Origin of the sequence: Paraburkholderia sp. BR10882 (assembly GCF_040948855.1) — a bacterium.
GTDB lineage: Bacteria > Pseudomonadota > Gammaproteobacteria > Burkholderiales > Burkholderiaceae > Paraburkholderia > Paraburkholderia nodosa_A.
This window is the reverse complement of the sequence record NZ_JBFPKP010000002.1, coordinates 739083-945003: the sequence shown is the minus strand read 5'-3', so window position 1 is coordinate 945003 and position 205921 is coordinate 739083. Positions and strand designations below refer to the sequence as shown.

192 protein-coding genes and 5 pseudogenes (1 of these 197 running past the window's edge) are annotated in these 205921 nt (G+C 65.9%); 108 read left to right on the top strand and 89 right to left on the bottom strand.

The window, feature by feature from the left end:
* Nucleotides 1–513: 513 nt before the first annotated feature.
* The 7 genes from AB3X99_RS09315 to AB3X99_RS09285 form a co-directional block, all read right to left on the bottom strand.
* Nucleotides 514–1068, bottom strand: coding sequence for a phosphonate degradation HD-domain oxygenase (locus AB3X99_RS09315; protein ID WP_342946660.1), 555 nt, complete (start codon nt 1066–1068; stop codon nt 514–516).
* Between the two features lie 73 nt (nt 1069–1141).
* Nucleotides 1142–1825 carry a GntR family transcriptional regulator gene (locus AB3X99_RS09310; protein ID WP_368616709.1) on the bottom strand — a complete coding sequence of 228 codons (684 nt, stop codon included), beginning with the start codon at nt 1823–1825 and terminating at the stop codon, nt 1142–1144.
* 73 nt (nt 1826–1898) lie between these two features.
* Nucleotides 1899–2774 (bottom strand): 2-aminoethylphosphonate ABC transport system, membrane component PhnV, encoded by an 876-nt coding sequence (gene phnV / locus AB3X99_RS09305; RefSeq protein ID WP_069261818.1) that lies wholly within the window; start codon nt 2772–2774, stop codon nt 1899–1901.
* The gene (locus AB3X99_RS09300) at nt 2764–3678 is read right to left on the bottom strand and encodes a 2-aminoethylphosphonate ABC transporter permease subunit (protein WP_069261817.1); all 915 of its coding nucleotides are present in this window, start codon (nt 3676–3678) and stop codon (nt 2764–2766) included. The genes phnV and AB3X99_RS09300 overlap by 11 nt, the downstream gene beginning before the upstream one ends.
* Nucleotides 3656–4774, bottom strand: a complete 1119-nt coding sequence (gene phnT / locus AB3X99_RS09295; RefSeq protein WP_321931419.1) for a 2-aminoethylphosphonate ABC transport system ATP-binding subunit PhnT — start codon at nt 4772–4774, stop codon at nt 3656–3658. The genes AB3X99_RS09300 and phnT overlap by 23 nt, the downstream gene beginning before the upstream one ends.
* 218 nt (nt 4775–4992) lie before the next feature.
* The gene (gene phnS / locus AB3X99_RS09290) at nt 4993–6075 is read right to left on the bottom strand and encodes a 2-aminoethylphosphonate ABC transporter substrate-binding protein (RefSeq protein ID WP_368616708.1); all 1083 of its coding nucleotides are present in this window, start codon (nt 6073–6075) and stop codon (nt 4993–4995) included.
* A 428-nt stretch (nt 6076–6503) separates the two neighbouring features.
* Nucleotides 6504–7259, bottom strand: coding sequence for a DeoR/GlpR family DNA-binding transcription regulator (locus tag AB3X99_RS09285; protein ID WP_069261815.1), 756 nt, complete (start codon nt 7257–7259; stop codon nt 6504–6506).
* Nucleotides 7260–7437: 178 nt separating this feature from the next.
* Between AB3X99_RS09285 and AB3X99_RS09280 the strand changes: the two genes are divergently transcribed.
* Both AB3X99_RS09280 and AB3X99_RS09275 read left to right on the top strand, forming a co-directional pair.
* A complete protein-coding gene (locus tag AB3X99_RS09280) occupies nt 7438–9012 on the top strand; it encodes an ABC1 kinase family protein (protein WP_368616707.1) in 1575 nt (524 codons plus the stop codon).
* A gap of 205 nt (nt 9013–9217) precedes the next feature.
* Nucleotides 9218–10132 carry a DMT family transporter gene (locus AB3X99_RS09275; protein WP_368616706.1) on the top strand — a complete coding sequence of 305 codons (915 nt, stop codon included), beginning with the start codon at nt 9218–9220 and terminating at the stop codon, nt 10130–10132.
* Nucleotides 10133–10166: 34 nt separating this feature from the next.
* Here the strand turns inward: AB3X99_RS09275 and AB3X99_RS09270 are convergent, their stop codons facing one another.
* Nucleotides 10167–11309, bottom strand: a complete 1143-nt coding sequence (locus AB3X99_RS09270; RefSeq protein WP_368616705.1) for a L,D-transpeptidase — start codon at nt 11307–11309, stop codon at nt 10167–10169.
* A gap of 294 nt (nt 11310–11603) precedes the next feature.
* On the opposite strand from AB3X99_RS09270, the pseudogene nadE reads away from it, so the two are divergent.
* A pseudogene (gene nadE / locus AB3X99_RS09265) lies at nt 11604–12446 on the top strand (ammonia-dependent NAD(+) synthetase); the annotation flags it as partial.
* Nucleotides 12447–13120: 674 nt separating this feature from the next.
* Here the strand turns inward: nadE and AB3X99_RS09260 are convergent.
* Nucleotides 13121–13717, bottom strand: a complete 597-nt coding sequence (locus tag AB3X99_RS09260; protein WP_368616704.1) for a hypothetical protein — start codon at nt 13715–13717, stop codon at nt 13121–13123.
* 351 nt (nt 13718–14068) lie between these two features.
* Here AB3X99_RS09260 and AB3X99_RS09255 point away from each other — a divergent pair, with 351 nt between their 5' ends.
* A complete protein-coding gene (locus tag AB3X99_RS09255; RefSeq protein ID WP_368616703.1) occupies nt 14069–14575 on the top strand; it encodes a DUF1993 family protein in 507 nt (168 codons plus the stop codon).
* Between the two features lie 90 nt (nt 14576–14665).
* Here the strand turns inward: AB3X99_RS09255 and AB3X99_RS09250 are convergent, their stop codons facing one another.
* Entirely contained in the window at nt 14666–15292 is a 627-nt protein-coding gene (locus tag AB3X99_RS09250) for a LysE family translocator (RefSeq protein ID WP_342946668.1), read from the bottom strand.
* A 136-nt stretch (nt 15293–15428) separates the two neighbouring features.
* Here AB3X99_RS09250 and AB3X99_RS09245 point away from each other — a divergent pair, with 136 nt between their 5' ends.
* Nucleotides 15429–15893 (top strand): Lrp/AsnC family transcriptional regulator, encoded by a 465-nt coding sequence (locus AB3X99_RS09245; RefSeq protein WP_069261807.1) that lies wholly within the window; start codon nt 15429–15431, stop codon nt 15891–15893.
* 37 nt (nt 15894–15930) lie between these two features.
* Nucleotides 15931–16164, top strand: coding sequence for a hypothetical protein (locus AB3X99_RS09240; protein WP_069261806.1), 234 nt, complete (start codon nt 15931–15933; stop codon nt 16162–16164).
* A gap of 38 nt (nt 16165–16202) precedes the next feature.
* Here the strand turns inward: AB3X99_RS09240 and AB3X99_RS09235 are convergent, their stop codons facing one another.
* Complete coding sequence (locus AB3X99_RS09235; RefSeq protein WP_368616702.1) at nt 16203–17390, bottom strand: pyridoxal phosphate-dependent aminotransferase; 1188 nt, start codon at nt 17388–17390, stop codon at nt 16203–16205.
* A 198-nt stretch (nt 17391–17588) separates the two neighbouring features.
* Between AB3X99_RS09235 and AB3X99_RS09230 the strand changes: the two genes are divergently transcribed.
* A complete protein-coding gene (locus AB3X99_RS09230; RefSeq protein ID WP_069261804.1) occupies nt 17589–18335 on the top strand; it encodes an IclR family transcriptional regulator in 747 nt (248 codons plus the stop codon).
* A 35-nt stretch (nt 18336–18370) separates the two neighbouring features.
* Here the strand turns inward: AB3X99_RS09230 and AB3X99_RS09225 are convergent, their stop codons facing one another.
* Entirely contained in the window at nt 18371–19366 is a 996-nt protein-coding gene (locus AB3X99_RS09225; RefSeq protein WP_368616701.1) for a LacI family DNA-binding transcriptional regulator, read from the bottom strand.
* Nucleotides 19367–19667: 301 nt separating this feature from the next.
* Between AB3X99_RS09225 and AB3X99_RS09220 the strand changes: the two genes are divergently transcribed.
* Entirely contained in the window at nt 19668–20501 is an 834-nt protein-coding gene (locus tag AB3X99_RS09220) for an oxaloacetate decarboxylase (protein ID WP_368616700.1), read from the top strand.
* Nucleotides 20502–20506: 5 nt separating this feature from the next.
* Here the strand turns inward: AB3X99_RS09220 and AB3X99_RS09215 are convergent, their stop codons facing one another.
* On the bottom strand, nt 20507–21478 hold the full coding sequence (locus AB3X99_RS09215; RefSeq protein WP_368616699.1) for a LysR family transcriptional regulator: 972 nt from the start codon (nt 21476–21478) through the stop codon (nt 20507–20509).
* A gap of 103 nt (nt 21479–21581) precedes the next feature.
* Between AB3X99_RS09215 and AB3X99_RS09210 the strand changes: the two genes are divergently transcribed.
* Nucleotides 21582–22268: an NADPH-dependent F420 reductase gene (locus tag AB3X99_RS09210; RefSeq protein ID WP_368616698.1), complete on the top strand. Its 687-nt coding sequence runs from the start codon at nt 21582–21584 to the stop codon at nt 22266–22268.
* 202 nt (nt 22269–22470) lie between these two features.
* Here AB3X99_RS09210 and AB3X99_RS09205 read toward each other — a convergent pair whose 3' ends face one another.
* Together AB3X99_RS09205 and AB3X99_RS09200 are read right to left on the bottom strand one after the other, a co-directional pair.
* Nucleotides 22471–22905 (bottom strand): hypothetical protein, encoded by a 435-nt coding sequence (locus tag AB3X99_RS09205; protein WP_069261799.1) that lies wholly within the window; start codon nt 22903–22905, stop codon nt 22471–22473.
* Nucleotides 22906–23049: 144 nt separating this feature from the next.
* Nucleotides 23050–24531, bottom strand: a complete 1482-nt coding sequence (locus AB3X99_RS09200) for a methyl-accepting chemotaxis protein (protein WP_368616697.1) — start codon at nt 24529–24531, stop codon at nt 23050–23052.
* A 263-nt stretch (nt 24532–24794) separates the two neighbouring features.
* On the opposite strand from AB3X99_RS09200, the gene AB3X99_RS09195 reads away from it, so the two are divergent.
* Entirely contained in the window at nt 24795–25376 is a 582-nt protein-coding gene (locus AB3X99_RS09195) for a cytochrome b (protein WP_083245009.1), read from the top strand.
* A 12-nt stretch (nt 25377–25388) separates the two neighbouring features.
* On the opposite strand, the gene AB3X99_RS09190 is transcribed toward AB3X99_RS09195, so the two are convergent.
* On the bottom strand, nt 25389–26288 hold the full coding sequence (locus tag AB3X99_RS09190) for a LysR family transcriptional regulator (protein WP_368616696.1): 900 nt from the start codon (nt 26286–26288) through the stop codon (nt 25389–25391).
* A gap of 145 nt (nt 26289–26433) precedes the next feature.
* On the opposite strand from AB3X99_RS09190, the gene AB3X99_RS09185 reads away from it, so the two are divergent.
* From AB3X99_RS09185 to AB3X99_RS09160, 6 genes and pseudogenes are all read left to right on the top strand, one after another.
* Nucleotides 26434–27885: a M20 family metallopeptidase gene (locus AB3X99_RS09185; RefSeq protein WP_368616695.1), complete on the top strand. Its 1452-nt coding sequence runs from the start codon at nt 26434–26436 to the stop codon at nt 27883–27885.
* Between the two features lie 25 nt (nt 27886–27910).
* A complete protein-coding gene (locus AB3X99_RS09180; protein WP_342946676.1) occupies nt 27911–29191 on the top strand; it encodes an MFS transporter in 1281 nt (426 codons plus the stop codon).
* 232 nt (nt 29192–29423) lie between these two features.
* The gene (locus tag AB3X99_RS09175) at nt 29424–29747 is read left to right on the top strand and encodes a helix-turn-helix transcriptional regulator (protein ID WP_069261793.1); all 324 of its coding nucleotides are present in this window, start codon (nt 29424–29426) and stop codon (nt 29745–29747) included.
* Between the two features lie 94 nt (nt 29748–29841).
* Complete coding sequence (locus AB3X99_RS09170) at nt 29842–30903, top strand: alkene reductase (protein WP_069261792.1); 1062 nt, start codon at nt 29842–29844, stop codon at nt 30901–30903.
* Between the two features lie 269 nt (nt 30904–31172).
* Complete coding sequence (locus tag AB3X99_RS09165) at nt 31173–31373, top strand: DUF3562 domain-containing protein (protein ID WP_028202533.1); 201 nt, start codon at nt 31173–31175, stop codon at nt 31371–31373.
* 264 nt (nt 31374–31637) lie between these two features.
* Nucleotides 31638–31868 (top strand): annotated as a pseudogene (locus tag AB3X99_RS09160) (DUF2866 domain-containing protein); the annotation flags it as partial.
* 189 nt (nt 31869–32057) lie between these two features.
* On the opposite strand, the gene dapA reads toward AB3X99_RS09160, so the two are convergent.
* Complete coding sequence (dapA, locus tag AB3X99_RS09155; protein WP_069261790.1) at nt 32058–32912, bottom strand: 4-hydroxy-tetrahydrodipicolinate synthase; 855 nt, start codon at nt 32910–32912, stop codon at nt 32058–32060.
* A gap of 137 nt (nt 32913–33049) precedes the next feature.
* Nucleotides 33050–33175 carry a hypothetical protein gene (locus AB3X99_RS09150; RefSeq protein WP_256094458.1) on the bottom strand — a complete coding sequence of 42 codons (126 nt, stop codon included), beginning with the start codon at nt 33173–33175 and terminating at the stop codon, nt 33050–33052.
* 188 nt (nt 33176–33363) lie between these two features.
* Here AB3X99_RS09150 and AB3X99_RS09145 point away from each other — a divergent pair, with 188 nt between their 5' ends.
* A complete protein-coding gene (locus AB3X99_RS09145) occupies nt 33364–34659 on the top strand; it encodes an aspartate carbamoyltransferase (RefSeq protein ID WP_069261789.1) in 1296 nt (431 codons plus the stop codon).
* A gap of 74 nt (nt 34660–34733) precedes the next feature.
* On the opposite strand, the gene AB3X99_RS09140 is transcribed toward AB3X99_RS09145, so the two are convergent.
* On the bottom strand, nt 34734–35813 hold the full coding sequence (locus AB3X99_RS09140) for a zinc-binding dehydrogenase (RefSeq protein WP_368605710.1): 1080 nt from the start codon (nt 35811–35813) through the stop codon (nt 34734–34736).
* Between the two features lie 63 nt (nt 35814–35876).
* Between AB3X99_RS09140 and AB3X99_RS09135 the strand changes: the two genes are divergently transcribed.
* From AB3X99_RS09135 to AB3X99_RS09105, 7 genes are all read left to right on the top strand, one after another.
* Complete coding sequence (locus tag AB3X99_RS09135; protein WP_368616694.1) at nt 35877–36845, top strand: LysR family transcriptional regulator; 969 nt, start codon at nt 35877–35879, stop codon at nt 36843–36845.
* Nucleotides 36846–37349: 504 nt separating this feature from the next.
* Nucleotides 37350–38066 (top strand): (2Fe-2S)-binding protein, encoded by a 717-nt coding sequence (locus AB3X99_RS09130; RefSeq protein ID WP_368616693.1) that lies wholly within the window; start codon nt 37350–37352, stop codon nt 38064–38066.
* A gap of 16 nt (nt 38067–38082) precedes the next feature.
* A complete protein-coding gene (locus AB3X99_RS09125; RefSeq protein ID WP_368605713.1) occupies nt 38083–39099 on the top strand; it encodes a xanthine dehydrogenase family protein subunit M in 1017 nt (338 codons plus the stop codon).
* On the top strand, nt 39096–41327 hold the full coding sequence (locus AB3X99_RS09120; RefSeq protein ID WP_368616692.1) for a xanthine dehydrogenase family protein molybdopterin-binding subunit: 2232 nt from the start codon (nt 39096–39098) through the stop codon (nt 41325–41327). The genes AB3X99_RS09125 and AB3X99_RS09120 overlap by 4 nt, the downstream gene beginning before the upstream one ends.
* 143 nt (nt 41328–41470) lie before the next feature.
* The gene (locus tag AB3X99_RS09115; protein WP_069261784.1) at nt 41471–42058 is read left to right on the top strand and encodes an NTP transferase domain-containing protein; all 588 of its coding nucleotides are present in this window, start codon (nt 41471–41473) and stop codon (nt 42056–42058) included.
* Nucleotides 42059–42179: 121 nt separating this feature from the next.
* Nucleotides 42180–42329, top strand: coding sequence for a hypothetical protein (locus tag AB3X99_RS09110; RefSeq protein ID WP_176732810.1), 150 nt, complete (start codon nt 42180–42182; stop codon nt 42327–42329).
* Between the two features lie 261 nt (nt 42330–42590).
* The gene (locus AB3X99_RS09105; RefSeq protein WP_368616691.1) at nt 42591–43820 is read left to right on the top strand and encodes a PepSY-associated TM helix domain-containing protein; all 1230 of its coding nucleotides are present in this window, start codon (nt 42591–42593) and stop codon (nt 43818–43820) included.
* A gap of 17 nt (nt 43821–43837) precedes the next feature.
* Here the strand turns inward: AB3X99_RS09105 and AB3X99_RS09100 are convergent, their stop codons facing one another.
* Complete coding sequence (locus AB3X99_RS09100) at nt 43838–44938, bottom strand: porin (protein WP_368616690.1); 1101 nt, start codon at nt 44936–44938, stop codon at nt 43838–43840.
* A gap of 441 nt (nt 44939–45379) precedes the next feature.
* Here AB3X99_RS09100 and AB3X99_RS09095 point away from each other — a divergent pair, with 441 nt between their 5' ends.
* From AB3X99_RS09095 to AB3X99_RS09085, 3 genes are read left to right on the top strand one after another with little or no spacing between them, the layout of a single operon-like run.
* Nucleotides 45380–46267 (top strand): N-formylglutamate amidohydrolase, encoded by an 888-nt coding sequence (locus tag AB3X99_RS09095; RefSeq protein WP_083245007.1) that lies wholly within the window; start codon nt 45380–45382, stop codon nt 46265–46267.
* A gap of 8 nt (nt 46268–46275) precedes the next feature.
* On the top strand, nt 46276–47046 hold the full coding sequence (locus AB3X99_RS09090; RefSeq protein ID WP_069261780.1) for an IclR family transcriptional regulator: 771 nt from the start codon (nt 46276–46278) through the stop codon (nt 47044–47046).
* A 23-nt stretch (nt 47047–47069) separates the two neighbouring features.
* Complete coding sequence (locus AB3X99_RS09085) at nt 47070–48527, top strand: YfcC family protein (protein ID WP_368616689.1); 1458 nt, start codon at nt 47070–47072, stop codon at nt 48525–48527.
* A 63-nt stretch (nt 48528–48590) separates the two neighbouring features.
* Here the strand turns inward: AB3X99_RS09085 and AB3X99_RS09080 are convergent, their stop codons facing one another.
* Genes AB3X99_RS09080 through aepX form a run of 3 tightly spaced genes read right to left on the bottom strand, consistent with a single transcriptional unit; the run spans nt 48591 to nt 52570 of the window.
* Nucleotides 48591–49658: a 2-aminoethylphosphonate aminotransferase gene (locus AB3X99_RS09080; protein ID WP_368616688.1), complete on the bottom strand. Its 1068-nt coding sequence runs from the start codon at nt 49656–49658 to the stop codon at nt 48591–48593.
* A 9-nt stretch (nt 49659–49667) separates the two neighbouring features.
* Entirely contained in the window at nt 49668–50867 is a 1200-nt protein-coding gene (gene aepY, locus AB3X99_RS09075; protein ID WP_368616687.1) for a phosphonopyruvate decarboxylase, read from the bottom strand.
* Nucleotides 50864–52570 carry a phosphoenolpyruvate mutase gene (aepX, locus tag AB3X99_RS09070; RefSeq protein WP_342946689.1) on the bottom strand — a complete coding sequence of 569 codons (1707 nt, stop codon included), beginning with the start codon at nt 52568–52570 and terminating at the stop codon, nt 50864–50866. Before aepX ends, aepY begins: the two co-directional genes overlap by 4 nt.
* Nucleotides 52571–52987: 417 nt before the next feature.
* Between aepX and AB3X99_RS09065 the strand changes: the two genes are divergently transcribed.
* Both AB3X99_RS09065 and AB3X99_RS09060 read left to right on the top strand, forming a co-directional pair.
* Nucleotides 52988–54535, top strand: coding sequence for a methyl-accepting chemotaxis protein (locus AB3X99_RS09065; protein WP_368616686.1), 1548 nt, complete (start codon nt 52988–52990; stop codon nt 54533–54535).
* Between the two features lie 218 nt (nt 54536–54753).
* Nucleotides 54754–56538 carry a peptidoglycan D,D-transpeptidase FtsI family protein gene (locus tag AB3X99_RS09060; protein ID WP_368616685.1) on the top strand — a complete coding sequence of 595 codons (1785 nt, stop codon included), beginning with the start codon at nt 54754–54756 and terminating at the stop codon, nt 56536–56538.
* 8 nt (nt 56539–56546) lie between these two features.
* Here the strand turns inward: AB3X99_RS09060 and AB3X99_RS09055 are convergent, their stop codons facing one another.
* Nucleotides 56547–56903 (bottom strand): DUF4148 domain-containing protein, encoded by a 357-nt coding sequence (locus AB3X99_RS09055; RefSeq protein ID WP_368616737.1) that lies wholly within the window; start codon nt 56901–56903, stop codon nt 56547–56549.
* Between the two features lie 119 nt (nt 56904–57022).
* The gene (locus AB3X99_RS09050) at nt 57023–57775 is read right to left on the bottom strand and encodes a Crp/Fnr family transcriptional regulator (RefSeq protein ID WP_368616736.1); all 753 of its coding nucleotides are present in this window, start codon (nt 57773–57775) and stop codon (nt 57023–57025) included.
* Nucleotides 57776–57948: 173 nt separating this feature from the next.
* Here AB3X99_RS09050 and AB3X99_RS09045 point away from each other — a divergent pair, with 173 nt between their 5' ends.
* The 5 genes from AB3X99_RS09045 to AB3X99_RS09025 all read left to right on the top strand — a co-directional run bounded on the left by AB3X99_RS09045 (nt 57949) and on the right by AB3X99_RS09025 (nt 63808).
* Nucleotides 57949–59619, top strand: a complete 1671-nt coding sequence (locus AB3X99_RS09045) for an acyl-CoA synthetase (protein ID WP_368616684.1) — start codon at nt 57949–57951, stop codon at nt 59617–59619.
* A gap of 311 nt (nt 59620–59930) precedes the next feature.
* The gene (locus tag AB3X99_RS09040) at nt 59931–60248 is read left to right on the top strand and encodes a hypothetical protein (protein ID WP_069261772.1); all 318 of its coding nucleotides are present in this window, start codon (nt 59931–59933) and stop codon (nt 60246–60248) included.
* 801 nt (nt 60249–61049) lie between these two features.
* On the top strand, nt 61050–61643 hold the full coding sequence (locus AB3X99_RS09035) for a YigZ family protein (RefSeq protein ID WP_368616683.1): 594 nt from the start codon (nt 61050–61052) through the stop codon (nt 61641–61643).
* A 157-nt stretch (nt 61644–61800) separates the two neighbouring features.
* Nucleotides 61801–63243 carry a flagellar filament capping protein FliD gene (fliD, locus tag AB3X99_RS09030; RefSeq protein WP_368616682.1) on the top strand — a complete coding sequence of 481 codons (1443 nt, stop codon included), beginning with the start codon at nt 61801–61803 and terminating at the stop codon, nt 63241–63243.
* Nucleotides 63244–63562: 319 nt separating this feature from the next.
* Nucleotides 63563–63808 (top strand): DUF2964 family protein, encoded by a 246-nt coding sequence (locus AB3X99_RS09025; RefSeq protein WP_245623541.1) that lies wholly within the window; start codon nt 63563–63565, stop codon nt 63806–63808.
* A 25-nt stretch (nt 63809–63833) separates the two neighbouring features.
* On the opposite strand, the gene AB3X99_RS09020 is transcribed toward AB3X99_RS09025, so the two are convergent.
* Nucleotides 63834–64448, bottom strand: coding sequence for a hypothetical protein (locus tag AB3X99_RS09020; RefSeq protein WP_069261768.1), 615 nt, complete (start codon nt 64446–64448; stop codon nt 63834–63836).
* 58 nt (nt 64449–64506) lie between these two features.
* Nucleotides 64507–64905 carry a hypothetical protein gene (locus tag AB3X99_RS09015; RefSeq protein WP_368616681.1) on the bottom strand — a complete coding sequence of 133 codons (399 nt, stop codon included), beginning with the start codon at nt 64903–64905 and terminating at the stop codon, nt 64507–64509.
* Between the two features lie 804 nt (nt 64906–65709).
* Between AB3X99_RS09015 and AB3X99_RS09010 the strand changes: the two genes are divergently transcribed.
* A complete protein-coding gene (locus tag AB3X99_RS09010) occupies nt 65710–66114 on the top strand; it encodes a helix-turn-helix domain-containing protein (protein WP_028202557.1) in 405 nt (134 codons plus the stop codon).
* Nucleotides 66115–66157: 43 nt separating this feature from the next.
* Here the strand turns inward: AB3X99_RS09010 and AB3X99_RS09005 are convergent, their stop codons facing one another.
* Nucleotides 66158–67783: a diguanylate cyclase gene (locus AB3X99_RS09005; RefSeq protein ID WP_368616680.1), complete on the bottom strand. Its 1626-nt coding sequence runs from the start codon at nt 67781–67783 to the stop codon at nt 66158–66160.
* A 168-nt stretch (nt 67784–67951) separates the two neighbouring features.
* Between AB3X99_RS09005 and AB3X99_RS09000 the strand changes: the two genes are divergently transcribed.
* Complete coding sequence (locus AB3X99_RS09000; RefSeq protein WP_368616679.1) at nt 67952–69541, top strand: inorganic phosphate transporter; 1590 nt, start codon at nt 67952–67954, stop codon at nt 69539–69541.
* A gap of 178 nt (nt 69542–69719) precedes the next feature.
* Here AB3X99_RS09000 and ppk2 read toward each other — a convergent pair whose 3' ends face one another.
* From ppk2 to AB3X99_RS08985, 3 genes and pseudogenes are all read right to left on the bottom strand, one after another.
* On the bottom strand, nt 69720–70649 hold the full coding sequence (gene ppk2 / locus AB3X99_RS08995; RefSeq protein ID WP_256094475.1) for a polyphosphate kinase 2: 930 nt from the start codon (nt 70647–70649) through the stop codon (nt 69720–69722).
* A 110-nt stretch (nt 70650–70759) separates the two neighbouring features.
* Nucleotides 70760–71140 (bottom strand): VOC family protein, encoded by a 381-nt coding sequence (locus AB3X99_RS08990; RefSeq protein WP_069261764.1) that lies wholly within the window; start codon nt 71138–71140, stop codon nt 70760–70762.
* A 240-nt stretch (nt 71141–71380) separates the two neighbouring features.
* Nucleotides 71381–72034: pseudogene (locus tag AB3X99_RS08985) on the bottom strand (FadR/GntR family transcriptional regulator); the annotation flags it as partial.
* 208 nt (nt 72035–72242) lie between these two features.
* Here AB3X99_RS08985 and AB3X99_RS08980 point away from each other — a divergent pair.
* The 11 genes from AB3X99_RS08980 (at nt 72243) to AB3X99_RS08930 (ending at nt 84349) form a co-directional block, all read left to right on the top strand.
* A complete protein-coding gene (locus AB3X99_RS08980; protein ID WP_368616678.1) occupies nt 72243–73034 on the top strand; it encodes a (Fe-S)-binding protein in 792 nt (263 codons plus the stop codon).
* Nucleotides 73035–73045: 11 nt separating this feature from the next.
* Complete coding sequence (locus AB3X99_RS08975) at nt 73046–73765, top strand: lactate utilization protein C (protein WP_368616735.1); 720 nt, start codon at nt 73046–73048, stop codon at nt 73763–73765.
* Nucleotides 73762–75228: a LutB/LldF family L-lactate oxidation iron-sulfur protein gene (locus tag AB3X99_RS08970; RefSeq protein WP_368616677.1), complete on the top strand. Its 1467-nt coding sequence runs from the start codon at nt 73762–73764 to the stop codon at nt 75226–75228. Before AB3X99_RS08975 ends, AB3X99_RS08970 begins: the two co-directional genes overlap by 4 nt.
* 91 nt (nt 75229–75319) lie before the next feature.
* Nucleotides 75320–77023, top strand: a complete 1704-nt coding sequence (locus AB3X99_RS08965; protein WP_368616676.1) for a lactate permease LctP family transporter — start codon at nt 75320–75322, stop codon at nt 77021–77023.
* A gap of 250 nt (nt 77024–77273) precedes the next feature.
* The gene (locus tag AB3X99_RS08960; protein WP_368616675.1) at nt 77274–80087 is read left to right on the top strand and encodes a monovalent cation/H+ antiporter subunit A; all 2814 of its coding nucleotides are present in this window, start codon (nt 77274–77276) and stop codon (nt 80085–80087) included.
* The gene (locus AB3X99_RS08955) at nt 80087–80440 is read left to right on the top strand and encodes a Na+/H+ antiporter subunit C (RefSeq protein ID WP_342946704.1); all 354 of its coding nucleotides are present in this window, start codon (nt 80087–80089) and stop codon (nt 80438–80440) included. The genes AB3X99_RS08960 and AB3X99_RS08955 overlap by 1 nt, the downstream gene beginning before the upstream one ends.
* A complete protein-coding gene (locus AB3X99_RS08950) occupies nt 80437–82101 on the top strand; it encodes a monovalent cation/H+ antiporter subunit D (protein WP_368616674.1) in 1665 nt (554 codons plus the stop codon). The genes AB3X99_RS08955 and AB3X99_RS08950 overlap by 4 nt, the downstream gene beginning before the upstream one ends.
* 1 nt (nt 82102) lies before the next feature.
* Entirely contained in the window at nt 82103–82597 is a 495-nt protein-coding gene (locus AB3X99_RS08945; RefSeq protein WP_069261756.1) for a Na+/H+ antiporter subunit E, read from the top strand.
* Nucleotides 82591–82866 carry a K+/H+ antiporter subunit F gene (locus AB3X99_RS08940; protein ID WP_069261755.1) on the top strand — a complete coding sequence of 92 codons (276 nt, stop codon included), beginning with the start codon at nt 82591–82593 and terminating at the stop codon, nt 82864–82866. Before AB3X99_RS08945 ends, AB3X99_RS08940 begins: the two co-directional genes overlap by 7 nt.
* A gap of 9 nt (nt 82867–82875) precedes the next feature.
* The gene (locus AB3X99_RS08935; RefSeq protein WP_368616673.1) at nt 82876–83268 is read left to right on the top strand and encodes a Na+/H+ antiporter subunit G; all 393 of its coding nucleotides are present in this window, start codon (nt 82876–82878) and stop codon (nt 83266–83268) included.
* Nucleotides 83269–83557: 289 nt separating this feature from the next.
* On the top strand, nt 83558–84349 hold the full coding sequence (locus AB3X99_RS08930; protein ID WP_368605735.1) for a DUF4397 domain-containing protein: 792 nt from the start codon (nt 83558–83560) through the stop codon (nt 84347–84349).
* A gap of 52 nt (nt 84350–84401) precedes the next feature.
* On the opposite strand, the gene AB3X99_RS08925 is transcribed toward AB3X99_RS08930, so the two are convergent.
* Nucleotides 84402–85310, bottom strand: a complete 909-nt coding sequence (locus AB3X99_RS08925) for a LysR family transcriptional regulator (protein WP_069261752.1) — start codon at nt 85308–85310, stop codon at nt 84402–84404.
* A gap of 147 nt (nt 85311–85457) precedes the next feature.
* On the opposite strand from AB3X99_RS08925, the gene AB3X99_RS08920 reads away from it, so the two are divergent.
* The 5 genes from AB3X99_RS08920 to AB3X99_RS08900 all read left to right on the top strand — a co-directional run bounded on the left by AB3X99_RS08920 (nt 85458) and on the right by AB3X99_RS08900 (nt 93582).
* Complete coding sequence (locus tag AB3X99_RS08920) at nt 85458–87581, top strand: 3-hydroxyacyl-CoA dehydrogenase NAD-binding domain-containing protein (RefSeq protein ID WP_368616672.1); 2124 nt, start codon at nt 85458–85460, stop codon at nt 87579–87581.
* A gap of 26 nt (nt 87582–87607) precedes the next feature.
* Nucleotides 87608–88804, top strand: a complete 1197-nt coding sequence (locus AB3X99_RS08915) for an acyl-CoA dehydrogenase family protein (RefSeq protein WP_368616671.1) — start codon at nt 87608–87610, stop codon at nt 88802–88804.
* 19 nt (nt 88805–88823) lie between these two features.
* On the top strand, nt 88824–89960 hold the full coding sequence (locus AB3X99_RS08910) for an acyl-CoA dehydrogenase family protein (protein WP_368616670.1): 1137 nt from the start codon (nt 88824–88826) through the stop codon (nt 89958–89960).
* 57 nt (nt 89961–90017) lie between these two features.
* On the top strand, nt 90018–91232 hold the full coding sequence (locus tag AB3X99_RS08905) for a CaiB/BaiF CoA transferase family protein (RefSeq protein ID WP_368616669.1): 1215 nt from the start codon (nt 90018–90020) through the stop codon (nt 91230–91232).
* A 271-nt stretch (nt 91233–91503) separates the two neighbouring features.
* Entirely contained in the window at nt 91504–93582 is a 2079-nt protein-coding gene (locus AB3X99_RS08900) for a VTT domain-containing protein (RefSeq protein WP_342946711.1), read from the top strand.
* Between the two features lie 16 nt (nt 93583–93598).
* Here AB3X99_RS08900 and AB3X99_RS08895 read toward each other — a convergent pair whose 3' ends face one another.
* Nucleotides 93599–93871, bottom strand: coding sequence for a hypothetical protein (locus AB3X99_RS08895; RefSeq protein WP_368616668.1), 273 nt, complete (start codon nt 93869–93871; stop codon nt 93599–93601).
* Between the two features lie 349 nt (nt 93872–94220).
* On the opposite strand from AB3X99_RS08895, the gene AB3X99_RS08890 reads away from it, so the two are divergent.
* Both AB3X99_RS08890 and AB3X99_RS08885 read left to right on the top strand, forming a co-directional pair.
* A complete protein-coding gene (locus AB3X99_RS08890; RefSeq protein ID WP_342946712.1) occupies nt 94221–95306 on the top strand; it encodes a Dyp-type peroxidase in 1086 nt (361 codons plus the stop codon).
* The gene (locus tag AB3X99_RS08885; protein ID WP_342946713.1) at nt 95299–96099 is read left to right on the top strand and encodes a family 1 encapsulin nanocompartment shell protein; all 801 of its coding nucleotides are present in this window, start codon (nt 95299–95301) and stop codon (nt 96097–96099) included. The genes AB3X99_RS08890 and AB3X99_RS08885 overlap by 8 nt, the downstream gene beginning before the upstream one ends.
* A 98-nt stretch (nt 96100–96197) precedes the next feature.
* Here the strand turns inward: AB3X99_RS08885 and AB3X99_RS08880 are convergent, their stop codons facing one another.
* Nucleotides 96198–98459: a TonB-dependent receptor gene (locus AB3X99_RS08880; RefSeq protein ID WP_368616667.1), complete on the bottom strand. Its 2262-nt coding sequence runs from the start codon at nt 98457–98459 to the stop codon at nt 96198–96200.
* Between the two features lie 235 nt (nt 98460–98694).
* Between AB3X99_RS08880 and AB3X99_RS08875 the strand changes: the two genes are divergently transcribed.
* Complete coding sequence (locus AB3X99_RS08875) at nt 98695–99015, top strand: pyrimidine/purine nucleoside phosphorylase (protein WP_342946715.1); 321 nt, start codon at nt 98695–98697, stop codon at nt 99013–99015.
* Nucleotides 99016–99331: 316 nt separating this feature from the next.
* Nucleotides 99332–100591: a chloride channel protein gene (locus tag AB3X99_RS08870; RefSeq protein WP_368616734.1), complete on the top strand. Its 1260-nt coding sequence runs from the start codon at nt 99332–99334 to the stop codon at nt 100589–100591.
* Nucleotides 100592–100595: 4 nt separating this feature from the next.
* Here AB3X99_RS08870 and AB3X99_RS08865 read toward each other — a convergent pair whose 3' ends face one another.
* The 4 genes from AB3X99_RS08865 to AB3X99_RS08850 form a co-directional block, all read right to left on the bottom strand.
* Complete coding sequence (locus tag AB3X99_RS08865; protein ID WP_368616666.1) at nt 100596–101744, bottom strand: enoyl-CoA hydratase/isomerase family protein; 1149 nt, start codon at nt 101742–101744, stop codon at nt 100596–100598.
* A gap of 3 nt (nt 101745–101747) precedes the next feature.
* On the bottom strand, nt 101748–102533 hold the full coding sequence (locus AB3X99_RS08860; RefSeq protein ID WP_368616665.1) for an enoyl-CoA hydratase: 786 nt from the start codon (nt 102531–102533) through the stop codon (nt 101748–101750).
* A 19-nt stretch (nt 102534–102552) separates the two neighbouring features.
* Entirely contained in the window at nt 102553–104277 is a 1725-nt protein-coding gene (locus AB3X99_RS08855; protein WP_368616664.1) for an AMP-binding protein, read from the bottom strand.
* A 109-nt stretch (nt 104278–104386) separates the two neighbouring features.
* The gene (locus AB3X99_RS08850; protein ID WP_368616663.1) at nt 104387–105520 is read right to left on the bottom strand and encodes an acyl-CoA dehydrogenase family protein; all 1134 of its coding nucleotides are present in this window, start codon (nt 105518–105520) and stop codon (nt 104387–104389) included.
* A 178-nt stretch (nt 105521–105698) separates the two neighbouring features.
* Here AB3X99_RS08850 and AB3X99_RS08845 point away from each other — a divergent pair, with 178 nt between their 5' ends.
* From AB3X99_RS08845 to AB3X99_RS08835, 3 genes and pseudogenes are all read left to right on the top strand, one after another.
* Nucleotides 105699–106757 (top strand): AraC family transcriptional regulator, encoded by a 1059-nt coding sequence (locus tag AB3X99_RS08845; RefSeq protein ID WP_368616662.1) that lies wholly within the window; start codon nt 105699–105701, stop codon nt 106755–106757.
* 74 nt (nt 106758–106831) lie between these two features.
* Nucleotides 106832–107059: pseudogene (locus tag AB3X99_RS08840) on the top strand (DUF4148 domain-containing protein); the annotation flags it as partial.
* A 383-nt stretch (nt 107060–107442) separates the two neighbouring features.
* A complete protein-coding gene (locus AB3X99_RS08835) occupies nt 107443–108744 on the top strand; it encodes an NCS2 family permease (protein WP_069261735.1) in 1302 nt (433 codons plus the stop codon).
* A gap of 314 nt (nt 108745–109058) precedes the next feature.
* On the opposite strand, the gene AB3X99_RS08830 is transcribed toward AB3X99_RS08835, so the two are convergent.
* Both AB3X99_RS08830 and AB3X99_RS08825 read right to left on the bottom strand, forming a co-directional pair.
* Nucleotides 109059–109349, bottom strand: a complete 291-nt coding sequence (locus AB3X99_RS08830) for a DUF1488 domain-containing protein (protein WP_069261734.1) — start codon at nt 109347–109349, stop codon at nt 109059–109061.
* Nucleotides 109350–109692: 343 nt separating this feature from the next.
* Entirely contained in the window at nt 109693–109914 is a 222-nt protein-coding gene (locus AB3X99_RS08825) for a DUF2964 family protein (RefSeq protein ID WP_069261733.1), read from the bottom strand.
* A 245-nt stretch (nt 109915–110159) separates the two neighbouring features.
* Here AB3X99_RS08825 and AB3X99_RS08820 point away from each other — a divergent pair, with 245 nt between their 5' ends.
* From AB3X99_RS08820 to AB3X99_RS08810, 3 genes are all read left to right on the top strand, one after another.
* Nucleotides 110160–112130, top strand: a complete 1971-nt coding sequence (locus tag AB3X99_RS08820) for a sigma-54-dependent Fis family transcriptional regulator (protein ID WP_368616661.1) — start codon at nt 110160–110162, stop codon at nt 112128–112130.
* A gap of 100 nt (nt 112131–112230) precedes the next feature.
* Nucleotides 112231–113361, top strand: a complete 1131-nt coding sequence (locus tag AB3X99_RS08815) for a VIT1/CCC1 transporter family protein (RefSeq protein WP_368616660.1) — start codon at nt 112231–112233, stop codon at nt 113359–113361.
* Complete coding sequence (locus AB3X99_RS08810; protein ID WP_069261730.1) at nt 113358–113684, top strand: 2Fe-2S iron-sulfur cluster-binding protein; 327 nt, start codon at nt 113358–113360, stop codon at nt 113682–113684. The genes AB3X99_RS08815 and AB3X99_RS08810 overlap by 4 nt, the downstream gene beginning before the upstream one ends.
* Before the next feature lie 84 nt (nt 113685–113768).
* Here the strand turns inward: AB3X99_RS08810 and AB3X99_RS08805 are convergent, their stop codons facing one another.
* A complete protein-coding gene (locus tag AB3X99_RS08805) occupies nt 113769–114059 on the bottom strand; it encodes a DUF4148 domain-containing protein (protein WP_069261729.1) in 291 nt (96 codons plus the stop codon).
* Nucleotides 114060–114448: 389 nt separating this feature from the next.
* Between AB3X99_RS08805 and AB3X99_RS08800 the strand changes: the two genes are divergently transcribed.
* On the top strand, nt 114449–114712 hold the full coding sequence (locus tag AB3X99_RS08800; protein WP_368616659.1) for a DUF4148 domain-containing protein: 264 nt from the start codon (nt 114449–114451) through the stop codon (nt 114710–114712).
* A gap of 113 nt (nt 114713–114825) precedes the next feature.
* On the opposite strand, the gene AB3X99_RS08795 is transcribed toward AB3X99_RS08800, so the two are convergent.
* The 4 genes from AB3X99_RS08795 to AB3X99_RS08780 form a co-directional block, all read right to left on the bottom strand.
* On the bottom strand, nt 114826–115209 hold the full coding sequence (locus AB3X99_RS08795; RefSeq protein WP_069261727.1) for a hypothetical protein: 384 nt from the start codon (nt 115207–115209) through the stop codon (nt 114826–114828).
* Between the two features lie 127 nt (nt 115210–115336).
* The gene (locus AB3X99_RS08790; RefSeq protein WP_069261726.1) at nt 115337–115531 is read right to left on the bottom strand and encodes a YqaE/Pmp3 family membrane protein; all 195 of its coding nucleotides are present in this window, start codon (nt 115529–115531) and stop codon (nt 115337–115339) included.
* Nucleotides 115532–115576: 45 nt separating this feature from the next.
* Nucleotides 115577–115771, bottom strand: a complete 195-nt coding sequence (locus AB3X99_RS08785; RefSeq protein WP_069261725.1) for a DUF1653 domain-containing protein — start codon at nt 115769–115771, stop codon at nt 115577–115579.
* 114 nt (nt 115772–115885) lie between these two features.
* Nucleotides 115886–116554, bottom strand: a complete 669-nt coding sequence (locus AB3X99_RS08780) for a TetR/AcrR family transcriptional regulator (RefSeq protein ID WP_368616658.1) — start codon at nt 116552–116554, stop codon at nt 115886–115888.
* A 79-nt stretch (nt 116555–116633) separates the two neighbouring features.
* Here AB3X99_RS08780 and AB3X99_RS08775 point away from each other — a divergent pair, with 79 nt between their 5' ends.
* Entirely contained in the window at nt 116634–117257 is a 624-nt protein-coding gene (locus AB3X99_RS08775) for a glutathione binding-like protein (protein ID WP_368616657.1), read from the top strand.
* Between the two features lie 91 nt (nt 117258–117348).
* Nucleotides 117349–117561, top strand: coding sequence for a hypothetical protein (locus tag AB3X99_RS08770; protein ID WP_069261722.1), 213 nt, complete (start codon nt 117349–117351; stop codon nt 117559–117561).
* 16 nt (nt 117562–117577) lie between these two features.
* Here AB3X99_RS08770 and AB3X99_RS08765 read toward each other — a convergent pair whose 3' ends face one another.
* A complete protein-coding gene (locus AB3X99_RS08765; RefSeq protein ID WP_069261721.1) occupies nt 117578–118303 on the bottom strand; it encodes a GntR family transcriptional regulator in 726 nt (241 codons plus the stop codon).
* 216 nt (nt 118304–118519) lie between these two features.
* Here AB3X99_RS08765 and AB3X99_RS08760 point away from each other — a divergent pair, with 216 nt between their 5' ends.
* The 10 genes from AB3X99_RS08760 (at nt 118520) to AB3X99_RS08715 (ending at nt 127988) form a co-directional block, all read left to right on the top strand.
* Nucleotides 118520–119791 carry a cyanate transporter gene (locus tag AB3X99_RS08760; RefSeq protein ID WP_368616656.1) on the top strand — a complete coding sequence of 424 codons (1272 nt, stop codon included), beginning with the start codon at nt 118520–118522 and terminating at the stop codon, nt 119789–119791.
* Nucleotides 119792–120026: 235 nt separating this feature from the next.
* Nucleotides 120027–120359, top strand: coding sequence for a hypothetical protein (locus tag AB3X99_RS08755; protein ID WP_141710545.1), 333 nt, complete (start codon nt 120027–120029; stop codon nt 120357–120359).
* Between the two features lie 409 nt (nt 120360–120768).
* Complete coding sequence (locus tag AB3X99_RS08750) at nt 120769–121455, top strand: NAD(P)H-dependent oxidoreductase (protein WP_342946729.1); 687 nt, start codon at nt 120769–120771, stop codon at nt 121453–121455.
* 357 nt (nt 121456–121812) lie between these two features.
* Nucleotides 121813–122028: a transcriptional regulator gene (locus tag AB3X99_RS08745; protein ID WP_069261717.1), complete on the top strand. Its 216-nt coding sequence runs from the start codon at nt 121813–121815 to the stop codon at nt 122026–122028.
* Between the two features lie 63 nt (nt 122029–122091).
* Nucleotides 122092–123042 carry a ferritin-like domain-containing protein gene (locus AB3X99_RS08740; protein ID WP_342946730.1) on the top strand — a complete coding sequence of 317 codons (951 nt, stop codon included), beginning with the start codon at nt 122092–122094 and terminating at the stop codon, nt 123040–123042.
* A 33-nt stretch (nt 123043–123075) separates the two neighbouring features.
* Entirely contained in the window at nt 123076–124530 is a 1455-nt protein-coding gene (gene iaaH / locus AB3X99_RS08735; protein ID WP_342946731.1) for an indoleacetamide hydrolase, read from the top strand.
* A 140-nt stretch (nt 124531–124670) separates the two neighbouring features.
* On the top strand, nt 124671–124922 hold the full coding sequence (locus AB3X99_RS08730; protein WP_368616655.1) for a ferrous iron transport protein A: 252 nt from the start codon (nt 124671–124673) through the stop codon (nt 124920–124922).
* Nucleotides 124919–126766, top strand: a complete 1848-nt coding sequence (locus AB3X99_RS08725) for a ferrous iron transporter B (protein ID WP_368616654.1) — start codon at nt 124919–124921, stop codon at nt 126764–126766. The genes AB3X99_RS08730 and AB3X99_RS08725 overlap by 4 nt, the downstream gene beginning before the upstream one ends.
* A complete protein-coding gene (locus tag AB3X99_RS08720; protein ID WP_368616653.1) occupies nt 126763–127065 on the top strand; it encodes a DUF6587 family protein in 303 nt (100 codons plus the stop codon). The genes AB3X99_RS08725 and AB3X99_RS08720 overlap by 4 nt, the downstream gene beginning before the upstream one ends.
* Before the next feature lie 128 nt (nt 127066–127193).
* Nucleotides 127194–127988, top strand: a complete 795-nt coding sequence (locus AB3X99_RS08715; RefSeq protein ID WP_368616733.1) for a CDP-diacylglycerol diphosphatase — start codon at nt 127194–127196, stop codon at nt 127986–127988.
* Between the two features lie 23 nt (nt 127989–128011).
* Here AB3X99_RS08715 and AB3X99_RS08710 read toward each other — a convergent pair whose 3' ends face one another.
* Nucleotides 128012–128518 (bottom strand): MarR family winged helix-turn-helix transcriptional regulator, encoded by a 507-nt coding sequence (locus tag AB3X99_RS08710; RefSeq protein ID WP_368616652.1) that lies wholly within the window; start codon nt 128516–128518, stop codon nt 128012–128014.
* Nucleotides 128519–128584: 66 nt separating this feature from the next.
* Here AB3X99_RS08710 and AB3X99_RS08705 point away from each other — a divergent pair, with 66 nt between their 5' ends.
* Nucleotides 128585–129061: a carboxymuconolactone decarboxylase family protein gene (locus tag AB3X99_RS08705; protein WP_368616651.1), complete on the top strand. Its 477-nt coding sequence runs from the start codon at nt 128585–128587 to the stop codon at nt 129059–129061.
* A gap of 220 nt (nt 129062–129281) precedes the next feature.
* On the opposite strand, the gene AB3X99_RS08700 is transcribed toward AB3X99_RS08705, so the two are convergent.
* The gene (locus AB3X99_RS08700; protein WP_368616650.1) at nt 129282–129509 is read right to left on the bottom strand and encodes a hypothetical protein; all 228 of its coding nucleotides are present in this window, start codon (nt 129507–129509) and stop codon (nt 129282–129284) included.
* Nucleotides 129510–129560: 51 nt separating this feature from the next.
* Nucleotides 129561–129707: a hypothetical protein gene (locus tag AB3X99_RS08695; RefSeq protein WP_342946738.1), complete on the bottom strand. Its 147-nt coding sequence runs from the start codon at nt 129705–129707 to the stop codon at nt 129561–129563.
* A 22-nt stretch (nt 129708–129729) separates the two neighbouring features.
* Between AB3X99_RS08695 and AB3X99_RS08690 the strand changes: the two genes are divergently transcribed.
* Nucleotides 129730–130062, top strand: coding sequence for a hypothetical protein (locus tag AB3X99_RS08690; protein ID WP_368616649.1), 333 nt, complete (start codon nt 129730–129732; stop codon nt 130060–130062).
* A 90-nt stretch (nt 130063–130152) separates the two neighbouring features.
* Here AB3X99_RS08690 and AB3X99_RS08685 read toward each other — a convergent pair whose 3' ends face one another.
* The 3 genes from AB3X99_RS08685 to galU form a co-directional block, all read right to left on the bottom strand.
* Nucleotides 130153–131481 (bottom strand): ATP-binding protein, encoded by a 1329-nt coding sequence (locus tag AB3X99_RS08685; protein WP_368616648.1) that lies wholly within the window; start codon nt 131479–131481, stop codon nt 130153–130155.
* Entirely contained in the window at nt 131478–132215 is a 738-nt protein-coding gene (locus tag AB3X99_RS08680) for a response regulator (RefSeq protein ID WP_028202613.1), read from the bottom strand. Before AB3X99_RS08680 ends, AB3X99_RS08685 begins: the two co-directional genes overlap by 4 nt.
* Nucleotides 132216–132393: 178 nt before the next feature.
* The gene (gene galU / locus AB3X99_RS08675; RefSeq protein WP_368605481.1) at nt 132394–133338 is read right to left on the bottom strand and encodes a UTP--glucose-1-phosphate uridylyltransferase GalU; all 945 of its coding nucleotides are present in this window, start codon (nt 133336–133338) and stop codon (nt 132394–132396) included.
* Nucleotides 133339–133655: 317 nt separating this feature from the next.
* Here galU and AB3X99_RS08670 point away from each other — a divergent pair, with 317 nt between their 5' ends.
* A complete protein-coding gene (locus AB3X99_RS08670) occupies nt 133656–134501 on the top strand; it encodes a helix-turn-helix domain-containing protein (protein ID WP_368616732.1) in 846 nt (281 codons plus the stop codon).
* A 164-nt stretch (nt 134502–134665) separates the two neighbouring features.
* Here AB3X99_RS08670 and AB3X99_RS08665 read toward each other — a convergent pair whose 3' ends face one another.
* From AB3X99_RS08665 to AB3X99_RS08650, 4 genes are read right to left on the bottom strand one after another with little or no spacing between them, the layout of a single operon-like run.
* Complete coding sequence (locus AB3X99_RS08665) at nt 134666–136675, bottom strand: acetyl-CoA carboxylase biotin carboxylase subunit (protein WP_368616647.1); 2010 nt, start codon at nt 136673–136675, stop codon at nt 134666–134668.
* 33 nt (nt 136676–136708) lie between these two features.
* Entirely contained in the window at nt 136709–137497 is a 789-nt protein-coding gene (locus tag AB3X99_RS08660; RefSeq protein ID WP_368616646.1) for an enoyl-CoA hydratase/isomerase family protein, read from the bottom strand.
* An 18-nt stretch (nt 137498–137515) separates the two neighbouring features.
* A complete protein-coding gene (locus AB3X99_RS08655) occupies nt 137516–139123 on the bottom strand; it encodes a carboxyl transferase domain-containing protein (RefSeq protein WP_368616645.1) in 1608 nt (535 codons plus the stop codon).
* A gap of 35 nt (nt 139124–139158) precedes the next feature.
* Entirely contained in the window at nt 139159–140340 is a 1182-nt protein-coding gene (locus tag AB3X99_RS08650; protein ID WP_342946745.1) for an isovaleryl-CoA dehydrogenase, read from the bottom strand.
* A 194-nt stretch (nt 140341–140534) separates the two neighbouring features.
* On the opposite strand from AB3X99_RS08650, the gene AB3X99_RS08645 reads away from it, so the two are divergent.
* Nucleotides 140535–141260: a TetR/AcrR family transcriptional regulator gene (locus AB3X99_RS08645; protein WP_368616644.1), complete on the top strand. Its 726-nt coding sequence runs from the start codon at nt 140535–140537 to the stop codon at nt 141258–141260.
* A gap of 21 nt (nt 141261–141281) precedes the next feature.
* Here AB3X99_RS08645 and AB3X99_RS08640 read toward each other — a convergent pair whose 3' ends face one another.
* Nucleotides 141282–141437 carry a hypothetical protein gene (locus AB3X99_RS08640; RefSeq protein WP_176732809.1) on the bottom strand — a complete coding sequence of 52 codons (156 nt, stop codon included), beginning with the start codon at nt 141435–141437 and terminating at the stop codon, nt 141282–141284.
* A 331-nt stretch (nt 141438–141768) separates the two neighbouring features.
* Here AB3X99_RS08640 and AB3X99_RS08635 point away from each other — a divergent pair, with 331 nt between their 5' ends.
* Nucleotides 141769–142158 (top strand): hypothetical protein, encoded by a 390-nt coding sequence (locus tag AB3X99_RS08635; protein ID WP_069261701.1) that lies wholly within the window; start codon nt 141769–141771, stop codon nt 142156–142158.
* Nucleotides 142159–142183: 25 nt separating this feature from the next.
* Nucleotides 142184–142732, top strand: coding sequence for a hypothetical protein (locus AB3X99_RS08630; RefSeq protein WP_368616643.1), 549 nt, complete (start codon nt 142184–142186; stop codon nt 142730–142732).
* Between the two features lie 87 nt (nt 142733–142819).
* Here the strand turns inward: AB3X99_RS08630 and AB3X99_RS08625 are convergent, their stop codons facing one another.
* Nucleotides 142820–145993, bottom strand: a complete 3174-nt coding sequence (locus AB3X99_RS08625; RefSeq protein WP_368616642.1) for a transglycosylase domain-containing protein — start codon at nt 145991–145993, stop codon at nt 142820–142822.
* Nucleotides 145994–146218: 225 nt separating this feature from the next.
* Here AB3X99_RS08625 and AB3X99_RS08620 point away from each other — a divergent pair, with 225 nt between their 5' ends.
* A complete protein-coding gene (locus AB3X99_RS08620; RefSeq protein WP_368616641.1) occupies nt 146219–146551 on the top strand; it encodes a hypothetical protein in 333 nt (110 codons plus the stop codon).
* A 219-nt stretch (nt 146552–146770) separates the two neighbouring features.
* A complete protein-coding gene (locus tag AB3X99_RS08615) occupies nt 146771–147040 on the top strand; it encodes a hypothetical protein (RefSeq protein WP_368616731.1) in 270 nt (89 codons plus the stop codon).
* A 107-nt stretch (nt 147041–147147) separates the two neighbouring features.
* Here AB3X99_RS08615 and AB3X99_RS08610 read toward each other — a convergent pair whose 3' ends face one another.
* Nucleotides 147148–147882 (bottom strand): response regulator transcription factor, encoded by a 735-nt coding sequence (locus AB3X99_RS08610; RefSeq protein WP_342946748.1) that lies wholly within the window; start codon nt 147880–147882, stop codon nt 147148–147150.
* Nucleotides 147883–148255: 373 nt separating this feature from the next.
* Between AB3X99_RS08610 and AB3X99_RS08605 the strand changes: the two genes are divergently transcribed.
* Nucleotides 148256–149557: an MFS transporter gene (locus tag AB3X99_RS08605; RefSeq protein WP_342946749.1), complete on the top strand. Its 1302-nt coding sequence runs from the start codon at nt 148256–148258 to the stop codon at nt 149555–149557.
* A 126-nt stretch (nt 149558–149683) separates the two neighbouring features.
* Nucleotides 149684–151153, top strand: a complete 1470-nt coding sequence (locus AB3X99_RS08600) for an MFS transporter (RefSeq protein WP_368616640.1) — start codon at nt 149684–149686, stop codon at nt 151151–151153.
* Between the two features lie 25 nt (nt 151154–151178).
* Here the strand turns inward: AB3X99_RS08600 and AB3X99_RS08595 are convergent, their stop codons facing one another.
* The 3 genes from AB3X99_RS08595 to AB3X99_RS08585 form a co-directional block, all read right to left on the bottom strand.
* Complete coding sequence (locus tag AB3X99_RS08595; protein ID WP_368616639.1) at nt 151179–151448, bottom strand: hypothetical protein; 270 nt, start codon at nt 151446–151448, stop codon at nt 151179–151181.
* 70 nt (nt 151449–151518) lie between these two features.
* Nucleotides 151519–151953 (bottom strand): DoxX family protein, encoded by a 435-nt coding sequence (locus AB3X99_RS08590; protein WP_342946751.1) that lies wholly within the window; start codon nt 151951–151953, stop codon nt 151519–151521.
* 246 nt (nt 151954–152199) lie between these two features.
* Nucleotides 152200–152361 carry a hypothetical protein gene (locus AB3X99_RS08585; RefSeq protein WP_165979491.1) on the bottom strand — a complete coding sequence of 54 codons (162 nt, stop codon included), beginning with the start codon at nt 152359–152361 and terminating at the stop codon, nt 152200–152202.
* A gap of 188 nt (nt 152362–152549) precedes the next feature.
* Between AB3X99_RS08585 and AB3X99_RS08580 the strand changes: the two genes are divergently transcribed.
* On the top strand, nt 152550–153380 hold the full coding sequence (locus AB3X99_RS08580) for a helix-turn-helix domain-containing protein (RefSeq protein WP_368616638.1): 831 nt from the start codon (nt 152550–152552) through the stop codon (nt 153378–153380).
* 70 nt (nt 153381–153450) lie between these two features.
* On the opposite strand, the gene AB3X99_RS08575 is transcribed toward AB3X99_RS08580, so the two are convergent.
* Nucleotides 153451–153912, bottom strand: coding sequence for a universal stress protein (locus AB3X99_RS08575; protein WP_133187752.1), 462 nt, complete (start codon nt 153910–153912; stop codon nt 153451–153453).
* Between the two features lie 912 nt (nt 153913–154824).
* Here AB3X99_RS08575 and flhD point away from each other — a divergent pair.
* Nucleotides 154825–155145, top strand: coding sequence for a flagellar transcriptional regulator FlhD (gene flhD / locus AB3X99_RS08570; RefSeq protein WP_028202636.1), 321 nt, complete (start codon nt 154825–154827; stop codon nt 155143–155145).
* Nucleotides 155146–155156: 11 nt separating this feature from the next.
* Complete coding sequence (gene flhC, locus AB3X99_RS08565) at nt 155157–155759, top strand: flagellar transcriptional regulator FlhC (RefSeq protein WP_069261691.1); 603 nt, start codon at nt 155157–155159, stop codon at nt 155757–155759.
* Between the two features lie 174 nt (nt 155760–155933).
* On the opposite strand, the gene AB3X99_RS08560 is transcribed toward flhC, so the two are convergent.
* The 9 genes from AB3X99_RS08560 to AB3X99_RS08520 all read right to left on the bottom strand — a co-directional run bounded on the left by AB3X99_RS08560 (nt 155934) and on the right by AB3X99_RS08520 (nt 168476).
* On the bottom strand, nt 155934–157259 hold the full coding sequence (locus tag AB3X99_RS08560) for an Nramp family divalent metal transporter (protein WP_069261690.1): 1326 nt from the start codon (nt 157257–157259) through the stop codon (nt 155934–155936).
* 52 nt (nt 157260–157311) lie between these two features.
* Complete coding sequence (locus AB3X99_RS08555; protein WP_342946754.1) at nt 157312–158502, bottom strand: acyl-CoA dehydrogenase family protein; 1191 nt, start codon at nt 158500–158502, stop codon at nt 157312–157314.
* Nucleotides 158503–158586: 84 nt separating this feature from the next.
* A complete protein-coding gene (locus AB3X99_RS08550) occupies nt 158587–159243 on the bottom strand; it encodes a methionine ABC transporter permease (RefSeq protein ID WP_368616637.1) in 657 nt (218 codons plus the stop codon).
* Complete coding sequence (locus AB3X99_RS08545) at nt 159236–160351, bottom strand: methionine ABC transporter ATP-binding protein (RefSeq protein ID WP_368616636.1); 1116 nt, start codon at nt 160349–160351, stop codon at nt 159236–159238. The genes AB3X99_RS08550 and AB3X99_RS08545 overlap by 8 nt, the downstream gene beginning before the upstream one ends.
* Before the next feature lie 33 nt (nt 160352–160384).
* The gene (locus AB3X99_RS08540; RefSeq protein ID WP_069261686.1) at nt 160385–161221 is read right to left on the bottom strand and encodes a MetQ/NlpA family ABC transporter substrate-binding protein; all 837 of its coding nucleotides are present in this window, start codon (nt 161219–161221) and stop codon (nt 160385–160387) included.
* 202 nt (nt 161222–161423) lie between these two features.
* Entirely contained in the window at nt 161424–162992 is a 1569-nt protein-coding gene (locus AB3X99_RS08535) for an efflux transporter outer membrane subunit (protein ID WP_368616635.1), read from the bottom strand.
* A gap of 23 nt (nt 162993–163015) precedes the next feature.
* Nucleotides 163016–166201 carry an efflux RND transporter permease subunit gene (locus AB3X99_RS08530; RefSeq protein ID WP_342946757.1) on the bottom strand — a complete coding sequence of 1062 codons (3186 nt, stop codon included), beginning with the start codon at nt 166199–166201 and terminating at the stop codon, nt 163016–163018.
* Nucleotides 166202–166304: 103 nt separating this feature from the next.
* Nucleotides 166305–167513: an efflux RND transporter periplasmic adaptor subunit gene (locus tag AB3X99_RS08525; RefSeq protein WP_368616634.1), complete on the bottom strand. Its 1209-nt coding sequence runs from the start codon at nt 167511–167513 to the stop codon at nt 166305–166307.
* Nucleotides 167514–167582: 69 nt separating this feature from the next.
* Nucleotides 167583–168476, bottom strand: a complete 894-nt coding sequence (locus AB3X99_RS08520) for an alpha/beta hydrolase (protein WP_083245001.1) — start codon at nt 168474–168476, stop codon at nt 167583–167585.
* Between the two features lie 188 nt (nt 168477–168664).
* Between AB3X99_RS08520 and AB3X99_RS08515 the strand changes: the two genes are divergently transcribed.
* On the top strand, nt 168665–169669 hold the full coding sequence (locus tag AB3X99_RS08515) for a LysR family transcriptional regulator (protein WP_069261683.1): 1005 nt from the start codon (nt 168665–168667) through the stop codon (nt 169667–169669).
* 198 nt (nt 169670–169867) lie between these two features.
* Nucleotides 169868–170140 carry a DUF4148 domain-containing protein gene (locus AB3X99_RS08510; protein WP_368605465.1) on the top strand — a complete coding sequence of 91 codons (273 nt, stop codon included), beginning with the start codon at nt 169868–169870 and terminating at the stop codon, nt 170138–170140.
* A gap of 203 nt (nt 170141–170343) precedes the next feature.
* Here the strand turns inward: AB3X99_RS08510 and AB3X99_RS08505 are convergent, their stop codons facing one another.
* From AB3X99_RS08505 to AB3X99_RS08490, 4 genes are all read right to left on the bottom strand, one after another.
* Nucleotides 170344–171249, bottom strand: coding sequence for a cation diffusion facilitator family transporter (locus tag AB3X99_RS08505; RefSeq protein ID WP_368605464.1), 906 nt, complete (start codon nt 171247–171249; stop codon nt 170344–170346).
* A 7-nt stretch (nt 171250–171256) separates the two neighbouring features.
* Nucleotides 171257–172324, bottom strand: coding sequence for a selenide, water dikinase SelD (gene selD / locus AB3X99_RS08500; RefSeq protein WP_368616633.1), 1068 nt, complete (start codon nt 172322–172324; stop codon nt 171257–171259).
* 97 nt (nt 172325–172421) lie between these two features.
* The gene (locus AB3X99_RS08495) at nt 172422–173204 is read right to left on the bottom strand and encodes an alpha/beta fold hydrolase (RefSeq protein WP_368605462.1); all 783 of its coding nucleotides are present in this window, start codon (nt 173202–173204) and stop codon (nt 172422–172424) included.
* Nucleotides 173201–174235 carry a M14 family zinc carboxypeptidase gene (locus AB3X99_RS08490; protein WP_069261679.1) on the bottom strand — a complete coding sequence of 345 codons (1035 nt, stop codon included), beginning with the start codon at nt 174233–174235 and terminating at the stop codon, nt 173201–173203. The genes AB3X99_RS08495 and AB3X99_RS08490 overlap by 4 nt, the downstream gene beginning before the upstream one ends.
* A gap of 387 nt (nt 174236–174622) precedes the next feature.
* On the opposite strand from AB3X99_RS08490, the gene phnC reads away from it, so the two are divergent.
* The 4 genes and pseudogenes from phnC to AB3X99_RS08470 all read left to right on the top strand — a co-directional run.
* On the top strand, nt 174623–175450 hold the full coding sequence (gene phnC / locus AB3X99_RS08485) for a phosphonate ABC transporter ATP-binding protein (protein ID WP_254316685.1): 828 nt from the start codon (nt 174623–174625) through the stop codon (nt 175448–175450).
* Between the two features lie 58 nt (nt 175451–175508).
* Nucleotides 175509–176495 carry a phosphonate ABC transporter substrate-binding protein gene (gene phnD / locus AB3X99_RS08480; protein WP_368605461.1) on the top strand — a complete coding sequence of 329 codons (987 nt, stop codon included), beginning with the start codon at nt 175509–175511 and terminating at the stop codon, nt 176493–176495.
* 113 nt (nt 176496–176608) lie between these two features.
* A complete protein-coding gene (gene phnE / locus AB3X99_RS08475) occupies nt 176609–177385 on the top strand; it encodes a phosphonate ABC transporter, permease protein PhnE (protein WP_368616730.1) in 777 nt (258 codons plus the stop codon).
* A gap of 122 nt (nt 177386–177507) precedes the next feature.
* Nucleotides 177508–177618, top strand: a pseudogene (locus tag AB3X99_RS08470) (EamA family transporter); the annotation flags it as partial.
* Between the two features lie 28 nt (nt 177619–177646).
* Here the strand turns inward: AB3X99_RS08470 and AB3X99_RS08465 are convergent.
* Nucleotides 177647–179263 carry a PLP-dependent aminotransferase family protein gene (locus tag AB3X99_RS08465; protein ID WP_368616632.1) on the bottom strand — a complete coding sequence of 539 codons (1617 nt, stop codon included), beginning with the start codon at nt 179261–179263 and terminating at the stop codon, nt 177647–177649.
* Nucleotides 179264–179390: 127 nt separating this feature from the next.
* Here AB3X99_RS08465 and gabT point away from each other — a divergent pair, with 127 nt between their 5' ends.
* Both gabT and gabD read left to right on the top strand, forming a co-directional pair.
* Nucleotides 179391–180683, top strand: a complete 1293-nt coding sequence (gabT, locus tag AB3X99_RS08460) for a 4-aminobutyrate--2-oxoglutarate transaminase (protein WP_069261675.1) — start codon at nt 179391–179393, stop codon at nt 180681–180683.
* A 115-nt stretch (nt 180684–180798) separates the two neighbouring features.
* Nucleotides 180799–182250 (top strand): NADP-dependent succinate-semialdehyde dehydrogenase, encoded by a 1452-nt coding sequence (gabD, locus tag AB3X99_RS08455; RefSeq protein WP_368616631.1) that lies wholly within the window; start codon nt 180799–180801, stop codon nt 182248–182250.
* A gap of 87 nt (nt 182251–182337) precedes the next feature.
* Here gabD and AB3X99_RS08450 read toward each other — a convergent pair whose 3' ends face one another.
* The 6 genes from AB3X99_RS08450 to cyoA all read right to left on the bottom strand — a co-directional run bounded on the left by AB3X99_RS08450 (nt 182338) and on the right by cyoA (nt 188588).
* Nucleotides 182338–182955, bottom strand: a complete 618-nt coding sequence (locus AB3X99_RS08450) for a hypothetical protein (RefSeq protein WP_342946765.1) — start codon at nt 182953–182955, stop codon at nt 182338–182340.
* A 294-nt stretch (nt 182956–183249) separates the two neighbouring features.
* Nucleotides 183250–184452 (bottom strand): 3-oxoadipyl-CoA thiolase, encoded by a 1203-nt coding sequence (pcaF, locus tag AB3X99_RS08445; protein WP_069261673.1) that lies wholly within the window; start codon nt 184450–184452, stop codon nt 183250–183252.
* A gap of 295 nt (nt 184453–184747) precedes the next feature.
* The gene (gene cyoD, locus AB3X99_RS08440; protein WP_069261672.1) at nt 184748–185068 is read right to left on the bottom strand and encodes a cytochrome o ubiquinol oxidase subunit IV; all 321 of its coding nucleotides are present in this window, start codon (nt 185066–185068) and stop codon (nt 184748–184750) included.
* Nucleotides 185069–185680 carry a cytochrome o ubiquinol oxidase subunit III gene (gene cyoC / locus AB3X99_RS08435; RefSeq protein WP_069261671.1) on the bottom strand — a complete coding sequence of 204 codons (612 nt, stop codon included), beginning with the start codon at nt 185678–185680 and terminating at the stop codon, nt 185069–185071.
* Nucleotides 185680–187689 carry a cytochrome o ubiquinol oxidase subunit I gene (gene cyoB / locus AB3X99_RS08430; protein WP_368616630.1) on the bottom strand — a complete coding sequence of 670 codons (2010 nt, stop codon included), beginning with the start codon at nt 187687–187689 and terminating at the stop codon, nt 185680–185682. Before cyoB ends, cyoC begins: the two co-directional genes overlap by 1 nt.
* Before the next feature lie 5 nt (nt 187690–187694).
* A complete protein-coding gene (gene cyoA, locus AB3X99_RS08425; RefSeq protein ID WP_042268346.1) occupies nt 187695–188588 on the bottom strand; it encodes a ubiquinol oxidase subunit II in 894 nt (297 codons plus the stop codon).
* Nucleotides 188589–189233: 645 nt separating this feature from the next.
* On the opposite strand from cyoA, the gene AB3X99_RS08420 reads away from it, so the two are divergent.
* A complete protein-coding gene (locus AB3X99_RS08420; RefSeq protein WP_368605454.1) occupies nt 189234–190058 on the top strand; it encodes an IclR family transcriptional regulator in 825 nt (274 codons plus the stop codon).
* Between the two features lie 60 nt (nt 190059–190118).
* On the opposite strand, the gene AB3X99_RS08415 is transcribed toward AB3X99_RS08420, so the two are convergent.
* The 4 genes from AB3X99_RS08415 to phnF form a co-directional block, all read right to left on the bottom strand.
* The gene (locus AB3X99_RS08415; protein WP_368616629.1) at nt 190119–191039 is read right to left on the bottom strand and encodes a LysR substrate-binding domain-containing protein; all 921 of its coding nucleotides are present in this window, start codon (nt 191037–191039) and stop codon (nt 190119–190121) included.
* A 125-nt stretch (nt 191040–191164) separates the two neighbouring features.
* On the bottom strand, nt 191165–191716 hold the full coding sequence (phnN, locus tag AB3X99_RS08410) for a phosphonate metabolism protein/1,5-bisphosphokinase (PRPP-forming) PhnN (RefSeq protein WP_069261879.1): 552 nt from the start codon (nt 191714–191716) through the stop codon (nt 191165–191167).
* Nucleotides 191713–192441 (bottom strand): DUF1045 domain-containing protein, encoded by a 729-nt coding sequence (locus AB3X99_RS08405; protein WP_368616628.1) that lies wholly within the window; start codon nt 192439–192441, stop codon nt 191713–191715. The genes phnN and AB3X99_RS08405 overlap by 4 nt, the downstream gene beginning before the upstream one ends.
* A complete protein-coding gene (gene phnF, locus AB3X99_RS08400) occupies nt 192438–193193 on the bottom strand; it encodes a phosphonate metabolism transcriptional regulator PhnF (RefSeq protein WP_342946772.1) in 756 nt (251 codons plus the stop codon). Before phnF ends, AB3X99_RS08405 begins: the two co-directional genes overlap by 4 nt.
* A gap of 219 nt (nt 193194–193412) precedes the next feature.
* Between phnF and phnG the strand changes: the two genes are divergently transcribed.
* The 10 genes from phnG to AB3X99_RS08350 all read left to right on the top strand — a co-directional run bounded on the left by phnG (nt 193413) and on the right by AB3X99_RS08350 (nt 203637).
* Entirely contained in the window at nt 193413–193931 is a 519-nt protein-coding gene (gene phnG, locus AB3X99_RS08395; RefSeq protein WP_368616627.1) for a phosphonate C-P lyase system protein PhnG, read from the top strand.
* The gene (gene phnH / locus AB3X99_RS08390; RefSeq protein ID WP_368605450.1) at nt 193928–194569 is read left to right on the top strand and encodes a phosphonate C-P lyase system protein PhnH; all 642 of its coding nucleotides are present in this window, start codon (nt 193928–193930) and stop codon (nt 194567–194569) included. Before phnG ends, phnH begins: the two co-directional genes overlap by 4 nt.
* Complete coding sequence (locus AB3X99_RS08385) at nt 194569–195699, top strand: carbon-phosphorus lyase complex subunit PhnI (protein ID WP_368616626.1); 1131 nt, start codon at nt 194569–194571, stop codon at nt 195697–195699. Before phnH ends, AB3X99_RS08385 begins: the two co-directional genes overlap by 1 nt.
* Nucleotides 195696–196625, top strand: a complete 930-nt coding sequence (locus tag AB3X99_RS08380; protein WP_324161765.1) for an alpha-D-ribose 1-methylphosphonate 5-phosphate C-P-lyase PhnJ — start codon at nt 195696–195698, stop codon at nt 196623–196625. Before AB3X99_RS08385 ends, AB3X99_RS08380 begins: the two co-directional genes overlap by 4 nt.
* On the top strand, nt 196622–197392 hold the full coding sequence (gene phnK, locus AB3X99_RS08375; protein WP_069261660.1) for a phosphonate C-P lyase system protein PhnK: 771 nt from the start codon (nt 196622–196624) through the stop codon (nt 197390–197392). The genes AB3X99_RS08380 and phnK overlap by 4 nt, the downstream gene beginning before the upstream one ends.
* Nucleotides 197393–197402: 10 nt before the next feature.
* Nucleotides 197403–198173, top strand: coding sequence for a phosphonate C-P lyase system protein PhnL (gene phnL, locus AB3X99_RS08370; protein ID WP_176732806.1), 771 nt, complete (start codon nt 197403–197405; stop codon nt 198171–198173).
* A gap of 46 nt (nt 198174–198219) precedes the next feature.
* Entirely contained in the window at nt 198220–199353 is a 1134-nt protein-coding gene (locus AB3X99_RS08365) for an alpha-D-ribose 1-methylphosphonate 5-triphosphate diphosphatase (RefSeq protein ID WP_368616625.1), read from the top strand.
* A 477-nt stretch (nt 199354–199830) separates the two neighbouring features.
* Nucleotides 199831–200598, top strand: coding sequence for an ABC transporter substrate-binding protein (locus tag AB3X99_RS08360; protein ID WP_368616624.1), 768 nt, complete (start codon nt 199831–199833; stop codon nt 200596–200598).
* Nucleotides 200599–200842: 244 nt separating this feature from the next.
* Nucleotides 200843–201958 carry a succinylglutamate desuccinylase/aspartoacylase family protein gene (locus AB3X99_RS08355; RefSeq protein WP_342946776.1) on the top strand — a complete coding sequence of 372 codons (1116 nt, stop codon included), beginning with the start codon at nt 200843–200845 and terminating at the stop codon, nt 201956–201958.
* 503 nt (nt 201959–202461) lie between these two features.
* The gene (locus AB3X99_RS08350) at nt 202462–203637 is read left to right on the top strand and encodes a porin (RefSeq protein WP_368616623.1); all 1176 of its coding nucleotides are present in this window, start codon (nt 202462–202464) and stop codon (nt 203635–203637) included.
* Between the two features lie 159 nt (nt 203638–203796).
* On the opposite strand, the gene AB3X99_RS08345 is transcribed toward AB3X99_RS08350, so the two are convergent.
* On the bottom strand, nt 203797–204138 hold the full coding sequence (locus AB3X99_RS08345; protein ID WP_368616622.1) for a zinc ribbon domain-containing protein YjdM: 342 nt from the start codon (nt 204136–204138) through the stop codon (nt 203797–203799).
* 167 nt (nt 204139–204305) lie between these two features.
* On the opposite strand from AB3X99_RS08345, the gene AB3X99_RS08340 reads away from it, so the two are divergent.
* Nucleotides 204306–204722 (top strand): DUF6232 family protein, encoded by a 417-nt coding sequence (locus tag AB3X99_RS08340; protein ID WP_368616621.1) that lies wholly within the window; start codon nt 204306–204308, stop codon nt 204720–204722.
* A 55-nt stretch (nt 204723–204777) separates the two neighbouring features.
* On the opposite strand, the gene AB3X99_RS08335 is transcribed toward AB3X99_RS08340, so the two are convergent.
* Nucleotides 204778–205921, bottom strand: the end of a protein-coding gene (locus AB3X99_RS08335; RefSeq protein WP_368616620.1) for a glycogen/starch/alpha-glucan phosphorylase. The gene runs 1310 nt beyond the window's last position; only the last 1144 of its 2454 coding nucleotides appear in the window; its start codon lies off the right edge, out of view; its stop codon occupies nt 204778–204780.

The window sequence follows — 205921 nt, the reverse complement described above, 5'->3', positions numbered from 1 at the left end:
TCAATACCTGTTACTGTTTTCGGTCTCTCTCGAGACCGGTCGCTCACTCAAAGCTGACAGGTTCTGAATAAATTCAAAAACCTGACTTACTTTAGTGTGAGACTCTTGATACTTTTGCTGCTCCCGATACCGCTCCGAAGAACACTATCGGGTCGCCACCGCATCAAGCGCCCACACTTATCGGCTGTAAATTTTTAAAGATCGATCGCGAAAGCGCCGTTAAAACTGCTCAACTACCGGCTTCTTTCTGCGTTGCTGCGTCAGCAGCAGAGAAACGAGATTATGAAGACTGTCTGGCGATCTGTCAACAGGTTTTTCTACTTCGTTCAACCTGCCGCTCAACTTCGAATCACCCGCAGACCCAGTCGCCACAAGGCTTTCGCCCCGGGCTTCCCGTCTCCCCGCGCCTTCATCGAAAGCGCGAAAGACCGGAATTCTAGTCACGCAGATGACATCTTGCAAGCGGTTTTTTGACTCGCGTGAAAATCGGAAAAGCGCGGGAGCGCAATCGCCTCAAACGTGGCGTTGCATGACGCGTTCGACGAGATGTAGATAGTGGTCGAGATCCGGCGTCGGTTTGCCCGCCACCTTCGCGAGATCGTCCCAGCGGCGCAGGCGCACCGCGTCTTCGGCGTGGGGGCGTGCAGCGAAATCGCGCGCCTCATCTTCATTGAAGATGCCACCCTGCAATTCGAGGCTGCGCACCGAGTCTGCGGAGAGGCAGCCGAAATACGCTTCATCGACGGCACAGAGGTAGCGCTTCGCATCCACATGCAGGCGGATCGGTTCCAGCACGCTATCGGGCAACACGGGCCGCAGGAACGGCAACGCATAGTACTGGTGCAGATCGTCGATGCCGCGTTCGGTCGGCGTTTCGCCCTGACGATTGAGCAGGTGACCCAGATCATGCAGGAACGCCGCGGCGGTCAGTTCTTCGGTCGCGCCATCTTCTTCTGCCAGCGCACCGCTTTGCAGCGCGTGTTCGAGTTGCGTGACCGGTTCGCCGCTATAGGCCAACGCACCATACGTCTCGAACAGCGCACGAATATCCGCGAGGTTCAGTGCCATCTTCTTCAACTCCTCTATGACGTGAATTCGGCGACGGCCCACACCTGAGCGCCGTCCATCGTTCCTTCCGCTCTCAGTCGCCGCAGGACTCGCGCATGCGCCTGGCCGATTCGTCGGCGTCGCGCGATGCGAGCGCGCTCAACAGCGCCCGATGCCCCGCATACGATGCATCCATTGCGCTGTGCGTCGGTGCTGCACGCTGCGAAGAGAGCCGCAATTCGCTCACGGTCCCCTCATAGGTCTCGCGCAGCCTGGCGTTGCCCGCCGCTGCGAAGAGCGACGCGCGAAACGCGTCGCGCACTTGCAGAAACGCCTCACCCTTCTCGGCGACCACCGCGTCGCGCATCGCGTTGAGATGCTCGCGCAACTCCGCGACCTGCGCCGCGTCGATGCGCGGCGCCAGCATCCGGCATGCCGCTTCGCGCAACGCTGCGCACACTACGCCCAGTTCCTGAGCCTCAGCCGCGCCGACACTGCGCACGAACACACCGCGATGTTTCTCGTTGCGCACGAGACCTGCCTGCTCCAGCGCGCGAAACGCTTCGCGCACCGGCCCGCGCGAGACGGCGAGGCGTGCCGCCCAGTCGGCTTCATTGAGTTTGTCGCCGGGTGCGAGCACGCCCGCCGCGATGCGTCGCTCGATCTCGTCGCGCACCAGGGCAGTCAGCGAATGCTGGCGCACCATGGCAAGCGGCGTCATGTCGGACAATGCCTCAGGATCGCCCGCGTTGCCGCTACTCGCACGCTCATCGCTCATCGGATCTTGCATGCCCTGCCTTGGCCGTCTGTTGCGCGCCTGCGGCGCATCGAACCGCATGGCATCCATCCGCTCAGTCCGCTCGCCGGCGCGGCACACGCGCCGCGATCAGCAGCAGCGCCCCCAGCGAGACGAGCAACAAGACCAGTGATAGTGCCGATGCCGGCAGGTAATAACCGCGCTCGACTGCGCCCACCACGACGATCGGCACCGTCGCAAACCCCGGCGGATACACCGTGAGCGTCGCGCCCAGTTCGCCCAGCGACAGCGCGAAGCCCAGCGCGAGACTCGCGCGGATGGCCGGCACGAGCTGCGGCAGCACCACGCGGCGCAGCACCATCGAAGGCGGCGCACCGAGACTCGCTGCCGCTTCGCGCAGCACGGTCAGCTCGGGACGCAGCGCGGCCGAAGCGCATCGATAGCAAAACGGCAGCACCAGAGCCAGCTGCACGAACACGACGATCGCAGCAGAACTCGACAGATCCACAGGCGCCTTGTGATAGGCGATCAACACTGCGAGGCCGAGCACCACGCTCGGCACGCCGTTGGGCACCATCGCGAGCGTGTCGACGACCGCGCCCAAACCGCGCCGGTCGCGTCCTTCGAGCGCGAGTGCGAGCCACAGACCCAGCGCGGTGCCGAGCACCGCCACGCCGAAGCCGACTTCGAGACTCGTTGCAAGCGCATCGAAGTCGGTAGAGCCGAGGCGCTCGAACCAGCGCGTGCTGAAACCGTCGGGCAAGATCGTGCCCGACCAGTGCGACGCGACGCTCGACAGCGCGACGACGATCACCGGCAACACGAAAAGCCAGAAGCACAGCAGCGCCGCGAAGCCAAGCAGTGTCGCGCTGGCAATGCGCGAGAAGAGGCTGCGCTCGACGGGCTGCGCGCGAAGATGCTTGGGCGGCAGCGCGATACGGTCGGAACCGGCGACGGGATTAGTTGACATTGCGCGCGCCTCCATGACTGCGTCGATTCACGCGCCGATACAGCGCATACAGGGAAAGCGACATCGCGAGCATGACCACGGCGCCTGCGGCGGCCGTCGGCAGATCGAGGTCGACCGTGGCCGAACTGTAGATCGCCACCGGCAGCGTGATGAGGTGCGCGCTGCCGAGCACGAGCAGAATGCCGAACTCGTTGAACGTCAGCAGAAAACACAGGATCGTGCCCGCCGCGATACCCGGCCACGCGAGCGGCAGGATCACGCGCAGGGCGACCATGCGGCTGTTCGCACCGAGACTGCGTGCGGCTTCGATCAGGCGCATGTCGAGCAGCGCGAACGCGGCGAGCGTCGGGCGCACGACGAACGGCGCGTAGAACACCACTTCCGCGAGTACCACCCCGCCGATGCCGAACAGGAAGTCGAGCGGGGGTGCCTGCAAATGAAAGAGCCGTTGCAGCCCGATGCTCACGGAGCCCTGCGAGCCGTACAGAAAGATCAGCGTGAACGCGACGAGAAACGACGGGAACGCCACGAACAGTTCCAGAAAACGCGTGACGAGCTGTGCGCCCGGAAACGGTTTGAAGAACAGCAGCGCGGCGAGCGCGACACCCAGCACGGAAGCCAGACCCGCACTCAGGAACAGGATCCACAGCGTCGTGGCGATCACGCCGCGCGAATCGGGATTGCCGAAGAACGTCTCGTACGCGTGGAAGCTCAAGCCATGCGCGCCAGAAAGACTCAGCAGCACGAGCCGCACGAGCGGATAGACGACCAGCGGCCCGAGCACGAACACGAGCAGAAACGCGATATGCCATTGCGCACGACGTTCGCGGCGGCGCACGGCGGCCGCGTGCGCATCGGCGCCGGGCAGAGCCTGGGCGGAATCAGGGGTTGATAAGGACGACATCGTCAGCCTCGTAACGCAGGGACACACGCATGCCTTTCGCCGGCGTCATGCCGTGGCCGCGCTGCATGGTGACGAGCACCGGTTCGTTCGGCATCGCGTCGAGCAGCACCGGCACCGACAGCACCGAGCCATACCACTCGACCGATTCGATCGTGCCGTGCAGCGAGCCTTCGCCGAGCGGCACGATGCGCAGGCTTTCGGGACGCAGGCATGCGAGCTTGTCGCGCACGTCGTGACGCGCATCGCCCACCGGGAACGCGACGTTCGGTGGCAGCAGGTTCGCCGCGCCCAGATAACGGGCCACGTAGGCGTCGTTGGGCGTGTCGTAGAGTTCCTGCGGCGTGCCCAGCTGCGCGATGTGGCCATCGCGCATGAGCAGCGTACGGTCGGAGAGCACGAGCGCGTCGTCCTGATCGTGCGTCACACAGACGATCGTCAGGTCGGGCAGCCGCTCGTGCAGCGCCTTCAATTCGGAACGCACCGAGGCGCGCAGATTGGCGTCGAGCGCCGAGAGCGGCTCGTCGAGCAGGAGCACGTCCGGCTCGATCACGAGCGCACGCGCGAGCGCCACGCGCTGCTGCATGCCGCCCGAGAGCTGCGCGGGCATGATGTGCCCCGCGTCGCCGAGCTGCACGAGCTTGAGCGCGTCGGCCACGCGCCGCGCGATGTCGCGCGACGGTACGCGGCGCGCCTTCAACCCGAACGCGACGTTCTCGAACACCGAGAGATGCGGAAAGAGCGCATAGCTTTGGAACAGCAAACCCAGGTTGCGCTGATGCGGCGGCACATGGGTCAGATCGTGGCCCGCCACGGTGAGCGTGCCCGCGAGTCCATCGGCTTCGATGAACCCCGCGATGAAACGCAGCAAGGTCGTCTTGCCGCAGCCGCTGCGGCCCAGCACGGTCAACAGTTCGCCGCGTCGGATCGTGAGCGACAGATCGTCGAGGACAGTACGCGCGCCGAAGCGCACGCTCAGGTGGTCGATCTGCACGCCCGCAGCGCCGGAGGCGTCCGTGGCGTCAGTCAGTCCGGACACATCCGGCAGCGCGCGGGCCATGCCGGCCGGCGCGAGGCTTGCGGTATTCACCGGGTTCATCTCCTATCGACCGGAGTGGGCGCTTTAACTGTCGACCAGAGTTGGCGCTTTAGCTGTCGACCAGAGTTGGCGCTTTAGCGCTTACTCTGGTCCCATGCAAAGCTCCTTACTCCGGTCCCATGCAAAGCGCCTGACTCTGGTCCTATGCAAAGCTGTCGATGGGACCTGGCGCGGAAGCACCAGGTCCCATCCCATACAAAATTACAAATTGCGGCTACTTACTTCGGCTTCACGACTTCGAGCTGCTTGCCCGACGAGCCGATCACTTCGGTCTTCCAGCGCGTCGTCCAGTCGGCCTTCTTCGCCATCACCTGGTTCCAGTCCACCGGGATCAGCTTCACGCCCTGGATGGCCTGCTTGACGGCTTCGCCGTTCTTGCCCGTGAGCGCCACGTCGGTGCGACCCGGAATACCGAAGATGTCCGGCACCTTCGACTGCACGTCCGTCGACATCAGGTAGTCGATCAGCTTCTTGCCTTCAGCCTGGTTCGGGCCGTTCTTGATCAGGCCGATGGCGTACGGCAGCTGGAACGTCGTGGGATGACCGCCAGCGTCGGCCGAGAGGAAAATCGGCTTGAGCGAGAGGCCGCCGTTGGCTGCGTCGTCGAGATCCATCTGCAGGTCGCCGTTGGCCACCGCGATTTCGTTGCGCGAGAGCAGCACGTCGAGGTAGCCCGTGCCCTTGGTGTGGAACTTCGCGCTCTGCTCGAGCTTCTTGAGGTAGTCGAACGCCTTGTCTTCGCCCATCAGCGAGGTCGTGAGGATGATCACGGCCATGCCGTCGCCAGCCGTGGCCGGGTTCGAGTACGCGACCTTGCCCGAGTAGTCCGGGTGCAGCAGGTCAGCAAACGTCTTCGGCTCGTTCTTCACGACATCGGGATTGATCGCGAACGAGAAGTAGTTGTTCACGAACGTCGCCCACGAACCGTCGGTCGCCTTCGCGATCGTCGGCACGTTCTTGTAGTTCACGCTCTGGTACGGCTGGAGCAGGCCGCTCTGCTGCGCCGTCTGGATGAACGGCGGCAGCGTGACGATCACGTCGGCCTTCGGCGAGTCCTTCTCGACGTTCGCGCGGTTCACCACTTCGCCGCTGCCCGCCGTGACGATGTTGACCTTGACGCCTTCCTTCTTCTCGAAGGCCGGCAGCACGTCCTTGTAGAGATTTTCGAGGCCGTCGGCCGTGTACAGCACGACGGCGTCGGCGGCATGCGCGCTCGCGGCTGCGCCCAGAAGCGCCGCGGCGGCCGCGATCGGCAGCAGCTTGCGTGCAAAACCCGCGCGATGGGAATTCGTGTGGTTCATGTCACTCTCCGAAGGCAAAACCAGGTGCTCGGGATACCCGATGCGTTTGTTGAATGGATCGAACTGAGCTGAACAATCCGAACTTCGGCGGACTGCGCCGCCTGTCATTGCCCGCCCCGCGGTGGTCTCGTATCGCGGATTGCAGATTGTCTACAATCCGCCACTTTCCACCTGAACCGACCGGCCGGGCGAAGCCGCGGAATTGCCGCTCGCCTCGCTGACCGGCCCATCTGGACGGGCCCCGCAAGAATCACAGGTTTTGATGACACGCGCATGACGATTGTGGCGTTTGTCAAAAAATTCCACAATTCGCCAATATTCGACAAGCCACATAGGCGTGCTGATTTTGCCGGGAAGGTGCTGACGGCAGCCATGCAGGCGTGTAGACGGGCAAGCGCAGCGCGCGCCGCGCCGCGCCTCAGGAAGAGTCAGGCGATGACGAGTTCGGGCCCACGCGCCGTAATCGCGCGCGCGATGCTCTTTTCGGGCGCAAGCTCGGTGATGACGTAGCGCGCCTGCTCGAAGCCGTTAATGCGCACGGGCGTGACGCGCCCGAATTTCGAATGGTCGGCGACGACGATCGCGCAGGCCGTGGCCGCGAGCATGCGGCTGCGTACCTCGGCGACCATGCGCGAGTAGTCGGTGAGCCAGCCGTCGGCGGTGATGCCGCCCGCGCCGACGAACGCGAAATCGGCGTGGTATTGGGCAAGCTGCTGCACGGTGTCGAGGCCGAAGGTGGCTTCCTCGTGGTCGGACAGCTCGCCGCCCAGCAGCGTGACGCGGTTCTCGTTGCGGCGGCCGAGCAACAGCGCGATGCGCCAGTCGTTGGTATACACCGTGAGCCGATGGCGGTCCGTGAGCGCGCGCGCGAGCGCATGCGTGGTGCTGCCCGAATCGATGATGACCGAGGCGCCGTCGGGCACGAACTCCGCCGCACGTTCGCCGATTGCGCGCTTGGCGCTCGCGTTGGCGGCTTCGCGCACGTCGAGATCGGGCTCCCGGCGGTCGCTCGAGAGCGCGCCGCCGTGGGTCGTGACGAGCAGCCCTCGCTCTGCGAGCGTATTGAGGTCGCGCCGGATCGTCTCGCGCGAGACGCGCAGTTCGCGCACGAGATCCGCCACGGAAAGCGCGCCTGTCCGGTTCACTTGCGAGAGGATGTATTGGTGACGTTGTTCTGCGAGCATCTCGGTGGGCGCGGGTCGTGCGTGGAAAAAACGCTGGGAATGATGTGAGTCCGACGTAAATCCGGAAAAGCCGCCGTATTGTATTACGCATGCGCAGAACGAGACTGCCCTGCCATCGCGTCCCCATCCCTGCTAATCTCGTGGGGACCGCGCGCTCACGCGATGACCCTTGAAATTCATGCGTTCACGACTTCGTCAATTGCGTCTGCTGTTTTGTGCACTGCGTTATGGCTTCAGGCTGATCTGGCTCGCCGCGCCCGAGCATCACAAGCTGCACTGGTTCCTCACGCTCGCCTCGAACCTGCACGGCGACCCGCGCCTTGCCTCGCGCCTGCACGGTTCGCTGCCGCGTCTCGCGCCGCTTGCCGCGGCCTTCGCGCAAACGCTCGCCACACGCCCCGAACTCGCGGGCGCGACCTTGCACGACGCGATCGACGCCATCGAGCATTTCGAAGAGCCCCTTGCGGGCGACGCGCTCGACACCACGCTGCGCGCCGCACTCGGCAAGCCGCCCCAAACGGTATTCACGTGGATCGACCCCAAGCCGGCCCATAACGGCTGGTGCGAGCAGACGCACATCGCGCGGCTCGCGCTGCCGGTGAACGGCCATCAGACGATCACGCTGCGCGTGCTGCGCGCCAAACAGGTTCAGGAAGTCGACGACGACGCCGCGCTCCTGTGCGCCGTGGCCCGCTGGATAGAGCGCTTTTCGCGCGCCGCGCGCAAGCTGCAGTTGCACACGCTCGCGCAGGCGCTGCGCGACGACCTGCAGCACCGCTTCGACCTGCGCGCCCAGGCCGCGAACCTGAGCCAGAGCGGCCACCAGCTTGGCGACGATCCGCGCATCGTCGTGCCCGACGTGATCTGGGACCTCTGCACCCCCCAGACGTTCGCGGTGCAGCACATCGACACCGTGCGCGCAACCGATATCGCCGGGCTTGCCGAACACCACATCAACGTCACGCAGGTGGCGGCGCATCTGATCGAAGTGGTCACGCGCCAGGCGTTCGAGCACGGGTTCTTCCATGCGGCCCTCGACGCCAGCCAGGTCGCGGTGAGCGTCGAACCCGAGACGCGCGGCCGCCTCGTGCTCGCGGGTGCGGCGCTGATGACGAGCCTTTCTTCGCCTGAACGCGAATTCTTCGTGCACGGTGCGACCGCGTTGTTCGAACAGGACTACGGCCGGCTCGCCACGCTGCATCACGTGGCCGGTCATGTGCCCACGCATGCACGCACCGAGCAGATCGAGGCCGAATTGCGCACGCGCAGCGAAGCGCATTTCGCGAGCGACACCGACGAGCGCAGCGCGGGTGCGCTGTTCCATCATCTGCTGCATTCGGTGCAGCCGTTCGGAGGTGAAGTCTCGCCGCGCCTCGTGGCGGCGCAGCGCGCGTTCGGCCAGGCCGAGCAGCTGGCCCGCTCGATTCATCCGGGCGTCGACGCGTGGGGCATCGCACGGCACACGCTCGCCGACATCGCGCGGCGAGATCTCGGCCACCAGGGCTGGATCCGGCGACTCTCGCAGGAGTTGCCCCATCTTGCGCAAATCGCCCCGCGCGTGCCGCAGATGGTGTTCCGCTTCCTCGAGCATCAAGCGAAGGGCGGACACGGTCCAGCCGCGGGACAGGCCGCGCAGCAGGCCGCCTTGCTCGATGCCTGGCGCCGCGAGCATCGGCGCACGCGCGCGCTGCTGCTCGCCTGTGCGGTCTGCGGCGGCTTGATCGGCGTGACCGCGGTATTGTTTGGAAGCTAGCGGCCGCTAGCGTTTCCGCCTTGACGTCGTTTGCATTGGCTGGCGTGGCACGGGCTAGGCAGTTAGTTGCATTCAACTCATCTAGCGGCGCCGGCCCGGACCAGTGCAGTCCTGAACAAGACCGCCACCCTCACGTTGCGCGATACTCCGAGCCTTTCGTGTTTCTCCGCGCGCGCAGCGTCAGCGCGCGTCCACTTCGACACCGATGCTCGCCACCTTCGCACCCACCCTTTTCGTCTTCCTGTGGTCGACGGGTTTCGTCGTCGCGCGCGCCATTGCGCCCTACGCCGATCCCAATCTGTTCCTGCTCGCGCGCTTCGCAGGCACGGCGGCGCTGTTCACGATCGTCGCGCTGGTCATGCGCGCGCCCTGGCCGCGCGGACGCGAAATCGGCAAGCATCTCTTCGCCGGCGCGCTCCTGCAGGGCGTCTATCTGGGCGCGGGCTACTGGGCGGTCGCGCAAGGTTTGAGCGCGGGCGTGATGGCGCTCCTCGGCGCGCTCCAGCCGCTCCTGACGGCCGCCATCGCGGCACGCACGTTCGGCGAGCGCCTGCCGCCGCTGCGCTGGACCGGCATGTCGCTCGGCCTCGCCGGCGTCGTGCTCGTGCTGAGCCCGAAGCTGTACGCCGCGATGTACGCCGGCGGGGGCGCGATCGCGGACGCCGCTGCCGCGACCGCGCCCATGCACGCTCATGCGAATCCGCTGCTCGTGGTGGTGGTCGCGGTGGTATCGGTCGGATCGATCACGGCGGGAACGCTCTATCAGAAGACGTCGCTCGCGCAAGCCGACATCCGCAGCGCGAGCGCCGTGCAGAATCTGGGCGCGGCGATCGTCGCCGCCGTGCTCGCGCTCGTGCTCGGCGAGACGCGCTGGATCGCCACGCCGACCCTGTGGTTCTCGCTGGCGTGGGGCATCGCGATGCTCTCGGGCGTGGGCGTGACGCTGCTCGTATGGATGGTGCGCCACGGCGACGCCGCCCGCGCCACGGCGCTGCTCTTTCTCGCGCCGCCGCTTGCGGCGCTCGAAAGCTGGCTGCTGTTCGGCGAAACGCTCACGCCCGTGCAAATGGCGGGCTTCGGCGTCGCGCTAGCGGGCGTGCTGCTCGCGCGGCGCGCGTAGCGCATGCGCTGGCGCGACCGCCCGGATGACACGCTTAGTCAGCGGTGTCGGCGCCGGCCGGCACCTTCGCACGCGCCTTGCCGCCGGGTGCGGGCGACCACGCCGGACGCGTCTTGCGCTCCGAATCGACCACGACGACGAAGCGTCCCGCCCACGGTGTGATCTCGCGGTCCGAGTGGAGCACCCAGAGCGACTTGCCCGCATCGACCAGCGCCTGGTATTCGGCGTCGATGATGCCGTAGTGGTCGATGAACGCGTTGAGCGTCGCGGGTATCCGCACGCAGCCCTTCGAGTGGCGGATGCCGAGCAGCGGCTCGAGGCGGTCGGGGTCGGTGGCGTGCATCTGGAAGCGCATCTGCGAATAACCGCCCTTGCCCCAGCCGCGTTCGCCGTCCACCCAGCCGAAGTCATAGATGCGCATGTCGCGCCGGCCATAGCCGCGGATGTTGTTCTGGTTCATGGTGCCTTCCGCGCGGAAGTCCATGTTCAGCGGCGTGTGCTCGAACACGCCGAGCGGCGTGAGGAAGTGGTCATACTCGCCGGGGCGTCCCGTCGCGACCGGCGACGCGCCGATCATGAGCCACGGCTCGTCGGGCATCGCGCGGAAGTAGATGAAGAGCGCCTGCACATTCGCGCTGCGATCGACGAGGATAACGAACTCGCCCGCCAGCGCGCCGAGGTTCTTCTCGTCGAGCGCAGCCTGCAGGCGCTGGCCGTAGGCGCGCTGCTCGGCCAGCGGCACATGCAGCCGCCGGTTGACGTCGCGCGCGAAGCGCTTGCGCATTTCGAGCGCGCCGCGGGTTTCCTCTGCGGCTTCCTCCGGCGTGAGCATCCGGTGAACGGGCAGCACCAGCGCGGGAGGCGCGGAAGCGGCCAACGCGGCCGAGGCCGCGGAAGCCGGCTGTGCCGACGAAGCGGCAGACGCACTCGAAACGCCCGAGGCCGCCGAAACAGGCTCGGGCGCGGAAGCAGCGGAAGCTGCCGACGCCGCTGTGGCAACCGGCCGAGCCGCCGGCGCGCCCGAAGCAGCCGACGCAACGGATGCGCCCGAAGCGGCCGGCTTCGACGCCGACTGCGCCGGCGCGCTGCGCACGGTGCCAGAGGTAACGTGAGCGCCGGAAGCCGTCGCGGCATCGGAGGCGTAAGCGGCGCTTGCCGCCCACGAAGCGCAAGACAAGGTGCAGAGTACGGTCGCTATTGCGCGGCGCGCCGGCGCGCCCAACCACCGCGTTCTATGATGGGGAAGTTTCGGGGCGTCGCCCCGGACGCCACCGCGTACGCGAGCGCCCATGCGCCGCGAAAAATTGTCGTTCATCGTGAGTCCGGCCGATTGTGCGTCTTGTCTGAAGTCGGATATGTCGGGCGCCGTGCCATGCGGCGTCACTGACAGCGCCACGACCACCCGACATTAGACCAGACAACGCAGACTGCGCGCGTATGTCGCGTGCGCAGCCAATTTGAGGAACCGCTCATGCTCCCCCAATCGGACGCCAACCCGGAAGCCGATCGCCTCGCCCGCCAGCACCGCATCATCGCCGAGCTGAACGTCGCCGCACACTTCGACGCACATGCCGAAATCGAGCAGCGCGTGCGCTTTCTCGGGCAGCGCCTCCTGGCGAGCGGGCTGCACACGCTCGTGCTGGGCATCAGCGGCGGCATCGACTCCGCGACGGCGGGGCGCCTCGCGCAACTGAGCGTGGAAAGGCTGCGCGCGCAGGGCCAGACGTCGGCACGTTTCATCGCGATGCGTCTGCCCTACGGCACCCAGCGCGACGAAGCGGACGCCGCCGCCGCGCTCGCCTTCATCGCGGCGGACGAAATTCTGACCGTCGACATGCGCCCCGCCGCCGACGCGATGCTCGCCTCGCTCGCGGCAAGCGGCCTCGCCTTCGCCGACGGAAGCGAGCAGGACAAGCTCCACGGCAACATCAAGGCGCGCGAGCGGATGATCGCGCAGTACGCGGTGGCCGGCGCGCGAGCGGGACTGGTGATCGGCACGGATCACGCGGCGGAATCGCTAATGGGCTTTTTCACGAAGTTCGGCGACGGCGGCGCCGACGTGCTGCCGCTCGCGGGCCTGAACAAGCGCCGCGTGCGCGCGCTCGCGCGGGCGCTGGGCGTCCCGGCCACGCTGGTGGAGAAAACGCCAACTGCGGATCTGGAAACGTTGCGCCCGCTGCATCCTGACGAAGACGCCTACGGGATCGGCTACGACGAGATCGACGACTTTCTGGAAGGTAAGCCGGTGAGCGAACGCACGTACGAGACGATCTTTCGCTTTTACGAGTCGACGCGCCACAAGCGGGCGTTGCCCTTACACCGTACGACCGCGCCGACGACGGCCGCTGAAGCGCGGCGCGAACGGCTCAGTTGCGTTGCGGCGGCTCTTCGTCTTCGAACGGCGGCGCGCTCACCCTCAGCGCAACGCCTGCGAGGCGACGGGATTGAAGCTCGCGCGCCACGGCATCGGCCACGTAGGGCACCTCGGAATCGAGTTCGACGTCCGCGTGCGCGTTGGGCGTGCCCGCGTCATAAACGGTAATGCCCTTGGCGTACTTGCCGAGTTCGCGCTCGAAAAAGCTGCGCACGTCCTGCTCGCTGCAGGTTTCGGGAACATTCCAGACGGTCAGATGCATGACGGCCTACCTCGCGGGATTTTCGGACCCGACGTGCAGCGTTTAGCGGAACCGGCGCGGTTGCGTCGCGCGTACGCGCACGGGCTGCAGGCTCGCACGAGCGCGAGCACGGGTCCACGCCACCTGGCCCAGCACGGCAGCGACGCCAAGCAATAAAAGGCTGGACGTAAGCATTGTTGTGACTCCCTGTTGTTGATGAATGTCAGCATAGTCGCATTTGCTGAGCGGTGCGCTGCGGCATATTGTCTGGCGCCAGATGGCTAACCGTTGCCGCCCGATTGTCTGCTGCCCATGTGTGATCTGGCCGCAATCAGCGTGCCCGAGGGAGGAAAAGTGCGCGCGAAACTGCGCTTCAGGACCCGTCGTCGCGGCTTGCCGAGGTCGTTTCGTCTGCCGACCCGCCGCAGTCCATGCGGGTGAGGCGATCGTACTGGTGCACCCAGTTGCCGGTGATCGCGGCCTGCGCCTGGGCCAGCGTCATGCGCCCCGCGCACACGCAACGCTTCAGGCGCACCGTGAGCAGCGACCTGCGGCGCTCGCCGGCGTGGCCGCCCCATGGGATGAGGTCGAAGTTGGCGGTGGCGTCCGGCGACCCGCCGAGGACGATCGGCACGTGCCGGTCGAGCGCGTAGCCCACACCGTCGTCGGCGTCGATGCCGCGCGCCGCGAGCATGCGATCCTTCAGTGCCATGGTCTCGTCGAACGGCGGCGCCACGGTGTCGGCGTAGCCCGGACGGCAGATCGTGTCCGTCACCGATTCCTGTGTGACGCGCGTATCGAGTAGCCGAGGATCCTGCGCGAATGCGGACTGTGCCGCGCTGCCAGTCGCGAGCGCCAGCAGCGAGACACGCAACACTCGCGCGCGCCAGTGCGACGCGCCAGTGCGACAAACACTGCCTTCTGCCATGCGGCGCGCGATGCGGCGTATTGCTGCCTTTTCTGCGTTCATGGTTGATCGCATCGTGCAGCACGATGCGCAATGGATGGTTGGTGCCGGGCTATTAAACCACAATCAAATATTGTCAGGGCAATTGCGCACATCGGCCCGTGGGCATGCTGTTCCGCACATCGCGCGCCAGCCCCCAGCGCCTCGCCGCAAGCGCTCGCAACCTCGAGGTTTGACAAGGAATTTTTGCTCTGTAATCCCAGGTAATCCATGCGCCCGCCCAGATGCCTGGCCGTCGCGCTCATGCTGGCCATTTGGCCGATGGCAGCACGCGACGCGATAGCGCATAATGGGCCGCCCGGTCAGCTCCAAAGCGGAGCGTATCGCGCGCATTCGAAGAAACGAGGAAACCCCATGTCCATTTCCATGTATCAAGCATCGGTGCCCGTGCTCGTGCGCGGCCTCACCAATCTGCAAAACATCATCGGCAAGGCGCAGGCGCACGCGGCGGAAAAGCAGATCGACCCCTCCGTGCTGACGGGCGCGCGGCTCTTCCCCGACATGCTGCCGCTCATGCGTCAGATCCACATCGCCACCGACACCGCAAAGGGCTGCGCGGCGCGCCTCGCCGGTGTGGATGCCCCGAAATTCGAGGACGTCGAGGTCACCTTCGACGAATTGCACGCCCGTATCCAGAAGACCATCGAGTATCTGAACACGTTCAAGCCGGAGCAGATCGACGGCACGGAAGCGCGCAGCATTACGCTCAAGATGCGCAGCGGCCCGATCGAGTTCACGGGCCAGAGCTATCTGCTGGGCTTCGTGCTGCCCAACTTCTTCTTCCATGTCACCACGGCCTACGACATCCTGCGTCACAACGGCGTGGAACTCGGCAAGCTCGACTATCTTGGCGGGCGCTAACGCGCGCCGCGAAACACGAGCAATAAAAAAAAGCGTGCGGCGCCTCGCGCGCCGCACGCCTTCTTGCAACCGCCTTTGCCGGCGGCGGCTTCAATCGAGCGAAAGCCGCAGCGCGAAGCCGATCAACGCGGACGAAAACGCCCACTTCTGGACCGTCTGCGCGAGCGGATTGCCGCGCAGCCACACCGCGATGCGCACGGCGCCCAGCACATAGATCACGTCGAAGAGCGCGCACACGGCAACCAGCAGCACGCCCAGCACCGACACCTGCAGCCAGACCGAGCCCGCCTCCGGTCGGATGAACTGCGGCAGCAGCACCGAGCAGAACAGTAACGCCTTGGGGTTCAGCAGGTTCGTGAGCAGGCCCTTGGCGAAATCGGCGCGGCGCGGCCGCGCCACCGCCCCGCCCTCGTGTTCGGGCATCGCGAACGCCGGCGCGCGGAAGATCTGCACGGCGATCCACGTGAGATACGCCGCCCCCACGTAGCGCACGACTTCATAAAGCCACGGCGCGTTGCGCAGCAAGGCGGCGAGACCACAGGCCGACAGCGTCACGTGGGTCGCGCGCGCGAGCCCCAGGCCGCAGGCCGCCGCGAAGCCGCTGCGCGTGCCGCGGCTCATGCTGGTCTGCATCACGAGCGCCATGTCGGCGCCGGGCAGCGCGCAGACGATAATCAGCGCGACAATGAACATCAACAGGAGGTGGGCGGAAATCATGGTGGGCTCGCGTGAAAGAGGCTCTATCTTGCCGCTACACGCAGAGCGATTTCTGGCGATTTTCATAGCATGCAAGCCATAGATTGGCGGAATGCGCTAGAATTTTCGCCTCCGCACCAGAACTCCCCTAACCGCCATGAGCGACCTCGACAAACTCGACCGGGCGATCCTCGGCGCGCTGCAAACCGATGGGCGCATGCCGAACGCACGCCTCGCCGAAACGGTGGGCCTGAGCGAAACGCCGTGCGCGCGGCGCCTCAAACGCCTCGAGCAGGAGGGCTATATCGAGCGTTACCGGGCCGTGCTGTCGCGCCGCGCGCTCGGCTATGGCGTGGTGGGATTCGTCTCGGTGCGCTTCGCCGTGCACGACCGCGCGCTCGCCGACCGCTTCGAGCGCGAGGTGCTGGCGATCGAGCGCATTCTGTCGTGCCACAACGTATCCGGCACGGCGGACTATATTTTGCAGGTGGTGGCCCGCGATCTCGACGACTATGGCACCTTCATGCGCGACCAGCTGCGCAGCTTGCCCGGTGTCACCTCGGTCGAATCAGCGCTGTCGCTGCGCGAAGTGAAGGCCGAGGGCGGACTGCCCCTGCCCTGAACGCACCCAACCCATTCACGCAATAACGGAGCTTTCGATGACCCCAGAACAGGCACGAGCCGAAGAAGCCGCCGCCATGGAGCGCGTCCTGACCGCGACCCAGCGCGTCAAGTCGGCGTTCACCTCGCTGCAATCGCAGTTTCCGCCGGAAGGCGACGGCAAGCCGTCGCAGTTCGCACTGCAGACCTTCGACATGGCGCTCCAGGAACTGGAAGACGCCCAGGCCGCCTTCGACGAGATGCTCAACGATCTTTTCGACGGCGAACGCTGAGCTTGCCCGCGTTTGCTGCGCGCCCGGCGAAAGACCCGCTAGCGCGTCGCGGCTGCGGCACGCTCCCGGACAAACGCCGCGATCCGCTCGCAGGCCTCGACGAGCCTCGTTTCGTCCACGACGAAACCCAGCCGCACATAGCCGTTTGCGGTCTCTCCGAACGCGCTCGCGTCGAGCACGGAAACCTTCTGCGCTTCGAACAGCTGCCAGGTGAACGCGTGCGTGTCGAGGCCTGTGCCGCGGATGTCGATCATCATGAACATGCCCGCTTCCGGCAACAGGCACTCGAGCCCCGGTACGCCCGCCAGCCGCGAGTAGACGATGTCGCGCCGGCGGCGATAGATCTCGCGCATTTCAGCGACGATCTGCGCGCGGTTGTCGAGCGCCGTGATCGCCGCCTCCTGGATGAAACCGGGCAACCCGTAGAGCATGCAGAGCGCGAGCCGCGCCAGATGCGCAATCATCGTTTCCGGCGCGATCACCCAGCCGAGGCGCCAGCCCGGCATGGCATGCGACTTCGAGAGACTGCCGAGCGTGACCGTGCGCTCCGCCATGCCGTCGAGCGCGGCGATGCTGACGTGCTCGCGCTCGAACGTGAGGTCGGCGTAGACCTCGTCGGAGAGCACCCACAGGTCGTGCCGCTTCGCCAGTTGCGCGACGCGTTCGAGGTGCGCGCGCGGCATCACCGCGCCGGTGGGGTTGCACGGCGTGGCGAAGAAGATCGCGCGCGTGCGCGGCGTGACGGCTGCATCGAGCGCGTCACAGTCGAGATGAAAACCGTTTTCGGGATCGACAGGCACCGGCACGAGCGTTGCGCCCGAGGCGCGGATCGCGGCCTCGTAGGTCAGGTACATCGGCTCGGGCACGAGCACTTCGTCGCCGACCTCCAGCAAACAGAGCGACGATGCGAACAAGCCGTTCTGCGCGCCCGCGCAGAGAATCACGTTGTGCGCCCCGACCACGCGCCCGCTTTGCTGCCTATGCTCGCGAGCAATTGCTTCGCGCAGCGGCTCGCGGCCCATGATGGCCGAGTAGTGCGTATCGCCTTCGCGCAGCGCGGCCACGGCGCGCTCGACGATGGGCGCGGGCGTGCCGAAGTCGGGGTCGCCCACGCTCAGCACGATCACGTCCTCGCCACGCGCAGCGGCCTGCACCGCTGCGTGATGGATCTCCCACGCTGTCGTGCGACGGCCCTGCAACCGCTCGACCAGATTCGAATACTTCATCTTTCGCAACTCTCCCGAACATGCGGCGCGCCTCGCGCGCCATGGCGTTCAAACCGTTCCCGTTGATGCGTGTGTGCAACGATACCAAGGAACGATGCCGCTGAGAAATGTCGATGCGCTCATGCGCGCATCCAACGTGGTGTTAGTATTTCCAGCCTGTTGGATGATCTTTTGCCGGCAAACCCGGCACGCAGCTCCATGTCCTCACCCTACGAAGTCCCGGCGCTCCGGCGCATACACGATATTCTCGACGTGCTCGCGCACGCTCAAGGCCCGATGCGCGCGGCGGCAATCGCGCAGGCCACCGGCCTCTCGCGCAGCACGCTCTACCTGATGCTCGACTCGCTCGAGCGCCGCCGCTGGATCGAAAAGCGCGCCGACGGCTATATCGTCGGTCTCACGTTGTTCGAGCTAGGCAGCGCTTACGTGCGGCACGATCGGCTCCAGGAAGTATTCCGCCAGGAAGCGACCGTTTTCGTCGCGACGCATAACGAAGTGGTTCAGCTTGCGGTGCTGGACGGCGCGGAGGTCGTGTATCTCGCGCGCGAGGACCCCGCGCGCCCCGTGCGTCTCGTCTCCGATCTCGGCTCGCGGCTGCCCGCGCACTGCAGCGCGCTGGGCAAGGCGCTGCTCGCCAGTCTTTCCGATGATGAGGTCAACGCCATCCTGCCGCGCCAACTGCCCGCTGTGACGGCCAACACCATCACGCGCAAGCAGGACCTCATTGCGGCGCTCGCGGCGATACGGCGCTCGGGCCTCGCGCACGAGCGGGAAGAAGTGACGGCGGGCATCGCGTGCTTCGCGGCGTTCGTCGGCGTGACGGCGCTCGGCAAGCGTGTAGCGGTCAGCGCGAGCCTGCCGCTGGAGCGGCTGGACGCGCGGCGCGAAAAGCGGCTCGCCATCGCGGTGGTCGAGATGGCGCAGCGCATCGCCAAGGGACTTTAACGACGCGAGCGCTTGAGCACGCTCGCGTCGCGTGCTCAAGCGCTCTCGCGCGGCATGACGGCGTACTGGATGCGTGTCTTCAAGGGATGCGACGCACTCGAGCCGTCCGCTGCCGCGAGGGCCGCGACAATCGCCTCGCCTGTGCGCTGACCAATGCCGTAGGCATCGACCGAGATCGTGGTGATCGCCGGATGGCAGCACGCCGCGATCTCGAAGTTACCGAAGCCGGCAACCGCCATATCGCGGGGCACGCTGAGGCCGCGCCGCTGGCACTCCATGATCGCGCCGAACGCCGACATGTCGCTCACGCACATCACGGCCTGTGTGTCGGGCCAGCGCTCGAGCAGTTCCGCCATGGCGGGTGCGCCGTGGCTCATCGTGACCGGCGAGTCGCCGAGTTGCACGACGCGGTGCCTTTCGAGCCCGAGCGCCTTCATCTCCATCTGAAAGCCCTTGAGCCGGTCGAGGCCGCGCCGGTCCAGGTCGCCCGCGCCGCCAAGAAAGCCGATGCGGCGATGACCTTTGTCCGCGAGATAGCGCACCATCTCGCGCGCTGCGCTCACGTTGGAAAAGCCAACGGCCATGTCGATCGGCTCCGTCGGCAGGTCCCACATTTCGACGACCGGTACGCCCGAGCGCTGCAGCAGCGTGCGCGTGGCGTCCGTATGCTGCGCGCCCGTGAGCGCGATGCAGCGCGGCTGGTGGCGCAGCATCTGGCGCACGAGACGCTCCTCGCGATCGAGGAAGTAGTCGGTGTCGCCGATCAGCAGTTCGAGCCCTTGCGGTTCGAGCACGGCGGTCAGGCCGCTCACAGTGTCCGAGAAGTTGGAGCTGGAAAGCGACGGCACGAGCACGGCGACGAACGACGAGCGTCCCGAGGAAAGCGCGCCGGCGGCCGCGTCGGCCACGTAGCCCAGCTCGTCGATGGCGCGCTGCACGCGCTCGCGGGTCGCCTCCGACGCGCTGCGCCCTGCCATCACGCGGGACACCGTCATCTTCGAAACGCCCGCGAGACGGGCGACATCGGACATGCGGGGCGGCGTGGCTTTCGGAGCGCTGGTTTTGGACATCGCGGCTGGGCGGCAAAATAAAAAGAACGCATATCATAACGGCTGCGCCCTTCTTTTCCTCGTTTCGCGCCTTTGCATGCCATCGCCTTCGTAGGCGTTCATTTAATTCGCCATCCTTATCTTCACCGAAATCGCGGCGCAGGCGAACGCCGTTCGATTCGGGAATCCAGGAATTCGGTCACAATCGGTAACGGGCGCCAGAGAATACGCACGCCTGCGCAGACACCCCGCCGCCCACCCACGAGCCAGAAGGAAACTTGCCATGTCAGGACCCGCCCGCACCATCGCCGAGAAACGCGCCGAGTTTCGTGCGCTGCACGCCGCCGGTTGCTTCGTGCTGCCGAACCCGTGGGACGTGGGCAGCGCGCGTTATCTCCAGAGTCTCGGCTTCAAGGCGCTCGCGACTACAAGTTCCGGGTTCGCCTGGTCGCGCGGCCACGCCGACAACACCTTGCCGCGCGACGCGATCCTCGCGCACCTGCGTGAGATCGTCGCGGCAACCGACCTGCCCGTTAACGCCGACTTCGAAAGCGGCTTTGGCGCCGATCCCGCAGGCGTCGAAGCAAGCGTCGGCCTCGCCGTCGAGACCGGCGTCGCCGGGCTTTCCGTGGAAGATTCGACTGGCGACGACGCAGCGCCGCTGCTGCCGATCGAGATCGCCGTCGAGCGCATGCGGGCGGCGCGGCGCGCCATCGACGCGCGCGGCGGCGACACCGTGCTCGTCGGCCGCGCGGAGAACTTCGTGGCGGGCGTGCCCGATCTCGACGACGCCATCGCTCGCCTGCAGGCGTACGCGCAGGCAGGCGCGGATTGCCTCTATGCGCCCGGCATCCAGACACGCGAGCAGATCGTGGCCGTCGTCACCGCTGTCGCGCCGAAGCCGGTGAACGTGCTGATCGGCGCGAAGTCGGCCTTCACGCTCGACGATCTCGCCGCGCTGGGCGTGCGCCGTGTGAGCGTGGGCGGCGCGCTCGCCCGCACCGCATGGGGCGGCTTCATGCACGCGGCGCAACGGCTCACCGAAGGGCGTTTCGACGGCTTCGAAGGCGCGGCCCCCGGCGCGACGCTCAATGCCGTCTTCCGTAGCGAGAGCTAATCACGCTATGTGCGTTCGGTGCGCGGCTTGCGCGCCGAACGACGAACGAGCGGGGACGCAGGCGCCCGCGCGCCGGCGACGCTGCCCGCTTCGCCAAAGCACGCCAGCGCCCACGCCACGAACGCGCGCTGCTTGGGAGCCTGCGCGCGGCGATCCGCGTAAAGCAGATGCATGGGCCGTACCGGCGCGTCATACGCCTCGAGCAGCGGCACGAGCCGCCCCGCCGCCACCGAAGGCGCGAGGTTCGGCTCGCCCGCCAGCACGATTCCCACTCCCGCCTCCGCCGCCGAGACCAACGCGCGGGTGTCGTTGCTGCGCAGCTGGCCGCGCGGCTCGACTTCGATCTGCGTGTCGCCGTCCTTGAAGATCCACGTTTGGGGCGCCGGAAAGCTGTCGAATGCGTAATCGAGGCACACGTGCTGCGCGAGTTCGCGCGGATGCGCCGGCGTTCCGTGCGCGGCGAGATAGGCCGGCGCGGCACACGGCACGAGCCGATAGGGCGCGAGCGGCCGCGCGACCAGTTGCGAGTCGGGCAGCGCGCCGATACGAAACGCGACATCGAAACCATCTTGCAAGAGGTCGAATTGCCGGTCGCTCAGCACGAGATCGACTTTCACGTCCGGGCAATTCGAGAGAAAAGCCTTGATTTCATGCGCAAGCCGGAAAGCGCCGAACGAGACGGGCGCCGTCACGCGAAGCGTGCCTTGCGGGTGGCCGGTCTGCGCGAGCGCGACGGCCTCCGCGGCGGCCGCCTCTTCGAGCACACGGCGGCAGGCTTCGAAATAGGCGCGGCCGGCCTCTGTGAGCGCGTGCTTGCGCGTCGAGCGCTGCAGCAGCCGCACGCCTAGCGTCTTTTCCAGCGCGTCGACGTGCTTGCCCGCCATTTGCGGCGTCATCGCGAGCATGCGAGCCGCCGCCGTGAACGATCCGGATTCGGCGGTCTTCACGAACACGGTCATGCTGGTCAATTTGTCCACGATTGGAAATCGAACGTTTCAGGTGTTTCACCGGGGTGTCCGATTTTCGCATGACAGTTTCGGCGCTACGCTGGAGGCTCCATTGCAAACCACGGGGCTTCCCATGAACGAACATCGATTGGCTGTCGGCATTCTCGGCGCGGGCGAGATCGGCTCGACGCTGGGCAAACTGCTCGCGCAGGCGGGGCATGAGGTGATGCTCTCGTCGCGTGATCCGAAGGCGCGCGCGGCAGAGGCGGCGGCGCTGGGCTGCGAAATCGGCACGCTGGAGCAAGCCGCGTCGTTCGGCGAGATCGTGATCGCGGCGCTGCCGTTGGCCGCGCTCGGCGAGATACCGGCCAAAACGCTCGCGGGCAAAGTCGTCATCGACACCATGAACTACTATCCGGCCCGCGACGGTGCCATTGCCGCGTTCGACGAACACCGCGAGGCGACGAGCGAACGCGTTGCGCAGCAGTTGAATGGCGCACGGGTGGTCAAGGCGTTCAGTGCGATTCTTGCGTACGACCTGCCGCGCGAAGAGCGGCCGCCTGTTGAAGGCGGACGGCGCGCGCTACCCGTCGCGGCAGACGACGAAGCGGCGAAGGCGCTCGTGGCCGCGCTGCACGCACAGTTCGATTTCGATGTGCTCGACGCAGGTTCGCTTGCCGACAGCTGGCGTTTCGAGCGCGCAAAACCGGCTTATTGCATTCCGCTTAACCAGACGCAACTGCGCGCCGCGCTCGCCGCGGCTGAGCGAGACAAGGAACTGCCACATGGCTCGTGGCGCCGCAAACCGCGACAGGATTGACGCTCACCGATACCGGGGAAATCGCCTGGCATACCGAATCAAACAGCACGAAGCCAACGCGGCCAGGCACCCGGATGCGGTCTAGCATAAGCAGGGAGGGAGTTGCGCGCGGGCCAGAACGGCCCGGCGAGCGCCGCGGGATACAGCGGCGCGAAATGACGAGGCGCAGCGGCGCTTAGCCGTTGCGCCCGGCAAGCTGTGCTTAGTCGTAGTGACGGTGCTTGTGGTGCTTGCCGTGATAGCCGCGCGAATAGTCGTCGGCGTACGAGTTCGATCGCGAGACATTGCCGCCGAGCGCCGAACCCGCGCCGCCGCCCACGGCCGCGCCGATCAGGCCGCCGGTGCGGCCGCCCATGGCATTGCCCGCGGCAGTGCCAGCGCCGCCGCCGAGCGCGCCGCCGATGATGGCGCCCGTGCGTTCGCGACGATTCGAGGTGACTGCGCCACCCGCGCCGCCGCCCACCGCGCCGCCGATCACCGCGCCGGTGCTGCCGCCCACGGCGCCGCCCAGAGCCGCGCCGGCGACGCCGCCCAGCGCGCCACCCAGTGCGTTGTTCATATCGCCGGCGAGCGCCGGCAGCGAGGCTGCAGCAGTCAGCGCAGCAACGGCAACCATCTGGATGATTTTCTTCGACATAGTTGTTCTCTTACGTTTTTGAGACGGAACCGAGTATAGCGGCCAACGTGAAAGGACTTTGTAACGCCGCAGGCCAAGCGCCGTAAGAGGTGTAACAAAATGGTCTGCTTCGGGTCGCGCCCCGAAAACGCGTCGCGACGCCGCTCAATCCAGTCTGAACACCTTGACCGCGCTGGCGAGCAAGGCCGTCTGGCGATGCTGCTGCTCGACCTGCTCCACCGTGTCGGCGACATGCGCCGCGTTTTCGCGTATCGCCGCGTCGATGTGGGCGATGTTCTCGCCCAGCTGGTCGATGCCCGCGCGCTGCGCGCCGGTGGCCGTCGCCATTTCGTGAACGATGGCCGACAGACGCGTGACGCTTTCGAGCACCTCGCCCACCGTATTGCCCGCGCTTTCGACGAGACCGTTGCCCGTGCGTGCGCGCTCGACCGACTCCCCGATCAGCGCCCGGATCTCCTTCGCAGCCGAGGCGCTGCGCTGGGCCAGCGTGCGGACCTCCTCCGCCACCACGCCGAATCCCCGCCCCTGATCGCCCGCGCGCGCGGCCTCGACCGACGCATTGAGCGCGAGAATGTTGGTCTGGAACGCGATGCCGTCGATCACGCCGATGATGTCGGTAATGCGTTCGCACGAACGATAAATGTCGCCCATCGTATCGATCACCGCCTTGATCGCCCCGCGCCCCTGGGTCGCGACTTCGCTCGCGGAACCCGCCAGCTCGCTGGCCGCCATTGCGTGATCGACGCTCTCATGCACGCTTTGCTTGAGCTGCTCCATCGCCGCGACCATGCCTTCCAGAGAATGGCGCTGTTGCTCGGTCCGCTCGGAAAGGACGGCGTTACGCGCGCTGGTTCCTGCTACGGACTCCGAAACTTCACTCACGCTGTCGCGCACCTGCAGCAGCGTTTTACGCACGGCAGCGAGCGTGGCGTGGAATGCCCCGGCCACATCGCTCGCGGGCCGGCTCGTTTGCTCGCCCAGCGTGATGTAACCCGAGGCCTGGCCGATCCCCTCCGACATGGCCGCGAGTTCGCCCGCGATGTTTGCGTCGCGCTCCTGGCGCGCCGAAATCGCCGCGATGAACAAGGTTTGCAGCCAGAGAAACGCCCAGTGCTGCGCCACGACGTCGAAGCCCGTCTGCGAATAGACCCTGACCGGCCAGCCCCATGACTGAAAATAGTTGAACGCGAGTTGCTGGATGGAGATGAAGCCGGTAGCGAGCAGCACCACCTGCACGTCGCGATAGGCGAGCAGCAGCGAGAGCAGGATGAACACGACGAAGTGAAACTCGTCCTGCCCGCCTCCCACGTCGATCAGTAGGGCCGCGCCGCCCATGAAGGTGAGCGCGGAACCCATTCTGGTGATCTTGAGCCCCGGCAACGCAAGCGCGAGCGCCGTGGAAACGAGCGCTAGCGGCAACCCGACGACGAGCACGGGCGTGAGCGCGTCGAAGTGCAAGCCGATCCCCAAGGCGCCCGCCAGAAGAATCCAGTTGACCAGCGCGCAAGCCCTGTCGGCTCGTTTGCGCGCGTTCATGAGCGGGCTTTCGACGGCCGCTACCCGTCGAGCGGCATTGGCTGGGGCGTAGGCCTCGCCAAACGGGGCTTCTGCGAAATTGCTGGGCATGGAATTCTCGACTCCTGATTGACAATGCAACTTATGGCCAGAGTGAGGCAGACAGGCCGAATCACATTACGCAGTTATCGGCAGGCGTATCGGCAGCTAGATAAGGGAAATCCATTGAGGAATTATGGTTGACTTATCCTCCAATGTCATTTTGGCGTCAGCCGTTGTAACGGGACCTAACAAAACTGCATCGCCCGGGGATGTTCCGCAGTGCTGTTTTTGTGGCAGGCTAGGTCAATTCGATCGCGAAAAGGCCCTCTACCATGTCCCGAAGCCCGCAATCCGTTTCTGCGTTGTCGTTCGCACGTCCCACCTATGGCTTGACGCTGCGCGTGCTGCACTGGCTGAGCGCGCTATGCATGTTCGTAGTGATCCCGGTGGCGTGGTACATGACGACGATGGACCGTCATGACCCGTCGCACGGCAGTTGGGTGAATTTCCACAAATCGATTGGCCTGACCGTCCTGCTGCTCACGCTGATCCGCGTGGTGACGCGGCTTGCGGGCAATGCGCCGCCGCTGCCGCAACGCATTCCAGCGTTCGAGCAGAAGCTCGCGCATATCGGCCATGGCCTGCTGTATCTGATTCTCTTTGCCATGCCGATCAGTGGATATATCAACTCGTATGGCGGCGGCCATCCGGTGAACTGGTTCTGGCTGTATCAGGTCCCCGCCGTCGTGCCGGCAGACAAGGCGCTCGGCCATCTCGGCTCGAAGATCCACTATTGGCTGGCGTACCTGACGTACGTACTGATCGCCGGGCACGTGCTCGCGGTGATCTACCATCAACTGGTGCAGCGCGTGGACATCCTGGGACGCATGACGGGGCGCGCGGGCAAGCGCTGAGGCGCCGGGCCGTCACAACGCTCGTTCGATTGCACCGATCAGCGCCCTCAGTACCCCTTCGATGGGGCGTGAAAGCCGCCGGTCGCGCATCGTCATCACACACAGGTTGCGCTGGTTGAGCGTCGGTTCGTCGAAGCGCTTCGCCACCAGCGAAAGATCGTCCGCGAGTCCCGACAGCGAGAGCCGGCTGCCGAGTGTGATCGCGCCCGCCAGCGCAGCGAACGCGTGCAGCGCGCTCGAATTGTTGCTCGTGAGAAGGGGGTCGAGCTTGATGCCGTGCCGCGCGCAGCATTCGTCGAATAGCTGGCGCGCCGTGTTGCCGCGTTCGAGCAGCGCGACGGGATAGTCGCGCAGGTCCGCGAGCGTGAGCGAGCGGCGCTGCGCCAGCGGATGCCCCGGATCGAGCAGTGCGCAGACCGGCGCCTGTGCGCTGTACTGCACGTAGACCTTCGCGGGGTCTCCGCTCGAAAACGCCAGCCCCAGGTCCGCCTCGCCCGTGGCCACCCACTGCTCGACCTGTGAAGGCGTACCCGAGCGCAGATTGAAATGCACGTGCGGCGCGGCGGCGTGATGCTGCGCGAGCACGTGGGGCAGAAACGAGCGCGTAAAGCCCTCCGTGCAGCCGATTCGGACGATGCCGTGCCCGAGCGCCTTGGCCGTGGCGATCTCGGCGAGCACCGCGTCACCCTCCAGCAGCGCGCGCCGCGCGTGCTCGGCCAGCCGCTCGCCCGATTCGGTCAGCACCATCCCACGCGGCATGCGCTCGAACAGCGCCGTCCCCACGTCCTCCTCCAGCTTGCTGATTTGCCGGCTGATCGCCGAGACGGCGACGTGCAGGTTCTCCGAGGCCGCGGCTAGCGACCCGGTGCGCGCGACCTCGACGAAGTAGCGCAAGGCGATTCCATGAAGCATCGGCTTATCCGTTCAGTGGGCGCTCAGTGGGCGTTGTTTGTGTTGCCGTTTCGGCAATGCTATCCGCAAATTTTGAAATTGTTGCGAATTTTTGGCATTCCTAGACTGCTTTCATTCCCTGCACCCAGGCATGAGAGGAGCCCTTTTGAACGAGACCCGACAAACCGCCATCGACCGCGCCGTGCGCGTCTATGATTCCGGCGCTTTCTTCGCCGACCTCCAGCGCCGCGTGGGCTTTCGCACTGAAAGCCAGAATCCCGAGCAGGCCCGCGCGCTCGTCGCCTATCTCGCCGACGAGGTAATGCCCTCCCTCTCGTCGCTCGGCTTCACGTGCCGCGTGGTCGAGAATCCCGCAGGCGCGCGCGCGCCGTTTCTGATCGCCGAGCGCATCGAAGACCCCGCGCTTCCGAGTGTGCTGACTTACGGCCACGGCGACGTCGTGCGCGGCTACGACGAGCAGTGGCGCGAGGGTCTCGCGCCCTGGACCGTCACCGTGGAAGGCGACCGCTGGTATGGCCGCGGCACCGCCGACAACAAGGGCCAGCACTCCGTGAACTTCGCCGCGCTCGCCGCGGTGCTGGACGCGCGCGGCGGCAAGCTCGGCTACAACGTGAAGGTGATCTTCGAAACCGGCGAGGAAATCGGCTCGCCGGGCCTCGACGCCGTGTGCGCCGCCCATCGCGACACACTTGCGGCGGACGTGTTCATCGCCTCCGACGGCCCCCGCGTGCTGGCCGAACGCCCCACGTTGTTCCTCGGCTCGCGCGGCGGCGTGACGTTCGAACTGCTTGTCGATCTGCGCCGCGGTGCGCATCACTCGGGCAACTGGGGCGGCGCGCTGCGCAATCCAGCCATTGTGCTGTCGCACGCGATCGCGAGCCTCGTCGACCGGCGCGGCGCCATCGCCGTGGACGGGCTGCGTCCGCCGCCCGTGTCCGCAAGCGTGCGCGAGGCGCTTGCCGACATCGTGCTCGGCGGCGACGACGCCCCCGCGATCGATCCCGACTGGGGCGAGCCCGGCCTCACGCCCACCGAGCGCGTGATCGCCTGGAACACACTCGAAGTGCTCGCGTTCAAGACCGGCAACCCCGACGCGCCCGTCAACGCGATCCCGCCCACGGCCAAGGCCACTTGCCAGTTGCGCTTCGTGGTGGGCACGGACGCCGCGCGCGTGGGCGAGCATCTCGAAGCGCACTTCGCGCGGCTCGGCTTTGACGATGTGCAGGTGCGCGTCACGCAGACGTCCGCCGCGACGCGGCTCGACCCTGACGATGCCTGGGTGCACTGGGCGCTCGATTCGCTACGCGCGTCGACTGGAAAGAAGCCGGCGCTGTTGCCGAATCTCGGCGGCACGGTGCCGAACGACGTATTCGCGTACACGCTCGGCCTGCCGACGCTCTGGGTTCCGCACTCGTATCCGGCCTGCGCGCAGCACGCGCCGAACGAACACCTGCTCGGCTCCGTCGCACGCGAGGCGCTCGCCGTGATGGCCGGACTCTGGTGGGACCTGGGCGACGACGCCGCGCGTCTCGCCGCAAGCCGCGCATCGGCGCAAGCGCAAGCACGCGCGACGCAACCCGCCGACGCCTTCGCCTGACGACCCAATAAAGGTGCATGCCGCCATGTCCGCAAAACAACCCGTGAGCCTTGCGAGGCTCGTCATCGCCACCTCCGCCGGCAACGCGCTCGAATGGTTCGACATCGCCATTTACGGGTTCTTCGCGGTGTATATCGGCAAGCACTTCTTTCCGGCGGTCAACGAGACCGTTTCGATGCTGCTCACGTTCGGCACCTTCGGCGCATCGTATCTCGTGCGGCCGCTCGGCGGCGCGGTATTGGGCGCCTATGCCGACCGTAGCGGACGCAAGGCCGCGCTGATGCTCTCGGTCAGCCTCATGATGGTCGGCACAGCGATCATCGCGCTGATTCCCGACTACGCGACGATAGGCCTTGCCGCGCCGCTCGCGGTGTTCGCCGCGCGGCTCATCCAGGGCTTTTCGGCGGGCGGCGAGTTCGGTGCGTCCACGGCCATGCTGATCGAGCATGCGCCGCACCGTCGCGGTTTTCTCGCGAGCTGGCAGTTCGCGACGCAAGGCCTCGCCACGCTGCTCGCGGCCTCGTTCGGCTATGGACTCGCCCGCCTCATGGCGCCCGCCGATCTCGCCGCCTGGGGCTGGCGTCTGCCGTTTTTCTTCGGATTACTGATTGGTCCGGTGGGCCTCTATCTGCGCCGCTTCATTGAAGACGCCGAGGACTTCAAACGCAGCGCGCGTACCGAAACGCCCGTGCGCGAAGTGCTGGGCCAGCAAAAGCGGCTCGTGCTCACGGCGATCGGCCTGATGACTGTCTCGACGGCGGTCAACTATCTGCTGCAATACATTCCCACGTTCGCGATCCGCCAGTTGCATCTGCCTGCGGCAACCGGCTTCGCGGCGACGATGGCGGGCGGCGTGATCCTCACCGTCGTCACGCCGTTCGCGGGGCATCTGTCCGACCGCATCGGGCGGCGCACGCAGATGACTTGTGTCGCGCTGCTCTTCCTCGCGAGCGCGTACCCGGGCTTCGCCTGGGCGACCGGCCATACGAGTGCGGTTGCGCTCTTCGTGCTGATTGCGTGGCTCGCGCTGCTGAAGTCGATCTATTTCGGCGCCCTGCCCGCGCTCATGGCCGAGATCTTCCCGGCCGCGACGCGCGCCACCGGCATGTCGATCGGCTACAACATCGGCGTGACCGTGTTCGGCGGCTTTACCCCAGCCATCGTCACTTGGATGCTGAGCGCCACCGGCGAGAAGAGCGCGCCGAGTTACTGGCTGATTGCGACCGCCATGATCAGTTTGTCCGCGCTGGCGTATGTGAGCCGCGTGCGCGTCACGACCAGGGTTGCGCAGCAGGCGACGGCTTGAATCGAATGCGTGCTGGTCGCTGCTAACGCAGCGGTGATCCACGCGATGCAATGGGCTCGGGCCGGCGAATTTACCGACTGCCAAGCGTTGTTTCCCGGTGTTTTGCATCGCGCTAGACCACGCGAAAGCGGGGAGGGAACGCGAGATGTACGGACAACCCTATTGAAATCAGTGCCATCGCCCATATCGTAGAAATCCGATATATGATTCGGACAGTTACGATGCAGCCTCGATGAAGAATTCCCCTACCACTCCCGCTCTAGACGTCGACGCGATCTGCAAGGCGCTCTCCAATCCGGTGCGCCGCGAGATTCTTGCGTGCCTGCGCGAGCCGCAGGTGCACTTTGGCGACCAGGAGCTGCCGCTCGAAAACGGCGTTTGCGCGGGCAAGATCGACGCGCATTGCGAGCTTTCGCAATCCACGGTGTCCGCGCATCTGGCCGTTTTGCAGAAGGCGGGACTCGTCACGTCCAAACGCGTGGGGCAGTGGGTGTTCTTCAAGCGCAACGAGCCGGTCATCGAGGCGTTTATCGCCCATATGAACGCGCAGTTGTGATGCTTCAGCGACGAAACATCTGCTGAATACTCCGTTTCGATTCCTGTATCGCTTTTCAGCCCGCGGGCCGCGCCCGCAGACAAGGTGACCCTACATGGCAACGCTTTTCGACCCCATCCAGATCGGCGACCTCACGCTGCCGAACCGCATCATCATGGCCCCGCTCACGCGTCAACGCGCCGGTGAAGTGCGCGTGCCCAACGAACTCATGGCGAAGTACTACGCCGAACGCGCCACGGCCGGCCTCATCATCAGCGAGGCGACCTCGGTGACGCCGCAAGGCGTCGGCTATGCCGAAACGCCGGGCATCTGGTCGCAGGAGCAAGTGGAAGGCTGGAAGATCGTGACCGATGCGGTGCATGCCGCGGGCGGCCGCATCTTCTTGCAACTGTGGCACGTCGGTCGCGTGTCCGACCCTGTGTTCCTGAACGGCGAACTGCCGGTGGCGCCCAGCGCCATTGCGCCGCAAGGCAACGTGAGCCTCGTGCGTCCGCAACGCGGCTTCGTCACGCCGCGCGCGCTCGCAACCGAAGAGATCGCCGGCGTGATCGCCGCGTTCCGCCAGGGCGCGATCAACGCGAAAGCGGCCGGTTTCGACGGCGTGGAAATTCACGGCGCGAACGGCTATCTGCTCGACCAGTTCCTGCAGGACACCACCAACCAGCGCACGGACGCCTATGGCGGCTCGATCGAAAATCGCGCGCGCCTGCTGCTTGAAATCACCGACGCCTGTATCGATGTGTGGGGCGCGGATCGCGTAGGCATGCACATCGCACCGCGCGGCGACGCTCACACGATGGGCGATTCGAATCCGGCGGCGACGTTCGGGTATGTGGCGCGCGAGCTCGGCAAGCGCAAGATCGCGTTCCTGTTCGCGCGCGAATCGCTTGGCGACAACCGTCTCGGGCCGCAGCTGAAGGCCGAATTCGGCGGTCCGTTCATCGCGAACGAAAAGTTCTCGCTCGAATCGGCGCAAGCGGTGCTCGCGGCAGGCGAAGCCGACGCGGTCGCGTGGGGTCAGCTCTTCATCGCCAACCCCGACCTGCCGCGCCGTTTCGAATTGAACGCGCCGCTCAACGCGCCGAATCCGTCGACGTATTACGCGCGCGGCGAAACGGGCTACACGGACTACCCGTCGCTCGAAACCGCGGCGTAAGGTGACATAAGCAGAGCGCGTGCGGCCCATGGCCGCATGCCATCAGGCGGCCACGGCGCAGACGTTCTGTCTCGCCGTGGCCGTTTTTGCGCTGGAAGCCCCGAAAATACAGGGCTCGCGCGAGCAAGCGTCAATGCTCAGACAGTTCACGCTTGTGATGCGCGTATGGCGGTTTTGCGCGATAGGTGGATTCAATTGGTATCCCGCGTCCGGATGTCCTTGAATTGAAACCCGCCTGCCAACCCCACCTCGCTGACCGGAGCCAAGTCATGCCGAAGACCGCCGATGCTTCCGAGATCGTCCATACCATCGCCGAAGAAACCAACACGCCGGAGGAAACGGTCGCGCGCATCTACGCCGACACGCTCAATGAATATCGAGCGCAAGCGCGCATCCAGGACTATCTGCCGCTTTTCGCCGCCCGCAAGACGCGTGCGACGCTGCGGCAAAATGGCACGAAACCGCACTAATCGCCGTCTGTCAGCTTGTCTTTGCGCCGGCCACACGCAGGCCGGCCGCTCCGCCCCACAGCATTTTTCTGGCTGGTGCGCGCCCTCATAGGGCTCGCACCGCTGCCGCCATCGGCCGTGCCGGTCACACTCGGGCTGCCGGCGCCCAAGCCCCTCTCTTAAGGTTGGTTTAATTCTTTGCTGCAAACATAGGCTCAACCCCTGTTGAGCCGCCGGAACATCGGCGGCGTTTTTTTGCGCGGCAAGCTTAGGAGGAGCGAGGTCATGGTTGAAGACGATGTACTAGTGCACCTGCAGTCCCTGCTGCGCGACGGCGCCGCTTCGACGGTCGCGTCGTGCCGGGTGTCCACGCCGCTCCAGCATCCGTGGGGCCGCGCTTACCGGCTCGTCGAATGGACGACGCCGCTCGATGACAGCGCCCGCCGTCAGGTCGTGCCCGCCGAGAGCACGGCGCTCGATATCGCCCGCCTCGTTGCGCAGCACGTGCCCGGCCGCCGCATTCTGCTGAACGGCGAACCCGCTGCAGTCGAACGCCCTCGCTCGCGCCGCCGCCGCGCGTCCAGCGCCGCAAACGCACGCGCGGCGCGCTAGACGCGCCGCTTCCGGGCGGCGCACAAGAAGCAGCGCACGCCGCACCTGCCCCAGCGTCTCATCCCACCACACATCCTTCCCGCACGGGCAGCGTCAAACCACGAGGCGCGCCAGCGACGCCTCCAGCTCATCGCTCACACGCGTCATCGGCGCACGCAGTTCATTGCGGATCCGCCCGCACGCAGCGAGCCCCGCCTTCACCGGGCCCGGATTCGGCTCCGCGAACGCCGCACGCACGAGCGGCACGAGTGTGTGCCAGATCGCGCGCGCATCGGCGAGACGCCCTTCCTGCAACGCGCGCGCCATCCCCACGAAACGCTCCGGCCGCCAATGCGCCGACGCCGCAATTGCCCCGCTCGCGCCCGCGCACATCGCGCCGAACATGTCGATGTCCTCGCCGCAGAGCACCTGCAAACGGCCGTCGAGAATCAGCGCGAGCGTCTTGTCGAGCGAGCCGCCGCAGTCCTTCACCGCGACGATGCGCTCGTGCGCCGCGAGTTCGAGCAGGCTCGGCAACTCGATGCGCACGCCCGTGCGCGCGGGAATGTCGTAGACGATCAGGGGCTTGCGGCTTGCATCGGCGAGCGCCGCGAAGTGGCCGATCACACCCGCCTGCGATGGGCGGATGTAGTAAGGCGCGGCCGCCAGCACGCCCGCGACGGGCTGCTCGTTGAGCGCCGCGATCCGCTCGCAGACGGCCGCCGTGTGATTGCCGCTCACGCCCGCCACGACCGGCAGGCCGCCCGCCGACGCCAGCACGGTGGCGAGCACGTCGTCCGCTTCCGCGTCGCTCAGCGCGGCGGGCTCGCCGGTCGTGCCGAGCGCGACGAAGCCGGCCACGCCGGCCTCGACGTAGTGGCGCACGAGCGCGTCGAGCGACGCATGATCGATTGCACCGGCGTTGAACGGCGTGATGAGCGGAATCCAGATACCCGAAAACTCAGACATGACTTTCCCTTGAACTCGACCGTATGGAAGGTCCGTTCAGCGGTGCGCAGGAGGGAAGCAAGCCGGGAGTGAGGCGGAAGGCAGGGCGCCTTCGACTGGCTATTCCGTCGCACATCTGACGGAACAGCAGACTCCGGTCAGATGAGCGGCTGTTTTTTGGCTTTGGCTTTCACCCACACCGAAGTGGCCTGCGCGAGCGACGACACCGCGCGCGTGGCGGCGGTGAGATTCGGCAGGTCGTGGCGGAGCGGGTTACGTAGCATGTCGCGCAGTTTAACCCGAGATCGCGCAGTTGCGGGCGGGTGCAGCAAGCGGCGGGCTGCGCGAGCGGTACGGTCTCACGCGCGCAGAACGGTTTCTCGAGCGCTCCTCCGACAAAAGAACTTGACTTCTCACACCACCGAACTAATATACGCACCGCGTACATTAACCAGAAATCACGGGTGCCAGCATGAGCGTTCCGCAACAAGCCTTCCTCCGTGACGCCATGCGGCGTCTGAACATGACCCGCGACGCATTTGCGAGCCGCATCGGCGTGTCGCGTCGTGCGCTCGACACGTGGCTGCTGCCCGAGGAGTCGCAGGAATCGCGCGCCATGCCGGAGATCGTCGAGCGCTTCGTTTCGGAAATCGTCGGCAACGGCGAGCCGCGCGAAGACTATACGCAAAGCGTAGACTCGGCGCGCTCGCTCGCGAGCCAGATGCAGTTCGAGGGCAAGCCGCAACTGCTTTCCGTGGACCAGTTCTCGCGCGACTCCGTCGAGGCCCTGTTCCGCGTCGCCGACATCATGCAGCCCATCGCGCGCCGCCGGAAAATCTCGCGCGTGCTCGAAGGCGCGGTGCTCGGCAACCTGTTCTTCGAAGCCAGCACGCGTACGCGCGTAAGCTTTGGCGCCGCGTTCTGCCGCCTGGGCGGTTCGGTGTGCGACACGACCGGCTTCACGTTCTCCTCGATGGCCAAGGGCGAATCGATCTACGACACGAGCCGCGTGATGGCCGGCTACGTGGATGCGATGGTGATTCGGCATCCTGATCAAGGCTCGGTGGCCGAATTCGCGCGCGCCGTGAACATCCCCGTGATCAATGGCGGCGACGGTCCCGGCGAGCACCCGAGCCAGGCGCTGCTCGATCTCTACACGATCCAGCGCGAGTTCTCGCGTCTGGGCAAGATCGTCGACGGCGCGCATATCGCGCTCGTGGGCGACCTCAAGTACGGCCGCACGGTGCACTCGCTCGTGAAGCTGCTCGCGCTGTATCGCGGCATCAAGTTCACGCTCATTTCGCCGCCGCAGCTCGAAATGCCGGCGTACATCGTCGACAAGATTTCGACCAACGGCCACGTCGTCGAGCAGACGCACGACCTGCGCGCGGGTCTGCGCGGTGCGGATGTGGTGTACGCCACCCGCATCCAGAAGGAGCGCTTCGCCGACGAGTCGTTCGAAGGCTACACGCCCGAATTCCAGATCAACCAGGCAACGATGGACGAGTGCTGCAGCGCTGAAACGCTCGTGATGCACCCGCTGCCGCGCGATAGCCGCCCGGGCGCCAACGATCTCTCGACCGATCTGAACCACGATCCGCGCCTCGCGATCTTCCGCCAGACCGACAACGGCATTCCGGTGCGCATGGCGATCTTCGCGGTGCTGCTGGGCGTGGAAAATCTCGTGCAGCACTCGATGCGCGACGCTGTCTGGCGTCCGCCTGCCTACCTCGGCCCGGACGACGCCGTGTTCCACGGCATCGACTGAACCTCGCTGCACTCGCAACGTCATCGGCCCGCGAGCGTCAATCGCGCTTGCGGGCCGATTTGTTTATGGCGCGCTCAAGCGCCTTGCGACGTGCAGACCGTCACGCAGGTCAGCCCTTCCGCCTTTTCCGCCGCGTCGATCGCGGTCTCCAGCGCATCGAACGGGTGACGTTGGACTTCGATCGCATCGAGCGGCAGTTGCCCGGACTGCACGAGCGCGATCAGCGCACGGTAGTCCGCACCGCTGTACATGAAGTGGCCCATCAACTCCCAGTTGTTGATGAGCATCTCGCCATACTTGATCGGCAGATCCACCTCCATGCTGCCCATCAGCACCATGCGGCCGTTGCGGCGCAGGCTGCGCAGCGCAGCGAGCGTAGCGCCCGGGTCGGTGGCGTGGCCCACCATGTCGAAGGCGAGATCGGCGCCGCCGTTCGCGGCGGCACGGATGGCCTCCACGTCGCGCGCCATCTCACCGCTGAGCGCGACGGTGACCACACGCCCGCCGCCGAGCTTCGCGAGCGGCGCCAGCGCCGCCGCGCGCCGTCCGAGCGCCACCACACGGCCTGCGCCGAGTGCGAGCGCATCGAGCACGGCCGCCGAGCCGAACGCGCCGGCCGCGCCGTTCACCACCACGGTTTCGCCTGCCGCGAGCCGGCCGCGCCGCAGGCCGCCGAACGGCACCACGAGCTTGCCGAGCGCCGCGAGCTGCGCCGAAAGAACATGATCGAGGCCATCGAGCGGAAATACCGTCGAGGCCGGAAACTCGACCGCCTCGCGCAGCGTGCCGTGCGGATAATCGCCGAGCATCGGCCCGCTGTCCGGGCTGATCGCCGTGAGCCCGAGCAGCGCCTGGGCGGGCTCGCGCAGCGCTTCGTCGGCGATCCAGTAGGGGCTCAGCGCGACGCGCTGGCCGACGCGATAGCCGTACACGCCTTCACCGACCGCGAGCACCCGACCGATGCCGTTGGTCCCCGGCGAAAACGGCCCCTGCGGGTAGCCGTAGGGCAGCTTGCCCTGCACGTACTGGCGCGTATAGCTCAGGAGCGGCACGGCCTCCACGCGCACCAGCAGCGCGCCGCGGCGCGGTTCGGGTTGCGGCACGTCGCGCAGTGCGAGCGGTTGACCGGGTTGATCGAGCATCCAGGCTTTCATGGCTTCTCCTAGTGGAAAGGTGTTCATCTGACGGATTGAACTCTAGGCGAGCGAGACGTATTCTTGAAATCAATTGCCGACATTCCACCCATCACCGTGATTGATCTCTCCGGTATCGACCTCAACCTGCTCGTATCACTCGACGCCCTGCTCGCCGAGTTGAACGTGACGCACGCCGCCGCGCGCTTGAATCTCACGCAGCCGGCTGTTTCGGCGCAGCTTGCCCGGCTGCGCCAACTCTTCGACGATCCGTTACTCCTTCCCGCCGCGAATGGCCGCGGCATGACGCCCACGGCGCGCGCGCTCGAATTGATGGAGCCGCTGCATGCGGCGCTCAAGACGCTCGAAACGGTGGTGCGCCGCGAGAGCGCCTTCGATCCGTCCACGGGCACGCGGCGCTTCGTGGTCGCCGCGAGCGACCAGTGCGTGGCCGTGCTCGGCCTGCCGCTGATGATCGCGTGGCCGCGTCTGGCTGGGCCCGGCCTGCAGTTGGCGTTCATCGCGATTGAATCCGGCTCGCTCGCCGAGCGCTTCGAGCGCGGCGAAATCGATTTGCTGCTCGGCTCCGCGCAACAGGTGCCGCCAACACTCAAGGCCAGAAAGCTCTACGACGAACACTTCGTCGTGGCGCAGCGCAAAGGGCACCCGCGCGGCGCAGCCCCGTTCGACCTGGACAGCTATTGCGCGCTCGAGCACGTGCTCGTCTCGACCAGCGGCGCGAGCTTCTTCGGCTTCATGGACGAACATCTCGAAGCGCTCGGCCGACGCCGCCGCGTGGCGCACTCAGTACAGCACTTCACGCTCGTGCCCGAGGTGCTCACTCGCACAGACTACGTGGCAACGCTGCCTTACCGGCTCGCCGCACGCTACCTGGACCGCGTGGATCTGTTCGCGCTGCCGTTCGAGGCACGCGGCTTTTCGATGCATGCGGCATGGCACCCACGCAATCACGCCGATCCGGCGCTCGTGTGGCTGCGCGAGGCCGTGGCTGCGCTGAGCACCGCCGACATGGTTAGCGATCCTCTCGATTGACTCGTGCGCAATTCCTCAGTCGATCGATAAGGCGAATGTCTGCAAGCGCACCGCCGCTGCGGTCTACGGCGTGTCGGAAGGACTCCGTACCATTGTGGTCGAGCGTGAAGCACCAGATAGCCAGGCCGACACCTCAACTTTCAGGAAGACCGCGCATAGCGTAGGCGTTGCGCGGAACGACTCGTCGCGCAATCATCTTTCAATACCCTTTTCCCGCCTGCGGCATTGCATTTCTGTCCATGGCGCCAGCTTCGCGCCGGAATGGCGCCAGCCATGCGACAGCGTTGCGCCATCAAGCAATATGCAGCGAAAAATTCACACGTAAGCGCTTTACTTTCGTGTTCGAGAAGTGCACTTTGCAGTTCTGCAGTGCCCGGTCGAGCCACCGCGGCATCGGAATTGCTGCACGAAAGAGGCGCGCCGCTGCGCGACGAAGCCCCCGCGCGGCCAGCGCTTGAAGTCCCGGTTTATGTACTGTCTTCATCCTGGAGTCCGCAGATCGCCATGTCCAACGAACGTCCCCTCGATGCGCCGTGCGATTGCGACGACGCCTCCCAAGTTTCCCCCTCCCGCACGCCCGCCGACGTCACCCGCCGCCGCTTCCTGCAATCGGCGGCCGCCGCTGCCGCGTTGAGCGCGACGCCTCATCTGCATGCACAGAATGCGCCGCCTGCCACCGCCCCAACCGAAGCGCCGCCGCCCGCGCCCGCGCAACCGGTCAGGCTCGACATCAACGGCCGCGCCTACACGCTGCATATCGAACCGCGCGTCACGCTGCTCGATGCGCTGCGCGACTACGCGGGACTCACCGGCACGAAGAAGGGCTGCGATCGCGGCCAGTGCGGCGCTTGCACGGTGCTCGTCGAAGGACGGCGCATCAACAGTTGCCTCACGCTCGCTGTGATGCACGAAGGCCAGCGCATCACCACGGTCGAAGGGCTCGCGGGCGTGGCCACGCTCAGTCCCGTGCAGCGTGCGTTTATCGAGCACGACGCCTTCCAGTGCGGCTTCTGTACGCCAGGCCAATTGTGTTCGGCCACGGCATGCCTGAGCGAATTCGCGGCAGGCGCAGCGAGCGCCGCTACGCCCGACGTGCGCACGCGCCCCGCCCAACTGAGCGATGCCGAAATACGCGAGCGCATGAGCGGCAACATCTGCCGCTGCGGCGCCTATGTCAACATCGTGGCCGCCGTGCGCGACGCGCACACGGCCAGCGCCTGAGTACGGAGGCACACAAATGGATGCCATCTCGTACCAGCGCGCCGCCGATGTGAACGGCGCGATTGCCGCCGCGCAGCGTCCCGGTGCGGCGTTCATCGGCGGCGGCACGAATCTGCTCGATCTCATGAAAGGCGGCATCGCGCATCCGGTGACGCTCATCGATATCACGCGCATCGAGGCGCTCGATCAAGTTCAAACGCTGCCCAACGGCGGCCTGCGCATCGGCGCGCTCGTGAGCAACAGCGACGCGGCCAATCACACGCTCGTGCGCACGCGTTACCCGCTGCTCTCGCAGGCGCTGCTCGCCGGCGCGTCGCCGCAACTGCGCAACATGGCCACCGTGGGCGGCAATCTCATGCAACGCACACGCTGCCCGTACTTTTACGACACCGCGTTCACCCAATGCAACAAGCGTGCGCCCGGCAGCGGCTGTGCAGCGATTGAGGGCTTTAACCGCATGCATGCGATCCTCGGCGCAAGCGCGCAATGCGTGGCCGTCAATCCGTCCGATATGAGCGTTGCGCTCGCGGCGCTCGACGCCACCGTGCAAGTGAGCGGACCGGGCGGCGCACGCACCATCCCGTTCGCCTCGTTTCATCGCCTGCCCGGCGACAGGCCCGATCTCGACACGACACTTCAATCAGGTGAACTGATTACCTCGGTCGACCTGCCGCCGCCGTTGTTCAGCGAGCACGCGCACTACCTCAAGATCCGCGACCGCGCGAGCTATGCGTTCGCACTCGTCTCGGTCGCGAGCGCGCTGCAACTCGACGGCCACCGCATCCGCGCGGCCCACATCGCGCTGGGCGGCGTGGCGCACCGACCGTGGCGCGCGAGCGTGGCGGAACAGCATCTCGCCGGAAAGACGCTCAGCGCGTCGACGCTACGCGAGGCCGCCGCGGCGGAACTCGCGCAGGCGAAGCCGCTGAGCGGCAATGCGTTCAAGGTCGGACTCGCGCAACGCGCGATCATCCGCTCGACGCTGCTCGCCGCCACCGGCACGCAAGGCAACAACACCGGAGATTTCGCATGAGCGCGCTGACCGGACAACCGATGGACCGCATCGACGGCATGCTCAAAGTCACGGGCGGCGCCCTCTACGCGAGCGATTTCCCGGAAACGCGGCTCGCCCATGCCGTGCTCGTGACCAGCACGATTGCGAGCGGCACGATCACGTCGATCGACTCGAGCCGCGCCCAGTCCATGCCCGGCGTGCTGCTCGTCATGACGTACCAGAGCGCGATGCGGCTGCCCAACGGCGGGCGCTCGCCGCTCAAACCACCAGCGGGACGGCACCTCACGCTGCTACAGGACAACGTCGTGCGCTACAGCAACGAGCCCGTTGCAGTCGTGGTTGCCGACACGCTGGAACACGCCACCGATGCCGCGCGTCACGTCGACATCGCCTACGCGCCGACGCAGGCCACGCTCGACTTCAATCGCGCGAAAGGCGACGCGCACGCGCCGCCCAGCCCAATGGGGCGCCCGGTCGAATCGACGCGCGGCAATGTCGAAGCCGGGTTGCATGAAGGCGCCGTGCGCTTCGATGCCGTCTACACCACGCCCACGCAATTCCATAACCCGATGGAGCCGCACGCGACGATGGCGCACTGGGACGGCCCGGATCTCACGCTCTACGACGCCACCCAGGGCGTGAACGGCGCGCGCGACGCGGTGGCGGCCGTGTTCGGCATCGCGCCGGACAACGTGCGCGTGATTTCGCCGTTCCTCGGCGGCGGCTTCGGCTGCAAGGGTTCGTCGTGGTCGCACGTGAGCCTGTGCGCAATGGCCGCGAAGCAGACGGGACGCCCCGTGAGGCTCGCGCTCGCGCGGCCGCAGATGTTCGGCCCCGTCGGCTCGCGCCCGCACACGGAGCAGCATCTGTCGCTCGCCGCGCGCCCGGACGGCACGCTCACGGGCCTGCGCCACGACACGCTGGCCCACACGTCCACCTTCGAAGACTGGCTCGAGATGTGCGGCCTCGTCACGCGCATGATGTACGCGGTGCCCAATTGCAGCACGAGCCATCGTGTCGTACCCCTGAATGTCGGCACACCGACCTTCATGCGCGCGCCCGGTGAAACAACCGGCTCGTTCGCGCTCGAGTCGGCCATGGACGAGCTGGCGTGGCAACTGAAAATGGACCCGGTTGCGCTGCGCCTGAAAAACTATGCGGAAAGCGAGCCGCAGGACGGCAAGCCGTGGTCGTCGAAAGCGCTGCGCCAGTGTTACGAGGCGGGCGCGCAACGCTTCAACTGGTCACGGCGCATCGCCACGCCGCGCGCCATGCGCAACGGGAACACGCTCATCGGCCTCGGCATGGCGAGCGCGACCTATCCCGCGAACCGCAGCGAAGCCGCCGCCGTGGCGCGCATCCTGCCCGACGGCAACGCCATAGTCGCGTCGGGCACCCAGGACATCGGCACCGGCACCTACACGGTGATGACCCAGGTGGCCGCCGACGCGCTGGGCTTCCCGCCCAACCGCATCCGCTTCGCGCTGGGCGATTCGACCTTGCCGATCGCGCCCGTTTCGGGCGGCTCGCAGTCGGCGGCGAGTGTCTCGCCCGCCGTGCAGGCCGCGTGCATGGCCGTACGCGACAGGCTCATTGCGCTCGCGCGCGCCGATCGCGGCTCGCCCGTCTACGGACTCGCTGCCGACGACGTGACCGTGCAGGACGGCTGGGTCGTAAGCCGCAGCGACAGCTCGCGACGCGACCCGGCCGCCGCCGTCATCGCACGCGCGGGCGGCCAGCCGCTCGAGGCGCAGGTCGCGACGAAGCCAGGCGCCGAGAAGCAGCAGTATGCGTTTCACTCATTCGGTGCGGTATTCGCCGAAGTGCACGTCGATGCCGATACCGGCACGATGCGCGTGGCGCACATCGTCGGCGCGTACGACGTGGGACGCGTGCTCAACGAAAAAACGGCACGCAGCCAGTTGATGGGCGGCATGGTATGGGGCGTGGGCACGGCCCTGCACGAAGAGGGCCTCTTCGACACGCGCACGGGCCGCATTGCGAACAACAATCTCGCGGAATATCACGTGCCCGTGAACGCGGACATCGGCGAGCTGGACGTGCTGTTCGTCGGCGAACCCGATCTGCGCTTCAATCCGCTTGGCGTGCGCGGCATCGGCGAGATCGGCATTACCGGCGTGCCGGCGGCGATTGCGAATGCCGTGTATCACGCCACGGGCATGCGCGTACGCGATTTGCCGATCACGCTCGACAAGGTCGTTCCACAGATGAATTCGCTTGTGTGACAGGGCACCGGTCTGCACCCGCATAGTGCATGCGCAGTCGGCAAATGCAGGACAGAGCAAGGCCTATGCCGCGCGCGGGGCTTGCCTCACGCGCGCTTGCGCCGCACAATCACTGCTCACCCTCTTCGCGGCGTATCACAGCCATGGCCTATGCTTCGTTCGCCACCGGCGTGTTGCTCGCCGCCGGCACCGGTTCGCGCTTCGATCCCAACGGACTGCGCAACAAGCTCCTCGCTCCCCTCCCTGAAGGCACATGCGTCGCGCGCGAATCCGCGCAACGGCTGCTACGCGTCGTACCCAAAGTGATCGCCGTTGTCCGTCCCGGGGCGGAAACGCTCGCGCATGTGCTCAACGACGCGGGCTGCGAGGTGGTGTTCGCCCCCGACGCCGCGCGCGGCATGGGCGCGAGCCTCGCTGCGGGCGTGGAAACCGATCATGAAGCGGAAAGCTGGATCGTCGCGCTGGCCGACATGCCCTGCATTGCCGTCGAATCGATCGAAGCCGTGGCGCGCACACTGGATGGCGGCGCGTCGCTCGTCGCGCCGTTCTATCGCGGGCAGCGCGGACATCCGGTGGGCTTCGGCTACGCGCATCGCGCAGCGCTCGTCGCGCTCGACGGCGACGCGGGCGCACGCGCCCTGCTGAGCACCCACCCGCTCACACGCATCGAAGTCGACGATCCGGGCATTCTGCGCGACGTCGACACGCCGGCCGACCTCGACGGGCTCTGATTCGCACGCACTCGCGCGCGGCGATTGTTCAATTGCGAGTGCCAGGCATGCAATCGATCGCCTACGCTATAGGTTGACGCGCACCACACGTCCGCACGCTTTAGCGCAAGAGGACCTCGCGATGATCTGCTCGCACACGAATCCGCTTCCCGATCCACTCGCCGATCCGACACGGGACCCCGAACGCGACCCGCTCACCCCACCGGCACCGGGCCATCACAAGGACGAACCGCAGCAGCCCGAGGGGCCGCCGGACAAGGACCCCGTGTGATCGCACGCCCGGTCGCCGCGGCCGGGCATCGCGTCTCATGGTCGTAGCGGCGCTCGCGACGACATCTCGCAAGCGCCGCGTCCGCTTCTGCGCTCCGCGCTTCTTCCGCCCCCATATCCTCGCCTTTCGCAAAGCTTGCGCCTTCGACGGTCGATCCGTAGAATGCAAACGATTCCTATTTGCAGTATTTTTCAAGATTGCCGTGAGCCCAATCGTGATTGCGTTCGCCCCCGCGCGCCGGCCGGCGAGCCGAGGTTTTGCATGAGACCGATGCTGGTCCGCCTGCACCGCTGGTTCGGTCTTGGCACCGCAGCCTTCCTGTTCCTCGCCGGACTGACCGGCGCGGTGATCGCGTGGGACCACGAACTCGACGCGCTGCTCAATCCAACGTTCTTCCGTAGCGCGACGCCGGGCACCCCGCTGCCTGCGCTCGAACTCGCGAAGCGTCTCGAGGCCGAAGAACCGCATGCGGTCGTAACCTTCATGCCGCTTTCCGTCGAGCCTGGCCATACCTGGATCGCGCAAGTCGCGCCGCGCCTGAACCCCGCGAGCCAGGCGCCCTACGCGCTCGACTTCAACCAGGTCGCGCTCGACCCCGTCACGGGCGAGGAGCAAGGCCGCCGCATGTGGGGCAAGCCTTCGCTTGCGCGCCAGAACCTGATCCCCTTCCTCTACCAGCTCCACTACACGCTATTCATGCCGACGAAGATGGGCATCGACTTCGGCGTGTGGACGATGGGCGTGGTGGGCATGGTATGGCTGCTCGACGGCTTCATCGCGATCGTCCTCGCGTTCCCGAACCTGAAAAGCTGGCGCAAGTCGCTCGCCTTTCGCGTGAAGCGCGGCGGGTATGCGCTCACGTTCGATCTGCACCGCTCGGGCGGCGTGTGGCTCTGGGGACTCCTGATCGTGGTGGCCGTGACATCGATTTCGATGAACCTCGGCGCGCAGGTCGTGCGCCCCGTGGTGTCGGTGTTCTCGACGCTCGCGCCGGACCCGTTCCGCATCGTCGCGCCGGGCCCCGCGCTCACGCCCGCTGAAGCCACCGCCGCGCGCGAACGCATCGTGGCGGAAGCCGCCGGGATGGGCCGCCGGGAAGGCATCACAGCGCCGCCGGGGGGACTCTTCGGGCTGCCCACCTCCGGCGTGTATGGCGTGGGCTACTTCGAGGCGGGCAACGATCACGGTGACGCGGGCCTCGGCAATGCCTGGCTCATCATGAACGCGCGCACGGGCCAGGTGCTCGGCAGGCAGATTCCGGGCCGCGGCAGCGCAGGCGATATCTTCATGCAGGCGCAGTTTCCGTTGCACTCGGGCCGCATTGCCGGGCTGCCGGGACGTATCGCCATCAGCATTACCGGCGTTGTCGTCGCGATGCTCAGCGTGACCGGCGTGCTCATCTGGCTCAAGAAAGCGCGTGCGCGGCGCAAGCCCGCGAAGCAGGCGAAGGCGGCCAGCACGATCGGCACGCGCGAGCGCGCCGCGAACTGACCGCCCGGGTCAGCCACTCAGAACTTGTGGCGGATGCCCGTCACCGCGAGGAACTGGTTGCCGTTGCTCGATGCGCCCGACGTCCCTTCGATCTGCGCCACGGCGTTCGTTGCACGCTGATAGATGAGGTCGAGATAGACATCCGTGCGCTTCGAGAGGAAGTATTGCAGCGCGCTGGTCGTCTGCCAGTAGTGCCAGCTGTCCTTCTGGCCGTTCGCATTCACGCCCGTCCAGGTTTCGCCGATCGCGGCATGAATGGACGGCGTGATCGCATAGCGCAGGCTGACTTCCGCGTTCTGATAGTGCTGGTATTGACTTTGCGGCGTCAGCTCGAACGCGACGTTCGTGTACATCGCGCCCACGCCGAGGTTGCCGAAGGTGTACACACCGCCCGCGCCCCAGATGCGCTGCTGCGTAATGCCCTTCAGGAACGTGAAGTAGTTGTCCGAAGGAATCGCGCCGGTCGTGTCCGTGGCCGGATGATCGAGCTGCACATACGCTGCGCCGAACTGCAGCGGCCCGCCCGCATAGCTCGCGCCTATGCTCCATGAACGGTTCGTCCCGAAGTTGCCCGCGTTGTTGCTGAAACCGTACATCGAGTTGATCGTCAGGCCGTGGAACTTGGGCGTGACGTACTTGACCGAGTTGTCGGTGCGGAACGTGTTGTTCAGGTCGTCGGTATCGAACGGGTGCGTACCGTATTGCGACGTCTCCACGGCCATCTGCAGCGGTTCGAGCGAGTCCTGCGCCGCGTTGTACTGGCGCCCGAACGTGAGCGAGCCCCAGCGGTCGCTCGCGAGGCCCACCCACGCCTGGCGGCCGAAGATGCGGCCGTTCGCACTCGCGGTGCCGGTCTGCAGGTTGAAGCCGTTCTCGAGGCGGAAGATCGCGCGATTGCCGCCGCCCAGATCTTCGCTGCCGAGCAGGCCCCAGCGCGAGCCCTGCTCGCTGCCGGCCGTCGCCTGGAAGTTCGACTTGCCGCCCTGGTTGCTCGTGTAGGTGAAGCCGCCGTCGGCGATGCCGTAGAGCGTGACGCTCGACTGCGCGTTAGCGTGCGAGGCCGCGAGACCGAGACCGCCGATGACGAGTGCGAGGGTGTGCCGGGATGCGTGAAACATGCGTTTTTCTCCTTCTGGCATTCGATGTGCCATCAATTGACGTTGATCTCCAGATGCGCGCCGCGAGGTGCGATCTATCTTTTGCAGTCCTGATGAAACGGCATCGCTGTGCAGCGCAGAGCGTCGGTTGCCTGCTCGTACTCCCCGTTAGCGATGCTTGCCTCACCCGCTTGTTTTAACGTTTAAAACAGCGTATTATTAATTATTCGGGCCGGCTTTCCGTCCCGTCAAGAAGCTGTCAAAAACCCGCGACACGACCCAAGGCGTCGCGGCGTCCGTCAAAATCGCTGTAATCCTTTACAGTTGGTTCATTTCACCGTTTTTACCGAGCCATTCCAGGGGAAACCCCAATCGGCCCAATTTTTACCGCGCGCTACGCTGTCTCTTGAAATTAAAACGCTGTTTTATTCACTAAAACAGGCGACAAGTAACTGACTAGCGATGACGAACACCAGCCTTCTTTCCCCCCAGGCAGACGAACACGCGCCCTGCTTCACCGTTGCGGCACAGGCTGCGCCGCTGCCTATCGTGTTCGACTCCCCGCATAGCGGCATTACGCTGCCGGACGACTTCGGCACCGTCGCGCCGCGCGAGGCGATCCTCACCTCGTGGGACGCGTTCGTCGACGAACTGTGGGGCGGCGTTCCCGCGCGCGGCGGCGTGCTGATCGGCGCACGCTTTCCGCGCGCCTATATCGACCCGAACCGCGCCATCACCGACATCGACGCCGAACTGCTCGCCGAGCCCTGGCCCGAGCCGCTCGCGCCCGAGCCGTACACGCGACGCGGCATGGGACTGATCCGCCGCTACGCGCTGCCCGGCATGCCGCTCTACGATCGCAAGCTTTCTGTCGATGAAGTCCGGCACCGCATCGACGCGTATTACCGCCCCTACCGCGCGGCGCTCGCTCAGGCGGCCGAAACGGCTTACGCACAGCACGGCGCGCTATGGCACGTGGATTGTCACTCCATGAAATCGCGCGGCAACGAAATGAACGTCGACTCGGGCGAGGCGCGCCCCGATTTCGTCATCAGCGACCGGCGCGGCACGACGTCGGATCCGGCCTTCACGCAATGGGTCGCCGAGCACTTTGCGGCCGCCGGCTATCGCGTGCAGATCAACGAGCCTTACCAGGGCGGCGACCTGCTGCGCGCCGTGAGCGATCCGGCGCGCAACCGGCACAGCATCCAGATCGAACTGAACCGCGCGCTCTACATGGATGAGGCGACGTGTTCGAAGCATGCGGGTTTCGACACGCTCAAGCGCGACCTCGACGCCTTCGCCGACGCCCTCGCCGACTGGGCGCGCGCGCGACTCAACGCAAAGTGAGCATAACCATGACCTATATCGTCGATGCCGTCGACAACGCGCTCAAACTGCTCAGCTATGTGGCCGAGCATCCCGGCCTTGGCGTAACGGAACTGTCCACGCAGCTGGGTATCAACAAATCGCGCACCTATCGCATGCTCTGCACGCTGGAACTGCACCGCTATGTCGTACAGGACGCACAAACCTCCACCTACGCGCTCGGCCCGCAAGCCTTCGTACTTGGCGTGGCAGCCACGCAGCAGAACACGCTCGTGCGCTCCGCCTCGCGCCACATGCTCGCGCTCAACCAGGCGATCAACGAGACGATCGTGCTGCGGGTGCGCGAGGGCCTCGAGACGGTTTGCGTCGCGCGATGCGAGACCACGCACCAGGTGCGAGCAGTAGGCGCGGTGGGCAACCGCCGGTCGATCAACCACGGCGCTTCGGGCAAGGTGTTGCTCGCCTTCGCACCCGGTGCCGTGCGCACCGACTATCTCGCGCGCATGAAGAAGATGCCCGAGGCGCCGGACCTGATCGCGCTTGTCGAGGAACTCGATGCGATCGCGCGCAAGGGCTACGCCGTGAGTCTCGGCGAAGTGACGGCCGGCGCAGTGGCGATCTCCGCGCCGGTGCGCGATATGTCGGGCGCGACGGTGGCGGCCGTCGCCATTTCAGGGCCGGAAATGCGCATCGGCCGCGCCGAGATTCCCGACTACCTCGAACGTCTTCAAGCCTGCGCCGATGCGATCTCCGCCGAACTCGGCTATGCGGGCGCACGCGCCGCGGCGCTTTCCGCCTGAGTACGCACAGAGGAATCCTTATCATGATCGCCGCTCCGCCCTCTTCCCCGCGCGAAGACACGACGCCCACCGAAGACGCAAAACCGGAAACCAGGCCGCACGGCAAGATGCTGCACCCTGTCGTTATGATGCTCTGGGTACTCGCCGCCGCATTGGCGATGACCTGGTTCGTCGACGCGGGCCGCTTCGAGCGCCACGACAAGCTGGTGATTCCGGGCACCTACCACGTGGTGCCGAAAAGCAGCGATCTCGCCACGCTCGTCGCGCCGTCAGTGACAAAGAGCACGCTGGATCATGCGGCGCCCGCGAGCCTCGTCTCCGTGTTCGTCGCCATCCCGAACGGGCTCATCAAGAACGCGCCGCTCATCGTCATGGTGATGTTCGTGGGCGGCATGTTCGGCGTCACGAAACGCACGGGCGTAGTGGACGCCGGCATCGACCGCCTGCTCCAGCTCACCGCCGGCAACGTCTACGTGCTCGCGCCGCTGCTCATGATCCTGATCGGGCTTGGCAGCACCCTGCTCGGATTCATTTCCGAGTACCTGGTCATCATCCCGATGGTGATGCTGCTCGCGAAGCGGCTGGGCCTCTCGAATCTGTTCGCAGTGGCGCTCGTCGCGATCGCGGCGAAGATCGGCTATATCGCGTCGGTTACGAATCCGCTTTCGCTCGCGGTGGCGCAGCCCATCGTCGGCGTGCCGCTCTTCAGCGGGCTGGCGCTGCGGCTCGGCATATTCGTGGTGTTTCTGACGATCGGCGTCGCGTATCTGCTGCTCTATGTGCGTCGCAGCGGCTATCGGCGCGAGGCCGCCGTCGAGGCGCTGCATGCGCCTACGCCGCTCTCGCGCCGCCACAAGGCGACGCTCGTCATCCTCGCTTTTGCGGCCGCTGCACTCGTGTTCGGCACGCGCGAACTGAAGTGGGGCAACGTCGAGCTTTCCGCATTCTATGTGGCGATCAGCATCGTGACAGCGCTCGTCGGGCGGCTCGATTCGCGCAGCGCGTCCGAGGCCTTCGTCGACGGCATGAAGGGCATGGTGCTCGCGGGTCTCCTGATCGGGCTTGCGGCATCGGTCGAATTGATCCTCCAGAACAGCTTCGTGCTCGATACGCTGATCGACTACTTCACGCGCCTCGCGCACGGACGCTCGAGCGTCTGGGTCGCCAACGGACTCATGGCCGTGCAGATGCTGCTCGACGTGTTCATTCCTTCGGTTTCGGGCAAGGCAGCGGTGAGCATGCCGATCATCGGGCCTATCGCACAGCTTTCGGGCGTGAGCGGGCAGACCTCGGTGCTCGCATTCGTGCTGGGCGGCGGCCTCACGAACATGGTCACGCCCACCTCCGGCATGCTGCTCGCGTATCTCGCCACGGCGCGCGTGGGCTTCGGCGAGTGGATACGCTTCATTCTGCCGCTCTTTCTCGTGCTGCTCGTGCTGTCTTCTGCGACCCTTGCGCTTGCGGTAGTCACTGGATATTGAAGCGCGACCACGAAAGCAAACGGGCGGCCGAAGCCGCCCGTTAGTCGCTTGCGAAATACGCCCTTAACGCGTCACTTCATCGAACGCCGCCAGCAAGCGCTCGACATCGGCGGCGTGAATGTCGCCCATCGTCGAGATGCGGAACAGTTCCGCCGACAAGCCGCCCTGCCCCGCATAGATCACGAAACCGCGCGTCTTGAGCGCGTCATGTAGCGCGGGATAATCGACGCCCGCGGGCAAGCGGAACGCGCGCAGCACCACCGACGATTCGTCCTTCGGCAGCACGCTTTCCATGCCGCGCGCAGCGAGCCCCGCGCGCACCTGCTCGGAAAGCGTCGCATAGCGCGCGTGACGCGCCTGCCAGCCGCCTTCTTCAGCGAGTTCGCGCAGCGCCTCGACGAGCGCGTAGTACGCGTGCACCGAAGGCGTGAACGGCGTATTGCGCTGGTCCTGCAGCGTGGCAAGACGCTTGAGATCGAGATAGTACGTGCGGCTATGCGCTTGCGCGAGCGCGGCGCGCCGCACCACGACGAAGGCAGCGCCCGGCACGCCGTGCAGGCACTTGTTCGCCGTGGCCGCCACCGCCGCGATGCTCGCGTCGCCGAAATCGATCGCTTCGGAACCGAAGCTGCTCACGCCGTCCACGAGCATCTGCACGCCGCGCGCGCAACACGCTTCGCCCAGTGCGCGCAGATCGTTCAGGCGGCCCGTGGTCGTTTCGTGATGAATGATCGCGACGTGCGTGACCGACTTGTCGGCGTCGAGCGCGGCCGTGATGCGCGCGAGATCCGGCGCCTGCATCCAGTCGTGCTTAACCACTTCATGCGCGATGCCATACTGCTTCGCGATCGCGGTGATGCGCTCGCCATACACACCGTTCTCGACGATCAGCAGCTTGCCGTTCGCGGGCACGAGCGTCGAGATCATGCTTTCGACCGCAGCCGTGCCGGAGCCCGTCATGAGCACGGCCTGCCATTGCGCGGGGTCGAGATCGTAGACGCCCACGAGACGCGTGCGCGCCTCTTCCTGCACGTCGAAGAACTCGCTTTCGCGATGGCACAGGTCTTCCTGGAGGAGGCTCTGACGCACGCGTTCGGTGAGCGTGACCGGGCCGGGATTGAGCAGCAGCATGGTAGTTCCTTATTCAGCGGACGTGACGACGGCGGCGCCGATGTGGCGCATAAGGCGCGTCTTGACATCGGGCGGCGTGATCGTGGGGCGCGGGAGGCCGTCGGGCGTACCGCGGCGAATCGTCAGGCGTACGAAGCGCGTGCCTTCGACACCCGAAGCGCGCTTCGCACGTTCGCGCGCGGCGGTGAGCACGCTGTCGAGCATGGCGAGATCGTCGCCTTCCACGGCGTCGGCGTAACCGCACGCGGCGGCCACGTTCGCGAACGACACCTGTCCCGACACGGTGGCCTGGCCACCCGTCGAATCGTGCGCGCCGTTGTCGAGCAGCACGTGCGTGAGGTTCGCCGGGCCATAGGCGCCGAGCGTGGCGAAAACGCCCATGCGCATGAGCGCCGCGCCGTCGCCGTCGAGCGCGACCACGTTGAGGTCGGGCCGCGCAAGCGCGAGACCGAGCGCGAACGGCGTGACGCAGCCCATCGAGCCCACCATGTAGAGCTGGTTCGAGCGGTCGTCGAGTGCGTAGAGTTCGCGGCCGCAGAAACCCGTCGAGGCGACGACCACCGTCGACTCGGCAGGCGTCGCCGCGATCACGCGCTCGAGCGCCTGCTGGCGCGTGGGCAGTTGATCAGGCGTCCGCCCGGTCCATTTGACCTGCGCGACCGGCAACGCGTGCTTCGCCGGCATCGCGCCGCCGCCCTCGAGTTCGTACGGCGCCACGCTTCCCTTCTGCATGACGAGCGCGTACGGGCGGCCCGTTGCGTCCATGTGCTTGATGGCGCGATCGAGCGCCGCCGCGATCTGGTCGGCTTCCGTGGGGAACGTCTCCCACGGAATTTCCATCGTTTCGAGCATCTGCGGCGTAACCGGGCCCATCAGCGCGTGCTGCGGCTCGTCGGGCACGCCCGGCTGGCCGCGCCACGTCACGATCAGCAGTTGCGGCAGACGGAACGTCCATGTCAGCGAAGTGAGCGGGCTCACGGCGTTGCCGAGGCCCGAATTCTGCATCATCGTGATGCCGCGCTTGCCCGCGAGCGCGACGCCCGCGATGACCGCGACCGCGTCACCTTCGTTGGCCGCGCTCACGTAGTGCAGCGAGTCGTCCTGCAGCACGTAGTTGATGAACGGCGTGAGGTACGAGCACGGCACGCCGGCGTACCACTCGAAGCCGCGCGAGCGCGCCGCTTCGACGAATTGTGCGGCTTCGATCATGCCTGGCCCTCCGCGCCCAGCGGCGTTTGCGCGTGCGTATAGACGCCCTGAGCGAAATCTCCCGCGCGGCGGAAGTCTTCGAGGTCGTTCACGCCGCGCCAGTGGCCGTGCACGTACTGCACTTCGATTTTCTCGCCGTCTGCGATCAGTGCGTTGAGCAGCGCCGGCATGTCGAGCGTGTCAAAGTCGGCGCGCGTCTGCAGCTGCGCGAGCTTCTTCGCGAGCTTCGCGCGGCCCGCGCCGCGCACGTTCACGAGGCCGATCCAGCGGCCGTGCGGGGCCGCGCCGTTCGCGGCCGGGTCGCTCGCCACACGCTCGAGGATCACCTTGCTGCCGAACAGATCGCGCTCGTCGGCGGCCGAGCACCATGCGAAGTCGCGCGTGCTGCTGTTCTCCGACTCGGGCGACGAGTCCACCACCACGCTGAAGTCCGCTTCGCTTTCCACGAGATCGCGCAGGATGTAGCTGCGGAACACGAGGTCGCCGTACGAGATCACCGTGTCGTTGTCGAGCGCGCCGACCGCGCACGCGAGCGAAGCGAGTTCGTTCGTCTGCGCGAAGCGCTCGTTGCGCACGAGCTTGATGCCCGCCGTGTCGATGGCTTCGGCCTTGTAGCCGCCCACCACGGTGATGTCGTTGACCGACTGCTTCTTGAACGCGTCGACGAGCCAGCGCAGGAGCGGCTTGCCCGCGACCGGCAGCATGACCTTGGGCTTGTCTTCCGTGTAGGCGTCGAGACCCGAGCCGCGGCTCGCGGCCAGCACGATCGCCGAGCCCGCGCCGCGCGACGTGGCGCTAAGGTAGCGGTCTTCGGCTTCCGAGTATTCGTCGGCGTCCTGCAAGCGGAAAATTTCGTTGACCGTAGCAATGCGGTCTTCGATATCGACGAGCGTTTGCGTGTCGTAAATCGTTTTGGTGACGGCCTGCATGGCCGAAACGGCCGCGCGGATCTGATGGTTCGCCCAGATCACCGTGCTGATGCCCGCCTTGCGGAACACCTCGGTCGGCGTGCTGTAGTACTTGGTCGGCACGATCACGAGCGGGCCGCGGCCCGCCCACTCGCGCGCGAACGTGAGGATCTCGTCAGCTTTCGAAAGCTTGCTGTGGATGAGGATCGCGTCTGCGCCGGCCTGGCGATACGCTTCGGCGCGCTTGAGCGCTTCGTCCATGCCCCAGCCCGCGATCAGCGCCTCGACGCGCGCGACGATCGAAAAGTGCTCGTCGGTCTGCGAATCCTTGCCGGCCTTGATCTTGCCGCAGAACTCGTCGATGTCGGCAAGCGGTTGCGCTTCGCCGCCGATGAAACTGTTGGTCTTCGGGAACACCTTGTCTTCGATGCACACGCCCGCAATACCGCGCTGCTCCAGCTTGCGCACGAGACGGCGCACGTTGTTGAAGTTGCCGTAGCCGGTGTCGCCGTCGAGCAGGATGGGCAGGTCGCTCGCGTCGGCCATGAATTCGAGGTTGTCGACCACCTGGGTCCAGCTCGCCTCGTTGTTGTCGCGCACGCCGAACTGCGCGGAGATCGAGAGGCCCGAGCCCCAGATCGCCTTGAAGCCCGCCTCGCGCGCGATGCGTGCGGAAAGGCCGTTGTGCGCTTCCATCAGGAATTCGAGTTCGTTGCTGGTCAGCATCTGGCGCAGCCGCGCGCTGCGCGATGTGGCAAGAGCGGCGGGGACCAGGGCGGGTTCGCGTGCGTTCATTCTTGTTGCTCCAGTGGACGTCATGCGGGCCGCAGCGGGGCTGCGCCGTGTGCGTCGCATCGTTGGTAAAGGTCCTTCATCCCGGCTTGATCGCAAGCCTCGAAGTCAGGCAGGCCGGGGGCAAAGTCGCGACTATATCGGAAATGATTCCTATCCGCAGTCGATCCCTGCAAAGAGTGGCAAATCATGGAGTTGCTGTGAAATTTGTGGCTTTTGTCGGCGCGTTCGCAGGCGTTTCAGCAGCGCGTCATATGCGCCAGATCAAGGACTTTGATTTGTATGAAGAAAAAGCTGCCTAAGCAGGGTTCCCCCTGGGTCTCGCGCACGTTTGCGTGGGCCGTAAACACAGTCTGGCGGCAACGCATCGCCAGTCGCACCGCTCCTGCCCTGTGAAATATCCGACCGACCATGCAGAACATGACCCTCAACAAAAAGCTCCGCTCGATGATCGCGATCCTCTGGATCGGCCTGCTGTTGATCGTCGCCTTTGGCGCCTGGCAAAGCCGCGAAGCGATGATCCGCGAGCGGCGCGCGCAGCTCACCACGCTCGTCGACGAAGCGACGAGCATCGCCAACTACTACTACGGGCTCTCGCAGCGCAACGTCATGCCCGAAGCCGACGCCCAGAAGCAGGCGCTGACCGTGATCGGCTCGATCCGCTACAGCACCGACGGCTATCTGAGCATCAACAACTCGCAGTCGGTCATGCTGATGCATCCGATCAAGCCCGAGCTCGACGGCAAGAACCTGAGCGACTTCACCGACCCCGCGGGCACCCATGTGTTCACCGGGCTCGTGAACGCCGCGAGCGGCCCGAACGGCGGCTTCCTCGACTACCTCTGGGCCAAGCCCGGCCACAGCGAGCCCGTTCCCAAGCTGAGCTTCGGCCGCCGCTTCGTGCCGTGGGACTGGGTGATCGTGACGGGCATGTACATGGACGACGTGCGCGCCGAGTTCTACGACAGCCTGCTGCGCTGGCTCGCCGTGACCTTCCTGCTGGGCGGGGCCGCCACGGCCGTGATGGTGCTCGTGGTGCGCAGCGTGCGCAGCAGCATCGGCGGCGAACTGGAAGGCGCGGTGGACGCGGCCAATCGCATCGCCGAGGGCGACCTCACCTTGCGCCTGCAGGTGCAGGGCACGAACGAGACCAGCCTGATGCGCGCGCTCGCGACGATGCAGACGGCGCTCGTGCAAACCGTCTCGCGCGTGCGCAGCGGCGCCGAAAACATCAACGTGGGCGCGAACGAGATTGCGGCTGGCAACACGGATCTCTCGCAACGCACCGAGGAACAGGCGGCGGCGCTCGTGCAGACCGCGTCGAGCATGGATCAGATGACGGCGAACGTGCGCCAGAACGCGGACAGCGCCCAGCATGCGGCGTCGCTCGCGAGCCAGGCCGCCGACGTCGCGACGCGCGGCAGCGCCGTAGTCGACGACGTCGTGCGCACGATGGGCGACATCACAACGAGCTCGCAGCAGATCGGCGACATCATCGGCGTGATCGACGGCATTGCGTTCCAGACCAACATCCTCGCCCTGAACGCCGCTGTGGAAGCGGCGCGCGCGGGCGAGCAAGGCCGCGGCTTCGCGGTGGTGGCCGCCGAAGTGCGCAGCCTCGCGCAGCGCTCCGCCACCGCTGCCAAGGAGATCAAGGCGCTGATCGAAAAGTCGACCGGCACCGTGACCGAAGGTCAGCATCTCGTGACCAACGCAGGCGCGACGATGACCGAGATCGTGCAGTCGGTGCGACGCGTGCACGAGATCCTCGAAGAGATCAGCAACGCTTCGCGCGAGCAGAGCGCCGGCATCGAGCAGGTCAACCGCGCCGTGGGCGAGATGGATCAGGTGACGCAGCAAAACGCGGCGCTCGTGGAACAGGCCGCAGCCGCCGCCCATTCGCTCAAGGATCAGGTGAGCGTGCTGCGCGAGTCGATCGCGAGCTTCCGCTTGCCCGCGCACGCGTAACGCTGTCGCCACGCCGGCTCGCCGCCGGTTCGCCGCCGGTTCGCCGCCGGTACGCATGTCTACCCGCCGGGCCGCATTCGCGGCCCGGTTCGCTTTGCGCCTCCCCCGCTCCCCTCACCGCTCGCGCGCCCAATTGCCTCGCGGCCGTGCGCACCCATCATTTCAATTCAATTACATCATGTTTACAATGTGATTCTGCCTTCCACCCCGCCTTGCCGATGATCCGTTCCAGGAAACCGCCGCGCGACCCGCACGCCACCGCGACCCGTCACCCGATGCTTGCGCCGCGCCTGCCCGCGTGGCGCTCGAAGTTCATCGTGTTCATCACCTTCGCGGCCTTTGCAGCGCTGGCCGGGCGCGCGTTCTGGATTCAGGTCGCCAATCACGGCTTTTACGTGAAGCAGGGCCAAAAGCGCTACCAGCGCACGCTGGAGCTCGACGCGATGCGCGGGCGCATCGTCGACCGCAACGGCGCGCTGCTGGCCGTGAGCCTCGCAACTTTCGAAGTCTGGGCGAATCCGCGTCTTCTCGATGCCGCCGCGCACGCGCCGCTCGCGCGCCTGCTCGACATGCCGCTCGCGGAACTGGACCGGCGCGTTGCCGGCGACCGCTCCTTCGTGCTGCTCAAGCGCCAGGTGGACGCCGACACCGCCGCGCACATCGACGAGATGGGCATGGGCGGCATCACCCTGATCGCCGACTCGAAGCGCTATTACCCCGAAGGTGAATCGGCGGCGCACGTGGTGGGCTTCACCGACATCGAAGACGCCGGCCAGGAAGGCGTGGAACTCGCCGCGAACGCGCGCCTGCGCGGCACGCCGGGCCAGCGCGAGGTGATCCGCGACCGGCTCGGGCGCGTCGTTTCGGAGCCGAGAGAGCGCGTGCAGCCACGCAACGGCGACACCGTGCAGCTCACCATCGACCGCCGCGTGCAGCAGCTCGCGTACACGCAGCTCAAGGCGGCCGTGGCGAAGAATCATGCGGAAGCGGGCAGCGTCGTCGTGCTCGACGCGCAGAACGGCGAAATCCTCGCGCTCGCGAACTGGCCGTCGTTCGATCCGAACGACCGCGCGCGGCTCACGGGCAAGCAGCTGCGCAACCGCGCCGTGGTCGACACGTTCGAGCCCGGCTCGACCATCAAGCCCGTGGTCGTTTCGCTGGCGATGGACCTGCACAAGGTCAACGCGAACACGCTCATCGACACCTCGCCGGGCACGTACCGCATCGGCCCCGCGACGATCCACGACACCTCGAATCATGGCCGCATGACTGTGGCGGAGGCGATCCAGAAGTCGAGCAACATCGCGCTCGCCAAGCTCGCGCTGAACCTTCCCGCGCAAACGATCTGGGACAAGTATCAGGAGTACGGGCTCGGGCAGCGGCCCGGCGTCACGTTCCCGGGCGCGGCGCCGGGCCGCGTGCGGCCGTGGGCGCGCTGGCGCCCCATCGAGCAGGCGACGATGGCATATGGCTACGGCCTGTCTACATCGCTATTGCAGATGGCGCAGATCTACACGGCCTACGCCGGCGACGGCACGCTGCATCCGGCCGCCCTCCTGCGCGAAGCGCCGGCCGGCGCGGGCGGTGCCTCCGCGTCGGCGGCGCGCGCGGTCACGACGCCGGCCACGGCCGCCGCCATGCGCAAGATGCTGGAGATGGCGACGAGCGACGGCGGCACGGGGCGCGCCGCGAATGTGGAAGGCTATCGGGTGGGCGGCAAGACCGGCACAGCGCGCAAGCAGATCGGCGCGGGCTATGCGAAGAACCGCTATCGGGCGCTGTTCGTCGGCATGGCGCCGATGAGCGCGCCGCGCGTGATCGTCGCGGTCATGATCGACGATCCGGCGGGCAAGGCATTTTATGGCGGCACGGTTGCGGGGCCGGTATTTTCGGGTGTGACGGCCGGCACACTCCAGTTGCTCGGCGTGCCGCCCGATGTCGCGGCCGGCCCCGAGAGCGCCAAGGGTGCCAGCGGCACCCGGGCCGGCTCAGGGCGCGGTTAGCGCCGCAATCAATGGTGGCGATACGCGGGCGGCGGCTCGCTGCCCGACACGGCGGGCGCCCCCGCTTCTGCATTGGGTGCGGGCGGCGCGCCGTAACCCGATTGCGCGACCTGCTCCTGCGCCAGACGCGCTTCGTTGGCGCGCTTTTCGGCGAGCCGGCGCATGGCGCTCTGCACATCTTCCGGATACGTGGCATCGTTCGCCGAAGCCGGGTTGTAGCCCACCGACTCCAGATCGACCAATTCCTGCAGCACCTGGGCCCGCGTCACCGGACCGTTGTGCGTGCTGGTGGATTGACCGAACGAGACCGCCGGAACGATCGCCATCATCGACACCAGCGCCGCGCGCAGCATTGCGTTTCTCACCATGCTCTCCGTATGAATTCGATGAGCAAAGTCTACGCAGCGCGGCCATGCGTAAAAACCGGCTAGCGAGGGAGAGAGTCTTCCATTCCTCGCAAGATTGATAAGGAGTTCTGCGGTCCTCAGATCTGGTCGCGGCCAAATGCGCGCAGCCCGTCGAGATCGAGCACGTCCACGCGGTTATACGAGAGCGCGACGAGCCCCTGGCGCTCGAGCGTCTGCAGGGCCTGATTGATCCGTTGACGCGACGCGCCCGCCAGCATGCCGATCTCCTCCTGCGAGATGTCGAGCGCCCGCCCCGTCTCGGGATAAAGATCGGGATTGAACATCTGCGCGAGCGACTGCGCGACGCGCGCATCGACGTCGAGCAAGCGGCTGTTCTGGATCAACGCGATGAACTCGCCCATGCGGTTGTTGAGCTGATGGATCACGAAACGGTTGAACGGCAGGCTGCAATCCATGAGCCGGTGGAACGTCTCGGTGGCGACGGACATGACGAGCGACGGCTGCAGCGCGATCACGTCGTACTTGCGCGGCTCGCGCTTGATCACGCTCCCCTCGCCGAACCAGCCGCCATGCGGCACGCCCGAAAACGTGCAGCCGCGCCCCGACGCATTGAAGATCGCCAGCTTCACGAGGCCGGAACTCACGCCGAGCCACCAGTCGGAGGGCGCTTCGCGCGCGGCGACGATCGCGCCCGCGGCATAGCCCTGCGCATGCGACGACGCCAGCACCCACTCGCGATGCTCGGGCGCGAGCCCGCGGAACCACGCGTAGCGCTCGAACAGCGAGGCAAGACGCGCGGCGTTGGCGGCGTCGATGCGCTCGCCTTCGCGCCAAGAATCGCGGGCGGGCGGTGTCCCGTCCGGGGGCATAATGGATTGCGACATCGCGCTTTCCTGGGTTAGGTCAATCTTTGGGTCGATCTTGTCGGGCGGACCGTGCGTCGCGGCCCGCTCTGTCGCGCCGGCGACAGACTGTCATGCGCGGCCCTGCTACGGTAGCGCGAATCCTATCGACACACCAATAACCGTTCGGAGACACCGCCATGTTGCACCCCTACGAAGAAGGGCTCGCGCAACGCGAAGCCAATTATGTGCCGCTCACGCCGGTCGATTTCATCGCCCGCGCCGCTGAGGTCTATGGCGAGCGCCTGGCTGTGGTCCACGGCGACGTCCGCCGCAACTGGCGCGAAACCTATGCGCGCACGCGGCGGCTCGCGAGCGCGCTCGGTCAGGCGGGCATCGGCCGCGGCGACACCGTGGCGGTGCTGCTGCCCAACATCCCCGCGATGGTCGAGGCGCACTTCGGCGTGCCCATGCTCGGCGCGGTGCTCAACACGCTCAACACGCGACTCGATGTCGCAACCATGCTGTTCATGCTGCGCCATGGCGAAGCGAAGGCGTTGATCGTCGATACCGAATTCGCGGCGCTCGCGCAGCGCGCGGCGCTCGAATTCCCCAACCTCGGGATCATCAGCGTGGCCGACATCGCGCCCGCGGACCCCGAGTACTTCCCGCGCGCCACCGACTACGAGGCGTTCCTCGAGCAAGGCGATCCCGAGTTCGCCTGGGAGCCGCCGCGCAACGAATGGGACGCCATTGCGCTGAATTACACGTCGGGCACGACGGGCGACCCCAAGGGCGTGGTCTATCACCATCGCGGCGCGTATCTCAACGCGGTGAGCAATATCCTCGAATGGGACATGCCCAAGCACGCCGTGTATCTCTGGACGCTGCCGCTCTTTCATTGCAACGGCTGGTGCTTTGCGTGGACCGTCGCCGCGCGCGCGGGCGTGAACGTGTGCCTGCGCAAGTTCGACGCGAGGCTCGTGTTCGACCTCATTCGCAGCGAGCGCGTCACGCACTATTGCGGCGCGCCCATCGTGCAGGGCGCGCTCGCCGACGCACCCGCAGAGTACCGCGAAGGCATCGCTCACACGGTGTGCACGATGGTGGCAGGCGCGCCGCCCGCGCCGGCCGTGATCGCGAAGATGAAGGCGATCGGCATCGAACTCACGCATGTCTATGGTCTGACCGAGGTGTACGGCCCCGCTGCCGTATGCGCGGTACAGGCGGGCTGGCAGACGCTGCCCGACGAGGAGCAGGCGCGCCTCGCCGCACGCCAGGGCGTGCGCTATCACCTCCAAAGCGGCGTCAGCGTGCGCAATGCGCAGACGATGGAGCCCGTACCCGCCGACGGCGAAACGCTCGGCGAGATCATGTTCCGCGGCAACATCTGCATGAAGGGCTACTTGAAAAACGAGCGCGCGACGGAAGAGGCGTTCCGCGGCGGCTGGTTCCATACGGGCGACCTCGGCGTGATGACGCCCGACGGCTACGTGCGCATTACCGACCGCAGCAAGGACATCATCATCTCCGGCGGCGAGAATATTTCGAGCATCGAGGTGGAAGACACGCTGTATCGCCATCCGGCCGTCGCGCTCGCCGCCGTCGTGGCGATGCCCGATCCGAAGTGGGGCGAAGTGCCTTGCGCGTTCGTCGAACTGCGGCCCGGCGCGAGCGCCACGGCCGAGGAAATCATCGCGCACTGCCGGCTCTTTCTCGCGCACTTCAAGGTGCCACGCGCCGTGCGATTCGGCGAACTGCCGCGCACGGCCACGGGCAAGATCCAGAAATATGAGTTGCGCGCGCAACTAGGTTCGCAAAGCGCGATCGACGTGGCTGGTGCAACACCCGCGCCGAAAACACCTCGGTAAGAACGACATCGGGGCCTGCTGGCCGGTAGACGTGACGCATTCAGGCGGCCCGCGCGGCCTGAATGTAACGTCAGTTGACACCCCGACCCCCTGTGGCTCGGTCGCGATTGTCAGGTGCGGCGCTTAATCCTTTCTGCATCAAGGGTCAACTGTCAAAGCAGCCTTTCTCGCATGAAGAATCGTATGAAACGAAAGCTTACAAGTGGTCACGTTTTCCTCCGCTTCGGGCCGATAAGCTTTGAACCGTGGTCGCAACACAAAGGCATCCCGATGCCGCGTGACTGACGACGCAACCAACGAGGAGGTAACTCATGAACACGAAGAGCTGGAAGACCCCCGCCCGCGCCATCGCCGCAGCACTGATCGCCGGCGGCGCATTGATGGGCGCATCGAGCGCCTTCGCTCAATCCGCACCGTATGGGCTGCGTGCCGAATCGGCGCCGCAATACGGTCAACCGCACATGATGCCGGTGGACGCGCACGTCTCGATCGGCTGGCACGAGAACCGTTATTACGACGGCCACCGCTATTGGGAACACGACGAGTGGATGCACCATCACCCGCACGATCCGGGTCCCCCGCGCTACCGCGAGGACGACCATCGTCCGCCGCCCCCGCCGCGTTACTGATGCGCGTGATGCGCGCGTGATCCAGGGGCCGCCTTCTCTGGAGGCCCCTGAAGCGGCACACCGAGGCCGGTCTTCCCTCAAGGGAGACCGGCCTCGGCGCATTTCGGCGCCTTACTTCAGCACGCGCGTGCGAGCGCATGGATATCGTTCGGCATGCATAACAATGTGAGCACGATGCCCGCCACACGGCGTATCCGGCCTGCCGTGCCGCGCGCCGGCTGCGGCCGGAAAGGCAGATGTCAGTAATTGCAGGTAATGCGGAGGTGTTGCCGGCCGCACGGCGCGCGGGTAACGTTGATGGGCGTTTCGTTCCCCGGAGCGCACGGTGTATTCTCATTGCCCGGCCAGCGATGGCCGGGATTTTTTTGCGCACGAATGAGAACACTAGCGCCCTTCGGGTGTCACGCGCACCAGGTTTTTTTTCCGATTGCGGCCGCAATTTTGCGGACGTAAGGTGGGATTGCCTCTTGAGAACAGGCGAGCCTTGTGACCCCCGGTCGTGACACAGTCCGACCGGGGATTTTTTTGGCTTCTGTGCTTTGGAGAATCGCGTCTGCCGGAACATGCAGCGGCGCCGCGAGAGAAGGAACGATGACGGATCACCGAATGAGGAGTTCGGCTTCGCTCCAGCCAGAGCTAGATCCGTCATGCCGTGCATTATCCGGGCTGAAGGCCGGGGCGTCACTAGCATCCGGCGCAAAGAACCATTACGCAAACTGGCAAGATATGGGGACGGACGTCGAAAGCCGGCCCATGAGCATCGGTTAACATGGGGGTTTCGCCAGCAGTGCCACCCCGCTTGTGCCAACTTTCACCCTCGCCCATCCCGTCACCGCGGCACTCGATGTCCGCAAGAGCCGCTTCATCGCGCACGCCATTCCCGTTGCCGACCGCGAAGCGGCCATGGCCGAAATCCGCCGTCTGCGTGACGAACACCCCACCGCCACGCACGTTTGCTGGGCGCTGCTTGCGGGCGGCCAGTCCGGCATGTCCGACGATGGCGAACCCTCCGGAACCGCCGGGCGCCCGATCCTCGAAGTGCTGCGCCATCACGACCTGGACGGCGTACTCGCCGCCGTCGTGCGCTATTACGGCGGTGTGAAGCTCGGCGCGGGCGGCCTCGTGCGCGCCTATACCGACGCCATTGCCAGCGCCCTGCAGGGGGCCGAGCGCGTCGAGCGCATTGCGCAGGCGCGCCTCACCGTCGAACTCGGCTATCCCGACGAAACCCGCGTGCGCCACTGGATCGACCAGGAGCAGTTCACGCTCGTGCAAAGCCAGTACACCATGACGGTCCGCCTCACGATCCAGTTGCCCGCCACCGCCGTGGACGCCGCGCGCACCACGCTCACCGATCTCACGCAAGGCCGCTCGGGCTTCCCCGAGCCCGTTTGAAGCGGGCGGCTAGCCGCCGCCGCAGTGCCGATCGCGCACTTTTCAAAAACTTTTCATTTCTTTCATAAAGTTTCATGAAAGCTTGCCGTAATGAAAGCATGGCCGCGCATTCGCGCGTTCCGTCGACTCGACGCACCAGAACGAACGGACTTCTTTCATGGCAAGCACGATCACGAACACCACGACCGCCAGCACGAACAGCGCGCTGAGCGACGCCGCCCAGTCGATCATCAGCGGCGCGACCAACTCCGCACTTGACGTCAACCAGCTCGTCAAGGCGCTCGTCAACGCGAAGATCGCGGGACCGAGCGCCATCCTCAGTGCGAAGCAGACCGCCAGCAACACGACGCTATCGGCGCTCGGCACGCTGAAGTCGGCGCTCGCTTCGCTCCAGACCGCACTCGAGCCGTTCAAGGATGGCGCCGCGCTGCAGCGCTTCACCGTCACGACGAGCGAGAAGGACAAGGGCTTGAGCGCGGTGGCCGGCAAGAACGCCGTGGCGAGCAGCTTCACGGTCGAAGTCGATCGCCTCGCGACAGCGCATAAGCTCGCCTCGGACAGCTTCGACACGGGCGAGACGCTCGGGGAAGGCAGCCTCGACATCGCGATGGGCGGCAAGTCCATGCATCTGACGATCGCTGCGGGCAGCAACAAGCTCACCGACGTCGTCGCGGCGATCAACCGGGCGAAGGACAACCCAGGCGTCACGGCGTCGATCGTCAACGGCGCCGACGGCCAGCACCTCGTGCTGACCGCGAACAAGACCGGCGCGGCCAACGCGATCGACGTGCAGGCGGGCGCGGGCGTCGACACGCGGCTCGCTTCCTCGCAGATGCGCGAAGTCGAGGCAGCCGGCGACGCCGAGCTGCGCATCGACGGCACGCGCGTCACGAGCGCGAGCAACACGCTCGAGGGCGTGGTGAGCGACATCACGATCAAGCTTGCAAGCGCCTCGGTGGGCACGAAGCAAACGCTCACCGTCGCTCCCGACACCGAAGCGACGGGCACATCCATCCGCGACTTCGTGAAGGCGCACAACAGTTACGTCGATGCCCTGAACGGGCTGACCTCCTATACGGCCGCAACCGGTTCGACGAGCGCGCAGGCAGGCGCGCTGCTCGGCGACTCGATCGCGCGCACCCTCGCGGCGAGTCTGCCGGCGCTCGTTTCGGCGGGCGTGAAGGGCAGCGACGGCGTGACCCATTCGCTGGGCGAGATCGGCATCAAGCTCGACAAGAGCGGGAAGCTCGAGATCGACGACGAGACGTTCAAGAAGGCGCTGCAACCGGGCAACAGTGCGATTGCGGCGCTGTTCGGCAGCGGCGGCCTGACCACGAAGCTCAACAGCGCCATTACGCCTTACGTGCAGTCGAGCGGCATCATCGAGCGGCGCAGCACGGCCATCAACAAGGAACTCGACGACATCAAAAAGCAGTCGTCGATGCTCGATGTGCGCGCAACCCAGCTCACTGCGAAATTCAATCGCCAGTTCACCGCGCTCAATAACCTCATGTCGATCATGAACAACAACCAGCAATATCTGACACAGCTCTTTGGCGGTGCAAACAGCGCGGGCGCCCTCGCGACGAATCACAAATAAGGCTTGAATACGCCGTGATCGACGCTAGCAAACGTCGACGGCAGACAAAAAAAAGGCCGCCGAGTGAATCGGCGGCCAACAGGGGACGTGAAGAACAACCGCGAATCGAACTATCGAATCGACCCGACCGCTCCATCATGGCGAGCCAAAATTAAGACAAACTTAAACGCGCGCAAAAAACGATCGGGAATTCCGGCGCGTGAGCGCGCAGGCAATGGAAAGAACGCGTAATAATGGGCTGGCTATACTTGATCTGGTCCGCGCCGCGCAGTCATTCGCGCCCGCATGACCGTCTTCTACCCAACCCGGAAGAGCCGCCATGTTTGATCGACTGCATCGGTTTATGGAAGGCGCAGGTCCCGAGCGGCGCCATCGCGTCTGGAGCAAGGTGCGCATTTTCGTGGCCGCAATGGGCACGCTCGGCTCTGCCGCCGGCATCGCCATCGCGGTGGTCGGGCTCATCAACTTCGACCACCAGAAGGTGATTGCCGGCGTGGCCGTCATCATCGTCTGCACGGCGATCTACGTGTCGATCCTCGTGCGCGACCGCAATCGCGCCGACTAACGCACGCCGCCCGGGCGTCGCTGCCTCACTGCAGGTTCTGGCCGTCGCGCGTGACATGCACGGCGGTCGCGCCCACGTAGTCGGCGCGAATGCTGTCGCCCACCTTGATCGATTCGAGCGGCACGTCCGGCGGCGCCACCACCACGACCGTGCGGTTCGGTCCGCGCAGCGCGACCTTGCGGCTCTTGCGGTCGATCTTCTCCACCGTCGCGATCACCTGCACGCTACGCGCCGTCGCCGTCATGCCACCGGAAGCGGGCGTGGTCGCGACCGTATCGACGCGCGAGCGGATGCCCCTCGTAGCCAGCTTTTCGGCACGCAGCAGCAACGCCTCCTTGTAGAGGATGTTCACATGATCGCCGGGCTTGAGCTTGCTCACATCGCCGACTGCGGGATCGACGGCGACCGTCACCAGGTTGCGGCGCGCGCCACGCAGCGTGACCGAGTTGGTGGCCGCGTCGATGCTCACGACAGTCGCCGTGGTCTGCACCTCGCCGATCTGCAGCGCGGCGTTGGGCGCACTCCCGGGCGCGGCATCGGACGCCGTCTGCGCAAACAGCGGTACATGCGGCGACACGCCGAGGGCAAGCACGAGTATGGCGCCGAGCAGCGGCGCGGACGAATGGTAGCGCGTGGACATGAAGCCTCCTTGTGTGGATCGTGAATGCAAGAGAGCGGCATGGCGCCGCTCGCACGCATCAAGCGCTGTTCATGCAGGCTTCTTCCGCCGCACAGCGCAGGTAATGGGCATACACACGCTCACGTTCCTCGTTGGCGAGCTGGCGCTTTTCGGCAAGCCGCAGCATGCGGTGCCGGTCCGCGCCGAGCGTTTCGTAATAGCGCTCGGTATGCAAGCGCTTGAAGCGCGCATAGAAGTCCGGGCCGGGCAGGCCCGAATCGGTCGAGAGCAGCGAGGCATAGTCGGCCTCGTGCGGCGCGCACAACGCGGCCGCGGCCGCCTCGAGCTTTTCGTAACGCACCCGCAACGGCACGTCGCCCGCGAACAGGGCATGAAACGCACCGTACGGCACGAGCGAGCGCCGGCTCGCAGCGCGGCGCAACAAACGACCTACCTTTTCGTCGAGTTCTTGGTTCATCCGCAGCGGCCAGAAAGCGGGCCGCCGCCCAGGCCGCGCGTCGTTTGACGAAACGCACGGACGCATTTGGCGGCCCGAGGGATTCAGGGACCCGTTTCGCCACGCGATACGCTGCGCGGCGAATCCGGCATTCTGCATTCGTTCATTCGAATCCAATCTGCATTGCAATCGATTCGAAATGTTTGCGAAAACCATTCTGCACAAAAAAGCGAAATCACTCCCTGAAATTGCCCCATAGCCGTCATCACCCGCGCTGGACCATGCCATTGTTTGCCGCACACCTCAAAAACGCTAACAAACATCTAAAGGTGCGATCGTCGCTATTAATTCATTTTGGATAAAACCGTTTCAACTCAATATATGCTGAATACCGATTTAGTCATACAAAACAAGAAAAAGTGTTGCTTTCCAATGTTTGAGCAATTAAGTCAGGTTAACTGGCTGCAATGGGAGCAAACTTCGCATTGCGGAGTCCGTGCGAAATGGCGGCACCCATTGTTGACACACGCGAGTCGGTTGTTTTTTCCATTAGTTCAGGATTATCCACAAGTCAAGCAGACTATTTTTCCGCTAGCTATACACATTCCCTACAAAAACAATTATTAATATCCGCTGCGGAACACCGAGGCGTTTCGCAACAAGCGCCCTTCACCGGGCGTCGATTTCGCCGTCCGTCATGACCCCCGCGTCACCGCACCGGCGCCGGGTCCATGGCAAGCGACAAGACCCGCTTGCAGGAAGGGTTACAGGAGCGGCACATCCGCAATGCCGCGTGTCCGGAATCTTTCGTCGACGAGTGAACACATGCTTACCCGAACCGAGAACCTGCCGAGCGTCGCGAGAAGAATGGCCGCCGGCCAGATGTTGATGGAAGGCGCGACCGTGAATAGCGTCGCCGACTCACTCCACCTTTCCGCCCAGACGGTGAGGCGCTACAAGTCCATCGTCGAGGACGGCGGCCTTGCAGCGCTCCAGCAGATGAGCGTGGGCGGCCGGCCTTCAGTGCTCGATCAGGCCGCGCTAGGCTGGATCGCGAGCGCCCTGCATGGCTCCGCGCGAGAGCACGGCTTTGCGAGCGATGCGTGGACCAACAGCCGCGTGCGCGAGCTGATCGGCCGCCAGTTCGGCGTGCACTATTCGCGCGTCTATACCTGGCAGATCGTCTCGAACCTCGGCCTCGGCCACCGGCTGTCGAAGTCCGCGCGCTGAACGGCATGGCGGGCGTCGCGCGCCGCACGAAAGCCGGCGCGCCTCAGCCTCGCGTTGCGGGTGCATCGCGGCCTCGGCTTCCGGCTTCGGAATCCACCAGCGGCTGTGCCCCATCGCCCGTCCATTGCTGCGACCGGACCTGATTGCGGCCCGCTTCCTTGGCCTCGTAGAGCAGGCGGTCGGCGGCGGCCAGCAGCTTCGCGCCGCTGCCGCCCTCCGGCGGATTGCAGCTCGCACACCCCGCGCTCACCGTCACGCACCCATGGTGCGTACCACTCAGCGTGAGATTGTCCGACTCGATGCGTTTGCGGATCTTTTCCGCCATGCGCGTCGCGGCGTCGAGCGCCGTGCCCGGCAGCACCACCGCGAACTCTTCGCCGCCAAAGCGTGCGGCGAGATCGGTTGCGCGCCGCGATCCTGCAGCGATGCGCCCGGCCACGAACACCAGCACCTCGTCGCCGGCGGCGTGCCCGTAGGTGTCGTTGAAGAGCTTGAAGTGGTCGATGTCGAAAAACAGCACGGAAAGCGGCGTGCGTTCGCGCACCGCGTGATGCCATTCCTCCGCGAGACGGCTGTCGAGCGCGCGGCGGTTCGCAAGACCCGTGAGCGGGTCGGTCACCGCGAGACGCACGAGCTTGCCCTCGGCCACCACCTTGTCGCGCAGCGCGAAGGCGAGCATCCACGACACCGCGACCCACGCGCCGCCGAACACCGTCGTCATCACGAGGGCGATATAGCTGCGCCGCCGCCAGCCGGCGAGCACGTCCCCCACGGCGGGCGCCACGACGACGATGAACGGCGAGTTGCCCACATGCGCAAAGGTGTAGATGCGCTCGACCCCGTCGATCGCCGAGTGCGACGTGTAGGTGCCGGCGTCGCGACGCGAAAAGAACGCGAAATTCGGCAGGTCCGCGTAGCTCCAGCCGGCGCCGCGCATCGAGGGCGGCTTGCTCGCGAGCAACGTGCCGTCGCGCATCAGGATGAAGAGATGGCCGCCGGGGCCCAGGTCGATGTGCTCGAGCAGTTGCTCGAGATAGTCGAGGCGCACACCGAGCAGCGCGACGCCCGCGAACGAGCCGTCGGGCGCGTTGATGCGGCGCGTGAGGCCGATCGTGAGCGCGCCGCCGCGCAGGCGGGAATGGAACGGCTTCGAAAAGAACAGGCCCGCATGCGGGTCGCGCTGTTGCGCGATGAAGTAATCGCGGTCGGCGAACGAAATGCCGGCGGGTGAAACGTCGAAGGCGTTGCTGTGCGAGGCTATCACATGGCCCGCGGCGTCGATCACATAGGCGCCGCCCAGCCTCGACGCCGCCGTCGCCCGGTCGAACAGCACGCGCTGGCGCAGCGCCTCGGGCATGCTCCAGGTCTGCGGCTGCTGCGCCGCCTGGACCACGGCCTGTAGCGACAGGTCGTAGATCTCGACGTTGCGCGCAATGTCGTTGCTGATGAGCTGCACGAGGTTGCGCGAATTCTCCTGCGCGTGGCGCAACTCCTCGGCACGGCCCTCGTAGAGCGCCGCGTAGGTGAGGATCGCCATCACCGTCGCGACGAGCGTGCCGGAAAGCCCCGCGAAGAAGGGATAGTTGCCGATCAGGCGCGTCGCCGCCTTCGCCCGCCCGTGGGCCCAGCGGTGCACCAGAAGACGCAGCGAAAGAACCCGTTTTGGCATCTGCGCAATCCTCTTGCTGACTGCTGACGGCCCGATTCGAAGGAGCGCCGGTCTGTCGGGCATGCATCGGGCATGGCTGGCACGAATCCGTCATCAAACGGACACCTGGGCAGTTCACGATCGGAGGCGAAACCTTTGCCCACTCCCTCCCCCAGGAGCCCGCCTGCCATGCCAGAATTTTCCCTGTCACCGCAACCGGGCACCGCCCCCGCACGCGGGCGCAACGCCAGCCTGCTCGCCTTCCTCGTCGTCATCGCCGCAGGCGCCGTGTACGTGGGGATGCATCTCGCCGACGACCTCTCGCCGGTGCGCGAAAGCTCGGCGATGCCCTGGATCCTGCTCGGCATCGCGCTCCTGATCGCGCTCGGCTTCGAGTTCGTGAACGGCTTCCACGATACCGCGAATGCGGTCGCAACCGTCATCTATACGCACTCGCTTTCGCCCAATATCGCCGTGATGTGGTCGGGCGCGTGGAATTTCCTCGGCGTGCTCACCTCCACCGGCGCGGTGGCCTTCGGCATCCTGCAACTGCTGCCTGTGGAACTGATCCTGCAGGTGGGCAGCAGCGCGGGCTTCGCCATGGTGTTCGCTCTGCTCATTGCCGCGATCATCTGGAACCTGGGCACGTGGTACTTCGGCCTGCCTTCGTCGAGCTCGCATACGCTGATCGGCTCGATCATCGGCGTGGGCCTCATGAACCAGCTCATGCACGGCGCGAACGGCACGAGCGGCGTGGACTGGAGCCAGGCGCTCGGCGTGGGCAAGTCGCTGCTGTTTTCGCCGATCGTCGGCTTTTTGCTGGCCGGCCTGCTGCTGCTCATCCTCAAGGCCGTCGTGCGCGTGCCCGAGCTCTACGCGGAGCCGAAGGGCAAGGAGCCGCCCCCGTTCTGGATCCGCGCGCTGCTGATCCTCACGTGCACGGGCGTGTCGTTCGCGCACGGCTCCAACGACGGCCAGAAGGGCATGGGCCTCATCATGCTGATCCTGATCGGCACGGTGCCCACGGCCTATGCGCTGAACCGCGCCGTGACGGCCGAGCAGACGCAGACCTTCATCGCCGTCGCGCACGACGCCACGCGCGCGCTCGAGCGCTATACGAACGGCGTGGCCGCGCCCGCCGATCCGCGCGCCGAAGTGGAACGCTTCATCGGCCGCCGCGCCCTGTCGAGCACGACGGTGCCCGCGCTTGCCGCGCTGTCGAACCAGGTGACCGAACAGGTGCGCGGTTACGGCTCGCTCGCGGCAGTGCCGCAATCGGTCGTCGATAACGTGCGCAACAACATGTACGTGATTTCCGAGGCGATCCGCCTGCTCGACAAACAGAAGGCGGTGCCCTTCTCGGCCGACGACCTGAAGTCCATCAACAACTTCCGCAGCCAGATCGACCACGCGACGAAATTCATCCCGACATGGGTGAAGGTGGCCGTGGCGATCGCGCTGGGGCTCGGCACGATGGTGGGCTGGAAGCGCATCGTGGTGACGGTGGGCGAGCGCATCGGCAAACAGCACCTGACCTACGGCCAGGGCGGCTGCGCGGAGGTCGTGGCGATGGTGACGATCGGCGCGGCGGACGTGTACGGTCTGCCGGTCTCGACCACGCACGTGCTCTCCTCGGGCGTGGCGGGCACGATGGCCGCGAACGGCTCGGGCCTGCAATGGAATACGGTGCGCAGCCTCGTGATGGCATGGGTGCTCACGCTGCCCGCTTCGATCGTGCTGGCTGGCGCGCTCTATTGGTTGTTCAAGCACGTGTTCTGAGTACGAAAGGCCAGAGAAAAGCCGCGCTCCCTGCGAGGGGAGCGCGGCTTTTTGTTGCGTCGTGCGCCTTCGTTCAGACGATCGAGATTTTCAGCGTCTTGCCGCACGCTGTTACTGCGCCATGGGCATCCCAAAATCGTCGCGCTTGCCCTCGATCAGATCGAAAGCGGCCAACCCCTCAATAAATTTCCGGAATGATCATGTCCTGCGGCACCGGCTGGCGAATGTAATCCGGATGATGCACGCGCGCCGGCAGCGTGACCTGCGGGTGCTCGATCTCGTGATACGGCACCTGGCTCAGCAAGTGGTGAATACAGTTCAGGCGCGCGCGCTTCTTGTCCACGCCCTGCACGACCCACCACGGCGCCTCGGGAATGTGCGAGCGCTGCAGCATCACTTCCTTCACGTGCGTGTAGGCCTCCCAGCGGCGTCGGCTTTCGAGGTCCATCGGCGAGAGCTTCCACTGCTTGAGCGGATCGTCGATGCGGCTCTGGAAGCGCACCTCCTGCTCGTCGTCGGTGATCGAGAACCAGTACTTGACGATCTGGATGCCACTCCTCACGAGCATCTTTTCGAACTCGGGCACCGAGCGGAAGAACTCTTCGTATTCGTCGTCGGTGCAGAAGTTCATCACGCGTTCCACGCCTGCGCGGTTGTACCAGCTGCGATCGAACAGCACCATCTCGCCGCCCGCGGGCAGATGCTGCGCGTAGCGCTGGAAATACCATTGCGTGCGCTCGCGGTTGTTCGGCGCAGGCAGCGCCGCCACGCGGCACATACGCGGGTTCAGCCGCTGCGTGATGCGCTTGATGACACCGCCCTTGCCCGCCGCGTCGCGTCCCTCGAAGATCACGACGAGCCGGTGCCCCGTGCTCACGATCCAGTCCTGCATCTTCACGAGTTCGCCCTGCAGGCGGATCAGCTCGCGGAAATAGACGCGGCGCAGCGCACGCGCCTCGTCGCTGATCTGCAGACCGCTTTCCTGCAGCCGGTCGTCGACCTCCATCTCGAGCTCTTCGTCATAGGCGTCGATGAGCTCTTCATCCAGACGCCGACGACGATGCAGTTCGGCCTCCTGCTCTTGCGCATCCCGTTGTTCGGCATCCATCGTGCGGTCCAGTTCATTCATGGCGACTCTCTCCTTGGTCGATATGCTGTCAACTCGCGCCACTATCGGCGCAGCGAGTGTCACGAATATTTCAAATGCATTGCGGCGGCTCAGGTGAGCGGCCTGGCGAAGCTCAGCTCGTGGCCGTCCGGATCGACGAGATGGAAATAGCGCTCGCCCCATGGCGCGTCGCGCGGTGCGAATTCGGGCTTCGCGCCCGCGGCCAGTGCATGGGCGTAGAACGCGTCCACGTCGGCGACGTGGAGGACCACGCGGCCCCAGCCGTTCACGGCGCCGTGCGGTCCCTCCAGCAGGTTCAGATAGCAGACGCCGGCCGCGCCGCCCAGTTCGAACGACGCGAAGCCCGGCACCGCCGGCCCGTCTCTCCGCTCGAAGCCGAGTGCCTCGTAAAAGGGCACCGACCGCGCGATGTCGCTGACGGTCAGCGTCACGGCGCTCAACGCTACGATTTGCGCGGCGCGTTCGTTCATCTGCTCCTCCTGCTCATGCGGCCAGGGACTGCCTGCGGCCCGGAATGAGGCCCGTCGGCCCGATCAGCCGACTTTAGCAGCGTTCGCGCGCCCGGCACGGCCCACTGGCGTTTTCTCTCTGCCGCCCGCCACCTTGCGCGCGGCTTTGCGCGCCGGCTTGGCCGCCTGCGCAGCCGCTGGCGCGGCGCGCGGCGCATCGTCACTGGTTGGACCAATTTCCTGCCAGCCGATCTCCTCTCCCACCCGCGTGCGCACGAAGTCGATGTGCGTCTGCATCGCCGTGCGCGCCTCCTCGGGACGCCGCGCAACGATCGCGTCGCACAGCGTGCGGTGCTGCAGCAGCAACTGGTCCGGCGCGTCTTCGTTCTGCACGCGCAGCCCCGTGCCGTTGATCGTGATGTGCTCGCGCAGCACGCCCAGCACGCTCGTGTGCAAGTGCAGAAACATCGCGTTGTGTGAGGCCTGCGCGATCACTTCGTGCAGCTTCGCATCGGTATCGGCTTCGGCGGCTTTGTCGTCCACTTCGCGCGTGCGCTCCAGTTCCTGCATGAGCGCGCGAATACGCTCGAGATCCTCGTCGCTCGCGCGCAGCGCCGCAAAATACGCCGTCGCGCCTTCCAGCACGCGGCGAAATTCGAGGATGTCTTCACGCAAGGCCGGATGATCGGCCACGAGCTGCCCCCACGGCGAAGCAAAGCCCGTGCGCAACTGGTCAGTGACGAATACGCCCGCGCCCGGCCGGCTCTGCACGAGGCCGCGCGCGGCCAGGCGCTGGATCGCCTCGCGCACGGTGTTGCGCGCCACGTCGTATTCCATCGCGAGCACGCGCTCGGAAGGCAGCTTCGCTCCCGCGCGCCAGGTGCCGTCGAGCAGCGACGTCTCCATCTGACGCATCACGGTTTCCACGCGCCCGCGCGCGACTGCCCTGTCCCTCATTGTCATACCCGAATCTCGTTTTATCTTGTGGCAAGTGGTCCAACCAGTTTGAACCGTTCGCCCGAAGCGGGAATTATGCGCCCAAACCAGCGCTCGTCCTCAACCCGCCCCGGCCTCGGGTCCGCGGGGAAGGAGCACGAAAGCGCGCCAAGACACCGAGCGAGACATGAAGCCACGGCAATACCCCACCGAGCGCCCCACCGACGTCTATCTGTTCGCCACCTGCCTCGTCGACCTGTTCGTGCCGCAAGCCGGCCTCGACGCGGTGAAGCTGCTCGAACGCGAAGGCCTCACGGTCCATTTCCCGCGCAGCCAGAGCTGTTGCGGCCAGCCTGCATACAGCAGCGGCAACCCGCGCCAGGCGCGCGAGGTCGCGCTCGCGCAACTCGGACTCTTCGAAAAACCCTGGCCCGTAATCGTCCCTTCGGGTTCGTGCGCGGGCATGATGCGCCACCACTGGCCCGCGTTGTTCGACGGCGACGCCACCAACGCCGCGCGCGCCGAGGGACTCTCGGAACGCGTGTACGAACTCACGGAATTCCTCGTGCGCGTGCTGAACGTCGACTTCGACGCGTATGGCGCACAGGGTGCCGTCCGCCAGCCCGACGAGCGCGTCGTACTGCACACCTCGTGCGGCGCGCGGCGCGAGATGGGCACGCGCGTGCACGGCGTCGAAGTCGTCGATGCGCTGCCGGGCGTCACACGCATCGAGCACGAACGCGAATCGGAATGCTGCGGCTTCGGCGGCACGTTCTCGCTCAAGCACCCGGACATTTCCGGCGCGATGGTCGCCGACAAGATCGCCTCCGCCTGCGCCACGGGCTGCGAGCGCCTGGTTTCCGCCGACTGCGGCTGCCTGCTCAACATCGGCCACGCGGCAGCGCACAAGGGCGCGCCGCTCGCCGTGGAGCACCTCGCCTCGTTCCTCTGGCGCCGCACGGGCGGGGAGGCCGCATGAACGTCGATACGATGAGCGCGCGTGCGCGCATGCTGCAACGCCTGCGTGGCCATGCCCCTGCAGCACCCTCCACCACGCTCGAAGCGCTCGACGCGCGCATCGACGCGCATTTCACCGGGCGCCGGACGCTCGCCCCGCTTGCCTTGAACGAACGCATCGCGCAATTCCAGCGCATGCTCGAAGCCGCGCACGCAGAAGTGATCTGCGCGAGCGCCGCAACGTGGGCCGCCGATCTCGCCGACCGCCTCGCGGCGGCGGGCGTGCGCAGCCTGCTGCTCGACACCGCCTGCGCCGAAGGCCAGGCGCTCGAGGCGGCACTCCCGTCCGTCGTGCAGGCGCGCAGTTACGCGCAGCCGATCGAGCAGTGGAAGGCCGAACTCTTCGACACCGTCGACGCGGGCTTCACTGTCGCGCGCTCGGGTCTCGCGGCGACGGGCACGCTCGTGGTCGTCCCCGACGCGAACGCGCCGCGCACGGTCTCTCTCGTGCCGCCGCTGCACGTCGCGCTGATCCACGCGAACACGCTGCACGCCGACCTGCAAGCCGCCGTGGCCGCGGAGCGCTGGCGTGACGGCATGCCCACCAATCTCGTGATGATCTCGGGTCCTTCGAAGACCTCGGATATCCAGCAGACCACCGCCTATGGCGCGCATGGTCCCCGCGCTCTATGGGTCGTCCTCGTGACCGATGAGGATCGCGCAACGGGCACGCAGCACGGAGCCGCCGAATGAGCACGACCACGCAGACCTCTCAGGAAAACACGCTTCATTTCGTCCCGACTGCGGAATTCCGCCAGCGCGCGCGCACGGCGCTCGACGACCCGCAACTGCGCACGAGCTTTCGCGGCGCGATGGACTTCCTGCAAGGCAAGCGCGCCGCGCAGTTCCCCGAGGCGGACGAACTCGAAGCCCTGCGCGACCTCGGCGAAGCCGTGCGCCAGCATGCGCTCGCGCGCCTGCCCGAACTCCTCGAGCAACTGGAAACGAAGCTGCGCGCGAACGGCATTCAGGTGCATTGGGCCGAGACCGCCGACGAGGCGAACCGCATCGTCCACGCCATCGCGCAGCGTCACGCGGCCACACGCGTGATCAAGGGCAAGTCGATGGCGAGCGAGGAAATCGAGCTCAACCATTACCTCGCCGAGCACGGCGTCGACTGCATCGAGTCGGACATGGGCGAGTACATCGTGCAGCTCGCAGGCGAAAAGCCCTCGCACATCGTGATGCCCGCCATCCACAAGACGAAGGGGGATATCGGGCACTTGTTCGAAGCGCACATTCCCGATACGCCCTTTACGGAAGACGTGGACACGCTCATTCAAACGGGCCGCCGCGCGCTGCGCCGCGCCTTCGTGGATGCGCAGATCGGCCTCTCCGGCGTGAACTTCGCCGCCGCCGACACGGGCACGCTCTGGCTCGTGGAAAACGAAGGCAACGGCCGCCTTTCCACCACGGTGCCCGACGTGCATATCGCGATCATGGGCATGGAAAAGGTGGTGGCAAAGCTCGAGCACATCGTGCCGCTTTCGAGCCTGCTCACGCGCTCGGCCACGGGCCAGCCCATCACGACGTATTTCAACCTGATCAGCAGCCCGCGCCGCGAAGGCGAGAAAGACGGCCCGCGCGAGGTGCATCTCGTCCTGCTCGACAACGGCCGCAGCCAGGCCTACGCCGACGAGCAATTGCGCGCCACGCTGCAATGCATCCGCTGCGGCGCGTGCATGAACCACTGCCCGGTGTACACGCGCATCGGCGGTCATGCGTACGGCACGACCTACCCTGGGCCGATCGGCAAGATCATTTCGCCGCATCTGCTCGGGCTCGACGCGACAGCGGAGCTGCCCACCGCGTCGAGTCTCTGCGGCGCATGCGGCGAAGTCTGCCCGGTGCGCATTCCGATTCCGCAGCTGCTCGTGCGCCTTCGCACCGAGGCGAACCGCGACCCCGAGGAAAGCGTGGCGCATCCGTTACGCGGCCAGGGTGCGAATCACAGCAGGAGCGAGCAGTTCATCTGGCGCTTCTGGAGCGGCGCGTTCGCGCATCCGCGCGCCTATCGTGCGCTACGCTGGGCCGTGACGCGTCTACGCGGCCTCGCGCCCTCGCAGCAAATGGGCTGGACGCAGCATCGCACACCGCTCAAGCCCGCGCCGCGCAGCCTGCACGACCTGCTGCGCGAACGCGATCAGCCTCAATAGCGCTCAGGTCGTCAGGCGTGCGAAATAACGCTCATAGCAAGCCTGACGAGATCACATAAATTTTCTACCCGCATCATCGGAGGAGACCGTAGTGCAACCCTGGTACCAGATCTATACACCGCTCGGCAGTCTGTGGCTGTCCGCCCTCGTGGCCGCCATTCCCATTCTGTTCTTCTTCGTCGCGCTCGCCGGCCTGCGCATGAAGGGCCATGTCGCCGCGGCGATCACCCTGCTGCTCGCGCTCGCCGTGGCGATCTTCGAATACGGCATGCCCGTGCGCCAGGCGCTCATTTCCGCGGGCTTCGGCTTTGCCTACGGCATCTGGCCGATCGCGTGGATCATCGTCACGGCGGTGTTCCTCTACAAGATTGTCGTGAAGACGGGACAGTTCGAGATCATCCGCGCCTCGGTGCTCTCGATCACCGACGACCAGCGCCTGCAGCTGCTGCTGATCGGCTTCTCGTTCGGCGCGTTCCTAGAAGGCGCGGCGGGCTTCGGCGCGCCGGTGGCGATCACCTCGGCGCTGCTCGTCGGCCTCGGCTTCGAGCCGCTCTACGCAGCGGGCCTGTGCCTCATCGCCAATACCGCTCCGGTCGCCTTCGGCGCGATGGGGATTCCCATCATCGTCGCGGGCCAGGTGACGGGCATCGATCCGTTCCTGATCGGCGCGATGGCGGGCCGCCAGTTGCCGCTGCTCTCGCTCTTCGTGCCGTTCTGGCTCGTCTTCATCATGGACGGCAAGCGCGGCGTGAAGGAAACGTGGCCCGCCGCGCTCGTGGCCGGCGGCAGCTTCGCTGTTACGCAGTACTTCACGTCGAACCACATCGGGCCCGAGTTGCCGGACATCACTTCGGCACTCGTGAGCCTTGTCGCGCTCGCCGCGTTCCTCAACGTGTGGCAACCGCGCCGGGCAACGCAAGGCACGAGCGTGAAGGTGAGCGGCGGCGCCGCTGCGCTGGGCGGTTTCGGCGGCGGCGGTTCGCGTGCGGCGGCTTCGAGCCGCAAGGCGTCGCCGTACAGCATCGCGCAGACCGTGCGCGCGTGGTCGCCGTTCATTCTGCTCACGGTCATCGTGACCGTGTGGAGCGTCAAGCCGTTCAAGGCGCTCTTCGCAGCGAAAGGCCCGCTCGCGGGCACGATTCTGAGCCTGCACGTACCGGGCCTCGATCAGCTCGTGCTGCGCACGGCGCCGATCGTCGCGTCGCCCAAGCCGTACGAAGCCGTGTTCAAGCTCGACTGGCTCTCGGCCGTAGGCACCGCGATCATGATCACCGCGATCCTCTCCGCGATCCTGCTGCGCATGAAGCCGCGCACCGCCGTGGCCGCGTTCTTCGAGACCCTCGGTGAACTGCGCCGCCCCGTGCTGTCCATCGGTCTCGTGCTCGCCTTCGCATTCGTCGCGAACTACTCGGGCATGTCGTCCACGCTGGCGCTCGCGCTTGCGGGCACGGGCGCCGCCTTCCCGTTCTTCTCGCCGTTCCTTGGCTGGCTCGGCGTGTTCCTCACGGGCTCCGATACGTCGTCGAACGCGCTGTTCTGCTCGCTGCAGCACACCACGGCGCACCAGATCAACGTGTCGGATACCCTGCTCGTCGCGGCCAACACCTCGGGCGGCGTGAGCGGCAAGATGATTTCGCCGCAGTCGATCGCGGTGGCCTGCGCGGCAACCGGCCTCGTCGGCAAGGAGTCGTCGCTGTTCCGCTTCACCGTGCGTCATAGCCTGTTCTTCGCCGCTGTCGTGGGCGTGGTGACGCTGATTCAGGCCTATGTGCTGACCGGCATGATTCCGCAGTGATGGCGGAGTTGCCGGTGCCACGCGCCGTAACAAAGTGATGAGGGCCGTCGCCCGCGCGCGCGGGCGACGAACGTGCCCGTGAAGATCGTCGACGAGCCCCGAGGCCGGAGGACCTGACGCACGGTTATTTCCTGTCGCACCCCGTGGCCGCCTCGATGCCACATGAATGAACTCCGTCCCCGTTTGCGGCTATGATCGTGAACTGCGGCGCGGCGACTCGGCGCCCGGTCGGACCCACGGGGAGTGTCGAATGGCAATGGGGTGGCTCGTCGTATTACCGTTCGTCGCCGCAGCGCTCGTCGCGTTCGCGGGGCCGCTCGCCGGACGCTGGGCGTCCCCCTGCGGCACGTGGATCGCATTCGCGGCCGCGCTCTTCGGCCTGGGACTGCTGGGCAGCGAACGTGTAGGCATGGCCACCCATGGCGTACTGCACTGGCAGGCCGACTGGATCCCGCAGCTCGGCCTCTCGTTCGCTCTGCGCCTGGACGGTCTTTCGTTCATGTTTGCGCTGCTCGTGCTCGCAATCGGCCTGCTCGTTTTTATCTACGCACGCTACTACCTCGCGGGCAGCGAGTCGCTGCCGCGCCTTTACGCGCTGCTGCTGCTCTTCATGGGCGCGATGCTCGGCGTGGTGCTGTCGGACAACCTGCTGCTGCTCGTGATCTTCTGGGAACTCACGAGCATCGTGTCGTTCCTGCTGATCGGCTTCTGGCCGTCGCGCCCCGAAGCGCGGCGCGGCGCGCGCATGGCGCTCACCATCACGGGCGCGGGCGGTCTCGCGCTGCTGGCCGCCGTGCTGCTGCTTGGCCATGTCTGCGGCAGCTACGACCTCGATGTGGTGCTCGCGCATGCGGGTCTCGTACAGCGCAATCCGCTGTATCCCGCAATTCTCCTGCTCGTGCTTTTCGCGGCCTGCACGAAGTCGGCGCAGTTCCCGTTCCACTTCTGGCTGCCGCATGCGATGTCGGCACCCACGCCCGTTTCCGCATACCTGCATTCGGCGACCATGGTCAAGGCGGGCATCTTCCTCATCGCGCGCTTTTACCCCGTGCTCGAAGGCACCGACTGGTTCTTCTACGTGACGAGCCTGATCGGCCTCGTCACGCTCACGGGCGGCGCGGCCATGGCGCTCGTGCAGCGCGATCTCAAGGGACTGCTCGCGTATTCCACCATCAGCCATCTCGGGCTCATCGTGCTGCTGTTCGGCCTCGACACGCAGCTCTCCACCGTCGCCGCGCTCTTTCACACCTTCAATCACGCGGTGTTCAAGGCTTCGCTCTTCATGGCGGCGGGCATCATCGACCATGAAGCGGGCACGCGCGACCTGGGCCGGCTGCGTGGCTTGCGCCGCTTCATGCCGCATACCGCCGCGCTAGCCGCCGTGGCATCGCTCGCCATGGCGGGCGTGCCGCTGCTCAACGGCTTCCTCTCGAAGGAGATGTTCTTCGGCGAAACGCTCGCACAAGGACTCCTCGGCGACTTCAACTGGATCATCCCCGCGCTCGCCGTCATCGCGGCGGGGCTCTCGGTCGCGTATTCGCTGCGCTTCGTGTGGGGCGTGTTCTTCGACGGAGAAACCCCGCACGACCTTCCGCACTACCCGCCGCACGAACCGCCGCGTTTCATGAAGCTGCCCGTCGAGATTCTCGTCGTCATCTGTCTGCTCGTGGGCCTCGTGCCGCAGCAGACCATCGGCAGGATGCTCGAGTCCGCGGCATGGTTCGCGCTGGGCGGCAGCGTGCCCACGTACAGCCTGAGCTTGTGGCACGGCATCAATCTGCCGCTCCTGATGAGCTGCGTGTCGTTCGTGGGCGGCGCGCTGCTGTTCTTCTATCGCCGCGACGCGTTCCGCCATCATCGTTCGGTGCTCTCCGAAATGAACGCGAGCGAAGGCTTCGACCGCTTCGTGCAGCAGCTCGAAAAAGCCGCGGGCGTCGTGGTCGATCTCTTCGAAACGCGCTCGCTGCCGGCGTATCTCGCGTGGATGATCGCGGCGATGCTGATCGTGCCGGGCTCGGCGCTCCTCGCGCTTACCTCGCTGGACGGCGCATACCGCTCGGCGCCGCTCGATGCGATGACGCTCGTCGGCCTCGTGCTGATGGCGTTGATGGCGGTAGGCGTCGTGCTCGTGCGCGCCAATACGCTCTATGCGCTCGTGATGCTGAGCACCTGCGGGTTGCTCGTCACGCTGGCGTTCGTGCGTTTTTCCGCGCCCGACCTCGCGCTCACGCAAATTTCAGTGGAAGTGGTCACGGTGCTGCTTCTCGTGCTCGCCATCTACTTTTTGCCTGTCGTGCAGCGCGCGCAGGAGCCTCCAGCCGCACGTACCCGCAACGCGGTGCTCGCACTCGCGGGCGGCGCGCTGATCGGCGCCGTGGCGTATGCCGTGATGACGCGCGCCCCCATCGGTGGCGTCGGCCAGTTCTTTCTCGCGAACGCGCTGCCGGGCAGCGGCGGCCACAACGTCGTGAACGTGATCCTCGTGGATTTCCGCGGCTTCGACACGATGGTCGAGATCAGCGTGCTGGTGGTGGCGGGGCTCGCCGTCAAGGCGCTGCTGCGCGGCCTGCGCCTGAAATCGCCCGATACGGGCCCGGGCGGCCTGCCGTGGTCGTCGCAGTCGCATCCGCTGCTGCTCGCCATTCTCGCGCGCCTCATGCTGCCGCTCACCCTGCTCGTTGCCGTGTTCATCTTTCTGCGTGGCCACAATCTGCCAGGCGGCGGCTTCATCGCCTCGCTCGTGATCTCCATTGCGCTGCTGCTGCAATACGTGGCGAGCGGCGTGCTGTGGACCGAGTCGCGCATCCGCATCAACTACCGCGGGCTCGCGGGCCTCGGCATTCTCGTCGCGGCCGCGACGGGCGTAGGCGCGATCGTGCTCGGCCACCCGTTCCTCACCAGCGCGTTCGGCCATCTGCACGTGCCGCTGATCGGCGAAATCGAACTGAGCACGGCCATGCTGTTCGACCTCGGCGTGCTCGGCGCCGTGGTCGGCACGACGCTCACGATCGTCTCGCACCTCGGCGTGCGCGACAAGGACATGCAATCCGTGGAGAAAAGCTGATGGAAGCCGCCTTCGCCATTACGCTCGGCGTGCTCTGCGCGAGCGGCCTCTACCTGCTGCTGTGCGCGCGCGTGCTGCCGGTGATCCTCGGTATCACGCTGTTCTCCTATGCGATCAACCTGTTCCTGCTCGGCATGGGCCGGCTCTCCACCGGCAAGCCGCCCGTGATCACGCCGGGGGCACAGTATGCGGACCCGGTGCCGCAGGCACTCGTGCTCACTGCGATCGTGATCGGCTTCGCCATGACGGCCTTCACGGTCGTGCTCGCGCTGCGCGCGCTCGCGATCGACGGCACCGACCACGTGGACGGCGACAACCCGCAGCGCAGCCGCCTGGAGATGCGCAGCGAATGAATCACGCTCTCATCCTCCCCATCCTGATTCCGCTGTTCGCGGCCGGCGCGATCGTTGCGCTGCCGCTGCGCGCGAAGCGCCTGCAGCGTGCGATCAACGTGATTGCCACGCTCGCGCTGCTGCCCATCGCGGCGGCGCTCGCCGAATTCGCGGCGCAAGGACAGATTGCCGGCTATGCACTCGGCGCGTGGCCCGCGCCGTTCGGCATCGTGTTGCAGATCGACCGGCTCGGCGCACTCATGCTCGTGCTGACCGCGCTGCTCGCGTGTTGCTGCCTGCTCGGCACCACGAGCGCCGATGTCCGGCGCGGGCGCTACTATCGCGCGCTCGTGCAGTTCGAGCTGATGGGCCTGAACGGCGCGTTTCTCGCCGGCGATCTCTTCAACCTGTTCGTCTTCTTCGAGCTGCTGCTGATCGCCTCCTACGCGCTGCTGCTGCATGGCGGCGGCCGCCGCCGCGTGCGCAATGGCCTGCACTACATGCTGTTGAACCTCGTGGGCTCGTCGTTCTTCCTGATCGCGCTGGGCGTGCTGTACGGCCTCACGGGCACGCTCAACATGGCCGACGCGGGCGAGCGGCTCGCGCACCTGGACCCCGCGTCGCTGCCGCTCGCGCAGTTCGCGGGCGCGACGCTCATGCTCGTATTCGGCCTGAAGGCCGCCGTCTTCCCCATGTCGTTCTGGTTGCCACAGGCGTATCGAAGCGCAATCGGGCCCGTGGCCGCGCTGTTCGCGATCATGACCAAGGTAGGCATCTACGCGATGCTTCGCTGCGACGCGCTCGTGTTCGGCGCGGCGGGCGGCGTACTCGACGCGTTCCTGCATCAATGGGCGTGGTGGCTCGCCATTGCGACGATCGTCTATGGCGCGCTCGGCGCGCTCGCGGTATCGAGCCTCAAGACCACGACCGGTTTTCTCGTGCTGGTCTCGGTCGGCCTGCTGATTACGGCTGTCACGCTGCAGACCGTGCTCGCCTGGAGCGCGCTGCTGTACTACCTCATCAGCACGACGCTATGCACGGGTGCGCTGTTCATGCTCGCCGATACCCTGGAGTCCGAACCAGGCGAGCCGGCGACCGTGGCCGCTGCAGCCGAAACACGCGAGCCCGCCTCGCTGGAATCGCTCGACGACGCCACCGCGCCCGCCATCCCACCCGAAGCAGACAGCGAGCCGATCGCAACGGCTCCCAAGGCAACGGCCCCTGAAAAAGCGCCCAAGCCCTGGCCTTCGAACCTCGCCGGTGTGCTCTATCTCGCGGCAGCCGTTGGCGCAGTCGGCCTGCCGCCGCTCTCGGGTTTTCTCGGCAAGGCCATGGTGCTCGCCGCCACGCCGCTTGCGCAGGCCGTCGTGCTCTGGCCCGCCGTGCTGGTTGCGGGGCTGCTGTCGATCGTCGCGCTCAGCCGTACAGGCACACGCCTGTTGTGGGCGATACCCGCTGCACGCGCCTACGACGGCGCACCCGCCACCGCGCCGCGCGGCAGCCGCGCAAAGCTCGCCGCGTGTGCGCTGCTGCTCGCGGGCGTGGTGGCGGCAACGGTGTTTGCCGGCCCCCTCAAGCAGTATCTCGACGCCGCCGCCGCGCAGTTGCTCGACCGCACAGCCTACGTTCACGCGATCCTGCCCGCGCAGGCCGCGCAAACGTCACAGGGCGCAGGAAGCTGACATGCTCAAGAGGCTCTTTCCACACCCCTGGCTCACCGTCGTGCTGCTCGTATGCTGGGTCTTGCTGATGAACGACGTGTCGCCGGGCAACCTGCTCCTTGGCTTCGTGCTCGGGACCGCCATCGCCTACCGCGTGGGCGAAGGGCTATGGCTCGCGCCCGTGCGCTTCGGCAGGCCGTGGCTGCTCGTACGGCTCTTCGGGCATGTGCTCTACGACATCCTCGTGGCGAATCTCGAAGTCGCATTGCTCGTGCTTGGCCCCACGAAGCGCCTGCGCCCCGCCTTCATCGACGTGCCGCTCGACAGCACCCACGAAATCGCACTCTCGGCGCTCATCAGCATCGTCTCGCTGAGCCCCGGCACGCTGTGTGCCGAGCTTTCCGACGACCGCAGGCGCCTCGTCGTGCACGTGCTCGATCTCGAAGACGAAGCCGCGCTCGTCGCCTTGATCAAGTCCCGTTACGAAGCGCCCCTCATGGAGATCTTCGCATGCTAGCCATCGTCATTCCGGTGTCGTTCGCGATCCTCGGGCTCGCGTTCCTGCTCACGCTCGTGCGCCTCGTGCGCGGGCCTTCGCTGCCCGACCGGCTCGTTGCGCTCGACACGCTCAATATCAACGCGATCGCGCTCATCGTCGTCTACGGCATCATGCTGCGTTCGACGGTCTTCTTCGAAATCGCGCTGCTCATCGCGGTCATGGGGTTCGTGGCAACCGTCGCGTTCACGAAGTACCTGCAGCGCGGCGACATCATCGAACTGAACTAGGGCTTCGCCATGCAAACCGTCATCGAAGCGATTGTCTGCGTGCTGCTCCTGCTCGGCAGCGCGTTCACGCTGATCGGCGCGATCGGCCTCGCGCGCCTGCCCGACTTCTACATGCGCCTGCACGGGCCGACCAAATCGACCACGCTCGGCGTAGGCGGCGTCGTGCTCGCTTCCGTTGTGTACTTCAGTACGCGCAACAATTTCGCGAGCCTGCACGAAGTGCTGATTCCAGCGTTCCTGTTTCTCACCGCGCCCATCAGCGCACATATGCTCTCCAAGGCCGGGATTCAGCAACGCGTCGCCGTTTCGTCCGTCACACGCGGACGGCCGGATGCCGCCGGCGCAAGTGCAGTCGGCAAGCAAGACGCGAACCCGGACAACAATTCTGCGCAGGACGCTTGAATATCGGCGCGGATCTTCGCGCCGCCGGTAAAAGCTGCCATCGAACGTCGCAAAAGTCGGGCGCGCCACGCTTCATCCGCGCGCCGCCCCCATCGCTCTCCTCCCCTCATCCCGTTGCGCGCGCATGCATCGCGTCGAATCGCCACGCACGGCACACCAATTGCTGATCGTGATCGCCCCTATGCAGCATCGCGCCGGCGTCCCGGCTCGCGCGGGGGCGCGATAACAACGCGCGGCCGCAATCGAGGCCGTACACCGTGCAGCTCGAACGAAACGAATGAGGTCAACAATGAAGACGATACGCACCCTGCTCGCGTTTGCGAGCGCGGCAGCCCTGCTCACGGCATGCGGCGGCGGCAGCAGCAGCAACGACGTCGGCAAGGAAATCGGCGTGCAGAACCCCGAGATACATTTCGTGCATGCGCTCCCCGGCGGCCCGAATGTCGATTTTCTGGTGAATGGGAGCGCCCTGCAGACGAACATCGCGTACAAGCAGGTCACGAACTTCGCCAACATCAACACCGGCAACACCAACGTCTCGTATGCAAGCACGGGCACGACCACGCCGATTGCAAGCGGCGCCTTCGCCGACGTGGCGAAGGGTCACGAGTACACCGTGCTCGCGTTGCCCGCGCTCACGGGCGGCGACATCGGCCTGATCGACGATCCGTTCGACAAGGGCCTGCTTTCCAGCAGCGCACGCCTGCGCGCGTTCAACGCCACCGTCAATGCGCAGAATCTCGACATCTACATCGTTGCGCCCGGCACGGATATCAGCGCCGTGCAGCCGACCTTGCCGGCCGTGGGCTACAAGAATGCCGTGCCCGCAAGCGGACAGGACTCGATCTATATGAACGGCGGCAACTACGTGGCGATCGTCACGGCAGCGGGCAGCAAGACGGCGATCTACGAGTCGTCCTCTTTCAACCTCGCGAACAATGCGGACTGGCTCATTACGACCGTGCCGATCTCAGGTACGCTCTCGCAGCTCCTGCCGGGCCAGATTCACCTGCTCGTCGCGCAAGGCGGCAACACCTCGCAGCCCGCCGTGGAGTACAGCAACACGCTCACAGGCCAGTAGTCGGTTGCGCATGCACCTGGCGCGGCGAGTGGCGGCGTGCTACCTGCGCCGCTCACGCGGCCGCGCCGCGCCCGGTTTTGCGGGCCTCGCCCAGCACGTAATCGATGAAGGTGGCCGCCGCCCGCGTGTGGTGGCGGTTCGGCATATAGAGCATGTACATATGCGTGCCGAATATGCTCAAACGCCACGCGTCGAGCGACGTGACGGCAGCGCCCTGGCGAATGTCGTCGTGCATCACGTAGTCGGGCACGATACCCACGCCGAGTCCCGCGAGAATCGACTGGCGCAGAAATAGAAAGTTTTCCGAAATGATCGAGGGTTCGAGCAGCACTTCGTGCCGGTCCTCGTTTAGATAACCCGCAAGGCGCAATTGCCGCCCCACCACCGTTGCCGTGATGACGGGCGCACGCGCCAGATCCTCGAGCGTTTGCGGCATGCCGTGCTGTTCGGCCCACGCCGTACAGGCACATGCGATGTACTTCACCGGCCCCATGTCGCGCGCCACGAGATTCTGCGGCGGCTCGTGCATCACGCGCACGGCAATATCGACTTCGTCGCGCAGCAGGTCTTCCACGCGGTTTTCGAACATCACGTCGAGCACGATGCCGGGGTACATCCGCTTGAACTGGATGAGCCAGTCCGACATCACGAGCTGCCCGTAGCCGCTCGGCACCGAAAGCCGCACGCGCCCCTGCAGGCTCTGGCCGAGGGTGGAAACCGATTCGCGCGCGGCGAGCAGCGCGTTCTGGATCGCGCGGCCGTGCTCGTAGAGCTTCAAGCCGATTTCGGTCGGCTCGACACGGCGCGTGGTGCGACGCACGAGCTGCAGGCCGATCGACTTCTCCAGATGGTTGAGGTGGTAGCTGACGTTCGCGCGGCTCATCTTGAGCCGGCGCGCCGCCTCGCTGAGGTTGCCCGCGTCGAGAATTTCGACGAGCAGGGTTAGCGCATTGACGTCCATGGCACATCCACTGTCAAAAATACCTTGACAGTCTGTCAACGAGCGATGGGATTGTCAATTGCCCCTGTCACGCCGAGAATCGACGCGAACATGAAACATTGCCGTCTGGCCCGCCAGTCCGGCCCTCATTATGGAGACAGCATCGCCATGGCATCCGATCCCGTGAACGCCTCCCCCGTCACTCATGAACTGCGCGGCAAGGTGCTGCTCGTCACCGTGGACAATCCGCCCGTCAACGCGCTGGGCGTGGACGTGCGCCGCGGCCTCGCCGCCGCCATCGAGCATGCCGAGGCAAACGACGCCGTGCAGGCCGTGCTGATCGTCGGCGCGGGGCGCAATTTCATTGCCGGCGCGGACATCCGCGAGTTCGGCAAGCCGCCGCAGCCGCCCGCGCTGCCCGACGTGTGCAACCGCATCGAGGCCTGCCACAAGCCGGTGATCGCCGCCATTCACGGCGCGGCGCTCGGCGGCGGCCTCGAAGTGGCGCTCGCGGCGCACTACCGGCTCGCCGTGGCGGGCGCGAAGCTCGGCCTGCCCGAAGTGCAGCTGGGCCTGCTGCCTGGTGCCGGCGGCACGCAACGCACGCCGCGCCTGATCGGCGCCGAAGCGGCGCTCTCGCTGATGCTGAGCGGCCGTCACGCGAGCGCGCAGGAAGCGCACAAGCTGGGCCTCGTCGACCGCGTGGGCGCGAGCGACGACATACTCGCCGAAGGCCTCGCCTACGCGCAGGAACTGCTCGCGGGTCACGCGCCGGTGCGACGCACGCGCGACGCCCAGGCGCTCGCCGATCGCGCCCAGGCGCAAGCCGCAATCGACGCCGCCCGCGCCGAAACCGCGAAGAAGTCGCGTGGCCTGTTCTCGCCGCTGAAGATCGTCGATTGCGTGCAGGCCGCGCTCGATCTGTCGTTCGACGAAGGCCTGCGCTTCGAGCGCAAGCAGTTCCTCGAATGCCTCGAAAGCCCCCAGCGCGCGGGTCTCGTGCACGCATTCTTCGCGGAGCGCGAAGTGCAGAAGGCCCCAGAAACGAAGAGCGCGAAGCCGCGCGCGATCGACACCGTCGGCGTGATCGGCGGCGGCACGATGGGCGCGGGCATTGCCGTGGCCGTGCTCGACGCGGGCCTGCCCGTGACGATGATCGAGCGCGACGACGCCTCGCTCGCGCGCGGCCGCGCCCATGTGGAAAAGGTCTACGACGGCCTCATCGCCAAGGGCCGCATGAAACCCGAAGCGAAAGCGCAGATCCTCGCGCGCTTTAGCGGCAGCACCTCGTACGACGCGCTCGGGAACACCGATCTCGTCATCGAAGCCGTGTTCGAGGACATGGCCGTGAAGCAGGCCGTGTTCGCCGAACTCGACCGCGTGTGCAAGCCCGGCGCCGTGCTCGCGACCAACACCTCGTATCTCGACATCGACGCCATCGCGGCCAGCATCGAACGCCCACAAGACGTGGTGGGCCTGCACTTCTTCTCGCCCGCCAACATCATGAAGCTGCTGGAAATCGTGGTGCCGAAGCAGGTGAGCGCCGATGTCGTGGCCACCGCGTTCGAGCTGGCGAAGAAGCTGCGCAAGGTGCCGGTGCGCGCCGGCGTGTGCGACGGCTTCATCGGCAACCGCATTCTCGCGGTGTTCCGCACGGCTGCGGATCATCTGATGGAAGACGGCGCTTCGCCCTATCAGATCGACAAGGCAGTGCGCGACTTCGGTTTTCCGATGGGCCCGTACCAGGTGGTCGATCTCGCGGGCGGCGACATCGGCTGGGCCACGCGCAAGCGCCGCGCCGCCACACGCGACCCGAAGGCGCGCTACGTGCAGATCGCCGACCGCATCTGCGAGCGCGGCTGGTTCGGCCAGAAGACGGGCCGCGGCTTCTATCTCTACCCCGAAGGCGCACGCACGGGCACGCCCGATCCCGAAGTCGAGTCCATCATCCGCGCCGAGCGCGAGCGCACCGGTATCGAGCCGCGCAGCTTCAGCGACGAAGCCATCATGCGCCGCTACATGGCTGCGATGATCAACGAAGGCGCGAACGTCGTGCATGAAAAGATCGCCCTGCGCCCGCTCGATGTCGATGTCACGCTGCTCTACGGCTACGGCTTTCCGCGCTATCGCGGCGGTCCGATGAAGTACGCCGATACCGTGGGCCTCGCCAACGTGCTCGCCGATATCCGCGAGTATGCGAAGGCAGATCCGCTGTTCTGGCGTCCTTCGCCGCTGCTCGTCGAACTGGTCGAGCGCGGCGAGAATTTCGCGAGCCTCAATCAATCGGCCTGAATGTGCCCTGAAGGAGCTTTTCACACATGGACCTGAAATTCACCGCCGAAGAAGAGGCGTTTCGCAGCGAAGTGCTCGCGTTCCTGAACGAGCGCCTGCCACAGCGCCTCGCCAGCAAGGTGAGCAATGGGCTGCACCTCACGCGCGACGACATGGCGCAATGGCACGCCATCCTGAACGAAAAAGGCTGGCTCGCGAATCACTGGCCGCAGGAATACGGCGGCCCCGGCTGGAGCGCCGTACAGAAGTTCATCTTCGAGAACGAATGCGCGATTGCGGGCGCGCCGCGCATCGTGCCGTTCGGCGTGAACATGCTCGGGCCCGTGCTCATCAAGTACGGCAGCGAGGCGCAAAAACGCTACTGGCTGCCGCGCATTCTCGACGGCTCGGACTGGTGGTGCCAGGGCTATTCCGAACCGGGCGCGGGCTCGGACCTCGCCTCGCTGCGCACGACCGCCGTTCGCGACGGCGACCATTACGTGGTGAACGGCCAGAAAACGTGGACCACGCTCGGTCACTACGCGAACATGATTTTCTGCCTCGTGCGCACCGCCGCCGACGTGCGCAAGCAGGAAGGCATCAGCTTCCTGCTGATCGACATGAACACGCCGGGCATCGAGGTTCGCCCCATCGTCACGCTCGACGGCGAACATGAGGTCAACGAAGTGTTCTTCACCGACGTGCGCGTGCCGGTGGCGAACCTCGTTGGAGAAGAAAACCGCGGCTGGACTTACGCGAAATATCTGCTCACTTACGAGCGCACGAATATCGCCGGCGTGGGCTTTTCGGTGGCGGCGCTCGCTCGCCTGAAGCGCGCCGCGCAGAAGATCACGCGCAACGGCAAGCCGCTTGCAGAAGATCCGCAGTTTGCGGCGCACATCGCAAAGGTCGAGATCGATCTGGAGAACATGAAGACGACCAACCTGCGCGTGATCGCTGCCGTGGCGGGCGGCGGCGTGCCCGGTGCGGAAAGCTCGATGCTCAAGATTCGCGGCACCGAGATCCGCCAGGAGATTTCCTCGCTGCTGCGCCGCGCGATGGGGCCGTATGCGGCGCCGTTCGTCGAAGAAGCGCTCGAAGAAGGGTATGCGGGCGAGGCAATCGGGCCCATTGAGGCCGCCAGCGCCGCCGCGCAGTACTTCAACAACCGCAAGCTGTCGATCTTTGGCGGCTCCAACGAAATTCAGAAGAACATCATCTCCAAGATGATTCTCGGTCTTTGAGATCTTTGAGAGGCACGCCATGGACTTCCAGCACACAGAAGACCGCCGCATGCTCGCGGATACGCTCAATCGTTTCATCACGGAGCAATACGATTTCAATACCCGCGATACAATCGCGCGCTCCGAAGAAGGCTTTAGCGCAGACATGTGGCAGCGCTTCGCCGAACTCGGCGTGATCGGCGCGCTGTTCGACGAGGCCGATGGCGGCTTTGGCGGCGCGGGCTTCGATGTCGCGGTGGTGTTCGAAGCGCTCGGGCGTGGACTCGTGGTCGAGCCGTTCCTCGACACGCTGATCGTCGGCCGCGCGCTCGCCCACGCGGGCAGCGAGGCGCAGCGAGCGCGCATCGCATCGTTCATCGACGGCTCGCAAATCGCCGCGCTCGCGCACGACGAGCCGGGTTCGCACTACGAGGACGCACGCGTGGCGACGCGCGCGGGGAAAAGCGGCGATGGCTGGGTGCTGCAGGGCGCGAAGGGCGTCGTGCAGCTCGCCGAACATGCCGACGTGCTGCTCGTTTCGGCGCGTACTTCCGGCGATGCATTCGCCGAAGCAGGCCTCTCCCTCTTCCTCGTGCCGCGCGACGCAGCGGGCGTGAGCCTGCGTGGCTACCGCAAGATCGACGGCGGCCGCGCAGCGGAAGTGGCGCTCGACAACGTAAAGGTGCATGCCGATGCGCTCGTCGGCGCGCAAGACAGCGGCTTCGCGACGCTCGAGCATGCGCGCGGTTACGGCATCGTCGCGCTCGCATCGGAAGCCGTGGGCGCAATGGAGATCGCGCGTGACTTCACGCTCGACTACCTGCGCACGCGCAAGCAGTTCGGTTTGCCCATCGGCAGCTTCCAGGCGCTGCAGCATCGCATGGCGGACGTGCTGCTCGAAATCGAGCAGGCGCGCTCGGCGGTCATCAACGCAGTGGCGGCGCTCGACGCGCCGCGCGCGCAGCGCGAACGTGCGCTTTCGGCCGCCAAGTACACGATCGGGCGTATTGGCGCGCGCGTGGCCGAAGAAGCGATCCAGCTGCACGGCGGCATCGGCATGACGTGGGAATTGCCGCTCGCGCACTATGCAAAGCGGCTGGTGATGATCGATCATCAGCTTGGCGACGAGGATCATCATCTCGCGCGCTACATCGCATTGGGGCGTGAGGCGGCGTGAGCCATGAGGGGGCGACTGCATACAGTCGCCCCGACAACGAACCAGGAGTACCTGTTGATGCAGACGGACAAAAGCAGCTTGCCCCTGGCGGGCGTGCGCGTGCTCGATCTTTCGCGCGTGCTGGCCGGGCCGTGGAGCGCAATGGTGCTCGGCGATCTCGGCGCGGAAGTCGTCAAGATCGAGCATCCCGACCGCGGCGACGACACGCGCGACTGGGGCGTGCGCGTCGGCAAGACGGAGACTGCGTACTTCAACAGCGTGAATCGCAACAAGCGTTCGATCACGCTCGATCTGCAAACGCCCGAAGGCCAGCAGATCGTGCGCGAGCTGGCGAAAACCAGCGACATCGTCGTGCAGAACTTCAAGTTCGGCGGCGCGGAAAAGCTCGGGCTCGGCTATGAGCAGTTGAGCGCCGAGAATCCGCGTCTCATCTATTGCTCGATTTCGGGTTACGACCGCACGGGACCCGAAGCGACACGCCCCGGCTACGACCTCGTCGTGCAGGGTGAAACGGGCCTCATGGCGATGAACGGCGAAGCCCACCAGCCGCCGCTCAAATTCGGTGTGGCGGCCGTGGACCTTTTCACGGGCATGTATTCCGCACAGGCGATGCTCGCCGCGCTCTACGAGCGCGAGCGCACGGGTCGCGGGCGCCACATCGAGATGGCACTGTTCGACTGCGGCCTCATGATTACCGCTTACTACGGCCTCGAAGCGCTGCTGATCGGCGAGGACCCGCCGCGTTACGGCAATGCGCACCCGTCGATCGTGCCGTATGGCGTGTTCGATGCAGCCGATGGTCCGCTCGTCATCACCGTGGGCAACAACGCGCAGTTCGAGCGCTTTTGCCGCGAGGTGATCGAGCGCGCAGACCTCGCCGACGACGCGCGCTACAAGACCAACATCCTGCGCGGACAGAACCGCGAAACGCTCGTGCCCGAACTCACGCGCGAACTGGGCAGCCGTCCGCGCAAGCTCCTGCTCGAACGGCTCGCGGGCGCGGGCATTCCGTGCGGCGAAGTGGCGGGCTTGCGCGAGGCGCTGCTGTCGCCACGCGCAACGCTTGGCGGGCTCGTCACGCAGCAGCCGCATCCGCATACCGAAAGCGGCACGACGCCGGTGCTCGCGCCGCCGTGGCGCTTCGACGGCGAGCGCCTGCCCGTGCGGCATGCGCCTCCGCAACTGGGCGAAGGCACGCAGGAGGTCCTGCACTCGATGCTCGGTTATTCGGCGGAACAACTGGCCGCGTTGAAGGAGAAGGGCGTTATCTGAACCTCGTCACGGCCGTACCCGGACTCGCTGGCGCAGCCTGCTATACGCCGCGCCCCCTTCCGCGTCGCCGCCGCGCGACGCGGCCGCCGCCTTCGCCCCCTCGCTTCGCCCCGCCCGGCCTCGTGTCGCACGTAGTTGCGCGCGCCCGGTTATATTGCGCCTGATGGTTCCGCACGCCGCTTGCGGCTAGTTGCGCACGGCCGGTGCGGACCGCCACCCGCCCGATCTCGCGCCCGTCCCGCGAGCCCCAGCAAACGAACCCGCCCCGCTCATGGAGCACGCCTACGATCATCTGCTGCACCTGCTCGCCGCGCACGCGACGTGGACGCTCGCCTTTGTCGTGGTCGCCGCTTTCCTCGAATCGCTCGCGTTCATCGGCACGTTCATTCCCGGCAGCACGGCGATGTTCATTGCCGGCGCGTTCGCCGCCACCGGCACGATCAACCTCGGCTGGCTCTTCGTCTGCGCGATTGCGGGCGCCGTGGCCGGCGACGGCGTCAGCTTCTGGATCGGCCATCGCTACCGCGGCTCGCTGGCCCAGATGTGGCCGTTCAGCCGCCACCCCGCCATTCTCGAGCGCGCACACGCCTACTTCGTGAGCCACGGCACGCGCAGCGTGATCCTCGCGCGCTTCATCGCGCCGCTGCGCGCCGTGGTGCCAATCGTCGCGGGCATGGCCGGCATGAAGCCCATGCGCTTCTTCATGATGAACGTGATTTCCGCGCTCGTCTGGGCGCCCGCGCATATCGTGCCGGGCGTCGTGTTCGGCGCCTCGCTCCAGCTCGCGGGCGCGGTGTCGTTCCGGCTGGTGGTCGTCATCGGCATCGTCGCGCTCGCGGTCTGGCTCATCTGGCGCTTCGTGCGCATGCTGCTACTGCACATCGACAACTGGGCCGGCGCGTCGCGCCGCAGCGCGGCGCAGTGGGCAGCGCAGCATCCCGGGCGCGCCTCGAAGCGCATCGCCCGCCTGCTCGACCCGGCGCAGCCCGCGCTTGGCCCCGTCATCGTGATCACGGGCCTCGTGCCGGTGTGCGCGGCCGTGTTTTCCTATGTGCTCGGCAACTTGCTGCGCGGCGCGCCGCTCGTGCAGATCGATCAGTCCGTGCGCCAGTTCCTGCAGTCGATCCGCACCACGTGGGCCGACGCGGCCCTCGCGCGCGTCGAAACGCTCGGCAGCACCTGGACGCTCGCGGCGCTCATCGCGACGGTGGGCATCTGGATGGTGCTGGAGCGACGTTGGCGCACCATCGCTTACTGGATGATTGCCGCGGCCGTTTCGCAGTTGCTCATCCTCATCCTGCGCTTCGTGATCCACCATACGTCGCCGGGCGGCGGCCAGGCCGTCGAGGCCTATGTGTTCCCGAGCGACCGCGTGTCGTCGATGGTGATCGTCTACGGCTTCGTGATGTTCCTGCTCGTGCGCCGCGCGAGCATGCTGGAGGCCGCGCTCGTCGCCGCGCTCGGCAACGGGATCATCGTGGCGGTGGCGTTCGCGGGGCTCTATTTCGACCGCTTCCTGTTCTCGGATGCCATCGGCGGCGCGGCCTTCGCCGCCATCTGGGTGGCGATCGTGGTGCTCACCTCGCTCTGGCGCTACCCCAAGCGGCCGCCGCAGCGCACCTATGTGCCGCCCATCGTGCTGCTCGTGCTGGTCGGCGCCGTTCTGCTGCAGACGGTGCCGGCCAGGCGCACGCCCGCGCCGCCCACGACCGCTGCGGCGCCGCCTGTCGTCCTCTCGCAAATGCAGTGGAGCGATTCGCTGTGGAGGACGTTTGCGTGCTATCGCTTCGACATGAAAGGCGCGCGCCGCGAGCCGATGACGATCCAGTGGGCAGCGAGCGCCGACGATCTGCGCACGGCGCTGCGTGACGCCGGCTGGGCCGAAGGTCCGCAGATCTCGGTGAGGAGCGTGCTATCGCTCGTCGCACCGAACGTGGACGTGATGTCGCTGCCGCTGCTGCCGAAGCTGAACAACGGCCTGCCCTCGCCGCTCGTGTTCGCCCGCGCGCGCCTCGACGGGAAGCCGAACGACGCGGGCGAGCCGGGCAGCCGCCGCGACGTGCTGCGCTTCTGGCCTTCGGGCTATGCGCTCGCGCCGCGGCGCAATGGAAACGGCACTGACGATGGCCATGCGAGCGACGGGGAGCCCACGCCGATCTGGGTCGGCTCGCTTGTCCATGAGCGGCTGCGGCGCGGGTCGTGGCCGTTCAACGTGGTCACGACCTATCCCGACGACGTCGCTGAACTCAGCGCCCCCGGCCAGCCGGCGGGCTGGCGTACGCTCGCGCTGCCGGGCGAGGTGAGCTGCGAAGGGCGGCCTGTGAAGCTGATCGTGCAGGGCGGCCGCTGAAAGGGAAATTGAAGGCTCAGGCCGCGCTCTCGGCCCAGCTCCCCGTCGCGTGGAAGCGGTCGATGCGCTTGCGGGCGTCGGCGTAGGCTGCGTCGAGCGCGGCGTCGGGACCGGTGTAGTTGCGCATCATGTCGTGAAAGCGCACGCTGCGCCCTTCGACATGGGCGTCCGCGCCGTGGCGGCAGATGTAGCCGCTGTAGTGGAACAGCGGCTCGGGCGCGCGCGGCCCGAACGCCGGAATCGGCAGCACCCAGATCTCGAAGCCTTCATGCTCGGTGTGGTCCCACATGCTGTGTCTCCTGTCGATCCGGAGTTAGCGCTTTAGCGCTTACTCCGGTCCCATGCAAAGCTGTCGACCCGGAGTTAGCGCTTTAGCGCTTACTCCGGTCCCATGCAAAGCTGTCGATCCGGAGTTAGCGCTTCAGCGCTTACTCCGGTCCCATGCAAAGCTGTCGACCCGGAGTTAGTGCTTCAGCGCTTACTCCGGCCTGCCCATCAGGGCACGTCGATCATCACGATGACTATCCTCGCACGGCACCCACTCGCCTGCAAACGGCCGTTTTCCCCGAGTTTGGCTAAACTATGCGGGCGCAGCAAAACCCAAACCGACTCTGGACTCACGAGCGATACCCCACATCATGACGCCGGCCTCTCTCACGCAGGAACCGCAGTCCGTCTCCAGCGCCGTCACGCGCAATGCCTTCTTCATCGTCGCGACCGTCAACGACGACGCCGCGAGCCGCGCCACCGTACGCGCCTGGTGCGCCGACGTCGCCAACCTCGTGCGCGCGGTCGGCAAGCGCGTGCCCGCCGGCAATCTGTCGTGCGTGGTCGGCTTTTCGTCCGACGCATGGGACAAGCTGTTCGGCGAGCCGCGCCCGGCCGGGCTGCACCCGTTCCGCGAATTCGGCACGGGCGAGCGCAAGGCCATCGCCACGCCCGGCGACATCCTGCTGCATATTCGCGCCGACGAAACCGACCTGTGCTTCGAGCTGGCCACCCAGCTCATGACGCGCCTGGAAGGCGCGGTCACGACCGTGGACGAAGTGCACGGCTTTCGCAACTTCGACATGCGCGCAATGATCGGCTTCGTCGACGGCACCGAGAATCCGACCGGCAACGAAGCCGTCCATTTCACGGTGATCGGCGAAAACGAAGATCCCGAATTCTGCGGCGGCAGCTACGTGCTCGTGCAGAAGTACATGCACGACATGAAAGGCTGGAACGCGCTTTCCGTGGAGGCGCAGGAGCACATCATCGGGCGCACCAAGCTCCAGGACATCGAACTGGACGAAGCCGTGAAGCCGAGCTGGTCGCACAGCTCGCTCACCACGCTCGAAGACGACGCGGGCAACGAGATCAAGATCCTGCGCGACAACATGCCGTTCGGCCGGCCCGGTTCGGCCGAATTCGGCACCTACTTCATCGGCTACGCGCGCTCGCCCGAGCCGATCGAACAGATGCTCGAAAACATGTTCGTCGGCCTGCCGCCCGGCAACTACGACCGGCTGCTCGACTTCAGCCGCGCCGTCACAGGGGGGCTCTTCTTCGTGCCGTCGCAGACGCTGCTCGAAGCGCTCGCCGAAGTCGACCCGGGCGCCGCGCCCACCATCGAGGTGAGCGCCGCCAACGCATCAGAAACAGAAACCGAGTCTGCCGCCGCGCCCAGCGCGGACGGCTCGCTCGCCATCGGATCCCTCAAAGGAGCACCCCGGTATGAATAACCTCCATCGCGAGCTGGCGCCCATTTCCACGGCCGCGTGGTCGCAAATCGAAGAAGAAGTTGCGCGCACCTTCAAGCGCTCGCTCGCGGGCCGCCGCGTCGTGGACGTCGAGGGCCCCGGCGGCCCCGCGCTCGCGGCGGTCGGCACCGGCCACCAGAACGGCATCGAAGCGCCGCTCGAAGGCATCCGTGCGCGCCAGCGCGAAGTGAAGGCGATCGTGGAATTGCGCGTGCCGTTCGAACTTTCGCGCGAAGCCATCGACGACGTGGAGCGCGGCGCCGAAGACTCCGACTGGCAGCCGGCCAAGGACGCGGCCACGCGCCTCGCGTTCGCGGAAGACCGCGCGATTTTCGACGGCTACACGGCCGCGCAGATCACCGGCATCCGCGAAGGCTCGTCGAACCCGATCCTGCCGATGCCCGCCGATATCGCCGATTACCCCACGGTCATCGCCAAGGCGCTCGAACAGTTGCGCCTGCAAGGCGTGGACGGCCCGTATGCGGTGCTGCTCGGCTCCGATGCGTACACGGCGGTGAGCGAAGCGAGCGACCAGGGTTATCCGATTCTCGAGCACATTCGCCGCCTCGTGAATGGCGAGATCATCTGGGCGCCGGCCATCGAGGGCGGCGCGATCCTGAGCACGCGTGGCGGCGATTTCGCGTTCCACCTCGGGCAGGACGTATCGATCGGCTATTCGTCGCATGACGACAAGAGCGTGAAGCTGTATCTGCAGGAGAGTTTCACGTTCATGATGCTGACCTCCGAGGCTTCGGTGGCGGTGAAGCCGGAGTGAGCCTGCGCTGATTCTCGCGGGCCACGAAAAAGGGGCGTCTCCTCGCGAGCGCCCCTTTTTTCATGCCTCGCCGAACGCGACGTTAGCGGCGCGCGCGATCACTGATAGAAGTTCACCGTCACCACCGCCGAGCGGCCCGGCGCCCAGGTTGCGTAGATCGGATATGCGCTCTGGTAGTACGCCTTGTCGAAGATGTTGTTCACGTTGAGCTGCAGATCGATTTTCTTCGACACACGCCACGTCGCCGCAGCATCGAAGCGCGCATAGCCCGGCGTCCACTTGCGCGACGTCGCCGAAACCGATGCATACGTCAGGCTCGAAACCGTTGCGCCCGCACCCACCGTGAGCTTTGGCAGCACGTCGTAGCTCGTCCACAGCGTGAAGTTGTGCTTGGGCACCATCACCATCGGCAAGCCGGAGAGCGTGGGGCTCGCCGGGCCGGCATCGGTCGTGATCGCATCGAGATACGAATAGCCGCCGAACACGGACCACTTGTTCGTCACGTTGCCCGCGAAACCGAACTCGAAGCCGCGCACGCGTTGCGAGCCCGCGTTGATCGTGCCGCCCAGGCCGTCGCTCACGCGCGCGTTCGTCTTGTCGGTCTGGAACAACGCGGTGGTCAGCGAGAGGCGCTGATCGAGCACGTCCCACTTCGCGCCCACTTCGATATTGCGCGAGCGCTCGGGCGCGAGGTCCTTGTTCGTGGCCGTGATCTGGTCCGTGCCGCCGCCAAGGCCCGAATTCGAGCCCGGCGGATTCGCCGAGGTGCCGTACGACGCATAAAGGCTCAAGGTCGGCACCGGCTTGAACACGAGGCCGAACTGGTAGCTGAAGAGATTCGACGTGTTCGACAGATCGGCCACGCCCGCCTGCTGCGCGCTCACGTCGTAGCGGTCGAAACGCAAGCCCGCGTTGAAGATCCAGCGCTCGGAAAGCTGCACGCTGTCGAACATGTACGCCGAAGCGATATTCGTCTGCGTATGCGTGGCAGGTCCCGGGAAGCTCTTGTCGCCATTGAGGACGATGCTGCCCGTCCACGGGTTATTCGGGTTCCAGTTGTTGATCGACGCGCAGTTGTACGCAACCGAGCACGGGCCGCCCGAGCGGATGTTGTTGCCCGCCGAATCGGTCACGAGATAGCCCTCGTACAGGTCCTGCTCGTGACTGAATTCCACGCCCGCCGTGAACGTGTGGCGCATGCCGTAGAGATCGAACCTGGCCGAAGCCTCGGTCTGGTTCGCGACGCTGTTGGTCGCGTACTTGCCGCTCTTGGCCTGCAGGCTGAGGATGTTCGAGGTCGCGTTCGTCAACTGCGGATTGGTCGCCACGTAGTCGAGTGTCGAGCGGCCGAACATCGTGGTGTTCTTGATCTTCCACGCGTCGTTGATGCGGTGCTCCACCTTCACTTCGCCCGTATCGGTCTGGCCGTAGCGGTAGTCGCGCGAGTTCAGGCCGTAGAACTGGCCGCGGTTGGACGACACCGGCGTGCCGCCCGTCGAGCGGAACGGCACGCTGAAGTCGGGCATGTCGTAGGTGTTCAGGTGGTAGTAGCTCACCGTGACCGTGGTCGGCGTGTTCAGGCCGAACGCGATCGAGGGCGCCACGCCCCAGCGCTCGCTGTACACGTCGGTGCGACCGGCCTGGTCGGCGTCGTGGCCCATGGCGTTCAGGCGGAACGCGGTGGTGTCGTTGAGCGTCTGGTTCCAGTCGATGGTGGCGCGCCTGTAGCTATCGGTGCCAAGCCCCACGCTGCCGTTGATGAAGTTGTCGTCCTGCGGCGTTTTCGTCGTGATGTCGATGCTGCCGCCTACCGACCCGCGCCCGGCATACACCGAGTCCGGACCCTTGATGACGCTGATGTTCTGCACATCGAAGGTTTCGCGGTTCTGCACGCCCGAGTCGCGCATGCCGTCCACGAAGATCGAGTTGCGCGACTCGAAGCCGCGAATCACGGGCCGGTCCGCGGACGGATTCGCCGCCGCGTCGCCGCCCAGGAACGTGATGCCGGGCACCGTGCGCAGCGCGTCCTGGAACGTCGTGACGTTCTTCTGCTTGAGCACCTCTTCAGGAATCACCGTGATGGAGCGCGGCGTGTCGATGAGCGGCGCGGTGAACTTGTACGACCCGAGCGTTTTGGTCTGCATCTCGGAAGGCGCCGAAACGACCTTCACGGCGGGCAGCGTGCTTTCCGTGGCCGCAGTAGACGATGCGGGCGTTGCTGCCGCTGCGCTCGCGGCGGCAGGACTATCGGCGGCGGGCGCGGTTTGCGCGTAAACGAGCGGCGATGCGAAGAAACCGGAGCAATAGAGCGCAGCGGCGGAGGCGATGGCGCGCATCCGCGTCGGGAAATGGACGGACATGAGTAGGCGAGTTGGTCGGCGAATTGTCGTAGTTGCAAATGCGCATGATTCTCATTTGTGATAGCGATTGTAATAACTGGTCATTTGTTTGTAAATATCCAATTCGCAAACCGAATGGCTGTACGGCGATGCCATGCGCCCGCCGCGCCCGACTGCCGGTATGATGGCGGCCTCGCCCCGGACGAGAAGTCGTCCCGGCGCCCGGTTCCATTCACGAAGACAGAGGAAGACCGCCATGACGGCAGCAGCACAATTCGACCAGGTTTCCGTAATCAAACGCGCCAACGTCTACTTCGACGGCAAGTGCGTGTCGCACACCGTGCTGTTCGCCGACGGCTCACGCAAGACGCTCGGCGTGATCCTGCCGGGCACGCTGAACTTCGGCACCGACGCCGCCGAACTGATGGAAGTGCAGGCCGGCCAGTGCCGCATCCGCCTCGAAGGCACCGACGAGTGGAAGACCTACGGCGCCGGCGAGTCTTTCTCCGTGCCGGGCAAGAGCCGTTTCGACATCGAAGTGGTCGAGACGCTCGACTACGTTTGCAGCTACCTGTAAGCGCTGCATCGATTCGAACGCCCGCCGCGTGACGCGCGGCGGGCGTTTTCGCTTTTGCCGAACCTTGGGGGGGACGTGCCGGGCGCGCTGAACGTGCTCGACGCGCCGCCCCGATGCCCTCGCTACAATGGGCGCCAGCCCGTCGCCTGGCGACTCCCACGCCTGTCTTCCCGCCGTGTCATCCTTCCCGCACCAACCCGCGCCCCAACCCGCGCCGCGCCCTCGCGCCAACGCCGATCGTCCGCCGCCACGCAGCCCGCTCGTCACGCTGGCGATCGTGACCGTGCTCACCGGCATCGGCGCGGGTCTCTCCGGCATGCTGCTCGCGCTGCTGCTGCATGCGATCCAGCACGTCGCCTACGGCTACGGCGCGGGGCACATCATCGGCGAGGAGAGCTTTCTGCAGGGCGTGACCGATACCGCGCCCTCGCGGCGCGTGGCGGTGCTCGTGGCGTGCGGGCTGATCGCCGGAGGGGGATGGTGGGCGCTCTATCGCTACGCGCGCCCGCTCGTGAGCATCAGCGCGGCGATCAAGCCGGGCGGCAAGCGCATGCCCATTTTTGCGACCACCGTGCACGCGCTGCTGCAGATCGTGACCGTCGCGATGGGTTCGCCGCTCGGGCGCGAAGTCGCGCCGCGCGAGATCGGCGCCGCGTTTGCGAGCTGGCTCGCGAAGCGCACCGGCCTCACCGCCGCGGAGCGCCGCGTGATGATCGCGTGCGGCGCGGGCGCGGGGCTCGCGGCTGTCTACAACGTGCCGCTGGGCGGCGCGATGTTCGTGCTCGAAGTGCTGCTCGGCACGTTCGGCTGGTCGGTGGCGGTGCCGGCGATCAGCACCTCGGCCATTGCGGCCGTGATCGCATGGATCGGTCTCGGCGACGCGCAGCAATACCACGTGCCCGCCTACGGCATCAATGCGCAGCTCGTGGTGTGGTCGGTGCTCTGCGGGCCGGTGTTCGGCGCAGCCGCGCACGGTTTCGCGCGCCTGACGAGCCGCGCGCGCGACGCCTCGCCCAAAGACTGGCGGCTGCCGCTCTACACGCTCGTCAATTTCGCGGGCATTGGCCTGCTGGCCGTCTGGTTTCCGCAGTTGCCCGGCAACGGCAAGGGCGCGGCCGGCCTGAGCTTCGACGACAATCTCGGCATTGGCCTCGCGGCGACGCTGCTCGTGCTGCGCGTCTTCATCACGACGACCACGTTGCGCGCAGGCGCCAAGGGCGGCCTGCTCACGCCAGGGCTCGCGAACGGCGCGTTGCTCGCCATCGTGATCGCCGGGCTGGTGAACCATGTTTGGCCGGGTCTATCGCCGGGTGCATTTGCGATCGTCGGCGCGGGTGCGTTTCTCGCGTCCTCGATGCAGATGCCCGTCACCGCGACCGTGCTGATTCTCGAATTCACGCACGCGAATCACGATCTCGCGATCCCGCTGCTGCTCGCCGTGGCAGGTTCGGTCGCCACGCTGCGGCTGCTGACGCGTGCGCAGGGCCCCTCCCACGGCACGCCAGCAGTTGGCGCCGAACGTGAACTGCGCCTCGCCGCCCTGCGCGAGCCGTCGGCGCGCGAGTCTTCCGACTGAACCGTTATGCGCCGAGGTCCGCCAGCGGATGCGCCTCGCCGCTCCACGGCGACGCAAGAAAATGCTGCACGCGTTCAGGCCGGACCTCGACGAGCGTGGCGGGCGCCCAGCGCGGCTTGCGATCCTTGTCGACGAGATGCGCGCGCACGCCTTCGCAGAAGTCGCCCTCTTCGATCGCACGGCCAACGATGCCAAGCTCCATGCGGAAGCACTCGGCGAGCGTCATCTGGCGGCCTCGCAACAGCGCTTCGCGCGTGACTTCGAGCATCGTCGGCGAATAGTGCGTGAGCGCTTCGAGTGTGGATTCGAGCCACGCTCGTTCGGCTTGCGCGTGTTCGCGTTCGAGGTCGGCGCGCAGCGATGCGACGATCTGCTCGACACGCAGACGGCGGTCGAAGTGCCGCACGATGAGCGGCGTGAAGGAAGCGAGCGCACCATCGCTAGCCTCGTGACACGGCGCGACGAATACTTCGCGCAACGAAGCATGCACATCGCCCGACCATTGCGCGGCGAGCAGACGCGCCTCGTAGCCATCGAGCCATTCGCCCGGCACACAGGCATCCGCAAGGCCGCAATGCAGCGCGTCCGCGCCGCTGAGCATGGCGCCGGTGAGGCCCACGTAAAGCGCCATGTCCACCGGCATCTTCGCGAGGAAGTGCGTCGCGCCCACATCGGGCAAGAGCCCGATGCGCGTTTCCGGCATCGCGATCTTCGTGCGCGAAGTCGCCACCCGCAGCGCCGCCGCCTGGCCTAGACCCATGCCGCCGCCCATCGTCACGCCGTCGAGCAGCGCGACGAGCGGCTTGGAAAACGTGTGCAACGCGTAGTCGAGGCGATATTCGTCGACGAAGAATTGTTGCCAGCCATTCGCGCCTTCGCGCGCTTTCTCGCGTGCGAGCCGATAGATCGCGCGCACGTCGCCGCCCGCGCAAAAGCCTTTCGGGCCCGCACCTTCCAGCACGAGCGCGACGATGCCGTCGTCTGTGCGCACGCGTTCCAGCAGCACAGCCAGCTCGCGCACCATGGCGTGCGAAAGCGCATTGAGCGCAGCGGGCCGGCTGAGCGTGACGATCGCCACGCGATTGACCACGCGAAACAGCACGTCCTGTTCGGCTTCCGTTGCAGCCTGGGCGGAAGCGGGTGTTGCATTCATTGCCTAGTTCTCCGTTTCAATGTGCCAGCGTGGCTTGCGCTTCTCCAGAAACGCGTTGACGCCCTCGCGCTGGTTGGGCGAATCGAACAGATCGACGAAGCGCTCGCGCTCGACGGCGAGCGCGGCGCTGCGCGGCACGCCGTCGCGCGCCTGATGGATCAGCGATTTGCTGAAGGTGACCGCCTGCGGGCTCAAGCCCGCCACGCGCGCGGCCATGGCGAGCGTGGCCTCGCGCGCGCCGCCGGTTGCGACGACTTCTTCCACGAGACCGATGCGCAGGGCCGTTTGCGCGTCCACGCGTTCGCCCGTGAGGATGATGCGCTTGGCCCAGCCTTCGCCCACGAGCCAGGGCAAGGTCTGCGTGCCGCAGCCGGAGGGCAGCAGCCCCACGGCAGGCTCGGGCAGCGCGAGTTGCGCATGCTCTTCGGCAATGCGGATATCGCACGCAAGCGCGCACTCCAGGCCGCCGCCCATGGCATAGCCGTTGATCGCCGCGATGACCACGGGCCGCGCCTTCTGCAGCGCCTCGAATGCCGCGCCGAACGCGCTCGCCGCCGTGCGTGCGACCTCGCGATCGCCACTGGCGAAGGCGTTGAGGTCGGCGCCCGCGCTGAAGAACTTCGGCCCGCTGCCGGTAATGACGACCGCGCGCACCTGCGGCTCGCGGTCGAACGCCTCGATGACCTGCTGGAGCTGACGCAAGCCGTCGACTGTAAAGGCATTCGCGGGCGGCCGCGAAAGCGTGAGCAGGGCCACCGCGCCCTCATGCGCGTACTCGAATTCGATCATTTCGGACTCCGTGTGGATATCAACGCAGCTCGGGGAAATCCTCTTCCCAATACTCGTCGGGCTGACGCGCCGGTTCGGCGCTGCGCTCCATTTCGCGCCGGCGCAGCTCGACGCGGCGGATCTTGCCCGAGATGGTCTTGGGCAGGTCGCTGAACTGCAGGCGGCGAATGCGCTTGTACGGCGCGAGCTTTTCACGCGAGAAGCGGAACACCTCGCGTGCGAGTTCGGGGCCCGCCTCGAAGCCCTGACGCACGATGACGAAGGCCTTCGGCACGGACAGGCGCAGCTCGTCCGGACTCGGCACGACCGCGGCCTCGGCGATCGCCTCGTGCTCGATCAGCACGCTCTCCAGTTCGAAAGGGCTCAGGCGGTAATCGGACGACTTGAACACATCGTCAGCGCGGCCCACGTAGACGTAATAGCCGTCGTCGCGAAGCAAGGCGACATCGGACGTGTGGTAGTAGCCGTTGCGCATGGCGTATTCGCTCGCCTTTGCGTTGTTCGCGTAGCCCGTCATTAAGCCGAGCGGACGCTGCGTCGAATCTCGCCCAATCGGCAGCGCGATTTCGCCCTCGCTTGCGGGCTGATCGTCGGCATCGACGAGTTCCACGCGGTAGCCCGGCAGCGGCCGTCCCATCGAGCCCGCCACCACGGGCTGGCCCGGCGAATTGCCGATCTGGCAGGTCGTTTCGGTCTGGCCGTAGCCGTCGCGGATCGTAATGCCCCACGCGTGGCGCACGCGCTCGATGATCTCGGGATTGAGCGGCTCGCCCGCGCCCACGATCTCGCGCAGCTTCACTGCATAGGTTGCGAGCGGCTCCTGCACGAGCATGCGCCACACCGTGGGCGGCGCGCACAGCGTGGTCACACCGCATTGCACGATGGCGGCGAGCGTGTCTTTCGGCACGAAGCGCGCGTAGTTGTAGACGAACACGCAGGCCTGCGCGTTCCACGGTGCGAAGAAGCAACTCCACGCATGCTTGGCCCAGCCCGGCGAACTGATGTTCCAGTGGACGTCGCCGGGCATGAGGCCGATCCAGTACATCGTCGAAAGGTGGCCTACGGGGTAGCTCTCGTGCGTGTGTTCGACGAGCTTGGGCTTCGAGGTCGTGCCCGAAGTGAAATAGAGCAGCAGCGGGTCGGTGGCGCGCGTCGGGCCGTTGGGTTCGAACGCGGGGCTCGCTTCGTACGCGCGCGAAAGGTCGATCCAGCCTTCGCACGCACCGGGCGCCGCGCCTACCGCAATGCGCTTCACGCTCGGGTCGAGCGCATCGAATTTGCCGAGTTCGGCGGCGTCCACGACGACGCAGCGCGCGCCGCCCGTTTCCACGCGTTCGCGCACGTCGTCGGGCGAGAGCTGCGTCGTGGCAGGCAGCACGATGGCGCCCAGCTTCATCGCCGCCAGCATCACGTCCCAGAGTTCGACGCGATTGGGCAGCATCAACAGCAAGCGGTCGCCTCGCGTCACACCCTGCTCGCGCAAAAAATTCGCCATGCGCGACGAACGCTCCGACATCTGCGCGAACGAATAACGCGTGCCGCCGTCCGCGAGGTCGTCGACGATCCAGAGCGCCGGGTTGTCATTGCCGCGCGCCATCACGTCGAAGTAGTCGAGCGCCCAGTTGAACGTGTCGAGCTTCGGCCACGCGAATGCTTCATACGCGCGTGCGTAGTCGGTGCGGTGACGCAGCAGCAGCTCGCGTGCGTCGATGAAGGCCTGCGCGGAAGGGGTGAACCCGGTCATCGTCGTCTCCTGTCGAGCCGGAGTTGGTGCAATGCACTTGCTCCGGTCCCATGCATAGCTATGGCGCATAAGCGCTCGCTTTTTATTGCTTCGTCTTCCTCACTTCACTTCAAAGCTGCCGTGCAATCACCATCCTCTGCACTTCGCTCGTGCCTTCGTAAATCTGCGTGATGCGTGCATCGCGGTAGTGACGCTCCACCGGATAGTCGTTCAGGAAGCCGTAGCCACCGTGAATCTGAATCGCGTGCGAGCACACTTCCTCGGCCATTTCGGAAGCATAAAGCTTGGCCTGTGATGCCTCGGAAAGACACGGCTTGCCAAGCGTACGCAGCCGCGCTGCATGATGCACGAGATGACGCGCGGCGTTGATGCGCGTATGCATGTCAGCAAGCAGGTTGGCCACGCTCTGATGCTTGATGATGGGCTCGCCGAACTGCACGCGTTCGTGCGCATAGGCACGCGCCGCATCGAAGGCCGCGCGCGCGATCCCCAGCGCCTGCGCCGCAATGCCAATGCGTCCGCCTTCGAGGTTCGCAAGCGCGATCTTCAGCCCTTCGCCGCGCTGGCCAAGCAGGTTCGCTTCGGGAATCGCACAGTCGACGAGCGAGATCGGGCAGGTGTCCGACGCGCGGATGCCCATCTTCTTCTCATGGGGCCCGACGTTGAAGCCCGGCGTTTCGGTCGGCACGATGAACGCGGAAATGCCGCGCTTGCCGGCGTCGGGATCGGTCACGGCGAACACGATGGCAATGTTCGCGCGCGAGCCGTTGGTCACGAACTGCTTGTTGCCGTTGAGCACCCACTTGCCGTCGCGCAGCTCGGCGCGCGTGCGCAGGTTGCTCGCCTCGGAGCCTGCCTGCGGCTCTGTGAGGCAAAACGCGCCGATCAGCTCGCCGCTCGCGAGCTTGCCGAGCCAGCGGTCCTTCTGCGCGTCGGTGCCGAACTGCAGGATCGGCCCGCAGCCCACCGAGTTGTGCACGCTCACGAGCGTCGCGCACGAGGCGCAGCCGGCCGCGATCTCTTCCATGGCGAGCGCGTAGGCCACGTAATCGGTGTACGAGCCGCCCTGCTCCTGCGGCACGATCATGCCGAGAAAGCCCAGTTCACCCAGTTGCTTGACGACCTCGTCGGGCAGCTTGCCGTCGCGATCCCATTGCGCCGCATTCGGCGCCAGTTGCCCGCTCGCAAAGTCGCGCGCGGCGTCGCGAATCATGCGCTGATCGTCGGTATAGAACTCGTCCATGTGTGTCCCCTTCCTGTGTCTCTTGCGCTTGCCTTCCACTTTGGCGCGATGCGGCCCCGGCGGCAAGGCTTACGAAAAGTGTAGGCACGCGAGCGGCCGTATTCGATGCCCGCCACGCTCAAAGTCGCTGATCGGATTTACCATGTCGGCTGCGATCACCCCTTTGGGAGGCGGTTCTATGCAACCGGCGAGAACCCAGACACTGAGCGAAAAAGGCACGATCTCGATGAGCCTCGTGAACGAGACGCTGGCGCTGGCGCGCGCGGGCGGCCTCGAAACCGCGCCACTCACGGATGCCGCCGGCATCGCGCCGGCCGTGCTGCTCGCGCCCGGCGCGCGCGTGAGTGCGGCGCAATACGGCCAGTTGTGGTCGGGCATCGCGCGCGCGCTCGACGACGAATTCTTCGGCCAGGATTCGCACGCGATGAAAAGCGGCAGCTTCATCGCCATGACGCACTCGGCGCTTGGCGCCAGCACGGGCCGCCAGGCGCTGCAGCGCGCCGTGCACTTCATGCGGCTCGTGCTCGACGATCTCTCGGGCGAGATCGACATCGACGCCACGCGCGTGCGCGTCACGCTCTCGCACCGCGCGGGCAAACCCACGCCCACCCTGTTCGCGTACGCGACCTGGTTCATCCTCGTCTACGGGCTCGTGTGCTGGCTCGTGGGGCGCCGCATTCCGCTTCTCGCGGCGCGCTTTCGCTGCCCGCAGCCTGCCGCCGCGCACGAATACCAGCTCATGCTCTGCGACGACATGGCATTCGATCAGCCGGCCACATGGTTCGAATTCGCGCCCGGCTTTCTCGAACTGCCCGTGATCCAGACCGCCAGCTCGGCGCGGGCGTTTCTGCGCAACGCGCCCGGCAACTTCGTCGTGAAGTACCGCAATCCGGGCTCGTTCGCGGCGCGCGTGCGACGCGCGCTGCGCGCCCTGCCCGTCGCCGCGTGGCCCGATGCCGACGCCATCGCGCAGCGGCTGAACGTGGCGCCCGCCACGCTGCGCCGGCGGCTGAGCCAGGAAGGCCACAGCTGCCAGTCGATCAAGGACGAATTGCGCCGCGACCTGGCGATCGCGGCGCTGCAGGAGCCGGGCCGCCCGGTCGCCGATGTCGCCGCCGCTTTGGGGTTCGCGGAGCCGAGCGCGTTCCATCGGGCGTTCCGCAAATGGACCGGACAGCGCCCGACCGACTACCGCACGGCAAGCAACCGCCAAGACGCTTCGAAGCACCGCGGGTAGCCCTCGATCCCCCTTTGAGTTAATGAGATAGCGCCTATACTTTTAGGGTTATCCCTAATACGAAAGGCCTTGCCATGAACTCCCTTCCGCGTGTAACGCTCGGCGTCCTCGCCGCAGCGTGCTGCTTCGCGTCGGCTGCGGCGGTGGCCCAACCGTACGATCCCTCGCAACCGCTGACTCGCGCCCAGGTCCGGGCGGATCTGATCGAATGGCGGCAGGCGGGCTACGATCCGCTCGACTGGATCGACTACCCGGAAAACGCGCAACGCGCGGGCGCGATCGTCGCGCAACGGCGTGCGGCGCGCGGCGGCGCCGGATATGGCGCTCCCGCCGGTCAAATGCAGCAGTATTCGCTTGATTGCAGGACAGGCCGCAGTCACCCGGCACCAGGCGAAGCAACGCCCGGCGCCTGTGAGCGGTCGTGTCCATTTCCTCCCGCCACGGGCGCGATTCGCCGCGCCTTCTCACGCTGGCTACCGCAACGCGCGCTGTTGTACCCGTTCCACGCTCACGACGGCTTTTCTGCGCTCGACGGACAATTGTTTACAATCGCGCCCGTAGCCGCGCGCTGCGGCATGCGCGCGTGTGCATGGGCACGTCAAGGACCTGCCTGCGCCGACTACACGCAAGACACCACACCAACAAGCAGCGAACAACCCGCTCGACTCTCAAGGGCCCGATCTTCATGGACGCCATCAAACGCTATTTCGGTTTCGAAGAAGCAGGCACCAACCTGCGCACCGAAGTGCTCGCCGGTATCACGACTTTCCTCACGATGGCTTACATCATCTTCGTGAATCCGGCCATTCTCGGCGACGCCGGCATGCCGAAGGAAAGCGTATTCGTCGCGACCTGCCTCGTCGCGGCGCTCGCCTCGCTCGTCATGGGCCTCTACGCGAACTACCCGATCGCGCTCGCGCCCGGCATGGGCCTGAACGCGTATTTCGCCTATACGGTCGTGAAGGGCATGGGCTTCACGTGGCAGGCCGCGCTCGGCGCGGTGTTCATCTCTGGGTGCCTGTTCTTCATCGTCACGCTGCTGCGCGTACGCGAGGCCATCGTCAATGGCATTCCGCATTCGATCCGCGTGTCGATCACGGCGGGTATCGGTCTGTTCCTCGCGATCATCTCGCTGAAGACCTCGGGCGTAGTGGTCGGCAGCCCGGCCACACTCGTCGAGCTCGGCAACCTGCACGATCCGCACACGATCCTCGCGATCATCGGCTTCTTCGCGATCGTCACGCTCGACGTGCTGAAGGTGCGCGGTGCGATCCTGATCGGCATCGTGGGCGTCACGATTCTCTCGTTCTTCTTCGGCGGCAACCAGTTCCACGGCATCTTCTCGCCGCCGCCGTCGATCATGCCGACTTTCGCGCAGCTCGACATCAAGGCGGCGCTCTCCACGGGCGTGCTCAACGTGGTGCTCGTGTTCTTCCTCGTCGAGCTGTTCGATGCGACCGGCACGCTGATGGGCGTGGCCAACCGCGCCGGGCTGCTCGTGCACGGCAAGATGCACCGCCTGAACCGCGCGCTGCTCGCGGATAGCACCGCGATTCTCGCGGGCTCGGTTCTCGGCACCTCGTCGACCACGGCGTATATCGAAAGCGCCTCGGGCGTGCAGGCGGGTGGCCGCACCGGCATGACCGCACTCACCGTGGCCGTGCTGTTCCTCGCGTGCCTGTTCGTCGCGCCGCTCGCGGGCGTCGTGCCGGGCTACGCCACGGCGCCGGCGCTGCTCTACGTCTCGTGCCTGATGCTGCGCGAACTCGCCGATCTGCCCTGGGACGACGCCACCGAAGTCGTGCCCGCCGCTCTCACGGCGCTTGCCATGCCGTTCACCTACTCGATCGCCAACGGCGTGGCGTTCGGCTTCATCTCGTATGCGGGCCTGAAGCTCCTCACGGGCCGTGTGCGCGACGTGAAACTGATCGTGTGGATCATCGCCGCCGTGTTCCTGTTCCGGTTCTTCTATCTCGGCAACGCGTAAAAGCAAAAGGGTGGCTTTGCGCCACCCTTTTTGTTTTGATACGCCGCTGCCGCCCCCTCAGCATCAAACTTCCCAGCCGCATCACTGCCCCGCACGGCACGTGCTTCTTATCATAGGGAACTATCGTCAGATTCCCTGCACACAGGAGCCGCCACGTGGCAACGTACTCCGCCGCATCCGAACGCTACACGAAACCCGCCATCTTCTAGCGGCAACGCGGCAACCGCGTAAACGAACGCCGCGCCCCAACGGGCGCGGCAAGCAAACTCAGCTGATCGGAAAGCGCCCGCGTCCTGCGGGCGCTTTTTTGTCGACTACGCGTTGGCGTGCGCCTGCACGAAACGCACGTAGCCGCTGCGCAGCACGAGACACTGCGCACGTGTTTCGGAGAGCAAACGGCGCGCGCAGGCCTCGATGCGGTCGCGATGATGGTCGAACGCGCTGAGCATGTCTTCGGCGCGCGGCGAAGCCGCCCCGAAGTGATCTTCCAGCGCCGCCGCCGTGATCAGACACTCCACCCGCTCGCCATCGATCATCGCCGGAAACGCCAAGGTGAGGTCTGGGCCCGAGTACTCGGGCACCTCTTTCGGAAACATGATCTGCATGGGGGTCGCCTTTGGTGGAGGGTGAAAAGGCCGCGTTCAACCGCCTTCGGGCTGCCCCAACCTGGTGCCTGAGAACACCCGATCCGGCTCGCGCGGATCAACACCAACCCTTGCAAACTACACGTTCGCGCAGGTTGATTTGATTCACTTTAGACGACTTCCTGCCGCCCGCAAGGTCGACGTTGTCACATGCCTGAAATAGCCGGCGGCGGCGGCGTCCGAGCCCTGTTTCGCGGGTGCAGCAAGCGCGTGCGCCGTTGCGCGCAAAGATACTCTCCTCCCGGCCCTGCGCCAACGCGCTGCGCCGGTTGCCGCATCGCACCATGCGCGCCACCCGGGCGCGTCAGGATTCGCGATGCCGGTGCTGTTCGAGAGATTCGAGGTCTTTCGGGTGCAGGGTGAGCATCACCACGAACGCGACGACCCCAAGAGCCACGGTCACCATTCCGGAGAGCACGACGTTGTCTTCGTCGAAGATCAATCCGTCAATCGCATACCCGAGGCCAAAGAGCGCAACGAACGTGGCGAGCACCGCCACCACGATCCTCAATTCGCCGTGCACCATGACGAACTCCGCTATTCAGCGGGGGCGCGACGCAAATGCGCCCTCACCTTCATCATGGCACTCGCGCCAGTAAACTCAAGACGCAGTTGAGGCGGCGCCCGCGCGGCTGAAACCGCTGCCTTCAACCCGGCTTCAACCCGAATTGGCAGCCGCCGCGTTTCCTGTACCATGAACTGCCCCAGAGGCCCCGCTCGCGCACCCATGTTGCGTCGCAGCGTAGCGCCCAAAAACGACTGGAGACACGAGTGACCCGACGCCCCGTCACGCCGCACGACGCGGCCCGCGCGGACGCCATCGCGCAGGCTCACGCGCGCTCGCGCGCACTCGGACTGCGCGCCACTGAAGCGCCCGACTTCGACGCGCTCGCCGCCGCCGACCTGCGCGAACTGATCGACACGAACCGCACGCTCTATCACCAGGCGCGTCCCGTCATGGACGCCTTACACGCGCAGATCGTCGATACGCAGAGCATGGTGCTGCTTACCGATCGCAACGGCGTGATCCTGCATAGCTGCGCCGACAGCGACTTCGTCGAGAAAGCACAGCGCGTCGCGCTGCGCCCGGGCGTTTCGTGGGCCGAGCAGCATCGCGGCACGAATGCCATCGGCACGGCGCTCGTCGAAGGCCAGCCGACCACGGTGCATGCGGGCGAGCACTTTCTGCGCGCCAATCACATCCTCACCTGCTCGTGTGCGCCGATCGCGGATCCGTATGGGCGCACGCTTGGCGCGCTCGACGTGAGCGGCGAGTCGCGCGGTTTTCACAAGCACACGCTCGCGCTCGTGCGCATGTCGGCGCAGATGATCGAGAACCATCTGTTCAACACCGAATTCGCCGATGCCATCCGGCTCCAGTTTCATGCGCGCGCCGAATTCATTGGTACGCTCTACGAAGGATTGGCCGCATTCTCGGCCGACGGCACGCTGCTCTGCGCGAACCGCAGCGCCCTGTTCCAGTTCGGCGCACCGCTCGCCGAACTGCAGCAGCGCGAGTTCGCGGCGCTCTTCGGTCAGCCGTTCGCGGCGTTCATGCAGCAGATCATGCGCGCGAGCGGCGAGCCGCTCGCGCTCGCACTGCCAAGCGGCGTGCGCGTGATCGCGCGCGCCACGCCCGGCGCGGCCATGTCGGGCGTCCCTACGTTCGCGCGCAGCGCCGTAGCCGACACGTCCCGCTCGCCCTTCACGCCCGCGCCCTCCCAGGCGAAAGCGCCCAACGCCGCCGACACCGCGCCGCAGCCCACGCTCGCCGACCTCGACACCGGCGACGCGCGGCTCGCCGCCGCCCTGCAGCGCGTGGCGCGCGTGCGCGGCCGCGACATTCCGGTGCTCGTGCTCGGCCGCACGGGCACCGGCAAGGAATGGCTCGCGCGGGCGCTGCATCGCGATTCGCCGCGCCGCGACGGGCCGTTCGTCGCGCTCAACTGCGCCGCCCTGCCCGACACGCTGATCGAAGCGGAGCTGTTCGGCTACGAGGACGGCGCGTTCACGGGTGCGAAGCGCCGCGGCAGCGCCGGCAAGATCGCGCAGGCGCATGGCGGCACCCTCTTTCTCGACGAGATCGGCGACATGCCGCTCGCGCAACAGGTGCGGCTCATGCGTGTGTTGCAGGAGCGCGCCGTCGTGCCGCTCGGCGGTACGCGCGCGGTGCCGGTGGATTTGCGCATCGTCTGCGCGACGCACCGCGACCTGCGCGCGATGATCGCCGAAGGCACGTTCCGCGAGGATCTCTACTACCGCATCAACGGCCTCGTCGTCACGCTGCCGGCGCTGGCCGAGCGCACCGACCTCGACCCGCTCGTCGCCCGCATGCTCGAGATTGTGCGGCGCGAGGTGCCTGGCGCGCCCGCGCGTCTGACACCGGCCGTTCGGGCGTGCTTCGCGCGCTGCCGCTGGCCGGGCAATCTGCGTCAGCTCGCGAGCGCGCTGCGCACGGCGGCGATCATGGCCGAAGGCGAAGACGCCATCGACATGGAGCATCTGCCCGAAGACCTCATGCACGATTGCGATCCCGCGAGTGACTGCGCGCAGCCGTGCGCCGATGCCTCGACGGAAGACCCGGCGAGCGACACGGAACGCGAGCCTGCGCGCCTCTCCGTCTGGCAGTCGCGGCTCATCGAGGAGACCCTCGCGCGCCACAGCGGCAATGTATCGGCGGCGGCTCGCGAACTCGGGCTCGCGCGCAACACGGTCTACCGGCATCTGCGTCAGCGCCGCTGAGCGTACCGGCCCGACAGGAGCAAGGCGGGCGTCGACGCGCGGCTTCTGGCCGTTGCCGCGCCAGGGTAAGCTTGGCAGATAACTTCCCGCACCGCGCGCCATGGCCTCCGCTCAGGAAATCAACCGCTTCCGGCGCAATCTCGCCGACGAACTCGACAGCGCCGCCGTCTACGACACGCTATCCGCGGTCGAGAAAGACGACGAGCGCCGCCGCATCTTCGCCGATCTCGCGGCCTCCGAGCGCGAGCACGCGAGCGTCTGGCGCGAGAAGCTCGCGGCCAACGGCGTCACGCCCCGGCCGCATCGGCGCAGCGCGAAAACCCGCCTGCTGCAAACGCTCACGCGCACGTTCGGCCCTTCACTCGTGCTGCCCACCGTCGCCGCTGCCGAGTACGCCGACCGCGACCGCTACGCGCACGAGCCCGGCGCCGAGAAGCTTTCGGCCCAGGAGCAGCAGCACGCGGCCATCGTGCAGGCGATTGCCGCGAAGAAGCGCGAGCCCGAACACGGCCACGGCGAAGCGATCGGCGCGGCCGAGTCGTGGCACAAGGACGCGATGGCGGGCAACGACCTGCGTGCGGCGGTGCTGGGGGCGAACGACGGGCTCGTCTCGAACTTCTGCCTGATCATGGGCGTGGCGGGCGCGGGCAGCGTCAATCGCACGATTTTGCTCACGGGGCTGGCGGGCCTCGTGGCGGGCGCCTGCTCGATGGCGCTCGGCGAATGGCTCTCGGTGACCAACGCGCGCGAGCTTGCGCGCACGCAGCTTGCGAAGGAAGCCGACGAACTCGAACACACGCCGGACGCCGAGCGTCACGAGCTTGCGCTCATCTATCAGGCGAAGGGCGTCGATCCTGAAGAAGCGCGCCGCGTGGCCGCTCAGATCATGCGCAACAAGGACGAGGCGCTCAATACGCTGGCGCGTGAGGAGCTTGGCATCGATCCGAAGGAGTTGGGCGGCAATCCGTGGTCGGCCGCCGCCGTCTCGTTTTGCCTCTTCTCGCTCGGCGCGGCGTTTCCAACTGCCCCTTTCCTGTGGGCGCACGGCGTCACGGCCATCGCGCAGTCGGTGGCGCTGAGCGCGTGCGGGCTCGCCCTCGTCGGCGTGTTCACGTCGCTCTTCAACGGGCGCAGCGCGACGTTTTCGGCGTTCCGGCAGATCGTGATCGGACTCGCCGCGGCGGCGTTCACGGCCGGCGCGGGGCGGCTGCTCGGAGTGTCGCTTTCATGAGCGACGTGAACCGCGAAAGCTTGCAGGAGGGCCCGCCGCACGTGCCCGTGGTCCGCGTGGAGCCGCTCGGGCGCAGCTTCGAAGCGCCGCCCGAGCTGACCTTGCTGGAAGCGGCCGCGTTCGAAGGCATCCGTTTGCCGCGCATGTGCCGCAACGGCACCTGCCGCGCCTGCCTGTGTCGCGTAGTGAGCGGCGACGTGAGCTTCACGATCGAGTGGCCCGGATTGAGCCGCGAGGAAAAAGCCGAGGGCTATGTGCTGACCTGCGTGGCCGTCGCGCGCACGGATCTCGTGCTCGACGTGCCGGAGGCGGAAGCCATGTAGCGGCAACAAAACGCCGCGCCCAAATGCGAAACGGCCCGCGAAGCGAATTCGCGGGCCGTTTTTATCTGCTGACTGCCGAAAGACTTACTGGCCGCCGAAGTAGACCGATTGCGGACCGGTGCGAGCCGCTTCCGACACATAGCGAGCGCCGGCAACCGACGTCGAGTTGCTCACGCCGCCGAACGAGCCGTCGGTCTGGGCGACCGGCGCGGCCGCCTGCGGGGCGACTGCCGCCTGATTGCGGCTCGTTTGCTGGAATTCGACGAGTTGCTGGCGCACCTGCTCGCGGGTCAGACCTTGATCGGCCTGGGCAAAAGCGGCCAGCGGAGCAGCCATGGCAACGGTAAGGGCAACAGCCTTGAGAAGCGACTTCATGATGACAACCTCCGGAATTATTTAGCATCGATGCGCAACGACGGTGCATACCCTGTCGTGCTCGGCCGGCTCGCTGCGATTCGCCGCATCGGCTGGCTGTGAGTGGATTCTAGGCAAGCGCCACAGCCGGATACAGACCGTTTCGGGCGAATTGGAATTACGGATTTCGCAATAATCCGGCGAGATTTCAGGGCCGGATAATCCGCGGCCGTCCGGCCTTATTGCAAACACGTCGCGCAACCCTTCAGGAGATTCCGAACCCGATTGTTGCCGCCAGAAGAACACTGAATTCGCTTTCCAGGTATTTACCCTTACCCTCCGACCACATACATTGACCAGATGGGCCCCGCCGATGCGATGGCTCCCCACAAAAACATCGGAGGTTAGTCATGAATTCGTTTCTGAAGGCAGCTGTGCTCGCCGCCATCGTCGCTGTGCCCGTCGCTGCGTTCGCGCAGGCACAACCGCAGCAGCAACCCGTGACCCGTGCCGAAGTTCGCGCCGATCTCGCGCAATTGCGCGCCGCCGGCTACGATCCGAGCGACTGGATGCACTATCCGGAAAACATTCAGGCTGCCGAAGCCAAGGTCGCAGCGCAGCGCGCGACGGCTTACGGCCCGTCGACGAACGGAACGTCGCAGTCGAGCCAGTAAGTTTCGCGACAACCCCGGCTGTGACGCCGGGTTCTCGTGCAAAGCATCAGGCCCGCCCTCGTGAGAGTGGCGGGCCTGATTCGTTTTGAAGCGATTTTCCGACTCGGCGTGGATCAACGGCCGCCCGGTCCGCCGCCACCGTGACCGCCACCGCCGTGGCCTCCGCCACCATGACCGCCGCCGGGGCCGCCTCCATGACTACCGCCCGGCGGCCCCCAAGGTCCGCCGTGACCGCCACCGTGACCAACCGGGCCGCCCCCGTGCCAACCACCGCCGCCGCCGTGCCAGTCGCCGCCGTGATAATCGCGACCGCCGCCACCGTCCCAGACGCCGATATTCACGCTGCCATATGTGGGCGCATAGCCCGGCGCGTAGCCGCTGTAATAGCCGGTGGAGTACGGCTGGCCATAGCCCCCGTAACCATAGTCGTAGCCCGGGGCCACCGCACACCCGGCAAGGAGCGCGATGGCGCCCACCGTGAGAACGAACTTGAACATAGCTGACTCTCCTTTCTATTTGTAAGAAAGAAAAATCAGCGTTAAGTTCTTATTGAATTGTGAGCACGCGTTAGCGTTGTAACGCGCAACGCGCCTCCGAACGGCGTGTAGACGCCCGCTCAGGGATTTAACCGCGGCGGCCGAGCGCGTCCTCTATTTTCCGGTCGGTCTTGAACTGGCTGAGTGAATACACGGCCCAGATCGCGGCCGGAATCCAGCCGATCAGCGTGACCTGCAGGATCAGGCAGACGATGCCCGCAATCGGACGCCCAATGGTGAAGAACAGGAGCCAGGGCAGAATCAGCGCAATCAGTAAACGCATTCGGCGAAACCCTCTAAAGCGTGGAAGAGACGAGTGTGAAAAGAATCAGTTGACGGGCGCGAAGCGCGGCACGAGTCCGCCTTCATACTCGACGAGTTCGAAGAACACGGTGGAGGGTCGCGTCCAGATCGTACCGTTCGCCGCGCGATACACGATCATCGTGACGGAAGGATCCGATTCGAGCGTCGCCTCGCAAACCAGTTCGTAAATGCCACCCTTGTAGTGCCTGTAGCGCACCATCGTGTTCCCCTCTTCGAGTGCGCAAGCCGTCCCTGCGCGACTGCGCCAGTGTAGCAAGGGAAAGCGGCGTGCGGACCCGTCTGGAGGGCGCCGGCAGCAACGTTCAGCGTGACATCACTTCGCGCGGCGCCGCGCCGCACGCGCATCGGCCGCCGTCGGCGCTTCGCCGCAGATCAGCGCGACGCCCGCCACCGCCATGGCGCGCAGCGAGGCCCGCGAATCGCCGGCCCGCGCGCGCAGCGCCATGCTATGCAAGAGCGCCGAAGCGAGGCGCGCGAGCATCGGCGCGCTGGCGTCGGGCGGCAGTTCGCCTTGCGCGAGCGCCGCCCGCAGGCGCCGCTCGAAGGCCTTGTCGAATGTGCGCAATCCAGCGGCAAGACGCTCGCGCACCGCCTCGTCGTTGACGGCTTCCACCGCCGCCGTGCCGATCAGCAGGCAGCCGCGCGCCGCGTCGTGCGCAGGCAAATACCAGCCGAGCGCGCCGTCGAATACGCGCATCAGCGCCTCGCGCAGCGGCACTGCGCTGTCAAGCGCGGACTCCATCGCCGTGCGCCCCGCTTCCACGTAACGCTCCATAGTCTGCAGATAGAGCGCGTGCTTGTCGCCGAATGCGCCATAGAGGCTCGGCCGGTTCATGCCGGTCGCCTCGCTCAAGTCGTCGAGCGAAGTGCCAGCGTAGCCGTTGCGCCAGAACGTATCGCGCGCGCGGGCGAGCGCCTCGTGCGGATCGTAGGCGCGCGGCCGCCCGCGCGGGCGGCTATCCTTTTTTGTACTGGATTGCATAGAAATATTGGATCGGCGATTTTTGTTCACTATAGTACAAAAATTCAAAAAAGCCCGAAGCCCGCAAAGGAGGAAGACGATGGAACTGTATTTCGCCCCGCTGGCGTGCTCGCTCGCCACGCGCATCGCGCTCTACGAGGCAGGCGCGCAGGCCCGCTACATCCAGGTCGATACGCTCACAAAGCAGCTCGCCGAAGGCGGTGACTTCTTCGCAGTCACCGCACTCGGTCAGGTGCCGGTGCTGCGCGAGGACGACGGCTGGACGCTCACCGAAAACTCGGCGGTGCTGCCGTGGGTGGCCGACCGTTTTCCCGAAGCGCGGCTCGCACCGCCAGCGGGCACACGCGAGCGCGCGCGCCTGCAACAATGGCTAGGCTTCATCGGCACCGAACTGCACAAGGCCGTGTTCGTGCCGCTGCTCGGCAAGGACGTGGACGAGGCCGTCAAGGCATATGCGCGCGGCAAGATACCGCGCCGTTTCGGCTTGCTCGCGCATCATCTCGACTCGCGCACCTTCCTGCTCGACGAATTCAGCGTGGCGGACGCCTATCTCGTGACCGTGCTGAACTGGGCGCCGTACGTGGGCATCGATGTATCGCAATGGGAGGCCGTCGCGACCTACGCGCAGCGCGTGCGCGAGCGGCCCGCCGTTGCGAGAGCCTTCGCCGAAGAGTACGAGATATTCAAGCGCACGCGGCACTGAGGCGCGCTTTACCGGGCATTTTTTCTCGCCCGGCAAGCGTTTTTTTGTCGTGCGATAACGTTGCGGTCGCCACATTCGCCGGAGCCGCACCATGGCCACGCTCGAAGCCTTGCGCATCGTCCTCGACGACCCGCATACGCCCGAAATCATCCGCAACCACGTTATCGACTCGTTGCAGTACGCGCTGCGCAATCATGGCCAGGTATTCGCCGCGAAAGAGATTGAATGGCTCGCCACGTGGGACGATGCGCGCATTCCGCTCGCGGCTTCGAAGGAGTTGCGCCGACGCGTAGACCAGGGCTGACGTTTGCCCCTTGCTTTCAGCCGTTCGTGAGATCCGCGAACACCGTCTTGAGATCGCGTCCGGCGCGCGCACGTGCCTGCTGCACCACCCGCTCCTCCAACTCGCCCAGATGCGCACGCATCGTGGCGAGCGCGGCCGCGAGGTCCCCCGCCTCGAGCGCCTCGATGATCTGCGCGTGCTCGTCGGGTGCGCACATCGACGCCTTCGACGGATCGAACAGGGCCTTGTAAAGCTCCGTTTTCGCGACCAGTTGCGCCAGCGCTTCGACGAGCGCGGCGCCGCCCGCCTGCTCGGACAGCAGCAGATGGAACTGCCCCGCAAGGCGTACCGCTTCGTCCACGCGCGCCTCGCGCAACGCCTTCTTCTCGCTGCGCACGTGAGCCGCGAGCTTGCGCCGCATCGCGGCGTCGAGCGTGCCGCACAGACTCACCATCACGCCCGCTTCGGCCACCTGGCGCGCGCGGTACACCGCGCGGATGTCGTCCTCCGAGGGCGACGGCACGAACGCGCCGCGATTGGGTTCGAGCACGAGCTTGCCCTCGTAGCCGAGGCGCGCCAGCACTTTGCGCAACGCGCCGCGCGTGCAGCCGAACGCCGCCGCGAGTTCGCGCTCCACCAGTTGCTGGCCCGGCGCGAGCTTGCCTTCGAGCAACGCGGAAGAAATCGACGCATAGACACGCGCTTCGATATCGGACGGTTCGTCGGTATCGCGGGGCGGAACGTGGCGGGAGGATTGAGCCATGGGCAGGCGCGCTAGCTGGGTCGGGTCGATGGGTCAGGTCGCATTGTAGCGAGCGGCATGGCGAGGCGATATAAACCCGCGCCCATACTCGATCGTCCATGCCGGGCATAGCGGGTCGAGCCAGATTGTTGACAATTATTGCGTATAATGGTCAACCGTTAAGCTGCAAAAAGGTTGACCGCATTGAACCCTCAAACCCGCTCCAATGATTTCCGGATGCCGTCCGGCGAATCGGCCAGCGTGCTTGCGTGGTATGCCGCGATCGTCGCGATCGGCCTGAATCTGCGGCCGCTGCTCACCTCGATCAGCCCGCTCATGACGACCATTCGCAACGACACCGGCCTGAGCTTCTACGGCGCTTCGCTGCTCACGAGCCTGCCTGTCGTCGCGATGGGCCTCGGCGCGTTCGGCGCCGGCCTGCTCGCGCGCCGCCTCGGCGAGACGCGCGGCGTCGCGCTCGGGCTCGTGGCGATTGCGGCGGCATGCGCGGCCCGCGCGTTCGCCGCCAGCGGCGGCGCGCTCATGCTCACGGCGGCCGCGGCCGGCGCGGGCGTCGCGGCCATCCAGGCGCTGCTGCCCGCCGTCATGAAGCAACGCTTCGCCGCGCGGGTGCCGCTCGCAATGGGACTGTTCTCGGCGTCGATCATGGGCGGCGGCGGGCTGGGCGCGAGCCTGAGCCCGCTCGTCGCACGCCTCAGCGGTTCGTGGCATGTGGGACTTGCCGTCTGGGCATTGCCGGCGCTGGCCGCGCTCGCGATCTGGGGCGTGTTGAACGGCGGGTCTGGAGCAGGTCGGCACGCGCAGCACGCCGCCACCGCACCCTCGCAGGCGCATGCCGACACGGCAACGGCGCCAGTCTGGCGCAAGCGCCGGGCGTGGACGCTCGGGCTGCATTTCGGGCTCGTCAACGGGGGTTATACGAGTCTCGTCGCGTGGCTGCCCGCCTACTATCAGCAGCACGGCGCGAGCGTCGAAGCGAGCGGCTCGCTGCTCGCGGCGATGACGGTGTTCCAGGCCGCCAGCGCGCTGCTCCTGCCGCTCGCCGCGGCGGCGTTCACGGACAGGCGTCCGTGGCTCGTTCTGGGCCTGTGCGGCCAGCTCGTCGGTGTGATCGGCCTCGCCGCGTGGCCCGAGGCCGCGCCGCTGCTGTGGGTCGCGGCGGCGGGCGCGGGGCTCGGCGGCACGTTCTCGGTCACGCTCGTCACGGCGCTCGACCATTGCGCGGATCACCGCCTTGCCGCGCGCCTCGTCGCCTTCGTCCAGGGTCTGGGCTTCGTGATCGCCGCGCTCGCCCCCATCGTGGCCGGCCGCGTGCGCGACCTCACGGGCGGCTTTACGGGCGCGTGGATCATGCTCGCCGTATCGATCAGCGCGATGATCGTGCTCACGCTCGCGTTCTCGCCGCGCAGCTACGGGCGCTGGCTCGGCGTCCACGGGCCGGCCGCGGAGCGAGCGATCGCACGAAACCGGGCGGCGCTCGACGCCTGAACCGCCCGCAAACGCCAGACTGAGCGCCGGCGCAAGCCTCGTAAGGCCGCGGCGCGCCCATGCAACACATCGCCCGCAGCACGTCGTGAAACGTTTGCATAAGCGCCTGTATGAATGTACAGTGCGTGGCAGCCGGCCGTTCGTGCCGCCCGGTCGCCGTACCGGGTTACGCCGCCCCATCGCGCCCCGGCGCATGGCGCGGCCCCGGCCTGTACATCGAAACGGAGAACACGACGTGCGATTCTTCATCACGGGGACCTTGCTGGGCGTCCTCGCGTCCACCGCGATCGCCGGGGAACACTACATCGAGATCTGGAATCCGCCGGAAGCGCGCACGCCCTCAGCGCATGCGAGCAATGCCGGCAAGAAGGCGCATCACGGCACGAAGCACAAGCTGGCCTCCACCGACAAACTCACCACTCGCAAGGTCGCCGAACCGGCCGTGCGCGCTCCCGCGCCCACGCTGCCGGCCACGCCGGGCACCCCCGCGCGCACCGCGCCGGGCAACGGGACCCTGCCGGAAATTCCGCCGCAAATCGGCCCCGACGGCAACGTCCTCACGGTTTGAGCTAGCGCGCAGCCGCAGTCAGCGGCGCAAAACACGACCTACAGTGCGGCACGCAGCTGCCGCGACGTGGCCTCGAAGACCTCGAAGCGCCGCCCGTTCCCGTCTCCAGAAAAAAAACAGCCCCGTCACCGGAGAAGTGCGGGGCCGAATCCCATGTCAAGGAGATGTCATGGAGGAGACGGCTTCATCTTAGCCACGGCCCGCTGCGCGTCCAACCAATGGTTTCGCATATGCATTTCGGGCGCATGGCGCCGCGCAACGTAGCGCCGCCGGCATATGGATAGAACAAAAAGTCGTTTCGCGCCGCTCGGCGCGATCTCTAAGATGACCCTTTCCAGGCCTGCAGGCTTCGTGGCGGCGTCACCCGATCACCCACGAGCCAGGTCTCATCGCATTTCAGGGAGCCCCCTTGAGCATTTCCGATTCGCAACGCCGCCCGCTCGTGGTGGGCATCGGCGGCACGACGCGCGCCGCCTCGTCGACCGAGCGCGCGCTCGCTTTCGCGCTGCGCGGCGCCGAAGACGCCGGCGCGCGCACGCAGTTGTTCGGCGGCACGTTCCTGCACACGCTGCCGCACTACGCACCCGAAGACCCCGTGCGAACCGACGCCCAGCTCGAGCTGATCGAAGCCGTGCGCGCCGCCGACGCCGTCATCATCGCGACGCCCGGCTATCACGGCGGCGTATCCGGGCTCGTGAAGAACGCGCTCGACACGCTCGAAGAACTGCGTGCCGACAACCGCCCATACCTGGACGGCCGCGCAGTGGGCTGCATCGTCACGGCCTATGGCTGGCAGGCCGCGGGCTCGGTGCTGACCTCGCTGCGCTCGATCGTGCACGCGCTGCGCGGCTGGCCGACACCGTTCGGCGCGGGCATCAACACGCTGGAGACACGCTTCGAGAGCGCGCTGCAGTGCTCCGACGCCAAGGTCGCCGAACAGCTCGCAACGGTCGGCCGCCAGGCGGCGCAGTTCGCGCTCGCGTTCGGCGGCCAGGAACATCGCGCGGCGCCGCCGGCGAGCGCGTTGAACAGCGTCGGCGGCGCGCAGGCCGCCAACGCGCCGCGCACCGAAAAACGTCTGAGCCTCGCGGTCTGACACGCTGCCCGACCTCTGCCGCCTGGCCGCCCGCCCGCGCGTCGAACGTGCGGGGCGGGAAACGTTCCCTAACCCACATTGCCGGCGTCGCGCGGCGCAGATCACGTGCGCCATCCCACAGACGCTGCATTTCGTCCGGTCCACATTGAAGCCGGATTCACCCCTCGCCTCATCCGGATCATCCTGCTGACCGCTCCAGGCCACACGTGATTTGCTTGCGACGAATGATTGGTTCCATCGACATACGGCGGCTCATACGCTGGTCCGTGTCGGTACCGTGAGTGGACAGCAAAACACCCGCGCCACTGAAAACGAGAACCCGAGCAAATCAGCAGAAGATCAGCAGGAAGCGCGGCCATGAACACTTCATTACGCTACAAAGGCTACGTCGTCGCCCCCAGCGCGCGGCAGCTCCCGAACGGCCTTTTCGCCGCCAATCTCACCATTGGCACGCAGCCGGGCGCGCAGCATTCGTTCGACGAACTCGATTACTTCTTCGACGAAAGGCACGCGCTCGCCTACGCCTGCCGCTGGGCGCGCATGTGGATCGAGCAGCAGCGCCGCTGCGCGTGAGGGCGCATGCTTCCTTACGGTTGTGACAGAATAGGAGTCATACCCCCTTCCCGTTAGATGCTCATGTCCGAAACCCTGACGCATCCGGACGAAGGCGCAGCCTTCATCTCCGAGCAGGACGCCGCGCTGCGGCGCTGGACTCACGGCACGCCAGGGCCCATCAAGATCGGATCGGACGAACATCGCAAGATGTTCTGCCGGATGCTGCTCGACACCCACGATCCCTACCGCCCCGCCGTGCTCGACTGGCCGAAGCTCGAGCCCGATGCGCTCGGCCGCCTCACATCGCTGCCGATCTGGGACATGGCGGTGCAGACCGAAGGCCGCGCCTCGATCCGCGTGCTGACTTACGCGCAAACCCTCAGCGACCCGCTGCTGCGCGAAGCAATCGAAATGGACGCGGCCGAGGAAGCGCGCCACAAGGTCGTACTCTCGAATCTCGTGCAGGCCTACGGCATCGAACTTGCGCCTGAACCCGAATACCTGCCGCCCAAAAAGGCGGAATGGGCATGGATGTTCACCGGCTATAGCGAGTGCATCGACAGCTTCTTCGCGTTCGGCCTGTTTCGCTCGGCGCAGCGCTCGGGCTTTTTCCCGCCAGACCTCGTCGAAACCTTCGAACCGGTGATCCAGGAAGAGGCGCGCCACATCCTCTTCTTCGTCAACTGGGTGGCGTGGTATCGCAGGACCATGCCCTCGTGGCGCAGGCCGTGGCACACCGTGCGCGTCGCCGCCATCTGGTTCATGCTGGTATGGGAGCGGCTCGCGATCGCACGAGGCATCGACGCCAGCGGCAATACGCGCGACTCGAATTTTCTGCCCGCGAACCGCGAGGTACTGGGCGACGCGCTCGAACCGCGCGAGATGATCGAACTCTGCCTCGAAGAAAACGACGCGCGCATGAGCGGCTACGACGCGCGCCTCTTGCGGCCGACGCTCGTGCCCACGCTCGCACGCTTCGCGCTGCGCCTCTTGAAGAAGTCGCGCCGCAACGTAAAACGCACGCGTTGTTAGCATGGCTGTATAGCCGCACGAGGAGAACGCTGCATGACCTGGACTGTCGACCAGCAACTGGAATTGAGCGCAACGCAAGCCGTCGAGGCCATCCAGGCCGGACAACTGAAGGCCGCCGACTACGTCGCCACGCTGCTGGCGCGCGCGCAGGCGCTCTCCAACCTCAACGCCCTAACCGTGCTCGACGTGGAAGGCGCGCTCGCCACCGCGCAGCGCATCGACTCGCTCGGCGCCAGCGAGCGCGCGCGTCTGCCGCTCGCCGGGCTGCCCGTAGTCGTCAAGGACAACATCAATACGCGCGGCCTGCAGACCTCGGCGGGCACGCCCGCGCTCGAAGGCTTCGTGCCCGCGCGTCACGCGCCTTCGGTGCAGCGCCTCGTCGATGCCGGCGCGATCCTGCTCGGCAAGGCCAACATGCACGAGCTGGCGTTCGGCATCACCAGCACGAATCTCGCGCCGCATGCGGGGCCCGTGCGCAACCCCTGGGACCCCGAACGAATTCCCGGCGGCTCTTCCGGCGGCACGGCGGCCGCCATTGCGGCACGCATCGTGCCCGCCGGACTCGGCACCGACACCGGCGGCTCCACGCGCATACCGGCCGCGCTATGCGGCATTGTCGGCCTGCGCCCGAGCGTGGGCGACGGCGGCACGCAACGCCGCTATCACGACCCGCAGGCCGTCGTGCCGATCAGCCATACGCGCGATACGGTCGGGCCGATGGGGCGCACGGTTGCCGATGTCGCGCTGCTCGACGCCGTGATTACCGGGCACGGGCCGCTCTCGCCGGCCGCCGTGACGAATCTGCGCATTGGCCTGCCCGCGCCGCTGTGGGAAGGCCTCGAAGCCGCGCTCGAAGACGTGGCGCGCGCCGCGCTCGCGAAGCTCGAAGCCGCGGGCGTCACGTTCGTACCGGTCGAAATGAGCGAGCTGCTCGCGCTGAACGACCGCGTGAGCTACGCGATCGCGCTGCACGAGCCCATCGACGATCTCACCGCATGGCTCGTTGCGAACCACGCACCGGCACGAACCGTGGCCGAAGTCGCCGTGCGCATTGCGAGTCCCGATGTGCGCGCGGCCTACGACGCCGTGCTCGCCGACGCGCGCGGCGGCGACTATCACAGCGCAATGACGATGTGGCGGCCGCGCCTGCAGCACCTTTATGCGCAGACTTTCGCGGCCAGCGGACTCGACGCGCTGCTCTTTCCTACGACGCGGCTCGCCGCCGTGCCGATCGACGAGCTGAATGGATCGTCTCGCGTGTCGATCGACGGCGCGGCGCCGATCGACGAGATGGAGGCGTATCTGCGCAACACCGATCCCGCGAGCAATGCCGGCATTCCAGGTCTCGCGCTGCCCGTGGGTCTTGTCGACGCGCGCTTGCCCGTCGGGCTCGAACTCGACGGACCGGTCGGCGGCGACCGCAGGCTGCTCGCGATCGGTCTCGCATTCGAAGCGATTCTCGGGACGCTGCCTGCGCCGGAAATTTGAGCGCACACGGCACCGCTACCCCGCCTCGGCCGCGGGTTCCCCGCCCGCATCGACGGAGCCGAGGCGCATTTACCGCCACAATGCCGGCGCTGCGCTACAATGAGAACGGTTCTCATTCGTTATAAGCAAGCCCCCCACCTATGCGTCTGACCGACCTGTCCAAAGGAGCGACCGCCCTCGTGGAGCGTGTCGAGGATATCCGTGCCCCCGACCCGATCGCGCAGCGTCTGCGCGACCTCGGCTTTGTTCCCGGCGAGCCCGTGCGCGTGGTTGCGCGCGCAGCCTGGGGCGCGGACCCGCTGCTCGTGCAGATCGGCTCGACCCGCTTTGCATTGCGCCGCGCGGAAGCGCAGCGCGTGAGCGTGACGACGGACGGGGAGGCCGCGCAATGAGCCTGGCTCCGGTTGCGCCGCTGCGCGTGGCGCTCGTCGGCAATCCCAACTGCGGCAAGACCGCGCTCTTCAATCTGCTGACCGGCGCGCGCCAGAAGGTCGCCAATTACGCGGGCGTGACGGTCGAGCGCAAGGAAGGGCGCTTCGCCACGCCCTCGGGCCGCAAGGTGCAACTGCTCGATCTGCCGGGCGCTTACAGCCTCGACTCGACAAGCCCCGACGAGCGCGTGACGCACGACGTGCTGCTCGGCCGCTACCCGGGCGAGGCCGCGCCGGATCTCATCGTCTGCGTGGCCGATGCGACGAATCTGCGCCTGCATCTGCGCTTCGTGCTTGAAGTACAGCGCATGGGGCGCCCGATGGTGCTCGCGCTGAACATGATGGACGCAGCAAAGCGCCGCGGCGTCGAGGTAAATGTGGGCGAGCTTGCGCGCCAGCTCGGCATGCCCGTGGTCGAAACCGTGGCCGTGCGGCGCGGCGGCGCGCAAGCGCTCATCGAGCTGATCGACCACACGACGCCTGAAAAACCGCAGGCGCAAGCAGCAGCGGCGGCCGACGACCTGCACGGCACGGTGCGCGCCATCCTCGCGAGCGCCGTGACGATGCCGCGCGCCACCGACGCGCGCGACGACGCCATCGACCGCTTCGCACTGCACCCCGTGCTCGGCCCGCTGATCCTCGCGTTCGTGATGTTCCTCGTGTTCCAGGCCGTGTATTCGCTCGGCAAGCCGCTCACCGATGCCATCGGCGACGGCTTCACCTGGCTCGGCGCGGCCGCCGGTACGGCACTGCCCGAGGGCCCGCTGCGCAGCCTCGTGACGGACGCGCTGTTCGGCGGCGTCGGCACCGTGCTCGGCTTTTTGCCCGAGATTCTGGTGCTGTTCTTCTTCATCCTCGTACTGGAGGAGTCGGGCTATCTGCCGCGCGCGGCCTTCCTGCTCGATCGCATGATGGTAGCGGTGGGGCTCACCGGGCGCTCGTTCATTCCGCTACTGTCGAGCTTCGCGTGCGCGATTCCCGGCGTGATGGGCACGCGCAGCATCTCCGACCCGCGCGACCGGCTCGCCACGATCCTCGTCGCGCCGCTCATGACGTGTTCGGCGCGCTTGCCAGTGTATGCGCTGCTGATCGGCGCCTTCATTCCGCACCGCATGATCTTCGGCGTATTCAACATGCAGGGCCTGGTGCTCTTCGCGCTTTACGCCGCCGGCATTGCCGGCGCGATGGCGGTGGGCTGGGTCATGAAGAAACTCCGCCGCGACCACCGTGAACACGCGCTGCTGATGGAGTTGCCCTCGTACCGGCTGCCGCGCCCACGCGACGTCGCCATCGGCCTGTGGGAGCGCGGCGCGATCTTCCTCAAGCGCCTGACGGGCATCATCCTCGCGCTCACGGTGCTGATGTGGTTCATCTCCACGTTCCCCTCGCCGCCCGCCGGCGCAACACTGCCCGCCATCGATTACTCCATCGCCGGCTATCTTGGCCGCGCGCTGCAATGGCCATTCGCGCCGCTCGGCTTCAACTGGCAAATGAGCCTTTCGCTGATCCCCGCTTTCGCCGCACGCGAAACGGCGGTGGCCGCGCTCGCCACCGTGTACTCCGTGGCGGGCGGCGACGCGGACACCGCCGCGCTCGGCCACACGCTCGCGCAGAACTTCTCGCTCGCCAGCGCCCTCTCGCTGATGGTGTGGTTCGCATTCGCGCCGCAATGCATGTCCACGCTCGCCGTGATTCGCCGCGAAACGCGCTCGTGGCGCGCCGTCGTGGTCTCGTTCGGCTACATGTTCGTCGTGGCCTATGCGGCCTCGTTCGTCACGTATCAGGTCGCGAGGCACTTCGTATGAGCGCCGGACTCGTCGCGCAATATGCGGTGATCGCGCTGCTCGTGACCGCTAGCTTCGTCTATACGCTGCGCAAGCTTGCACCGAAAACGGCCACGCGCGCGCAGGCCGCCGTGGCCGCCGCACTGTTGCGCCCGCAACGTAGTGCATTCGCGCAGCGCCTCGGGCGCTTCGTGCAGCCCAAAGGCGCAACCGGCGATTGCGGCGACGGCTGCGGCACCTGCGGCACGTGCGGACCGACGCCTGCGGCAACGGACGCCTCGAACGCGCAACCGGTCACGTTTCATCCGCGCCGCAAATAAGCCTCGGCAACCGCGCACAAGCGACTGTCACGGGCATTGCGCTACACTGCGCGCAGCGTTGCGCCGCAACGCGTGCAGACTTCGCAGGGCGGCGCGTTTGATCGACTCAACCCAGACACTTCGTGCCGATGCGATCCCTGCGCCTTGCCCCTTTCATGCGGATGTCCCGGCTTGCCGTCGCCACGGCGGCGGTCGTTGCGCTCGCCGCCACCGGCGCGTGCGTGCGCCTCTCCGCGGTCGACTCCAACGGTCTCTGGCAAGTCGTCGGCGGCCAGTGCGTGCCGAATATGCGCGACAAGGGCAAGCCCGGCCCCTGCACCACCGTCGACTTCCAGAAGCGCTATGCCGTGCTCAAGGACATCGCAGGGCGTGCGCAGTATCTCGTGATTCCCACCGACCGCGTGGCCGGCATCGAGAGCCCCGAGATTCTCTACGGCGGCGCGCCTGAGTACTGGGTCGGCGCATGGGGCGCGGGACGTTTCGTGGAAGCGAAGCTCGGCATGCCGCTCGCCGGCAACCAGCTCGGCCTCGAGATCAACTCCTCGGAGCGCCGCACGCAGAATCAACTGCATATCCACGTCGATTGCATGCGCCCCGACATCACCAAAGCGCTCGCGCCGTATGCCGACATCGCGCCGGGCACGTGGCGCTGGACCACGCTCGACGGATCGCGCTACCGCGTCACGCGTGTGACGAGCCTCTCGGACAACAACAATCCTTTTCGCGTGGTCGAGCGCGATCTCGGCCCGCAACAGACCATGGCCGTGCAGACGATACTCGTGACGGGCGCCGGCCCCGATGCAAAGCACGACGGCTGGCTCGTCGTGAACAGCGGGCTCGATGTCGATGGCGGGACCGGCACGGCGGAAGGCCTGCTCGACCATTCGTGCAGCCTCGCGCAAGCGAAGAGTGCTTCGCAGTAACGCGCGGTCGAGCGCGGCTGCATTCAGCCCACGTCATCCTCGCGCGCGACGCTCACCAGCCAGCGGCGTATCACCTGCTCTTCTTCGGCCGTGAAGCCCGCGGCCATGCGCGCCTCTAGCTTCTTCACGCGCGTGCGGCACTGCCTGAGCAGCGCTTCGCCCTCATCGGTCACGTCGATCTGCTGAATGCGCCCATGCATTGCGTGCGGGCGACGCACGATCGCGCCACCGCGCTCCAGATTCGCGACGATCACGCTCACCGTTTGCGGCGTGAGCGCCGCGAGCCTCGCGAGATCGGCGCCCGAAATGCCGGGGTAGGCGGCCAGCATGGTCAGCACGACGAATTGCGGCGGCGTAATGCCCAGATCGTCGAGTGCGCGTTCCATGCGCAAGCGGTGCGCCGCGCCCGCCTGGCGCAGCAGGTAGCCGAAATAGCCCGCCTCGCCGCGCTTGCCCTCGCCGACCGCCGGAATAGCGCTCGTGGGTTCGCCCCTTTCCGAAACCGGGTCTTTCTTCACTGTCTTGCGCATGATGTCAGAGTTCGAATATGATGTTCGTGCTCTGATATTAACGCCCAGACTTCGCGAGGTCCAGTCATGTCCAGCACGTCTATCCGCATTGCTTACGAAACCTTCGCGCGCGACGCCGCCCCGGTGGCCGCCGCGCTCTCCGCCATGAGCAAGGCGGTCGATGCCTCGGGGCTCGAAAAGCCGCTCACCGAGCTGCTGAAAATCCGCGCCTCGCAAATCAACGGCTGTGCGTTCTGCATTCAGTACCACCTCAACATTGCGCGCGAGAAAGCCGTGCCGCGCGTCAAGCTCGATCTCGTGACCGCATGGCACGAGGCGCCGGAATACTTCAGTGAGCGTGAACGCGCCGCGCTGGCTTACACGGAAGCGCTGACCGCGAAGCTCCATGACGGTGTGAGCGACGTGCTCTACGAGGACGTGGCGCGCCAGTTTCCCGGCGAGCAGATGGCATTCTTGACCGCCGCCGTGGCGAATATCAATGCGTGGAACCGCATTGCGGTAGCGCTGCGCTTCGCGCCGCCGGTGCGCGACGCAGCAGCCTGAGGAAAGGAAAAGTAAGGATGGCACTAATTCCTTACCTGAACTCTTTCCTCGAATTACAAAGCCGCCCCCCGCGGCGAAAGACGACATACGATTGCGCCGACTGAGTGGCCTGACCAGCCGTCTCGGTCGGGAATCGACCATATCGCACATTCACCGGGGGGTTAAACATGTCGATAAGCGCGTTATCCAGCTCAAACTCACTGTATTCGACCTGGGCTGCTTACCAGGCAGAAGGGCAATCCACGAGCACCAGCCAGATGTCGGGCATGCCCATGGCTTCGGACGCCTCGTCGGACTCGAACAACGTCAATCCGCTTGCCGCCGCCATCGCCTCGGCGCTCTCGTCGCTCGGCTTCACCACGGACAGCACGGCCACCGCGTCCGCGAGCACCACCGGTTCTGATTCCTCGTCGAGTTCCACCGGTTCGACGTCGAGCACATCGTCCACGTCGCCCGATGCGCTTGCCGCCGCGCTCCAGCAATTCCTCGGCGCGCTGTTTCAGGTCGCCGCGCAACAGAGCGGCGTCACCACGACGGCCACGGGCGATAGCAGCGACAGCAGCAGCGCGGTTTCGTCGGCAAGCGCAACGTCTGCGACTACGGCTTCCAGCTCCAGCACGTCGTCCACATCGAGCGATTCGAGCACGACGACCACTGCCGCAGCGATGATGCCCCCGCCGCCTCCGCCGCCCTCGTCGGCAGGCGGTTACGGCAGCGATCTCGCTTCGGCGATCTCGAACCTCGCGCAGTCGCTCTCGTCGGCTTCGAGCAGCACGTCCTCCGATTCGAGCACGGCAAGCAGTTCGTCGAGCAGCAGCAGTTCGGACAGCGAATTGACGTCTGACTTCCAGAACCTTTTGACGGCAATGGGCGCCTCATCGAGCAGTTCGTCGAGCGGCACGACGTCCGAGCTTCAGCAATTCCTCACGACGCTCGCGAGCAACCTGCAGCAGCAGGGCTCGGGCGCCGCGAGCGGCCTGTTCGTCAGCACGACGGCCTGACCACGACGTCCACGAGCGCCCGCTTTTTCAAGCGTCGGCACGTTTGCGCGCCGGTCCGCGAGGGCTCGGCGCGTTTTTTGTTGTGGCGTATCAGCCGTGAGCGACAGGAAAGCTGAGCTGCACGAGCAGGCCGCCATCGGGGTGGTTTTTGACGTCGCATTGGCCGCCGCTATCGCGCACGAGCCGCGCGACGATGGCCAGCCCGAGGCCGCAGTGGCCTTCGCCGCCGCGCGCCGCATTCAGGCGTACGAACGGCCTCATCGCGGCGGGAATGCGCTCGGGCTCGATGCCGGCGCCGTGATCGCGTACGCGTATCAGGAACGATCCGTCTTCGATCGCCGTCGAGATTTCGATTGGCGGCGCGCCATACTCGAGTGCGTTATCGACGAGATTCGTGACGAGCCGGTCCAGCGAGACATGGGGCAGCTTGAACCGCGAACCGGCACGCAGATCGAGCACGAACAGCGGCCCGTTGCCGCCCTCGATTTCGTCAGGATTGCCAAACTGGCTTTGCAGAAAGCCGTCGACACTCAATAGCCTGCCCGCGTCGGGCGACTGCTGCGCGAACTCCAGAAACTGCTGGACGATGTGGGTGAGCGAATCGACGTCGCGCAGCATGCCGTTGCGCTCCGCCTCCTCTGCCATCAGGGTCGCGCGCAGCTTGAGCCGCGTGAGCGGCGTCTTCAGATCGTGTGCGATGCCGCTCAGCATCACCACGCGATCGTCTTCGGCCTCGTTCACGCAGCGCATCATGTCGTTGAACGACGCGCTCACGTCGCGCAGTTCGCGCGGCCCCTTGCCCTCGAGCGGCGCAATGCGCTCGCCCGTGCCGAACCGGCGCGCCGCCTGGGCGAGGCTCGCGAGCGGCTTCTGGATCTGCCAGGCAGCGAGGAACGACAGCGTGAGCGCCGCCAGCAGCATCGAAATCCCTTCGATGACAAAGCGCGGCGGCGGCGGAATATCGACCGGCACAACGACCCAGGACGTGCTGCCCGGAAAGCGCACCCACAGCTGCGGCGGGCGCCCGTCATCCACGGCGAACTGCGTGCCGGGCGGCAATTGTTCGCGCAGATGGCGCGTCAAGTCGACCAGCGGCCTGCGCGTCGGTTCGTGCAAGTGAACGTCCTTGGGCACGTTCCACACCGGCACGCGGTGCACGCGCAACACGTCGCTCAGATCGCGGTCCTTCGGCGGCTCGAGCGAACTGCCGAGATGCACCGGGGGCGGCACCGTGCCGCCCCCGACGTGCTCTTCGCTCGCCACGCGTAGCGCGAGCAGGACGCCACGCGCAAAGCCATCGACTTCATGGCGCGGCGGCTGGCGGGCAAGCAGCAAAAACCAGCCCAGCTGCATGGAAAGCAAAACCGCGGCCGAGAGCAATGCCATGCGCCCGAACAGCGTATTCAACGGACTTCTCACTGAATTGCTGCGCCGTGCGCCTCCGAATAATTCGCCGGATCCGGCACGAATACATAGCCCTTTCCGCGCACTGTCTGGATATGACGCGGATTCGACGGATCGGCCTCGATCACGCGGCGCAGGCGCCAGATCGGCACGTCGAGGCTGCGTTCGTGGAATTCGCGCTCGTCGCGATGCACGATATCGTGGATCAGCGTGCGCGAAAGCACTTTGTAGGGATGTGTGGCGAATACCTTCAGCAACGCGAATTCGCTCTCCCTCAGCGGGATTTGCGTGTCGCCGCAGGAGAGCGTGCGCATCGTGAAGTCGAGTTCGAAGTCGCCGAACCGGTAGCGCCGGCGTGCCTCAGGCGCGCTCGCGGTGGACGGGCCGCGCCGCCGCAGGATATTCTGGATCCGCACGAGCAGTTCGTGCGGATCGAAGGGCTTCGGCAAATAGTCGTCCGCCCCCAGCGAGAGCCCGCGAATGCGATCGCTCACGGCGCCGCGCGCAGTGACGAAAATGACGGGAATGTCGTCGCCGGCCGCGCGCAAGGCGGCAATGGCTTCGAGGCCGTCGGTCTCCGGCATCATGATGTCCAGCACCACAATGGACGGTCGTTCGCGCTCGAGGCGGCGCTGGAGGTGGACGCCGTCGTGCAGCACGGCGGTATCGAAGTTATGCGAGCGCAAGAAGCGGCTCAGCAGATCGCGCACGACGGGATCGTCGTCGACAATGAGGACGCTGGGGTTCATGCCGCGATTTTAAAGCAGTGCGACGGGCGGAACCTTGCACGGTTTCTTACCAATCCTTTCCTTGCATCGCCTTGAAAAGGGTGGCATCGTTAGATCCCGCCCGGTCAAAGCGATGTCATGCTATCGAGGCTGCCCGTTCACGGGTAACGTTCAACTCTCCTGCGCAAACGGCATGGCTTCAATGTGCGAGCCCGGGCGCGACCGGCGCCGGTTGGCTCAGCATCGAACCCGCTGCCCACGCGTCCAGTTGCGCCGCGCCCATGCGCTCGCGCAGCCACGCATCGAAGGTTTCCTGCAATTCCGCATGCCGCAGGGCGAAGTCCACCGTCGCCTGCACATAGCCGAGCTTGGTGCCGCAGTCGTAGCGCTTGCCAACGAACTCATAGGCCAGCACCTGCTCCTCTTCACGCATCGAGTGAATGGCGGGAGTGAGCTCGATTTCGCCGTTGGCATCGGGTTTCAGCGCGCGCAAATGGTGGAAGATGCTCGGCATGAGCACGTAACGTCCGGCCACTCCGAAGCTCGACGGCGCCAGTTCGGGCGTCGGCTTTTCAATGATGCGGCTCACGCTGATCACGCGCTCGTCCCAATGCCGGCCGTCGATCACGCCATGACTCGTCGACTCCCACGACTCGAATTCTTCCACCGCAAGAACCGAGGAATCGTAATGGCTGAAGATATGGACCATTTGCGCGAGAACCGGAGGCTTGCCGTCGAGCAGATCGTCGGCGAGCACGACCGCAAACGGTTCGTCGCCAATCAGCTTTTCCGCGCAAAGCACGGCGTGCCCGAGACCGAGCGGTTCGGCTTGCCGGACATAGACGCACTCCACATTGGCCGGCTTGATGCTCTGCACGAGTTCGACGAGATTCTGCCGGCCGCGCGCCCTAAGCACGTGTTCGACCTCGTAGGACCTGTCGAAGTGATCTTCGATGACGCGCTTTCCGCGGCCCGTCACAAAGATAAGCTCGGTAATGCCTGCACCGATGGCCTCTTCAACGGCATATTGAATGAGCGGTTTGTCGATGACCGGCAGCATTTCCTTCGGGCTCGCCTTCGTTGCCGGCAGAAAGCTCGTATCGATTCCGGCCACCGGGAACACAGCTTTACGAACACCAAGCATGATGACCTCACCTGTCTGGTAGAGGGGCGGTACGGCCATGGTGAAGGGAGCGGGATTTGCCTTCCGACCCCGGATCTCACCATGTAGCGAATCCGCTCCGCGACGCGTTCCCAGGGTTCGGGCCTGAAAGGTCGGCCGAAGAGATAACCTTAATCATCGCACTGTTTTTGCGCGAAGTGCGCGCGAGTGAAGGCGGCCGCACCCGGCGCGTGCACTGCCTGCGCAACTCGGCGATTACATCACATGTAATTGGTGAGCCGCGCATGAGCGCCTATCCTCCACTGATGATCGAGTCCGCATCCAACCTGGGAGAACCGATGAACCCCACGCGCCCCGACCTGAACGCACCGCAAAGCGAACTCGGCACCCTGCTGCGCTATTGGCGGGATGCGCGCGGCATGAGCCAACTCGATTTGTCGCTGGACGCGGGGATTTCCCAGCGGCAAATCAGTTTCATTGAAAGCGGACGCAGCGTACCGGGCCGCGACACGCTGCTGACCCTTGCGCAGACGCTCGACGTGCCTCTGCGCGAACGCAACGCCTTGTTGCTCGCCGCCGGCTACGCGCCCGTCTATTCGGATGCGCCGTGGAATGCGCAGGAAATGCAGCATGTCGTGCGGGCGCTCGAGCGGGTCATTCGCCAGCACGATCCGTTTCCGGCCATCGTCATGGACCGGCACTGGAACGTGCTGATGTCCAACGACGCCGCACCGCGCTTCTTCGGCCACTTCTTCGATATGGCCGCGCACCCAGCCCCACGCAACTTGCTGCGTTTGATGTTCGATCCTCAGGGCATGCGCCCATTCCTCGCGGATTGGGAGAACGTTTCGCGAAGCCTTCTGCAACGCGTGTATCGCGAAGCGGTCGGCCGCGTGATCGACGACGAAACACGCACGCTGCTCGACGAATTGCTCGCGTTCCCCGGCGTGCCGGGCGACTGGAAAGCGCATCATGGATCGGGCGGCACGCCCACCATGCCGGTCATTCCGCTCAGTTTCATCGACGACGGCAGTGTGCTGCGCTATTTCTCGATGGTGACGAGCGTGGGCACGCCGCAAAACATCGCCGCCCAGGAATTGCGCCTCGAATGCATGTTCCCCGCCGACGACGCCACCGAAGCGCGACATCGAGAACTGCTCGCCGCTCATGCGAAGGAACACTGAGCGGTTCTCGTCCGCGAAGCGCGAAAAAAAGGGCGCTCCGCTTTAGCAGAGCGCCCCAGGGCAAAACTCTCACATCGTTCTGCGGCTACAGGGGAGGCCGGAAGGAACTGCCCGGCCCTGCAAGTCAAACCGCTTCAAGCGAGTTAAGGCGGGTTAAAGCGGCATCAAGCAGCCTCGAGCACGAGCAATTGCGCGCCGTCGGCCACTTGGTCGCCTACGCCATACAAGACTTCGGTGACCTTACCAGCCGCAGGGGCGCCGATGGTGTGTTCCATCTTCATCGCCTCCATGACGATGAGCGGTGTGCCCTTCTCGACGACGGCGCCCGGTTCCACCAGCACGGCGATCACCTTGCCCGGCATGGGTGCGGTCAGACGGCCCTCGCCGTGCTCCGCGTCGGCCGCATGCGCGAGCAGGTTCTGCCACTCGAACGCCATCGCCGTGCCGAGACAGAACACATGAAACACATCGCCGTCGATGAATACGCGACCCGTCACGCGCTTGTCGCCGATGGTCGCGCCGTATTCGTCCACGCCCTCGCCGCGCCACCACGTGTAGCGCGCCGCGTGCCCCGCATAGGCGAGGGTTTCCTCGCCGCCGTCATGCGTATGGGCCACCGTGAATGCGGTATCGCTTTCGACGTCGCGCCAGGAGAGCGATTGCGCGAAACCGCTATTCAGGCGCCAGTGCGAAAGCGCGTGCCACGGCGACGCACCATGCGCCGCGCCGCCCTCACGGCCCAGCAGCGCCGCACACGCGAGCGCGAGCGCTTCGCGAACCGGCTTCTGCTGCGGCGAGAACAACGCGTCATGGTTACGCTCGATCAGGCCCGTGTCGAGATCGGCGCTTGCGAATGGCTCACAGGTCACGAGCCGCTGCAGAAACTCGACGTTCGTGTGCGGCCCCACCACCTCGCACGCTTCGAGCGCACGCTTCATACGCGCAAGCGCGTCCTCGCGCGTGGCGCCGTGTACGATCAGCTTCGCGATCATCGGATCGTAGAACGGCGTGATGGTGTCGCCTTCGCGCACGCCGCTGTCGATGCGCACACTCGCACGCTGGCCCGCGTCGCCGAGCCGGAACTCGACGCCCTCCGGCGTGCGCAGATGCTTGAGCGTGCCCGTGGATGGCAGGAAGCCGCGCGCCGGATTTTCCGCGTAAATGCGCGCTTCGAGTGCGTGGCCCGTGATCGAAAGCTCCGACTGCCCGAGCGGCAGCGGCTCGCCCGCCGCCACGCGCAACTGCCATTCGACGAGATCGAGGCCCGTGATCATCTCCGTTACGGGGTGCTCGACCTGCAGGCGCGTATTCATCTCCATGAAGTAGAAGTCGGCGCCCGTCATAATGAATTCGACGGTGCCCGCGCCTTCGTAATGCACTGCGCGCGCCGCGGCCACGGCCGCCTCGCCCATGGCGCGGCGCACGCCGTCTTCGAGACCCGGCGCGGGCGCCTCTTCGAGCACTTTCTGGTGACGGCGCTGCACCGAGCAGTCGCGGTCGAACAGGTAAACCGCGCCGCCGTGCTTGTCGGCGAACACCTGGACTTCGACGTGACGCGGCCGCATGAGGTACTTCTCGATCAGCACGCGGTCGTTGCCGAAGCTGCTGGCCGCCTCGCGCTTGCACGAAGCGAGCGCCGCCGCGAAGTCTTCGCTGCGCTCGACCACGCGCATGCCCTTGCCGCCGCCGCCCGCGCTCGCCTTGAGCAGCACGGGGTAACCCATTGCATCGGCTTCGCGCTGCAGGAGTGCGGGGGCCTGGTCGTCGCCGTGGTAGCCCGGCACGAGCGGCACGGCCGCCGCATGCATCAGCGCCTTCGCGGCCGCCTTCGAGCCCATGGCGGCGATCGCCTCGACCGGCGGCCCGATGAAGACGATGCCGGCCGCCTCGCACGCGCGGGCAAAGTCTTCGTTCTCCGAAAGAAAACCGTAGCCGGGGTGAATGGCCTGTGCACCCGTGGCGCGCGCTGCTTCGATGATGCGCTCATAGCGCAAATAGCTTTGCGCCGCGGCCGCTTCGCCGATATGCACGGCTTCGTCGCAGGCCGCGACGTGCTTGGCGTTCGCGTCGGCGTCCGAGTACACGGCCACGCTCTTCACGCCGAGCCGCCTGCAAGTCGCCGCGACCCGGCATGCAATTTCGCCGCGGTTGGCGATCAGGATTTTGTTGAACATGTGCTGTCCTCGCTTCGTTTCCTGCTTCTTGCCTTATTGATCGCGCCAGCGCGGCGTGCGCTTTTCAAGGAACGCCGACACGCCGTCGCGCCCCTCCTCGCTCGCGCGAATACGCGCGATGCGAACGGCGGTGTCTTCGATCAAGGCGTCGTCGATCGTCTGGCCGGCGATGTCCTGCACGAGCTGCTTGCACTCGCGCACCGCATTCGGGCTGTTCGCACAGAGCGTTTCGGTCATGCGTTGCACGGTGGCGTCGAGGTCTTCGGCGCTCACCGCTTCGCTCACGAGGCCGAGCCGCTGCGCGGTGGCGCAGTCGAACGCTTCAGCCGTGACGAAGTAACGGCGTGAAGCCTGCTCGCCCAGCGCGCGGATCACGTAAGGCGCGATCGTGGCGGGCATGAGACCGAGGCGCGCTTCGGAGAGGCAGAAATGCGCGCTTTCCACGGCCACCACGATGTCCGCCGCACACACGAGACCCATGCCGCCCGCGTAGGCGTCGCCATGCACGCGGGCGACGACCGGCTTCGGACAGCGATAGACCGCCGAGAGCATCTGCGCGAGACGCATGGCGTCCGCCCGATTCTCCGCGTCGGAGTAGCCGGCCATCTTGCGCATCCAGTTCAGGTCCGCACCTGCGCAAAAAGCCTTGCCGTTGCCGGCGAGCACGATCGCACGCACGTCGTCGCGCGCGCCGAGCGCGGTGAACGCGGCCGTGACGTCCGCGATCATCGCTTCGTTGAACGCGTTGCGCACTTCAGGTCGATTGAGCGTAACAGTGGCCACGTGTCCGGCAACTTCTACGATGAGCGTTTCGTATTGCATTGTCTGGTCCTCAATGCATCACATGCGGAACACGCCGAAGCGCGTCTCTTCGATCGGCGCGTTCATCGTGGCGGAAAGACCGAGGCCGAGTACGTCGCGCGTTTGCGCCGGGTCGATCACGCCGTCGTCCCACAGGCGTGCGCTCGCGTAATACGGATGGCCCTGCAGCTCGTATTGATCGCGGATCGGCTGCTTGAACGCGTTTTCTTCTTCGGCGCTCCACGTGCCGCCCTTCGCTTCGATGCCGTCGCGGCGCACTGTGGCAAGCACGGATGCGGCCTGCTCGCCGCCCATCACCGAGATACGCGCGTTCGGCCACATCCACAGGAAGCGCGGCGAATACGCGCGGCCGCACATGCCGTAGTTGCCCGCACCGAACGAACCGCCGATGATCACCGTGAACTTCGGCACCTTTGCCGTGGCCACGGCCGTCACCATCTTCGCGCCATTGCGCGCAATGCCCTCGTTTTCGTACTTGCGGCCCACCATGAAGCCCGTGATGTTCTGCAGGAACACCAGTGGAATCTTGCGCTGGCAGCACAGCTCGATGAAGTGCGTGCCCTTCAACGCCGATTCGGAAAACAGAATGCCGTTGTTCGCGACGATGCCGACCGGGTGGCCCCAGATGTGCGCAAAGCCGGTCACGAGCGTGGTGCCGTAGCGCGCCTTGAATTCGTCGAACGCCGAGTCGTCCACGATGCGGGCGATCACCTCGCGCACGTCGAAGGGCTTGCGCGTATCCACGGGAATCACGCCGTAGAGGCTTTTCGCGTCGAAGCGCGGCGGCAGCGGCTCGCGCAGCACCACGGGCGGCGTTTTCGTGCGGTTCAGATTGCCGACGATCGAACGCGCAATGGCCAACGCATGCGCATCGTTCTGCGCGAGATGGTCGACCACGCCGGAAAGGCGCGTATGGACATCGCCGCCGCCCAGGTCCTCGGCGCTCACTTCCTCGCCCGTCGCCGCTTTCACGAGCGGCGGGCCGCCGAGGAAAATCGTGCCCTGGTTCTTCACGATGATCGACTCGTCGCTCATGGCCGGCACATACGCGCCGCCCGCCGTGCACGAGCCCATCACCACCGCGATCTGCGGAATACCCTGCGCAGAGAGATTCGCCTGGTTGTAAAAGATGCGGCCAAAGTGATCGCGGTCCGGAAACACCTCGTCCTGATTCGGCAGGTTCGCGCCGCCCGAATCGACGAGATACACGCAGGGCAGGTTGTTTTCCTGGGCGATTTCCTGCGCGCGCACGTGCTTCTTCACCGTGACCGGATAGTACGTGCCGCCCTTTACCGTGGCGTCGTTGCAGACGATCACGCATTCCTGCCCCGCAATGCGCCCGATGCCCGTGATGATGCCCGCGCCCGGCGCGTCGTCGTTGTACATGCCGTAGGCCGCGAGCTGCGAGAACTCCAGAAACGGCGTGCCCGGATCGACCAGTTGCGCGATGCGATCGCGCGGCAGCAGCTTGCCGCGCGAAAGGTGCTTGTCGCGCGCGGCCTCGCCGCCGCCCAGCGCTAGCTTCTGGATCTTCTCGCGCAGGTCCGCGACGAGCGCTTCGAGTGCCGCGGTATTGGCCTTGAAGTCGTCCGAACGCGGATTGAGCTTCGATTCGATGACCGGCATCCCGCCCTCCCTTCGTTACCGTGAGTTGCTTAGGATTACATGGTTTCCGCGAACAGCTCGCGGCCGATCAACATGCGGCGAATCTCGCTCGTGCCCGCGCCGATTTCGTAGAGCTTCGCGTCGCGCCAGAGACGTCCGACCGGATACTCGTTGATATAGCCATTGCCGCCCAGAATCTGGATCGCTTCGCCGGCCATCCACGTTGCCTTTTCTGCGGTGTAGAGAATCACGCCCGCGCAGTCCTTGCGCACCTGGCGCACGTGGTCCCGGCCAAGCGTGTCGAGCTGGCGGCCCACCGCGTAGAGATAGGCGCGGCACGCCTGGTAGGTCGTATAGAGGTCTGCGACCTTGCCCTGGATGAGCTGGAATTCGCCGATGGCCTGACCGAACTGCTTGCGATCGTGGATGTACGGCACGACCGCGTCCATGACCGCGGCCATGATGCCGGTGGGGCCGCCCGCCAGCACGGCGCGCTCGTAGTCGAGGCCGCTCATCAGCACTTTCACGCCGCCGTTGAGCTGGCCGAGGATGTTCTCTTCGGGCACTTCCACGTCCTGGAACACCAGTTCGCCAGTGTGCGAACCGCGCATGCCGAGCTTGTCGAGCTTCTGCGCAACCGAAAAGCCCTTCATGCCCTTCTCGACGATGAACGCCGTAATGCCGCGCGAACCCGCTTCAGGATCGGTTTTCGCGTAGACGACCAGCGTGTCGCAATCCGGGCCGTTGGTGATCCACATCTTCGTGCCGTTGAGCACGTAGCGGTCGCCCTTCTTTTCGGCGCGCAGCTTCATGCTCACGACGTCCGAGCCGGCGTTGGGCTCGCTCATGGCGAGTGCGCCGACGTGCTCGCCGGAAACGAGCTTCGGCAGATATTTGCGCTTTTGCGCCTCGGTGCCGTTGCGGTGGATCTGGTTCACGCACAGGTTCGAATGCGCGCCGTACGAAAGGCCGACCGATGCGGACGCGCGCGAGATTTCTTCCATCGCGACCATGTGCGCCGTGTAGCCCATATTCGCGCCGCCGTATTCCTCGGAAACCGTCATGCCGAGCACGCCCAGGTCGCCGAACTTGCGCCAGAGGTCCATCGGGAACTGGTCGGTGCGGTCGATTTCGCCCGCGCGCGGCGCGATTTCCTTCGCCGCGAAGCCAGCGATGCTGTCGCGCAACATTTCGACTTCCTCGCCAAGCGGGAACTGCAAACCGGGTACGTTGCTCATGTGTGTCTCCAGGGAATCTCGAACCGGGCGTAGCTTCGCCCCATGGACGCACATTTCACGCCAGATTTACGTTAACGTCAATAGGTATTTCTGAGTGACGCTCAAGTTTTCATGGCGATGAAATTTCCCTGTCTGGCGGCGTTTTTTTCACGGATAATCGATTCCATCCTGACGTAAATTGAATCAAGCTCAATATGGAAACCGTTGCCCGGAAAGCCGTCCTGCCCGCGTCGCGCCGCCAGCCGGCGGGCCGCAAGTCGCAGCAGCGTGTGCGCGAGATCCTGCAGGCGGGGCGCGAAGTGTTCTCGGAAAAAGGGTACGCACGCGCCACCACGGCCGAGATCGCCCAGCGCCTTGGTGTGTCCGAGGCGACGGTGTTCAGCTACTTCCGGGGCAAACGGGAGCTGTGCGCGCGCGTGATCGGCGACTGGTATGACGAATCGATCGCCGCGATCGAAGGCGGCCTGCCGCGCGACGGCACCGTGCGCCAGCAGTTTGCATTCATCGTGCGCATGCATCTGCAGTTGATGCTGGAGAGCGGCACCGGTATCTGCGAACTGGTGCTCTCGGAAGGCCGCACGCGGCACCACGATCTGAGCGAAGCGCTCGTGGAAATGCAGCGCCGCTACACGGCGCCGCTCATGCGCGTGCTGGCGCGCGGCCAGGAAAGCGGACAGATCCGCAACGACCTGCCGCTGCGGCTACTGCGTTCGCTGGTATTCGGGCCCATGGAGCATGTGCTGTGGGACGCGACGCTCGCCAACCGCCGCACGGACATCGACGCTACGGCAGAACGCCTCGTAGACGCACTCTGGTCCGCGCTGCAGCCGCCCAACCTCGAACTCGCCGCGCTCGCGCAGTTCAGCCAGGACGTGGGCGAAGCCGTGCGCCGGCTCGAGCGCGAACGCGCCGCGCGCTAGGCGGCGCGCCCTGGCGGTCGATCAGACGGTCGCCCCCTCGGCCACGCGCGCGCAGAGCGAAGCGGGGTCGAGCAGCATCAGCGTGCCCTTGCCCGGCGGTGCATAGCCGCCAGCGTCAGGTCGCGGCCCACGACACGAGCAGCGAAGTCGCGACATGACAGCAAAATGTCTATTCATGTCGGATTCCTTATTAATTGCGAGACCACGGCGGCGTGCGATAACGGCGAAGTGCGAAGAGTCGATATCGATCTATCCAATTATTACAGCCCGTCGACGCGCGCTCGCGCCTCATTGCACGCTTTTCTGTGAAATATGGAGCGCGATGCGAGCCGTTGCGCGCCGTACGCACTACGGCCACCCTTCGCGCCCCATCAGCCCCGAGCCTTCTGTAACAACTCGAAAAATCGGTGCAACTCGCGTAATTGCATTGGTTCCCGCAATGTCTTAGCGTTCGATAATCGGCTGGCGCGCGCCGTTGCTCCGGCCTGCCCGTTTCTGGAGATCGTGTGTGAGAAGGTCGAAACTGTTTCTCGGGGCCGCTGCGGCCGCGCTTCTCAGCGTGTGCGGCGTAGCACAGGCGGCGCGTGTCGGCGTGTATTTCGGCGCCGGCGTGCCGTATTACTACCCGGTCGCGCCCGCGCCCTACTATTACGCGCCGGCGCCCGTCATCGTCGCGCCGCCGCCGCAGGCGCCCGATTACATCGAGCAGGGGCAGGCCCCCGCGATGGACCCGCAGCAAGGCCCCGTCAACGCCGCGCCTGGCGATGCAGCGGGCGACCAGCAGGCGAACGCCGACACCTGGTATTACTGCGACGAGTCGAAAACCTACTATCCGTATGTGAAGCAATGTTCGTCGGGCTGGCGCGCGGTTCCCGCCCAGCCGGCGCCGTCGAACTAAAAACCTTGAAAATATCGAGCCGCACATGAAATACACGTATCTCGCGCTACTCGCCACAGCGGGGCTGCTGAGCGCATGCGCCGTGACGCCCACGGGGCCGAGCGTGATGGCTCTGCCTGGCACGGGCAAGACTTTCGATCAGTTCCGTGCCGACGACGCGAACTGCCGCCAGTTCGCTTTCCAGCAGGTAGGCGGCGTCACATCGAACCAGGCGGCAACCGGTGCCGGCGTGGGCAGCGCCGTGGTCGGTACGGCGCTCGGCGCTGCCGCGGGCGCCGCATTTGGCGGCGGCCACGGCGCGGCCATCGGCGCGGGCGCGGGCCTGCTGGCGGGCAGCGCGGTGGGCATGGGCAACGCACAGGGTTCCGCATGGGACGTGCAGCGCCGCTACGACTACGCTTATCTGCAATGCATGTACGCCAACGGCAACCGCATCCCGGCGCCCGGCAACATGACGATGTCGCAGCCTCAGCAGTTCCAGGCGCCTCAGCAGCAGTTCCAGACAGCGCCGCAACCGCGTTATTTGCCGCCGCCCCCGCCGGGGTCGCCGCCTCCGCCGCCGAGCGGATACTGAAGCGGATATAGACCGCATTAGGAAGAACGCGAGGCTGACGCAATTGCGCCAGCCTCGCGTTTTGCTTTGGATTCCGAATAAGCTGAATCAGTGCGCGTCGTCGAATTCGAGCGCGTTGCCGTTCCACACCACACGGCGCATTTCGCCCGACTGCGGGTCGATGAGCGTCATCTGCTGCGCGGCGTGGACGGGATCGGGCTTCTCACGGCGGTCCGTCGCCGAGCTGGATTCGAGCAGCGGCTGCAACACCGGCGCGAGCGACTTCAGCAGTTGCACGGACAGCGCACTCGTGAACGTATAGCGCGCCGCGTACGGCTCATGCACCCATGCCGTAAGCGTGCCGTAGAAGCGGTTGCCGATCACGAACACGAAGGTCGCGCTCCGGTTCACCTTGCGCGATTCGATGAGCCGCGCGCCCGGCGCGTACACGTTGAAGCGCTGGTCGCCGGTTCCCGTCTTGCCGTAGACCGGCAGCGTCTTGCCGTCGGGGAGCGTCATACCGTCGGCGAGGCGCTTGGCCGTGCCGCCCTCCACCACGGACGTCAGCAACTCGCGCACCACTTGAGAAATTTCCGGTGAGATCAGCGCTTGCGGCTGCGCGGACGCATGAACGAAGTGCGTCTCGTAAGGCGTGCCGCGCGCGAAGTCGAGCGATTCGAAGCTATGCGTCGGCAGCTTTTCGCCATTGCTCGAAATCAGGCCGATAAGCTGCGCGAGCGCTGCGGGGCGGTCGCCCGAAGCACCGATTGCCGCGCCATAAGAAGGCGTAATGTTGTCGAACGGATAACCGACCGCGCGCCAGGACTTGCCGATCGCGTCATACGCGCGCAGCTCGATCATGTGGCGAATGCGCCGGTTCTGGGTCGCGTGATACTTCGTCTTGAAGAGCCAGCTGTAGGTGTAAAGGCGCGTGTCGCGGCTCTCCTGCTGGACCTGCGCAAGCGTTGCATCCGGGTGCAGGCGCATGTAATTCAGCAGCCACAATTCGAGCGGATGAATGCCCGCGATATAGCCGCGGTCGTTGAGGTTGAATTTGTCGACGGCGTACTTGTCGTAGTAGCGCGCAAGGTCTTCGTCATCGAGCCATTGGAACTTCGTGTTCTTGAGTTGCGCGCGCATCTGTGCATCGAACCACGGCAGTTTGCCGTCGGGTTTCACGCTGCGCAGCACGGTCGCAATGCGCGCCGGGCCCTTGCGCGTGTGCTGCAGCAAGATCGCGAGCGCTTCGTCGTTGCTCTTGCCCGCGTAGCGCGTGTAGAAGCGCTTCATGTAGACCTGGCTCTCACCATCGGCAAACTGCGTGAGAAAACGCGTGCGCACGACAGGATCGTCGAGCCATTGCGCGGGCGGCCCCGAAGTCTGGATCATCTCGTAGTGAACGATGTCGCGCATGAGCCGCACGAATACCAGATTCACGGAATGCTGGAACGCGCGATGCACAGTCAGAATCTGCGCGTTGTCGCTCGACTCGAAATTGTTGAAGCTCTGCGCGCCGCCGCCGGTGTAGAACGTCTCGCCGGGACTGGCCGAGTACTTGCGCTCAACGGCCGCTTCCAGCATGGAATGCAGCGAGCGGTCGGAGGTCTTCGAGAGATAGTCGATCGCCCAGCGCGTGAGCGCGTCGCTCGGATCGACTTGCGGCAGCATCGCGCGCAACGACTTTGTGTCGTCGGCCGCGTAGCGCGCGTGCAGCGCGCTCACGATCTGCAGATACGTCACGAGCGTGCGCAGCTTCGCCGTCGACCCCAGATTCAGGCGCGCGCCCGAATTGATGTCGAACGGCTGGTTCACGCTGTCCGTTTGCACGCGCACGAGGTTCTCACCGCTGCTGCGCTCGAACAGCGTGAAGCTATAGGCGATCTTCGAAGGATCGTCGGACGGGCGCAGCATCTCGAAGCCGACCAGACCCGCCTGGCGCGCGCCGTCCTTCGTCGCGGCATCGGCGAGGCGGTCGCTCACGGCCTGCTGCACGCTGTCGACGAGCGTGGCCGTGGCGGTCAGATCGAGGCGGTCGAGGTCGTAAAGCGTCTTCAGCCCCAGCGCCTGCATGAGCTGGGTGCGCAGCGTCAGCACCGCCTTGCGCTCCACGAAGGAAACCGGCACACGCTGCGACGGCTTCGAGCGGTCGAGCGTAAGCTGCGTGCCGAGCGCGGCGTCGCGCAGCGCCGGCGTAATCACGCCGCCGGCGCCGAGCAGGCGGATATAGCTGTCGGTCAGCTTCGCGAGCGCCTCGTTGTTCTTTTGCAGGAAATACGAAGGCGCGCGCTGGGCGATCAGCAGCGAGAGCACCTGGCGGAACGCAAGCGCCTGCGCGTCGAGCGTCTCAGGCGTCAGCGGCGCGCGCAGGATGCGATTGACTTCGCGGAAGTCGCGGCCATACCAGGCGGCGAGGCCGTCGCCGAGACCGTTGACTTCGCCCACGCCCGGCTTGGCGGAGAGCGGCACCGAATTCAGGTAGCGCACGAGAATCTGCTGGCGCGCGGGCATCGTCTGCGGGCCGTCCAGATACGCGCGCAGCGACGCGGACGCGATCTGGCGCAGCTTCTCCGGCGGCGTGGAGGTGCGACCGCCCGTCGAGTGCCGGAACTTCTCGATCTGCGTGGCGAGCGTGCTGCCGCCCGGCGTTTGCTGATGCTGGTTCACGAGGCGCGCACCCTGGTCGACGAGCGCCCGGCTAAAGCGCCCCCAGTCGATGGCCGGGTTGCGGTTCGGCTGGTCCTGGGCGAGCAGATATTTGTCTTCGATGAAAAGCAGCGAGTCGCGCACCACGGCCGGCACCGCGTCGAAATTCTCGTACGCGCGCTGCGGATAGCGCGTATGGAAAAGCGTCGCACCGGAAGCGTCGCGCAGCACGATGCCGGCCTGGTCCTTTTCTTCGAATGGCAGGAAAAGCCCCTGGTCGGCGACGGCGATCATGCGATCTGAATCGCGCGCCTGCGCGGCGATCGCGAAACCGCGTTCCGCAAGCCGGTTCTCGAAGGTGGGCAGCTGCGCATAACCGAGCCGCACGTCGTACGGCCCGTTCGTGGTGGGAAAGCGGATGTTGTGGCTCGGCCCGTTCTCGACCGTAAAGCCGATGTCGCGCGTGAGTTCGGAGAGATAGCGCGCCTGCAGGCGCGACGTGTCGATTTCGATCTGAACGATGCGCGCGATGATGACGAGGGCGGCCAGAAACGCGACGACGAATCCCCACTTGACCCACCTGAAAAGTGAGCCAGCGCCAGCGGCGCGAACAGGAAAGCGTACCGATGGGCGGTTCATGCGTATTCTCCTGACGTCACGTCAGATTTCCAGACGGCACCCCTTAAATAGTCTATCTCGCTCCGTACGTTCTTGCGCGCCAGTATGTAGGGCTTCGCACGCACGTCGCACTGCCGCAACACGGATGCCCGGCGCGTGACAGTTTTGCGGCATGTTGCGCCGGCGCCGTGGCACGGGACATGCTCCCGATATAATGATTGGCTACTTCGTTGGATACCGGGAAATATGAAGAAGCTTGCCGTGCCCCTTGCCTTTTCGCTCGCGCTCGGCGCGTGCGCGTGGTTTCAGAGCAACCCGGACGCCGGTCAGCCGGTCATCGATTCCACAACCAACCGGTCGGTCCAGGATGTCATCTCGTGCCTGACCGTCGAAGCCTCGCGTCACGGCGCCAGCTTCACCACCTCGCCGCTGCCGCAAGGCCAGATGCTCGAGTTCGGCGACTCGAACGTCATCAAGGTTCGCACCGATAACGGCGCGACGACCTACCGTTATTACGCCGGCAAACGCCACGCCTCGAACCTGTGGATCGAAGGCGCGAGTAAAACCTGCGCGCCTTGAACATTTGACAGGCCGTTTTTGCCGGGTCGCTTTGCGCGGCGCTTCGCCGCGCCTTCGCGCCCTTTCAATTACAGCCTTTTACATCGCTACGCGCCGTGTAGCGCGATGACACATTTTCGCCGGGCGTTTTAAGAATCGCTTAAGTCTTCGTCCGCATCATCGCTTCACCCCAAAGAAACGAGCGCTGCAGGAGGTTCCGTGAAACAGCAAGACCCGCAAATCCAGGCGACAAACCAGGTCGACAGCGAGGCCGCGCCCGGCGCGAAGCCCGCTCGCCGCACCTTGTTGCGCCGGTTGCTGAGCCACCACGAGCTTGCGACCCTCCTGTTGCTGCTGCATGCGCCGATCGACGCGCACGCCAAACCTGAGATTCCGATGCTCAAGGAAGCCGGCCTCGTCGAGCAGGTCCAGGACGACGCCGGTGACCCGCGCATCCGCCTGACGACGGAAGGCAACGCCGTGCTGCAAGGACTCGGCCTCGCACGCTGAGGTTGCCGCGCGCGGCGCGTAACGCACCAGCCAAAAAAGACGGCGGCACGCCATGCGTGCCGCCGTCTTTTTTTATCGAACGACAGAATGATTCGCCGCGCTACCCCTCAAGCCGACTCGAGTCCCGCGCCTTCGGCGGCGAGCGCCTCACTTTCATCCTGCAGGCACAACAGCCGGTAGCCGCTCTTGTACACCGGCTGCAGCCGAAACCCGTTCGGCGTGTCGATCTCCAGCACCAGACGCAGCCGCGACACGTGGCTGTCGATCGTGCGGGTCAAGGTCTGCAACTCGCGCCCCCACACCATCGCGTAAATGTGATCGCGCGAGAGCATGCGCCCGATATTCGAGAAGAACAGCGCAGCCAGCCGGTATTGCGTGGTCGAGAGCAGCACAGGCTTGCCGTGCACGCTGACCGCCTGATGCCGCAAGTCGAAGCGATAGGGGCCGGCGTCGATCGTCAGGTTCTCGAACCGGTCGGGAAACGCGCGGCGCAGGAGCGCGTTCACGCGAGCGCGCAGCACCGAAGGGCAAACCGGCAGGCACACGTAGTCGTCGGCGCCGATAGAAAACGCTCGCACCACGTTCTCGTCGGAGGCGTCCTCCGAGACGAACAGCACCGGAAGCTGGCTGCCGTTCACGGCCCGCAAGGTTCTCAGCAGCTCGGCGCCGGCGATCTGCGAGCCCTGCCAGTCGAGCAGGAGCATATCGACCGTCGATGCGGCCAAGGTCCTGGCAAGCAGGAGTGCGTCGCTGGACGCAACGCAGGCGTGACCGCATTGCGTCAGCACGCGCTCGAGCTGCTGGCGATGGTCAGCGTCGCGCTGGAGGATCGCGATGCGCATGGTGGGGGCCCCTGATGGATCGATGATGAAACCGGGCAATTTTGTGGATATGTGCAAAATCTGCCCATCGGACGAGTCCGAATTCCAGAGCGCTTCGCCGTTTTCCCCCAGCGGCGCGGGAGCGTCCTGACGGGCCGCGCATCGGGCAGCTCCCAGGCTTCCTGTAGAATCGCGCACTGGCCTGAAGTCGTCGCACGTCCGCCCACCCTCGCGGACGCGCTGTTGCCGTGCCCCACCCCTGCGCCCGCCTATCCGACGACCGCCGCCCCCGCGCCACGCGCGCACCAGGCAAATTCTGGCCATCCCCGACGTCCACGCGTTCCGCACGCGCTACATACAACGTCGTACATAACAACACCCTGGTTTTTCGGAAATGCAAGCAACAGAAATTGGCGTGCGCACGCCTGCCGCTGCGCGCGCGCTCACCCGCAGCGACTACAAGACGCTCGGGCTCGCCGCACTCGGCGGCGCCCTCGAGTTCTACGACTTCATCATCTTCGTATTCTTCGCGCCGGCTATCGGCCAGTTGTTCTTCCCCGCAACGATCCCCGACTGGCTGCGCCAGCTGCAGACTTTCGGCATCTTCGCGGCGGGCTACCTCGCGCGGCCGCTCGGCGGCATCGTCATGGCGCACTTTGGCGACCTGCTCGGCCGCAAGCGCATGTTCACGCTCTCCGTGCTGCTGATGGCGCTGCCCACGCTCGCCATGGGCTGCCTGCCCACCTACGCGACGATCGGCGTGCTCGCTCCCGTGCTGCTGCTCGCGCTGCGCGTGCTGCAAGGCGCGGCCGTGGGCGGCGAGGTGCCGGGCGCGTGGGTGTTCGTCTCCGAGCACGTGCCGCGCCGCCATATCGGCTATGCATGCGGCACGCTCACGGCGGGCCTCACGTTCGGCATCCTGCTCGGCTCGCTGATCGCCGCGGCGGTCAATCATCACTACGCCCCGGGCGACATCGCCGCGTATGCCTGGCGCATTCCGTTCCTGATTGGCGGGCTGTTCGGCATGTTCTCGGTGTATCTGCGCCAGTGGCTGCACGAAACGCCGGTGTTCGCGGAGATGAAGGCGCGCAAGTCGCTCGCCGACGAAATCCCGCTCAAGGCCGTGCTGCGCGACCACGGCCGCGCCGTGATCGTCTCGATGCTGCTCACGTGGATGCTTTCGGCCGCCATCGTCGTCGTGATCCTGATGACGCCGCCGCTCCTGCAGAAGCAGTTCCATCTCGACGCCACCACGTCGCTGCTCGCGAACTGCCTGGCGACGCTCTTCCTCACGGTGGGCTGCGTGAGCGCGGGCGCGCTCGCGGACCGCTTCGGCGCGCGCCGCGTGCTGGCCATCGGCGGCATCGCTCTCGCGATCGCCTACTACACGCTGTTCCGCCAGATCGCCGTGGACAGCTCGATGCTCATGCCGCTCTATGCGCTCTGCGGGCTGCTGGTCGGCACGATCGGCGCGGTGCCCTATGTGATGGTGAATGCGTTTCCGCCCGTGGTGCGCTTCTCGGGCATCTCGTTCTCGTACAACGTGGCGTACGCCGTGTTCGGCGGCCTCACGCCGATCGTCGTCGCGCTGCTGATGAAGTCCGCGCCGCTCGCGCCCACCTACTACGTGGCCGCGATCTGCGTGCTCGGTGCGATCACGACGCTGTTCTTCAAGGACGCGCATCGGGAGCAGTAAGTGCGCCCCAGTGTGCACTTACTGCGCACTGGGCGGCCGTTACTGGTCGGACACCACTTTTCGCCGGCTTCGACGATTCACCTCGCGCTGAAACGTCGAAGCCTGCGAGCGCCCTACCATGGGCGCATGAATACCTCACACCCCACCCCCGTCCACTTCACGCCCGCGCTCACGCGTATCGTCGCGACCGTCAGCGTCGGGTTCGTCGTCACGCAGCTCGACGTGACCATCGTCAATATTGCGCTCGCGCGCATCGCAACCGATCTCCATGCGAACGTCGCGGGCCTGCAATGGATCGTCGACGCCTATACGCTCGCCTTCGCCGTGCTGATGCTCTCGGGCGGCGTGCTGGGCGACCGCTACGGCGCACGCCGCCTCTACGCCATCGGGCTCGTGGTGTTCGCCCTCGCCTCGCTGGCCTGCGGGCTCGCGGCCAATCCGGTCATGCTGATCGCCGCCCGCGCGCTGCAGGGCGCGGGCGCGGCGGCCATGCTGCCCAATTCGCTCGCGCTGCTCAACGAAGCGTGCCGCCACGACCGGGCGCTCAGGGCGCGTGCAGTGGGTTTCTGGACCGCCGCCGGTGCCATCTCGATCGCCGCCGGGCCGGTGGCGGGCGGCCTGCTGATCGCGGCGTTCGGCTGGCGCAGCATTTTCCTCGTGAACCTGCCGCTGTGCGCGGCCGGCCTCTGGGCCACGTTCGCCTGGATTCCCGCGCCGCGCCGTCATACGCACGATGCCAGCGCTGCCGGCGCGCCCGCCGTGCGCAGCCTCGACGTGCGCGGCCAGCTGCTCGCCATCGTGGCGCTCACGGCCTTTACCGGCGCCGTGATCGAATGGCGGCCGCTCGGCTTCACGCACTGGGCCGTGGCGGGCGGCTTTGCGCTCGCGCTCGTGGCGGGTCTAGCGTTCGTCTGGCTCGAAACGCGCGCACACGACCCCATGGTGCCGCTCGCCATGCTGCGCAACCGCACGTTCAGCGCGGCGGTGCTGTTCGGTATCTGCGTGAATCTCACCTATTACGGCACCGTGTTCGTGCTCGCGCTCTATCTGCAGCATGCGCGGGGCGAGACGCCGTTGCAGGCGGGACTCGCGTTCATTCCGCTCACCGCCGGCTTCCTGCTCTCGAACATCGTGAGCGGCCATGTGGTAGCGCATTACGGCACGCGCCGGCCGATGATCATCGGCGCGCTGATTGCGGGAGCCGGCTACGCATTGCTGGTCAGCGTGGATGCCGCGACGCCGCTCGCCTTCGTGCTGCTCGCCTTCCTGCTGATTCCTTCCGGCATGGGCCTCGCCGTGCCGGCGATGACCACGGCCGTGCTCTCCTCGGTGGAGCCGGCGCGTGCGGGGACGGCCTCGGCGCTGCTCAATACGGCGCGTCAGGCGGGCGGTGCAGTGGGGGTGGCGGCGTTCGGCGCGCTTGCGGGCGGGGCGGGCGCGGCGCAGGTGGTGGCCGGCCTGCGTGCGGAAACCGCGGTCTCGACGGCGCTCCTGCTCGCGGCGGCCGGGTTGGCCTGGTTCGTGAGAACCGAACCGGCGCATGCGGACGTGCGCCGCATCGCGCCGGCGCGCGTGAACGAACCGGAATCTCGCTGATTCGACAGCGAACTGGCGTGCCGAACTACAGCGACGCCTCCTGGATCGCACCGGAGTCGATCGCGCGGGCGATCAAACCATCGTTCTGCGCCTTGCGGATGGCGTGAGCGATCAGCTGGTCGGGCTCCTCGAGCTCAGCCTTGAGCGCGCCGATGAGGCCGGTGGCGTCGAGAATCACCAGCGTCTTCGCGGTATCCGCATCACTGATGAACACGCGCCGCGTGCCGTCTTCCGCAAGGCTCGCGCAGAACTGCCCGGTCTTGCCTGCCACGTTGAAGTCGAAGTTCTGTATCAAGGCCTGCTCCCTCTACACCCGGTTGCCCGGTGGTTGCAATTCGACACTCGCGCTTCGCCACGCGAGGGCGTCAGCCTCGCAGGCCGCCGCCGCGCGGCGCGCGCAGACCATCAATGGAAGCACGTCCCGCGCCCGTCACGGCCAGCAGCAGGAAACCGCCCGCGATCGCCACGTTCTTCCAGAAATGAATGACCGCGTCCTGTTGCGCCGCGGCCTGAGTCATGTTCCAGAAGTCGTGGCCGAGTATCGCCGTCACGATAGCGTACACGGCCAGCAGGAACGCAACCGCGCGCGTGCGCACGCCCAGCACGATCGCAATGCCGCCGAGCAGTTCAACGGCGGTTGCCGCGATCGCGCCATACGAGGCATACGGCACGCCCTTCGAATGCAGGTAGCCGACAAACCCCGCGTATCCCAGCAGCTTCATGGCACCGCCCCAGAGAAACAGAATGGCGAGCGCGATGCGGGCGATGAAGATGATGAAGGAATCGGCGGGACGGGTCATGGAGGGCTCCGGTATGCAGTATCGGAATGACCGCGGAGCGCACGCTCAGTTCCCTCGACATGAGGCGGCAACGGCAGACGAGCCGGCACGTGGAAAGGCCGCACTGCGTGCCGGAGCGAAACGAACTAACTCGGGAGTTGATTCGGAATGCTATGGAATTTGCCTGCCGCGCCTTGTCGTGATCCGTTCGCGATGTTCTCGGGCAAACGCCGGGCAAACGCGCAAACCGACGCGGCGCTGGCACGCTCAATGCTTGTGATGCATGCCGTGCGGCCGATGCGCGTCGAGCCAGCGAGTCAGGCGCGCTTCGAGCGTGCCTCTGCTGCGGCGCGACACGGCCCACATAGCCGCACATACCAGCAACATGACGCCTGGTCCGAGCAGATAAGCAGCAACGGTTTCCCTCATGGCAGTCTCCTCTGCGCGACGCCACAGTCCGTGAGAATTTTTATTCTAGGCGATAGCGCGGCGCACGGTAAACGTCGTCCACGAATGCAGCAGGGGCGTAAACCCGAGGTTTTCATATATCCGTTGCCGGCCGCTTCTTTACCTCAGACGTAATCGCCTTGTTCTCGCGTTTGGCTAGAATCGGCAGCATGAACACACTCGCTTCCCTCCTCCCCGCCGCGCCGTCCGGCGCCGGGCGCCCCAGCGTCGGCGAGATGCTGCGCGACTGGCGCACGCGCCGGCGCATGAGCCAGTTGCTGCTCGCGACCGAAGCCGAGATTTCGACGCGCCATCTGAGCTTCGTCGAATCGGGCCGCGCGCTGCCGAGCCGCGAGATGGTCATGCATCTGGCCGAGCAGCTCGATGTGCCGCTGCGCGAGCGCAATGCGCTGCTCGTGGCGGCGGGCTATGCACCGTTCTATCGCGAGCGCGCGCTCGACGACCCGCAACTCGCCGCCGCGCGCGAGGCGGTCGATCTGGTGCTGCGCGGTCACGAACCGTATCCCGCCGTGGCCGTGGACCGCCACTGGAATATCGTCGCGACGAACGGCGCGCTCGCGCCGCTCATCGGCGACGCTTCGCCTGCGCTGCTCGCTGCGCCCATCAACGCGCTGCGGCTATCGCTGCATCCCGAGGGCATGGCGCCGCGCATCGTCAACTGGCACGCGTGGCGAACGCATCTGCTCACGCGCCTGCAACGTCAGATCGACGCGAGCGGCGACCCCGCGCTCGCCGCGCTGCACGAGGAACTCGCGGCGTATCCGCCGCCGCCGGGCGTCGCGAACGTGAGCGCCGAGCCGATCGCGCATCACATTGCCGTGCCGCTGCGCGTGCGCACCGTGCTTGGGGAACTGGCGTTCTATAGCACGACCACCGTGTTCGGCACACCGGTCGACATCACGCTATCGGAGCTAGCGATCGAAGCGTTCTTTCCCGCCGATCCGCAGACCGCTCAGGCATTGCGCGACCGGGCGCCGTGACGCGCGGTCGGCGGCTGCGCCGGGTGCCCCCGATAGCACGTCCGGCGCGGGAGGGCGTGGCGGCGGCGGCTCAGGCCGCCGCTTTCGCGGGCTCCGGGTCCGCCGCGGTAACGACCAGCACGCTGCACGACACGCGGTCGAGCAGCAGGCGGTCGTCGCGACCATCCCACCAGCGCTTGAGCGGCCCGCGCCGGTGGTGCGCCACCACGATGAGATCGGGCTGGAGTTCCGCGCAGTAGCTTGCGATCACGTCGATCGGCCGGCCCACCACGAAGTGCCCCGTCGCCACGAGCCCCTTGTCCTGCAGGCACGCCACCCCGTCACGCAGAATCTCGCGCGCCGCTTCTTCCGCGGCTTCGAACGGCACGGCGGACGCGATGTCCGTCCCCCATTGCAGCGGCGCCTGGTCGAGCACGGCCAGCAAATGCGTTTGCGCGTGGCATTCGCGTGCAAGGTCGGCGCCCTCACGCAAAGCCCGGCGGCCTTCGCGCGTTGCGTCGTAACACAGCAGAATCCTGTTGAACGAGGCCACGATCCCTCCCCCGATGATTCCCGGTGCCGGGCGGGCGAACACGCCGTACCCGTAATGCCGCTTTATTTATTTTTAGTTATATCACGTTATGATATAACCAGCACATCGACAGTCGTTGTATACGGTATAGGAGGCGCGATGGTTATCGACAACGACTTTGAAATCGCCGGGCCGCTCGTCGCCCGCGTATCGTCGGCGCGCGGGTCGGTCGGGTCGGTCTGTTACTGCCCCGCGCCCTCAACGAAGCAGTGCCCTGGCTGACCTGAAGCGGCAAAAGAACCGCCCCACCCGGATTGCGCGTCGACCGTCGATCGCAAACGTTTCACAAGTGCGATCTTCGCGCAATATCCAGTCTGCATATATTCCGGAAACCAACGGTGCATCCCACCGTCTGCACTCGTAACATCCTGGTTACACATTGCCCTGTTACAGGTCGCCGGGGTCGAAACATCTGTTACAAACTCAATAGTCATAGGTATTAATCGGAAGAGCCGTATTTTTTACCTGTCAACCCAACTCCTTTCTAAACGTTTATTCCACCGGGCGGGCGATTTTTGTCCTTCGATGATTCGTTGCGCACGCAGCGGCGCGTTGGCGAAAACCCTGATAAACCAAGGTGCTACGGCCAGTTTTGGCACCCCGATCAGTGTCACGACGGCTTGTCGCCACCCGGCTTTCAAATTGCAGCAAAACTTACCGAAAATAATTTACAACAGTACGATTATTTTTGATCCGAGGGATTGATTTCTGAGATAAGCCCTCATACAATTCCCTCCAAGGTTGTTACGAGATGTAACAACCTGTATCAAAGAGTCAGATCGAGCCAACGAGCGAAGATCGACCACAAGACCAGAAAAGATACAACGGCGAAAAAGCCGGGGGGTTAAATTCGGGGCTTCGGAAACTAGAGAAATGGACCGTAGCAGCGAGACGCTGGAATCTATCCGCGAAATTAATTTGTCGTATCTGATGCTCGCACAGCGCATGCTGCGCGAGGACAAGCCAGTCGGCATGTTCCGACTGGGACTGTCGTCGGAACTGGCCGATCTGCTTGGCGCTCTGTCGCTCGCGCAGATCGTCAGGTTGGCCTCTTCCGACCAACTTCTCTGTTTTTTCCGCTTCGACGATCATGCAATGTTGTCCGCGCTCACGCAGACTTCGAAGCATGCCGACGTGGCGGCTACCCATGCGGCCATCCTGCTTGCGGGACAGCCGGCTGGTCAATTCGCCTGAGGGTGACGTCCATGACTACGCGGCGCAGCCTCACCGAAGACGCTCAGGAAGTATTCCGCGCGATCGCACTGATCGAGCTGGGCGCGCGCATGCAGGTGCTCGAAAGCGAACTCACGCTCTCGCGCGACCGCATGATCCGCCTGTATCGCGAGATCCGTGGCGTATCGCCGCCCAAAGGTATGCTGCCGTTCTCGGCGGACTGGTACATGACGTGGCTGGCCAACATCCACGCCTCGCTGTTCTATAACACGTACCTGTTCCTCAAGAACGAAGCGCGTTGCTCGCATCTCGACGCGCTCACCAAGGGGTTCCGGCTGTATCTGGAACACTGCCGCCACAGCGGGGCCGAGCCGGCGCTCGACCTTACGCGTGCGTGGACCCTGGTGCGATTTTTCGATGCCGATATTCTGCAGTTGACGCCTTGCTGCCGTTGCGGCGGTAAGTTCGTCGCGCATCGCCACGACCTTCAGCACAACGTCGTGTGCGGCGCATGCCAGCCTCCTTCGCGAGCCGGCAAGACGAAAAAGGCGGCTGCAGCGCGACGGGGCGCCGAGCAGACCGAGAGCGACCTTCCGGCAGTGGTAACGTCGGATGGCATTGCCGAGGCTGCGTAAGCGTAGGAGAGCAGATCCGGACTAACCGGACGCGAGACCAAGACGCGAACCCGTCCGGTGCCTGAGCGCACCGGACGGCGAAGCGCTTTCCGATTGCCGCTTTTGCTTGCCGCCTCTGCGTGCCACCTCTGCTTGCCGCCTCTATGGCGCGCGCCTGTTACACCTTTCCCTTCTTTAGTTTCCGCTGAACGTCTGCCAGACGAGCCACAGGTTCGCCGCCGAGATCACGACGAACAGGAACCACGCCAGCAACCGCGTGGGGAGCCGGTTCACGAACTCGCCCATCAGCGCACGATCGTTCGTCATGCGAATGAGCGGCCAGAGTGCGAACGGCAGTTGCAGACTCAGCACCACCTGGCTTGCGACCAGCAGCTTGCCCACCGCGCCGTTGCCGAGCAGCGCGACGCCCGCTAAGGCGGGGATCAACGCGAGCACGCGCGTAATGAGCCGCCGCTGGTAGCACGGAATTTTCATTCGCAGGAAGCCTTCCATGATGACCTGGCCCGCCACGGTGCCCGTGAACGTCGAGCTTTGCCCGGAGGCAAGCAGCGTGATCGCGAACAGCACCGCCGCCGCGCCCGTACCGACGATCGGTGCGAGCAGCTTGTAGGCCTGTTCGATATCGGTGACCTGGGTGTGCCCGTTGGCGTGAAAGGCTGCCGCGGCCAGAATCAGGATGGCCGCGTTGATGAGTAGCGCGATCAGCAGCGAGACGATCGTGTCGAGGCGCGACAGGCCGATGGCCTGCGCGAGGCTCGCACGGTCGCGCTTGACGGCGCGCGTCTGCACGATCGACGAATGCAGGTAGAGGTTGTGCGGCATGATGGTCGCGCCGAGAATGCCGATCGCCAGATACAGCGGCTCCGCCGAGGAAATCGCGTGCCACGAAGGCACCGCGCCCGCGAATACCGACGGCCAGTGCGGCTTCACGAGCGCGAGCTGGATCACGTAGCCCAAGCCTATCGTGGCGATGAGCCCGGCCATGATCGCCTCGAGCGAACGGAAGTTCTTGCCCTTCAAGCCCAGCACGATGAGCGTGTCGAACGCCGTGAGCACCACGCCCACCATCAGCGAGCAGCCCAGCAGCAGGTGGAACGCGAGCGCGCCGCCCAGCACCTCGGCAAGATCGCAGGCGATGATCGAAAGCTCGGCGAGCACCCACTGGCCGAGCGCCACGGGCCTTGAATAGCGCTCGCGCGAGAGCTCCGCGAGATCGCGTTGCGTGACGATGCCAAGACGCATGGAAAGGCATTGCAGCGCGATCGCCGCGAGGCTCGAGAGGACGACCACGAACAACAGGCTGTAACCGAAGCGCGAGCCCGCCTCGATGTCGGTGGCCCAGTTGCCCGGGTCCATGTAGCCGATCGACACCAGCAGGCCAGGACCAGCGAATTGCCAGAACTTCTTCCAGAACGGCGCGCGCGGCGAAACCTCGATACTGCCCTGCACTTCGGAAGGGCAAAACGGCGCCGTTGCCGTGGTCGGTAGTCGGAACTCCAACGGTTCGATCCTCAAGGGTTGACGCGTCGCGGCACGTGCCGCGATCGAGCCCTCAAGTGTACAGCGTCGGCTGCGGCACTTCTCTCAAGAGCGTATAGCGGCCCACGTCGCGCAGACGGTAGTCGAGCGGATCGTGCAGCGTATGCACGCGCGCATTGCGCCAGAAACGGTCGAGCGCGAGCGCCGCGCCCGTGGCGCGTGCGCCGCACGCCTCGAAAAGCTGCTCGCCGCCCTGGAGCGCGGCGCGGTGCGCGACGATCTTCGCCTCCGAAATCGCCAGCGAGACGCCGGCGCGCGTGGCCGTGCTCAACGCCTCGCCTTCGTCCCACGCGGCGTCGAGCAGCGCGCCCGCACGATCGGCCAGCACCGCCGCCGCGAGCGACTGCACGCGCATTTCGCCGAAGCGCTGCTGCAGGAACGGGTCGTCGGACACGTGCTGCACGCCCGAATTGACCCACGGGCGGCCGTTCGCGAGCACGTAGGCGCGCGCCTCTTCGAGCGCGCCTTCCGCGAGCCCCACGAAGAGATTCGTCAGCACGCCTTGCGAGACCAGTGTGCGCAGCGTGGCGCGCGGTGTGTCGGGGCGCTGCAATACTTCGGCGGCGCGGACCTCCACGTTCTCGAAAGACACGGTGCCGCTATCGGTCTGACGCTGGCCGATCGGGTCCCAGTCGTCGTGCACCGTGATCCCGGCGCGCGTGGTGGGCACGACCGCGAACACCGGACTGCCCGTGGCGGGATCGTGCGCGCTCACGGTCATCATCTGCGAACCGTAGGTGCCCGAGCAGAATCCTTTCCTGCCATGCAGACGCCAGCCGCCTTCCCTGTCCGGTTGCGCGACGAGCCGTGTGTCGATGGGATTCACGGCATTGCCCCACCACCAGCGATGCTCGACGGTGCCTTGCAGCCAGTTCGTGCGCTGCGCGGCGCTGCCCCACAATGCGACGCTCGCTATTTGCAAACACTGGAACCCGAGCAGATGCGCAAGCGCGCTGTCGACGCGCGCGAGCGCGCGGATCGTCGCGTAGATGTCGCTCCAGCGCACGCCGTCCTGGCCGAACTGCCCGCCGAATTCGCGCGGCACAGCGAGCGTGAGCAGCCCGGCGTCGGCAATGCGCTGCTTTTCGGCGGCTGCGTGACCGCCTGCGAGATCGCGTTGCGCGGCGTTCGCGCGCAGCGCTTCGAGCAGCGCGGCGAAACGCGCGTCCTGTTCCTGCCCGCGTGGGCGCTGTGCCTCGTTCATACCCATAGTTCCCGAATGTGATGCCCGAAAAACGAAGCGCGCAGCAACGGCGCTGCGCGCGTCATGGCGAACGGCTTGCGCCGCTCAGGTTCGCCGCAAAAGACGCCGCACCAGCACGTCGCCCGTGAACTGCACGGCCGCGACGATCGCGATCAGCAGCACGATCACGGTGACCATGACCGTCGTGTCGAAGCGCTGATAGCCGTAGCGTATCGCGAGATCGCCGAGACCACCCGCGCCGACGGCGCCCGCCATCGCCGAGGAGCCGATCATGGCCACCACGGTGATCGTGAAGCCGCCGAGCATGCCGGGCAGCGCCTCGGGCAGCAGCACATGCCATACGATGTGGCGGCGCTGTGCGCCCATGGCCTGGGCCGCCTCGATCAAACCGCGATCGACTTCGCGCAAGCTCACTTCGGCCACGCGCGCGAAGAACGGAATGGCGGCGATGGAAAGCGGCACCACGGCGGCCCACACGCCGATGGTCGTACCCACAAGGAAGCGCGTAAGCGGCAGCAGCGCGACCAGCAGGATGATGAAAGGCGTGGAGCGGCACGCATTGACGAGCGCGCCCAGCGTGGTGTTGAGCGCGGGTCGCTCCAGAATGCCGCCGCGCGCGGTCGTGACGAGCAGCAGCGCGATCGGAATACCGATCAGGAGTGCGAATATCGCCGAAACGCCGACCATCAGCAACGTGTCGCGTATGCCTTCGAGGAGCTCGGTGATCCACACGTCAGACATAGCCCAGCACCTCCACGCGGCTCGCATGACCACGCGCCCGCTCGGCGAGCGACGCGGCCTCGGCGGCGTTCTGCACCGGCGCGGAAACGACTAGCCGCCCTTGCGCACGCCCCTGGATACGCTCGATACCGCCATGCACGAAGCGCACGCCCTGCGCACCGAACGCCTGCGCGAGCGTGGCGAGGTCGGGCTCTCGCGCCTCGTCGCCGGTGAAGCGCACGTCGAACAGCGCGTGCGCGCCCACTTGCGGCGCAGCGTGAATACGCGCCGCCAGGTCGTCGGGCAACTCGTGGCCGGGCGTGTGCAGGAGCGCGCGCGTCGCTTCGTGCCGCGGATCGCCGAACACGCGCCACACGGGCCCCTGTTCCACCACCTCGCCGCGCTCGATCACCGCGACCGTGTCGCAAACGTCGCGTATCACCTCCATCTCGTGCGTAATGAGCACGACAGTGACGCCGAGCCGCCGGTTGATGTCACGCAGCAGCGCAAGAATGGCGCGCGTGGTTTCCGGGTCGAGCGCCGAAGTCGCCTCGTCGCAGAGCAGGATGTCGGGCTCGTGCACGAGCGCGCGTGCGATACCCACGCGCTGCTTCTGGCCGCCGGAAAGGCGCGCGGGCCACGCGTCGCGTCGTTCGCTCAAGCCGACGAGATCGAGCAGCACGTTCACGCGCGCCTCGATGTCGGCCTTCGGCACACCCGCAATTTTCAGCGGCAGTGCGATGTTGTCGTGCACGGTCTTGGCGGAAAGCAGATTGAAGTGCTGGAACACCATGCCGATGCGCCGCCGTAGCGCCACCAGGGCGCGCTCGTCGAGTGCGCCCACGTCGACGCCGTTCACTCGCACGCCGCCGCTCGTGGGCTTTTCGAGACCGTTCACGAGCCGCAGCAGCGTGGACTTGCCCGCGCCGCTGCGCCCGATGATGCCGAACACTTCGCCGCGCGCCACCTGCAAGTCGACGCCCGCGAGCGCCGCCGGCGCGCCTGGCGCGTAGGTCTTGCCCACGTTTTCGAACACCACCGCAGGCAGCGATGCATCGGCATTGCCCTGCGCCTCACCCGCCGCGGGCCCCGCCTCGATAAAGCGCGCCGCTCCGAACCATTTCATCATCGCTGCTCTCCTCGTGCGTAGATTGCGCGCGCTTTACCAGGCGACCGCGTAGAGGTTGCCGAAGGCTTTGTCGAGCTCCTTGCGCACGGCCGGCGAATGCTGGTAGATGTCGATGAACTTGCGAATGCGCGGATCGTTCACGCTCTCGGGCCGCACGACGAACTGGATCGCAAACGCCTTGTTCTCCACGCCGTCGAAGAGCAGCGCACTGTTCGGATCGGTAGTGCCCGCGAGCTTGATGAAGCTCGGGTAGCCCTGTGCGAGATCGACGTCGTCGAGCGAGCGCGCGAGTTGCGACGCTTCGAGTTGCACGATCTTGAGGTGTTTGGGATTCGAGACGATGTCGAGCGTCGTGGCGCGATAGTCCACGCCCGGCTTGAGCTTGATGAGGCCCGCGCGCTGCAGCAGCAGGAGGCCGCGGCCGCCGTTCACGGGATCGTTTGCGATCGCGACCGTCGCGCCATCCTTCAGGTCTTCGAAGCGTTTCACCTTCTTCGAATACAGGCCGATCTTCATGATCGTGCCCGGCGCGATGGCGACGAACTTGTAGCCGCCCTGCTGTTCGGCGTTTTCCAGAAACGGCTTGTGCTGGAAGTAGTTGGCGTCGATATCCTTGTTCGCCAGCGCGGCGTTGGGCGTGTTCCAGTCGGTGAATTCGATGATCTTCACGTCCACGCCCTGCGCCTTCGCCTCGCGCGCCGCTTCCTGGAGGGCGGGCGTTTGTGGCGTGGTGGCAATGCCGATTTTGAGCGTAGCGGTGTCGGCGTGCGCGTCGAGCGCCGCCGCCGCAAGCGACACGGCGATTGCCGTCAGCAGGCCGAAGCGCTGGAAAAAGGAAGGGCGCCCCACGGCGCGCACGGCACGGATCATCGCGTTCCTCGATGGAAGTTGGACTTCGTTCAGTGAGGAGCGACGCGATGAGGGCCCATCGCGTTGGCTCCAGATGGGTCCAGACGATGATAGGGGGGTGGCGGGGCCGGGTCTACGAAGCGATTGCGCAAAGGAAATCGCCGCCTGCGATATGCACAGGCGGCGAGCGTTGCGGCTAGTTATGCGGGCTGTAAGGCGCGGCTTAGCGCGCCGCGAGCGGCGCCGGCGGAGGCGGCGTACCGTCGCCGGGCTTCGCGTCGCCCCAGCCGCCGCCGAGCGCGCGGATCAGGTTGACCGTCGCCACGGCCTGCGAGCCCTGCAGATGGCTGGCCTGCAACTGCGATACGAGCACCGTCCGTTCGCTGTCGATCACGTTCAGATAGCTGACCTCGCCTTCCTCGTACTGCGTGCGCGAAAGCTGCGCCGACTGCTGCGAAGCGCTCACCGCGTCGTTCTGCTCGCGGATCTGGTCGTCGAGCAGGCGCAGGTCGGAGAGATTGTCCTCGACCTCGCGGAAGGCCACAAGCACCTGCTGGCGGTATTGCGCAACATCTTCTTCATACTTGCCGCGCGACTGGGCGAGATTCGCCTTGCGCCGGCCGCCGTCGAACAGCGGCAGCGTGAGCGCCGTACCCGCGAGCGGCCCGAGCAGGAACGCGCGGCTCGACCACATGAACAGGTCGCCGAGCGTGGCCGACTCGAAGCCAGCCGCACCCGTGATGTTGAGCTGCGGGAAGAACGCCGACTTCGCGAGCCCCACGCGTGCGTTCGCGGCCGCCATGGCGCGCTCGGCGGCGGCCACATCGGGGCGGCGCTCCAGCAGCGTGGAGGGCAAACCCGGCGGCACCTGCACGACGACCGGTGCGAGCGGCGTTTCGGGGAACGTGAAGTCCGCGGGCGCCTTGCCGAGCAGGATCGCGAGGCTGTGCTCCGAAGCCGCGCGCTGACGTGCGACGCCCACCGCGTCGGCGCGTGCGCTCGCGAGTTCGTTGCGCGCCTGCGCCACGTCCAGCGCGCTGATGTCGCCTTCCTTGAAGCGGCGATCGACGAGCTTGAGCGCGTCTTCGCGCAGCGCCACCGTGCGACGGTACAGATCGACGTCGGAGTCGAACTGGCGCAGCTGGAAGTAGTTCTGCGCGACATCGGCCTGCAAGGCGAGCTGCACCGAGAGGAACAGGGCTTCGCTTTGCTGGGCGTCCGCCTGCGCCGCGTGAACGTTCGAACTCACACGGCCGAACAAGTCGACTTCATAGCTTGCGGTCGCCTGTGCGCGCCACAGCGTTTGAGCGGGCACATTGTAATTTTGCGGGTAATACAGCGAAGCCGGCGAGGCGCGCTGATACGTCGGGCCGAAGCCCGCATCGATCGACGGGAACCACGAGGCGCGCGCAGCCTGTGTCACGGCGCGCGCCTGCTGCACGCGCGCGGCCGCCGCCTTGAGGTCCTGGTTCGCTTCCAGCGCCTGCTGCTCGAGCTTGTCGAGTGTCGGGTCGCCGAACACCGTCCACCATTCGCCGCGATGGGTGCCGTCGGCGGGCTGCGCCGGCGTCCACGTGCCCACATCGTGCGGATTCGTGCTCTGCGTTTGCTGCGGCGCTTCCTTGTAGGCCGCGGGCACGGCGGCGTCGGGCACCTTGTAGGTCGGCTCGACCGAGCATGCCGCGAGCCAGGCAAAGAGCGCGACGCTCGCCGCGATTCGTGTGATACGCGCGAGATGCCCGCCTCCCGGCGCGGCATTCGCGCGATAGCGCAAGATGAATTCGTTAGTCATGTTGTTCATTTTCCCTTGTCGCCTTACGCGTCGACCATCGATTGCGGCTTGCGCGCATTGTCCTTCTGCGCGACGTGAATCTTGCCGCCCGCGAGTGTGCGCAGCACCACGTAGAACACCGGCGTCAGCAACAGGCCGAATGCGGTCACGCCGAGCATGCCGAAGAAGACGGCCACGCCCATCGCGTGACGCATTTCCGAACCCGCGCCGCTGGAGAGCACGAGCGGCACCACGCCCATGATGAACGCGATGGACGTCATCAAGATCGGGCGCAGACGCAAGCGGCTCGCCTCGATGGCAGCGGTAAGCGGCGTGTGTCCGTCATGCTCCAGCTCGCGCGCAAACTCGACGATCAGAATCGCGTTCTTCGAAGCGAGTCCCACCAGCACCATCAGGCCGATCTGCGTGAAGATGTTGTTGTCGCCCTGCGTGAGCCACACGCCCGTGAGTGCACACAGCACGCTCATCGGCACGATCAGGATCACCGCGAGCGGCAGTGTCAGGCTCTCATAGAGCGCCGCCAGCACGAGGAACACGAGCAGCACGCTGATCGGGAACACCCAGATGCCCGCATTGCCCGCCAGCACCTGCTGGTAGGTGAGGTCGGTCCATTCGAACTTCACACCGCGCGGCAGCACTTCAGCCGCAATGCGTTCCGCCGCCGCCTGTGCCTGGCCCGACGAATAACCGGGCGCCGGGCCGCCGTTGATGTCGGCCGCGGTGTAGCCGTTGTAGCGCACCACCATCTCGGGGCCATACGTGGGCGTGACCGTGACGAGCGACGAGAGCGGCACCATCTCGCCCGCGGCGTTGCGCGTCTTCAGTTGCAGAATGTCGTCGGCGCGCTGGCGGAACGGCGCATCGGCCTGCACGCGCACCTGATACACGCGTCCGAAGCGGTTGAAGTCGTTCACGTAGAGCGAACCCAGATAGATCTGCATCGTGTCGAACACGTCGGTGACCGGCACGCCGAGCTGCTTCGCCTTCGTGCGGTCGAGATCGACGTTCAGCTGCGGTACGTTGATCTGATAGTTCGTGAACGTCGGGCCCAGCTCCGGCGTTTGCGCCGCGCGCTTGACGAAGTCCTGGGTCGCGCGGTTGAGCGCCTCGTAGCCGAGCGCACCATGGTCCTCCAGCTGCAACTTGAAGCCGCCCAGCGTACCGAGGCCGAGCACCGGCGGCGGCGGGAACACGGCGATGAACGAATCCTTGATGCTGGCGTACTGCTGGTTCAGCGCACCCGCAATCGCACCGGCCGACAGCGCCTTGCCCTTGCGTTCCTTGAACGGCTTGAGCGTGACGAACACAATGCCCGCGCTCGAACTATTCGTGAAGCCGTTCACCGACAGGCCGGGGAACGCCACGGCGCTTTCCACGCCGGGCTGTTTGAGCGCAATGGCGCTCATGTCGCGAATCACGTTCTCGGTGCGGTCGAGCGCGGCGCCGTTGGGCAATTGCGCAAACGCGATCAGATACTCCTTGTCCTGCGCGGGCACGAAGCCGCCCGGCACGATACGCGCCATCAGCACCGTGGCGGCGATCAGCACCACGTAGACCGCGAGCATCGCGCCCTTGTGGCGCAGCACGCCGTTCACGCCGCGCCCATAGCTTTCCGAGCCGCGATGAAACACCCGGTTGAAGCGGCGGAAAAAGCCGCCCAGCACGAGGTTCATGCCACGCGTGAGCCAGTCTTCCTTCTCGCCGTGACCACGCAGCAGCAGCGCCGAAAGCGCGGGCGAAAGGGTGAGCGAGTTGAACGCCGAGATCACCGTGGAAATCGCGATGGTCATCGCGAACTGCTTGTAGAACTGGCCCGTGAGACCACTCATGAACGCGAGCGGCACGAACACGGCCACGAGCGTGAGCGCAATGGCGATGATCGGCCCGCTCACTTCCTGCATGGCCTTGTAGGTTGCATCGCGCGCGGATAACCCACTGGCGATATTGCGCTCCACGTTTTCGACGACCACGATCGCGTCGTCAACCACGATGCCGATGGCGAGCACCATCCCGAACAGCGATAGCGCGTTGATCGAGAACCCAAACGCAAGCAGCAAGGAGAACGTCCCGACGATCGAGACCGGCACCGCGATCAACGGAATGATCGAGGCACGCCACGTTTGCAGGAACACGATCACCACGATCACCACGAGCGCGATCGCTTCGAGCAGCGTATGTACGACGGCTTCGATACTGGAGCGCACGAACTGCGTGGGGTCGTAGACAATCTTGTAATCCACGCCCGCGGGCATGTCCTGCTTGAGCTCCTTCATCGCCGCGCGCACCTGGTCCGAAATCGCGAGCGAGTTCGCCCCCGGCGCCTGGTTGATGGCGAGCGCTACGGCCGGCTTGTTGTCGAGCAGCGAACGCAGGCCATATTCGGAGGCCGCCAGTTCGATACGCGCGATATCGCGCAGGTACGTCACGCCGCCATCGGGATTCGTCTTGACGATGATGTTGCCGAACTCGCTTTCCGTGCGCAGACGGCCCTGGGCATTCACGTTGAGCTGGAACGGCGTGCCAGGCACGCTAGGCGAGGCGCCGATCACGCCGGCCGCCACCTGCACGTTCTGCTCGCGAATCGCGTTGACCACGTCGTTCGCGGTGAGATTGCGCTGTGCCACCTTCTGCGGATCGAGCCAGATGCGCATGGCGTAGTCGCCCGAGCCCCACAGCTGCACCTCGCCCACGCCCTGGATGTTCGAGAGTCGGTCCTTCACGTTGAGCAGCGCGTAGTTGCGCAGGTACGTCATGTCGTACCGGTTGTCCGGCGAGATCAGGTGCACCACCATCGTGAGCGTGGGGGAGCTCTTGATGGTCGTGATGCCGAGGCGCTGCACGTCTTCCGGCAGGCGCGGCAGCGCCTGGTTCACGCGGTTCTGCACGAGCTGCGTGGCCTTGTCCGGGTCGGTGCCGAGGCGAAACGTGACCGTGAGCGTGAGATTGCCGTCGCTATTGGCTTGCGACTGCATGTACAGCATGTTCTCGACGCCGTTGATCTGCTCTTCGAGCGGCGCGGCGACGGCCTCGGCGATCACCTTCGGGTTCGCACCCGGATACTGCGCGTGGACCACCACCGAAGGCGGCACGACCTCGGGATACTCGGAGATCGGCAACTGGAACAGCGCGATCACGCCGGCCAGCAGGATCAGCACGGACAGCACGCCCGCGAAGATCGGCCGGTCGATGAAGAATTTCGATATGTTCATGGGTTGCTCTTGTTCATGACGCTCAATTTGACGCGAAGCTTGCTGCTTAGTCATCCTGACGGAAGCACAGGCGCAGGCCGCGATCGCCTACGCCCGCCGCTCGTCAGGACGTTTTCGCTGCCTTGGCGCCGGGGTTCGCTGCCGTGCTGGCGTCGGGGTCGCCGTTCATCGGCACCATGTGCGAGCGCACGGCTTCACCGGGGCGCACGCGCTGCGTGCCGTTCACCACCACGTGGTCGCCCGCCTTCAGGCCGCCCAGAATCACGCGCAGGTTGCCCTGCTGGCCGCCCGTTTGCACCGTGCGGTAGGCGATCTTGCCGCTGTTATCGACGACGTAAACAAACTTCTTGTCCTGGTCGGTGCCGATGGCGGCGTCGTCCACGAGCAGCGCCGGGTGCGGGGCGCTGCCGCTCACCTTGATGCGTGCGTAAAGCCCCGGCACCAGCGCGCCGTCGGCGTTGTCGAAGCGCGCGCGCACGCGGATGGTGCCCGACGTGGTGTCGAGACGGTTGTCCACCGACTCGATCGTGCCCGTGCGCGAATAGCCCGATTCGTTCGCCAGACCCAGTTCCACCGGCACCTTCGAGCCGTTCTTCATGTGGCTGATGTAGTCGAGATAGGTCTGCTCGTCGGCGTCGAATTCGGCGTAGATGGGCGAAACGGAAACGAGCGTCGTGAGCGGCGCGGCGCTTGCCCCTGCCGATACGACGTTGCCCACCGTGATCTCGGCGCGCGACACACGTCCGGCAACCGGCGCGACGATGCGCGTGTAACCCAGGTTGATCTGCGCGGCTTCGAGGGCGGCCTGCGCGGCCTTGAGATTCGCGTTCGCTTCGCGCGAGGCGTTCTGCTTCTCGTCGTAATCGCGCTTGGCGATGGCGTTATCGCCAATCAGACGCTGAGCGCGCTCCCAGTCGCTTTGCGCGTAGCCCGTGCGCGCCTGCGCGGCGGCAAGCTGCGCAGCGGCCTGATCGACGGCCGCCTGGTACGGGCGCGGGTCGATCACGAACAGGGTCTCGCCCTGCTTCACGAGCGCGCCGTCACGGAAGTTCACGGAGACGATCGTGCCGGAAACCTGCGGACGTATCTCCACTTTCTCGACGGCGGCCATGCGGCCCGAGTAGGTCTGCCAGTCGGTGATCGTGCGATTGAGCACGGGTGCGACGTCGACCTCGGGTGCGGGCGGCGCTTCAGCGGCAACGGCAGGGTGCGAGTCGAGGCGGATGGCACCGAGGGTGCCGAGGCCCGCGACCACCAGCACGCCAATGACCGCTAGCGCGATACGGGTTCGGGATTGCGAAAAAAGTGACATGTCGGACTCCAGAAATAATGGTTGATTGTTCTTCACTGGTTCGGCAGCACCGCCGCAAGGGTGCTTCGTCTATGACGCCCCCGCGTCGAAGCAACATTGGAAAAACCGTACGGCTTCGCTGAGCGCGGCCGGATGCGCCGCGAGATTCGCGTGCGAGACGCTCGGGTAGCGCACCACCTGGGTGCGCACGCCCGCGTCGATCAGGCGGCTCGCGTACTTCTCCGCTTCGATGTGCAGCACGTCGTTCTGTGCGGTCACGATGAGCGTGGGCGGCAAGCCGCCAAGACGCAGCGATTCGAGCGGCGCCGCGTACGGATGCATGCGCTGCGTCGCATCGGGCAGATACGCGCGATAACACGCCGCGCATTCGCTTGCGGTGATATCGGAGCCCAGGCGCGCCTCGTCGCCAAGACGCGTGAGGCTCGGATCGAGCATCGGCGCAAACAATGCCTGCGCCGCGAGTTTCACGTCGCCGCGATCGCGGCCCATGAAGGCGAGCACGTTGGCGATCTGGCCGCCCGCGTCGTGGCCCGCCGCGATCACGCGCTTCGGGTTGCCGCCGAACGCGCGGGCCCGCGTAAGCGCCCACAGCGCCGCGCGATGCGCATCTTCGGGGGCGGCGGGAAACGGGTGCCGGGGCGCGAGCGAATACCCGACGCTCACCACGAGCGCTGGTAAGCGTTCTGCGAGAAACCGCCCCACCGCATCCGCTTCCTCGATGGACCCGCGCACAAAGCCGCCGCCGTGGAAATACAGCAACACCGGCAGACCATTCGCGGCTTCGGGACGGTACAGCCGCAGCGGAATCTGCTGGGCGTAGCCTTCGATCGCCACGTCGGTCGTGAGCACCGCGCGCACCTTGCCAGGCTTGGCGGACGCGGTAGCAGGCAAGGCCGCGGGCACTTCGGCCAGCGGCGCTTCCTCCGCGGAGGTCCAAGACGTTGGGCGTTTAAAGACATCCATGTCAAATCGGCGCAATGCGCGAGAGTAGATTCGAATGAGGCGAATTGTGGGTTCGGCAGACTTGCAAATAAATGCCTATAATCCGGCAACACAATTCGGCGCACCTGAACAATCTGTCTCCTCTTTCTGCGCGGGCGTTAGTTTCGAACGCCGCGCGCCGTGCGACCGAAGCTTTTTGGAGAGTGGCAATGGACCGCCTTCAGGCCATGCAGGTGTTCACCCGCGTCGTCGATACCAACAGCTTCACGCGTGCTGCCGAAACGCTCGACATGCCGCGCGCGTCGGTCACGACGATCATTCAGAATCTCGAAGCGTTTCTCGGCGTGCGCCTCATGCACCGCACCACGCGCCGTCTGTCGCTCACGCCCGATGGCGCCGCGTACTACGAGCGCTGCGTGCGCATTCTCGCGGACGTCGAGGAAACGGAAACCACATTCCAGGATCGCAACCGCAAACCGCACGGCAAGCTGCGCATCGACATGCCCGGCTCGATCGGGCGGCTCATCGTGATTCCGTCGCTGTGCGAATTCCACGGGCGCTATCCGGACATCGACCTGCAACTCGGGCTATCCGATCGCCCCGTGGACTTGCTGCAGGAAGGCGTGGACTGCGTGGTGCGCGTGGGTGCGCTGCAGGATTCGTCGCTGGTCGCGCGGCGCATCGGCATTTTCGAAGGCGTGTCGTGCGCGGCGCCGTCGTATCTGGAGCGCCACGGCATGCCGCAGACGCTCGAAGAACTGGCCGAACATCGCGCCGTGAATTACTTCTCGTCGCGTACGGGGCGCGTGATGGACTGGGCGTTTCTCGTCGACGGCAAGGAAGTGGAGGTCAAGCTCAAGAGCATGGTCTCGGTAAACGACGCGGACGCTTATGTGACCTGCGGCATCGAAGGCTTCGGCCTGATCCAGGGGCCGCGCTACATGGTGCTGCCGCACCTGAAGTCGGGTGCGCTCGTCGAGGTCCTGCCCGATTACAAGCCGCTGCCCATGCCGATTTCGGCCGTTTATCCGCACAGCCGCCATCTGTCACCCAAAGTGCGTGTGTTCGTGGACTGGATCGCCGAAGTGTTCGACCGCTGCCCGCTGCTGAGCGGCCGCGCCTCGCTCGACAAGGCCTGCACGATGCGCACGCTCGAAGAGCGCGAAAACGCGCCAGCGCTCGAAACGCCTGTCATTTCGGAATGGGCCGCATAAGCTCAGCGGCGTAACGCCGTCGCGCTGCGCCAACCCTCGAAGCCGCGCCCGCAGAGGCTTTCGCGGGCGCGGCGCAGCGATTGTTCCGGATTTTCGACAATTGCTTTCGCGTTCCGGCCGTTTATCGCAAACGGCTGCGCAACTACATTTGCTCCTGTCGCCGCGACCCACGTGGCACCGGTACAAAAGGAGCAGATCATGAAACGCACTCTCGCAACTGCCATTGGCGCCACGCTCGTCCTCTCGCTCGCCGCAAGCGCTTCGGTCTTCGCCCAGGACAACAGCGCGCCGAAAACCCGCGCTGAAGTGAAGGCGGAAATTGCCGCCGCGTATCGCGACGGCACGCTGCCCTCGCTTAACAAGACGAGCTACCCCGAGCAAAGCCTGATCGGCCGCACGCAAGCGCAACGCATCGCGCTGCAGGAGAGCCGCGCGAACCACGCCCAGCGCGTCGCGCAGGCGGGCGAATAAGCCCGCAAGACGCACCGGCATTTCGATTGCAAGACAAAAAACGTAGGAGTCCAATATGAATCCGACCGTACCTTCCGAACTCGAGCAGTGGGACAACACCACGCCCGTGTGGACGCCGTTTCGGCATTGAACTGTGAAGCGCGCGTGAAGATGTGACTCATGCGCAAGGGCCCGGCGTTTTTTTCAACCGCCGGGCCCTTGCACTACCGGTTCACGAAATCCGGCTCGAAAAACACCCAGCGCACAAGAGGAAAGCGCGCCTGCAGGTCGGCTTCGATCTCGTTGATCGCCTCGACCATGGTGCGGCTGTGGTCGTACTCGAGCATTTCGCACTGCACCGCCACCATCACCTCCTTGCCCCATTGCAGGGTAATGAGGCTGATGATGCTTTGAATTTCGGGCCGCGCACGCAGGAACGATTCGATATCGCGCCGCATTTCCGGGCCGGCCGATTCGCCGACGATCATCGACTTCACTTCACGCGCGATGAACCACGCAATCAGCATGAGCAAAATGCCCACGCCGATCGAGCCGCACGCATCCCATACCGGATTGCCCGTGATGACCGTGAGCAGCACGGCGGCGAACGCAATGGCGAGACCCGCCAGCGCCGCGATGTCTTCACCCGCCACGACGAGCAGGTCGGAATCGCGCGTTTCGCGCGCCCAGCGCCACAGCGATTTCGTGGGCGCGCCCTTGCGAATTTCACGCATCGCGCCATAAAGCGAAAACGCTTCGAGCACCACGGAAATGCCGAGCACGACGAGCGCCACATAGACGAATCGCAACGGCTCGCGCGCGATCAGCCGATGCACGCCCTCGTAGACCGAGAACGCGCCACCCACGAAAAACAGCAGCAGCGCCACGAGCAGCGAATAGAAGTTGATCGCGCGGCCCGTGCCCATGGGATGCAGCGGCGTGGGCGGCTCGCGCGACTGGCGCAGGCCGAACAGCAAAAGCAGTTGATTGCCGCAGTCGGCCGTGGAGTGAATCGCCTCCGCGAACATCGATCCCGAGCCCGTGAACGCCGCGGCAGCGTACTTGCAGACCGCTATGCCGAAGTTCGCAGCGAGCGCGTAGAAGATGGCTTTAGGCGATTCTCCGCTCATACGGTCCTCATGCGACGTCCACGCGCGCCGGGCCTTCGCTCAGTTCGCCGATCACACGAGCGTCGCCAAAGCCTTCCGCGCGGAAGATCGCCAGCACGTCGTCCACGTTTTCCGGCGCGCAGGCCACGAGCAGGCCGCCCGAGGTTTGCGGGTCGGTGAGCAGCGTGCGCGCGCTTTCGGGCAGGCTGGGCGCGAGCGTGACGGCGTCGCCGTACGAGGCCCAGTTGCGGCCCGACGCGCCCGTGTACACGCCGTCGTCGACGAACTTCTGCACGCCCGGCAGCCACGGCAGCTCGGCGTAGTGCACGCGCGCGGTGAGATTCGCGCCACGCGCGATTTCGAGCGTGTGGCCGAGCAGGCCGAAGCCCGTTACGTCGGTCATGGCGTGCACGCCCGGCAGTTCCGCGAGCGTTGCGCCCGGCTTGTTGAGCAGGGTCGCGGCGGCGACCATCGCCTTGTAGCCCGCGTCGCCGAGCATTTCCTTCTTGAGCGCGGCGGAAAGTACGCCCACGCCGAGCGGCTTGCCGAGCACGAGGACGTCGCCGGCTTTTGCCGATGCGTTGCGCTTCACGCGCGAGGGATGCACGACGCCGAGCGCCGCGAGGCCGTAAATGGGCTCCACGGAGTCGATCGAATGGCCGCCCGCCACGGGAATGCCCGCCGCCGCGCACACATCCTCGCCTCCGCGCAGCACCTGCGCGATCACATCGTGCGGCAGCACGTTGATCGGCATACCCACGAGTGCCAGCGCGAGGATCGGCTTGCCGCCCATGGCGTAGACGTCCGAAAGCGCATTGGTCGCGGCGATGCGGCCGAAGTCATACGGATCGTCGACGATCGGCATGAAAAAGTCCGTCGTCGCGACGATGGCCTGCTCGTCGTTGAGCTTGTAGACGGCGGCGTCGTCGGCGGTCTCGGTGCCGACCAGCAGGTTCGGAAACGCGGTGGTGAGCGGGGTGCTGCGGGCGAGCAGCGCAGAAAGCACGCCCGGCGCGATCTTGCAGCCGCAGCCGCCGCCGTGCGAAAGGCTCGTGAGGCGCGGCACGGCGGCGCCAATGGCGGGTTTGTCGTTCATGTCTGGAAATCGTCCTGAAAGTGCCGGATGAGTTTTCGTATTATGGGGCAATCGCCGGACTGGCGATGCGGGCGGCGCGCACGCGCCGCGGCACCGCTCAGCCGCGCCCGGCGGCCTGGCCCGCCGCGTTCCCGGCGACGTCGCCCGCGTGGAGCGTATCGACGAGCCATTGCGGATCGTCGTGCGGCAGATCGTGCCCCGCCCAGGGATGCGCCACGTGCGGCGCGCCCCAGGCCCGCGCGAGCCGCGCGGAGCAAACGGGGTTCACGAGCCGGTCGCCGCGCGACGACACCACCAGCACCGCGCAGCGCGGCACCGCGCGCGCCTTGAAGCGCGCGGCGGCGGCGAGCTGGCGCAGCGCGTTCGCGCGGCTCACTTGGGCGCTTGCGCGGATCGCGCGCCACGTTTCGAGGTCGGCAGCGAGCGTGTCGCGGCGCGCACAGGTGAGCCCGTGGATCAGCGTCTCGGCAATGCCGCCGGTGTCGCCGCCATCCCAATGCTGCGCCACGCGCACGAGTGCGGCCCACGCCGACGGCCGCAAGCGCTCGTCTACGCGGCTGAACGGCCGCATGCTCGTGTTCACGAGCACGAGCCGCCCAATTTCGTCGGGGTAGCGCAGCGCCCACGCCGTCGCCACCATGCCGCCCAGCGACATCGCCAGCACGCGGTATGGCGGGCGCGCCCCGTACCGCAGCGCCTGGGCGCGCAGCGTGTCCACGTAGTCGTCCACCGCGAGCGGCGAGCGTTCGTGCACCGCCGTGCCGTTGCCCGGCAGGTCGATGGGCAGCACGCCGTCACGGGCCGCAAGCAGCGTGGCGAACGCGCCCCAGTGGCGCGATTCGCGCGTGAGGCCGCGCAGCAGGATCCACGGTTCGCTCATGTGCCCGGCTTGCGATACCAGTGCCCGATCGCGCTTTTCAGCACCTCATCGCGGATCACACCCTCGGGCAGCCAGCGCTGCGAGGAATACGCGGCGCGCGTGAGGAACTCGAACAGATTCGCGTGGCGCCGCAACACACGCGCGGTGCGATGCTGCAAGAGCGGATTGAACATGCCCTGGCGCGAAAAGATCTGACGCGGGTTCTTCTTGATCCACAACCACGAGCCCAATTCGAGCGTGAGCGGCAGGAAGATGTTGCTGTCGGGCGCCCGATCGTATGCGCAATCCCACAAGTCGCCGTGCAGCAAATACTGGTGACTCTGCGGCTCGAAGGTGTAGCCGTGATGCGGATGCGCGCGCTCGAACATCGTCTTGAGTACGTACATTTCGGGCAGATGGCGGATGAGACGGCGCGTACGTGCGTACGGAAACCAGATGCTGTCGGTCCAGCCGTAACCGGAATGGCAGTCGAGCGCGAAGGAAAGCGGGCGCCGCGTGAGTTCTTCGTCGACGATCTTCAGGAGCGCCTGCGCCTCGATCTCCATGGCCGCGCCGCGCCGCCCCCGATACCACGGCAGCCACGAGCCGACGCGCTGGCCGCCCGCGAGAAAGGGCACGCGCTCGTCGGCGTCCTGCGGCGCGTTGCGCATGAGGTCGACGCCGTTCGGATTTGCACGCGTGGCGAGCCACATGCCGCCGGGATTGAGAATCGGCGCGAAGACGATGCGCACGGACTCGAGTTGGCGCAGGAGCAGTTCGTCCCAGGCAAGACGCCCCACGAGCGCGCGCATGTAGTCGAGCACGAGCTGCGAGCCAATGCGCTCGAGCCCATGGATGCCCCCGAAAAAACCAATGCCGGGTGCGGCCGGGTCGCGCGAGCCGATGGCCGCCACGTAGAGAGGAAACGTGCGGCCGCGCACCTCGACTTCGCCCTCGCTGCGAATGTCGAGCCAGCGTGCGCCGGCATCGAGGATCATCTTGAGATCCTCGTATTCCTCGAAGCTGTCGGGTAGGAAGCTCAGTGCCTGCATATGGCGCCGGGTTTCGTCGCTTGTTTGGATGGGGCCGCCTAGGTGGGGCCGCCTAGGTGGGGCCGCCCAGGTGGGGCCGCCCAGGTCGCGCCGCCGCGTGCGGCCGCTTTGTCTACAACTGCCTTCCGAGTGCCGCCTCTGTCGACAATGAGTCAGCAATAAGTCAGGAAAACCAGGGACAGCATGTACGTTGCCCATCAATATAGCCGCTTCCCATGATATTGAGCATGACAGATGTTTGGCGTCATGTGGCTGTCACATCCCTCGCGATTTTTTCGCGGCTAGAAGGCCGCAAGACATGTAGTCGTCTAGACGTCGCGACACCTTCACTCAACCGTCACAGTCACTTCCTAGAATGAGCCCTCGACTACACAGCGACGGATTGTTATGGACGCCATACGCATCGAACGCCTCTCGAAAAGCTTCGACAGCGGCCGCAAGGCACTCGACGAAATCAACCTGCGCGTAGGCGTTGGCGAAATGGTCGCGCTGATCGGCGCATCGGGCTCGGGCAAATCGACCCTGCTCCGCCATATTGCGGGCTTCACGGCTTCCGACCCGCAGCCTTCGCGCATCGAGATTCTTGGTCGTCCTATTCAGCAGGACGGCCGCATCGTGCGCGAAGTGCGCCGCATTCGCCGCGACATCGGCTTCGTGTTTCAGCAGTTCAATCTCGTGCATCGCCTCACGGTCGAAACGAATGTGCTGATCGGCGCGCTGTCGCGGCTGCCGTTGTGGCGACGCCTCACGGGCCGCTTTCCGCGCGCCGAACGCGAGCTGATGCTGGCCGCGCTCGGCGAGGTCGGCATCGCGCACAAGGCCGCCGAGCGCGCTTCGAACCTCTCGGGCGGCCAGCAGCAGCGCGCGGCGCTCGCCCGCGCACTCGTGCAGCGCGCGCGCCTGATTCTCGCCGACGAACCCATCGCTTCGCTCGACCCCGCATCGTCGCGCCGCGTGATGGACATGATGCGCATGCTCAATCGCGATCACGGCTTGACGGTGGTCGTCTCGCTGCATCAGGTGGATATCGCCATGGAGTACTGCCCGCGCACCATCGCGCTGCGCGACGGGCGCGTGGTGTACGACGGCGCATCGTCGGCGCTCACGCCCGCCCTGCTGCAACAGCTTTATGGCAACGCCGCGCGCGAGTTGCTCGAACCCGATGCTGCGCCGTCCGCGGCAACGCGCTTCGGCGCGCAGCCTCGCGCAGCCTGATCGCGCAACCCAACCCTTTTCCAACCCGCAACGTTTTTACTCACCACGGACCGCCCCAATGAACCTGTTCCGCTCCATGCTCTCCTGGTGCGCCGCCGGCGCCGTCGCGTTTGCCTCGCTCGGCAGCGCGGCCGCCCACGCGGAAGATCTCAGCTTCGGCATCATCTCGACCGACTCGTCGGCGGTGCTCAAGCAACGCTGGCAACCGTTCATCGACGACCTGAACAAGCAGACCGGCCTGCACGTGAATGCGTTCTTTGCTACGGACTACTCGGGCATCATCGAAGCCATGCGCTTCAACAAGGTGCAGATCGGCTACTTCGGCAACGCTTCGGCCATGGAGGCCGTGGACCGCTCGAATGGCGAAATCTTCGCGAAGGTGCTCTACGCGAACGGCGATGCCGGCTACAAGTCGGTGCTCATCACCAACGTGAACAGCCGTGTGAAGTCGATCGACGATGTGTTCAAGAATACCAAGGATCTGACGCTCGGCTGGGGCGACCCCAATTCGACTTCGGGCACGCTGATTCCGGGCTATTACCTCTTCGCGAAGCACGGCGTTTCGGTGAACGCGACGAACTTCAAGACCGTGCTGCCTTCGAGCCACGAAGCGAACCTGCTCGCCGTGGTGAACAACAAGGTGGACATCGCCACCAACAACACCATCGAGCTTTCCACGCTGCAACAGAAGCACCCGGACCGCTTTGCCCAGGTGCGCGTGCTGTGGACCTCGCCGCTCATTCCGTCCGATCCGCTCGTGTATCGCAAGGATCTGCCTGAGGCCACCAAGCAGAAGCTGCGCGACTTCTTCTACCACTACGCCAAGACCGATCCGCGCGAGCAGAAGATCATGGCCGATATCACCGGCTACGCAGGCTTCGCGCCCGCCACCGACGCGCAGCTCCTGCCGATCCGCCAGGTCGCGCTGTTCCAGCAGAAAGAGAAGATCGCCGCCGACACGCATCTCTCCGACGACGACCGCAAGAGCCAGATCGCGGCCATCGACGCGAAGATCGGCGCGCTCGCCGCACCTGCGAAGCAGTAATGGGCGCGATGGATTTCGACAGCTCACGCGCCGTGCCGCAGGCAGAAGTCGCAAGGCCCGCTGCCGGGCCGGCGGCGACGCCGAACGTCGCCGCCGCGCCGCAAGCGGCCGCCCTGGCGGCGCGCGGCCTCACAGGCAAGCGCAGCTGGTCCTCGCTCGCGCTTTGGGCCATCGTGTTCGTGCTCCTCGGCGTGGCGTGGCGCGGCGCCGACATGCGCCCGCTCGACCTCTTCTCCGACTCAGCGAATATGAGCACGTTCGCGCGCGGCTTCTTCCCGCCGGACTTTACGGAATGGCGCACGTATGCCCAGGAGATGTGGGTCACGATCGCGGTGGCGCTGTGGGGCACGGCACTCGCCATCGTCTGCGCAGTGCCGTTCGGGCTCATGTCGGCGCACAATCTCGCGCCCGCGTGGGTGCTGCATCCCGTGCGCCGTTTGATGGACGCGTGCCGCGCCATCAACGAGATGGTGTTCGCGATGCTCTTCATCGTAGCCGTGGGCCTCGGGCCGTTCGCCGGTGTGCTCGCCTTGTGGGTGCACACGACAGGCGTGCTCGCGAAGCTCTTTGCGGAAGCGGTGGAAGCCATCGACCCACGCCCCGTGGAAGGCGTGCGCGCGACGGGCGCCTCGCCGCTCGACGAGATCGTCTACGGCGTGCTGCCCCAGGTCATGCCGCTGTGGATCTCGTATGCGCTCTACCGCTTCGAGTCGAATGTGCGCTCGGCGATGGTGGTGGGCATGGTGGGCGCGGGCGGCATCGGCGTCGTGCTGTATGAGGAAATCCGCTCGTTCGATTATCAGCAGACGAGCGCCGTTCTTATCATGGTGATCGTGGTGGTCACGGCCATCGATCTGATCTCCGCAAGACTGCGTGCGCGCGTGACCTGACGCGCTCCCTCGAAAGCCGCGCGAGCCGAATAGAAACACAACGACGGCTCGTGCGGCTTTTCCCTATTTCTGGCGGCCAGACGCGTTCGCTGGAATGATCACACGATTGCGGCCTCAACGGCACGCGCTTCGCCGTGCTGATCGGCTGGCTCTTCATGAACGAGAAGCTCACGGCGCGCCGCATGGTGGCCTGCGCGCCCGTGACTTGCGGGGCGGTGCTGATCCGGCTGTGATTGGCGTGCGCCGCAGCGACCGCTTCGCTCATACGAACGCGGGCAACGTCGTATCGATCGCCTCGGCGAGCGTGTCGAACGCCGGTGCAATCTCCTCGTCGGGCACGCAGGCGTAGCCGATCAGCAAGCCCGGATTCGCACGCTCGCGCGACGAGTAATACCCCGAAAGCGGCCGCACCACGATATTGCGCGCGAGCGCGGCTTCGGCCACGGCGCGGTCGTCGCTGCCTTCGGGCAACTGCATCACGACGTGCAGGCCCGCGTCGCCGCCCATCGCGGGCAACGCGTCGCCGTAGCGGCGCGCAACGGCGTCCAGCAGCACCTGGCGGCGCTGGCCGTAAAGCGCGCGCATCTTGCGGATGTGCGAGGTGAAATGGCCTTCGGCGATGAACTCTGCGAGCACAGCCTGCTGCAGCAATTGCCCCTCGCGATACAGCTCGGCGCTCGCGGTCGCGAAGCTTTCCGCCAGCGCTTCCGGCGCAACGAGATAACCCACGCGCAGGCCCGGAAACAGCGTCTTGCCGAAGCTGCCCACGTAGATCACCTGCCCCGCCGTATCGAGCCCCTGCAACGACGCAAGCGGACGGCTGCCGTAACGGAACTCGCTGTCGTAGTCATCCTCGATGATCCAGCACTGATGCTGGCGCGCGTACTCGAGCAACATGCGCCGGCGTGCGAGGCTCATCACCATGCCGAGCGGGTACTGGTGCGAAGGCGTGACGAGCATGAGCCGCGGCGGCGGCGCGGCGAAGTCGCCCGCCGACGGGTTGAGCCCTTCGCTGTCCACGGCGATCGGCCGCGTGTTGAGGCCCGAGACATGCAGCACGCTGCGTACGCCCCAGTAGCACGGGTCTTCGGTCCAGATGGTGTCGCCGGGATCGGAGAGCAGACGCACGGCCAGGTCGATGGACTGATGAATACCCGTCGTGATGATGATCTGCTCCGGCGAGCAGCGCACCGAGCGCGAAGTGCGCAGGTAGTCGGCCAGTACGTGGCGAAGCAGCGCGAGGCCGCCGCCGGGTGCGTAGGTCAGCAGGTCCGGGCGCAGACTGCGCCAGTACTTGTTGTGCAGACGCGTCCATACGCGCGCCGGGAAGCGGGAGACATCGGGCACGCCGGGCATGAACGCGCCGCCCTGGCGCTTCGAGACGCCCGCGCCGGTAATCAGGCGCGTGCCGCGTGCCGAGAGGGCGCGCGCCGTTGGGCGTTGCGTCTGCGTGGCGGCTTCCATTCCGCTTGTCGACGCGGCTCCGGGCGCCGCCGCGGCGCTCTCGCTGTTAGTTGCGACTTTCCCCGCAGGTAGCGCGGCTCCTGAAGCGCCTCCATTTGTCCGCGTCTGCATAGAGCCAATTTCAGTCGCCCCCACGATTTCGTCGGGTGACGTGTCCGCCACGAAGGTGCCGCGCCCAGTCGCCGATGTGACATAGCCTTCGAGCACCAATTGTTCGTAGACCTGCGTCACGGTATTGCGTGCGATCCCCAGCTCGGCCGCCAGCAGCCGCGACGACGGCACCCGCGCCCCGGCCGGCAGTTCGCGCGAGAGGATCGCCTGCTGCAGCAGCTTGTGCAGCTGCCGGTACACCGGCTGGGCGCTTCCGCGGTCGAGCCGTTGCGCCAGCCAATCGGACAGAACACTCGCACGCATCGAAATTGGCTCCTAAAGATTGCACTGAATGGCTCTGAAATTTAGAGCCAAACGTGAGTATAGTCGCGACATGGACTGCTTGCCGGTCCGCCAACCAACTTCAGAACTGACACCGATTCCACAGGAGATGAACGTGAGCAAGAACGCCGATCTGCAAAGCCGCAAGAACGCCATTACCCCGCGCGGCGTGGGCGTGATGTGCGACTTCTACGCCGAGCGCGCCGAAAACGCCGAGCTGTGGGACGTGGAAGGCCGCCGCTTCATCGACTTTGCCGCCGGTATCGCCGTGTGCAACACGGGCCACCGCCATCCGAAGATCGTCGCCGCCATCAAGGCGCAGCTCGACCAGTTCACGCACACGGCTTACCAGATCGTGCCGTACGAGTCGTACGTCTCGCTGGCCGAAAAGGTCGCCCAGCGCGCGCCGGGCAGCTTCGCCAAGAAGGCCGCCTTCTTCACGACGGGCGCCGAAGCCGTCGAAAACGCCGTCAAGATCGCACGTGCCCATACGGGCCGTCCGGGCGTGATCGCCTTCGCGGGCGGCTTCCACGGCCGCACGATGATGGGCATGGCGCTCACGGGCAAGGTCGCCCCTTACAAGCTCGCGTTCGGCCCGTTCCCGGCCGACGTGTACCACGCCCCCTACCCGAACTCGGTCCACGGCATCAGCACGGCCGACTCGCTCAAGCACATCGAGATGCTGTTCAAGGCCGACATCGATCCGAAGCGCGTCGCCGCGATCATCTTCGAACCGGTGCAGGGCGAAGGGGGCTTCTATCAGGCGCCGGCCGATTTCGTGCGCGGGCTGCGCAAGATCTGCGACACGCACGGCATCCTGCTGATCGCCGACGAAGTGCAAACGGGCTTCGCGCGCACCGGCAAGCTGTTCGCGATGGAACACTACGACGTCACGCCGGACCTCATGACGATCGCCAAGAGCCTGGCAGGCGGCATGCCCCTCTCGGGCGTGGTGGGCCGCGCGGAAGTGATGGACGCGGCGGCGCCTGGCGGCCTCGGCGGCACGTACGCGGGCAACCCGCTGGCTGTGGCATCGGCGCACGCGGTGATCGAGATCATCGAAGAGGAAAAGCTCTGCGAGCGCGCGACGAAACTCGGCGACAAGCTCAAGGCCAGACTCAACGCGATGAAGGCCGACGTGCCGCAGATCGCCGACGTGCGCGGCCCCGGCGCGATGAACGCGGTTGAGTTCTGCAAACCGGGCACGAGCGAAGCCGACGCCGACTTCACGAAGCGCGTGCAAACGGCAGCCCTGAATCGCGGTCTGCTGCTGCTCGTTTGCGGTGTGTATTCGAACGTCGTGCGTTTCCTGTTCCCGCTGACGATCCAGGACGCCGTGTTCGACGAAGCGCTCGCGATCCTCGAAGAGTCGGTCAAGGAAGCCGTGGGCGTGCCGGCGTAAGCCTCCACCACATGCTGGCCCGCGAGCAGCGGGCCATCCGCGAAACGGCACACCGGCGCTTGCCGCTGTGCCGTTCGTCGTTCTAAATGAATCGAAGTCAGTCCGGAGTGCAAGCATGAATCTGAAAGACGCATCGCTGCTGCAAACCAGCGCCTTTATCAACGGCGAATGGCAAGGCGCCGAAGACGGCGCCACGTTCGAAGTCAAGAACCCCGCCACCGGCGCGGTGATCGGCACGGTGCCGCGCATGGGCGCCGCCGAAACGCGTCGCGCGATTTCCGCCGCGAACGCCGCATGGCCCGCATGGCGCTCGAAGACCGCGAAGGAGCGCAGTGTCATCCTGCGCAAATGGCACGACCTGATGATGGAAAACGCCGACGACCTGGCGCTCATCCTCACCACGGAACAAGGCAAGCCGCTCGCCGAGGCGAAGGGCGAGATCGGCTATGCCGCGTCGTTCCTCGAATGGTTCGCGGAGGAAGGCAAGCGTATTTATGGCGACACGATCCCCACGCCCGCCAACGACAAGCGCATCGTCGTGACGAAGGAACCCGTGGGCGTGTGCGCCGCGATCACGCCGTGGAATTTCCCCGCCGCGATGATCACCCGCAAGGTCGGCCCCGCGCTCGCGGCAGGCTGCCCGATCGTGCTCAAGCCCGCCGAAGCCACGCCGTTCTCGGCACTCGCGCTCGCTGTGCTGGCCGAGCGTGCGGGCGTCCCGCGCGGCGTGTTCAGCGTCGTGACGGGCGACCCGAAGGCGATCGGCGGCGAGCTCACGAGCAACCCCACGGTGCGCAAGCTCTCCTTCACGGGCTCGACGCCGGTTGGCCGCCTGCTCATGAGCCAGTGCGCCTCGACGGTCAAGAAGGTCTCGCTGGAACTGGGCGGCAACGCGCCGTTCATCGTGTTCGAAGACGCCGATCTCGATGCGGCCGTCGCCGGCGCCATCGCCTCGAAGTATCGCAACAGCGGCCAGACCTGCGTATGCACGAACCGCTTCTACGTGCACGACGCCGTGTACGACGCGTTCGCGGCCAAGCTGCGCGACTCGGTGGAAAAGCTCAAGGTCGGCCTCGGCACGGAGGCCGGCGTGACGCAAGGCCCGCTCATCAACGAAGCAGCCGTGCTGAAGGTGGAATCGCATATCGAAGATGCGCTCGCGAAAGGCGCTCAGGTGACCACGGGCGGCAAACGCCACGCACTCGGCCACGGCTTTTTCGAGCCGACCATCCTCACCGGCGTCACGCCCGCGATGAAGGTCGCGCGCGACGAAACCTTCGGGCCGCTCGCACCGCTGTTCCGCTTCTCGTCCGATGAAGAAGTGATCAGGATGGCGAACGATACCGAATTCGGTCTCGCCGCTTACTTCTATAGCCGCGACATCGGCCGCGTGTGGCGCGTGGCCGAAGCGCTCGAATACGGCATGGTGGGCATCAACACCGGCCTGATCTCGAATGAAGTCGCGCCGTTTGGCGGCGTGAAGCAGTCAGGCCTCGGCCGCGAAGGCTCGCACTACGGCGTGGACGACTACGTGGTGATCAAGTACATGTGCATGGCAGGCATGTAACGACCAGCGAAAACGGGCGCCTTCCGAGGCGCCCGTTCGGATCGCAAAAGGAAGCCGGCGCCGCAATGCGCCGGCTTTTTTACGTGCTTACTGCGTGGCGGCAACCGGCGTTACCTGCGTCGCATAAGCGGAAACGAACACGGCGTGAACCGTGTCGCCGACCTTCAGGGTCTTGAGGTCGATATCGGGGGTGGCTTGCAGCGTGACGGTCTGATAAGCGCCGCGCAGCGTCACTTCGCGCTTCTTCGCGTTGATGTGCTGCACCGTGGCCTGGACTTCAACCTGGCGCGCGGCGTCGTAGCCCGACGACGCGGGCAGATAGACATTCGTATCCACACGCTTGCGAATACCCTTGTCCTTTCCCGTTGCTTTGTCGGCCGTCATGAGGAGCGCGTTCTTGTAGAGCGCGTCGACAGTGTCGCCCACGTGGAGCTGGTCGAAGTTGCTGACCTGCGGGCTAAGCGCGATATCGACGTCATTGCCGCGCGGCCCGCGCAACGTGACGACGCGCGCAGCGCGATCGATGCCGACGATCTTCGCGTGGATATGCACCGGCTCCGCGTTGGCAATCGCTTGCTGCGCCGCGCTGGCGAGCGCGCTTTGCCCCTGCGGCGCCGAAGCCGCCGCGTCGTTTTGCGCAAACGCCCCCTGCGAGAGGCCAACGCCCACCACCCATGCCGCCGCCAGAATCGCTGCCTTCGTCATTCACATTCTCCTCGTCAAACGGGTTTGAAATGATTGCCGTATTCGCATCGGCGTGTGGTGCCGAAGTGCGGCCGATTCTACGCGCGGCTTTTAGAACGCGGACGTTGCCTGCCCGGAAGCGGGTCAACTTACCGCAACCCAATACGGCTAATTGCCGAGGGGTTTGCTGAGGCTCAAATTCCCGTGCGATTACGTGGTGAAATGGATCGCGCAATTGTTGCGTAGCGCGAAATTTCTAACGAAAAAGCCGCGGATCAAATCGACCCGCGGCTTTCAATTCAGGGCGACGAAAAATCAGACGCGCTCGATAGCGATCGCAATCCCCTGCCCCACGCCGATACACATCGTGCAAAGCGCAAAGCGCCCTTGCGTGCGATGGAGCTGATACGTGGCGGTCGTCACGAGACGTGCGCCGCTCATCCCGAGCGGGTGCCCAAGCGCGATCGCGCCGCCGTTCGGGTTGACGCGAGGATCATCATCGGCGACGCCGAGCATGCGCAGCACGGCGAGGCCTTGCGAAGCAAACGCTTCGTTCAACTCGATCACATCGAACTGGTCGATGGTCATGTTCAGACGCGCGAGGAGCTTCTGCGTAGCGGGCGCGGGACCGATACCCATCACGCGCGGCGCGACGCCAGCCGTTGCGATACCGAGCACGCGCGCACGCGGCACGAGCCCGAAACGCTTCGCGTTTTCCTCATTGGCGAGGAGCAGCGCGCAAGCGCCGTCATTCACGCCCGAAGCATTGCCTGCCGTCACCGAGCCATCCGGGCGCACGACGCCCTTGAGCTTGGCCAGCGCTTCGAGGCTCGTTTCACGCGGATGCTCGTCGCGCGAGAAAACAATCGGATCACCCTTCTTCTGGGCAATCGTCACCGCGACGATCTCCTGCGCAAGCGTGCCATCCGCCTGTGCGCGAGCCGCCTTCTGCTGGCTGCGAACCGCGAACGCATCCTGATCGGCGCGGCTCACGTTGTAGTCGACGGCGACGTTTTCGCCCGTTTCCGGCATCGAATCCACACCGTACTGCTGCTTCATCAGCGGATTGACGAAGCGCCAGCCAATCGTCGTGTCGTAAATCGCGGCGTCGCGAGCGAAGGCACTCGTCGACTTGCCCATGACGAACGGCGCGCGGCTCATGCTTTCCACACCGCCCGCAATCATCAGCCCCGTTTCGCCCGACTTGAGCGCGCGCGCGGCAATGCCCACGGCGTCCATGCCGGAGCCGCACAGGCGGTTCACCGTCGAGCCCGGCACGGCCTGCGGCAAGCCCGCCAGCAGCGAGGACATGCGCGCGACGTTACGGTTGTCCTCGCCCGCCTGGTTCGCGCAGCCGTAGATGACGTCATCGATCGCCGTCCAGTCCACGTCCTTGTTGCGCTCCATCAGCGCCTTGAGCGGCACGGCGCCGAGGTCGTCGGCGCGAACCTGGGCAAGGGCGCCCGCGTAGCGGCCGATAGGTGTGCGAACCGCGTCGCAGATGAATGCTTCCGTCATGTGAGTCTCCTTTCGATCGCACGCACTTGATGCGATCCCATGCAAAGATGATTGAGATTGACGGACTGCGCGGGCGAAAATGGGAGATCGAGCGCGCACGTCCTCGTGCGATTTGTTCGAATACCGAACCGATGATCGTTAATCGAACAATTTGACGGCCATAATAGGCGCGTCCTGGGACGAGTGTCAAGCACGCGGACCTGGCTCCAAAAACGAAAAAGCCGCACAGGACGGTTGGCCCGTGCGGCTTTGCGAGTTCAGGCGGGCGCGAGGCGCCAGCCAGTGAGGCGAACGCTTAACGCGACATCATGAGCGCGCCGACATTGTGCATGACCCAGATCGTGCCGAAGATCAGGAACGCGGCGGCCAGCACCGTGTACGCCAGCGACAGGACGTTCCAGCCCTGCCCCGGCGACGTGTTCAGATGCAGGAAGAACACGAGGTGCACGACCACCTGCACGAAGGCGAGCACCGCGATCACTATCAAGGCCGCGGAGGCATCGAGCGTGCCGTGCAGGACAACGCCGAATGCGCCCGCGGTAAGCAGCACCGAAAGAATGAAGCCCGCCACATAGCTGCCGAGGCTGCCGTGCGACTCTGCATGAGATTGAGCCATTTAGAGCACGCTCCCGAGATAGACAAAAGTAAACACGCAGATCCACACCACGTCGAGAAAGTGCCAGAAGAGGCTCAGGCACGTGAGGCGGCGGATTTCCTGCTCGCCCAACTCCCGTGCGCGAACCACCTGGATCATCATCACGAGCATCCACAGCAGGCCGAAGAACACGTGCAGTCCGTGCGTGGCGACCAGCGTGAAGAACGACGACAGGAACGCGCTGCGCTGCGGGCCGGCGCCTTCTGCGATCAGGTGCGAAAACTCGCGCAGTTCGAGCACGAGGAACGACGCACCCAGAATGAAGGTGACGGCGAGCCAGCCGAGCACCACGCCGTTCTTGCGCTGATGCGCGCCGAGCATCGCGAACCCGTACGTGATGCTCGAAAACAGCAGCACGGCCGTTTCGAGCGCCACGCCCTGAATATCGAACAGGTCCTTGCCCGTGGGGCCGCCCGCAAACTGCTGGCTCAACACGCCGAACGTGGCGAACAGCGCCGCGAACAGCAGGCAGTCGGTCATCAGGTAGACCCAGAAGCCGAATACCGAGTGCGACTGCGGGTGATCGTGCTGATCGAGTTCGGCAAGGGTTGCCGCATTGGTTTTCTGTAACATCAGACTGCCTCCTCGGCGACCAGGTCGCGCTTGGCCACGGCGGCGCCGGTGCCAAAGCGGCTTTCTTCGATCTCGCGGACCTTCGCGGCCGGAATGTAGTAACCGTCGTTGTTGCCAAAGCTCTTGAGGATGACCGTCAGCACGACGCCGACGAACCCGAGCACCGCAAGCCACGTGATGTGCCACACGGCCGCGAAACCCAGCACGAGGCTGAACATGCCGATGAAGAGGCCCGCCGACGTGTTCGACGGCATGTGGATGTCGCTGTATTTCGCGGCGAGGCCCGGAGCGCGGCCCGCTTCCTTCATGTGCGCGAAAGCGTCGATGCCGTCCACGTGCGGAATGACCGCGAAGTTATAGACCGCCGGCGGCGACGACGTTGCCCATTCGAGCGTGCGGCCGTCCCACGGATCGCCGGTCACGTCCTTGCATTCGGCCTTGTTGCGGTTCACGAAGGCCATGACCCACAGCAGGACCTGGAACACGACGCCGACCGCGATGATCGCAGAGCCAATCGCGGCGACCACGAAGTACGGATGCCATTCGGGCACATCGTAGTGGTTGGTACGACGCGTTGCGCCCATGAAGCCGAGCACGTAGAGCGGCACGAAGGCCACGTAGAAGCCGACGAACCAGCACCAGAACGACGCCTTGCCGAGCTTTTCGCTGGGCTTCAGGCCGAACACCTTCGGGAACCAGTACTGCAGGCCCGCGAGGTAGCCGAACACCACGCCGCCGATAATCGCGTTGTGGAAGTGAGCGACCAGGAAGAGCGAGTTGTGGAGCACGAAGTCCGCGCCCGGAATCGCGAGCATCACGCCGGTCATGCCGGCGATCGAGAACGTCACCATGAAGCCGACGGTCCAGAGCACGGGCGCGGTGAAGTGCACACGGCCGCGATACATCGTGAACAGCCAGTTGAAGATCTTCACGCCGGTGGGAATGGCGATGATCATCGTCGCGATACCGAAGAACGCGTTGACATCGGCGCCCGCACCCATCGTGAAGAAGTGGTGCGCCCACACGAGGAACGCCAGCACCATGATCGCGCACGAGGCGTAGACCATCGTCTTGTAGCCGAACAACGGCTTCTTGCAGAACGTGGCCATCACTTCCGAGTAGATGCCGAACGCAGGCAGCACGAGGATGTACACCTCGGGGTGGCCCCACGCCCAGATCAGGTTCAGATACAGCATGGCGTTGCCGCCCAGCTCGTTCGTGAAGAAGTGCGTGCCGACGTAGCGGTCGAGGCCGAGCAGCGCCACCGCGATCGTGAGGATCGGGAACGTGGCCATGATGAGCACGTTCGAGCACAGCGCGGTCCACGTGAACACGGGCATCTTCATGAGCGTCATGCCGGGCGCGCGCATCTTGACGATCGTGACGAAGAAGTTCACGGCCGTGATCAGCGTGCCGACACCGGAAAGCTGCACTGCCCAGATGTAGTAGTCCACCCCCACGTCTGGACTGAACTGGAGCTCAGAGAGCGGCGGATACGCGAGCCAGCCCACCTTCGCGAACTCGCCGACCACGAGCGAAATGTTGACGAGGATCGCGCTGATCGCCGTCATCCAGAACGAGAGCGAGTTCAGGAACGGGAACGCCACGTCGCGCGCGCCGATCTGCAGGGGCACGACGAGGTTGAAGAAGCCGACCATGAGCGCCATCGCCATGAAGAAGATCATAATGACGCCGTGCGCCGTGAAGATCTGGTCGAAGTGATGCGGCGGGAGATAGCCGGGCGAGTCGAACGCCATGGCCTGCTGGATACGCATCATGACCGCGTCGGCGAAGCCGCGCACGAGCATGAGCACCGCCACGATCATGTACATCACGCCGATGCGTTTGTGGTCCACGCTCGTGAGCCACTCGGTCCAGATGTACTTCCACTTGCCGGTCACGGTGACGAGACCGAGCACGCCGACGACGATCAGCGCCATGAACGCCGCCGCGCCCATGATGATGGGCTGATCGAACGGGATCGCCTCTAATGTGAGTTTTCCGAACATGCTGCTTACCCCTTGGTCACGCAGGACGGGTCGAAATTCGTGACGTGCCCGTTGTTGTACTTCGCGATGATGTTATTGAAGAGCTTCGGGTCGACGGTCGAGAAGTACTGCACCGGCGCCTTCTCCTGCGGCTTCGCGACCGTTGCGTACTCGTCCATCGAAAGCTGGGTGGACGACGTCTTCACCTTCTGCACCCACGCGTCGAAGTCCTGCTGGCTCGTGGCGAGCGTGCGGAACTTCATGTCCGAGAAACCCTTGCCGCTGTAGTTGGACGAGAGCCCGTCGAAATCGCCCGCTTCGTCGGCGATCAGGTGCAGACGCGTTTGCATGCCCGCCATCGCGTAGACCTGGGTGCCCAGTTGCGGGATGAAGAACGAGTTCATCACAGCGTCCGACGTGATGCGGAAGTTGACCGGCGTGCCCACCGGAACGGCGAGCTGGTTCACCGAAGCAATGCCGAGGTCGGGGTAGATGAAGAGCCACTTCCAGTCGAGCGCGACGACTTCGACGTTGATGGGCTTCACGCTCGACTCCAGCGGCTTGTACGGGTCGAGTTCGTGCGAGGTGCGCCACGTGAGGATGGCGAGGAACAAGATGATCGCGGCCGGAATGGCCCAGACCACCACTTCGATTGCCGTGGAGTGGGCCCACTTCGGCGCGTAGGTCGCGTTGCGGTTCGAGGCGCGGTAGCGCCACGCGAACAGGAGCGTCAGGATGATGACGGGCACCACGACCAGCAGCATGGCCCATGTGGCCGTGAGGATGAGCGACTTCTCGGCCGCGCCCACGCTGCCCTTCGGGTCCAGCACGGCAAAATTGCCGCTGCACCCCGCAAGAGAAACGAGCAGCCCGCTGCCGAGGGGGATTAACCACCTTTTAAAGGCTTTTCTGTCTTTCATGTTTGCCTGTTCTTCCGTTGTCCACCAAAACGCGTAACACCCAACACATTTGCATCGCAAATTCGCCACGCAAAATGCACCCGTATCGTATTCAGCGCGATTCTACGGAAACCCCAATCTCAAAATTTGATCTTTGCTAAGGATTGGCCAGCGGGACAAAGCACGCCCAGGCAAGCGCGACGGAAAGCCGCAAATATCTTTCCAATAGCTTTCATCTCGCAAACGCCCGCCGCACAGTGGTTTCAGCGTGATTCCCCAGTGCGCGGGCAAGCGAGGATGGGCACCGGCGACACGCGCGGCGCGGTCGAAGAATCGTCAGAAAGTGTGCCGATTCATTCGAATTTCGACATGACTCTTATCTCGTTTTAATTTCAGGAATTGCCGATATTCAGACATACGCAATCGACTCACGAATCAATCATTTTTAGACAAAATCCAATTGACTGAAATCAAATAACTGACTGCCAAATGATCTGATGTGCGCATTTGACGCATGTCACGCGACGCCGCACTATCGATGTTGACGCAGGCGCCATGCCCCGACAGTGAGCGGCCGCCCGACCTCGCCGCTTGTTGGCGAAACCGATCCCTTGGGTTATCTTGATAGGTTCTCCAAGCGCCGCAGCAAGACCGAACGCCACGCCCATGAATTCCGCTTCCAGTGCCTCGCCAGACCGCTCCGCCGACCAGCACGAGATCCCCGAAAAACCGGGCGACTCCTATGTGCAGTCGTTCGCGCGCGGGCTTTCGGTGATCCGCGCATTCAACGCGGAGCATCCCGAGCAGACCCTCACCGACGTCGCCGCCGCCACGGGCCTCACGCGCGCCGGGGCGCGCCGCATTCTGCTCACGCTGCAGACGCTCGGCTACGTCGAAGCCGAAGGGCGGCTCTTTCGCCTCACCCCGCGCATTCTCGACCTGGGCTTCGCGTACCTCACGTCGATGCCGTTCTGGAACCTCGCCGAGCCGGTGATGGAAGAGCTGTCGCAGGAAGTGCACGAGAGCTGCTCGGCGGCCGTGCTCGACCGCACCGAGATCGTCTATGTGCTGCGCGTGCCCACGCACAAGATCATGACGATCAACCTCTCGATCGGCAGCCGTCTGCCCGCGTACTGCACCTCCATGGGGCGCGTGCTGCTGGCCTCGCTCGACGAAGCCGCGCTCGACGAAACGCTCGGCTCCTCGCCGCTCTATGCGCATACGGGGCGCACGGTCACCGACGTCGGCGAACTCAAGAAGATCATCGCCCAGGTGCGCCAGCAGGGCTGGGCCATCGTCGATCAGGAACTGGAAGGCGGACTCATCTCGATCTCCGCGCCTATCCGCAACCGGCAGGGCCGCGTGATCGCCGCGATGAACATCAGCGGCAACGCACAGCGCACGTCCGCCAGGCAGATGGTCAAGACCTTCCTCGAACCGCTTCAGCAAGCCGCGGCGCGTGTGTCCGGCATGGTCGCGCGGCGCACGTAAAAACAACGGATCGCAAGCGGGCGCGCCTGGGCAAGCTGCCCCGGCTGCGCTCGAGCCATTTCAGGCAACTTCGGCGAACACCTGCACGAGCCAGTCGGCGAAAGCGCGCACGCGCAGCGACAACTGGCGGTTCTGCGGGTAAAGCACCGAGACCGGCAAGGGCGGCGGCGGATGCGCGGGCAGCACGACGCACAGCTCGCCGTTGGCGAGCAGGTCGCGCACGCGGTAGCGCGGCACCTGCACGATGCCGAGCCCCGCCAGCGCGCCCGCCGTATAGAGTTCCGCGCCGTTCACGGCCACCGGGCCCGGCAGCGTCACGCGGGCGATACCGTCGGCTGTCGTGAATTCGAGCGGAAGCGCGCGGCCCGTGGTCGGCGACACATAGTTCACGGCCCGATGGCCGGGCCGGCCAGGATTGTCCGTGTGCGTGCCGGCGAGCGCCTCGATCGACTCCGGGTCGCCGTGCCGTTCCAGATACGCGGGGCTCGCGCAGGTCACCTGCTCGAGCAGCGCCACGCGCCGCGCGATCATCGAAGAGTCGGCCAGCTCGCCCGCGCGCAGCACGCAGTCCACGCCCTCGCGCACGAGATCGACGAAGTGATCGCCCGAGCCGATGAAGAGCTCGACGCGCGGATAGCGCGCGAGAAAGTCGGGCAGGCGCGGCATCACGAAATACTGCGTGAGCGTGCCCTGCATGTTCACCCGCAAACGCCCCTGCGGATCGGTGTCGCGAAACGCCTCCTCGGTTTCCTCGAGGTCGGCGAGCAGGCGCATGCAGCGCTGGTAGTAGGCATCGCCATCGAGCGTCGGCTTGACCTGGCGCGTGGTGCGTTCGAGCAGACGCACGCCGAGGCGCGCTTCGAGACGCTTGATCGAGTTGGTGACCGTCGCGCGCGGCAGGTTCAGGTCCTCGGCCGCCTGCGTGAAGCTGCGGCGGTCGACGATGCGCGTGAAAATTTGCATCTCCTGGAAACGGTCCAAGGGCATTCTCGTTGAGTTCTCGGGTCGCCTGCATCTTCTCACGGCAACCACGCCCAACCAAAAATCCCCCCGCCCATTCGAGCCCTTAAGCGACTGTTAAGCGGCGCTCGAGGACGGCGCGGAAACTATCCGGCCGCCACCTGCAGCACGAGCTTGACGAACGCCCCGCCCGCCTCCTCCAGGTGCCCCGAGTTGTCGATGCGCGCAAACGCGGCGCCCGACGGCACCTCGAACGGCGCGCGCCGCGCAAGACGCAACGCGACCTGCTCGGGCGTTTCACGCGCCCGGGAAGCGAGGCGCGCGGCGAGTACGTGCTGCGCGGCCTCGATGTGCACGAGCGTCATGCGCGGGTAGCGCTCGAACGCCTCGCCCGCGTAGGCGCGCGAACCGTTCACCACGACGGTGCAGCCGAGCGCCATCCATTGGTCGATCTCCACGCCCACGCCGTAGCGCAGCGCGTGGCTGCGCCATTGCAACGCGAAGAGGCCGCGCTGCGAGCGCGCCTCGAATTCGGCCTCGGTGAGCGCGATGTGGTTCTCGCCGCCGCTGTCTTCGCGCGTGATGTAGCGATGCGCGAAGACGACGTCTTCACCGGAGAGGCGCTCGCGCGCGTAACGCAGCAACGTGTCCTTGCCCGCACCCGAAGGCCCCATTACGTAGATCAGGCCGCCCTTCATGCGCGGGCCCCCGCGAACGGCAAGCGGCGCCACAGCGCGAAAGGCGCGCCCGGCTCGGGCTCGACGAAGAGCGCCGCGCCCTCCACCGGCAGCGGGTTGGCACCCTGCATCTGCGTGTTCCAGGCATCGACGAGTTGCGCGCACGTTTGCGCGTCGTTCAGCGAATCGGATAGCGTCATGTGAAAGCGGAATTCTTCGAACACGTACGGATAGCCCCACGCTTCGACGTAAGCGCGCTGACGCTGCGTGAGCGGCGCGTCGAGGCGCTTCGCGAGTTCGGCGGGCGTTTGCGGGGCGCGCAGCGAACCGAGCGCGCGCCGTGCGTCGGCAGCCAGTTCGCGCAGGGCGGTTTCGCCGGCATCGTCGGCGGGGCGCAGCGCCACGAAGCGGCCGAGCAGCGCCGCCTCGACATTGGCGTCGAAGCGCGCCTGCCCTTGCGCCCACTGCTGCGCGGCGGCGAGGAGCGCCGCGGGCGTCATGCCCGGCGCGAGACGAAACGGCGGCACGAGGGTGCCGTGCCAGCCATAGCGACGTGGCGCGACCGTGAGCGTTTCCAGCGGCTGCGGCAGGCCTGCGAGCCACGGCGGCGGCGCGAGCGTGTCGCCCGTCTCCGGATCGCGGCCAAGCCACGCGCAGCCCGCCTGCCACCACGCCGACTCGCGCGGCGGCGCATAGTAAAGCGCGAAGCGCGCGGCTTCGCTCCAGTCTTCGTGCAGCACGCTCATATGTCGTGCTCCACCATCAACTGCACGCGGTCGGCGGCGAAGTGCGTGATACCGTACTTGATCGGCACACCATCAAGGTCGACGTCGACGTTTTCCACCCACAGCACCGGCTGCTGCCGGTTGATGTTCAGGCGCCGCGCCACCTCGGCCTCGGGCAGCACGCTGCCGATACGGCTCCACTTGCGCAGATAGTCGGCCACGCCGTATTCGGCCAGGGCCTTCGAGGTGCTGTCGACGCGCTCCATGACCACGGGCAGATCGGCGAAGCGCGCGGCGGGATACCAGCTGCGCGCGTAAGTGAGCGGCACGCCGTCCGACTCGTGCAGCGTTTCGAGCCGGTAGACGAGCGCGCCCGCGCGCAGCCCCAGGGCCTTGGCGACCGTGGGGTCCGCCTTGCCACGCGACGACGACAGCAGCTTGCCCGCCGCCGAATGCTGATGGCGCTTCAGGTTCTCGGTAAAGCGCGTGCGCTTGCCGATGGTGTAGTCGATCGCGCCGGGCTGCACGAAAGTGCCGCGCCCCTGCTCCACGCTCACGAGCCCCAGCGCCGCAAGGCCCAGCATCGCGCGCCGCACCGTGTGGCGGTTCACGTCGAAGCGGCGCGCAAGCTCGCCTTCGCTAGGCAGCCGGCCGTCTTCGCCGAAACCCTTCGCGGCGATCTCGGCCGCGAGGATCTGCTCGATCTGCCGCCACACCGCCACACCCGCGCCGCGCTCAAGCAGGCTGGACGGCGCCTCGTCGTTCGATGTCATGGTGCTGTCATTCCTCTCGGTTCCAATAGCGTTTTGTGCATTGTAGTGCGCAGGGCGTGATGGAAATATGAAAACCTTCATTGCGTCCGCACTGGACGACTGCACCACTAAACGTCTAGACGTTTAGATGAATAGATGGTTCAATCGAGGTCCAGACAAGGCTGTTCGAAAGGCGCAGTTGCCATGTCCGTTCCCCCCGTTCACGACACAGGAACTCCGATGAACGCTTCCTCCACCCCATCCTCCGCGTCGGCGACCCGCCGCGCATGGATGGCCGTTCTCGCGCATACCCCGCGCGCCGAGCTTGAAGCGGCGCTGAGCGCCGCGCTCGCCGGTGCGCCCGAGCCCGCTTTCGACTGGCTGCGTCCGCCACAAACCGGACTGGCCATGGTACGTGGGCGCGTTGGCGGCACCGGCGACGCCTTCAATCTGGGCGAAGCCACCGTCACGCGCGCCACGCTGCGCCTGCGCGCCTCGGGCATTGAGCGCACCGCAGGCGGCGATGCCGGCCAGTCCGGCCCGGTCGGCGTGGCCTGCCATCTGGGCCGCGACAAGCGCCGCGCCGAGCTGGCGGCCCTCGCCGACGCGCTGCTGCAACTCCCCGCGCGCCACGACCAGTTGCACGCCCGGTTGATCGAGCCGCTCGCCGCGCGTCTCGCCGCACAACGCGACGCGCGCCGCGCCGACGCCGCCAGCACGCGGGTCGAGTTCTTCACGATGGTTCGAGGTGACGCATGAGCGACCAACGCAATGCCATGACGCCCGATCTGCTCGCGGCGCTCGCGCCCGGCTTCGGCGATCCGGTTCACGACACGCAGACGGTGTTCCGCACGCTGCTCGACGCGCTCGCGCGACCCGGCACGATCGGCGTGATCGAAACGCCGCTGCCGGCGGCCACGGCGGCGGATGCGTCCCCCGCGCGCGCCGGCCTCGCTGCCTTCGCCTCGCTGCTCGCACTCGCAGACTACGCTACGCCGGTGTGGCTCGCCCAGCCCGACGCCGCACTCGCGGCCGCGCTGCGCTTTCATGCAGGCGCGCCGCTTGCACAGCAGGCGCGCGAAGCCGCGTTCGCCTATGTGCACGACGCCGCCGCCCTGCCGCCGCTCGACGACTTCGCGAGCGGCACGCCCGAGTCGCCGGAGCAGTCGGCCACGGTGTTCGCGCGTGTCGATTCCCTCACCGGCGGCGCACCGCTCACGCTGCGCGGCCCCGGCATCGAAACGACCTGCAGCATCGCGCCCGTCGGTCTGCCCGAGCGCTTCTGGCGCGAACGCGCCGCCCTCGCGCCGCACTTCCCGTGCGGCATCGACTTCTATCTCGTGTGCGGCGACCGCCTGATGGGCCTGCCGCGCACCACTCTCGTGGAGATGCACTGATGTACGTCGCCGTCAAAGGAGGAGAGCGCGCGATCGAAGCGTCGTGGCGTCTGCTCGACGAGGCTCGCCGCGGCGATACGCGCGTGCCCGAACTGAGCGTCGCGCAGATCCGCGAACAGATGCGTCTGGCCGTGGCGCGTGTGATGGCCGAAGGTTCGGTCTACGACGAAGAACTTGCCGCGCTCGCCATCAAGCAGGCAGCTGGCGATCTCGTCGAAGCAATCTTTTTGCTGCGCGCCTATCGCACCACGCTGCCGCGTTTTGCTTACACACAACCGGTCGAAACGGAAAACATGGTGGTGGAGCGCCGCATTTCCGCGACCTTCAAGGACGTGCCCGGCGGCCAGGTGCTTGGCGCGACCTACGATTACACGCAGCGCCTGCTCGACTTCGCGCTGCTGGCCGAAGGCGACGATGCCGCGAGCGCCGAGCCCCAGGCGCCGCGAGCCACCCCGCCCGAAGAAGCGATGCCGCGCGTGGTCTCCCTGCTCGACAAGGAAGGCCTGATCGAGCAGGAAACGCGCTCGGCGCAAGCACGCGAGCCCGGCGACCTCTCGCGTGAGCCGCTTGCGTTCCCTGCCGATCGCACCGTGCGCCTGCAAAATCTCGCACGCGGCGACGAAGGCTTCCTGCTCGCGATGGGCTATGCCACGCAGCGCGGCTACGCGCATTCGCACCCGTTCGCGGGCGAGATCCGCTTTGGTTCGGTCTGCGTAGAAATGATGCTGGACGAACTCGATGAAGCCGTGGAAATCGGCGAGATCGACTTGACCGAGTGCCAGATGATCAACCAGTTCGCGGGCGCGAAAGACGTGCCGCCGCAATTCACGCAAGGCTACGGTCTCGCGTTCGGCCACGCGGAACGTAAGGCCATGGCGATGGCGCTGGTGGATCGTGCGCTGCGCGCCGAGGAGCTGGGCGAGACGATCGCCTCGCCGACTCAGGACATCGAATTCATGCTCTCGCACAGCGATAACGTGGAAGCCTCGGGCTTCGTTCAACACCTGAAGCTGCCGCACTACGTGGACTTCCAGGCTGAACTGGAACTCGTGCGCAAGCTGCGCGCGCAGCACGAAAGCGACAGCGACAGCGACGCGAATGCCGACGCGCACAACAAGGAGGCTGCATGAACGCGCCCGATACCTTGCAATCCACCGCAGCCGAAGTCGCCTCGCACGAAACTCAGGCCGTCTCGGGTTACAACTTCGCGTACCTCGACGAGCAGACCAAGCGGATGCTGCGCCGCGCCCTCCTCAAGGCCGTGGCCGTGCCGGGCTACCAGGTGCCGTTCGCCTCGCGCGAAATGCCACTGCCGTATGGCTGGGGCACGGGCGGCATCCAGGTGACGGCGGCGATCATCGGCGCGAAGGACACGCTCAAGGTGATCGACCAGGGCTCGGACGACACCACGAACGCCGTGAACATCCGTCGCTTTTTCGCGCGCACCACGGGGGTGGCCACCACGCGCCGCACGAGCGAGGCGTCGATCGTGCAGACGCGGCACCGTATTCCAGAAACGCCGCTCACGGACAAGCAGATTCTCGTGTATCAGGTGCCGATGCCCGAGCCGCTGTTCCGGCTCGAGCCGCGCGTGGCCGAATGCAAGAAGCTCCATGCACTGGCCGACTATGGCCTGATCAGCGTGAAGCTTTATGAGGACATCGTGCAGCACGGCAGCATCGCCACGACGTACGACTACCCGGTGACCGTGAACGGCCGTTATCTCACGTCGCCCTCGCCGATTCCGAAGTTCGACAACCCAAAGCTGCATATGAACGCCGCGCTGCAATTGTTCGGCGCCGGTCGCGAGCGCCGCATCTACGCGATTCCGCCGTACACGCCGGTGAAGAGCCTCGACTTCGACGACCACCCGTTCGAAGTGCAGCGCTGGGAGCACGCGTGCGCCCTGTGCGGCTCGCGCGAGAGTTTCCTCGACGAGATGATTGTCGACGACGCAGGCAAACGCATGTTCGTCTGCTCGGACAGCGACTACTGCCACGACCGCCGCGAGCAGATCGATGCGCACGCAACGAATGAAGCAGGAGAGAAAGCATGACGCCGCTGTTAAGCGCAAGATCGCTCACGAAGCAGTACGGCGGCCGCAACGGCTGCCGCGACGTGAGCTTCGACCTGTATCCCGGCGAGGTGTTGTGCATCGTCGGCGAATCGGGCTCGGGCAAGACCACGCTGCTCAACACGCTCGCACTGCGCACCGAATCCGACTCGGGCGCGCTGCACTACACGAGCGCGAACGGCGAAACGCTCGACCTGCGCACGCTTTCCGAGCCGCGCCGGCGCCTGCTTGCGCGCACCGAATGGGGCTTCGTGCAGCAGAATCCGCGTGACGGGCTGCGTGCGGGCGTCTCGGCCGGGGCCAATATCGGCGAGCCGCTGATGGCCGTCGGCGCACGTCACTACGGGCAAATCCGCAACACGGCGCAGCAGTGGATGCAGCGCGTGGAGCTGGACGCGCAGCGCATCGACGAATTGCCGTCGGCGTTTTCGGGCGGCATGCAGCAGCGCCTGCAAATCGCGCGCAATCTCGTCACGGGGCCACGCCTCGTCTTCATGGACGAGCCCACAGCGGGTCTCGACGTGTCCGTGCAGGCGCGCCTGCTCGACCTCCTGCGCACGCTCACGACCAACCTGCATCTTTCGGTGTTGATCGTCACGCACGACATCGGCGTGGCGCGGCTGCTCGCGCACCGCTTGATGGTGATGCAAGGCGGCACGGTGGTCGAATCGGGCCTGACCGACCAGGTGCTGGACGACCCGCAACATCCCTATACGCAGACGCTGGTGGCATCCGTGCTGCCGGTCTAGGATGAAAGACATGACTCTGAACTCATCACCGGGCACGCGCGCGTTCCTCGAAAGACCGGCGCTCATGCTGCGCGCCGAAGACGTGCGCAAGACTTTCACGCTGCACGGCCAGGGCGGCATCGGCATCGAAGCGCTCGCGGGCGTGTCGCTCGACGTGGAGCGCGGCGAATGCATCGTGCTGGTCGGGCCCTCGGGCGCGGGCAAGAGCACCTTCCTGCGCTGCCTGTACGGCAACTATCTCGCAAGCGGCGGCTCGATTGCGATCCGCGACGAGGGCGCGCCGCTCGAGCATCTGGAGATCACGGGCGCAGCGCCCCACGACATCCTGCGCCTGCGCCGCAACGTGGTGGGCTACGTGAGCCAGTTTCTGCGCGTGATTCCGCGCGTGAGCGCGCTCGACATCGTGGCCGCGCCGCTCGTTTCGCGCGGCGTGGAGGAAGACGAAGCACGCGAGCGCGCGCAAACGCTGCTGGCACGCCTGAACGTGCCGCAGCGCCTCTGGCCGCTCGCGCCCGCCACGTTTTCGGGCGGCGAGCAGCAGCGCGTGAACATCGCCCGGGGCCTGATCGCGCAGCATCGCGTGCTGTTGCTGGACGAACCCACGGCCTCGCTCGACGCGGAAAACCGCGAAGTCGTCGCGAGCCTGATTGGCGAAGCGCGCGAGCGCGGCGCGGCGATTGTCGGCGTATTCCACGACGAGGACACGCGCCAGCGCGTCGCCACCCGCGTACTCGAACTCAGCGCGCCGCGCGCGCAAGCGCCGCTCAGCGCCGCAGCCTGAAACCCGCCTGAACGGCGCAAACCGATATCTGATACGGAGCCTGACGATGTTGATCAAGAACGCTCGCATCGTGACGCGAGACGACGTTTTCACCGGCACGCTAAGCGTGGCAGACGGCAAGATCCGCGACATCTCGCGCGGCTCGACCGCCGCGCCCGAAGCCGAAGACTGGGCGGGCGACTTCCTGCTGCCCGGTCTCGTCGAACTGCACACCGACAACCTGGAAAAGCACCTCGCGCCGCGCCCCGGCGTGCACTGGAACACCGACGCCGCATTCGTGATTCACGACGCGCAGATCGCCGCCGCCGGCATCACCACGGTATTCGACGCGCTGGCCATCGGCACGCGCCTGGCCGTGGGCGTGCGCGGCCGCGACGTGCAGCTCGCTAGCGCCAAGGCGCTCACGCGCTTTTCCGAGCGCAACCTGCTGCGCGCCGAGCACTTCCTGCACTTGCGCTGCGAAATCGCCACCGAAGACGTGATCGAGCTGTTCGACATGCTGAGCGACCACCCGCTGCTGCGCCTCGCCTCGGTGATGGACCACACGCCGGGCCAGCGCCAGTGGCACGACCGCGAGCAATGGCGCAAATTTCAGGAGCGCCACGGCAAGTGGACCGACGAGCAGACGAACACGATGCTCACCGAAATGGCCACGGAGCAGGAACGCTACGCCGACGCGCACCGCCTCGAAATCGTGCAGCGCTGCCGCACGCGCAACATCCCGCTCGCGAGCCACGACGACACGCTCGTGGAGCACGTCGAGCAGGCCGCGGCCGAAGGCATCGTGCTCGCCGAATTCCCGACCACGCGCGTGGCCGCCGAGGAAGCGAAAAAGCGCGATATCGCGACGATCATGGGTGCGCCGAACGTGGTGCGCGGCGGCTCGCACTCGGGCAACGTCTCGGCGCTGGAGCTGGCGCAGGCCGGTTTGCTCGACATCCTCTCGTCCGACTACGTGCCGTCGAGCCTCCTGACCGCCGCGTTCGACCTCGTGACCAAGGCCGACTGGACGCTGCCGCGCGCGCTCGCTACGGTCTCGTGGGAACCCGCCAGCAAGTCGGGCCTGCACGATCGCGGCGCGATCGAGCCGGGCCTGCGCGCGGACTTCGTGCGGGTGACGATGCTCGATTCGCTGCCCGTGCCGCGCGCGACGTGGCGCGCGGGCGTGCGCATAGTCTGACGTCGTCCACGCGGTGCAGCCGATTCGTTGCTGCACCGCGACAAAAAACGGCGCGTTGTCTGGCCCTATTCGGGCCGAAAACCAACGGCGCGCCGTCGAATCGATTTCAATTTCCATTCAGACTGCTGACGATGCCGCGACCGCGCGGCATCGCATTCTTCCGACTGTTGCGGCAGAGCATCGCGCAGCCCATCCCAAGCCCCCGCATTGGCCTGTCCCCATTGGCCCGTTCGCCTTGCCCCACAAGGCTTTGCGTTAAATCGTACAAGCGCACGGGCGTACACTTACCGGCACCCTTTCCCGCTATCCGGTATTACACTAGCGACGCAGCAATTTTGACCTGGTAAGCTTGCGCGCGCTTCGCTGGCCGCAGGCTGGCAGGTCCAACAATAATCCGGCGCGAGCCGCGCCGGGAAATGCGCCATGGCGGCACAACCGCACGCGGCGCGCCCTGAACCATCTCGAGGAGTACCCATAGTGAAGAAACTGCTTGCCACCCTCACGGTTGCCGTGCTCGCCGTCTCGGCCGGCGTCGCCCATGCGAAGGACTGGTCCACCGTGCGTTTCGGCGTTGACGCCAGCTACGCACCGTTCGAATCCAAAGCACCCGATGGCAAGCTGGTCGGCTTCGACATCGACCTCGGCAACGAAATCTGCAAGCGCCTGAACGCCAAGTGCGTGTGGGTCGAGCAAGATTTCGACGGCATGATCCCGGGCCTGAAGGCCAAGAAGTTCGACGGCGTGCTCTCGTCGATGACGATCACCCCGCAGCGCGAGCAGCAGATCGCCTTCTCGGCGAAGCTGTTCAACACGCCGACGCGTCTCGTCGCGAAGAAGGGCTCGAGCCTCGCCCCGACGGCCGACTCGCTCAAGGGCAAGTCGGTTGGCGTCGAGCAAGGCACGATCCAGGAAACCTACGCGAAGGAAAACTGGGCACCGAAGGGCGTGAACGTCGTTCCTTACCAGAACCAGGACCAGGTCTACGCCGACCTGATCTCGGGCCGTCTGGACGCTGCGCTGCAGGATGAAGTGCAGGCGGATCTGGGCTTCCTGAAGACGCCGCGCGGCGCTGGCTTCCAGTTCGCCGGCAAGGAAATCCCGACGGGCGCTGCCGCCATCGGCCTGCGCAAGGAAGACGCCGACCTGAAGGGCAAGATCGACAAGGCCATCGCCGACATGATCAAGGACGGTACCTATAAAAAGATCGAATCCAGGTATTTCGACTTCGACGTGTACGGCAGCTAAGCACCACATCGCGCCGGCGCTGCATCGCGGCGCGCGAAGCCCGGGCCTTGTGTCCGGGCTTTTTCTTTTCCGGATTTTTATTTCGGACTCCATACTTTCAGACGATGCCGCAGGCGCGTGAGCGCGCGCCGGTTCCGGCGGCGCGTCGAATCGGCTAAGATCGGTATATGGCCCCCTGCATATGCTTACGGGGCCATCGTTCACTCCAACACCTTTGCGGGCCGCCGCGCCTCGCGCATCCATCATGCAAACCCGAAACCACCCGTTGATCGCGCCCGCCCTCGGTACCGCGCGGGAACTTGCCAGTTTCCACTACGGCAAGGCCGGCGGTCCCAAGGTCTACATCCAGTCCTCGCTGCACGCCGACGAACTGCCGGGCATGCTCGTCTCGTGGGCGCTGCGCCGCAAGCTCGCGGAGCTGGAAGCTGCGGGCCGCCTTCGCGGCGAGATCGTGATCGTGCCGGTGCCCAACCCCGTGGGCCTGAATCAGCACTGGCTCGGGCATATGATCGGCCGCTTCGAATCGAACACGGCGCAGAACTTCAACCGCAATTTCCACGAGCTCACCGCGCTCGTGCTGCCCAGCATCGAGGCGCGTCTCGGGCCCGACGAAGCCGCGAACCGCACGGCCATCCGTGCGGCCATGGGCGAAGCGCTGGCCGCTCAGAAGCCGAAAACCGAACTCGATTCGATGCGCCTCGCGCTCCAGCGCCTTTCGTACGACGCCGACATCGTGCTCGATCTGCATTGCGACTGGGAAGCCGCCATGCACATCTACACGAACCCCGAGCTGTGGTCCGACGTCGAGCCGCTCGCGCGCTATCTCGATGCCAAGGCGTCGCTCCTCGCGCTCAACTCGATCGGCAACCCGTTCGACGAGATTCACAGCTTCTGCTGGTCGGAGTTGCGCGAGCACTTCGGCACACGCTTCCCCATCCCTCACGGCTCGATTTCGGTAACGGTCGAGCTGCGCGGCCAGCGCGACGTCTCGCACGAGCTCGCAGAGCACGACGCCCAGGCCATCGTCGACTATCTGATCGGGCGCGGCGTCATCGAAGGCACGGCCGCGCCGCTGCCGCCACTCGCCCATGCAGCCACGCCGCTCGCGGGCACGGAGCCGATCGTGGCGCCTGCCAGCGGCGTGCTCGTGTTTCGCGTGGATTGCGGCACGTGGGTGGAACGCGGCGCGGCCATTGCCGATGTCATCGACCCGCTCGCCGACACCGTGACGACGCTGCACGCGGGCGTGAGCGGCGTGATGTATGCACGCCATAGCGCGCGCTTCGCCACGGCCGGCATGGAAGTCGCACGCATTGCCGGCGAAAAGCCCATTCGCAGCGGCTCGCTTCTTTCGCTGTAACCTGCAACGCCTTGTCGTAAAAGGGCTCGCGCCATAGGTGCGAGCCTTTTTTATAGGCGTTTCCCGGTTATTTCAATTATTTCGGTTAACTAATTTTCTGCTTCGATGAATCGATGGCAATCAGACGTGTAAAGCGCGCATTGATCGGGCCGTTAATGCGCCCTTGAAATGAATCAAACTCAGCTTGAAGTCAGGTTCAAAAGATGGCTTAACCCGGCAAATAGAAGAAAGCTTAGGAAAAATTCTTATAAGGCCGATTGCCGCAGTCCAGTCTTTCAAATTGACAGGAAAATTGCCCGCGAAGCCAATAACGACGGGCTTCGGGCGCCGCTCTCCGCGGGTGCAACCCGTGTGTCGCTTCCACACAACAGAATGGCGACATTTTGCCTACAAAGTCTTACTGTCACATTCCTTTCGTTATCGACCCTTAAATTGCAGCCCGTCGCATTGACCGGCCCATAAGAGGCCGGAGTAGTCATCTCGTCCTTTACCCGGAGAAACAGTTGAATAAGAAAATTCTGACCACCGCTATTCTGGCCTCGATCGCAGGCGTTGCCCACGCACAAAGCAGCGTAACGCTGTACGGCGTGATCGACGCGGGTGTGAATTACATCAGCAACGTGAAGAACTCGAACGGTACGAACGGCAGTTCGCATCAGTTCTCGTACGGTGACGGCGTGGCGCAGGGCAGCCGTTGGGGCCTGCGCGGCACGGAAGACCTGGGCGGCGGCCTGAAGGCGATCTTCGTGCTCGAAAACGGCTTCAACAGCGGTAACGGCACGGCAGGCCAGGGCGGCGCGATGTTCGGCCGTCAAGCATTCGTCGGTCTGACGCAGTCGAACATCGGTTCGCTGACGTTCGGCCGTCAATACTCGCTCAACACGGACATTCTCGGCTCGCAGTACTCGACCGGTGGCAACACGGTTTCGGGTAACTGGGCGTACCACTTCAACGACATCGACCAGTTGACGTCGAGCCGCATCAACAACGCGGTCAAGTTCCAGAGCGTGAACTTCTCGGGCTTCACGTTCGGCGCGTTGTACGGCTTCTCGAACTCGACCTCGTTCGCCGGCGCACCGGCAACGGGTCCGGCGGCCAGCCCGATCGCCGGCTCGTCGCGCGCGTACAGCTTCGGCGCGAACTACGGCTACGGCCCGTTCAGCATCGGCGCTGCCTACTTCAACCAGACGTACCCGGGCCAGACCACGCCGTCGACGACGACCACGATCGCCAACGTTGCACAGGGCACGCTGCGCGACACGCGCTCGTTCGGTGTCGGTGGCCGCTACATCGTCGGCCCGGCAACGCTGTGGGCCCTGTGGACCAACACGCTGCTTTCGCCGATCGCCGGCTCGTCGACGCTCTACAACGCGTACGAAGCAGGCGGCAAGTACGCCTTCACGCCGGCTCTCGCGGCTGGCCTTGGCTACACGTACTCGCGCACCTCGGGCAGCCAGACGGCTCACTGGAACCAGGTCAACGCATCGCTCGACTACGCCCTCAGCAAGCGCACCGACGTCTACGGCCTCGTGTCGTACCAGGACGCATCGGGCACGCTCGCGAACGGCCAGAAGGTTCAGGCGCAGATCGGCGATTCGGGCTCGAACATTTTCCAGCCGTCGGGCACGGGTTCGCAGGATCAAGTCGCGGTTCGCGTCGGTATCCGCCACAAGTTCTAAGCAGCGTCACTCGCGCAACAGCGGCGGCCGGCGACTCATAGCGCCGGCTCTGCTCGGCGCGCCGCAGCTCGCGCTGCGCGCCGCGCCTTACCGGACGGGGCATCCCTTGGGATGCCCCGCTTTTTTTGGTCCATCGCAGTCGATGCGCGACGCCTTTCGTCACGCCTTCCTGACGAATTCCGATTTGAGGCTCATGGCGCCGAAGCCATCGATCTTGCAATCGATATCGTGATCGCTGTCCACCAGCCGGATATTCTTTACTTTGGTGCCCATCTTGATCACGCCACCCGAACCCTTGAGTTTCAGGTCCTTGATGACCGTGACGGTATCCCCGTCCTGGAGGACATTGCCGGCCGAATCGCGATACACCTTGCCCGCTGTTTCAGCCGACGCGGTGGCTAGCGCCGACCATTCATGTGCACACTCCGGGCAGATGTAGACGTCACCGTCTTCGTAGGTGAACTCGGAATTGCATTTCGGACAGCGTGGCAGTGCGCTCATGGAGAATCCCTGGTGCCGACGGGGGCATTAAAAGCGCGCAAGTATAGCGGCTCCGGCAGACGGCCCACCCCGCCATGCGTGCGGCCTGCGACGTTATGTCCGCCGCGACCCCGCCCTGGCCCCGCTTCTGGTACGCTGCGCTCTCTCACCTCGCAGCGATCGAACCGATGGAACTCCCTTTCAACGAAGCCGCCGTCTCGGTGACGCGCAACGCGCTTTCCGCAGCCGGCCAGGTCTTCCCCATGCGCGACATCGAGGACGTGCGTATCGTCATCGGGCGGCGCAGCCGCGTGGTGCCGATCGCGATCAGCCTGGTCGGCGCCGCCGGCGCTGTCGTGGGTGGTGTGCTCGGCTCGGCGTCCGGTCTCGCGTGCGGCGTGATGGTGATCGTGGTGGGCTGGCTCGCGTGGCTCTGGCAGGAAGCCGTGCACCGGCTCTATGTCGTGACGGGCGGAGAATCGCGCGAGGCGGTCGCGAGCCTCGACCCGGCATTCCTCGAACGTGTGCAGGAAGCGGTGCGCATCGCCAAGGCCGCGCAAGCGGCGCAGGCCGAAGGCGGCACGGCGCGGCCCTCAGCGCCCTGATACCGCCGGAAGCACTACCGGAAGTACTGCCGGAAGCACCGCGGGCGCTCGCCCCTCACTCCATCTCGATCGACTTCACGTGCCAGATATCTCGGGCGTATTCCGCGATCGCACGGTCCGACGAGAATTTCCCCATCCCCGCCACGTTTTCGATCGCGCTCGCGGTCCACGCGGGGACGTCCATGAAACGCTGGTCGGCGGCGTCCTGGGCCTCGATGAAGGCCGAGTAGTCGGCCAGCACGAGGTAGTGGTCGCCCCAGTCCACGAGCGTGTGGAAGATGTCCGTGTAGCGTGCCGAATCGTGCGGTGAAAAGAAGCCCATACGGATCTGGTCGAGCGCGCGGCGCAGCTCGGCGTTTTCCTCGTAGACCTGGCGCGGCCGGTAGCCCGCGCAACGCAGCTGATCGACCTGGTCGGACGTGTGGCCGAAGATGAAAATGTTGTCCTGCCCCACGGCCTCGCCGATCTCGATGTTCGCGCCGTCGAGCGTGCCCATGGTGAGCGCGCCGTTGAGCGCGAGCTTCATGTTGCCGGTGCCCGACGCTTCGGTGCCCGCCGTCGAGATCTGCTCGGACAGGTCCGCTGCGGGAATCAGCGCCTCGGCCACGCTCACGCCGTAATTCGGCACGAACACCACCTTGAGCCGATCGCCCACTACGGGATCGTTGTTGATCTTCGTGGCCACGTCGTTGATGAGGTGGATGATCATCTTCGCCATGCGGTACGCCGACGCGGCCTTGCCCGCGAACAGCACGACGCGCGGCACCCAGTCACGCTCCGGCGCTTCGAGAATGCGGTTGTAGCGCGTGATCACGTGCAGCACGTTGAGCAACTGGCGCTTGTACTCGTGAATGCGCTTGACCTGCATGTCGAACAGCGCGTCGGGATTGAAGACGATGCCCGTGCGCTGCAGGGCGCGATGTGCGAGGCGCACCTTGTTGCTGCGCTTGGCCGCACGGAAGGCGGCTTCGAACGACGCGTCGCCGCGCAGTTTGCGCAGCGCGCCCAGCTCGAAGAGATCGCTGCGCCAGCGCGGCCCGATCGCTTCGTCCACGAGGCGCGCGAGCGGCGCGCTCGCCTGCGCGAGCCAGCGGCGCGGCGTGATGCCGTTGGTCACGTTCGTGAAGCGGTCGGGAAAGAGACGCGCGAAGTCGGCGAAGATATCGCGCGTCATCAGTTGCGAGTGCAGCTTCGAGACA

What these genes read in the sequence shown, in the direction of transcription:
- AB3X99_RS09315 (WP_342946660.1), bottom strand. Translation starts at nt 1,068, where the DNA reads ATGGCACTGAACCTCGCGGATATTCGTGCGCTGTTCGAGACGTATGGT.
- AB3X99_RS09310 (WP_368616709.1), bottom strand. Translation starts at nt 1,825, where the DNA reads ATGAGCGATGAGCGTGCGAGTAGCGGCAACGCGGGCGATCCTGAGGCA.
- phnV (WP_069261818.1), bottom strand. Translation starts at nt 2,774, where the DNA reads ATGTCAACTAATCCCGTCGCCGGTTCCGACCGTATCGCGCTGCCGCCC.
- AB3X99_RS09300 (WP_069261817.1), bottom strand. Translation starts at nt 3,678, where the DNA reads ATGTCGTCCTTATCAACCCCTGATTCCGCCCAGGCTCTGCCCGGCGCC.
- phnT (WP_321931419.1), bottom strand. Translation starts at nt 4,774, where the DNA reads ATGAACCCGGTGAATACCGCAAGCCTCGCGCCGGCCGGCATGGCCCGC.
- phnS (WP_368616708.1), bottom strand. Translation starts at nt 6,075, where the DNA reads ATGAACCACACGAATTCCCATCGCGCGGGTTTTGCACGCAAGCTGCTG.
- AB3X99_RS09285 (WP_069261815.1), bottom strand. Translation starts at nt 7,259, where the DNA reads ATGCTCGCAGAACAACGTCACCAATACATCCTCTCGCAAGTGAACCGG.
- AB3X99_RS09280 (WP_368616707.1), top strand. Translation starts at nt 7,438, where the DNA reads ATGCGTTCACGACTTCGTCAATTGCGTCTGCTGTTTTGTGCACTGCGT.
- AB3X99_RS09275 (WP_368616706.1), top strand. Translation starts at nt 9,218, where the DNA reads ATGCTCGCCACCTTCGCACCCACCCTTTTCGTCTTCCTGTGGTCGACG.
- AB3X99_RS09260 (WP_368616704.1), bottom strand. Translation starts at nt 13,717, where the DNA reads ATGAACGCAGAAAAGGCAGCAATACGCCGCATCGCGCGCCGCATGGCA.
- AB3X99_RS09255 (WP_368616703.1), top strand. Translation starts at nt 14,069, where the DNA reads ATGTCCATTTCCATGTATCAAGCATCGGTGCCCGTGCTCGTGCGCGGC.
- AB3X99_RS09250 (WP_342946668.1), bottom strand. Translation starts at nt 15,292, where the DNA reads ATGATTTCCGCCCACCTCCTGTTGATGTTCATTGTCGCGCTGATTATC.
- AB3X99_RS09245 (WP_069261807.1), top strand. Translation starts at nt 15,429, where the DNA reads ATGAGCGACCTCGACAAACTCGACCGGGCGATCCTCGGCGCGCTGCAA.
- AB3X99_RS09240 (WP_069261806.1), top strand. Translation starts at nt 15,931, where the DNA reads ATGACCCCAGAACAGGCACGAGCCGAAGAAGCCGCCGCCATGGAGCGC.
- AB3X99_RS09235 (WP_368616702.1), bottom strand. Translation starts at nt 17,390, where the DNA reads ATGAAGTATTCGAATCTGGTCGAGCGGTTGCAGGGCCGTCGCACGACA.
- AB3X99_RS09230 (WP_069261804.1), top strand. Translation starts at nt 17,589, where the DNA reads ATGTCCTCACCCTACGAAGTCCCGGCGCTCCGGCGCATACACGATATT.
- AB3X99_RS09225 (WP_368616701.1), bottom strand. Translation starts at nt 19,366, where the DNA reads ATGTCCGATGTCGCCCGTCTCGCGGGCGTTTCGAAGATGACGGTGTCC.
- AB3X99_RS09220 (WP_368616700.1), top strand. Translation starts at nt 19,668, where the DNA reads ATGTCAGGACCCGCCCGCACCATCGCCGAGAAACGCGCCGAGTTTCGT.
- AB3X99_RS09210 (WP_368616698.1), top strand. Translation starts at nt 21,582, where the DNA reads ATGAACGAACATCGATTGGCTGTCGGCATTCTCGGCGCGGGCGAGATC.
- AB3X99_RS09205 (WP_069261799.1), bottom strand. Translation starts at nt 22,905, where the DNA reads ATGTCGAAGAAAATCATCCAGATGGTTGCCGTTGCTGCGCTGACTGCT.
- AB3X99_RS09200 (WP_368616697.1), bottom strand. Translation starts at nt 24,531, where the DNA reads ATGCCCAGCAATTTCGCAGAAGCCCCGTTTGGCGAGGCCTACGCCCCA.
- AB3X99_RS09195 (WP_083245009.1), top strand. Translation starts at nt 24,795, where the DNA reads ATGTCCCGAAGCCCGCAATCCGTTTCTGCGTTGTCGTTCGCACGTCCC.
- AB3X99_RS09190 (WP_368616696.1), bottom strand. Translation starts at nt 26,288, where the DNA reads ATGCTTCATGGAATCGCCTTGCGCTACTTCGTCGAGGTCGCGCGCACC.
- AB3X99_RS09180 (WP_342946676.1), top strand. Translation starts at nt 27,911, where the DNA reads ATGTCCGCAAAACAACCCGTGAGCCTTGCGAGGCTCGTCATCGCCACC.
- AB3X99_RS09175 (WP_069261793.1), top strand. Translation starts at nt 29,424, where the DNA reads ATGAAGAATTCCCCTACCACTCCCGCTCTAGACGTCGACGCGATCTGC.
- AB3X99_RS09170 (WP_069261792.1), top strand. Translation starts at nt 29,842, where the DNA reads ATGGCAACGCTTTTCGACCCCATCCAGATCGGCGACCTCACGCTGCCG.
- AB3X99_RS09165 (WP_028202533.1), top strand. Translation starts at nt 31,173, where the DNA reads ATGCCGAAGACCGCCGATGCTTCCGAGATCGTCCATACCATCGCCGAA.
- dapA (WP_069261790.1), bottom strand. Translation starts at nt 32,912, where the DNA reads ATGTCTGAGTTTTCGGGTATCTGGATTCCGCTCATCACGCCGTTCAAC.
- AB3X99_RS09150 (WP_256094458.1), bottom strand. Translation starts at nt 33,175, where the DNA reads ATGCTACGTAACCCGCTCCGCCACGACCTGCCGAATCTCACCGCCGCC.
- AB3X99_RS09145 (WP_069261789.1), top strand. Translation starts at nt 33,364, where the DNA reads ATGAGCGTTCCGCAACAAGCCTTCCTCCGTGACGCCATGCGGCGTCTG.
- AB3X99_RS09140 (WP_368605710.1), bottom strand. Translation starts at nt 35,813, where the DNA reads ATGAAAGCCTGGATGCTCGATCAACCCGGTCAACCGCTCGCACTGCGC.
- AB3X99_RS09130 (WP_368616693.1), top strand. Translation starts at nt 37,350, where the DNA reads ATGTCCAACGAACGTCCCCTCGATGCGCCGTGCGATTGCGACGACGCC.
- AB3X99_RS09125 (WP_368605713.1), top strand. Translation starts at nt 38,083, where the DNA reads ATGGATGCCATCTCGTACCAGCGCGCCGCCGATGTGAACGGCGCGATT.
- AB3X99_RS09120 (WP_368616692.1), top strand. Translation starts at nt 39,096, where the DNA reads ATGAGCGCGCTGACCGGACAACCGATGGACCGCATCGACGGCATGCTC.
- AB3X99_RS09115 (WP_069261784.1), top strand. Translation starts at nt 41,471, where the DNA reads ATGGCCTATGCTTCGTTCGCCACCGGCGTGTTGCTCGCCGCCGGCACC.
- AB3X99_RS09110 (WP_176732810.1), top strand. Translation starts at nt 42,180, where the DNA reads ATGATCTGCTCGCACACGAATCCGCTTCCCGATCCACTCGCCGATCCG.
- AB3X99_RS09105 (WP_368616691.1), top strand. Translation starts at nt 42,591, where the DNA reads ATGAGACCGATGCTGGTCCGCCTGCACCGCTGGTTCGGTCTTGGCACC.
- AB3X99_RS09100 (WP_368616690.1), bottom strand. Translation starts at nt 44,938, where the DNA reads ATGTTTCACGCATCCCGGCACACCCTCGCACTCGTCATCGGCGGTCTC.
- AB3X99_RS09095 (WP_083245007.1), top strand. Translation starts at nt 45,380, where the DNA reads ATGACGAACACCAGCCTTCTTTCCCCCCAGGCAGACGAACACGCGCCC.
- AB3X99_RS09090 (WP_069261780.1), top strand. Translation starts at nt 46,276, where the DNA reads ATGACCTATATCGTCGATGCCGTCGACAACGCGCTCAAACTGCTCAGC.
- AB3X99_RS09085 (WP_368616689.1), top strand. Translation starts at nt 47,070, where the DNA reads ATGATCGCCGCTCCGCCCTCTTCCCCGCGCGAAGACACGACGCCCACC.
- AB3X99_RS09080 (WP_368616688.1), bottom strand. Translation starts at nt 49,658, where the DNA reads ATGCTGCTGCTCAATCCCGGCCCGGTCACGCTCACCGAACGCGTGCGT.
- aepY (WP_368616687.1), bottom strand. Translation starts at nt 50,867, where the DNA reads ATGATCGAAGCCGCACAATTCGTCGAAGCGGCGCGCTCGCGCGGCTTC.
- aepX (WP_342946689.1), bottom strand. Translation starts at nt 52,570, where the DNA reads ATGAACGCACGCGAACCCGCCCTGGTCCCCGCCGCTCTTGCCACATCG.
- AB3X99_RS09065 (WP_368616686.1), top strand. Translation starts at nt 52,988, where the DNA reads ATGACCCTCAACAAAAAGCTCCGCTCGATGATCGCGATCCTCTGGATC.
- AB3X99_RS09060 (WP_368616685.1), top strand. Translation starts at nt 54,754, where the DNA reads ATGATCCGTTCCAGGAAACCGCCGCGCGACCCGCACGCCACCGCGACC.
- AB3X99_RS09050 (WP_368616736.1), bottom strand. Translation starts at nt 57,775, where the DNA reads ATGCCCCCGGACGGGACACCGCCCGCCCGCGATTCTTGGCGCGAAGGC.
- AB3X99_RS09045 (WP_368616684.1), top strand. Translation starts at nt 57,949, where the DNA reads ATGTTGCACCCCTACGAAGAAGGGCTCGCGCAACGCGAAGCCAATTAT.
- AB3X99_RS09040 (WP_069261772.1), top strand. Translation starts at nt 59,931, where the DNA reads ATGAACACGAAGAGCTGGAAGACCCCCGCCCGCGCCATCGCCGCAGCA.
- fliD (WP_368616682.1), top strand. Translation starts at nt 61,801, where the DNA reads ATGGCAAGCACGATCACGAACACCACGACCGCCAGCACGAACAGCGCG.
- AB3X99_RS09025 (WP_245623541.1), top strand. Translation starts at nt 63,563, where the DNA reads ATGTTTGATCGACTGCATCGGTTTATGGAAGGCGCAGGTCCCGAGCGG.
- AB3X99_RS09020 (WP_069261768.1), bottom strand. Translation starts at nt 64,448, where the DNA reads ATGTCCACGCGCTACCATTCGTCCGCGCCGCTGCTCGGCGCCATACTC.
- AB3X99_RS09015 (WP_368616681.1), bottom strand. Translation starts at nt 64,905, where the DNA reads ATGAACCAAGAACTCGACGAAAAGGTAGGTCGTTTGTTGCGCCGCGCT.
- AB3X99_RS09010 (WP_028202557.1), top strand. Translation starts at nt 65,710, where the DNA reads ATGCTTACCCGAACCGAGAACCTGCCGAGCGTCGCGAGAAGAATGGCC.
- AB3X99_RS09005 (WP_368616680.1), bottom strand. Translation starts at nt 67,783, where the DNA reads ATGCCAAAACGGGTTCTTTCGCTGCGTCTTCTGGTGCACCGCTGGGCC.
- AB3X99_RS09000 (WP_368616679.1), top strand. Translation starts at nt 67,952, where the DNA reads ATGCCAGAATTTTCCCTGTCACCGCAACCGGGCACCGCCCCCGCACGC.
- ppk2 (WP_256094475.1), bottom strand. Translation starts at nt 70,649, where the DNA reads ATGGATGCCGAACAACGGGATGCGCAAGAGCAGGAGGCCGAACTGCAT.
- AB3X99_RS08990 (WP_069261764.1), bottom strand. Translation starts at nt 71,140, where the DNA reads ATGAACGAACGCGCCGCGCAAATCGTAGCGTTGAGCGCCGTGACGCTG.
- AB3X99_RS08980 (WP_368616678.1), top strand. Translation starts at nt 72,243, where the DNA reads ATGAAGCCACGGCAATACCCCACCGAGCGCCCCACCGACGTCTATCTG.
- AB3X99_RS08975 (WP_368616735.1), top strand. Translation starts at nt 73,046, where the DNA reads ATGAGCGCGCGTGCGCGCATGCTGCAACGCCTGCGTGGCCATGCCCCT.
- AB3X99_RS08970 (WP_368616677.1), top strand. Translation starts at nt 73,762, where the DNA reads ATGAGCACGACCACGCAGACCTCTCAGGAAAACACGCTTCATTTCGTC.
- AB3X99_RS08960 (WP_368616675.1), top strand. Translation starts at nt 77,274, where the DNA reads ATGGCAATGGGGTGGCTCGTCGTATTACCGTTCGTCGCCGCAGCGCTC.
- AB3X99_RS08955 (WP_342946704.1), top strand. Translation starts at nt 80,087, where the DNA reads ATGGAAGCCGCCTTCGCCATTACGCTCGGCGTGCTCTGCGCGAGCGGC.
- AB3X99_RS08950 (WP_368616674.1), top strand. Translation starts at nt 80,437, where the DNA reads ATGAATCACGCTCTCATCCTCCCCATCCTGATTCCGCTGTTCGCGGCC.
- AB3X99_RS08945 (WP_069261756.1), top strand. Translation starts at nt 82,103, where the DNA reads ATGCTCAAGAGGCTCTTTCCACACCCCTGGCTCACCGTCGTGCTGCTC.
- AB3X99_RS08940 (WP_069261755.1), top strand. Translation starts at nt 82,591, where the DNA reads ATGCTAGCCATCGTCATTCCGGTGTCGTTCGCGATCCTCGGGCTCGCG.
- AB3X99_RS08935 (WP_368616673.1), top strand. Translation starts at nt 82,876, where the DNA reads ATGCAAACCGTCATCGAAGCGATTGTCTGCGTGCTGCTCCTGCTCGGC.
- AB3X99_RS08930 (WP_368605735.1), top strand. Translation starts at nt 83,558, where the DNA reads ATGAAGACGATACGCACCCTGCTCGCGTTTGCGAGCGCGGCAGCCCTG.
- AB3X99_RS08925 (WP_069261752.1), bottom strand. Translation starts at nt 85,310, where the DNA reads ATGGACGTCAATGCGCTAACCCTGCTCGTCGAAATTCTCGACGCGGGC.
- AB3X99_RS08920 (WP_368616672.1), top strand. Translation starts at nt 85,458, where the DNA reads ATGGCATCCGATCCCGTGAACGCCTCCCCCGTCACTCATGAACTGCGC.
- AB3X99_RS08915 (WP_368616671.1), top strand. Translation starts at nt 87,608, where the DNA reads ATGGACCTGAAATTCACCGCCGAAGAAGAGGCGTTTCGCAGCGAAGTG.
- AB3X99_RS08910 (WP_368616670.1), top strand. Translation starts at nt 88,824, where the DNA reads ATGGACTTCCAGCACACAGAAGACCGCCGCATGCTCGCGGATACGCTC.
- AB3X99_RS08905 (WP_368616669.1), top strand. Translation starts at nt 90,018, where the DNA reads ATGCAGACGGACAAAAGCAGCTTGCCCCTGGCGGGCGTGCGCGTGCTC.
- AB3X99_RS08900 (WP_342946711.1), top strand. Translation starts at nt 91,504, where the DNA reads ATGGAGCACGCCTACGATCATCTGCTGCACCTGCTCGCCGCGCACGCG.
- AB3X99_RS08895 (WP_368616668.1), bottom strand. Translation starts at nt 93,871, where the DNA reads ATGTGGGACCACACCGAGCATGAAGGCTTCGAGATCTGGGTGCTGCCG.
- AB3X99_RS08890 (WP_342946712.1), top strand. Translation starts at nt 94,221, where the DNA reads ATGACGCCGGCCTCTCTCACGCAGGAACCGCAGTCCGTCTCCAGCGCC.
- AB3X99_RS08885 (WP_342946713.1), top strand. Translation starts at nt 95,299, where the DNA reads ATGAATAACCTCCATCGCGAGCTGGCGCCCATTTCCACGGCCGCGTGG.
- AB3X99_RS08880 (WP_368616667.1), bottom strand. Translation starts at nt 98,459, where the DNA reads ATGTCCGTCCATTTCCCGACGCGGATGCGCGCCATCGCCTCCGCCGCT.
- AB3X99_RS08875 (WP_342946715.1), top strand. Translation starts at nt 98,695, where the DNA reads ATGACGGCAGCAGCACAATTCGACCAGGTTTCCGTAATCAAACGCGCC.
- AB3X99_RS08870 (WP_368616734.1), top strand. Translation starts at nt 99,332, where the DNA reads ATGCTGCTCGCGCTGCTGCTGCATGCGATCCAGCACGTCGCCTACGGC.
- AB3X99_RS08865 (WP_368616666.1), bottom strand. Translation starts at nt 101,744, where the DNA reads ATGAATGCAACACCCGCTTCCGCCCAGGCTGCAACGGAAGCCGAACAG.
- AB3X99_RS08860 (WP_368616665.1), bottom strand. Translation starts at nt 102,533, where the DNA reads ATGATCGAATTCGAGTACGCGCATGAGGGCGCGGTGGCCCTGCTCACG.
- AB3X99_RS08855 (WP_368616664.1), bottom strand. Translation starts at nt 104,277, where the DNA reads ATGACCGGGTTCACCCCTTCCGCGCAGGCCTTCATCGACGCACGCGAG.
- AB3X99_RS08850 (WP_368616663.1), bottom strand. Translation starts at nt 105,520, where the DNA reads ATGGACGAGTTCTATACCGACGATCAGCGCATGATTCGCGACGCCGCG.
- AB3X99_RS08845 (WP_368616662.1), top strand. Translation starts at nt 105,699, where the DNA reads ATGCAACCGGCGAGAACCCAGACACTGAGCGAAAAAGGCACGATCTCG.
- AB3X99_RS08835 (WP_069261735.1), top strand. Translation starts at nt 107,443, where the DNA reads ATGGACGCCATCAAACGCTATTTCGGTTTCGAAGAAGCAGGCACCAAC.
- AB3X99_RS08830 (WP_069261734.1), bottom strand. Translation starts at nt 109,349, where the DNA reads ATGCAGATCATGTTTCCGAAAGAGGTGCCCGAGTACTCGGGCCCAGAC.
- AB3X99_RS08825 (WP_069261733.1), bottom strand. Translation starts at nt 109,914, where the DNA reads ATGGTGCACGGCGAATTGAGGATCGTGGTGGCGGTGCTCGCCACGTTC.
- AB3X99_RS08815 (WP_368616660.1), top strand. Translation starts at nt 112,231, where the DNA reads ATGGCCTCCGCTCAGGAAATCAACCGCTTCCGGCGCAATCTCGCCGAC.
- AB3X99_RS08810 (WP_069261730.1), top strand. Translation starts at nt 113,358, where the DNA reads ATGAGCGACGTGAACCGCGAAAGCTTGCAGGAGGGCCCGCCGCACGTG.
- AB3X99_RS08805 (WP_069261729.1), bottom strand. Translation starts at nt 114,059, where the DNA reads ATGAAGTCGCTTCTCAAGGCTGTTGCCCTTACCGTTGCCATGGCTGCT.
- AB3X99_RS08800 (WP_368616659.1), top strand. Translation starts at nt 114,449, where the DNA reads ATGAATTCGTTTCTGAAGGCAGCTGTGCTCGCCGCCATCGTCGCTGTG.
- AB3X99_RS08795 (WP_069261727.1), bottom strand. Translation starts at nt 115,209, where the DNA reads ATGTTCAAGTTCGTTCTCACGGTGGGCGCCATCGCGCTCCTTGCCGGG.
- AB3X99_RS08790 (WP_069261726.1), bottom strand. Translation starts at nt 115,531, where the DNA reads ATGCGTTTACTGATTGCGCTGATTCTGCCCTGGCTCCTGTTCTTCACC.
- AB3X99_RS08785 (WP_069261725.1), bottom strand. Translation starts at nt 115,771, where the DNA reads ATGGTGCGCTACAGGCACTACAAGGGTGGCATTTACGAACTGGTTTGC.
- AB3X99_RS08780 (WP_368616658.1), bottom strand. Translation starts at nt 116,554, where the DNA reads ATGCAATCCAGTACAAAAAAGGATAGCCGCCCGCGCGGGCGGCCGCGC.
- AB3X99_RS08775 (WP_368616657.1), top strand. Translation starts at nt 116,634, where the DNA reads ATGGAACTGTATTTCGCCCCGCTGGCGTGCTCGCTCGCCACGCGCATC.
- AB3X99_RS08770 (WP_069261722.1), top strand. Translation starts at nt 117,349, where the DNA reads ATGGCCACGCTCGAAGCCTTGCGCATCGTCCTCGACGACCCGCATACG.
- AB3X99_RS08765 (WP_069261721.1), bottom strand. Translation starts at nt 118,303, where the DNA reads ATGGCTCAATCCTCCCGCCACGTTCCGCCCCGCGATACCGACGAACCG.
- AB3X99_RS08760 (WP_368616656.1), top strand. Translation starts at nt 118,520, where the DNA reads ATGCCGTCCGGCGAATCGGCCAGCGTGCTTGCGTGGTATGCCGCGATC.
- AB3X99_RS08745 (WP_069261717.1), top strand. Translation starts at nt 121,813, where the DNA reads ATGAACACTTCATTACGCTACAAAGGCTACGTCGTCGCCCCCAGCGCG.
- AB3X99_RS08740 (WP_342946730.1), top strand. Translation starts at nt 122,092, where the DNA reads ATGTCCGAAACCCTGACGCATCCGGACGAAGGCGCAGCCTTCATCTCC.
- iaaH (WP_342946731.1), top strand. Translation starts at nt 123,076, where the DNA reads ATGACCTGGACTGTCGACCAGCAACTGGAATTGAGCGCAACGCAAGCC.
- AB3X99_RS08730 (WP_368616655.1), top strand. Translation starts at nt 124,671, where the DNA reads ATGCGTCTGACCGACCTGTCCAAAGGAGCGACCGCCCTCGTGGAGCGT.
- AB3X99_RS08725 (WP_368616654.1), top strand. Translation starts at nt 124,919, where the DNA reads ATGAGCCTGGCTCCGGTTGCGCCGCTGCGCGTGGCGCTCGTCGGCAAT.
- AB3X99_RS08720 (WP_368616653.1), top strand. Translation starts at nt 126,763, where the DNA reads ATGAGCGCCGGACTCGTCGCGCAATATGCGGTGATCGCGCTGCTCGTG.
- AB3X99_RS08715 (WP_368616733.1), top strand. Translation starts at nt 127,194, where the DNA reads ATGCGATCCCTGCGCCTTGCCCCTTTCATGCGGATGTCCCGGCTTGCC.
- AB3X99_RS08710 (WP_368616652.1), bottom strand. Translation starts at nt 128,518, where the DNA reads ATGCGCAAGACAGTGAAGAAAGACCCGGTTTCGGAAAGGGGCGAACCC.
- AB3X99_RS08705 (WP_368616651.1), top strand. Translation starts at nt 128,585, where the DNA reads ATGTCCAGCACGTCTATCCGCATTGCTTACGAAACCTTCGCGCGCGAC.
- AB3X99_RS08690 (WP_368616649.1), top strand. Translation starts at nt 129,730, where the DNA reads ATGCCCCCGCCGCCTCCGCCGCCCTCGTCGGCAGGCGGTTACGGCAGC.
- AB3X99_RS08680 (WP_028202613.1), bottom strand. Translation starts at nt 132,215, where the DNA reads ATGAACCCCAGCGTCCTCATTGTCGACGACGATCCCGTCGTGCGCGAT.
- galU (WP_368605481.1), bottom strand. Translation starts at nt 133,338, where the DNA reads ATGCTTGGTGTTCGTAAAGCTGTGTTCCCGGTGGCCGGAATCGATACG.
- AB3X99_RS08670 (WP_368616732.1), top strand. Translation starts at nt 133,656, where the DNA reads ATGAACCCCACGCGCCCCGACCTGAACGCACCGCAAAGCGAACTCGGC.
- AB3X99_RS08665 (WP_368616647.1), bottom strand. Translation starts at nt 136,675, where the DNA reads ATGTTCAACAAAATCCTGATCGCCAACCGCGGCGAAATTGCATGCCGG.
- AB3X99_RS08660 (WP_368616646.1), bottom strand. Translation starts at nt 137,497, where the DNA reads ATGCAATACGAAACGCTCATCGTAGAAGTTGCCGGACACGTGGCCACT.
- AB3X99_RS08655 (WP_368616645.1), bottom strand. Translation starts at nt 139,123, where the DNA reads ATGCCGGTCATCGAATCGAAGCTCAATCCGCGTTCGGACGACTTCAAG.
- AB3X99_RS08650 (WP_342946745.1), bottom strand. Translation starts at nt 140,340, where the DNA reads ATGAGCAACGTACCCGGTTTGCAGTTCCCGCTTGGCGAGGAAGTCGAA.
- AB3X99_RS08645 (WP_368616644.1), top strand. Translation starts at nt 140,535, where the DNA reads ATGGAAACCGTTGCCCGGAAAGCCGTCCTGCCCGCGTCGCGCCGCCAG.
- AB3X99_RS08640 (WP_176732809.1), bottom strand. Translation starts at nt 141,437, where the DNA reads ATGAATAGACATTTTGCTGTCATGTCGCGACTTCGCTGCTCGTGTCGT.
- AB3X99_RS08630 (WP_368616643.1), top strand. Translation starts at nt 142,184, where the DNA reads ATGAAATACACGTATCTCGCGCTACTCGCCACAGCGGGGCTGCTGAGC.
- AB3X99_RS08625 (WP_368616642.1), bottom strand. Translation starts at nt 145,993, where the DNA reads ATGAACCGCCCATCGGTACGCTTTCCTGTTCGCGCCGCTGGCGCTGGC.
- AB3X99_RS08620 (WP_368616641.1), top strand. Translation starts at nt 146,219, where the DNA reads ATGAAGAAGCTTGCCGTGCCCCTTGCCTTTTCGCTCGCGCTCGGCGCG.
- AB3X99_RS08610 (WP_342946748.1), bottom strand. Translation starts at nt 147,882, where the DNA reads ATGCGCATCGCGATCCTCCAGCGCGACGCTGACCATCGCCAGCAGCTC.
- AB3X99_RS08605 (WP_342946749.1), top strand. Translation starts at nt 148,256, where the DNA reads ATGCAAGCAACAGAAATTGGCGTGCGCACGCCTGCCGCTGCGCGCGCG.
- AB3X99_RS08600 (WP_368616640.1), top strand. Translation starts at nt 149,684, where the DNA reads ATGAATACCTCACACCCCACCCCCGTCCACTTCACGCCCGCGCTCACG.
- AB3X99_RS08590 (WP_342946751.1), bottom strand. Translation starts at nt 151,953, where the DNA reads ATGACCCGTCCCGCCGATTCCTTCATCATCTTCATCGCCCGCATCGCG.
- AB3X99_RS08585 (WP_165979491.1), bottom strand. Translation starts at nt 152,361, where the DNA reads ATGAGGGAAACCGTTGCTGCTTATCTGCTCGGACCAGGCGTCATGTTG.
- AB3X99_RS08580 (WP_368616638.1), top strand. Translation starts at nt 152,550, where the DNA reads ATGAACACACTCGCTTCCCTCCTCCCCGCCGCGCCGTCCGGCGCCGGG.
- flhD (WP_028202636.1), top strand. Translation starts at nt 154,825, where the DNA reads ATGGACCGTAGCAGCGAGACGCTGGAATCTATCCGCGAAATTAATTTG.
- flhC (WP_069261691.1), top strand. Translation starts at nt 155,157, where the DNA reads ATGACTACGCGGCGCAGCCTCACCGAAGACGCTCAGGAAGTATTCCGC.
- AB3X99_RS08555 (WP_342946754.1), bottom strand. Translation starts at nt 158,502, where the DNA reads ATGAACGAGGCACAGCGCCCACGCGGGCAGGAACAGGACGCGCGTTTC.
- AB3X99_RS08550 (WP_368616637.1), bottom strand. Translation starts at nt 159,243, where the DNA reads ATGTCTGACGTGTGGATCACCGAGCTCCTCGAAGGCATACGCGACACG.
- AB3X99_RS08545 (WP_368616636.1), bottom strand. Translation starts at nt 160,351, where the DNA reads ATGATGAAATGGTTCGGAGCGGCGCGCTTTATCGAGGCGGGGCCCGCG.
- AB3X99_RS08540 (WP_069261686.1), bottom strand. Translation starts at nt 161,221, where the DNA reads ATGATCCGTGCCGTGCGCGCCGTGGGGCGCCCTTCCTTTTTCCAGCGC.
- AB3X99_RS08535 (WP_368616635.1), bottom strand. Translation starts at nt 162,992, where the DNA reads ATGACTAACGAATTCATCTTGCGCTATCGCGCGAATGCCGCGCCGGGA.
- AB3X99_RS08530 (WP_342946757.1), bottom strand. Translation starts at nt 166,201, where the DNA reads ATGAACATATCGAAATTCTTCATCGACCGGCCGATCTTCGCGGGCGTG.
- AB3X99_RS08525 (WP_368616634.1), bottom strand. Translation starts at nt 167,513, where the DNA reads ATGTCACTTTTTTCGCAATCCCGAACCCGTATCGCGCTAGCGGTCATT.
- AB3X99_RS08520 (WP_083245001.1), bottom strand. Translation starts at nt 168,476, where the DNA reads ATGGATGTCTTTAAACGCCCAACGTCTTGGACCTCCGCGGAGGAAGCG.
- AB3X99_RS08515 (WP_069261683.1), top strand. Translation starts at nt 168,665, where the DNA reads ATGGACCGCCTTCAGGCCATGCAGGTGTTCACCCGCGTCGTCGATACC.
- AB3X99_RS08510 (WP_368605465.1), top strand. Translation starts at nt 169,868, where the DNA reads ATGAAACGCACTCTCGCAACTGCCATTGGCGCCACGCTCGTCCTCTCG.
- AB3X99_RS08505 (WP_368605464.1), bottom strand. Translation starts at nt 171,249, where the DNA reads ATGAGCGGAGAATCGCCTAAAGCCATCTTCTACGCGCTCGCTGCGAAC.
- selD (WP_368616633.1), bottom strand. Translation starts at nt 172,324, where the DNA reads ATGAACGACAAACCCGCCATTGGCGCCGCCGTGCCGCGCCTCACGAGC.
- AB3X99_RS08495 (WP_368605462.1), bottom strand. Translation starts at nt 173,204, where the DNA reads ATGAGCGAACCGTGGATCCTGCTGCGCGGCCTCACGCGCGAATCGCGC.
- AB3X99_RS08490 (WP_069261679.1), bottom strand. Translation starts at nt 174,235, where the DNA reads ATGCAGGCACTGAGCTTCCTACCCGACAGCTTCGAGGAATACGAGGAT.
- phnC (WP_254316685.1), top strand. Translation starts at nt 174,623, where the DNA reads ATGGACGCCATACGCATCGAACGCCTCTCGAAAAGCTTCGACAGCGGC.
- phnD (WP_368605461.1), top strand. Translation starts at nt 175,509, where the DNA reads ATGAACCTGTTCCGCTCCATGCTCTCCTGGTGCGCCGCCGGCGCCGTC.
- AB3X99_RS08465 (WP_368616632.1), bottom strand. Translation starts at nt 179,263, where the DNA reads ATGCGTGCGAGTGTTCTGTCCGATTGGCTGGCGCAACGGCTCGACCGC.
- gabT (WP_069261675.1), top strand. Translation starts at nt 179,391, where the DNA reads ATGAACGTGAGCAAGAACGCCGATCTGCAAAGCCGCAAGAACGCCATT.
- gabD (WP_368616631.1), top strand. Translation starts at nt 180,799, where the DNA reads ATGAATCTGAAAGACGCATCGCTGCTGCAAACCAGCGCCTTTATCAAC.
- AB3X99_RS08450 (WP_342946765.1), bottom strand. Translation starts at nt 182,955, where the DNA reads ATGACGAAGGCAGCGATTCTGGCGGCGGCATGGGTGGTGGGCGTTGGC.
- pcaF (WP_069261673.1), bottom strand. Translation starts at nt 184,452, where the DNA reads ATGACGGAAGCATTCATCTGCGACGCGGTTCGCACACCTATCGGCCGC.
- cyoD (WP_069261672.1), bottom strand. Translation starts at nt 185,068, where the DNA reads ATGGCTCAATCTCATGCAGAGTCGCACGGCAGCCTCGGCAGCTATGTG.
- cyoC (WP_069261671.1), bottom strand. Translation starts at nt 185,680, where the DNA reads ATGTTACAGAAAACCAATGCGGCAACCCTTGCCGAACTCGATCAGCAC.
- cyoB (WP_368616630.1), bottom strand. Translation starts at nt 187,689, where the DNA reads ATGTTCGGAAAACTCACATTAGAGGCGATCCCGTTCGATCAGCCCATC.
- cyoA (WP_042268346.1), bottom strand. Translation starts at nt 188,588, where the DNA reads ATGAAAGACAGAAAAGCCTTTAAAAGGTGGTTAATCCCCCTCGGCAGC.
- AB3X99_RS08420 (WP_368605454.1), top strand. Translation starts at nt 189,234, where the DNA reads ATGAATTCCGCTTCCAGTGCCTCGCCAGACCGCTCCGCCGACCAGCAC.
- phnN (WP_069261879.1), bottom strand. Translation starts at nt 191,716, where the DNA reads ATGAAGGGCGGCCTGATCTACGTAATGGGGCCTTCGGGTGCGGGCAAG.
- AB3X99_RS08405 (WP_368616628.1), bottom strand. Translation starts at nt 192,441, where the DNA reads ATGAGCGTGCTGCACGAAGACTGGAGCGAAGCCGCGCGCTTCGCGCTT.
- phnF (WP_342946772.1), bottom strand. Translation starts at nt 193,193, where the DNA reads ATGACATCGAACGACGAGGCGCCGTCCAGCCTGCTTGAGCGCGGCGCG.
- phnG (WP_368616627.1), top strand. Translation starts at nt 193,413, where the DNA reads ATGAACGCTTCCTCCACCCCATCCTCCGCGTCGGCGACCCGCCGCGCA.
- phnH (WP_368605450.1), top strand. Translation starts at nt 193,928, where the DNA reads ATGAGCGACCAACGCAATGCCATGACGCCCGATCTGCTCGCGGCGCTC.
- AB3X99_RS08385 (WP_368616626.1), top strand. Translation starts at nt 194,569, where the DNA reads ATGTACGTCGCCGTCAAAGGAGGAGAGCGCGCGATCGAAGCGTCGTGG.
- AB3X99_RS08380 (WP_324161765.1), top strand. Translation starts at nt 195,696, where the DNA reads ATGAACGCGCCCGATACCTTGCAATCCACCGCAGCCGAAGTCGCCTCG.
- phnK (WP_069261660.1), top strand. Translation starts at nt 196,622, where the DNA reads ATGACGCCGCTGTTAAGCGCAAGATCGCTCACGAAGCAGTACGGCGGC.
- phnL (WP_176732806.1), top strand. Translation starts at nt 197,403, where the DNA reads ATGACTCTGAACTCATCACCGGGCACGCGCGCGTTCCTCGAAAGACCG.
- AB3X99_RS08365 (WP_368616625.1), top strand. Translation starts at nt 198,220, where the DNA reads ATGTTGATCAAGAACGCTCGCATCGTGACGCGAGACGACGTTTTCACC.
- AB3X99_RS08355 (WP_342946776.1), top strand. Translation starts at nt 200,843, where the DNA reads ATGCAAACCCGAAACCACCCGTTGATCGCGCCCGCCCTCGGTACCGCG.
- AB3X99_RS08345 (WP_368616622.1), bottom strand. Translation starts at nt 204,138, where the DNA reads ATGAGCGCACTGCCACGCTGTCCGAAATGCAATTCCGAGTTCACCTAC.
- AB3X99_RS08340 (WP_368616621.1), top strand. Translation starts at nt 204,306, where the DNA reads ATGGAACTCCCTTTCAACGAAGCCGCCGTCTCGGTGACGCGCAACGCG.